We start from the raw sequence: 226092 nt of genomic DNA, 5'->3' as shown, positions 1-226092 counted from the left end.
AGCCTTTCGGGTGCCACCTCATGCCAGGCCCCCGTTCGTCTCGATCGCCCAGTGGAGGATGGCGATGGCATCGGCCTCGTTGTCGTCGGCAGGCGAGAACCCTCGGGCCCGAGCTGCAGCGATCATCGCGGCCTTGTCGGCATTGCCCTTGCCGGTGGCGTGTTTCTTGATCGTCCCGACCGGTGCGCCACCGTACGGAATACCACGAAGCTCGGCCCAGGACGTCAGTGTCGCAAGGAGACCGCCGAAGACATGGGCCGAGTCGGTGCCGACATGGCGGCGGACCTCCTCGAACCAGATCGCGGCGATGGGCCCGGACAGCCGGTCGAGCTCGGTCAGCCAGTTGGTGAAGCGGAGATATCGCATGCCGCCGCCATCGAAGCGCCCCGGCCGGAAGCTGACCGTGCCGCTGGTGATCAGTCCGTCAGGGCTGCGGAGCGCCCAGCCGGTCGTGGTGCCGAGATCGAGGGCGAGGATGCAGGACACGGAAAAACGCCCCGGTTCGGGGCGCACATCCGGCATAAGGATCGTCTGGTTCATGTTGAAGGCTCACGGATTGTGGGCCTTCGGCTTTGGTCATGGGCAGAGAATCACGTCGCAAATGCCGGATCAAGGAAAATGCGCACTGCCGTCGGCTGGCCCAACCTGGTCCTACTTCTGATCAAAGGTAGGGCCACAAATCATCGTTTGAAGTCAAAGCTGTCCCTACTGGCCCTACTTGTCCCAACCTTTACCCCTACGACGCATAAGAAAGGAGGACACCGGGTGGTGACATATATTCCTATAGGAAAGGGAAGGAAGTCGGTGCCCCAAGTAGGGCCAGTAGGAACGCCATTGAAATTAATAGATTTTCCCTGTCCCTACTTGGCGGTCAGGTAGGGTTGATGCATGAGGTAGGGCCAACCCGGTACGTGAACATAGCCACCAGCGGCGGTCGTTGCGGCGACCTTCGTGTTGCTCAAAGCTTTCCGACCAGTCGACGCAATCACCCCCTTGTGCGCAGCAGCGCCAACGCCCATGTTCACCGACGTGCTGCGCATGGCCGTTCCGGTCCGGGGTCTCCCCATGAAGAACATGCGCATCGATGATCGCGACAAGGCAACCTTTCCCAAGGGTCTTCGTGGCGGCAATGGACCGAGCCCTCGACTTCGACGACCCTCAGGCAGAGGTTTTGCCATGAATGATCAATCCATCGGCCTTCCGGCCACCTCCGACATTGCGAAGGCCCAGGCGAAACGCCTGAGGTCGGCTCTTGCACCCGATCTCACGATCGGACACAGCCAAGCCCTTGAACTCATCGCCCGCGTCCATGGCGAACAAAGTTGGGGGCGACTGAACTCGCAGATCGGCGCAGCAACCAGCGTCATTTCTGTCATGGGCAACGCCAATGGCAATGCTCCTGCCAAAGCCATTCCAGCTGGCACCCCTGCAGAAGCCGTGAAGTCGAAAGCCCTGCCGGCGAACCATGTAGAGCAGCGTGTCCTTCAAGCACTCTGGCACGGACTCGAGCGGGCCCGGGACACGCAGGTGTCGCCCAAGACACGTGCCCAGACCATGGCACTGCTGAAGGACGAGGTTATCGCGACCGTCTCGGTCGAAGGGTGGCTTGATTCGCTCGACGTCAGCCTTGGCGGCATGATCTTCGACATGGGAACGGAGAACCTGCTGAAGATCTCAGGGGTCACGACGGTTTCGCGGTTCAGGCGCCCGAAAGTGCGCGACAAGTCGGTCTACGGCTTCACGGGCCTGCGGCCGGCAGCATTTGCCGCAATCCTGATCTGGCTCGAGCGTCTGGGCTTCGACACCCATCCGGAGGCGTTCTACCATTCCCTCATCGAGGGCATCAACCAGGCGAAGTATATCGACCAAGACGAACTGACCTGCCTTTGGCACTCCAAGGAAAAGAAACGATTCCAGACCCAAGAATACTTCGTCGATGCTGAAACGAAGATCACGAACGTCAAGCGCGAGGTCGTGAAGGGACGTGGCGGGTTGACGATCGAAATTGCCCGCAGCACCGATCCACTCGGGTTGATCGAGAGCCTCCGCATCTATCGCTGAGGGCTTCGGCGCGATGCCAAGAGCGAGGTGGGTGGCCGAGACTGGCCGCCCACGCGCCTTCGCTCTGTTTTGCAATCAGTCATTCGTTGGCGATTTCCGATAACGCCATTCGCGTGCATCGCCTGATCGGCGTCGAAATTTCTCCCAATCCCGCGATTTCAGCCAAGCACCGACGCGCATCTGGTCGCCCTTGGTCCATTTCGCGGGCTCGATGACGAGGGCGCCTTCGAGGATTTCGCCCACGGAGACATCACGGATCGGCTCCGGCCGTTCCACCTCTTCCTCCTGCCAGTCGTCCCAACCGGCATGGCCGCGATTGACGCTGCGGGTCTCGTGGGTCAGCCAGCGGTCGATACGGGCGTCCCAGGCATCGGCCTGATAGCGCGCCTCCTGCGCGGCGGCGGCATCGGCGAGGATTGCCGGATCCTCGATCCACCAGATCGCGCCCTCCCGGAAGCGGTGGACCGCTTCGGCCCAGAGCTGGTCGCGATCACGCGCCAGCGCGGCGATGTCGATGGTCCCGCAGCGCAGCGGCCAGAAGCGGCGGTTGCCGGTCTCGTCGCGCAGATAGGTGTCGGGATTGACCGTGCCGGCGAAGACGCATTGGCGCGGCACCTCGACGGTGTAGCGGCCATAGGGCGGGCGGAAGCGGTCGGTGGTGCGCGTGAGAAATGCCTTGATGCGTGAGACCTCAGCGCGGCCGATGGCGTCGAGCTCGGCGATCTCCACGATCCAGACGCCCTGCATGTGGATGGCGGCATCCTTGGACCCAAGCTCGGGCAATTCGTCGGTAAACCAGTCCTCTCCTGCCAGGACCTTCAGCGCCGTCGATTTGCGCGCGCCCTGCGGGCCTTCGAGGATCAGCATGTGGTCGGCCTTGACGCCGGGGCGGAAGATGCGGGCGACCGCCGAGATCAGCCAGAGCGCACCGACGGTATGGTGGAACGCGGTGGGCTCGGCGCCGAGATAGCGGCTGCTCCAGGTCTCGATCCGGGGCGTCCCGTCCCAGCGCAGATGATCCAGCCTATCGCGGACCGGATGGAGGCGCAGCTCGCGGGCGACGGCGCCGACGGCACGGCTTACGACCACCGGCGCCACGTTGAGGCCGCGCAGCTGCAGCCATTCGGCGGTGCGGATGTCGTCGGCATCCTCCCACGGGCGGGGAAAGGTGCTGGACGCATCGTCCCATGGCAACGGCTGGCGCACGACGATCTCCTGCGCGAAGTCGTCGAAGGCCAGCACGCCTGCGAATACCGCATCCGAGTTCAGCGCGATGATGACATTGGCTTCGTTGCGCTCGGGCGTGCCGGCAAGGTCCTGGCACAACCTGCCGAACCATGCAGGCTTGACGATCCGCGCATGGGGATCGCCGGTGGCATTCACCCGGCGGCGCAGTTCCACCAGCTGCTTTTCGAGAATCGAGACGGCGATGCCGGTGGCGGTCTTGATCCGGGCAAGGATCTGGCGTTCGGGCAGCGGGTCGAGTCGGGCCAGCGCGAGGCGGCCGAGCAAGCTGGAGAGCGCCTCGAGTTCGGGCGGATTGGTCAGCGCCTCGGTGGCAGCGACAAGTGCCGCAAAATCGTTATCCACCGCGAGAGCGGTCGCGGTGGCCGCGCCCTCTGCCGGCGCGGCCGACCCGCCTGCATAATCCTCGGGCCGCGTCCCGCGCATCAGATCGTCGTTGAAATCGTCCCCGTGGAGCGGCAACACGATCTCGTTCGGGATGTCGGCGCGGTTCAGCCGGTCCGACAGCGTGGCCGCCGCCTGACGCCCGGCATCGCCCGCATCGGCGAAGATGGTGACGCGCATCGCACCCTCGGGCCACTGGAACCGGGCCAGACCATCGGCCGACAGCGCGGCCCAGACCGGCGTGCCGAACAGGACATGCGCTGCGAGCGCGGTCTCGATCCCCTCGGTCACGCCGAGGTGGCCATCCTCCGACATGGCAAACAGCCGAACCGCGGCCTCCGCGACCGAACCCAGCATCTTCTTGCCGGCGGAGGCTTTGGCGCTGCCGTCATCGAGCAGAAAGGTGCGGTGGATGCCCGGCGCGCGATCGCCGTTCGCGAACCGCGCGAGCGCGATCAGCCCCGGCCAGCCGCGCCGGCTGTCGAAATCCGGCAGGTCGGGGTGAAATAGCAGATCGGGCGAGCCCGGGTCTGACAGCCCGCGCGCGCGCAGATAGGTCTCGCCCACAGTGCCGACCAACGGGACCGCGCCCGCAAGCAGCCGGGCGATCTCGAGCGCGGGATCGCGCTTCAAGGGAGGCGGCACCGGCGGCGCACGGCGCTCTGGTGCGCCGGGCGTGACGCCTGCGATGTCCGCCGCCTCGGCGATCAGGGCGCGGCCCTCGAGCCCGGTCGCCTCCTCGATGGCGCTGATCGGGCCGCCGCCCTGATTGCCGTCGAACTCGATCCAGTCGCCGGCATGCGGCCCGCGCAGCGTGATGACGCAGGAACCCGTCTTGCGCGGCGCATCGCCCCGGATATTGGCCAGCCGCCACTCGTCGCCCGACCGGCGCCCACGTGGGAAGAGAAGCGGCACCCAATTCTCTGCGGTGTCACGCAGCCGCTGGACGATCAGGTCCAGATCGTAGCGATCCGGCTGCGACGGCCGGACGTCGTTGAGATCGATGACCGTGGCGCTCACTGGAACGCCTCCGGATTCAATACCTGCATGGGGCGCTCCTTGCTCGACGGTGACATCACGCCAGCAGCACGAGCCCGCGCTCGGCCCGGGTGATCGCGGTATAGAGCCAGCGGCGGCGGTCGAGATCGCTGCGCCCGAGCCCGTCGTCCCAGACGATGACATTCTCCCATTGCGAGCCCTGCGCCTTGTGGGCGGTGATCGCCCAGCCGAAGGTCGCCTCGGTCAACAGCCGCTTCTCCCGGTAATCGCGGTCGTGGCGCCTGGCGTCATAGGCGAAGTGATCCTCGAAATGGCCCTTGTAGATGCGCAGGCGTCCGGGGCGGCCATCGCTGTCGAGGGGGGCAACGCGGCGGCCGTCCTCGTCATGCACCACGGCCGAGAAGTAGAGGCTGCCCTCGTCGACGATATCCTCCAGCGTCAGGAACATGCCGTTGATCAACCCGAGGGCATTGTCGTTCTTGAGGCAGATGATCTTTTCCGCGGCGCCCGTGGGCAGCCAGGTGCCCCCGAACCCGGCGGCCGCACGCATGGCGTTGTTGATCTGCAACCGCGTTGCGTTCAGCCCGCAAATCAGCTGGCCGCCGCGCAGCGCCTGTTCCGGGGTGATGTCGCCCTTGCGCAGCTTGGCGACATAGGTGTCGTAGCTGCCGAACCCGATGGGCTCGCCCATCCGCGCCATGGTGGCGAGCCGGATGATCGCGCTCTCGGCCGCCTGCCGATGGATTTGGGTCAGCATCACGTCGGGCGCGTCGCGGGTGAAGGCGCCTTCGCCCTTGATCGGCGGCAACTGGCCCGGATCGCCGAGAACGAGGATCGGCTTGCCGAAGCTCATCAGGTCGCGCGCCATCTCCTCGCCGACCATGGAGACCTCGTCGAGCACGATCAGCTTGGCCTCGGCGGCATCGCTCTGCGAGTTCAGGGCGAAGCGCGGATGTTTCATCGCCGAGAGCGCCTGGCGCATTGCCTCGATCGTGGCCTCGGCGGTGGTGCGTTCGAAGCCGGTCAGACGCCGGGCGGCAGCCTCGGCCTCCTGTACCTTCTTCGCTGCCGCCTCGATCTCCTCCTCGGTCGCCTCGATCACCGAATAGATCAGGCTGTGGATGGTGCGGGCGGGCGTGCCCTTGCGAGTCAGCACCAGCGCGGCCTTGCCGGTGAAGGTGGCGGTGACCACGCCCGGCATGCAATTGCCGTCCCTGCCGCCGCGATGGGGCGAGAGGCCGAGCTCGTCGAGGGCGAATTTCAGCACCGTGGATTTTCCGCTGCCGGCATAGCCGAACAGCCGGAACACCTGCTGCTGCTCGCTGCGGGTTTCGCACCAGTCCCTGATCGCGGCGATGGCGGCGGCCTGTGCGGCCGAGGGTGTGAATTCACTCATGTCCTTGCACCTCGACGGTATAATCCTTGACCACGCCACCGCGGGTCGGATCGCCGACCTCGCATTGCCGCACGAAGACGCGCCGGCCATCCGCCAGCTGGCGCCAGTGACCGCGCCGCAGATGCCAGCGTGGGCTGGCATGACTGCCGCCCTGCGGCGGGATGGCGGCGCGCAGCCGGGCCAGATCGATGGCGACCTGATGCCAGAACCAGCCACGCACGCCCTCGCGCGTCAGGCGGGAGCGCTTCGCCACTGATACCTTCTGGTCGCGGATGTCCGGCGCTGCGCCGAGAATGGTCAGCGCCCGCCAGACGATCCCGGCGGCGACCTCTCCGTGGCCGCGGATGGTCTGGTCTGCCCGCTCGGCCGGGTTGCCCTCGATCTCGGCCATGCCGTCCGGATGCAACCAGACCCGCACCAGGCAGTCGGTCCAGCCGCGCGGCGCCCGCCTGTGCATCAGGAACACGGCCTCCACGATGTCGCCGTTCTGGCGGGCACAGACGATGAGGCCGGAGGGTGCCGGTCGCTGCTCTCGCACCTCGAAGATCACCGCCGGATGCGGCAGGCGGACCGGCCCCGAGAGCACGCTCGTCATCGCCTGATCGACGGCATCGCTGTCGAAGGCGGCCTGATCGTCGAAGGAATAGATCGGCGCGAACTCGGCCGCCTCGAGCAGGTCGGACGACCAGAAGCACGCGCGCTGCGTGCGCAGGATGCGTTTCAACTCGTATGCATCGGGGATCATCACCGGGGCTCCGCCCGTTTGCGGCTGAAACGCTCTACCGGAGCGTTTCCGGGACGCCGCTCACCCCAGCACCGTTTCGCCCATGCACAGGGCGCGTGCCATTTGCCCCCCGCCATGCCGCCGCGGCAGACGACGGCCGTCGGCTCGGTGGCGGCGCGCGGCAGCCAGTCTCGGGCATCGGAGGCGCGCACCACGGCGACGGCGCGGTCCGACATTTCCTGCGCGAGCCGGGCGTCGAACGGTACAAGCTCGCTGTGCAACTCCATCGTGTCGCGGTTCAGCGCGGTGAAGAGCGCCGGGGCCGGCAGTTCCATGTAGGCCTGATAGAGCGCAATCTGGGCGGCATAGACCGGCCGCGCGAGGCTCACGCCGCGCTTGACCACGTCCTTCCAGCTGGCCGCGCCGAGTGCCTTGTTCTCCCAGAGCGCGGGATAGTCCATCGCGACGGGGCCCGACACGAGGCAGCCGTCGATATGGCCCTTGAAGCGCCCGCCGAGGGCTTCGAAGCCGAACTGGCGGCCGTCCGGGCGCTCGGTGCGCAGGTCGAACCCGGCGATCCGGAACCAGCCCGCGACGATGTCCTCGGCCCGGTGGCCCGCCTCGAAGATGCGCAGCGTGCGCGGCGCGAACTCCTGGCCCTCGTCCTTGGGCACCGCGAGGAAGTCGTACTGGATCTGGCGCAGGCAGTCGCGCCCGAGACCCGAGGAACTGACATAGGTCCGGGGCCGTTCGCTGCGGTTGCGCGCCACGAGGGCGGTGTCGATGGCGGCCGAGATGGCTTCGACAATCGGCGCGCGCGGTGGGGCGGCGCCATACAGGCAACCAGACTTGTGGTTCAGGTCAATCATGGCGCGCCCCTCAGAATGGCAGAGGGTCGTCGAGGGCGGTGCCGGTGCGTTCCTTGCGCGCGGCCTGGTCCTGCATGCTGTCGATGTAGCCGGTGACCGCCGCCTCGATCAGGCGGTCGATCTCGGCGGCGCTGCGGTCGAAGAAAGGCGCCATGAGCCCGAGATCATTGAGCGTTTCGGCGAACAGTCTCCGCGCATCTCGGATCGCCTGTGCCTCGCGGGCGGTCTTGTCGATCATGCCGTTGTTCCTCTGGGCAATTGCGCTGCCCGCGTCCTGACAGCGGCGCGAGCAGAAGCGGTGATGGGGGTGGCGATCCCAACGGAGGCCGTGGCAGTAGCCGAAGCCGCGCGCCTCGCGGGCGCAGACGGCGCAGAGCGCTACCCGAGCAAGAAGGTCGCGATCGGGTCCTCGGGCGGCCAACCCGCCCTCTGGAGCTTTTCGGTCTGGAGCACGATCCAGCGCGAGATCGCCGCCGTGGCCATGGCTTCGAGGTCGACGAGGCTGAGGCTTGCGATGGGCTGATGCAGTCTTCCTCGAGCCTCGAGCCATCTTCCGATCTCCAGCGCGGCCCCGCGCGTTACCTCCGCCTGCCACCGGTCTGCCTCGCTCGGCGGGCGCGAAGCCTTGTCGGACTTCCGCGCCCGCCTTCTGGGTCGTGCCTCAGCCATTGAGCCAGGCGGGCATGTTGGGCATTCCCGCTGCTGCGGGTGCTGGCTGCGGCGACGCGGGGGGCACTGGGGCCGAGGCTGGCGTCTGGGCGGCCGGGGCGGTCTGCGCGCCCCACTCCGGGGCGGCGGGTGCCGGCTGCGCCGTGCCCCATGCCGGTGCCGGCGCCTGCCAGCCCGGCGGCGTGGTGCTCGCGGCCTTGCGCGGCGGGGCGTTGACGGGATCGGGCGGCACGGTTTCGCCGCGCATGATCGGCCCGTGCTGCGGCTCGTCGGGCAGAACGACATTGGCGATGCGGTTCTGGTCGCGATACTGCGGGTTGGAGGCGGGCTCCACCATGATCCGGGCGGCAAAGGTGATGCCGTCAAGCTGCTTGAGACCGGGCAGCACCCGCTTGGCCTTGGTGGCAGGGCTTTCGTCCCTCGGATCCAGCCCGAGAGCGCTGTCGACCATGGCGCGAAAGGTGGACTTCGAAATCTTCCAGCCGATCGACTGGCCCTTCTCGTCGACCTTGCCGCCGGCCACGGTGAAGCTCTGCCAGAACTTGCGCCGGGCGTGCGGACCATCGGCCACGGTGAATTCGCAGTCGAGCATCTTCGCGTCGCTGGATTGCGAGGCTTTCAGCAACCACGCATCCATCGGGGTCGCACCATTCACCCCACCCGGGCGGATGGTCAGCCGCACCCTGGCGAAGGTGCCGTCCGGGATCAGCTCGCCGATCGGGGCCATCTGCGGCTGGGCGTCATTCAAATCGTAGCTCATGTCATAGGTCCTTTCGTGAGATCAGGAGGCGAATGCGGGTTGGGTTGGGGCGCGGCCGTCGATGCGGGCGAGCAATTCGCCAAGATCGGGCGGCTCGGTCATGTCGAGGCGACCGGAGCGGTCCTTGGCCGGCAGGCCCCAGGGATTGCCGGAACGGCAGACGAGGCGGCGTTCGGTGCCGGTGCCGTCGAGAAGCCAGTCACCTTCCGCGTCTGGGGCGAACAGCTGCATCGAGACCACCTGATCGACGATGCCGGGCAGTTCCCGGCCCGCCTTGCTGCCCTCCATCTGCGGCTGCCAGGTGACTGTGCCGAACTCGTCGGTGACCTTTTCCAGCACGCCGACGAAGATCACCGTCTTGCCGCGGGCGTGTTGGAGGTGCTTCAGCGCTTGGATCACCTCGCGGCCCAGCAATCCGTAGGCGCCGCGCACGTCCGGCTTGCCGGTCCGGTCGGAGAAGGCTTCCGGCTGCTGGCGGGCATAGGCCATGGCCTGGCGCGTCAGGTCGGTGATCGAGTCGACGAAAACGATGCGCTTCGACGCGAGGAACGCCTCGATGCCGCTGTCGCGGTGCTGCGCCTGCAGCCAGGCATGGCGCTCGGTGCCGTACCAGGACTGCGGGTGCTGGGCCGGGTCCGCTCCGCCGATCAGCACGACCAGATCGCGGAAGTCGGTGAAGCTGCGCACCGGGATCGAGGCCCCGCGCCAGTCCTGCACCGATTTCATGCCGGCTTCGAGATCGAGGCAGACGGTCTCCTCCGCGGGCAGCGTCTTCAGAAGGGTGGTCTTGCCGACGCCGGGCGGGCCGAAGATGGCGAGGGAGGTCTTGTTCTCGGCGGCCGAGAGCCGTTCGTCGGCGGTGATGATGCGAAAGGCCATGGGGTTCTCCGGGGTGTGAATTCAGGGTGCGCGGCGGCGGGGGTGACCGGGTGCCGAAGGGGAACCTGCCCGGCGTTGCCGACCGGGCGTCCCGCCGCCGCGCGTCACCGGACTCGAGCCTCGAGCCGGAAGACGGGTTTGCCGGTGGTCTCGCTGCGCGCGTCCGCGAAGCCCTCGCGCATCGCCGCTGGCCAGGCGCCGTAGCGCAGCTCGGGCACGCGGTAGGCGATCTCGAGATACTCGGTCGGATCGTCGCCGGCGGCGCGGATGCGCTCGGCCATGACGGCGAGCCGATCCTGATCCCACGACACCTTCTTCGGCAGGTCCGCGACGATCACGACGCCCTCGTCCTCGACCCGCACGGTGCCGCTGGTCTTGCCCTGCGCGGCCCGCTCGGTCGCGGCGGCCGCCTCGTAGCGCTGCGCGATCCCGGCCTCGAGTCGGTCCCGCAGCCGCTTCACGCGGGCGGTCTCGGTGTGCGACGTCGTCTGCAGGTCCAGCAACATGTCGGGCGGCAGGGCCGCGATATCGCCAAGGGCGAAGCGTTCGAGATCGTCGAAACGGGGAGCGTTGTCGGGGTGCGGCATGACGGGGTCTCCGTTGGAAGGCATTGGCAGAGCCATCACGCGGCGCGCTCTTCGAGGAGCAGCGCCGAGAGCGAGGTAGCGGCGGCCTTGGGTCTGGGTCGGGCGACGGCGATGTAGGCAAAGCGGTCGGGGCCCACGCGCTCCTGCACGAGGTGTACGAGGCCCTTCTCGAAGGCGCCCCGTGCGGCCTGACCGAGATCGGCGAGCTGGCGGCGCTCAGACTCCAGCAAGGTCGAAATCACCGCCGTGACGTCGATCCCCAGAAAGCCGCGGTGATACTCGAGCCGAGCGCCAGCCTCGGCCTGTGCGATCCAGGCGTAGAGCTCGACCTCGGTGAGCTTCGGCATCGCCACAGGGGCGCGGACAGGGATCGCGGCGACCATCAGCATACTCGTGCGGCCCGCGCCGGGTCCCCGGTCAGACGGCGGGGCGTGTGGCCAGCGCGCGCGACGGCGTCGCTGATCTTCAGCGCACGCTGGAGCTGGCTCTGCTCGAAGGCTTCGACGTCGCCGAGCCGGTAGAGCACGCGCCCGCCAAGCTTGAGGAAGGCCGGTCCCTGGCCGCCGTAGCGCCAGCGTTCCAGCGTCCGGTGGGAAATGCCCCAGCGCCGGGCCAACTCCTTCTGGTTCAGGCAATGCCTCTGCAGCATCGGTGTCTCCTCGTGTTCGTCGTTGAGGAGAAGATGCCGGATCGCGCTGTGGGATGTCGTCAGGATCGTCGGGGGATGCGGAGGGGGATCGGGAACTCCTTGCGGGACAGGGCTCCAGCCGCGGGCAGGGCGCCCTCATCCCCCACCATCCCCCACTCATCCCCCTCGCGCGCCCACGGCGGAGCCGCGGAGAGGGCCTCAGTCGAGGTTCAGCCGGTAGCCGCCCCGGCCATCCGAACGGATCAGGGAACGCCAGTTCGCCTGCGACTTGAAGACATCCGCCATGCGCAGGCTGCGCGAGCCGGCGCCGGAAAGGATGACCTTGCCGTTCTGCCAGGACTCGCCGCGACCCGCGGCCTCATGCAGGGCGCGAACTACTTCGGCCTGGATCGGTCCGAGCTTGAAGCGGTGGCCGTTGCAGTGAACCTCCTGATAGTCGGCCGAGGCGATCAGGACGCGCTCTTCCTCCTGCTCGACAGCGGCAGAGAAACCGGTCTGGATCTCGAACCGATCGCGTTCTTCGCGCCTCAGCAGCAGATCCCCGATGAGCACCAGGACCGGCGCGACCTCGCCCCGGAGCGTGGCGTGGTCGGCCTTCGGCGTGCGGAAGTGACTGAGGTGGACCTCGCCGCAACGGAAAAGCTGGTGGACGTCGTGGGCGTGCAGGTCGAGCAGGCCGCTGTATCGCGCCTGCTCCCGGGGGATCCGGACAGGCTCGCCGTCCACGGTCTCCTCGAAGGCGCCGAACTCGATGTGGACCCTGTAGACCCGCACCGAGAGGCGCAGCCTGTCGTTCTCCGCAAGGTAGATGAGGTCGGAATCGGAGATGGACCAGCGCTCGAGGATCTCGGGAAGCGTGAAATAGAGCTTGTCGATGTGCATCTGCTCCCCTTCGGTCCTTGCACCACATGTTCCGGTTGTGTTCTAACCCGCTTGACGTGCTCTCATCAATCCTGTCTGATCCAACATTATCCGCAGGCAGGTGAGACACGATGCCCGAGCACCATACGCTCGCCGACCGCCTCAGGGCGCGCGCCGCGCAGCTGGGCCTCGCTCCCGCTCATGTCGCGGAGATGGCCGGGGTGAACCGCTCCTTCGTCTACGACATCCTGCGCGGACGCTCGGCGCGTCCCGGTCTCGACCGTCTCGCCGGGATCGCCCGTGTGCTGAAGGTGGATCGGGACTGGCTGATCCACGGCATCGGCGAGGTGGAGGGCGCCTCACCCTTCGTCGAGAATCCCGACGACGCCTTCGTGGCGATCGCGCATGCCACGCCCCGCCCTTCGATGGGGGGCGGTGCGGTCGTGACCGAGGACGGCGATACGCCAGGCCGGGCGTATCACTTCCGCCGGTCCTGGATCCGGCACAACCTCAGGTCCACCCCGTCCCAGTTGCGCATCATGCATGTGCAGGGCGACAGCATGGCGCCCACGTTGCTGAGCGGCGACACGGTGCTGGTAGACATGACACGCCGAGCCCCCAACCCGCCGGGCATCTTCGTACTGGACGACGGCATGGGGCTGGTGGCCAAGCGGCTCGAGCACATCCCGAACAGCGACCCGCCCCGCGTGCGCATCATCTCCGACAATCCTCACTACAGCCCCTATGAATGCACCTCCGAAGAGGTCAACATCATCGGACGGGTCCGCTGGTATGGCCGGGAAATCTGAGCGCCCACGGCGGACATCGGCCGCCGGAGGGGGTGAATGAGGTCACAGGCCGAGAACCCGACCGAGGTCCTCGCCGGGCTCGTGGAGCGGGTGACCTACCACAGCAGCGAGAACGGATTCTGCGTGCTGCGCGTGAAGGCACGGGGGCATCGGGACCTCGTCACGACGGTCGGACACGCCGCGATGATCTCGGCCGGCGAGTGGATCACCGCCTCCGGGAGCTGGCTGAACGACCGCAATCACGGCCTGCAGTTCAAGGCGCATTTCCTGAAGACATCGGCGCCGTCGACCATCGAGGGGATCGAGAAGTACCTCGGCTCGGGCATGATCCGCGGGATCGGACCGGTCTACGCGCGGCGACTGGTGAAGCAGTTCGGGACAGACGTCTTCGACATCATCGAGGCGACCCCCGAGCGGCTGCGCGAAGTCGAGGGCATCGGCCCCGTACGTGCCGCGAGGATCACGTCAGGCTGGGCGGACCAGAAGACCATCCGGGAGATCATGGTATTCCTCCACCAGCATGGCGTGGGCACCGCGCGCGCCGTGCGGATCTTCAAGACCTACGGCACGGATGCCGTGCAGGTCATGAGCGAGAATCCCTACCAGCTGGCCAGGGACATCCGCGGCATCGGGTTTCGGACGGCTGACACGATCGCCGAGAAGCTCGGCATCGAGAAGAGCGCGATGATCAGGGTGCGCGCCGGGATTTCCTACGCGCTGACCGAGGCCATGGGAGACGGCCATTGCGGCCTGCCCCGCGCAGAGCTGATCGGCCTGGCAGAGAAGCTTCTCGAAGTCCCCGCGCCGCTGATCGAGAGCGCCCTGCTCGAGGAACTCGCCGAAGAGACGGTCACGGCCGACAGGGTCGGGGAAGCGGACTGCATCTTCCTGACGGGGCTCTACCTCGCCGAACGTGGGATTGCCGAGCAGCTGAAGCGGATCGGCACCGGCCGGTTGTCGTGGACAAAGATCGATACCGATAAGGCGCTTCCGTGGATCGAACAGAAGACCGGTCTCACACTCGCAGCCAGCCAGGCCGAGGCGATCCGGCTGGCGCTGCGGTCCAAGGCCATGGTGATCACCGGCGGTCCCGGCGTCGGCAAGACAACCATCGTGAATTCCATCCTGCGCATCCTGGCGGCGAAAGGCGTCAGGCTCCTGCTCTGCGCGCCCACAGGCCGAGCGGCCAGGCGCATGACGGAAGCCACCGGCATGGAGGCCAAGACCATCCATCGGCTGCTCGAGTTTGACCCGAAGGCGTTCGGCTTCAAGCGGGACCAGGACAACCCGCTCGACTGCGATCTGCTGGTGATCGACGAAAGCTCGATGGTGGATGTGATGCTGATGCAATCGCTCCTGAAGGCTGTGCCGAGCAATGCCGCGCTTCTGATCGTGGGCGACATCGACCAGCTGCCCTCCGTCGGCCCCGGCCAGGTCCTGGCGGATATCATCGCCTCGGGCGCGGTGCCGGTGGTGCGGCTGACCGAGGTGTTCCGCCAGGCGGCCCAGAGCAAGATCATCACGACGGCGCATGCCATCAATGCCGGGCACATGCCGGATCTGTCACCCCCAGGTGATGCGGCGGATTTCTATTTCGTCCCGGCGGCGGATCCGGAAGAGGCCGTCGCCCGGATCGTCGAGCTCGTCGCCAGACGCATCCCGCGCCGCTTCGGCTTCGATCCGATCAGGGATATCCAGGTCCTGTGCCCCATGAACCGTGGTGGCGTGGGCGCCCGTTCCCTCAACATCGAGTTGCAGGCGGCCCTGAACCCGGCGGGCGACAAGCGTGTCGAGCGATTTGGCTGGACCTTCGCGCCGGGCGACAAGGTCATGCAGATCGAGAACGACTACGACAAGGACGTCTACAACGGGGACATCGGCATGATCGACGATGTCGACCTCGACGAGGGCGAACTCTCCGTGGATTTCGACGGTCGCGCAGTGACCTTCGCCTTTGGCGAGCTCGACACGCTGGTGCCAGCCTATGCGGCCACCATCCACAAGAGCCAGGGATCGGAATACCCGGCCGTGGTCATCCCGGTCATGACGCAGCACTACGCCATGCTGCAGCGCAACCTGATCTATACCGGCGTCACGCGCGGCAAGAAGCTCGTGGTGCTGGTCGGCCAGAAGAAGGCGGTGGCGATCGCCGTGAAAAACGTGTCGGGGCGGCGGCGCTGGTCAAAGCTCGATGAATGGCTGGCGTCGGATGACCGCCAGTCCGGCACCGGCGGGGATCGTTAGCGGGCTACCGGGGAACTCGCCGGAAGTCGCCGTCTCCCACCAGCTGCGAGGGCTTGCGCAGAACTCCCATAACGCATTGATCTCGATTGTTTCGGCGCGTCGCGTGGCTAGCGTTTCTCTCATGCGAAACGCTCTGAAATACCCACGGATGGGCTCAAATCCCCTGCTGCCTGACCGGATGACCGCCACTGAACGCCGCGCGGAGCTTTGCGGCCTGCTGGCGCTCGGCCTCGTTCGGTTGCGGTTGCGGGAGACGGTCGAAGTATCTGACAAAGCTGGAGAAAGTTGCCTACACTATCCGCCCGACCAATGCCGTCATGCAACCCCAACGCACCGGAGAAATGCATGAACAAGCCCGATCCCATCCCCGCGCGCTTGGCCGCGCTCAAGACCACGCCGACGCCCGACCTGAAGCAACAGTGGCGCGACCTGTTCGACAGCGAGCCGCCGCCGTTCAACCGGCGCTACCTCGAGTCCCGCCTGGCCTACCGCATCCAGGAACTGGCCTATGGCGGGCTGAAGCCGGAGACGATCCGGCGGCTTGAACGGCTGGGCGAGGAACTGGACGGCGGCGACCGAAAGAAGCGGGGCATCCGCGCCGATCGCGACCGCCCGATCACCGGCACGCGGCTGCTGCGCGAATGGCAGGGCGTCGAGCAGATCGTCACCGTCACCGCCGACGGATTCGAATGGCAGGGGCGGCCCTACAAGTCGCTGTCCGCTATCGCCCGCGCCATCACCGGCACGCGTTGGAACGGGTGGACCTTCTTCGGGCTGAAGAACCACAGGGGGCGGACATGACGAAGCCGCCCGAAAAATCGAAGGTCGTCCGCAAGCTGCGCTGTGCGGTCTACACCCGGAAATCCTCCGAGGAAGGGCTGGAGCAGGACTTCAACTCGCTCCACGCCCAGCGCGAGGCCTGCGAAGCCTATATCGCCAGCCAGCGGTCCGAGGGCTGGGTTCTTGTCCGCGATCAGTATGACGACGGCGGCATCTCTGGCGGCACGCTGGAACGCCCTGGATTGAAGCGGCTGCTGGAGGACATCGAGGACGGTTTGGTCGACGTGGTGGTGGTCTACAAGATCGACCGACTGTCGCGGTCGCTGGCCGACTTCGCCAAGCTGGTCGAGGTGTTCGACAGGAACGGCGTGACGTTCGTCTCGGTCACGCAGTCGTTCAACACGACCACGTCGATGGGGCGGCTGACGCTGAACATCCTGCTCTCGTTCGCCCAGTTTGAGCGCGAGGTGACGGCCGAGCGCATCCGCGACAAGGTCGCCGCGAGCCGAAAGAAGGGCAAGTGGATGGGGGGCGTGCCGCCCCATGGTTATCGGGTGGAAGCCCGGAAGCTGATCACCGACGAGGAGGCGGCCGAACAGGTCCGCTGGATCTTCGCCCGCTTCCTCGAGATCGGGTCCTGCACGGAACTGGCGCGAGAGGTCGGCGCACGCGGCATCCGGACGCCGCGCGGCAACCGGATAGACAAGAAATACATCTATCGGATGCTGAGCAACCGCGCCTACATCGGCGAGGCGGTCCACAAGGGCGACAGCTATCCCGGCGAGCACGACGCCATCATCGATCGCGAGACTTGGGACCGCGTCCACGCCATCTTGCAGGAAAGCCCACGCAAGCGCGCCGCACGGACCCGCGCCGAGACGCCCGCGCTGTTGAAGGGGCTGCTGTTCGGACCCGACGGCGCGGCATTCTCGCCGACGCACACCCGCAAGGGCGACAGGCTGTACCGGTACTATGTCAGCCAAACCGTGCTGAAGCATGGAGCCGGGTCGTGCCCGGTCGGCCGCGTGCCCGCAGGCGAGATCGAGGCCGCCGTCATCGACCAGTTCCGCGCCGTGTTCCGCCAGCCCGAGATTGTGGCGGGGACTTGGAGGGCGGCGCGCGTCCATGCTGACGACATCACCGAGGCCGACGCGCGTGCGGCCCTGCAGCAGCTCGACCCGCTGTGGGACGAACTGTTCCCCGCCGAGCAGGCCCGCATCGTGGCGCTGCTGGTCGAGCGGGTGGACATCGGCACGGATGGGCTCAACGTCCGGCTCCGTATGGATGGGCTCGGCGGCCTCGCGCGCGAGATGCTGGCCGGAGACATGGCAGCGACCGCATGACCCGCGGCACGCCGGTTCCCGAGACCGTGACGCTCCACGTCCCGTTCCGCCTCGTGAAGCGCGGCGGGCGGAAGGAGATGCAACTGCCCGTAGGCACTACGCAGCCACGCCGGACCGACAACACGCTGGTCAAGGCGCTGGCGCGCGCCTTCCGCTGGAAGCGGATGCTGGATTCGGGCGAGTTCACGACCATCGTCGAACTGGCAGAGCGCGAGGGGATCGCGCCCTCATATATGAACCGCATCCTGCGCCTGACACTGCTCGCCCCCGAAACCGTCGAGGCGATCCTGGACGGCAGGCCGGGACCGGAGGTGACGCTCGCGCGCGTGCTGGTTTCGTTTCCGGTGGAGTGGGGAAAGCAGGCGCTGCACTTTGGCTGAACGCCAACTTCATCGCGAGGTTCGCGACGAAATGCTTTCGCAGCCCGCCGCTTACGCCATGAAAACACTTCCTTAAGGAGGTCGTCCGTGGAAGATTGCGAAGGTGCGGTTGCCTCTCTGGAGAAACGCAGCCGCGATGACAGTGATTTGCCGGTTGAGTTTATGGAAAGCCTTCTGCAAGGCCGCCTTCGGAACACTTACCTCGCTGCCTCGAAGGGTATGATCCCCCTGTATGAGGCCGTCGTAAACTCGATCCAGGCGATCGAGGACGATGCTGCCGCAGGTGCGCAGCCGATCCGATCACACAAGATCACGGTGAGAGTGATCCGATCCCTGCAGACCTCGCTCCAACTCGAGGGGAAAGGCGGCGCGCGAGAGAGGATCACGGGGTTCGAGGTCACGGACGATGGCATCGGCTTCACCGAAGACAACTGGAAGTCCTTTCGAACCCTCGACAGTCTGTGGAAAGCTCAGCGCGGCTGCCGCGGCATCGGGCGCTTGATGTGGCTGAAGGCATTCAAGCAAGTGCGGGTCGACTCGGTGTTCGCCGAGGACAGCGAGCTTAAATGCCGACGGTTCCGCTTCGATGTCGCGCACGATGTAAAGCCGGAAGGGAGCGTGGAGGCTGCCTCCGGCCCAAAGCGAACCGTGCTTTGTCTCGAAGGCTTCGAGCCACGCTTCGCCGAGCAGGCGCCGAAGACAGCTCGGGTGATCGCCATTGGATTGCTTGAACATTGCCTCTGGTACTTTGTCCGAGAAGAAGGCGTCCCAGAGGTCGTCGTCGAGGACGGGCCGGATCGCCTCGTTCTGGACGACCTCTACGACGAACACATGCACTCCGCCGCCCACGCCGAACAGGTCGAGATCAAAGGTGAGCCATTCGAGATTATGCACGTCAAGTTCCGCGCTGCCGTCAACAAAACTCACGGGTTAAACTACTGCGCAGCCGGGAGACTCGTGAAAGAAGAGGCTATCCAAGGGAAAATTCCCGGGCTGTCCGGAGCCGTGACGGACGATCGAGGACAGTTCACCTATGCCGCGTACCTCACCAGTCCATTCCTGAACGAACGCGTTGTGGAGCAGCGCATCGGCTTCAACATCGAGGACGAGGTGGACGGCATGTTCGCCGCTACCGACATCTCGTTCCGCGACATCCGAGAAGCGGTGCTACCACGCGTGAAAGAGTTTCTTTCAGATGCGCTTGAGCAGAACATTGCGGCCGGCAAAGAGCGGGTGGCGACGTTCGTCGCGAAGAAGGCGCCCCGATACCGCCCCATCCTCGCGCATATCCCCTCAGACGAACTGGTCGTTGACGCTAACATCTCGGACGCCAACCTGGACGCCTTGCTGCACAAGCACCTGTTCCGAGTGGAGCAGAACCTTCTAAGTGAAGGGCACAAGGTGCTGTCGCCCGGCGACGATGAGACTGAAGAGGCATACGAGAAGCGCCTAGATGACTACTTGCAGAAGGTATCGGACCTGAAGCAGTCCGACCTGGCAAACTATGTCACGCACAGGCGCGTGATCATTGATCTCTTGGCGAAGGCGATCGAACGGGACGCGTCGGGTCGATACGTCCGCGAGGACGTGATCCATGAACTGATTGTGCCGATGCGCGTCACGTCGGATGACCTTGCGTTTCGCCGCCAGAGCCTGTGGCTTCTGGATGAACGGCTCGCGTTTCACGACTTCCTCGCATCAGACAAGCCGATTGCGACCATGCCGATAACCGAGAGCGCTTGCGGCAAGGAGCCAGACATTGCCTCCCTGCGCACGTTCGACAACCCGCTTCTCGTATCGGACAAGGCGACCGGACCAGCCGCATCGCTCACGGTCGTGGAGATCAAGCGGCCGATGCGCAGCGGCTTTAAGGCGGGACAGTCCGAAGAGCACGATCCGATCCTGCAGGCGTTGGACTACCTGAGGCGGCTACGGGAGGGCGCGAAGGCGAAGAACGGCAGACCGATTCCGAATGCCGACAAGATTCCGGGATTCGTCTACGTGGTTGCGGACCTGACCGATCGTCTCAGGGGTTGCTGTGAACTCCACCATCTTAAGATCACGGCCGACGGTATGGGCTACTTCGGCTACCACCCGAGCGCCTTCTACAATGCCTATATTCAAGTGATCTCATTCGACGGGCTGGTGGCGTCGGCTACCGAGCGCAATCGAGCGTTCTTCGACCGCTTGGGACTTCCAAGCGTCTAGCGTTTTCATTCGGAGGGGCCTTGCGTGATAGCTCGGCTTCTTGTCCGTTTCAGTAGTTGATCGTAGTCATTCCCTCGCGACCACAGTGTCATACAACCCATAGTGTGTCAGTCCTTTGTGGCTTTCGATGCCCGTGTACCGCAATGAGGCGTCCTCGTAGCGTCGGAAAGCGAAGACTGCCTGGTTCATCTGCTCGGTATTGAACACTTTGAGGCGCACGAGCAGGTGGAAATCCTTCACCGTCAGTCCCGTAACAGTTAGAAAAAGGTCTGGCTCGAGCTTGGTTATCACGTCTTGCAGTGTGTTTTCGCGGAAATCGGTCAAGTACATGAACGCCGGAATTCGCGTCGCGAACTTAATCAGTTTCTCCTGCACAAGCTTCCGCTTGGACTTGTATTCCTTTTCCTCGGCGGTGAGTTCCTTCTTTTCCTTTTCAGTGAGGCCGCCATTCTTGGCCTTGTTTTTGAGTTCCTTGACCTTCTCGCTCTTGTTGATGATCGTCTCGATGATGTTGTCACCCAGCGAGCGCCACCCCTCAATGCGTTCCACTGCCGCCATCGCCTCCGGATTGTCGAGGACACGACGCAGGGTTTCGTTGTCCACATTCACCAGCATCGCGCTTTCCCATTTGCGCGCGAGCAGCGTCGCCGAGGTTCCAGCCATCGCGATGTCGAGGATGCCACCCGCATCGATCTGCGTCATGTTCGCGCCGTCATAGGCGAGGACCGGCAGAAACGACACGAGGTCCTTAACGGCGTTCTCGGGGTTGGGCTCATTCGGGGCCAGGCCGATTCCGTACTCGGACAGCTGACGAAGCGCCCTCGTCGGCGCGAAGTCGAACACGAAGCAGATCGGCTTTAGAATCTCCTCCTCGTTGGGATTGTCGCCATTCGGGTTCTTGATGGACCACGGAGACTGAACGCGAAACGCCGCCTGAAAGTAGGTCTCGGGCGATTTCAGGTTGCGGAGCATAATGATCGACGACCACTGCGGCACGGTCACGCCGGTCGTCAGCTTGCCGCAGGATAGCGTGATCGTCTTTGTGTCGAAGCCGCTCCCGATCGCTTTGCGTACTGGCGGCAGCGCATCCAAACCGATCCCCGCCGACGCACCGGCAGAGACAACAACGTCGTAGTCGTGCCAGAAGGTGTTGTGCTTCTCGGCCAGCAGGTTGGCCATCGCGTGGCATGCCGCCACGTTGGGCAGAAACCAGAACGAGTGCTGTAGGTATGGCAGCAAGCGCACATCCGAGTACGGGAACGGCGGCCGCGTGCCTGTCTTGAGGCTCTCGACAGCCCGTGGCCCATACTGGCCCCGAATGATGTCGAGCCATTTCTGCACGTCGCTCTTGTGCTTGAACGGGGCCCCCGGCCCGATGCCGGTCGCGGAGAAGAACTCGTTGAGATCAAATTCGTCAAACTCCCCGGCGCTCGCGATTGCCAGGAGCTCATCGGGCATCTGATACGTCAGGAGCCGCATCTGTGGCAGTGCGCCGTAGGGATTCCACTTGTCAGGATGCTTGGCGGCGAATTCCGCCTTTGCGCGTTGCTCGTCAGTGTAGGTCCAGTTGAAGATCTGTTCCTCGATGAACTCGCCGGTCGCGAGCGCCTTGAACGGCGTTCCGGACAGATAGACGTAGGCCCGTGTCGTGATCGGCAGGAACTCGGTCTCGTCGTTGGACAGGACGTTGAGGTCCTCGTTCACGCTATCTAGGCTGGGGTCATATTCCAGCTTGGCCTCCTTCTTGGCGACCGCCTCTTCCTCGCCCTCGAACAGTTCTTTCGCGGTCTCCCGCCAAGCCCCGAAATGGTACTCGTCGAACACGACGAGGTCCCAGTTCACCTGGTGCAGCCACTCGTTCTTCGCCTTGATGTTCCCTGCGGCGTCGCGGCCCAGCAAGTCCTGGAACGAGCCGAAGTAGACGACGGGCTTGGAGCGGTCGATCTGGGTCGGGTCGCCGCCGGAGTTTTTCGACAGATACTGCCAGCCGTCAAAATCGACGTGGCTCTCCAGATCAGTCTGCCACGCATCCTCGACCGCTGGCTTAAAGGTCACCACCAGAACCCGCTTGGCGCCGAGTTTCTTCGCCAGCTGGTAGGTCGTGAAAGTCTTGCCGAAGCGCATCTTGGCGTTCCAGAGGAACCGCGGCACCGCATGCATGTCCTCCGCCCAGCGGGACATGAAATAGCCGTGCGTCACGTCCACCGCCTCGGCCTGCTCCCGGCGCATCGGGAACGTCAGGTGATGGTTGCCGCTGAATTTCTTGCCTGTCCGCAGCTCGTTCAGGACAGTCTGCACGTCGCTCAGCCTGCACTGCATCCACTCCAGTTCGCTGTTGGCGAAACCCTTCTTGGCGAGGGCCGCGCGCACCTCATGGTCGGTGAAGACAGTGTTGTCGTCCCGCTCGGCGGGCTCGTCCAGTTCGATGCGGTAGTTCTTGATGGCGGCTGTCTTCAGCTGCTCGGCCACGCGCCGCTTCACGTCGCGCGTCGTCTGCCCGATCTTGAGAAGGCCTGCGTGCGCGTCGTCCGCGATGGAATAGGCGTAGATGCGGGGGCGGGCTTCGGGCTTCGGCGCGAGAATTTCGTCGATGGTCGGCTTATGCATCGTTGCCGTCGTCTACCGACACATCGCCCAAGAGATCGCTTGCGATCTCCATCGGACGAACGATCTTTTCCACGAAGGCAATCTCGTCTTCGGAAAGTCCGTAGCGGTCATACAGCGCTTTGTCGGTCCACGTCCGGGTCCAATCTTGGACGGGCACAAAAGAATAGACGTGACGGGTCACATGCTGAGAGGACTTGTGTAGCAGGATGAGAAAGCGCGTCAGGCGGCATGAAAGGTAGGAAAGTGCGCTCTCAGATTGTTCCTTACTGTTAAACGGACCAATGCAAAGGTAGGTTTCGGAAGAGATCGATCCTGGTTTCCCTATAAATGGCGTGCTGATGATCCGGTGCGGATAGGTGTCTCTATTTCCGGTTCCGGGTGCCGCATAGCCCACGAAGAGCTTCCACGCGTCAATTAGACCAAGACCTGTCGTAATTGCGCGTCGCGGCGTGTAGCCGATGCCGCCGTTCTGGTGGACCATTAAGTCATCGGCAGATCGCTTCTTCCCATTGCCTTTAAACTTTGTTTCGAGCCCAAATGGCTTTCGAGAACTAACGAGCCGTCCAAAGCGCTGTGCTTCAGGCAGCGATAAGACATTTTCTTGCCCGGTTTCGCGCGAAAGAACTTTGCGGAGGATAGACACACCTTCATTATAGCGAATGAAGATGTCAGCACCCTCTTCAAGAAGCGGCCTCGTCGCTTCCGAAACCGGCCAGTCCTTGAAATGCGTGGCGACTCGGCAGGGACCGCGATTTTCTTTGTCCCATAGGAAATAACAGACCCCCCCCTTCAGACCTACGCCAGGGAACACGTCCGCAGCGCTGAGGTAATCGTCAATCGAGCGCAGGCGGTCGTCCGTGAGCATCGCCTCGCGAAAGTCGTCGAGACCTTTTCCTCCAGAAAACCAGCGGGATGGGATGACCATGGTCAGGTAGCGTGGTTCGAGGTTCTTCGCCTGCTCGACGAACTTCTGGTAAATCGGGGCGGCGCTGGTTCCGTGCCCACCGTCGTCCAGCTGATACGGTGGATTTCCGATGATCACGTCGAAGTGCATGTCGCCTCCAAATAGCTCGGCAACCCGAGTCTTGATGTCGTCAGTATGAATGAATGCATAGGCGTGAGTCTCGAGCCCCTCGCCACGGTCGAGTGACGCCTGACTGGCCCCGCAGAATTTGCACTTGCCGTCCGCCCAAGCGTGTTCTGTGCGCTTGAACCAGATATTGCCCGCGTCACTGTTGAAGCGCCTAGTCACGGCATGCGCGCCGTTGGCATGCTTCGAGCAATAGACGCTGCGTCGCGCAAGCATGGCGGTCAGTTGGGTAATGCCGATGCCGAACACCTGCTGCGACAGGATGTGATCAACGCGCTCCTGAAGGTCCGGGATCTCTTCGGACAGCCCCGCTGTGAGGCGGACGGTGATTTCGCGAAGGAATACGCCAGACTTGGTGAAGGGGTCCAGGAACTTCACATTCCGGTGGGCCCAGATGTTCGCCCCATCGTGTCCTGCTGCCCAGGCCTCCGCGAGAGTGTCAAGCATCCGGTTCGCAAATTCTGGCGGCGTGAAGACCTCGTCATTCGACAGGTTCGCGATGCACGTCAGCACATCGGGATTGCGCCCGCGAAGGGCAAAGCCAGCCTGTATGCTCATGCAGCCTCCATCGGCGTGCCACCGGAGCCAGCGGCGAGGTCGCGGACCGTCATCGGCGGGTAGGTCCTGATCGGGGTGAAGAGCTCATGCTTGCCGAGATGCGCGAACAGCGATCCTTCCGCGCTGAACCTCGATGAGCCAGTGAGGACGTCTAGGCGGAAGTCTCGCCGCTGGAACTTGCCCCTGCCGATATAACCCCATTCGGCGAATGTGATCGGCTCGCTATCATGCCTTCGCATCGTAACCGCGTCACCATGGAGGAGATTGCACGACAGCACGAACGATGCGGCGCGATACAGGTCGTCCGATTTGTCGAGACCGAGATAGTCCGAAAATATCTCGATCAGGTTCGCCCGGCACTCGGCGATGTTGTCTTCGAGCAGTTCAATGCCGTAAATGCACATAAGGCCGAGAAGGGAGTAATGCGTCTTCTCGAATTGGGATTTTCCAAACTTGGTTTCGACGGCAGCAAGTTTTCTCTGCAGAACGCGAATCAAAAAATTGCCGCTGCCGCAGGCGGGTTCCAGAAAACGCGAGTCAATTCTGTCCGTCTCGTCTTTGACGAGGTCGAGCATCGCGTCGACCAGCCATGGCGGCGTGAACACTTCGCCATGGTCGGCAACTCGTTTCTTTGATCTTATCAGGCTCATGTTCTAGTAATGGCAGCTTGGCTCGACCCGGTAAACACGAGATGAGCGCGTCGCGGTATGGTTGCGGCCTATGCGGTCGAGCAGCGCGCAGATCGGAGGCAGGGTCGAGATACTCCCCCGCATCGTTGTGTCCCAGACCCGGTAGGTTGCCAAGCGCTACTCACCGCGTCCACGTCAGGAGGCTTTGCCCTAGTTCGCCCACGCCGGACGTCGCGGCGAGGGCGGACTGCTTTGCCTCCTGACGACTTTGGCTTCCTTTGCTCCGATCCTAAGTTCGATTTCTGTTCCATCTCGCGAACGCCACCGGCATCGAAGTGCACAGCCAGTGCGCCAAAAAAGGCTAGCTACGCCAAATATTTACAGGAAATGCACCAAAACGGAGCAGTCCTCAGGTTCGGAGAATATCGGCCCGGAGAGACCGCTTGCTGGCCACTTGTCAGCAGGCGCGGTGCTCAGCCCCGCCCGCATAACCCTCGAAAACAACGAGAAAATCCGGCCGCAGCGGGATGGGGAGAACGCTTTCGCGAGGGCAAGTGGCGGAGGGGATGGGTCTGACGTCGAACCTTCTCTGCCCTTTAACACGTTGATTCATTAGTGCGAATTCCAGGCGATCTCCTTCAGATTGTGCTTTGACGTCGATGGGCCCCGCTTCCACAACGAATGACGCGCAAGCGCGAGAGTTCCCCGGCTTCGACCTCCTTCCCCTCGCGGGACGGTGGCGTTACGGCTCTCGGGCGAGGTCTTGAAGTAGCGGAAGGGCGATCGCTGAGTCATGGCGACCGGCTACGGGGCTAGTTGCACCCGTGGCAACCGGGTTCCTTTTACAGGTCCGCAGGCAGCCTTCCGCCGATTTGTGCGTCTTCGGCTCTTGTCGGCTGACCGGAAGGACGTGGGTGGTTGCGAGGCGAGCGCCTCCCAACTAAGCGGACACGCGGACGGCGGGCAAGGCCGCGTCAACGTGGGACGACGACATTTGACCCTTCGACCAATCCGAGGACTACGCACGCTTGTGGGTTGCGTCCTTCCGGAGCGAAGATTGTTCATCCGGTCCGGCGACCATGTCCGGTTCGTTCGCCTGAGCCCCGGAAGGCAGGCCCTCGCCTGGGCTGGTGGAGCGTTTCTGGTGGCGTGGTGCCTGACGGTCACGTCAGTCCTGATCATGAACTCCATCGACTTCCTAACCATGCGCGAGCAGGCCAAGCGAGAGCAGGCGCTCTTTGAGGACCGCGCTCTCGCACTCGGCGGGGAGCGCGACCAGCAGGCGATGGAAGCACTCGCGGCCCAAGAGCGGTTTGCAGCCGCCACGGTGCAGATGTCGTCGATGCAGAGCGACCTGCTTGCGCTCGAGACCCGCCGCCGCGAGATGGAGAGCGAGTTGCAGGCGGCCCAGGCCACTCTGCGCCGTACGATGGACGCGCGCGCTGCCGCAGTGTCTGCGTCGCAGGACCCGAGATCTGAGGAACTCGCCGCCACACTCGACCTACTGACCCTCGCCCTGACCGAAACGGTGGTCGAGCGTGATCAGGCCGCCACCAAGGCCAAGGAGGCCGTTCTTCTTGCCGGCGAGCTGGAGTTCGATCTGCGGCTGAGAAAATCCGAGAGTAATCGAATCCTGCTGCAGATCGAGGAGGCTCTGATCGCCTCGGTGGAGCCGCTCGACGAGGTGCTCCGTGAGGCCGGACTGGACTCTGAGGCGGTACTCGCATCCGCTGGCGATGGTCACTCAGCCCCGAAGGAAGCCTTGGTTCCCCTTGCGGTCTCCACGAGGGGAATAGCCTCGCTGGATGACGAGACCGTGCGCGCGAACCGCATTCTCGAGCGGCTCGACGAGCTCAGCCACTATCGCTTGGCCCTTGAATCGCTGCCGCTCGCCATGCCGGTCCAGGACGCCTTCCGGTACACCTCGCCCTTTGGCCGGCGCTGGGGGCAAATGCACAAAGGGGTCGACATGGCAGGGCCTGTCGGCACCCCCGTCTACGCCACGGCCGACGGGGTCGTCACCTTCGCCGGCTGGCAGAACGGCTACGGGCGGATCATCATCGTTCGCCACCCCTTCGGTCTGGAGACCCGCTACCCGCACCTCAACGCCATCCGCGTCGAGGTGGGCCAGGAAGTTGCGCGCGGCGAGCGGGTCGGCGACATGGGTAACTCGGGCCGCTCCACGGGATCCCACCTCCACTACGAGGTGCGCGTGAACGGTGAAGCGGTCGATCCGATGGGCTACATTCGCGCCGGCCGGGACCTCCTCTGAGCGCGCCCGCGCGCGCCGGTAGCCGGGCTCTTGCTACGTCAGTGAGGCGAAGGGGCGTCGAACTGCACGTAGAGGTGCTCGACGATCTCGAACTGAAGGTCATGGAACTTGCTTGGGCCCGGTTCGCGGCATGACGCGGGAACTGCACTGCCTGCAGTACGGCGAGCCCGAAATCCAGTACGAGATTGTCCGCCGCCCGAGGAAGACACTGGAGATCGCTGGTGAGCCTGCTGCGACAACGTCGATCCGATCATGACCGAAGGTCATGCGCTCGTCCGCCGGCCGCCGTGCGATCTTGCGCGCGCGAAGGCGCTGAGGGCGAGGCTGCCTGAGAGGATTCGGCAGACAATCTGGGCGCCGGTCAAGCGCGTTGGCCCAGATAAGCAATGGTGACCCGCCGGTCGCGGGACGCGGGGCTGATATGGGCGTGGCCGTGATCGTGAGGCATCGTCTTCTCTCTCAGGTCTCGGCGTCACCTTGATGGACCGCCTTGTGGTGCTCGCCATGCGCGTCGCGCAGGATTCCGATGCCGCCCCAAGCGGCGACGCCGGCGACGGCGATACCGACCACCAGATCGGGCCAATTGCTGCCCAGCCACCAGACGAGACCGCCTGCGACGAGAATTCCGCCGTTTGAAATGAAGTCGTTGATACTGAAGGTGTTGGCCGCTCTGACATTCACGTCCGGATCCTCGAGTCGACCAAGAAGCCGGATGCAGACGCCATTCACGACCGCGGCAATGAGCGCCATGGAAATCATGAGCGGGCCGAGCGGCTCGGAACCGGTGTAGTAGCGACGAACAGCATCGATCAGGATGCCAACCGCCAGAATCAGCAGCAGGCCCCCCGACAAGTTCGCGGCCCAACGCTTCCATTTGTCCGAACGAGACAGCGCGAAAAGGCTGATGGCGTAGACGAAGCTGTCGGAGGTGTTGTCCAGACCGTTGGCGATCAGCGCACTGGAGTCGCCCAGTGCGCCGGTCGCGAAGAAGCCGAACGCAATGGCAACATTCAGCAGCAGAACCGTCCAGAGCGTACGGCGCTGACGTTCATCCGGATCCTTTGACAGTTTTCTGGACATCAGGTTCGCCTCCGTTCGTACTGGCCGGCGGATCAAGGCGGCTCCATCCACCCTGCAGGCGCAAACCACTCGATCCTCGCCGGAAAAGGGTAGCCCTTTGCCCAAGAATCGGTCGAGAGACAGTTTTGGTTCCTCTGGTCCCCAGAAGTTCGAGGGCGGCGCGTGGATTTATGCCCAGCGCTGCGCGGGCCGGGCGGGTTCACGGCAGCGCCCGCAAGGCAGACGCGGCCGCCTGTCACGTCCGGGCGATCGGGTCGCTCGGCCAGCCACGTCCAGAGGATCGACGCCACGATGCAGACGCTTCGGAGTCGATCTGCGCCAGGAACCGGCCGAAGGCGATCAGGCTCGCCACGCCCGGCCCGAGCGAAGCCGCGGAGGCGCCGAGGCGCCACAATGGCGAAACAGCCCGCGATCTCGCGCCAAAGCCGCGGCGGCATAGATCGTCAAGGTCGGCAGCGCCGTCATTCAGCCGCCGCCGTCGGCACGTCGTGGTCATGTGCGCAGTGGGAATGGTCGCTCAGCGACTCGATTACGCGGCAGTCGGCGATGGTCCCTTGTGCGCATTGCCGGATCATCCGCTCCAGCTCGGCTTCCAGCGCCGTCAGCTGCGCGATCCGGGCCTTCACCGCAGCGAGTTGCTCCTTCGCGATGATGTCGGCGGCTGCGCAGGATTGGTCGGGCTGGTCGGAGAGGCTCAGAAGGTCGCGGATGGCGTCCAGCGGAAACCCGAGTTCGCGCGCGTGGCGAATGAAAGCCAGCCGATCCTGTGCGGACTTTCCGTATAGACGCTGGTTGCCGGCGCTGCGCTCCGGCTCGGGCAGGAGGCCGATCTGCTCGTAGTAGCGGATGGTCGGCACCTTCACCCCGGCCGCCTCACCCAGTTTTCCGATGGTGAGCATCAGATTCCCTCTTGAAGCTACAGTAGCTAGAGACATTAAGTTCCCGATTCGATGAAGGCAACTGCCCGATCGGGGCGAAGGAAAGACGATGACGGGAACCGACGTGGAAACAGCGACGGCCTGCGACTGGACCGTTTCGGGCATGGATTGCGGCTCCTGCGCGACCAAGATCAAGGATGCGGTCGGGCGCCTCCCCGGCGTCAGCGGCGTGGAGGTCGGCATCATGTCCGAGCGTCTGCGCCTGACCCTGGACGAGGCGCAGACCGGCCGCGACAAGGTTGAAAAGACGGTCCGGGCCCTTGGATACGGCATCGCACCACGCGCCGCGGCGGCCAAGAACGAGTTTGTGATGCCCGGCGGCCCGAAGGCCGGCACGGCCGCGACACGAGACGAAAGCGGCCACGGCAGCCCCAGCCATGTCCATGACGACCCGGCAGACCGCGGCAAGCGCTGGTATCAGACGGGCAAGGGCAAGCTCGTCATCTTTACCGCTCTCCTACTGGCGGTGGCCTGGGGCATAGAGTTGCTGGCGCCTCAGTTCGGCAAGTGGGCCTTTGTCGCCGCCTGCCTGATCGGCGTGGCACCGGTGGCGCAACGCGCCTTTGCCGCCCTGCGGCTGGGCCAACCGTTCACCATCGAAAGCCTGATGACCGTGGCTGCCATCGGCGCCCTTTTCATCGACGCGGCCGAGGAGGCGGCACTGGTCGTGTTCCTGTTCGCGGTCGGCGAGGTTCTGGAAGGTGTCGCGGCGGGCAAGGCCCGGGACGGCATTCGGGCTCTGGCCAATCTGGTGCCGAAGACCGCATTTCTTGAACTGAATGGCGTCACGAAAGAGGTTCCGGCCGCCAGCCTGCGGGTCGGGCAGTTCGTGCTCGTCCGCCCCGGCGACCGCGTCCCGGCGGATGGCGAGATCGCCAAGGGCACATCCGGCATCGACGAAAGCCCGATCACCGGCGAGAGCATGCCGAAAACGCGGGGGCCGGGCGATCCGGTCTTTGCCGGGTCGATCAACACCGAGGCCGTGCTGCGCGTAATGGTCACGAAGGCGGCCGAGGACAACACCATCGCCCGCATCATCCGTCTGGTCGAAGAAGCCGAGGAGGCCCGCGCGCCGACCGAACGCTTCATCGACCGCTTCAGCCGCTGGTACATGCCCGCCATCGTCACCGTGGCGGCGCTGGTCGTGCTGGTGCCGCCGCTGGCCTTCGCTCAGCCTTGGGATACCTGGATTTATCGTGGCCTTGCGCTTCTGCTGATCGGCTGCCCCTGCGCGCTGGTCATCTCGGTTCCGGCCTCAATCGCCTCGGCGCTATCCACCGGCGCGCGGCGCGGCTTGCTGATGAAGGGTGGCGCGGTGATCGAGGCGGCCTCGAAGGTCAGCCGCATCGCCTTCGACAAGACCGGCACCCTGACCCACGGGCGGCCGATGGTTACCGATATCGTGACCTTCGGCGCCACCACCGAGGCCGAGCTTCTGGCCGTGGCGGCGGGCGTCGAGACCGGATCCAGCCATCCGCTGGCCATCGCCATCCTGAACAAGGCCACGGAAGCGGGCGTTGCAGCCCTGCCGTCGCGCGATGCCAGGGCGCTGATGGGCAAGGGCGTGATCGCGACAGTCGGGGACGCAGCGGCCTGGGTGACCTCCCCCCGCCATGCGATGGAGAACGGCGGCCTCGACGATCCTGGCCTGCGCCAGGCCACCGTCTTCGAAGAAGAGGGCAAGACCGCCGTTGCGGTGTTCCGTGAAAAGACCCCGCTCGGCCTGATCGCCATGCGCGACGAACCCCGCAAGGACGCGGCCGAGGCGGTCCGGCAGCTCAAGGACATGGGTGTCGCCCCGGTCATCCTGACCGGAGACAATCCGCGCACGGCCGCTGCCATTGCCGGGGGCCTCGGCATGGAGTTCCAGGCCGACATGATGCCCGAGGACAAGCTCACGGCGATCCGCGACATGAGCGAGCACGGTGGCGTGATGATGATCGGCGACGGGATCAACGACGCCCCCGCGCTGAAACAGGCGGATGTCGGCGTGGCTATGGGGTCAGGAACCGACGTGGCCTTGGAAACCGCCGATGCGGCGATCCTTCGCGACCGGGTGATCGATATCCCGGCGATGATCCGGCTCGCCCGTGCGGCAATGGCCAACGTCCGGCAGAACGTGGCGATCGCGCTCGGCCTCAAGGCGGTGTTTCTGGTGACGACCATCCTCGGGATTACCGGGCTCTGGATTGCCATCCTCGCCGATACCGGCGCAACGGTGCTGGTCACGCTCAATGCGCTGCGGCTTCTCGCTTTCAAGCCCGAACGCGAGGCATGACGCATGATCTCCGGCTTTGGCTGGGCCGTCCTGGTCCTGATCTTCGGCTATCTGGCGCTGTTCCTCTGGGGCATCGCCATCGCGGCAGATGCATCTGGCCGCTCTGTCTGGCTTTTCGGGCGGGCGTCCGGACGCGACCGCTGGGCGGCCTTCGGCTTTCGTGCGGCCTTCGTCGTCGCCTTGTTCGGGCCACTCTTCTGGCTGGCCTGGCCGATCCTGCACAAGGCCGACCCGCTCTGGACCGAGGGAGAGGTGGCTGCGCTTGGTGCGGTTGGCGTGTTCCTCGCCGGGGTCGGCGCGATGGTGGCTTTTGCCGCGCAGATGTCGATGGGCACATCGTGGCGCGTCGGGGTCGCAAGCGATGCCACGGGCGATCTCGTCTCGGGCGGGCTTTACCGGTTCAGCCGCAATCCGACCTTCCTCGGGCAGTTCGCGCTGCTTGCGGGCGTCGGCTTCGCAATCCCTTCACTCCCGACGATCCTTGCGCCGCTGCTCTTCCTCGGATCGGCCTCCTTGCAGATCCGGTCCGAGGAAGCTGTCCTGCGCCAGTCCCTTGGCGCGGAGTATGAGCGCTACGCGGCTTCAGTCCCGCGCTGGATCGGCTTGCGCCGCAGGAGCGTCAAATGAGCACCCGGCTGATCGTTGCCCTGATCGGTATCACCACGCTGGCCGATCAACTGACGAAGGCGGCGGCGCTGGCGCTGCTCTCTCGCGACGAGACGGTTCCCGTTCTTCCCGGCTTCAGCCTGACGCTCGGCTTCAACGAGGGATCGAGCTTCGGCATGCTGTCGGACGTAATGGCGGGCAAGCCACTGCTGATGGCGGCCCTGACAGGATTTCTGACCCTGATCTTCGCCGTCATGGCAGTCCGGGCGCCGCGCCCGTTCGAGCGGGCCGGTCTTGCGCTGGTCGTTGGCGGTGCGCTTGGCAACATCATCGACCGGCTGCGGCAGGGCGCCGTGACCGACTTCCTCGACCTCTATTGGCGCGACTGGCATTGGCCCACGTTCAACGTCGCGGATATTGCCATCACGCTTGGCGCGGTGTGCATCCTCGCAGCCTCTCTTCCCGCACGCCGTCGCAAGGAGCCTGTTCTTGACCAACACTGACGTACAGAGCCTGTCCCACGACGACTTGCACCTTACGGCCGCATTCCTGATCGCGCTGGCGGCAACACTTGGCGCGCTCTTCATCGGCGAGGTGCTGGGACAGACGCCCTGCACGCTCTGCTGGTATCAGCGCATCGCCATGTTCCCGCTGGTGCCGATCCTTGGCCTGTCGCTGTGGCGAAGCGACGGCATGGCCCGCCCATACGCCCTGCCGCTGGCGCTGGCGGGTCTGGCGTTGGCCGCCTGGCATTCCGGGCTTTACATGGGGCTAATCCCGCAGGACATCGCACCCTGCACCAAGGATGGCCCGTCCTGCTCTGGTCCGGCGCAGATCATTCTGGGCCTGCCTATTCCCTACCTGTCGCTGGCAGCCTTTGCCGCGATCCTTGCCTGTCTCATCTTGCCCAAAGGAAACCGCATATGAACCGCCGCACTCTCTTGATCGGGGCTCCGGCTCTTGGGCTTGTCGCATTCGGCGGCGGTGCGTCCATCCTGAACCGCCAGCGTCAGGCCGAGGCCGAAGCGCTCGCTGCCGCCACCCCCGCGGTGGATCCATCCCTTCTGATCCGCGCCCATTCCCCCAGCTTCGGCCCCGAGGATGCTCCGGTTACCTTGGTCGAGTTCTTCGACCCCTCCTGCGAAGCCTGCCGAGCCTATCATCCGGTGGTGCAGGAAATCCGGCGGCAGTTCCCGAAGCAGGTCCGGGTCGTGCTGCGCTACACGGTGTTCCACGAAGGCTCGGACGAAGCGGTGCGCATCCTCGAAACCGCGCGGATGCAGGACAAGCTCGAACCGGTGCTTGATGCGCTGCTGGAGCGGCAACCCCAGTGGGCAGTGCATGGCATGCCGAGACTGGACGTGGCCTGGCAGGTCGCGGGAGCTGCTGGCCTCGACCTCGAGCGGGCCGAAAGCGACAGGCTGTTTCCGGGGATCACCGGCATCCTCAATCAGGACATGGCCGATGTTGAAGCCCTCGGCGTCGGCCAGACGCCGACGTTCTTTCTGAACGGCACGCGACTGGAAAACTTCAGCGCGGAAAGCCTTGTCGCCGCTGTGCGATCTGCCGTGGAGAATGCCTGAACGGAAGGCTCAGGAACGGTCGGCAAAGGCCGCGAACAAGGCGAGCGTTCGCTCGCTCACGTGATGCTCGATCCCTTCGGCATCGCGCTCGGCTGTCTCGGGATCAAGACCAAGACTGAGCAGGAACCGCAACACGATCTCGTGCCGCTGTTGGCATTCCCGGGCCAGCGCCCGGCCCTCTTCCGTCAGAAAGACCGAGCGGTACTTGGCGCGGGTGATCAGGCCGTCCCGGGCCAGACGGCCGAGTGTCTTGGCGACGGTGGGCGCCGTGACACCCATCTTGGTCGCGATATCGACCGGCCGTGCCTCGCCGTGTTCGTGGATCAGTTCCGCGATCAGTTCGACGTAGTCTTCCGCCAATTCGTTGCGCCGCGCCTCTCGCACCCCTTGGAACGCCTCCGCGCGTGGGTCGGCGGGGCGCGCCTCGGGCTCGAGAGCTTCTGCTTCAGTGTGGTCATCAGCCATCATCCTTCCAGTCTCGCACGAACCGGATTGACACGTAAAGCCACAGGGATGATTATTAGCCTTGTCTAACTTGTCGCGCCGAGGCTTTGGCGTGCTGCCCACAGGGAAAGCCTTCCCCATGACTGCCAATGTCCGGAAGCAAGCGCGCGATGCGCCGTCCGAATTGGAGGCGTCCCGGTCCATCGCTCCGCCTGACGGCAACGCAGGGTCGGTTGACACGTCCCGACGCGCGTTGCTGGTCGGTGGACTGGCCGCCGCGAGTGGCGCCGCCATCATAGCGGGTGTCGCGCGGTCCCAGGCCGCGCCAGACCCGATGGCGGGCCACGACATGTCCGCCATGCCGACCGACCCCTATGCAGCACCCATGCCCGGCATGGCGCATGGCAACATGACAACGGTCGGTGTGGTCGATCACGACCGGAACGGCTTCGACCCGACAACCATGCTGACGGAGTGGGAAACGGGCCTGACCGATCTTTTGCCCGATGGCCGAACGCTGCGCACCTTCGAAGTCGCTGCCATCGACCGGGAGATCGAGATCGCGCCCGGCATCTTCTTTCCGGCCTGGACCTTCAATGACCGCGTGCCCGGACCGGCACTGAGGGCGAAGGAAGGCGAGCGGTTGCGGATCATCTTCCGCAACTATGGATCGCACCCGCATTCGATGCACTTCCACGGCATCCATTCGGCGCGAATGGACGGCGTTCCTGGTGCCGGTTTGATTGGTCCCGGCGAAGAGTTCATCTACGAGTTCGACGCCAAGCCGTTCGGATGCCACCTCTATCATTGCCACGCCCTGCCGCTGAAGCGGCACATTCACAAGGGCATGTATGGCCTGTTCGTGATTGACCCCGATCCCGCCCGGCACCCCGAGAATGCGGCCGTGGCAGCCTCGCGCGTGCTCGGCAGCCCCGAGAATGCTCGATGGCAGGAACTGGCGATGGTGATGAACGCCTTCGACATCAACTTCGACGGAGCAAACGAGATTTACGCGGTCAACACCGTGGGCCAGGCCTACATGAACGCGCCGATCCGCATCGACAAGTCGCGGCCTGTGCGCATCTATCTGGTGAACGTGACCGAGTTCGACCCGATCAACTCGTTGCACCTGCATGCGAATTTCTTTGACTACTACGATACCGGCACCACCCTGACGCCGACGCTGCGCACGGTCGATCTGATCATGCAGTGTCAGGCGCAGCGCGGGATCCTCGAGTTCAGCTTCGCCGAGCACGAGGACGGCATGTACATGTTCCACGCCCACCAGTCCGAATTCACCGAGCTTGGTTGGGTCGGGATGTTCGACGTTCGGGGGCCAGAAGCATGAGCGACCAGAGCCAACCCACCCGCCCCGCAATGATCCGGCTGCTGCTTCTGTTTGTGCCGCTGGCGGTCATGCTTGGCGCCTTCGTCTGGATCGCGTCGCTCGATCCCCTCCGCAGTTTCAACAATGGCGCGCCTCCGGTCGAGGCGCTGACGGTGGAGCGGACGATTCTGGACGAGACCGGCATCCAGATTCTGGTGCGCGCGGGCGGTTCAGAGGCCATGCAGATTGCGCAGGTTGCCGTCGACGATGCCTATTGGACGTTCACGCAGGCCCCTCCGGGGGCCGTCGCGCGTGGCACTGCCGTCTGGGTTCGCATCCCTTACCCATGGGTGCTGGGTGAGGCGCATCGTGTGGCGCTGCTGTCCAACACCGGCACGGCGTTTGAACATGAAATCGCCGTAGCCGTGCCGACGCCGAAGGCCACGGCGGGCCAGCTGCGCATTCAGGCGCTGGTCGGGGCGATTGTCGGCCTGTTGCCCGTGGCGCTCGGCCTGATGTTCTATCCGGCGATGCGCGGTGTCGGGCGGACCGGGATGAACTTCCTGCTCGCGCTGACCGTCGGGCTGCTGGCCTTCCTGCTCATCGACATGACCTTAGAGGCGCTGGAGCTTTCAGCCGGAGCCGCCGCATTGTTCCAAGGCTCGGCCATGGTCTGGCTGACGGCCTTGGCGTGCTTTCTGCTGCTGATGGCGATCGGACGCTGGCGCGGCCAACCGGAGGGTCTGGCGCTCGCCTTCTACATCGCCCTCGGGATCGGGTTGCACAACTTTGGCGAGGGGCTGGCGATCGGGGGCGCCTTTGCCGCCGGATCGGCGGGGCTTGGCACGTTCCTCGTCCTCGGCTTTGCGCTGCACAATGTGACCGAGGGGATCGGCATTGCAGCGCCGATGCTGCGGATTCGACCGCCGCTCTGGACCTTCGCAGCCCTGACGCTTCTGGCTGGCGGCCCGGCCGTGCTGGGAATGTGGACGGGCAGTCTGGCCTATGCGCCGCAATGGTCGGCCTTGGCGCTGGCGGTCGGGGCCGGTGCGATCCTGCAGGTCATGGTCGAGGTCAGCGCCTACCTGATGCGTCAGAACAGCGACCGGCAAGCGGCACTGTTTTCCCCCGCCGTTCTTGGCGGATTTCTTGGCGGGCTCGCCTTCATGTACGCGACGGCGGCGCTGATCAAGGTGTGACCCGGACCATTCCCCGGCGTCGGATCATGGCGAGATCCGGCACACCGGCTTTTGCCGGGCGCAATCCGCGCGCTTGTCGCTGACACAATCGTCGCCGTGAACATGAGCTTTCTGCGCAGCGTTCTGCTCCGCCGACGGCTCACCGTTGTGTGACGACAGGAGTTCGCTCTTGAACCTCAAGTCACTGGAGGCTTTAGGGAGGACGCAAGAAGAGGAGTGACGGATCGGATGCGATTGACACGGCTGCAAAAAAGCCTCTGGGCGGCGGCGGGTATTGCCATGCTGGGCTACGGGACGATGTTTCTGATTGCAGACCGTTTGCCCGCGCCGGTGGTCGAGGCCCCGTTCCGTCCCACCTTCGCACTCCCCGACGCCGAAGGGCGCCTGCGGACCCCGACGGAATTCGGGGGGAAACACATTCTGGTTTTCTTCGGGTTCACCAATTGCCCCGACGTCTGCCCCACGACGCTGGCCGATGTCGCTCAGGTCATGGACGATCTGGGCGACGAGGCCACGCAAGTGCAGCCGCTCTTCATATCCATCGACCCCGAGCGCGACCGCAGGCTGGGTATTGCCGAATTCACCGCTGCCTTCCATCCCACCATCCTCGGGCTTGCCGGGGATGCGAACCAGACCCGGGCTGCGGCGGACAGCTTCCGCATTCACTACGCGCGCGAAGACGATGCCGCCGCGCCCGACGGCTATTCCATGTCGCACAGCCCCGCGCTTTACCTCATCGGGCCGGAGGGGGACTGGCTGCGTCAGTTCACCTATGGCACGCCCGCCGCCGACATCCTTGCCGACCTCCAGAACCGCCTCTAGGAACATCACCATGAAGCTCCCTGTTATTGCCGTTTTTGCCTTCGGCCTTTCCGCCGGCCTCGCCCAAGCAGAACCCGTCCGGCAGGGCAACCTTGAGATCGACGCGGCCTGGGCACGCGCCTCGATCGGTACCTCGCGGCCGGGCGCCGCCTACTTCACCGTCCGCAACTTCGGCGACGAGGGCGATCGCCTGATCGGCCTGTCCTCGCCGGTCTCGACCATGACCATGCTGCACGAGACCACCCTTTCCGAGGGCATCTCCCGGATGGCCCATGTGGAGGCGGCCGAGATCCCCGCGAGCGGCGAACTCACACTCGAGCCGGGCGGGATGCACGTCATGCTGATGGAACTGGCCACACCTCTCCGGGAGGGTGCCACCTTCCCGCTGACGCTCGCCTTCGAGGCCGCGGGCGAGGTCACGGTGGAGGTGCATGTGTTCGGACCGGGCGCCACGGGACCTGCGGAATGAGCCTCTCGCGCCGGCTCCTTCTCGGCGCGGGCGCGGTCACGGCACTCGGCGCCGGCGCGCTGGGTCTGGGCTGGTGGCAAGTGGACGGGCCCGGCGCGGCGCAGCCGGCGAGCCCTACCCGCAACCTGCCTCGACCGCTGGGCGAAATGGACGTCACGCTCACGGACCATCGGGGCCGTCGGGTGACGATCTCGGACTGGGTCGGCAGGCCGAGCCTGGTTTTCTTCGGCTTCACCTGGTGCCCCGACGTCTGCCCCACCACGCTCTCGGACATCTCGCTCTGGCTGGAGGAGCTGGGGCCAGACGCCGACCGCCTCAACGTGGCTCTGATCTCTGTGGACCCCGAGCGTGACACGCCGGAGGTTCTTGCGGACTACCTCGGCTATTTCGATCCGCGCATCGTCGGTGTGACCGGAGAGCCAGGCGAGGTCGCCCGCATTCTTGGCGACTTCCGCGCGAAGGCAGAGCGCATCGAGGACGTAAACGGTGACTACACCATGAATCATACTGCCGGTGTGTTCCTGTTCCGGGCCGACGGAAGCTTTGGCAGCATCATCGACTTTCACGAGGACCGAAGGTTCGCCGTTCCCAAGATCCGGCGGGCCATGAAAAAGGAGCAACCATGATTGATCGTATTCGACGCTTCACGCAGGGCGTAGCGGTCCTGCTGACGACGACCTCGGCCGCCATGGCCGCCGATCGCGGAACGGTCCATGTGGTCGAAGGGACCGGCTGCGAATGCTGTTCCCAGTGGACCGAGTATCTGCGCCAGAACGGCTTCGAGGTGACATCCGAGGAACGCTACGGTGCTCTTCTGATCCGGCACAAAATGGACTTGGGCGTCCCGACCAGTCAGTTGTCGTGCCATACGGGAGAGATCGACGGCTATTTCATAGAAGGCCATGTCCCCGCGGCCGACATCGAGCGCCTTCTGAAAGAGAGGCCGGATGCCGCAGGGCTCGCGGTTCCCGGAATGCCCTATGGCAGTCCCGGGATGGGACCCGAAAACAAGCGTAAAGCCTACGACGTCAATCTTGTTAAGCGGGATGGCTCGGTTGAGGTGTTCTCGCACTACCCCGCCGCGCAATAATCTCCGGATGATATAAATTGCCGATGCTTCGACCGAACCGCCGTCATTTTTCGCTCACGATGCTCGCGGCTCTGGCCGCGTGCGGCACGCAACCCCCCGTCTTGAAGAGGTACCTGGGGCCTCCGGTGACACAGGTCGTCGTTCAGAAGGAGCGGCGCCGAATGTACCTGCTCAGCGGGCAGACGGTCCTGAAATCGTATGACTTCGGACTGGGAAACGAGCCCATCGGCCACAAGCAGTTTGAAGGCGACGGAAAGACCCCGGAGGGCCTCTATTACATCGACCGTTTCAATCCCCGCAGTCGATACCATCTTTCAGTGGGGATTTCCTATCCGAATGAGCGGGACCGAGCTTTTGCGGAGCAGTTCGGATTGGATCCGGGCGGTGATATCATGATCCATGGCCGCGGGCCGGAGGGAAAGCGTCTGGTCAGACAGAAGCGGGACTGGACGGCGGGCTGCATCACGGTCAGCGACGACGAGGTCGAAGATATCTTCGCGATGCTGCGCCTCGGGGTGCCGGTGATGATTTACCCCTGATATCATGGCTCGTAGGTGAGGGCGGGCCGGAGATGTCTCCGGCTCCGCCCTTCGATGGTAGATCAGAAGACCGCGACCTGTGTGCCTATCTCGGCGACCTCGTAGAGTTTCAGGACATGCTCGTTATAAAGACCGTAGCATCCGTTCGACGATTTGCGGCCGATCTTCCGGGTGTCGTGGGTTCCGTGAATCAGATATGCAGGCCATGAAAGATAAAGGCCGCGGACGCCCAGCGGATTTTCTGGCACGCCTCCTTCGACGCGTTGCGGCAGCGAAGGATCTCTCTCGCGCATGCTCGGGGTCGGGGTCCACGGAGGGTTTTCCGCTTTTCTGACGATCTCGGTCTTTCCTCTGCGGGTCAGATCCTCGGATACGGGTACCGCTGTAGGGAACAACAAGTATACCGATTCGTCGGCAGACCAGTAATGCAGCGCCCGCGAGGTCACATCAGCAAGGATGACGCCCTTTCCCAGACTCGGATAGAAATCGCTCCAATGCCACGCGCGAAATGACGACTGATTGCGGCGTTGATCGGCGTCCGGGTCTACCTGAAACACGCCGAGGTCGGGGGCCGCCCCTCCGGCGGAACCGTAGACAGGCATTCCGGTATAAGGGTCGATATTCTGTGCGAAACTCCGTCCGGCCGGAAGGACGAGCGCCGTGGCCATCAGTCCGGTCAAGAACTGTCGGCGCCCGCTCGATCGATCTGCCTGTGTCATGTCCCACCTTTCGCTATTGTTTTCATTGCGATACTAGCTGCCCACTGCTGCCCTTCAAGAACAATGGAGATCATGACCCATAACGCCTGCGTGAGACGGATAGGCGAAGTGTCTCACGTCGACGTGACCTGGTGTTGGCGCTGGGCTGGGCTGCACCTCAGGTGGCCTCCTTCGCTACGGGCTGCAGCCGTGCTGGCCGTCCACGTCGTCGAGGGCACTGGTTGCGCCTGCTGCACCCGCGCACGGCTTCTGGGGGCGGGAAGAATGCAGTGTCACCGAAGAGTTCTACGGAGGCCCCTTTCGTGAGCCACAAGCTCGACAATGACGTACCCCAAGGAGGATGATGTCCTGCCACACCGCGCCGACCACCCATCTATCGGCCTCGCGCGCTCGTCTCGGCCTGATAGCTCCGCTCGCGTTCCGGCCACGTGCTCTTGATGTAGGCGAGCACGGCCCGGATCTCGGCGTCGCTGAGGACATCGGCAAACCCGGGCATGTCGCTCTCGTATCCGCCTCCCACGATGGCGGCGGTGCCTTCCTTGACGATCCGGAACAGGATGTCGTCCGGATGATGCCATGTGTGGCCGGTGGCGTCGTGCGGGGGAGCCGGCAGGCGCCCGGAGGGCAGAGGCATTTGCCAGTCCGGCTGCCCCTCAAGCTGCGCGCCATGACATGCGGCGCACTGGGTCTCGTAAATGGTGCGGCCCAGTGCGATCGTCTCGGCATTCTCCGCATCCGCCCGCAGCCCGACAAGGATCCAGGTGGCGATGAGCGCGGAGGCGGTGAGGCCGATGAGGGTTGGTATCCGGAGCATCATTTGGCATGCTGGGCGAGCCAGTCCTGCAGGAACACGATCCGCGCGTGCTGTTCGTCGCCGGTGACTTCGGCAGACTGATGGCAGAAACGGTCTGAACGCATGTCGGCAGCACCATGATCAGCGGAACACTTCGCCTCCTCGGCCGTTCCCACAGGATGCAACGGCGGACCCCCCGGACGAAAGCCGGATTCGTCTGGCAGAAGCTTGCGAACGCACTGGCGCTTCTTGCAACTGCCATGCTCATCGCCCATGGCGCGGCGGCCGGAAGTCTGGTGCCCCACAGTCATGCCCACATCTCCGTCCACGCCGAATCTTCGCCGACGGCGACGAACGTGGCGGACCCCGTCCCGCATCACGCTCCTTCGATGGCTGTGGGGGAGGAGCCCAGCGATGACAACCATGACACGCTCGCCTGTTGCGGAGATGCGTGCCTGGCAGCGCTGATCCCCGGCCGAACCGCCGATCTGAAAGAGCCGCGCAGGAGCGATCAGAAGTTTGTGATGCCAGTCTCCTTGCTCAGCGGGCTTGCCCCGGATGGGCCGCGCCGTCCGCCGCGGGACCACCATCTGATCTGATCGTTACCCATCGTGAGCGCGTGTCGCGCCTTGCTGCCTGGCGTCGCTCGCGCCGGAGGGATGAGAAGACGGTCTGAAGACGCCAGGAAAGTCTTTTCGTGTCATCGCTGGCTGCGAGTGCCGAGCGCCACGCTTGCTGCTTCTCTTCCCGGCGCTTTCCGAAGATGGAGAATACAAATGCACCAGATGTCCCCTGAAATGCAGAGCTGCATCGACGAATGCCTGAGCTGCCACAGCACTTGCCTCAGCATGGCCATGAACCATTGTCTTGAGGCAGGTGGCCGGCATGTCGAGCCGGAGCACTTCCGGCTCATGATCGCCTGCGCCGAAATTTGCCAGACCGCGGCGAATTTCATGCTGATCGGCACCAGTCATCACAAGCATCTCTGCCGTGAGTGTGCCGAGATCTGTGAGGAATGCGCCCGGAGCTGCGAGCAGGTCGGCGACATGCAGGAATGCGTGGATGCGTGCCGCCGGTGCGCCGAGAGCTGCCGGAAAATGGCGGCCTGATCCCCACCGAAACCAGTTACATCAAAGGAGAACCCTTATGCGCAAGTTTGAACTCGCCGCCGTCGTTGCTGCCCTTCTCGCCGCGCCCGCGGCTTTCGCTCAGGAGAGCGGGACAGGCGGGCAGGCTGGCCACATGGCGGGACAGGGAGGTCCCATGCCCGACCTGTCGATCCTGCCGCAGGGCTGCCAGGACGCCATCCAGCAGTCCGGGATGCCGGGGATGATGCAGGGCATGGACATGTCCGCCATGATGGGAGGCATGGAGGGCATGGATGAGGCCCAGCAAGCCTCCATGCAGGCCATGATGGAGATGAACGGTCCGATGATGGCCACCCACACCATCGAGGATCCCGACCTCGCCTTCCACTGCGGGATGATCGCGCATCATGCGGGCGCCATCGCCATGGCAGAAGTCGAGCTGAAGTATGGCGACGATGAGGAGTCGAAAGCGATGGCTCAGAAGATCATCGACGCCCAAGGCCCGGAAATCGAGGAGATGACCGCCTGGGTCGAGGAGAACGCGGGCCAGCAGTAAGGACTCGGGCCGCCGGAGCTTGGAGCTGCGGCGGCCTCAACGACCGCGACGATGCATGATGCGCGGTCAGCAGGAGGCGAACCCATGTCGATGTCTCACGGCAGCCATACGGGCCACCTGCCCGCGAGCGGTGATCGCAAAGCGCTTGTCATCTCCGGCTGGCTCACCGGCCTTTACTTCATCGTTGAACTCGGGATCGGCATCTGGACGGGCTCAGTCGCCGTCATGTCGGATGCCTTCCACACCTTCTCGGCCGTCGGCGGCGTGCTCATCGCCTTGGTCGCCATGCGCCTGAGCGAGCGGAAGTCCAGCCCGGCGCGCACCTTCGGCTACATTCGCGCGGAGATCCTCGGCGCCCTCTTCAACGGCCTCTTTCTCGTCGGAATGGCCATTTTCGTGCTGTGGATGGGCGCGATGCGCCTCATGGAGCCGATCGAGTTGGCCACCACGCCGATGCTGATCGCGGCAGCGGGGGGCATCGCCACCGAGCTTGTCGCCCTCTGGCTCCTGTACGAGCGCCAGAAGGACAACCTGAACATGCGGGGCGCCTACTGGCACATCCTGCAGACGTTCGTCGGCAGCTTCCTCATCATCATCTCGGCCCTGGTGATCCGCTTTACCGGCTTCCTCGCCGTCGACCCGCTGCTCGGCATGGCCTTCGGACTGGTGCTGCTCTGGGCTTCCTTGGGGCATCCTGCGCGAGTCGCTGCACATCCTGCTGCAAGGCACGCCGGAGGACCTGGATCTCGAGGCTGTGATCGCGGCCATTCGGGAGCTGGAGGGCGTGACGGACGTGCATCACGTCCATGCCTGGAGCCTGACGTCCGGGCGCAACGTGTTCTCGAGCCACGTCTGCGTTCGAGACTGGCAGGATGGCGAGCGGGTGCTGAGGGAGGTGAACAACCTCCTGCGCGACCGGTTCAAGGTCTACTTCTCGACCACGCAGATCGAGGAATACTGCCTTGCCGTTGAGGAGGGAGCTGCCGAGATCGATGTTACGCGGCCGAAGGCGAAGTCCCAGGCCGTGCGGGCAAGACCGGAAGAAGGGAGCGCCCAGCATGAACACTGACGCCGCGGCTTCCGCCTGGCGGCTTACTCTTGACCTTCCAACGACAGGAAGGTGCAGGACGAATGAGGACGATTCTCGGGCACTTCCCGGACGAGGTACATGATGGCCAGCAAGAGCAAAGACCAACACCCTGCCCCCCTCCACATGGAGAGCAGTTCTCGCGTCGGCGGCCATGAGCATCGCGGGCCGGGACATTCTCACGAACACGGGCATGCTCACTCGGGGCACCACGGGACGGAGCATTCGCACGCTGCGGAGGCGACTCCGACAGACAGCGTGCATCGGGTCAAGGACCCGGTCTGCGGCATGATGGTCGATCCCCATGCGACGCAGCACAAGGCCGAGCATGCGGGGCGGCCGTATTACTTCTGCTCGGCCGGATGCCGCGCGAAGTTCCTGGCCGAGCCGGACCGCCACCTCGACCCGGCCGCTGCGGCGGCAAAGGCCGAGCCCGTGCCCGAGGGGACGATCTACACCTGTCCCATGCACCCAGAGATCCGGCAGGTGGGGCCGGGATCCTGCCCGATCTGCGGCATGGGGCTGGAGCCTGTGCTGGTCAGCCTCGAGGCGGAGCCCAATCTCGAACTGATCGATATGCGGCGCCGCTTCTGGATCGGGCTGGTGCTGACGGTCCCTGTATTCATTCTGGAAATGGGCGGCCATTTCCTCGGGCTGGACCGCTACATCGATCAGCAGACCTCGAACTGGATCCAGCTGCTCTTCGCGACCCCGGTCGTCCTGTGGGCCGGGTGGCCCTTCTTCCAGCGCGGCTGGCAGTCGCTGGTCACGCGCAATCTCAACATGTTCACCCTGATCGCCATGGGCACGGGGGCGGCGTGGATCTACAGCGTCGTTGCGACGCTCGCGCCAGACATCTTCCCGGACGCCTTCCGCCAGCATGACGGGTCGGTCGCGGTTTATTTCGAAGCCGCAGCGGTCATCACCGTGCTCGTGCTGCTCGGACAGGTGCTGGAACTCCGGGCGCGGGAAAGCACCAGCGGCGCAATCCGGGCGCTGCTCGATCTCGCCCCGAAAACCGCACGGGTCATCCGTGATGACGGCACCGAAGAAGAGGTGCAGCTCGACACTGTCCATGTCGGCGACCGCCTGCGGGTGCGGCCGGGCGAGAAGGTGCCCGTGGATGGCGAGGTGCTGGAAGGCCGCAGCGCCGTCGACGAGTCGATGGTGACGGGCGAATCCATGCCGGTGACCAAGGAGGTCGGCTCGCGGGCGATCGGGGGGACCATGAACCAGTCCGGCGCGCTGGTGATCGAGGCCCGCAAGGTCGGACGCGACACCATGCTGTCGCAGATCGTCCAGCTTGTCGCAGAGGCACAGCGCAGCCGTGCCCCGATCCAGCGACTTGCCGACCAGGTGTCGGGCTGGTTCGTGCCGGCGGTGATCGTGGTCGCGGTGCTCGCCTTCATCGCCTGGTCGATCTGGGGCCCGGAGCCGCGCTTCGCCTATGCGCTGGTCGTGGCGGTTTCGGTCCTGATCATCGCCTGCCCCTGCGCGCTGGGTCTGGCGACGCCGATGTCGATCATGTTCGGCGTCGGCCGCGGCGCGCAGAATGGCGTCCTGATCAAGAACGCCGAGGCGCTCGAGCACATGGAGAAGGTCGACACGATCATCGTCGACAAGACCGGCACACTGACGGAGGGGCGTCCCGCCGTCACGGCCATCGTTCCCGCTGCCGGTCTTACCGAGGAGGAGGTGCTGCGCCTGGCCGCCAGCGTCGAGCGGGCGAGCGAGCATCCGCTGGCGCTCGCCATCGTGCGCGCGGCAGAGGAGCGGGGGATCGCGACCGCACCGGTTGCGGATTTCGACTCGCCGACCGGGAAGGGCGCCTATGGCACGGTCGAGGGCAAGCGCATTCCCCTCGGCAACGCAAACTTCCTGGCCGAAGAAGGGGTCGATGTGACGCCGCTGGCCGCGCAGGCTGACCGGCTGCGCCAAGACGGGGCGACCGCGATCTTCATGGGCGTGGACGGAGAGGTCGCCGCAATCTTCGCCATCGCCGATCCGGTCAAGCCCTCCACGCCTGAAGCGCTTGCCGCGCTGAAGGCCCAAGGCATCCGCGTGGTCATGCTCACCGGCGACAACTGGACCACAGCGAAGGCGGTCGCCCGACAGCTGGGCATCGACGAGGTCGAGGCGGAGGTCCTGCCGGACCAGAAGAGCGAGGTCGTGCAGCGGCACAAGGCGGCGGGCGAGGTGGTGGCGATGGCGGGCGACGGCGTCAACGATGCCCCTGCGCTCGCGGCCGCGGATGTCGGCATCGCCATGGGCACCGGCACCGACGTGGCGATGGAGAGCGCGGGCGTCACCCTCCTGAAGGGCGATCTCACCGGCATTGTTCGGGCGCGGCGACTGTCTCAGGCGGTGATGCGCAACATCCGCCAGAACCTTTTCTTCGCCTTCATCTACAACGCGCTCGGTATCCCGATCGCCGCGGGGGTGCTTTATCCGTTCTTCGGCATCCTGCTGTCGCCGATCATCGCGGCAGCCGCCATGGCGCTATCCTCGGTCAGCGTGATCGCGAATGCGTCTCGGCTGCGGGGCGTGAAGCTGTGATGTCCGGGTGGCATCGTGGGCCGTTCCCGCGAGCGCATCTGACAGGCGACATCATGCCGCGGGACGCCGGCGCATTCTCACCCGTTCGTGGGTCGCGCTCCGGACTAGCCGGTGAGATCATGGAGTCCACGAAGAAAGGTTTGACGATGCGGAACGATCACACCATCGGCCGGCGGGCCGTTCTCGCGGCCGCCGCCGCACTTCCGTTCCTGCTGTCGATGCCGGCGTGGGCGCGGGCCGAGGCCCTGCCGCTCGTGACCGTCACCAAGGATCCGTCCTGCGGCTGCTGCGACGGCTGGATCGCGCATATCGAAGCCGCGGGCTTTCCGGTGCGGGTCGTGGACTCGGACGACGTGTTCAGCCTCAAGGAGCGGCTCGGCGTGCCGGCCGAGCTGACCTCCTGCCATACGGCCGAGGTGGACGGCTATGTGGTGGAGGGTCATGTGCCAGCTGCCGCGATCCGCCGCCTGCTGGCCGAGCGGCCCTCCGGGACGGGACTTGCCGTTCCCGGAATGCCTGCCGGCTCGCCCGGCATGGATTTTTCCGGGGTCGAACCCGAGCCCTATGAAGTGCTCCTGTTCGGTCCGACCACCCAGACCTTCGGGCGCTACCTCGGCGCGCAGGAAATCTGAGCCAGGCGCCTCCACATGACCGTCCACCTTGCCGCCGATCCGATGCAGCTCAAGCCGCGAGCGATGGCCCTTGCCCGCGTCAGCAGCGCATCGGCCCGGCTCGACACCGAGAAGGCAGGTGGCTCATGAGCGGGCGCTTCAGAGTTGCGTTCGCGGCGAGATGCGGCCGATTGCGCCAGTTCGCGATCGGCATCCTGTTGCTTGCCATCAGCTCCCTCGTTCTGCAGGGCGTAGCGCATGCCAGCCCGACCGGACACGCCCTCCACCGCGAACAGAGCGCGGCCACGGCGAGCCACTGCGGCCAACATCACCTGCCCGGCGATCACGGGGCAGAGACATCTGCAGGCTGCGAGAGTGATGACGGCGGCCAGATGCTGGCCGACTGCTGTCAGACCTGTCTGATCGCCGCCGTTCCCGTCGGGCCGCTGACGTTCGGGCCGTCCGTGAATGGTGAACTGTTCAGGGTCATGCACCGTGACCCGTGGGAACGATCCCCCGAAGGAATCCTGAGGCCGCCTCGTCTGATTGCTGCGTGACGGCCGCTCCGGCGCGACCGCCGGCAGCGCGCACTTCGAGCCCAGACGAACTTTCGGAGACCCGCGTCCGCGAATGTGACGCCGGCCCTCCGGTGCCAAGGATGAAAACCCATGAACCGAACTGCAATCGTTCTTTCCGTCAGCCTGCTGGCGGGCCTGCCGGGCGCTGCTCTCGCCCAGGCCGAACATGATACCCACCACCCGGGAACCCCGCCCGCCCAAGCGGAACAGGCTCCCGCGCCCACGTCTCCCTCGGACCGGATGCCCGGCATGCAGGGCATCCCCGAGCATGGCCAGGCCATGATGCAGGCGATGCAGCAAATGATGCAGGGGGGCATGCACGGCGGAATGGCCGCACCCGGCGCTGACGGCGCCCCAACGAGCCTTTCCAGCGCTCCCGACTTCACGCAGGCCTACGTCGCCGCGATGAATGAAATGCACGGACCGATGATGGAAGGCGTGATGGCCGGCGATCCGGATGTCGCCTTCGTCCGGGGCATGATCCCGCATCATCAGGGTGCGATCGACATGGCGAAGATCGTCCAGCAATACGGCGACGATCCGCAGACCAGGGAGTGGGCGGACCAGATCATCGCGGCGCAGGAAGGCGAGATCGTCGAAATGCAGGCCTGGCTGGCGACGAACGCCGGCGAGGCACCAACCGCCCTCGGTCAGACCGGCGGGACCGTCTACTCCGCCAACGAGGGCGGCAATTCGATCAGCGCCATCGATCTCGGCACGGGTTCGGTCGAGACCGTTGACGTCGGCGTGTCGCCGCACAATGTCGATCTGACGCCGGACGGAAATCTGCTGCTGGCGGTCGGGAGCCCTGCCGCCGATCACGCGCACGGATCGGATGACGATGGACATGCCGACACCGATGCGGGCGGAGGGGTCCTGGTGGTGCTCGATCCGGAGCGACTGTCGCAGCCCGTCGCCACTGTGGAAGTCGGCGCGCATCCGGCGCATGTCGTCGCCGACCGCAGCGGGCGCGCCTATGCTTCGCTGTCCGGCGGGAACGAGATTGCGGTCGTCGATCTCGCACAGGCCGAAGTCATCGAGCGCATCGCGACCGGCGCCTATCCGCACGGGCTGCGCCTCAGCCCGGATGAGAGCGAGATCTATGTGGCCAATGTCGAGGACGGCTCGGTCTCCGTCATCGACACGCAGGACCTGACGGAAGTTGCGCGCATTCCGGTGGGCGCAGCGCCTGTTCAGGTCGGGTTCACGCCGTCTGGCGATCAGGTCTACGTCTCGCTGCGCGACGAGAACCGGGTGGCCGTCATCGACACCTCGTCCCGGCAGGTGACGAACAGGATCGACGTCGGGCCGAACCCGATCCAGATGTTCGCGACCCCCGATGGAGCCTACGTCTACGTGGCCAATCAGGGCACCGACGCGGAGCCGAACGACACGGTGTCCGTGATCGACACGGCGACGGGAGAGGTCGTGAAGACGATCACCACCGGGGGTGGCGCCCATGGCGTGTCGGCATCGGCCGACGGGGCTTACGTGTTCGTGACCAACATTGCGGACGACACAGTGTCGATCATCGATGTCGAGAGCCAGGACGTGGTGAGGACGGTGCCGGTCGGCGATCGGCCGAATGGCATCGTCTACGGCGACTCGAGCCGCTAAGGAGTTCGGCGCCGGAGCGGTCCAGCTCCGGCGCCAGACTTGGAGGCAGGGATATCATGTCCGCCTACACGGCCAGCGCCGGTCTGCGTGGAAGTGCAGGGCTTCTCCAAACGGTACTGGGTGCATCGGAATTGCCGCCGCCATCGCCCTCGTGGCTATCCAAGAGGTGAGAAGAGACAATGAGACTGATAGTGTTCGGACCACCAGGAGCAGGGAAGGGAACGCAGGCGCAGCGCCTGGCCGAACGCCACTCGATCCCTCAGCTTTCTACAGGAGATATGCTGCGCGCTGCTGTGACCGAAGGCACCGAAACCGGGCGGCGGGTCGACGCGATCATGGATCGCGGCGAACTCGTACCCGACGATGTGGTCAACCAGATGGTATCCGACCGGATCGATCAAGAGGATTGGCGCAAAGGGTTCATTCTCGACGGCTTTCCCCGGACAGTCGCGCAGGCGGAGTCCCTGACCGCCATGCTGGAGCAAAGGGGTGTCAGGCTTGACGCAGTCATCGAACTGAAGGTCGATGAGACCTCGCTGGTCGAGCGAATGGAAAAGCGCGTCGCCGATACGCTGGCCGCTGGCGGCACGGCTCGCAGCGACGACAATCGGGATACCTTTGTCAGACGTCTCGACGCATATCGGAACAAGACGGAGCCGCTACTGGACTACTATCGCCGAAGGAGAGAGCTCATTACGGTTGATGGAATGCAGGGCATCGACGACGTGGCGCGCGAGATTGAGGACGTACTGACCCGGCGATCCTCGGGATCACGACGCTGATCCTGATCCTGGCGACAAGGAACGGTGAGGGACACCACCAGGCCGCTGCGTCCAGCGATCGATCGGCATGCTGCCTGCCGCCATATTGGTGCGGATTGCAGACCGCAGGCGCTCAGGCTCTTGCTAGCTTGTCTCAGGAGAGCAGGCCCGAGCCTGCTCTCTCATCACTGCGTAGTCGGTCAGCATTTCCGCGATGATCGAGCCTTCCGGCAACCACGCCAGTTCGTCGGCGGCCCGCGTCTGTAACTCCTGACCATATTCCACGACCGGCGGACAAAGTGCCATGATCCTTTGTTCAGAACCGACCGTCGCGCAGCCGGTCAGCAAGCTCGTCGCGATTGCGAGGGCGGCGAGCCGCCGCCTCCAGCATCCGGCGTTGGGCATCATTGATCTTCTCCGTGGTCTCATAGCGTTCGGCGAGGCGGCCAGTGCGCTCGCCGGAACGCCGGAGCGCGAGCAGGAACAGAAGCACGCTGAAGCCAACGGCGCCGTAGCGCAGCGCGGCCCGCATCCATGGGCTGGCGGCAATGCCGCCCAGCAGCGCGGCGATCATCGACGCCCCCGCTTCCAGTCGTCGAGCCGCGCGTAGATGGTCACGACGATGCCAACGAGTGCCACGGCGATGAACACCCAGCGCAGCGTTTCGAGATAGGACACAAGCGGCAGGATGGCGGTCTGGGTCTCGGCAAGGACGTCTCGAGCCACCTCGACGCCCGCCGCGCCCAGCGTCGCCACACCGGCCGCTCCGCCACCCTTCATGGTGCGGCTCTGCGCCAGCACTTCGCGCGCCGGCGGGGTTTCGGCAGCGAAGGGAGTCGGCCGGACCGGGAAGCGCTCGCCCCACTGCCGTGCCGGGCCGAGATCGACATGGATGAAGCCCGAGCGCGGGTAGAAACCGAAGCCGAGGAACCCCACCGCCCGCGCTGCCGCCTCGAACGCCACCGGATCGTGGTTCGCCATGGCGATGTCGAAGGCCGCGCCGTCGAGATGTTTCGACCGGGTCGCGCCGCCAACGGCGCGGTTGTGCTCGGAGCTGCGATAGGCCGAGCGGACGATCAGCGGCTTGCCCAGCCGATCGCGCAGCGCCTGCAGCTTGTCGAGCGCGGGTTCGTTGATCAGCAGCTTGCCGGTCCCTCGGCAGGCGATCTCGGCGGGCGAGAAGTTCGGCCAGCGCCAGGCATTCTTCGGCACGTCACGCCAATGGCGGTGGAAGGTCGTGGTCATGGGGTCCTCCAAACGAAAAAACCCGCCTCGAGGGCGGGTCATGATGGGCTGACAGATCGGAACGAGACGACGGCTACGGGCCGTTGCCGAAGATCTTGAGCTTGATGGCGATGCCCGCCAGCAGCGCCAGCACGACGCCGGTGGTGATCATGCGAACTGCAGTCTGCATCGCGGTGCGGCGCACCAGCCGGATACAGTCCACCAGCGAGCGCAGATCGCGGATGTCGAGCGCAGCCTCGTCGCCGTCGAGGCCGACATCGGCAAGCGCACGCTTCGCGCCTTCCTCAGCCGCCCGGGTCAGGATCGCCTCGAACTCGGCGTCCGGCATGCGGACGTAGCCTTCGGATCGGGGTGGGTTCATCGGTTCCTCCTTTCGCCGCTCAGCCGATCTTGCAGCCCCAGAAGGACGTGTGGTCGGCCGCGAAGTAGCCGTCCGCGACCCGGAAATACCCCTGCAGCTCGACGGTATCGCCCGCAGTCAGCGGGACCATCGTCTGCAGCCAGATGGCAGTGGCGAGCGAGACGTGGGTCGCGGAGATTTCGCCGAGGGAGCCGCGAATTTCGGTCGTCCCGTTCAGCACGAGCCGCCCGCGCATGTGGGCCGTGGCGCTGGCGTTGATCTTGTAGAGCAGCGTCGCGCCGAAGAGGTAGGTGCCGTCTGCGGGTGCCACGAAGTGGTTGTTTGCGGCGTCGAACGCGCCCTGATCGTTGGTGTCGGTGTTGTTGAGGCCGATCTTCGTCCATGTCCCGACGCCGACATAGTTGTCGTAGTTGGTCCAGGCCTTGAACCGTGGCAGCCGGGGCTGGTCGACGATGCCGGTGGCGTTGTCGACACTGAGCCCGTCGAAGAAGGTGCTGCCGTCGGCGGAGACTGCCAGCCGGAAGCGGTCCGAACCGAAGAGGCCGACCAGCGCCTTGGTCACGAAGCCGGTCTGCAGCGTGAGGCCGAGATCGTCGCCCGCGGCCTCCTTGTTCATGGTGTAGAGGAGATCGCCTGTGCCGCCCTCGGCGATGGTCTTCGCGGTCCAGAGCGCAGCGTTGAGCTTGGCCGAGAATGGGTTCGACCCATCCGCTGTCGTGCCGACGCCCAGCATCGCCATATTCTGCAGCGCCGTGGGCGTGGTGCCGATCCAGCTCGCGCCGCCGTAGACCAGCAGCAGGCCCTCGTCCTCGACCCACGCGCGCCAGCCGGTCCTCGGTGGCAGACGCAGCCACGCCCCGTCCGTCCAGAGCGCCACGTTCAGGTCCCAGCCGGCCCAGTCGCCCGTCGCGCCCGAGCCGACGATGTAGCGGTCGCCATCGGCCGGGCTGCCGGGCGGGGCGGTCAGGTCCCGGTCGAGGACCGAGAGCTGGACGAGCCCGTCGAGAAGCCGCAGCGCCTCGTTGTGGGTGACGTGCTTCTGGGCCTGCGCGGCGAGGACGTAGGGCAGCAGGAGATGGGTCGTGGTGTCGGACATGGGATGGCCTTCAGAACGTGAACGTGACCGTTTTTGGCGCGCCCCGCCCGACGAGGGCGGAGAGCTGGAAGATGCGGATGTCGAGCGTGTCGCCGGGGGCGAGCGGCGCGCCCCAGTCCGCGGTCTGCTGGGCGGCCGTGTAGACCGCGCTCGTGGTGTTCACGCTCAGCACCCGCTTCACGGCAGTGCCGTCGAGGATCTCGATCTCATAGGCTTCCAGTTCCTCGGCCAGCGGCACCTCGAGCCCGCCCCAACTGTCGGCTGCGAGCGCGCGGGACCGGCGTTTCCAGCGGATCGTCAGATCGCCGGGCGTGCGAGGCCTGCGCCATGGCTGCTCGACATGGGCGACGGAGAACGGGCGCAGCCCGGCGCCTGCCGGCGTGAAGGCCTGCGCGACATAGGTCTCGTCGCTGACCGAACGGCTCGCCGGGCCGATGCGCCAGTTCCACGGGATCCCGAGGTCGGCCTCGGCGATTGGTAGCGTGGCGAGGCTGTCGTCGAGCACCACGACCCGCGCGCCAGCAGGCGCCGGGTTGCCCATGGCGCTTTCGGTGCCGCGCTGGCCGCGCAGGAGCTGGGTCAGCCGATACCGGCCGAGCGCGAGCAGCTCGGCCGCGCCCGCCTGCACGATCTCCCAGACGCCGGCCGCGCTCTCGATGGCGAGCGCGTTGGCGCCGCCGAACAGGGTCAGGTCCGTGACGCTTTCCAGCGTCCCGGTCAGCAGATCGACGATCAGCGCATTACCGCGATCGAAGCGCGAGGTCGGGCCTGAATAGAGATCCGAGACCAGCGTCCCGATCCGGGCCCGCGTGCCGAAACTGGTAAGGAGCTCGAAGCCATCCGTCGAGGGACTGCGGAACACCGCCATCTCGCCCGGCCAGGGAACCGCGTGCGCCGCGACCAGCGGCCGATGCGCGGGCTGGTCCTCGGTCAGCTGCGGCAGGTCCATCAGCACCGCCTTCGGCGCGCCGAACACGACGGCGCGCGTCAGCGACGCCGCGCGGGGATCGCCGGGCGGCAGATCGTAGGTCGCCCGGTCCTGGCGAACCGCCTCGATGCCACGCGCCTCCGCGTCGGCGATGGAGACCAGCCGCAAATCGACCGGCCGCCCGTCATGCGCGAGCCGGATCGCATCGGCTGGATCGAGCGCGAGGCGCGAGGGCGGCAATCGGAACGCCGCCGTCTCGCGGCCCACCCACGCCTCCATCAGCGCGCGGCGGCAGCGCCGCTCGGCCTCCTCGGGCGGCACCGCCATCGGAAAGCTCTCGGAGGCGATCCGCGTCGTGTCCACGGTGATGCGGCGCGCCTCGACGAGGGCCGCGTCGTAATCCTCGTCGGCGCGGGCGACCTGCCACTTCAGCGCTTGCGGCAGTTCCGTTTCCTGGCCGCGGGTGAGTTCCAGCACATCGCCCTCGCGGGCGGCTACGAGGTCGTCGGGCGCGAGGCTGGCGACGGACGCCCGGCCGCGCATGATAAAGCGGATCACGCCCTCGGTCTCCACCGCGTCGAAGCCGAAGTGGCGCGACAGCGTGGTGATCGAGGCGCGCGGGCTTTCGAGAGCCGTAATGGCGTAGCCTTCGACCGCGCCCCAGAGCCCGGTGACATCGATCCGGGACTCGGGCAGCCCGGCGCGCAGGCAGAGGTGGCGGACGAGTGCGGCCAGCGACACCGCGCCCAGCCGCCCTGTCAGCCAGTGCCCCAGCCGCCAGTTCGCTCCGTCCGTCCAGACGTCGGTCAGCGCCGGGAAGAACGGATAGGGCCGCGCGTCCCATGTCCAGGCGGCGCATTCCGGCACATGCACCATGCGGCCCCCGTAGACCGGGGAGACCGGGTTGTTCGCGGCCTCGCCCCACCAGAGGTAGGTCGCCTCCAGATAAGCCCGCTGGATCGCGTCGTCGCGCCAACCCCGCGAGAAATGTGGCGTGAAGCTCTCGGACGACTTCGGATCGAAGAAGACATTGGGCTGGTTGGTGCCCCGGTCGATGGCGGGACAGCCGAGCTCGGTGAACCAGACGGGCTTGGACTCGGGCGCCCATGCTGTCGGCGTCCCGCTTTCCACCCCACCCGGGCGGTTGTAATGCGCGTTCGACCACCAGGCGCGCAGGTCCTTGTAGCGGAAGACCCACGGCTTGGCCGCCGCCCCATCGGTGATCGGCGTGCGGACCTGCGCTGTGCGGTCGGCCGCCGAGGCATAGAACCAGTCGAAGCCTTCGCCACCCGCGATGTTCCCCTGCAGGTAGGCCCGGTCGTAGATCGCGGGCCAGCCCTCGGCTGCATCGAGATGCTCGAACCCGTCCCGCCAGTCGGAGAGCGGCATGTAGTTGTCGATCCCGACGAAGTCGATCTCCGGATCAGCCCAGAGCGGATCGAGATGAAAGAACACGTCGCCCGAGCCGTCACCCGGCTGGTGACCGAAATACTCCGACCAGTCCGCCGCATAGCCGACCTTGGTGCCGGACCCGAGGATCGACCGCACATCCGCGAGCAGGTCCCGGTAGGCCTGCACCGCCGGATAGGTGCTGGCGCCCGAGCGGATCGTCGTCAGCCCCGGCATCTCGGTGCCGATGAGGAAGGCGTCCACCCCGCCCGCCGCCTCGCAGAGATGAGCGTAGTGCAGCACCATGCGCCGCAGGCCCCAGTCGCCGGGCGTGCCTGTCCAGGAAACCGTCTGACCCGAGACGCTGAAGCTCGTGGGCGTCGCCGTGCCGAACAGCGCCGCGACCTGGCTTGCGGCCGTAGCGGTCTTGTCCACGGTCCCCGCGAAACCTGCGGCAGGCGAACAGGTGATCCGCCCGCGCCACGGGAACGCGGGCTGACCGGTCTCGCCGGCGTTGTCAGAATACGGGTTCGGCAGGGTGTTGCCAGGCGGCACGTCCATCAGGATGAAGGGATAGAAGGTGACCCGCAGCCCGCGGGCCTTCATCTCCTGGATCGCCTGCACCACGGCGAAGTCAGACGGCGTGCCGCCATAGACCGGGCGATCCTGATCGTCGCGGCTGACCAGGAAGGCGCTGGCCCGGCTCACGCCATTCACCGACCATGTAGCGGGCGTCGTCGACTTGGCCGACACCTCGACGCCCGGCCGCACCTTGCAGGATCCCGCGCGCAGATCGTCGCCGAACCAGGCCACCACGAGGCTGACGCTCTCGACCGCAGGCGCCATGGCCTGCAGCCTGTCCAGCGCCTCCACCATGTCCGTGGAGTCTGCCAGCGCGTTCAGGTTCTCGGGCACCGTCGCGCCGCCATCGGTCTTGCGGATCGCCTGCGTTGCGTAGGTGAACTCGCCCGAGGCCGGGATCATGGTGACGGCCCGGGTCAGCCCCTCGGCCGTGTCGGGATCCGCGAGCGGGCGGAACACCTCGAATGAGAGCTGCGGCAGACGGTTGCCATAGGTCGAGAGCGCCAGCTCCTCGAAAACGACATAGGCGGTGCCGCGATAGGCGGGCGTGTTCGCCGCGCCCATCTTCGCCGCGACGAACGGGTCGGCGGTCTGGCTCTCGTCGCCCGGATACCAGCGCCAGGTGACGCCGGAGAGATCCATCGGCTTGCCGTCGGCCCAGATGCGCCCGATGCCGGCGATTCCCCGCCCTGCCGGGCCTCCTCCGCCTCCATTCTCTCCACCGGAGAGAATGGCCCCTGCGGGACCGGCTTCGGAGCCCTCGCACAGCGCGACTGCGAAGCTCGCATAGTAGAGATACTCGGTCGTCCTGACCTTGCCGCCTCCGCCGCCCTTGCCACCGCCCTGCGTGGTGGTCCTGGTCTCCTCGCGGAAATCGGTGGCCCAGATGATGTTGCCGCCCATCCGCATGCGGCCGTAGACGCGCGGGATCACTGCCCCTTCAGTGGAGGACGTGATCCGAAGGCTGTCGAGCCGCGCGCCTTCGATGCGCTGGGTGGGCGCGAGCGAGGAGATGATCCAGCTGTCGACGACAGAGCCGATGGTGGAGCCGATGAAACCGCCGATGGTGGCGGCGCTCACGCCGAGGATCGCGCCGCCGATCGAACCGCCAATGGCGGCGCCAGCGGCACCGAGAACGAGGGTGGCCATGTCGGGTCTCAGCGTTGCGGGAACAGGAAGGCGAAGGCGATGCGCCGCCGCCATGACGGGGTGAGCGGCTCCTCGATCACGCCGAGCCGTTCATAGGCGTGAAGGAAGGTGTCGGGCCCGGTGAGGATCCCGACATGCTTCGCGATGGCACGCGGCTTCATGCGGAAGAGGACCAGCGTTCCGGGACCGGCCTCCGCCGGGTCCACCTCGATCATCATGCGCCGCGCGCCCTCGGCCAGCACCTCGCGCGGGCCGGTCTCGCCCCAGTCGCGGCTGTAGGGCGGGATCGGGAACGGCTCCGGGCCGACGACCTCGCGCCAGACGCCCCGGGCCAGCCCGAGGCAATCGCAGCCGACGCCCCGAAGGCTGGCCTGGTCGTGGTAGGGCGTGCCGAGCCAGGAGCTCGCTGCCCCGATCACCCTATCGGGATCGGCGGGCTTCACAGCACGCCACCCTCATGCCCACCATCTTTCGTGGCGTAGCGCAGGACCGCGTCCTGGCCGGGGATATGCGGGAAGCCCCGGAAGTTGGCGGTGTTGGCGAACTTCGCGCCACAGGTCTCCATCCGTTTGTCGCAGCCTGCCCGGATGATGAAATTGTCGCCTTCGGCGATCGCGCGCACCGGCGCCTCGAGCAGGGTCAGGATCGCCACGCCGTCCGTGACGTCATGGCCCAGCACCTCGGTGCGCCGGCCCGCATTCGCGCCGCTCGTCCATTCCAGCGTGCCGAAGGTGAACCAGCCGGAGGTGAACCCACCGAGGCCCGAGGCGGTGAAGGCCCGGTCGCGCAGGAGATCGATGACGCTACCAGTGCCCTTGAAGGCGGGATCCTCCAGATCGACCTCGCAGCGCGCATCTCCGAGCGCGGCGTCGCAGCTCGCCTGGAAGGTCCGCCCGACCGTCTGGCCCAGCACATGGGCGAGCGATCGGACCTCCGCGACGAAGGCCAGCCGGCCGCGCCGGATCTGGCCGATGGCCCCGCGGCGCATCAGCACGCGCTGGCTGGTGTCGGCCCAGTTCGCCCGCCAGACCTCGACCTCGGCGTTGTCCCAGCGGCCGTCGAGGATGTCGGTCTCGGTGATCCGGTCGGAGGTCAGCACGCCCTCGGCGTCCTGCGCATCGACCGACAGGTCCGAGCCCGAGCGGACCTCGGAGGCCGTCAATCCGCTCTCGGGCTCGAAACCGGTCCCATCGAAGGCGAGCGTCCGGTCGTGGTCGGTGAAGCCGAAGGTGACGGCGTCGGCGCGGCTGATGCGCCAGCACCAGGCGAGCGTCGTCGTGCCGTCGTCGAGATGGGCCTGCAGTGAGGGGTCGAGGGTCTTCATCGGCGCAGTTCCAGCAGCGGAATGGAGGTGATCGAGCCGAGCCGCTCGAGGTCGAGCGTTACATCAAGCGCATCGGTGTCGAAGCGGACCGGCACGTCGAAGGCGAAGCCCGCGGTGATGGCGACGCCCTCGGCTGGCGCAGTGGCGAAGGTCACCACGCCGGTGGTCGTGTCGACGGACCAGCCGCCGAGCTGCTCTGCGCCATCGAGGGCGATCCGGACCGTGCCGGCGACCGGCTTGGTGATCGCACGCACCCATGTCTGACTGCCTGAGGCGTAGCGCTTCACCAGCTGGAACGCAGTGGTGATGCCGTCGCCGGTGCCGATCGCCTGGTCCGTCGGCCCCGGCGTGGCGGACGGCAGGCAGGATTTGTGATCTGCCCAGTCCTTGAAGCGGAAGCCATGAAGCCGCCCGTTGCGGGCTTCGAAGAAGGCGACGACCGCCGCCAGATCGTCAGCACGGCGGATGCCGTAGGCGACATCGTAGCGTCGGCGGGAGTTCGCCCAGCTGGCGTTGCGCTCCTCGTCGCCCGAGGCCAGCTCGACGATTTGGGTGCGCCGCTCCGGTCCGCCGCGCGCACCGCGGCTGATGTCATCCGGAAACCGGACCTCGTGAAACGCCATCAATCCTCTCCGAGATACGTGCCGCGCAGTCCTGTCTGCGGCGTCGGGCTCACATGCCCCTTCGCCCGAGCGAAACTGCGCGGGCGATATCGGCCGCGATCTGTGTGCGGGATTGGCGGAAGCTCTCGGCATCCCGCGCGTTGATCGTGACATTGACCGTAGGCGCGCTTGCGCCGCCGTAACCGGCGGCCTCACGACGGGAGAGCACGCGCTCGCCGCGCTGCAGGATTGCCGGAACCTCGTCGGGCCTGAGGCCTGCCCAACCGCCATTGTGCATGCGCGGCGCCCCGGCGAAGGCCAGCGTCGGGACCATGCGGCCGGGGCCCGGTGCGCCGACCACCCCGCCGGCATGCAGGACGTCGGCAAAAATGCCCTCAGCGCCGCCGAGCGCGCCGGAGAGCGCATTGGCGATCGGTCCGAGGATGAAGCGCCGCGCCGCGAGCTTCGCCAGATCGGCGATCAGCGAGGTGACAAGGTCGCGGAAGCTCAGCTTGCCGGTCTTCACGAACTCGCCGATGGCGTTCTCGGCGCCCTGAAATGCTCCGACCAGCGCAGTGCCGATATCGCCGCCGATGTCGCGCGCCTTGGCGGCGTAATCGGCAAGCGTGGCGCTGACGGCGGCCCAGCCGGTGACGGCCGTTTCCGCCCCCGCAGCCGCTTCCGCCCCGGCCTGGCGCCCGGCGGCGCCGGCGCGACCCGCGGCACCGGTGGCGCCGTCCAACGCATGGCCCAACTCGAGGGCGCCGCCCGCCGCATCATCGAGCGCACCCCCGGCATCATCGTCAACGCCGGTCACCGCATCCTTCAGCGCCTGCCAGCTGGCCATCGGCCGCGACGCGGCATCGGCCAGCATGCCGGCCGCTTCGCGGTAGCCCTCGGCACGTCCGCGCGCGGCCTCGGCCATGGCCCCCAGGCCGGTGTCGGGAGCGGTGACATAGGTCTTGCCCATGGCGGCGTTGAAGGCATCGGCCGCAGCGGTGCCGGCCGCCGTCGCAGCCCCCTCGAAGGGATTCGCGACCCGCCCCAGCGCCACCGGGTCGAGCGTGCCGATCCGCACCCCGCCGTCGCCGACCGCCCAGTCGGGCAGCAGCTCCAACGCGGCATTGAGCCCGCCGATGAAACTGTTGATCCGGGTGACGACGCCGTTCAGCATCGCCTCGACCCCGGAGATCAACCCGTTCGCGGCCTGGAAGGCGAAGTCGCCGATGGCGCCGGGCAGGCTCCCCCAGATCGCCACCGCGCCGTCATAGGCGCCCTGAAACACCGCGATGGTGCGGTCACCGAAACTGACCACCCCGGTCAAGGTGTCGTCGAGCAGGGTGAAGATCGTCGCCTTCAGCCCCTCCCAGGCGGCGCTGATGCTAGCCATCACCGCGTCGAGTCGCAGCCCCATGCGGTTCCATGCCTCCGCCGCCAGATCGGCGACGAGGCGGAAGGCCTCGCCCAGCCCGCCGACCTTCTGCACGACAGTCATCAGCTGGTAGATCAGTTCGCCCGCGAGCACGATCAGGGCGCCGATGCCGGTGCGCACGATGGCGCCGCGCAGCACGGTCAATGCGCCGGAAAGCGTCAGCGTGGCTACACGGGCAGCGAGGAAAGCCGCGACCCAGCGCCCGGCCATGAAGCCGGCGAAGGCGATGCCGATGGCGGCGAGGCGTTCCATGTTGTCGGCGACCGCGATCAGCGCCGTGGCGACCAGCGACGAGGCCCCGAACACCTGATCCCACGTCCCGACCAGCAGCATCGCGGCGTTGCCGATCAGGGTGAAGGCGTCGCCGATGGTGGCGGGCATACCATCGGCTTCCTCGCGCAGCCGCTCGAGATTGCCGATCAGGGCGGTCTGGATCACCGCGCCGGTGATGCGGCCCTCGGCGCCCGCCTGGCGCAACCCGGTGACGGTGGTGCCGAGGTCCGCCGCGAGCAGCTGCGCGACGCGGCCACCCTGCGCGATCACGGTGTTGAGGTTGTCGCCCGAAAGCTGCCCCAAAGCCATGGCGCGGGCCAGCGCGGTCTGCACCGAGACGGCACGCTCGCCCTTGGCGCCCGAGACCACCATGGCGTTGTTCAGCGCCTCGGTGAAATCGAGGCTCTCGCGGGTGGAAAGGCCGAGTTCGCGCAGTGCGGTGGCGTTGGCCAGCCAGGACTCGGTCGTCTGCTCGATCCCGGAATAGGTCCGCCGCGCCATGGCGGCGAGGCGCTCCATCACCGCCGCCCCGCGCTCCTGCGAGCCGGTGGCGAGATCGACACGCGAGCGCAGATCGGTCCAGCTGTCGGCATAGGCCACGATCTGCCGAACCGACAGTGCCCCGGCGACGATCCCTGCCAGGCGGCGCAGCACCGCGCCGGTGACGTCGGCCTGCCGCTCGATGCGCCTGAAGCTCGCCTCGCCGGCATCGCCCACGCCCTGGAACTCGGCCTTCACCTGCCTTCCGCCCTCGGCGACGAGGCGGACGGAGACCTTCTTCTGAGCCATGGATCAGTGTTCCTGACGAAGGGAACGAGGCTTGTGGGCCCGGTTCATCGCTCCGGCCCCGGCGAGGACCGGTCGCCTGACGCCCTCTGTTCGTTGAGCTTGCGGACCATCACGGCCTCGATCTCGGGCAGGCATTCGGCAGCGATCAGCGGATCGACCCCGAGCGCCCGCGCCACGGCGAGCGCCGCCGTCATGTCCCAGCCGAGCACCGTGGCGCCGCCCACCCCGGTCGCGATGCGAAGCTGTCCGGTCAGGCGCTGCGCCAGATCCCAGACCTGCCAGCCTTCGAGGGTTTGCGGCCGGTTCAGGCGCGCCGGGCAGTCCGGGCACGAGGCCCCGCCGCCCTCGCAGGGCTCGCAGGCTTTGCAATAGGCGTCGCCCCCGCCGAAGTGCCAGTCTGCGAGGGCGCGGAGGCGTTTTTTTCCTGCTCCAGCATCAGATGCGGTGCGAGGCAGCGGGTTTGGAAGGCCTCGAAGATGGGCCAGATGTCGAGAAGCGCGTCGATGCCTTCGGGGCTGACGGGGACGGGACTGCCGCTTGCATCACCGACGCCCTCCCAGCCGGTGACCACGCGGCGAGCGACGGCCTTCGCCATCACCAGTGCCTGTTCCTCCCTGCTTGCCTCTTCGGGGAGTGCTTCCACTGCCGGATCGTTGCGGGCGGCGACCATGATCGCGGTGGTGATGGGCAGGACGTGCAGACGCAGGCCATGGCCGAGGTCGAGCCATTTCGGCTCGCTGGAAAGATCGAGACGGATCATGGTCAGTATTCCTCGATGTCGTTGATGAGAGTGACGGTGCACATCCGTCCCAGCGTGGCGTCGCGTGCGGCCTGCCAGTCGAAGCTGGCCTGAATGCCCTGCGGCCCGCCGATCTCGATGCGCGGGCGCGGCAGATAGACGGCGTGGACGGTGAGGGTGAGGCTCTCGCCGGAAATGAGCGTCCAGGAGAACTCCAGCTCGCAGGGCGTGCCGCTGATCGCCTGGCTGACGAGCGTGCTGTCGGCGAAGCGCACCTCGGTGCGACCGGTGAGCGCGGCGATCGAGGGATCGGCGCCGTCGATCATGCCGTCCGCGCGGATGGTCTCGATCCGGTCGAGATTGTTGGCATAGGTGATCTCGGTCGAGATCACGTTGCCGAGCGCGCTGCCGTCGCGTTTGATCGAGCCGTTGAAGTGACCGAAACGGGTCAGATCGATCTCGGCCGGCGTTCCCGCGCCGCTGGTCGTGGCGACCGTCTCGCCTTGCGCTACCAGCCGCGCGGTGGCGGTGAGCAATCCCGAGCGCTGCATCTGCCAGCTGAGCTGGTCCAGCACCACGCCGGAATACATCGCATAGCGCGGCACCTCGGGCATGGCGGTCTCGATCGCCAGGCTGGGCAGCGCCCAGCTGCCGGACTGGAAGGTATGGGTATATGGACCGGGCGAGCTTCCGGTGGTGGTCGGCGCACCGAAGGCCGCCTTCAGCCAGAAGCCGAAGGCCTCGGCGTCGATCGGCACCACGACGTCGCCGTCGGCCGTGACCGCGTCTTTGATCGGCGCCAGCGGATCGCGACCGTAGCCGAGCAATTCCGAGTTCAGCAGCGGCTGCTCCGCCCCGAGCGTCGTGCTGGCGAAGGGCATCCGGGTGAAACCGCTGGCCGGCGGCGTGCCGTAGGTCGTCTCGAACGCGAGCGCCATCCGCGCCCGCGCCCCTTGCGCGCGTGCCATGTTCGTCTCCTGTTGTCGGTTGGGTCAGGCCAGTTGGTCGGCCGTCGAATAGTGCAGCACCACCGGGATGACGGCCGCCTTCAGGCTGGCCGCGCCATCGACCGGCAGATCGACCGCCTGCGGGGCTTCGGCCTCGACCCAGTCGCAGAGGCCGCCGAGTGTGCGGTCGGCTGCGAGCGCCGTGCCGATGCTGGCGCAGAGGGCGTCGAAGGTGGCGTCACGATCGGCGCCTTGTACGACCGCCTCGATCTCGGCCCGGTGCTGGTAGTGGTAGCGCAGGGGCGACAGCGTCACCTCGGGCTCGCCGGGATCACCGTCGCGCAGGATCAGCAGCCCTTCGGCCGGGACGCGCTCGGGCAGCACCTCGCCGCGCAGGGCGGTGGGGGGCAACGCCGAGAGCCGCACATGCAGTGCGGCGAGGATGGTCTCGCGGGCGGTAGGCATTCCAATCCCTCTTACGTTCTGACCCCGCCGAGCCAGCCAAGCTGTTGTACTGTCTCGCAGGATCGCCGATCATCACGACAACACCTTCATCTCTCCGTATTCGCGACCCGCCCGACGGTTCAACCGATGCGAACCGACAGGATTTCTGAATGACGCGCCTCGATCTTGAGCGGCAACAGGTCTGGATCTATCTTGCCGCCATCCTGGCAGGGCTGGGCTTGGGTCTGGTGCTGCCGGGGGCCGCCGCACATCTCGAGGCGGCGCTCTGGCCGCTTCTCGGCATCCTGATTTTCGTGACCTTCACGCAGGTGCCGCTGATCCATCTGCCGGAGGCGTTCCGCGACCGGCGCTTCATGGGGGCGATGCTCGCGGGCAACTTCGTGATCGTTCCGCTGATTGTGGCGGGGCTGCTGTTGTTCCTGCCCCAGGATCCGGCGGTCCGGCTGGGTGTTCTCCTCGTGCTGCTCGTCCCCTGCACGGACTGGTACATCACCTTCACTCATCTGGCGGGGGGCGATGCCGGCCGTGCGATCGCCGCCACGCCGGTGAACCTGATCGTGCAGATGGCATTGCTGCCCGTCTACCTGTGGTTGTTCATGGGCACGGCCTTCCTGGAGATCTTCGCGGTCGGACCCATCGTGACCGTTTTCCTGACGCTGATCGTGGCGCCGCTGGTGGCGGCATGGGCCCTCGAGCGATGGGCCGAGGCCCGATCCGGCCGGGACGCGCTGATCGAGCGTCTTGCCTGGTTCCCGGTACCGCTGCTTGCGCTGGTCGTCTTTCTGATCGCAGCAAGCCAGGTGCAATCGGTGACCGCCTCCCTTCCGGTCTTGCCGCAGGTGACGGGCGTGTTCGTCGGCTTCCTCGTGCTCGCCCTGTTCGCAGGACTTGCGATAACACGGGCGCTAGATCTCCCGGCGCGATCAGGACGCGCGCTGGTGTTCAGCCTTGGCACACGCAATTCCTTCGTCGTGCTGCCGCTGGCGCTGGCCCTGCCGCCGGAGTGGCGGCTGGCCATCGTGGTCATCGTGTTTCAGTCACTCGTCGAACTGTTGGGCGTGCTGGTGTACCTCAAGGCGGTGCCGCGTCTTCTGCCCGAAAGATAAGCAAGCTATGTTGGGAAATCGAGCGGAACCCCTCGCCAGAAGCAATGCAATGACCGATCAACAACCGATTCTCATCAGTACCATCGCGTGTCCGGACTGCGGTTACTCGAAAAGCGAGACCATGCCGACAGAGGCATGCCAGTGGTTCTATGAGTGCGCGGGTTGCGGTAAGCTGCTGAAGCCGAAGCCCGGCGATTGCTGTGTCTATTGCTCTTGGGGCACCGTCCCCTGTCCTCCGATCCAGGCAGGCAAGGGATGCTGCGGCTGATGGACTGACTGATCAACTCTCTCAAACGCGCCCCTCCACCCAGTTCGCCACGATCAGTCCCGGCACCGCATCGCGCGCCTGCTCCGCGTCCCGCGCGAGGTCCAGCCGCTTCTTCAGCCTGACCTGCGGGACAAGCAGGAAGACCGGCACGGTGGTGAGCCCCCGGCCGGTCTTCGAGCGCGACGCCACCGCGCGACCCTTGGTGTTCAGCCGCCCCTCGGCAACCAGCAGGCTCGGGCCCCTGCGCCGATAGACGAAGCGCAGGCGCAATCCGGTGCGGCGCTCCCATTCGCCGGGGGTGATCCGGCCGCCGCGGAGGGACTTGCCGGCCGCGGCCGCGGGGATCGCCAGCCAGAAACCGTCCTTCGAGCGGATCAGCGGCCCCGTGTCGTGAGCGCCGACGATGACCGGGGCCTTCGACCAGACCAGCGCGGCGGCGTTCAGGCTGGCCCGGCCTTTCGGGAACTGCTCGGACCGGATGGTGCGGGCGAGCCGCGCCCCCAGCCCCGCGCCGGTGATCTGGGCGCGCCAGGCGGTCTTCAGCCCTGTGCTGGCCTCGCGCATTGCGGCGGTCACCGCCTTCTCCCCGGCCAGCGTTTCCGCCTCCATGATCCGGGCGATATCGCCGACGATGTCGACGCCGAGTTTCATGCAGGCCTCAGTTCGACCGTCCAGACGAGCCGCTCACGGTCGCGGAGGGGCTCGCCCTGGACGAGGAAAGCCTCGCCGTCGATCTCGATGCGGTCGCCGGGGCGCGGGTTCGCCACTTCGGAAACGCGCAGATCGATCCGCGTGGTTTCCGACCAGAGCCGCGCGTCACCGAACTCGGTGACCGCATCGGCACGCCGGGCGACGGCGCGCACCAGAACGGGCGCGCCGCCGTCGGCGATATAGACAGCATCCCGGCCGATGTTCGGATCCGCGAAGAGCGTGTCGACGGCGGCGGCAAAGGCGGACATCAGGTCCGCCGCGCCGAGCGCAGCACCTGCGGCCGCGTGCAGATCGGCAGCGGATTGCTCTCGATCTCGAGCCTGACCCATTCGTCGCGGTCCCGGTCCGGGATGGTGCGGGCGTAGAGCGGCAGACCCAGCGTGTTCACCGTCTCGAAGGTGTCGGCGGGAGCGTGATAGATCTCGAAGAGCCCCTCGACGCCTTCGGGATAGAAGAAGGCTCTGTCGGTCGGCACGCCGAAGCCCGCGCCACCCCGGTAGCGCCGGAAGGTGATGCCGCCGAAGCTGACCTCGTCGGCCACCCGGCCGCGCAGATCGGCCGCCGCGGCGGTGTTGAGGTAGGTCTCGCGCACCTCCTTGTGCGCCACCAGATCGGCGAAGAAGGCCGAGCCGCATTCCGCCCGCACCTGGATCGCGCCTGCAGCCAGGCCGCCCATCGACGCCTCGACGTCTTCGATCAGCGCCTGGCAGCGCTTCCGGAGCGCACCCGAGGCGGGCGAGGCATTGTCGAGGTCGAAGTCGATCTCGGCGGCGGGCGTGATGCCGAACTCGGTGAAGTAGCTGACCACGGTCGCGCCGTCCTTCGGGTCCTTCACGATGCCCTGAATGCCGTTCAGCAGGTGGTACTCGAAGGTGGCCTCGGCATCCTGGCGCAGGCGGCCGAGCTTGCGCGCGACCTCGCTCTGCACCTGCTGGGCCGCAGTTTCCGAGCCGAAGTCGCGGATGCCCTGGATTTCCGAGGCCCAGAGCACGTCCTGCTTCTTGAACTGGCGGCACACGAAGGCGCGCATCTCGCGCCGCTCGGGCACCTGGCTCTCGTAGGCCGAGCCGCGTTCGGAGAACGGGATCAGCGACAGCGTGCCGTCGCGGCTCTCGATCACGACGGTGCGGGACCGCACCCCCCGCGGCGAGAACAGGCCGGCGCCGGACAGGATCGCGGGCCTGAAGGGGATGTTTTCCAGCGCACGGGTCAGTTCGATGATGGTGAAGGCATCGCCTTCGAAGATGTCCATGGTGGCCATGGGAATGCCTCCTGCGGGGGTCGGGCTCAGCGGACGAGGATGCCTGCGCCCAGAAGGGCAGCGTGGGCGGCGGCGATCTCGGCCTCGCTGGGCGTGCCGGCGAAGACGAGATCGTGGCGGTTGACGATCGCGGGTCCGCGGACCACGGCGACGGCGAGCGTATCGCCGCCCGACGCGTCGGCCTTGCCCCAGAGCACCGCGCCGGCGGTCTCGGTGCCGTCGACGGCCGCGGGATCGTGGGCGGCGTATTTGCCGGAGGCGGTGATCCTGCCCAGCACGGTGCCGGGCTCGAGCGTGCCGGTTGCAACCGTGATGGTCTCGCGGGTGTAGTCGCGGAACGCCTCCCAGACGAGGAAGCCGCCCGCGTGCGTGGTCTCGGTGAGCGTGGTCATGGGTCATCCTTTCAGCCTGAAGGTGCGGGCGACGATCTCGCCCCAGGGGCGGGTTCCCGTTGGGCGCCCCGGTTGCGCGTGATGGCCGGCAATCTCGGGCTCAGCCTCGGCTTTCGCTGCGAGCAGTGCGGCGCGGACGTGATCGAGGTCCGCATCGCTTTCCAGAAAACGCCCGGCCATCTGCGGCTGTCCGGCCAGCCGGCAGAGATCGACGACGGCGCGGGCGTGCGTGATGGCCTCGGCGCGGATCGCCGCGGGATCGGGCGGTGCGCCGCCGGACGGTGGCGTCTCGGCCGGCGGGTGTTGGGCGTTCGTCCCGGCGATCTCGTCTTCGCCGGCGCCAGAAGCCTCATCGCTCTCCGCGGCCGCGCCTGTGGCCTCGTCGGCATCGGCGCCTGCGCCGTCGTTGTCGTCACCGTCGTCGCCGCCGCTGTCGGTTGCAGCCGCGACCGCTTCCGCCAGCGCCGGCGGCGCGTTGCGGAAGCGCGCGAAATCGAAGCGCGCAGCGATCCGCACCGGTTCGGCAAGCCGGTCGGCAAAGCCGAGCGCCAGCGCCTCGCGCGCATCCAGCCAGGTCTCGGCGGCCATCAGCGCCGCAATCTCGTCGATCGAGCGGCCGGATTTGGCGGCATAGCCGGCAGCGAGGCTGCCACCCACCTTGTCCAGCGCCTCGGCCATGGCCCGCATGTCGGCGGCCGTGCCCATCACGAGGCCGGCGGGGTCGTGGATCATCAGGAAGGCATTTTCCGGCATGACGATCTCATCGCCCGCCATCGCCACATAGGAGGCGGCCGAGGCGGCGATGCCGTCGATCCAGACGGTGACCGTGGCGGCGTGCCGCTTCAGCGCGTTGAAGATTGCCACCGCGTCGAAGACCGAGCCGCCCGGGCTGTTCAGCCGCAGATCGATCGGCGTGCCCTCGGGCAACGCGCCAAGCTCGGCGAGGAAGCCCTTGGCCGAGACCCCGTAGGCCCCAATCTCGTCATAGATCGCCACTTCCGCGCCGGTGGCCCGGGCGCGGATCGCATACCAGCTGGCCATGCTCTCACTCCTGTTCAGATGTGCCACCGGTGCCCGGGTCAGCGCGGGCACCCCCGTTGCTGCCCGCGTCACCGCCTGCGTCCGGCAACTGCGCCGGGGTCGCCCGCGCTCCCTGCGTCTCGCCCGGACTCGTGCGGTAGCTGAGGCCGAGACGCTTCGTGCGCTCGGCGTCGGCCGCGTTCTCGCGGTCCACTTCCTCGATGTCGTAGCCGGTGGCCTCGACCACCTTGCGCCGCGAGGTGATGCCGGCGCCCATCGCCAGCACCTGCGCCTGGATGTCCTTCAGCGGATCGACCCAGTCCCAGCGCGGCGGGATCCACTGCACCGGCCGCGCGGCGACCGGATCGGCATCGAGCGCGCCCGACAGCACCGCGGTGTCGAGCCAGCGCGGCCAGACCGCCCGGCAGAGCTGGTGCACCAGGACGCCATGCTGCAGCTGGCCGATGCGGCGCCGGAACTCGACCAGTTCTGCCCGCAGGCTCGAATAGTTCGCCTGCCGGACGTCGCCGGTCACCAGATGATAGGGCAGCCCCAGCGAGGCGGAGACGGCGAGCAGCGTGCGGTACTGGAACGCTTCGTAGCCGCCACCCACGTCGGCGGGCGCGGAGAACTTCACGTCCTCGCCGGGCAGCAGCACCTGCATGGTGCCGGGCTCGAGGCTGGCGATGGCCGTTCCATTGAGGTCCGCCTCGACCTCGCCCAGCATCGGCTCTTCCGGGGCGGTCTTGGTGATGAAGCCCGCGAACATCGCCGCGGTCTTCTTCCGGTCGAGCTCGGCGTCGTCGTACTGGTCGAGCAGGAACAGCCGCACCATCGCCGGCGCGATGTGCGGCAGGCCCCGGATCTGGCCCGCGTCGATGGGCCGGTAGATGTGCAGGACGTCCGCAGCGGGCATGCGCACGGTCTCCGGGATCACCGCCCCCTGGTCGGTGCTGTCGCCGGGATGGCGGCGGCGGAAGTGATAGGCCACGCGCCGGCCGATCGCATCGAACTCGATCCCGCAGCGGATGCGGTTGCCGGAGGGCAGCACCTCGGTCTTCTCGAAGGGCAGCATCTCCGACTGTAGCAGCTGCAGTTGCAGCGGGACCAGCAGCCCGTCCTCGGCCCGGCGCGGGCGCAGCCGGACGAAGCACTCGCCGGCCACGAACATCTCCCGCGCGACCATGGCCTGCAGCCCGTAGAAGTCGGTCAGCCCGTCGGCATCGGCCTCGTCGGTCCAGGCGAGCCAGAGCCGCTGGACCCGGTCCCGCAGGTCTGCATCCCCCATCAGCGAAGACGGCTTGATCCCGTCGCCCACGAGGTTCGCGGCGAAGGCCTCGCAGGCGTTGGCGGCATAGCCGTTGGTGACCACAAGCTCGCGGGACCGCGCCAGCAGCCGCGGGCCGCCCGAGGCGACCAGCGTGTTGATGTTCTCGAGCGGCGGGTTCCAGCCGCGCAGGCGGCGCTTCGCCATCGAACCTTCGAGGCGGGCGCGCACGGCGGCTGGGCCGCCGCTGCCCGGCGATGGACGGCGGAAGCGGTCGAAGAGGCCCATGGCGTTCAGAGCCCCTTCGTCGTCGTCACGCGGACCTGCCGCACGATGCGGCGCCCCTCTGCCGCCGCGATCTCGCGGTCGAGGGCCTCGATGGCCCGGTCGATCTCGGCGACGCTGCGATAGTCCACCGTCTTGCCGTCATAGCTCACCCGCGCCACGCCCGAGGCGCGCTGCGCGGCCAGTGCCTCGCGGCGGGCGCGGAGCTCTGTGGCCGTGGCCATGGGATCACCTCATGTAGCTGGAGTGCACGGTCCGTCGCCGCGGTGCAGGTCGGCTCGCTTTTGGTCCTGTTGTCGCGGTTCCCACATCCGGGTTGCCGTTCGCTGCCACACCGAGCTGCCCTTCCAGATCGGCCCAGCGCGCCTCGGGCCAGCGATCCGCACCGAGGATCCACGCCGCCGCGCGGGCGTAGACGCGGGTGTCGAGCGCCTCGTTGCGCTCGCGCAGCTTCTGCCATTCGAGCCTGGAGAAGCCGCGTCTTGTGCGGACCGTCACCAGCTGCTCGGCGGTCAACTGCTTCAGCCATTCGCTGTCCGCCCAGTCCGGCAGGTGGATCGTGCCGGGCGGAAAGACCGCGCCCTCGGCCCGTTCCTCTGCCGTCGGCCGCTCCTGCCGCAGGAAGCGGTAGGTCTCGGCCTTGAAGGTCGAGGTGGCGACGGTCCAGAGCCGCGCCCCGCGCCGGAGCCGCTTGCCCGCAACGGTCGCATCGACATAGCTTGGCCCCGTCACCGGGCTCGTCCGGGCGAAGCCCTCGACGCCTTTCACCGGCGCCACCTGCGCGAAGCCGACCTTGCGCGCCCAGGCATAGACGGCGCTGGTCTCGAAGCCCGAGTCGATCGCGAGCCGCGCCAGCGTCATCGGCTGGCCGGAGGCGTGTTCCCATGTCCGCCCGAGCAGGTCGGTCAGCTCCTGCCAGCAGGCGGGATCGCCGGGCCCGCCCTCGATCACGAGGTGATCGACCAGCCAGCTTTCCAGACCGCGGCCCCAGGCCCAGACATCGACCTCGATGCGGTCCTTCTGGACATCGGCCCCGGCCGTCAGGAACAGCCCGCCCGCAGGGACGGTGCCCGGCTTCCACGCCTCGCGACGATCATAGAGCCGCTGCCAGTCCGGGGCTTCGCCGGTCTCGACCCATGTCTCGCCGAGAATGGTGTTGCGGAACGCCTTGATCGCCTCGTCCGACCCCTGCGCCGCCTCCCATGACCGCACGATCCGCTCCCAGCTCAGCCAGCCGATCGGCGAATAGAGCGCCGAGAGGTGATACCCGACCGTGGTCGGATCGGCGGCCGTGGTAGTCGCCCGCCATTCGCCGGCCTCGAGCATCGCCGTCTTGTGGTGTTCGGCGATCGGCGTCTCGCAGCCCTCGCAGTGATACTCGGCCGTCTCCGGGCGGCCCTTCTGCCAGCGCAGCCGGTCGAACTTCAACCACTGCATCGCACCGCAATACGGACATGGAACGTGGAACCGCCGCTGGTCGCTGGCCTCGAATTCCCGCTCGATCCGGCTCAGCCCCCGGATGGTCGGCGTCGAGACCAGGAACACCTTGCGCCGGTGCGCAAACGTCAACGACCGGGCCTCGGCCAGCGTGACCGGGTCGCCTTCCTCGTCGGCCGAGGCCGGATAGGCGTCGACCTCGTCCAGGAAGATGTAGCGCGCCGGGGTGGACCGCAGCCCGACCGCCGAGTTCGCACCCGTCATGATGAGGATGCCGCCCGCGAACTCCTTCGACAGCATCGTGTTACCCGCGTCCCGCGACCGGGCCGGCTTGATCCGCTCCCGCAGCTCCGGGCTCTCCTCGATCAGCGGGTCAATCCGCTGGCGCGAGTTGCGCTTGGCCAGTTCCACGGTCGGCTGGACCGCGAGCATCGGCCCCGGCGCCTGGTGGATCGCGAACCCGATCCAGTTGTTGCCGGCCTCGGTTGCCCCGACCTGAGCGGCCTTCATGAACACGATCCGCTGCGTGGGATCGCCGGGCGAGAGCCGGTCCATGATCTCGCGCATGTAGGGCGTGCGCACCGTGCGGTATCGCCCGGGCTCGGCCGAGGCGCGGCCCGAGAGCATCCGGTGCCGGTCCGCCCATTCCGAGACGGTCAGGTCCGGGTCGGGCCGCAGCCCGTTGCCCCAGGCGCGCAGGATCTCGCCCGCGCCGTCGAAGTCCGTCAGGCCGCCGAAATCATCACTGTCATCACCGGAAGTCGGGCCGGACCTCGGCGATTTCGTCGAGGTGGGCGCGTACATGTCTCTCCAGCACCTTCTGCATCGCGGCTGGCTCCACGGTGATCTGCTGGCCCGTCGCGTCGCTGGACGAGGCCGAGATCTCGGCCGCCATCAGTGCCGCCGCACGCGCGGGCCAGTTGACCCACGAATCCCGTTCCTCCCGCGCAAGCCGGAACACCAGCGCCAGCGCGCGGGCCCGCTCGATCAACTCCCCCTTCAGCTTCTGGAGCCGGATGCGCCGCTCCTGCGCCTTCAGCACCTCGTTCGCCGTCTTGGCCTGCAGGAAGGTCGTCCCGCCGCCAACCGCCGGGACAGCCAGCCCCTGTTCGCGCAGCGTGTCGCCAACAGCGGCCACCGCCGCCTCGGGGACAGGCTTCAGCTTGGGCGCGGGCGGCTTGCGGGTCTTCGACGGGTCTGTCGTCTCGGCCCGCCGTGCGTCGCTGGCGGCCGCGTTGATGCTGCCGTCCGGATAGAGGACCAGCCGCTCGGCCGTCTTCGCCTTCTGGATCGCGCCCCGCGACAGCCCGACATGGGCGGCGTACTGGCGCTCGCTCATGCCCCGCATCGACGGCTCCGATTATCATTCAAGATCATGTGCTTATCGAGTTGATAAGCGCGGCGGACAGAGGGAACGTGCCTCCAGAAGGACGATGCAACTCGACCCAAGGAGCCAGCCCGATGACCCGCCGCGCGACCGACAGTGAGACCGCTCCCGCCACCGGTTCGAGGGAGCGGTCGAACAAAGCCCTCGACGCCTTCATCGCCGCGAAGACGGAGATCGACGCGATGCTGGAGCGGCTCGCCGCCCTCAGCGCCGACCACTTCGAGACCAGCCCCGACGAGATCAACTGGGGCCATGTCGGCACCCTGAACCACTACCGCGCCAAGCTGCGCGAGATCACCGACATGGCCTTCAGCGAAGGCGAACACGCCGAGTGAGACGACCCGCTCCCGGTCCCGCCCGCCGACTGGCGGGCTCGACCTCGTAGAAGGGCCCGCATTCCGCGCGCCCCGATACGGGAGACGACGATGACCAAGCTTTCCGACACCCAAGCCCTGATCCTGAGCGCTGCCGCGCAGCGCGAGGACCGCAACGTCCTGCCGCTCCCCGGCTCGCTCCGCGGAGGCGCCGCCGCCAAGGTGGTCGGCGCGCTGCTCTCGCGCGGACTGATCGCCGAGACGACGATTGCCAGCGAGACCAAGGCCGACGCCGCGCTCAACCGCATCTGGCGCAACGACGAGGACGGCCGTGCCATCCTCCTGCACATCACCGACGCAGGGCGCGCCGCCATCGGCGTCGAGCCGGAGGGCGGCGACAGCGCGCCCGCGGGCGCCGACGCGGCGCCGAGCGCCGTAGCCGCGCAGGACGCTCCCGGCGAGGCCGACGCCGCGCCCAAGGCGCGCACACCGCGCACGGGCACGAAGCAGGCCAAGCTGATCGAGATGCTCCGCGCCGAGGGCGGCGCCACCATCGACGAGATCGTCACCGCCTTGGACTGGCGGCCGCACACGGTGAGGGGCGCGCTTGCCGGCGCGCTCAAGCAAAAGCTCGGCCTGACCATCACCTCCGAGAAGGTCGACGGAAGGGGCCGCGTCTACTCCATCCGCGACTGACGCTCCGCACCGAAACGGACTGAAGGCCGCCGTCCACCCTCGGGCGGCGGTGTCTCATTCTGCACTCCGGATCCGGATCGCCTCGAACAGTCGCCGCAGCAGGTAGCCGCGCGCCAGCGAGACACCGACGAAGGCGAGGCCGATGGTCAGATGCTCCGCGAGCCCGGTCTCGATGCCGAACCACGGGAACACGATGATCTGCGTGGCGATGGCCAGTACGTAGCCGACCACGACATTCGTCGCTGCCTCGACCATCGACATGGTCCGGGATTGTCTCATCGCAGCCCCTCCGGCAGGGATCCCAGAAAGGCCGTCACGAACTCCGCCGCGAGCGGCGGCACGATCGCATTGCCGTAGCCCCGCAGCAGCCCCATGCGGCCGGATATCCCATCAGCCAGCGGGAATGTTCCGGGCTCAACCGGTCGCCAGCGCCCATCCCGGCAGAAGAGCCAGTCAGGATTTCGCCAGACGCCGTCCGTCGCGCAGGTCCCGGCGGGGTCGGTGACTTCGACCAGACGACCAGCTTCAGCGTCCTGCGGCTCGCATCGGTGTTGCCGGCCGCGTTGTATCTCTCCGTCGCGGGCGAGCCGGCCGTCGGCCAACCCGCCAGCCAGACCTGTCGGCCGAGTAATGCGTTGATCGGGACGTTCGGGCATTCCGATCCGTCCTTGTGATCCCGCGCCGAGGCCGTCGCCCAGCCCGCCTGGTGTTGGGTCCAAGGCGACCGCGCCGAAGAACAGCCGCTGGCGGATGTGCGGGGCGCCGATGCCCGCAGCCGGCAGATCAGCCGCCGCGACGGCGTAAGATGCCGCTTCCAGGTCAGCCGCCAGAGCGTCGAACCACGCCCAGCCAGCCGGGCCCGCAGCCGCTGCGCGAGCCGCGCCGCCAACCGGTCCGAGCACTGCCGCGCTCGCGACCTGCTCGCCGAAGACGAGGTTCGGCCCACAGGCGGCGACGAGCCGCAGAAAAGCCGGGGCGAGATGGCGGTCATCGTTCTGTCCCTTGCGCTGCCCGGCCTGGCTGAACGGCTGGCACGGCGGCGAGCCGGTCCAGACGGAAAGATCCTCGGCCACGCCGGCGAGGCGCAGCGCGTAGGGCCAGCCGCCGATCCCGGCGAAGAAATGGCATTGCGTGAAGCCGCGCAGGTCGGCGGGCTCCACGTCCATGATGGACCGCTCGTCCACCTCACCCGCAGGCAGGAGCCCGGCCGCGATCAGTTCCCGCAGCCAGGCACAGGCCGCGGGGTCGGAATCGTTGTAGTAAACGGCCATCAGGCGGCAGCGTCGGCATCTGCGTTGTCGCTCAGTCGCTCGACCCTTACGGCCGCGAAGGTCCGGCCATCGCCGTCGAGGATTGCCTCGCGACCGGTGTCCGCCTGCCAGCGTTCCACGGCGACATCGACATAGGCCGGGCTGATCTCCATCGCGAAGACGCGTCGGCCGTTCGCCTCGCCCGCCATGATCTGCGAACCCGAACCCGAGAACGGCTCGTAGCAGAGCCCGCCCCGGGCCACATGCTGGCGCATCGGGATGCCGAACGCATCGAGCGGCTTCGGTGTCGGATGGTCGGGCCGGTCGTCCTTGGCGAAGCTGGGCAGCGCCCACGTCGATGCGAGGGTTTCCTCGGCCACCTTCGGCGGCCGGTTCGGGCGGCGCCAGCCCATGAAGCAGGGCTCGTGCTTCCAGAGGTAATGGGACCGGGTCAGGACACCGCGGTCCTTGACCCAGATGATCTGCTGGTGAACGAACGCGCCGGCCTTGTCCCAGCAGGCTTCCAGCATCGCCTGGCGGCGGGAGGCGTGCCAGCAATACCAGGCGGCATCTTCGGCGATGGCTTCCGCCACCGCGGCGGCAATGAAGCCGTCGTAGAGTTCCGCGCCTTGCGAGGAATCGTCCCAGGTCACGCCGTAGCTCTGACTCCAGTCCTTGTTCCGCGTCGGATGGTTCGAGCCATCGTAGTCGACGAGATACGGCGGGTCCGTTGCGAACAGGATCGCCCGCTCGCCATTCATCAGGCGGCGCACATCGGCAGCGCTGGTGCTGTCGCCGCACAGCAGCCGGTGGTCGCCGAGGATCCAGAGATCACCCGTCCGCGAAGCCGGGTTGCGCGGTGGCTCGGGGATGGTGACCGGCGGCACGGGGCCCCCGGCGCCACCCTCTTCCTCGCCGTCCCCCTCCGGCACGAAGGCCAGTAGCTTGTCGAGTTCGCCGTCCGAGAACCCGACCAGCGACAGGTCGAAGTCTTCGGCCAGCAACTCGTTCAACTCGGCCGAGAGCAGCGCCTCGTCCCATGTCCCGAGTTCGGTCAGCTTGTTGTCCGCGATCCGATAGGCCCGGCGCTGGGCCTCGGTCAGATGGCCGAGCACGATGACCGGTGCCTCGGTCAGCCCCAGTTGGGTCGCGGCCAGAACGCGCCCATGGCCTGCGATCAGCTCCCCGTCCTCGCCGACGAGGCAAGGCACGGTCCAGCCGAACTCGGCCATGCTGGCGGCGATCTTCACGACCTGGTCGGCCCCGTGCACCTTCGCGTTCTTCGCGTAGGGCTGCAGGCGCGACAGCGGCCAGGTCTCGATCCGATCCGGGGCAAAGCTCAGCGTCATCTGCGGGCCGGTCCTTCAGGATCAGGGTGGATACCCTCGGCTCCGGACTCCGGGGGCCAGGCTAGACTCCACGCGGGGTCCAGCGGCCACCAGGGGTGTCCAGCTTCAAGGGTTTGATTTTTCGATGTTTCGATGGGGTTCAGGCGGCGCTGGCTTCTGGGTGGCTTCCCAAAAAATCGGCCCTGTCGCTGGCGATGCGTCGCGCTTCGCCCGCCAGCATACGAATATCGTCAGGAAGGAACCAAGAACTCAATGGGTTAGCCCATTGGACCCCCACTGGACCCTTCGCTGGACCCCGGAAGCCAGCGGCGCGGCCTCTGCCTGCGCGCTCCTCTCCCGAGCATATTCGTTTTCTAACGGCCTCGTCGAAATGTGTAAGGGCCTGCGATGTACACCCGAAAATTTCCTCAGAGGACGATTTTTCTTGACAGCCGATTGGCGTTTTCGATGACGAACTGCTGTGACCGCCGGGGCGACGGCACGCGACCGTTCAGCCGCCAAGTGATCACCGCCAGACCGTATTGCCAGCGCTTGGTCGCGGCCGTGCGCGACAGGCCGAACTGCCAGCAGATCGGCTTCCACGCCATGCCGTCGGCGCGGGCCCAGACGAGGCGCCCATCCTCGGGCTCGAGCCAGCGCAGCCAGAGCATCGCCTCCTCGGCCTCCGTGATCTGTCGCGGGCTGGGCCTCGGGCGACGCATCTGCGGCTCCTGACCGACCTTGTCGGCGAAGCTGTGGAAATACTCGGGCCATGCGTTGAAGAAGCCCTGCGGCATCACGCCCGGCATCTGCCGCATCACGCCCGCCGCAAGTTCAAGCCGATCCTGCACCTGCGCTGTGGTCCACTCACCCATGACGCGCCTCCCGTTCCCGCTTGCCGTAGAGCCGCTCGCCGAGCTGGCGCACCAGCTCGCGCTCCGGCCAGGTCAGGCGGTCGTCGTCTATGGCGACGGCCAGCAACCCCTGTTCCTTCCAGCCGTCGCGCTTGACCTCGTCGGGGTTGCGGCGGTGACCGCCATAACCCTTGGGCGTGAACCGCATGCCGCTCATTGCACACCTCCCCGGGTCTCCAGCGCCCAGAGCAGGATCGCGATGGCGTCGGCCTCATTGTCGTCGGCGGGGCTGAAGCCGCGCGCCCGGGCGGCCGCCATCACGGCGTCCTTGTTCGCGTTGCCCTTGCCGGTGGCGTGGCGCTTGATGGTGCCGACGGGAACGCCCTCGTAGGGAATGCCGCGCAATTCGGCCCATGCCGTCAGCGTGGCCATCAGCCCGCCATAGACATGGGCGGCATCGGTCGCGGCATGGCGGCGGACCTCTTCGAACCAGATGGCGGCGACGGGCCCGGACAGCCGGTCGATCTCGGTGAGCCAGTTCGTGAACCGCAGATACCGCATGCCGCCACCGTCGAAGCGGCCGGGGCGGAAGGACGCCGTGCCGGAGGTGATCAGCCCGTCGATGCCGTGCAGCGCCCAGCCCGTCATGGTGCCGAGGTCGAGCGCCAGCGTCACCCGGTTGGCGCGGACGACGGGTCGCAGATCGGGGATTGCCTCACGGGCGGAGGTGGCGAGAGTCAGGTCAGCCATGGGTGGTCTCCTCTTCTGGTTGGCTGCTCGGGTGGAAGACGACGGTGGCCTGGTGCTTGGCGGTACGGGGCCGCCGTCGTCGGATCGGAATGTGCAGGGTGCGTCGGAGCCCGCGCGCGGATGCCCTCGACGTATGGAAGGCGAGGCCAAACCTGCCGGTTGGCCTCCCCATACGTAGTATGGGGGCTTGCCCACTCGCCTCATGTTTTGGCCGCAAGTCTCTGTTCCCTTTGACTTTTCAAGGCTCAAGGGATGAGACGGGTCGATTAGGAAGACCTTTCTCATCCTCATCTCCAACCCATTGATTTCATTGGGCCATGAGGAAGAGATGAGAATGAGGAAGGCCGCGCTCATGATGAGGAAGTCAATCATGGACCTCCTCCGGATAGACCCAGACGGAAGGGTTCTCGACCTCACGCGCGCGGCCGGAATGGGGGCATTTGTAGTGGGTCGGCAGCACCGCGACGCCCTCGGCAAGAACCTCTCCGGTGTCCGTGTCGATCACGGGATCGCGGCCGAAGCGCATGTCCCTGATCACGAGATATCCGAAATGCGATTGCGTCCCGGCGTACCCGTGCTCCGTGAAACTCCGGCGGAACTTGATCAGGCCCTTGGTGGCGAGCACCGACAGCCGCTCGCGGATGCTGTAGCGCCCCCCGAGATCGTGCTGGTTCTCGAACGCCTCCGCGAACTGCGTGGCGGTGTAGAGCCGACCCTCGGCCGCCTCGTCGAAGATCATCCCCAGGACGACCTGGTTTTTCCGATCCCGCTCGGCATCATGCCTGGCGCCGATGTCCTGGCGCACGAGGCGCTCGTTCATCGGGTTGATCTCGACCCATTGGCCGCGCACCTTGTCGATCAGCTTCGAGGGCAGCGCGGGGCCGTTGCGCAGCTCGATCTCCAGCTTACGCTCTGACGCGTCCTCGTCGGGGCGGTGCAGGATCAGGCCGGAGGTGTAGAAGCCCCGGAGGGCGCTGGCCCCCGAAAGCGCGAGGAACGGATCCTCCTTCACCTGATGCTTGCTGAGCTTCTTGGTGTGGTGGATCAGGATGACCCCGCAGTCCGGGTCGATGTGGTCGCGTAGAACCTCGACCCGTTCCTTGAGGAAGAACATCATGGCGGTGTTGTCGTTCTCGCCACCGCCATCGGGTCCGCCATCGAAGAGGTTCCGGATCGGGTCGACGCAGAGGATGTCGGGCGGTGCATCCGGGAATGCCGTCCGGATCGCGCGGGCAACCCGCACGCTGCCCTCGTTGTCGAGCAGCATTTTCAGCTTGGGTGTGGCGACGAAGGTGTCGCGCGCGGCGGCCAGCACGTCGGGCGGCAGGGCGATCTGCTTCAGCCGCTCGCGCAGATAGTGATACTGGATCTCGGCCTGCAGGTAGAAGATCCGCAGCGGCCGTGGCGGCGTAAAGCCGAGGAACGGCACGCCGGCGGCCATGTGGACAAGCCAGCAGATCAGCAGGTCGCTCTTGCCGACCTTGGGCGCGCCGCCCAGCACCAGCAGTCCGCCCGGCGTCAGCACGCGGGGCGCGATGATGTCCTCCGGCATCGGGCTCTGATCGTCCAGCAGCGCGCCCAACGTGAAGGCGGGCATCTCGACCGGTCCCGGTGCGCCGGAGTCGAGCCGGATCAGCGGCGGGCCGTGTTTCTCGACATGCCGTTCCCAGAGCCGCTCGGATTCCCGTTTCAGCCGCTCGACCGGCCACTGGGGCCGCAGCATCGCGGCGTTGTAGCCGCAGATGCCGATCCAGCCCTCGTCCTTCGTCATCCGGCCCTCGTGGACCATGCGGATGAAATGACCGATCGCGGCCGACGCGCCCTCGAAACGGGACCAGTCGTCCTGCGCCCCCTCGCGCACCGGCGTGACCAGCACATCGTCCATGGCGGGCTTGTCGGGATGGGTGAACGCGGGCTGCAGGGACACGCCTGGCGCGGGCGGCATGTCGGTCACGGCTTCGATGAACTCGGCCAGATCGCGTTCGCGGTCGGCGTTCAGTTCGACGATCCGCACCTGCGTCTTGAGGTTGTTCTTGTAGTAGACCGAGCCCGCCACCCGTATCGGCTGATGGGCGGAGCGGAAATGCATGTCGCCGCCGACCTTTGCGGCGATGTCGCCGCGCAGACGGCAGACGCGCGCTATATCGTCACCCTCGGCCGGTTCGGTCAGCGCCCACCAGACGTGGCACTTGCGCTGCCCCTCGGCCGTGACGCCGCCGCTCTCCACGACCATGCTTGGCGCGCCGAGGTGGCGCTCGAGGTGCGCGCGCTTGGCGGCGATGTCACCGGTGTCGAGATCGACCACTACCGTCTGCATCTGCAGAATATCGGTGGCCTTGGCCTGGCCGGGCGCGGCCACGGTGCCGGGGATCACATAGACTGCCGCGCCCTCGCGCGAGGCCCATGTCGCGAAGGTCGCCATCTTCTCGGGGGCGGAATGATCCGCTTCCAGCCAGATGTTGTGCGGGCGGCCATCGATGCCCTGACCCTTGTCGATGAAGCTGCGGACAGGGATCAGACCGTCGCAATACCCGAAGACGACCTGCATGAATTGCGCAATCTGCGCAGGGTCGGGCTCGTCGCCGAAGACGTCGATCTGCGGCGCGGCATCGTTGAAGTCGCGCCACGGGTTGAAATGGACGATGTTTTCCTTGGGCTCATCGGGCGTGGTGTTGTCGCGCATGGCTGGCTCCTGGTCGGGATCGGATGGCTCGGTGGGCTCGTCGCTCATGCCGCCAGGCTCCAACACCGCTCGGCATGGGCGCAGAACCGGCATTCGAAGAAGTCGCGGCTGGCGGCAATGCGGGGCAGCAGCTCGCCCGCGTCGGTGGCCTGCAGGATCCGCACCGCGCGGTCGGACATGCGCTGCGCCAGATCCGCATCGAAGGGCACCAGTTCGTGGTGCAGCTCAGCCGTGTCCTTGTTGATCGCCGTGAACAGCGCCGGGGCCGAGGAAATGCCTGGCACCGACGGCTCCATGTAAGCCTGGTAGATCGCGATCTGGGCGGCATAGACGGGCTTGGAGATGGCGACCCCGTCCTTGACGCAGGCCCGCCAGTTCTTCGCGTTCATCGTCTTGCATTCCCAGAGCGCCGGGATGCGGAGACCGAGCGCGGCCGGGGCTCCGGCCACGATCCCGTCGACATGGCCACGGATGCGGCCGCCCGCGACGGAGAATCCGAACTGATCCCCATCGGGACGATTGCCCTTGCGGGTATAGAGGTCGAGCCCCGCCACCCGCAGCCAGCGGATCGCCAGATCCTCGAGCTGGTGACCGATCTCGAAGATGCGCAGCGTCTGCCCGCCGAAATCCGCGCCCTCGTCCTTGGGCGCGCCTGCGAACTCGAACTGCAACGCGCGTTCGCAGGCATGCCCCAGACGGGACGCGCCGAGATAGGTCCGGGGCGGCGTGGCCTCCCGCTCGGCGATCAGCGCGGCGTCGACCAGCGCGTTGATCCGCTCGGCCATGGAGGGGCGTGGGTTGAAATCCAGCATCAGAAGGGGATCTCCGCCTCGGCGGCGATCTCTGCCATCTCGGCGCGGAACGCCTCGACGGTCACGACAATCAGCCGGCGCATGTCGTTCTGGGTCAGCTGGCCCAAGGGGCGGTCCCAGCCGATCCGCTCCATCTCGGGCGCAAGCGCGCGCATCACGGCGGGCAGCGCCATGGTTTCCTCTTCGGTGAAATCGACCATGCTCAGTCCTCTCTTCGCTTTGCGGGTGAAGGCCGCCTGGCAGCCCATGGAGCAGAACCAGCGGCGGGTGCGGGTTGGGCGCGGTCGGTGCGGATCGAACCAGCCGAAGCCGCGCGCGCGGGATGTGCAGACGGCGCAGAGCACCGGCCGCGGATGCCAGAGGCGATCACGGCCCGGTCGATCCGCAGCCGCTGCGGACGGGGGTGCGATTTGCGCGACATGGCTCACGCGGCCCTCCCGATGTCCGGGCTGGCGCGGCCCACAAGTTGGCGAATCTCGCGCTTGTTGAAGCCGAAGGTCATCAGAGCGGAGGCGCGGTACCGCGTCAGGCCGAAGTCATGGCAGCATTCGGGTGGCAGGTACTGCAGCTGCTTTTCGGTGGCGGCCTGTGTCAGCCATCCCTTCGACTTGAATGCGCTCTCATCGGTCTCGTGGGTGTTCAGCCAGTCATCCGCCTGCGCCAGGCAGACCGGGCGTTCGCCCACCCCCAGCAAACGCGGCGTCTGGCCCTTGCCGCCGCCGACAGCGTGCCAGCGACCATCGAGGAAAAAGATGCCACCCCAGGCACTGAACCCGTTGGCCATCAGCGCCGCATCGTCGCCAAAGAGATCGACCCACGCGAAGCTGGACCGCTTCAGCAGGTCGATCTCGGTCATCATGAAGCCCGAGAGCGGCGCGGCGGCCCCGCCTTCGCCCGCATCCAGATCCTCGCGCGGGAACGCCTCGCCGCAGAGCGGGCATTCCGTGGCTGCCAGCGGGATATCGGCGCCGCAACCGGGGCAGGATTTCGTCGGGGCTTCACCAGCCTCGGTCTTGCCGTCGAGATCGACGTCCTGCTCCAGCGTGCCGTGGATCAGGCTCGACGTCCCGAAATCCAGCACGACGCAGTCGATCTTGACGATGCCGGGGTGTTCCTCGGGATCGACGGTGCGCAGGCCGCGCCCGACCATCTGGATCATGGTGGACTTGTAGGAGCTGGGGCGCAGCAGCACGACGCAGGAGGTGGGCGGATGGTCCCAGCCCTCGGTCAGCACGGCCACGTTGACGACGACACGGATGTCCCCAGCCGCGTAGTCGGCGAGGATCGCCTTGCGGGTCTCGGCCGCCAGATCGCCGTGGATCAGTGCGGCGGAAACGCCCGCGGTCCTGAAGGCGTCGGTGACGTGTTCGGCGTGGGCGACGGTGGAGCAGAACACCACCGTCTGCCGGTCGCCTGCCTTCTCCTTCCAATGGCGGATCACCTCGTCGGTGACGGGGGCGCGGTCCATGATGCCCGCCACTTCCGCCATGTCGAAATCCGACAGGGTCTTGCGGACGGACCGCAACTCGTCCTGCACGCCCACATCGATGACGAAGGTGCGCGGCGGCACCAGGTGGCCCGAGGCGATCAACTCGCCCAGCCGCACCTGGTCGGCGACATTGTCGAAGACCTCGCGCAGGCCCTTCCTGTCGCCACGGTTCGGCGTCGCCGTGACCCCGAAGATGCGGGCGTCGGGATTGGCTTCGCGCACGCGGTCGATGATGCGGCGGTAGCTGTCGGCGACGGCATGGTGCGCCTCGTCGACGACCAGCAGGTCGAGGCGCGGCATGTCGGCGAGGTTCGAAGCCCGTGCCAGCGTCGGCACCATGGCGAAGGCGACTTGGCCGCCCCACGATTTCTCCGTGGCGTCGATGACCGAGGTGGCGACGCCCGGCACCACGCGCTGGAACTTGGCACGGTTCTGCGCCGTCAACTCGTCGCGATGGGCCAGCACGCAGGCCTTGGCGCCGTCGCCGATCATCTCGCCTGTGACCGCCGAGAGCATGATGGTCTTGCCCGCGCCGGTGGGCGCCACGCCCAGCGTGTTGCCGCGGGAGGCGAGCGCAGCAACGCTACGCTCGACGAAGGTCTTCTGGCGGGGGCGCAGGCGCATGGCCGGTCTCCCCCTTACTGCGCCCAGCTCGGCCGACCGGCGAACCCGGGGGCGGAAGCGGGCTGGCTGGGCTGATGTGCCGGTGCCGCAGGGGTGGTGTGCTGCGCGGCGTGCCCGGCTGCACCGTGTCCGCCGAACTGCAGCGGTGCAGTCCCCATGACCTGTGCGTAATCGCGATGATCCGGCGTGACCGCGCTACGGATCTCGTTCTTGTCGTCGCCGCTGGCGTCGGTGCCGATGTCGATGCGGGCGATGAACTCGATCCCGTCGAGATCGGCAAAGCCGTTGATGCGCCGCGCCGCCTGCGCCTCGGCCGACATGTCCTTGTCGGAAATCCCGCGGGCCGAGTTCAGCATGCCGCGCACGAGGCTGCGGCCCATGTTCGCCCAGTCCGGTCCCTTGGGGCTGTAGAGCCCGATCAGCGTGAAGATCTTGCGCCGGGCGTACTGCCCCTCGGTCACCGTGAACTCGCCGTTCAGATAGACAGCACCCGTCGAGCCGCGGGTGGCATAGCCGCCGGTCCAGCCCTGAGAGGCGTCGTCGAAACCGCCCGGACGGATGGTCAGGCGCACCTTGGCCAGCGTGCCCTTCGGGATCAGGTTGCTGTTGCTCTGCGCGTCGTTGAAATCGTTCCAGGAACCCATGGGGAACCTCCTTTTCTGATCAGGATTGCGGTTGGGATTGGGCGTCAGCCGCCGGATCGGCGGGCGGCGGCGTGTAGGTCAGGCGCTTGGGCGCTGGTGCGACGGGGGCGCGGATCTTCGTCATCAGGCGGCCGAGGTGAGGCTCCTCGACCTGATCCAGACGCCCCGAGCGGTCCTTGGCCGGAAAGCCCCAGGGGTTGATCGTCTGGCAAACGAAGGCGCGATAGGGATCGCCATCGGCCTTCAGCTCCGCCATGGTGATCACCTCGTCGACGATCCCCGGCAGCTCCAACCCGGTCTTCGAGCCGTCGATCTGCGGCTGGAAAACCTTGCGATTGAAGTCGTCGAGCTTCTCGTCGAGGATCCCGACGAACCAGACGTTCTTCGCCCGCGTGTGCTGGAGATGCGTGAGCCAGCCGATCATCTCGCGGCCGTGCAGACCGTAGGCCCCGCGCACGTCCGGCTTGCCGGTCTTCTCCGACAGCGCCTCGGGCTGACCCTTGCACCAGCCGAAGCACAGCCGCCCGGCGACGGTGATCGAGTCCACGAAGATCGTGTCGTAGCGGTCGAGTGCTGTCGGATCGTCGAAGCGGTCGCAGACCGCTCTGTAGTGCGCGGGGCTGTAGGGCTGCTCGTCGCGCAGCGCCGGGTTGGGCCCGCCGATGAACACCGCGAAATCCCGGCATTCCGTCCAGGTTCGCGGCCGGATGCTGTCCCCCGCCCAGCCCTCGATGGCGAGATCGCCCGCCTCGAGATCCATGAACAGGGTGGTCGACGCGTTCAGCGTCCAGAGGAGCGAGGTCTTCCCGATGCCGGATTTGCCGAAGATGCAGCCTTTGATGCCCCGCGGCTCGGCCAGCCGCTGGTCGGCGCTGATGATCGGGAGGCTCATTGATCGGCCCCCTGCGGGACGATCTCGATCTTCAGCGTGCCGGGCCGGACGGTGCGCGCGGGCTCGAACCCGGCACGGATCGCATCGGGCCAGGCGGCGTATTTGCGCTCGGGCACCTTGAAGGCGATGTCGACATACTGCGCGGGATCGTCCCCGGCGGCGGTGATGCGCTCGACCATGGCGGCGAGGCGATCCTGATCCCAATCGACCCGTTTCGGCAGATCGGCGACCACGGTGAAATCGCCGTCGTCGAACCGGATCGTGCCTGTGTCCTTGCCCGCCGCCTGCCGTTCCTCGGCGGCGCGGGTGGCGTAGCGGACGGTCAGCGCGCCATCGAGGCGGGCCTTCGCGGCCTTGGTCCGCGCCATGCGCTCGTCGAGCTCGCGCTGAAGGATGGCCAGCAGTTCGACGGGCAGCTGGGCGATGTCCTGCAGGCCGAGGCCCGGCAGGTCGTCGACGGCGGGGGTGTTCGTGGGGAACGGCATGTACGGGTCTCCGTGATCGGCAAAAAGGGATTGGAAGGCGGTCATCACGCGGCCTCTTGCTCGGCGAGCAGGAGCGCGGACAGCGAGACTGCCGCGGCCTTCGGCTTGGGGCGGGCGACGGCGATGTAGGCGAACTGGTCGGGGCCCGTGCGCTCCTGCACCAGGTGCACGAGGCCCTGTTCGGCGGCCCAGAAGGCGCGCGACCCGAGCCGTGCCAGTTCCGCGCGCTGCGGATCCGGCAACCGGGCGAACATCGGGAAGATGTCGAGAACCAGAAAGCCGCGATGGTATTCGAGCCGGTCACCCGGCACGGCCTGCGCCACCCAGGCGCAGAACTCGATCTCGGTGAGCGGTCGGCGGGCGCGGACCGTGATGAAGGGGGTGGTGCCCATGAACATGATCTCCTCCTTTCGCCTCTACTCAGGCCGCCGCGAGATCGTCCCAGGCGGGACCGAGACCGTGGACGGTGAGGACGTGGCGGAGATCGGCGAGGCGGCGGTAGAGCGCGGACCGGCTGCCGAAACCCTCGGCCGCGAGCGCGGTGACGGGGCGATGCGCCAGCGCCGCGCAGAACCGGCGATCCTCGGTCGGCAGCCGCGCGAGGGCGGCCTGCAGGGCGTGGTGAAGTTCAGTGACAGCGGCGGCGCAGCAGATCTGGCCGTGCCAGGCGGCAAGCCCGTCGTCCTCGGTCAGCGTGTCGCCGACCGGCTCGCGGTCTCCGGTCAACGGCAGCTCGAGCGAGAGCAGCGACCCACCCTGCGCACGGCGCTGGCGGTGATGGCGCATCGCGATCCGTGCGGACTGGTTGCGCAGGACGATGTTTGCGAAAGCGCCGATGCTGCCGCGCCGCGCGTCGAAGCCAGGCAGGCGGCAGATCAGGTCGACCAGAAGGTCCTGGCGGAGATCGTCATGATCGGTGGCGGGCAGAACCAGCTTGCGGCGCAGACGGCGCGCTGCGGCATCGGCTTCAGCGATCAGCGTGGAAAGGTCGGCGGGGGTAATCGGTGGGTGCATGTCCAGGTGCCTCGGAACATCATTGCTGTTGTTCCAAGACTGCCGGACCCGCCGACGCTTTCGGTGTGTTTGGCGTGTGCTTGTTGTGTGTGGATTGTGTGCGGAGGACTCAGTCCTCGACGGCCACCTCTGCGGGAGCGATGCCGAGGCGATAGCCGTAGCCACGCACGGTCACGATCAGGGCGTCGGCGGCCGCCCGCGACAGGCCGCATCCGACCAGAGCCTTGCGCAGATCCCGCACGATCTCGTTCGCCGGACGCCCGGTCTGCGCGTCGATGGTCTCCTTGCGCAGCACGGGGTCGCGCTGCCCGGCCTGTTCCGCGAAAAGCCGGATCAGTGCGAACATCTGCGGCGTGAGATCGAGGCGGCGTCCGTCGAACATTGCCGACTGGCGGCTCCGGCTCAGGACAAGGCGGGGCGCGGTGACGGCGATCGACGAGAGTCGGTCAAGCGCAAGATGTTCCGTGCCGTGATCGTCCACCAGAACGCATTCGGTGAGCGAGCGGGCTTCGATACCGGCCGCACGCAACTGCAGTTCGGTTGCCGGGTCGAGTTCGATGGTGATGATGGTGATGGGTGCCGATCCGGCGGCCATCCTGGTCGCGAGGATGGTGGCAGGCGCCATCAGCACATGCGTTTCGCGGCAGAGAAAGACGCAGATACCCGTTGGCAGCCGTCCCAGCAGCCACAGCCCGTCCGAAACGACAGTGGCCGCCGCCAGCAATCCGCCGGATGCTGCTATGGCCGAGATCAGTTTGTCGGCTTCTATCCCGAACCGGCGGAGGTCGTCCGGCTCCAGCACCACGTCCGCTGCGACGTCGCGCGGACAGCAGGCAAGTAGCCGATCTCCTACGGCACGGATCGGTCGTGCATCGAGCCCGCAGTCGCAATGCACGCAGACGGACCAGCTGTCGGCCTTCCGCTGCTCGATCAGAACCCGCGCCCGAAGCAGCCCTTCGATCTCCCGCGCGGGGAAGCGGCGCAGCGCTCGGCCGGAGACACTGGCCTCAGCCCCGCCGTTACTCAGCCGCTTCCACAACCAGATCAGCATCGCGATCCTTCTCGAGTCCGTTGCGCGCGACCAGTGCGTGGATCGCCTTTTCGAACCGGGTGCGACGGAAGGCGAGCGTGCCGGGCGGCTTCAAACGCACGGTCACCTTGGCGGGCTGTTTCGCATCGCTCTTGAAAAACACCCGGAACGTGATTTCTCCCAGGCGCCACCCGCGGCCGAACCGCACCTCGCTGGCCTTGAAATGCCGGAGCGCCGCGCCGGATGCGTCCTTCGATTCCCAACTGCGCACATAACGCCACTCGCCATCCTCATCCTCGGCGAAGAAATCGGCCGCTGCCGCCACGATCCGAACTTCGAGGATCCTCTCGTCGAACGCATGCTGGAATGCGAAATCCGGACCGAATGCTGTGATGGGATCGAGGGTGTAGAGATCGCGCGCGTCCTTGCCTGCGAAGAAACCGGGGCGCCCCAGAATGTGCTCGGCAAAGATGCCCGCCACTTCGGCCTGCTGCGCTCTCGGCACGCCGCCGATGCGCAAGAGCCCTTCGTTCGATGAATAGCGGAGCGCCGCATATTTCACCGCTCGCAGGGTGATGATCTGTTCGCGGTCGCCCGCCACGATGGGCGTGGTCGTCACCGGCGCGCCATGGCTGACGACGAGGTTGATTTCGCCATCCTCCTCATAAGGGCCGAGACGGCAGTAATCGCCCTGCAGGTCCTGCGCGAACAGCTTCACGATGGCGGCCTTGAATGCCGCCGACGCCTCCTCCGTCAGATCGGCTCCGACATCGCGCTGCGGCCCGCGAAACTCCGCCATCGCGGTCGGCGCCCGCAGCGCCTGGAAATCGGCCGCCGCCTCGAAGATCCGGTGATGATGCAGATAGGCGTGCAGCGCCACATGCTTGGGCTCGTGCTTTACCGGAGCCGAGTCGGCCTCTTCGTCGTCTGGCTCGGAATAGAGGACAACGCGTTGGCGCCTGGCCTCGTTCAGAATGAGCTGCATTCCTTCGCCGGTCCCAAGTTCGGCGACCCGATGCAGATCGGCGATCAAGCCTTCGGACCATTCGGTGATCGGTGTCGCGAAATAGTCGGTGATCCGTTTGCGAATCTCGGCGACGTCGCCATCGAACGCGACAGGGAGACCTTCGTCCTTGAAATGGCGAGCGAAGAGGTCGCGCATGAGCACGACATCAATGCTGTTGAGAAACTTCGGATTTACGAATTTCTTGATGTCGGAACCCATGGAACCCCTTTCTTTCAGACCTGATTGTTCACTCTATGTTCTAGCAGTCCGAACAACCCTGAGTCGAGTCCAGATGGGCGCGATCCGTGCACTGACAGCGGCCATGGGACGGTTCGCGATCGCGATGAGTAGAGGCCAGAGGAGACGACCACTCCGAGGCCCGCATGAAACGCCCCAACCCCCTCCCGCCCGACCAGATGACGCCCGCAGAGCGTCGCGCCGAGCTGTGCGGCCTGCTGGCGCTCGGGCTGGTCCGGTTGCGGATGCGGGAGACGGGCGAAGTATCTGACGATACTGGAGAACGTTGCCTACACTATCCGCCCGACCAATGCCGTCATGCAACTCCAACTCACCGGAGAAATGCATGAATAAGCCCGATCCCATCCCCGCGCGCCTGGCCGCGCTCAAGACCACACCGACGCCCGACCTGAAGCAACAGTGGCGCGACCTGTTCGACAGCGAGCCGCCGCCGTTCAACCGCCGCTACCTCGAAAGCCGCATCGCCTATCGCATCCAGGAACTCGCCTATGGCGGGCTGAAGCCCGAGACGATCCGGCGGCTGGAACGGCTCGGCGAGGAACTGGACGGAGGCGACAAGAAGAAGCGCGGCATGCGCCTCGACCGCGATCGCCCCATCACCGGCACGCGCCTCCTGCGCGAATGGCAGGGCGTCGAATACATCGTCACGGTCACCGCTGACGGCTTCGAATGGCAGGGGCGGCCGTACAAGTCGCTGTCCGCGATCGCCCGCGCGATCACCGGCACGCGCTGGAACGGCTGGGTCTTCTTCGGGCTCAAGAACCACAGGGGGCGGAAGTGACGAAGCCGCCGGATAAATCGAAGCTCGTACGCAAGCTGCGTTGCGCGGTCTACACCCGGAAATCCTCCGAGGAAGGACTGGAGCAGGAGTTCAACTCGCTCCACGCCCAACGCGAGGCCTGCGAGGCTTACATCGCCAGCCAGCGGTCTGAGGGCTGGGTACTCGTCCGCGATCAGTATGACGACGGCGGCATCTCCGGCGGCACGCTGGATCGCCCCGGCCTGCAGCGGCTGCTGGAGGACATCGAGGACGGGCTGGTCGAAGTGGTGGTGGTCTACAAGATCGACCGCCTCAGCCGCTCCCTGGCCGACTTCGCCAAGTTGGTCGAGGTGTTCGACCGCAATGGCGTGACGTTCGTCTCGGTCACGCAGTCCTTCAACACGACCACGTCGATGGGGCGGTTGACCCTGAACATCCTGCTCAGCTTCGCCCAGTTCGAGCGGGAGGTCACGGCCGAGCGGATCCGCGACAAGGTCGCCGCCAGCCGGAAGAAGGGCATATGGATGGGCGGGGTGCCGCCTTTCGGCTACCGTGTCGAGAACCGGAAGCTGGTGGTCGACGAAGAGCACGCTGCGCATGTGCGCTGGATCTTCGCCCGCTTCCTCGAGATCGGGTCCTGCACGGAACTGGCGCGGGAGGTCGGCACGCGGGGACTTCGGACGCCCCGCGGCAACCGGATCGACAAGAAATACATCTATCGGATGCTCAGCAACCGCGCCTACATCGGCGAGGCGGTCCACAAGGGCGACAGCTATCCCGGCGAGCACCACGCCATCATCGACCGCGAGCTGTGGGACAAGGTTCACGCCATCCTGCAGGAGAGCCCCCGGAAGCGCGCCGCGCGCACGCGCGCCGACACGCCCGCGCTGCTGAAGGGGTTGCTCTACGGCCCCGACGGCGCGGCCTTCTCGCCGACCCACACGCGCAAGGCCGGGCGGCTCTACCGCTACTACGTCAGCCAGACGGTGCTGAAGCATGGCGCGGCGTCGTGTCCCATCGGCCGCGTGCCCGCCGGCGAGATCGAAGCGGCCGTCATCGAGCAGTTGCGCGCCGTGTTCCGCCAGCCTGAGATTGTCGCGGGCACATGGAAGGCGGCGCGGGTGCAGTACGGTGAGATCACCGAGGCCGACGCGCGCGCGGCGCTGATTCGGCTCGACCCGCTGTGGGACGATCTGTTCCCGGCCGAGCAGGCGCGCATCGTGGCGCTGCTGGTCGAGCGGGTCGAGATCGTCACGGAAGGCCTGAACGTCCGGCTGCGTATGGACGGACTGGCCGGGCTGGCGCGCGAAATCACCGCCGACATAGGAGCAGCCGCATGACCCGCGCCACCCCGGTCCCCGATACTGTCACCATCCATGTCCCGTTCCGCCTCGTGAAGCGTGGGGGGCGGAAGGAGATGCAGTTGCCCGAAGGCGCGTCCACCCCGCGCCGCCCCGATGACGCACTCGTCAAGGCACTGGCCCGCGCGTTTCGCTGGAAGCGGATGCTGGAGTCTAGCGAGTACGCAACGGTCGCCGAATTGGCCGAGCGCGAGGGGATTGCGCCCTCTTACATGACCCGCGTCCTGCGTCTGACACTGCTCGCGCCCGACATCGTCGAGGCGATCCTGGACGGGAAGCAGGGGCCATTGGTGACGCTGGTGCGGGTGATGGAGCCGTTCCCGGTGGAGTGGAACGACCAGTTGCCTTCCCTTCGCAATAGCCGCATGACGTAAGAATACGACTTGCTGACCGTTTTTTGCTGCACTAAACACACATCATGGCGCGACCGAAGGGACGAACGAAGACAGCCAGGGTCACGATTAACCTGGACGAACGAGCGTACGCCCTGTTGCTCGCCTTCGCGGAGCGTGACGACGCCCCGGTGGCGCAGGTTGCTCGAAAGGCGGTCGTGGACTTCCTCAATCGCGTCGAACCAACAATAGATCAAGGCTCGCTCCCGTTCGTGCGCCCGCAAAGAGAAGACCACTAATGGCGCACGGAACACACGAACCCACCCCCCAAAAGACGGATAGCTGGTCAGCTTCGCTAGATCCGGAAACAGCAGCAAGGTCGTCTTTGTCAGAGGTTGATTGGGGCTTCCCCGATCGGCGCAGCCATAGCGAGATCGAAGGCGTCCACCCTTATCCTGCCAAATTCATTGCGGAAATCCCGCGAGCACTCATCAACTGCTTGCCACTGCCTCCCCACAGCGGTGTGCTGGACCCGTTCTGCGGGAGCGGTAGCAGTTTAGTTGAAAGCCAGCGACTAGGCATTCCCGCTGTCGGAGTCGACCTGAACCCAATCGCTTGCCTAATGTCTCGCGTTAAGACCTCGGCCTGCCCGACCGATATCGAGCAGCTTGCTGCTCGGATTGTAGCGAGCTCAGAGACAGCTTCTGATGGCGAGATTCCTGAAATTCCTAATCTTGATCACTGGTTCCAGCCAAATGTCCAGGTGGAGATCAATAAGATTGCTCGTTCTATCGCGACTTCCCCAAGTGAGGCTCGCGATGCGCTGAAGCTAGCACTTTCGAGTATTATTGTCAGAGTCTCTAATCAGGAAAGCGATACCCGATATGCGGCGGTACAGAAGGATATCGATCCTTCCGCCGTCCCCACGCTTTTTTTGCGCGCGGTCAACCGCATCAACGCCGCTCTCCAAAATAGACCATATCCCTTGACCTCCGTGGATGTAATTGAGAACGACATCCTGAAGGTAGAGCCGAGCATGATTGGGCGACCGATTGGATTGGTCGTAACATCTCCTCCATACCCGAACGCATATGAGTATTGGCTTTATCACAAATACCGGATGTGGTGGTTGGGGTATGACCCATTGAAGGTGAAAGCTGACGAGATTGGTGCGCGGGCTCACTTCTTCAAGAAGAACCACCACACGGCCGAAGATTTTGCACGGCAAATGAGACAGACGCTAAAGCTTCTGGGAAACGTGTTGGTGAAGGGGGGCTTTGCAAGTTTCGTGGTTGGCCGCTCGAAGATCCATGGGAAGATTTACGACAACTCGGAAATCATCACAGATGAAGCTGCACCGCTTGGCTTCACTCCGTTCTTCGTAACAGAGCGGGAACTGTCAGCGAACCGAAAATCATTCAACCTTTCTCATGCAAACATTAAGACAGAAACCGTCTTGGTGCTGCGGAAGGAGGTCGAGTGATGCGGCTCCGTTGGCATAACTACAAGTACTACCCCTACGAGAAAGAGCTCGCTTCTCGGGAGGTGACTTCACTGATCTGCCCGTCAGGAGCCAATGAAGTACAAGATGGCCTGGATTTGCGCGAAGCAAGGCCCGGTTCCGGAGCGGAACGCCTGACCTATTTCAAGGGCTACGAGAATGGCTCTGGGTTTACTTCAACGGTGCAAGCTGAGCTGGAGGAAACGGCACGAAACGGAAAAAACCGCCAGGCGACACGTTATTCAGTTCATGGCCTGCATGAATACAAAGGGAAATTTAATCCGCAAGTCGCCAAGGCGCTTCTTAATATTTTCAAGGTTGAGCCTGGGCAGACTGTCCTTGATCCGTTCTGTGGTAGCGGCACGACTCTCATTGAGTGTTGCCATTTGGGTGTCGACGCGGTCGGCACTGACATAAATCCACTCGCAGTCTTCTTGTCGAACGCAAAGCTACTTGGCTTGTCGGTCCCGCCCTGTGAACTCCGAAAAGCGCACAAGAACATTTCGGCCCAGCTTCGATCTTTTGATGGAAGGAAAGCCCCTCAGTCTTCTGCTGCGCGTCGCGAATACCTACTGAAATGGTTTGATCCTGAAATCTACGACGAAATCGAAGGCGTTCGGGCCATCATCCTCGACATTGCCGGCGAGATGTCGCCAATTTTTCTATCTGTAGCTAGCAACCTTCTTCGTGAGTATTCCCAGCAGGACCCACGAGACTTGCGGATCAGGAGGAGGACCTCGCCACTTCCGTCGAATTCGTTCACATCTGCGCTCTTGGATGCGCTTCCACAAATTATTGATCGGATACTTTCCGCGCGAGAACTCATTGGTTCACGGGCACCTCTCGGTCGAGCGGTACTCTGTGACGTATCCGAGTTGACGGCAGATAGCGCAATGCGGAAGTTCGATGCCGCCATTACCAGCCCGCCATATGCCATGGCACTCCCGTATATTGACACGCAACGCCTTTCGTTGGTTTGGCTTGATCTCCTGGCGCCCAATCAAATTCTCGAACTCGAGGCATCACTGATCGGAAGTAGAGAGCTTCGTGGAAACTCAAAGCGGGAACTGCCTCAATTGCTCGCATCAAACGAGGCAGAATTGCCGGATCAAGAGTACGAACTTTGCATCAAGCTCGAGGATTTGCTCGGTGAAGAAGACGGGTTTCGCAGGCGTGCCGTTCCGTCGCTTCTGTATCGATACTTCGCGTCGATGAAAGCAAACTTCAGCTCAGTGAACAGGCTGATGAGAGAGGGAGCTCCCTACGCTTTGATTGTTGGCCACAACCACACTACAATCGGGGGCGTTCGTCATGACATCGATACCCCCGAACACTTGTCGCGACTGGCTAATGCGGTCGGCTGGAAAGTAGAAGAACTCATTCCGCTGCAAACCTACCGGCGCTACGGATATCATGTGAGTAATGCGGTTGCAGCAGAAACGCTGATCATACTTCGGAAAGAATAGCACGCCGATCTTCAATCGTTGTTTTTACCAGTTCGGCGAAATACCTGCGGGTAACCAGCACGCACCTTGACCCACGAGCGCACCACCGGCTGAAGCAGTGGCGAGCATCCCGTCTACCGTGGCGAAGAGTGGGTCAGCTGGATCGATGAATGTTGCCTTGAAAGTTGGATCGGCTGGCGTCGGCCACTCTAAGATCATTGGGTCGTTTGCTGTCGGGACATGGAATCCGTGTGCTGCGGCATGATCGCGAATGGCACGAGCAGGCGCGGCCGGCACGACCATCCTCACGTCACCATGGCCAGATTCACCAGGAGCGTATCCGTAGACCATTACATTGGTGCTAGAGGATGCTACTTCGTAGGCTCCCAAGTTTGAGACATAACGCATGCGAAGGTCGAACTCGGCGCGAGGCCTCTGATACTTTCCTTGAAATACGCCGAACCTCATCGTGCCGATGGTCGCAACTGGTACGCTTACGTTTGCTGTGCCACTGCCTCCGGAGAAGTGCCTTGCACTGTCTCGGTTGAGGCGAATGACCAATCCAGCAGCGCCGCCCGCTAGCGTGGATCCGGTCAAGGCTGCTGCCCCGAGTGTCGGTGTCGCGATGCCTGGTGCGAAGAGTACATATGGGGGGAAGGGCGGGCGCGGGCTTGAGGTAAGCGGTCCGGCAGATGGAGCAACCGTCGCTGTGCTGGGCGGGGCGGAAGGCGCTGCTGCCGCTGAACCCAAAGCTGCTACAGTGCCGCTCTTAACCGAGACAGGGGGGAACTTGATTAGCGGCTTGAGTCCGATTTTGCTTGATGCCGCCCCGCTGCTTCCAGAACTGGATTGCGTTGTACGTGGCGTAGGGGCCACGCCAAGCACTCCGGCGGCGACTAGAGGTGCGAGGTCGGCAAGTGCCGTCACAGTTGAGAGCCCGGGCCGAGGTCCATTGAACCAAGCGTCAATTGCTGCCGCGACGTCTGAAAGGACGTGATCGGAATCGCCGGTCGATGAATCCAAGAGCAAACCTGCCTCGATGTTCATCCCAGAAATGCCCGGCGTAGTCAGATTTGCCGATCCAACATAGGCGGCCTGAGTGCCGTCCTGCCTTGTGAAGTGATATACCTTTGGGTGAAATAGCCCCGCAGAGAAGCTAACAACCCCGATCCTTGCGTTTGCTCTTGGGGTTCCAACGAGATTAACCAGCGTTTCGATATCTGGCTCTCCGGTTTCTCCGCCGTTTGACCCAATTACACAATTCGTCAATCTATCTTGCGACTTCAGCTCATTTATTACTGGCGCCAAAGGAGCCAGTCCGTCTGCACTAAAGTATCCCGTTTGCCAACGTAGGGCGTCGACAGCCAGGGGACTGAAGCTGGCGAGCCATTCTCCAAGAACGTCAGACGTGTTTCGAGATGCTGAGTCGATGTATCTCAAGGGTACTCACTCCGGTCGGGGGATGTGGTACGAATAACAGCCGCTTATGTTAAAGCACAAGCAGCAAGAGATAGTGTGGGGGCTGCCTCAACCGGGAAGTGGGCCTCGCGGGCGGGCCGCTATAAGAAAACCTTCTCCGCGCGCTTGGTATCATGCGTTTGCATCGCGCTGCGAAGGGTTTGATTTCAGTTCCATCTAACGAACACCCCTGTCGTCGAAGTGTTCGGAACTTGGTCGAAAACTAACAAGTAATTTCAATCTGTTGCAAGCTATTCACCAAATTCGCGCAGTCATGAGGTCCGGAGAATATCGGCCCTGAGAGACCGCTTCCGGCCCGCCCGGTGCCAGGGCCAGTGCTCAGCCCCTCCCGCATAACCCTCGAATACAACGGAAAAATCCGGCCGCAGCCGGATCAAGAGAACGCTTTCGCGAGGGCAAATGGCGGAGTGGAAGGGATTCGAACCCTCGAGACGGTTTCCCGCCTGCACCCTTAGCAGGGGTGTGCCTTCGACCACTCGGCCACCACTCCGCCGGCGGGTCTAGCAGCAGGCGGTGCGGGGGAACAAGGGAAAAAACGTCGCGCGGTCAGGGAAATGCCCTTGGCCGGGGGGCGGCGCGGGCAATCGTCTCAGGCATTGAACAGGAAGTGCAGGACATCGCCGTCCTTGACCTCATAGCTCTTTCCCTCGACGCGGAACTTGCCGGCCTCACGTGCGCCGGCCTCCCCCTGGCCGGCGATATAGTCGTCATAGGCGACCGTCTCGGCGCGGATGAAGCCCTTTTCGAAATCGCCGTGGATCACGCCCGCCGCCTGCGGCGCCAGGGTGCCGCGGGTGATGGTCCAGGCCCGCGCCTCCTTGGGGCCGACGGTAAAGTAGGTCTGCAGGCCCAGCAGCGCATAGGCGGCGCGGATCAGCCGGTCCAGGCCGGCCTCCTCCAGCCCCATTTCCGAAAGGAACATCTGCGCCTCGTCCTGCGGCAGCTGGCTGATCTCCTCCTCGATGCGGGCCGAGATCACCACATGGCCCGCCCCCTGCCCGGCCGCCATTGCCGCCACGGCACCAGACAGCGCATTGCCTGCGGCGGCATCGTTTTCGGCCACGTTGCAGACGTAAAGCACCGGCTTGGCGGTCAGCAGCTGCAGCATGTCCCAGGCCTTGCGGTCATCCTCGGCGATGCTGACGCTGCGGGCAGGCCGGCCGGCCTCCAGGGCAGCCTGCGCGGATTTCAGCAGCCGTTCCTGCGCCGCGGCCTCCTTGTCGCCCCCCTTCAGCTTGCGCTGAAGGTTGGCCAGGCGCCGCTCGACCGATTCCAGATCGGCGATCATCAGCTCCGTCTCGATCGTCTCGGCATCGGCGAGGGGGTCGACGCGGCCCTCGACATGGGTGATGTCGCCATCCTCGAAACAGCGCAGGACATGGGCGATGGCGTCAACCTCGCGGATATTGGCGAGGAACTGGTTGCCCAGGCCTTCGCCCCGGCTGGCGCCCTTCACCAGCCCGGCGATGTCCACGAAGGTGATGCGGGCGGGGATGATCTGCCGGCTGCCGGCGATGGCGGCCAGCCTGTCAAGCCGGGGATCGGGGACGGCGACCTCGCCCACATTCGGCTCGATCGTGCAGAAGGGAAAGTTTGCCGCCTGCGCCGCGGCGGTGCGGGTCAGGGCGTTGAACAAGGTGGACTTGCCCACATTCGGCAGCCCGACGATCCCCATGCGAAAGCCCATCCTGCATCCCCTTTTCTGCCCGGCCCGCGGCTTCTAGGCCAGCGCCCCGGCCGCGTCCAGCCGCGCCGCCCTTTCCCTGCCGCCAACCCCGGCCTAATAAGGCGCGCAAACCGCAAGGACATGCCATGACCGCTTTGCAGACGCGCATCGACGCATTGTTTTCCCGCCTGGGCGCCGAAAGGCGCAAGGCCTTCGTTGCCTATGTGATGGCATGCGACCCGGATCCGGATACGTCGCTGTCGATCATGCGCGGCCTGCCCGCCGCGGGCGTGGACATCATCGAGCTCGGGATGCCTTTCACCGACCCGATGGCGGACGGGTCCGTCATCCAGGCCGCCGGCCAGCGTGCCCTGGCGGCAGGGGGAAGCGTTGCCCGCACGCTGGACATGGTGCGGGCCTTCCGCGCCGAAGACGACACGACGCCCATCGTGCTGATGGGTTATTTCAACCCGGTCTATGCCGGTCCGGGCGGCGTGTCCGGCTTCCTCGCCGCCGCGGCGGCGGCAGGGGTGGACGGGCTGATCGTGGTGGACCTGCCGCCCGAGGAGGATGCCGAGCTTTGCCTGCCCGCTCAGGCCGCGGGCTTGAGCTTCATCCGCCTGGCCACGCCCACGACGGATGATCGCCGCCTGCCGGCGGTGGTCGCGAACACCTCGGGCTTTGTCTATTACGTCAGCGTGACGGGCACGACCGGGGGGGCTGCCGCCGATCCGGCCGAGGTCGCCCCCGAAGTCGCGCGCATCCGGGCGGCCGCCGGGCTGCCTGTCGTCGTGGGCTTTGGCATCTCGACCCCCGAGGCAGCCGAGAGCGTGGCGCGTGTCGCCGATGGCTGCGTGGTGGGCAGCGCGATCGTCCGCCGTATCGGCGAGGGGCACCCGGTTGCCGCGGTGCTTGATTTCGTGCGCAGCCTGGCCGAAGGCGCCCACCGCGCCTGAGGCCGCAAGCCCGGACCGCGCGGCAGGGCAAGGAACCGTTTCAGGGGCGCCGGCCCCCTTGGCGCAGCCGCGCAGGGGCTGGTGCGGTGCAGGCAGCTGCGCGCGCCGGGTGCATCAGGGGTGAGCGAGGCCGCTTGCGGGCATGTCTGGCGCGCCTGCCGGTATGTCGGCATGCGCCATGCCTTTTCGTCCCGGCCGCCGCCCGCCCTTGGAAGGATGCGCCGCGGCAGGCGGGCGGTGCGCGCCGGCACCGATCCCCCAGGCGCGCCGCACGCGCGCCGAGGTCCATAGGCGCTCTCCCTCCATCTCTGCGGCGGTTCGCCACATGATCTGCCCGTTGCGCACCCAGCCAGCGCGCGCGCCGCTTGGGCGCAGGGCGGCTTCGTCCAGCACGAGGCAGGGCCCGGCCGCGCCTGGCGGCGCCCGGCCCTGCAGCACGACGATGCCCCCGGCCGCACAGGTTTCGGCCAGCCGGGCCGCGCCGGTCCGCCCCGTCAGATGCACCAGCGGCGCCCCGGCAAGGCTGGCCACCCGCATGGCCCGCCCGCCTTCCCATCCGGGGCGCGCGGCGGCGGCCTCGGCGCTGGCGGTATCGCCATCGGCGCGCAGCCAGCTATCGGCGACAAAGGCGCCGGCCGGCCTCGACAGCGCCCGCCCCAGCGCCGTCATCAGACCCGCCGCCCCGCCATCGGCTGAGATCAGCAGCGCCGGCCGTTCGCCGCCCAGCCAGATGGCGGCCGCGGCAATGACGGCAGCGATCCCCGCGGCCGCAGCGCAGCGGGACAGGCCCCGCCGCACCGGTGCATGCAGGACCAGCAGCGCAACCGTCGCGCCGGTCCCGCCCAGCGGCAGGACCGACCAGTGCGGCGCCGCCACCGCAACGACCGAACCGCCCCAGCCGGCGACCATCTCGCCCACATACAGCATCCAGCGCGTCCCCAGACCCATGGCCCACAGGGCCGGGGCGGACAGCCCCAGCGGGGCAAGCAGGGCCGCGATCACACCGGCCGGCATCACCACCGCCCCCATCACCGGCACCACCAGCAGGTTGGCGATCAGCCCGTATTGCGCCGAGCGGTTGAAATGGGCCGCCGCGATGGGCGCGGTGGCAAGGCCCGCAATCAGCGAGGACAGGACCAGCATGGCCGCGCCCCGCAGCACCCAGGGCAAGCGATCGGCATGCCGCGACCAGGCCGGGAACAGCATGATCAGCGACGCGGTCGCCGCAAAGCTCATCTGAAAGCCGGGGGTGACCAGCGCCTCGGGCGCGGTGATCAGGATGGCCGTCGCGGCGACGGCCACGGTCCTCAGCGACATGGCCCGGCGGTCGATCAGGATCGCGCCCAGCATGACCGCCACCATCAGAAAGGAACGGTTCGTCGGCACGCCCCCGCCCGACAGCCACAGATAGGCACTGGCCGCCGCCAGCGCCCCCAGCGCCGCCGCCTTGTGGACGGCCCGTCCGGCATGGCGGCGACCCCATGGGGTTGCCTGCCCAGCCGCCAGCGCAAGGCGCAGCGCCCCATAGACGAAGGCGGCCAGCATGCTCATGTGCAGGCCCGAGATCGACACGATGTGGTAGAGGTTGGAATCGCGCATCGTCTGGTTGGTCGCCTCGGCGATGCCCGAGCGGTCCCCGGTCATCAGCGCGGCGGCCACCGCGCCTTCCTGCCCGCCGATGGCCTCGCGCATGGCCCTGCCCAGGCGCAGCCGCAACCCTGTGGCATCGAACGACGCGGGGGGCGGGGGGGCCGCGATCACCACGGGGTTGCGGGTATAGCCCACTGCGCCCAGCCGGGCAAAGAAGGCCGCCTGCCGGAAATCGAAACCGCCCGGTTCGGCTGGGCCGGGGTTCGGGCCCAGATGGCCGGTCAGCATCACGCGGCTGCCGGGCGGCGGGGGGGCCTGCTGGTCCGTCAGCGACAGGCGGATGCGTTCGGGTGTGCGGGCCGGGGGCGTGTCGCGCAGCACCACCCGGTCAAGCGTGATGCGCATGCGGTCGCGGGCCGAGCGGTCGATATCCACCACCCGCCCCTCGATCGGGCCGTAATAGCGGAAATCCAGGACCGGCGCGGCCACCTGATGGGCCCGGAACCCCGCGCACAGAAAGCCCAGCGCCGCCAGCGCCGCCCCGTGTGCGATCATGCGCGCCAGATCGGCGTTGTCCCAGCCGAGCCGCCCCGTCATGCCGGCCCGGCGCGCGGCCCCACCGGCGGCCCAGGCGCCGGCCCCGGCAAGCGCCAGGACGGCATAGAAGGCCATCCCGGGTTCGATCCGCAGCGCAAACCAGGCGCCGATCCCCAGGCTCAGGCACAGCGGCGCCCAGACCAGCAGGCCCGCCCGCGCGATCCGGTCGCCCGGCAGGACGGCGCGCGCCTCGCCCATGGCGAAGGCGGCGCGCACCAGATCCCTGATGCGCGAACCCGGCCGTTGCGCCGGACCCGCATGCCGGGCGATCGCCGCCAATCCTTGTCCTTCCCCGGCCGCTTCGCGTATCCCTGCGGCGACTCTAGCCGACCCGTCCTTACCGAAAGGTTAACGGCCGCGGCCCAGATTGAGAGGAGCCGCCCCATGTCATCCCCTGCCCCCGTCGTGACCCGCTTTGCGCCCTCGCCGACCGGCTATCTGCATATCGGGGGGGCGCGCACGGCGCTGTTCAACTGGCTTTATGCGCGCGGCCGGGGCGGCAGGTTCCTGCTGCGCATCGAGGATACCGACCGCGCCAGATCAACGCCCGAGGCGACGGCGGCGATTCTCAAGGGGCTGGAATGGCTCGGTCTCGACTGGGACGGCGAGCCGGTCAGCCAGTTCGCCCGTGCCGGCCGCCATGCCGAGGTGGCGCGGCAGATGCTGGCGGCTGGCACCGCCTATCGCTGCTATACCACCGCCGAGGAAATCGCCGCCTGGCGTGAGGCAAATCCCAACCGCGTCTTTCAAAGCCCCTGGCGCGATGCCGACCCTGCAACCCAGCCGGACGCGCCATATGCGATCCGCCTGCGCGCCCCGCGCGAGGGCGTCACGGTGATCCATGACGCGGTGCAGGGGGACGTGACCTTCCGCAACGACCAGCTGGACGACATGATCCTGCTGCGCTCGGACGGAACGCCGACCTACATGCATGCGGTCGTGGTGGACGATCACGACATGGGCGTGACGCACATCATCCGCGGGGACGACCACCTGACCAACGCCGCACGCCAGGCGCAGGTCTATGCCGCGAACGGCTGGGACATGCCGGTCTTTGCCCATATCCCCCTGATCCACGGGACCGACGGCAAGAAGCTGTCAAAGCGGCACGGCGCGGTCGGGCTGCACGAATTCGCCGCCATGGGCTATCCGGCGGCGGCGATGCGCAACTATCTGGCCCGCCTGGGGTGGAGCCATGGCGACGACGAGCTGTTCGACGATGCCCAGGCGCAGGCCTGGTTCGATCTGGACGCGATCGGCAAGGCCCCTGCCCGGCTGGATTTCAAGAAGCTGGAACATGTCTCGGGCCATCATATCGCCGCCATGAGCGATGCCGCCCTGCTAGACGAACTGGCCCGCTTTCTGGCCGAAACGGGCCAGCCGCCCCTGACGGCCGTGCAGGCCGCGCGGCTCGGGTCCGCGCTGGGCGCGCTGAAGGCCAAGGCAAGAACCCTGCCCGCCCTGTTGGAACAGGCGCGCTTTGCCCTTATCGAGCGCCCGGTCGATGCCGACGACAAGGCGGCGGCCAGCCTTGATCCGGTATCCCGTCGCATACTGGGTGAATTGACCGCTGCGTTGCAGCATGTTAACTGGAGCCGCGATGATCTGGAGGCCGCTGCCCAGCGGACCGCCGAGGCGCACGGGCTTGGCCTCGGCAAGATCGCGGCGCCCTTGCGCGCTGCTCTGGCCGGGCGCAGCTCAACCCCCAGTGTATTCGACATGATGCTTGCGCTGGGCCGCCAGGAAACGCTGTCCCGCCTGTCAGACGTGGCGGGATGAGCCGCCAGGAACACCCGGTCCCGCAGGACCGCACGCGAAAAGGAACATGCGATGGCTGAAACCAGGAATGCCCGCATCACGGTGAACGGCAAGGATCTGGACCTTGCGGTGCTTACCCCGACGGTCGGTCCCGAATGCGTGGACATCCGCAAGCTGTATGGCCAGGCAGGGGTGTTCACCTTCGACCCCGGCTTCACCTCGACCGCCTCGTGCGAAAGCGCCATCACCTATATCGACGGCGACCAGGGCGAGCTGTGGTATCGCGGCTATCCGATCGACCAGCTTGCCGAGAAGTCGCACTATCTCGAAGTGTGCTATCTGCTGCTGAACGGCGAGCTGCCCGACAGCGCGCAGCTTGCGCAGTTCGAGAACATCATCACCCGCCACACCATGGTGCATGAGCAGATGCACCGCTTCTTCACCGGGTTCCGGCGCGACGCGCATCCGATGGCGACGATGGTGGCGGTGGTCGGCGCAATGTCGGCATTCTATCACGACTCGACCGACATCAACGACGAAAAGCAGCGCGAGATCGCCTCGCACCGCCTGATCGCCAAGCTGCCGACGATCGCGGCGATGGCCTACAAGTATTCCATCGGTCAGCCCTTCGTCTATCCGAAGAACGATCTGGATTACGCCAGCAACTTCCTGAACATGTGCTTCTCGGTTCCGGCCGAGGAATACAGGGTCGATCCCGCCCTGGCCCGCGCGATGGACCGCATCTTCACCCTGCATGCGGACCATGAGCAGAACGCCTCGACCTCGACGGTGCGCCTTGCCGGCTCGTCCGGGGCCAACCCCTTCGCCTGCATCGCGGCCGGCATCGCCTGCCTGTGGGGGCCGGCCCATGGCGGGGCCAACCAGGCCGCGCTGGAAATGCTGCAGCAGATCGGCAGCGTCGATCGCATCCCCGAATTCATCGCCCGCGCCAAGGACAAGGACGATCCGTTCCGCCTGATGGGCTTTGGCCACCGCGTCTACAAGAACTTCGACCCGCGGGCAAAGATCATGAAGGAATCGGCCGACGAGGTGCTGGGCATCCTGGGCGTCGAGAACAACCCGACCCTTCAGGTCGCCAAGGAGCTTGAGCGGATCGCGCTGGAAGACGAGTACTTCATCAGCAAGAAGCTCTATCCGAACGTCGATTTCTATTCCGGCATCATCCTGTCGGCGATGGGCTTTCCGACCTCGATGTTCACGCCGATCTTCGCGCTGTCGCGCACCGTCGGCTGGATTTCCCAGTGGAAGGAGATGCTGGGCGATCCGGACAGCAAGATCGGCCGTCCGCGCCAGCTCTATGTCGGTTCGGGGCGGCGCGATTATGTGGATGTCGCGCAGCGCTGATCGGTGCGGCGCAAAACTGCGAAGGGGGGCCGCCGGCCCCCTTTTTCATGCGCGCGAATGGTAAAGGCCGGCGCCCGGCCGGCCCCTGCGCGCGGACGGGCCGGTTTCCCGGCCAGGGCGGACATGCTAAGGGGGCACTGCCCTGCCTTCGGGATGTCCGATGAACCTGCTTTTCGCCAATGATCGCCGCGGCGCCTATCCCGCCAGCCTTTATGCCGACCAGAACGAGCCCTTGCCCCCTTTCCCCCCCTTGCGGGGCGAGACGCGGGCCGATGTGGCGGTGGTCGGGGCAGGCTATACGGGCCTGTCCGCGGCCCTGACGCTGGCGCGCGCGGGTCGGCGCGTCGTCGTGATTGAGGCGCAGCGGGTCGGCTTCGGGGCCTCGGGGCGCAATGGCGGGCAGCTTGGCTCGGGCCAGCGGCTTGAGGTGGACGAGCTGGAGCGCATCGCCGGGAAACCGGCGGCACGTCGCCTGTGGGACATGGCCGAGGAGGCCAAGGCGCTGACGCGGCACTATGCGCATGAGGCGGGCGTCGCCGTCCATCCCGGCATCGCTCATGCCGCGCGGAGCGCGGCCGAGGTGCGGCATGCGCATGCCAATGCCGAGCGGCTGGCGCGCGACTATGGCTATGACCAGGTCCAGCCGCTGGACCGGGCGGGGCTGCGGGCGCTGGTGAACGCGCCCCTCTATGCGGGGGGCGACATCGACCGGGGGGCGGGGCATCTTGATCCGCTGGCGCTGGCGCTGGGGCTGGCGCGGCTGGCCTCCTCGGCCGGGGCCGTGATCCACGAGGGCAGCCATGTCCATGCCATCGTCCATGGCAGGACCGCGCGCGACCCCAGCATCGTGCAGACCGGAACCGGGCGGGTGGTCTGCGATCATGTCATCCTGGCCGCCAACGGCTATCTGGGCCGCCTGGACCAGGGCGTTGCCCGCCGCGTCATGCCGATCAACAACTATGTCATCGCGACCGAGCCGCTGGGCGAGCGCGCATCCGACCTGCTGGCCGAAAACATCGCCGTCCACGATACCCGCTTCGTCGTGAACTACTGGCGCCTGTCGGACGACCGCCGCCTTGTCTTTGGCGGCGGCGAGACGGTCAGCTACCGCTTTCCCGACGACATCGCCGCCAAGGTGCGCCGGCCGCTGGAACAGGTCTATCCGCAGCTCAGGGGCGTTGCGATCACCCATGCCTGGGGCGGCACGCTGGCGATCACGCGGAGCCGGATGCCGCTGTTCGCCCGGCCCGCGCCGAACTGCCTGTCGGCCAGCGGCTTTTCTGGGCATGGGGTGGCGATGGCCAATCTGGCGGGCATGCTGATGGCCAGGGCGGTGCAGGGCCAGTCCGAAGGGTTCGACGCCATGGCCGCCCTGCCCGCCGGCAGCTTTCCGGGCGGGGCGGCGCTGCGCTGGCCGCTGCTGGTCGCGGGCATGGGCTGGTATTCCCTGCGCGACCGGCTGGGTGTCTAGGGGCGCGCCCTTTCAGATGCGCGGCGGGGGCGGGCCGCGGCGGGCCAGCCGTTCGGCCCGGCGGGCATGATAGGCCTGCACCAGCGGCACCGTGACGAAATAGAAGGCCAGCGCCGCGGCAAGCCCCGGCAGCAGGCCCCCGACCAGATAGGGCAGCAGGATGTCCCGGCTGAACGCCTCAAGCCGGTCCCATTCGCTGTGCTGGCCATGCAGCAGGGCCAGCATGTTGCGCAGCAGCTGGCTGCCCGCTGCGGCAAAGCTGTCGAGGATGGCGACCGGGCCGAGATGCCCTTCGATCCCCAGCATGAGGCGGCCCAGCCCCAGCGACAGCGCCGCGATGAAGGGAAAGGTCAGCGGGTTTCCGATCAGGCTGCCGATCACCGCGGCCAGCATGTTGCCCCCGATGATCCATGCCAGCGCCATCGAGCCGAACAGGTGGATGCCGAACAGCGGCGTGAAGCTGATGAACACACCTGCCGCGACGCCGCGGGCGATCCGCTGGGGCTGGTCGGGCAGACGGCGCAGACGATAGAGCGTGTAACGCGCGGCTCGCGACCAGCCGCCCCGCGGATAGACCATGTCGCTGGCGATCTGCGCATAACTGCGCGGCTTGCGTCGGAACACGGGACCCTGGTCCTTTGTGGCGTCCTCGGCAGTCAATCAGCACGGAAGGCGCGCCGCAACCCGCCCCTCAGACGGTGGCCGAGCTGTCGCGGATGCGCGCGACCTGCGCCACGTCGCTTTCCGCCTCGAGCGCGGTCATCAGCGCATGCAGATGCTCGGCATCGCGCAGGCAGATCTCCACCCTCAGGCGGTAGAAGTCGGGCTTGCGGTCCTGGAATTCCAGATCCGAGATATTGGCGCCCTGCGCGCCGATGAGGGTGCAGATCCGGCCCAGCACGCCCGCATCATGGCGGATCGTCAGGCTGAGCGGGACGGTATAGACGGCCGGATGGCGCCCCTCGCGCCAGCGCAGGTCCACCCAGCGTTCAGGCTGGCTTTCGAAATCGGCCAGCACGGGGCAGTCGATGGCATGGATGACCACGCCCTTGCCGCGATAGGTGACGCCGACGATCCGTTCGCCCGGCAGCGGGTTGCAGCAGGGGGCGCGGTTGAATTCCTGGTCGGCCTGAAGGCCGGCCACGGCCCGGCCGGCGTCGATCTCGTCCGCTGGCGGGGTCAGGTCGGGATAAAGCGCGCCCACGACCCGCTGCGCCGACAGTTCGGCCGCGCCGACGCGGGCCAGCAGCTCGTCCGCGTCGGTCAGCGCCAGCGCGCGGGCGGCGGTGCGCAGGGCCTTGTCGGTGATCTTGCGGTTCACATGCTCGAACGCGACGCGCAGCAGTTCGGACCCGAGGCGGATGAACCGGGAGCGATCCTCCTCGCGCAGGCTGCGCCGGATCGCCGCCTTGGCGCGGCCCGTCACCACGATGTCCAGCCAGGTCGCCTGCGGTCGCTGGCCGGCGGCGGCGATGATCTCGACCCCCTGCCCGTTCTTGAGCCGCGTCCACAGCGGCACGCGGATGCCGTCAACCTTGGCCCCCACGCAGGCATTGCCCAGCCGCGTGTGGATCGCATAGGCAAAATCGATCGGCGTCGCCCCCTTGGGCAGCTGGATCACGTCGCCCTTGGGCGAAAAACAGAACACCTGATCCTGATACATCTCCAGCTTGACGGCTTCGAGGAAGGCGTCGTGATCTTCCTCGCCGAAGCGTTCGGTCAGGCTGGTCAGCCATTCGCCGGGGTCCACCGCGAAGGGATTGCGCGATCGCACCCCGTCCCGATAGGCCCAGTGCGCCGCCACGCCCGCCTCGGCCACCTCATGCATGGCGCGGGTGCGGATCTGCACCTCGACGCGGGTGCCGTCGCGCGCCGAAACGGTCGTGTGGATCGAGCGATAGCCGTTGGACTTGGGCTGGCTGATATAATCCTTGAAGCGCCCCGGAACGGTGCGCCATTTGCGGTGGATCACCCCCAGCGCGCGATAGCAGTCGGGATCGGTTCCGGTGATGATGCGAAAGCCGTAGATATCGGACAGGCGCGAAAAGCTGAGCTGCTTTTCCTGCATCTTGCGCCAGACGCTGTAGGGGCGCTTGGCCCGGCCAAAGACGGCGGCGTCGATCCCTTCGGTTTCGAGGGCTGCGCGGATGTCGGCGGTGATCTGCGGGATCACGTCGCCGTTTTCCTTCTGCAGCACGACAAAGCGGCGGATGATGGAATTGCGCGCCTCGGGGTTCAGCACCTTGAAGGCAAGGTCCTCAAGCTCCTCGCGCATCCACTGCATCCCCATGCGCCCGGCCAGCGGCGCAAAGATCTCCATGGTCTCGCGCGCCTTCTGCGCCTGCTTTTCAGGCCGCATCGAGCGGATCGTGCGCATGTTGTGCAGCCGGTCGGCCAGCTTGACCAGAATCACCCGCAGGTCGCGCGACATGGCGACGAACAGCTTGCGGAAGTTTTCCGCCTGCTTGGAATGGGCGCCCGACAGTTGCAGATTGGTCAGCTTGGTGACGCCGTCCACAAGGTCGGCCACGTCGCGGCCGAACAGGTCCGAGACTTCGGCCCAGGTCGAGCGTGTGTCCTCGATCGTGTCGTGCAGCAGCGCGGTGACAATCGTCGCATCGTCCAGCCGCATTTCCGTCAGGATCGCGGCCACGGCGACGGGATGGGTGAAATAGGGCTCGCCCGACTGGCGGAACTGCCCCTCATGCATCCGGCAGCCATATTCATAGGCACGCCGGATCAGATCCTCGTTCGTCCGCGGGTTATAGTTGCGGACGAGCGCGATCAGGTCATCGACATCGATCTTCTCCAACCGTGGCCCCCGGTCGGCCGGGTCAGCCGCGGCCCTGCGCCTCGAGCATCATGCGCAGCATGCGCTCCTCGGTTTCCTCGTCGGCCGGCTTGGGGCGGTCGATCTCGGCCCCCAGAAGCAGCGCCATCGCGTCCTCCTCCGGCTCGTCCACCTCGATCTGGGTCTGGATCTGTTCGATCATGCGTTCGCGCAGCTCATCGACCGGCTGCGTCTCGTCCGCGATCTCGCGCAGGGCGACGACGGGGTTCTTGTCATCGTCCCGGTCCACCGTCACGGGCGATCCGGCCGTGATCTCACGGGCGCGGTGCGCGGCGAGCATCACCAGATCAAAGCGGTTGGGAACCTTGTCAACGCAATCCTCGACAGTGACGCGGGCCATGGCATACCTTTCGCGAATCGGCTCTGGGACAAGTCGGCATCAGTGACCGCCGCAGTGCCCAAAGTCAAGCCTAGCCCGCCCCAGGGACCATGCCGCGCAGCCCCGCCGGGTCTAGCGCGGCCAGCATGGCCGCCACGCTTTTCCCCGCGCGGGGATGAACCCAGCCCGGCGCGATCTCGGCCAGCGGCAGCAAGACAAAGCCGCGCTCCTGCAAGCGGGGATGCGGCAGGATCAGCCCTTCGGGCGCAATGCGGGCCTGCGCGGCAGGATCAAGGCCGCGCCAGCGATCCTGCACCATCGCGCTTGGCAAAACCGTGTCGCCCATGGCGATCAGGTCAAGATCGATCCCCCGCGCGGCCCAGCGCCCGCCATCGCGTGTCCGGCCGAGATGCGCCTCGATGGCGTGAAGCAGTGCCAGAACCTCGTCGGGCCGCGCATCGGCCCTCACAAGCGCGGCGGCGTTCACGTAATCCGGCCCGCTGCCCGCCGGATGGGCCGGGGTGCGCCAGAAGCGGCTGACAGCGCGCAGCGCCAGCCCCCGCGCCGCCATCATCGCCAGCGCCGCCCGCAGCGTGCGCGCGGGGGAACCTGCCAAAGAGGGCAGGTTTGCGCCCAGCGCAACCAAGGCTAGCTTGCAGGCGAATCGACGGCCCTTTGCTGCATCGAAGGAAAAAGACATTGTTTTATAAGGACGATAGGCTTGCGCTGTTCATTGACGGATCAAATCTGCACGCAGCCGCCAAGGCGCTAGGCTTTGACATCGACTACAAGCTGCTTCGCCAGGAATTCGAGCGCCGCGGCAAACTGATCCGTGCCTATTACTATACCGCCGTGCTGGAAAACGAGGATTATTCGCCCATCAGGCCGCTGGTCGATTGGCTGAACTACAACGGCTACGCCATCGTCAGCAAACCGGCGCGCGAATACACCGATTCCCAAGGCCGCCGGCGGGTCAAGGGCAACATGGACATCGAGCTTGCGGTGAATGCCATGGAACTGGCCCCCCGGCTCGATCATGCGGTGCTGTTCTCGGGGGACGGGGATTTTCGCCCCCTGGTCGATGCGCTGCAGCGGCAGGGCGTGCGCGTATCGGTCGTCTCGACGCTGCGCAGCCAGCCGCCCATGATCGCGGACGAGCTGCGCCGGCAGGCCGACAACTTCATCGAACTGGACGCGCTGCGCGAGATCATCGGCCGCCCCCCGCGCGAGCCACGCGACATGCTGGACGGGACGAATGCCGAGACGCGGCCTTAACCTTGCGTTAAAGATTGCGGCATCCATTCGGTCGCGAGTGGGTTATGCCGCCACGGAAACCCACAGGGACGAACCATGATGAACCCCAGCGATGACGACGAAGGGTCGGCTTTGGGGCAGGTGATGCATCTGGCCGATTTCGACAGGCGCCCGCCGGGACGTGTCGTGGCAGAGATGCGCGATTACTGGTGGTCGCTGCGCAAGGGGCGCGCCATTCCCGCACGGGCCGACATCGACCCGGCCGGCCTGCGCGGCACGCTCGATTTCGCCTTCGTGCTGGAACGCATCGCGCCGGGGGCGGCGCGCTTTCGTATCGCCGGGCGTCATCTGGCGGACCTGATGGGGATGGAGGTGCGCGGCATGCCGCTTTGCGCGGTCATGAATGCCGGCGCGCGGGGCCGCTTGTCCGATGTGCTCGAGGCGGTGTTCAAGGGGCCGCAGATCGCCGAGCTGGAAGTGATCTCGCCCTCTGCCTATGGCTGCCCGGAACTGACCGGCCGGATGCTGATCCTGCCGCTGAAATCGGATCTGGGGGATGTGACGCGCGCGCTGGGCTGTCTGGTGACCGAAGGCGTGATCGGCAGCGCGCCGCGCCGGTTCGACATCCTGGCCGACCGCGCCGCCCCGGTGATCGAGGGCGCGCGAGTGCTGGCCCCCTCGCCCTCGGCCGCGGGCTTTGCCGAACCCGCCGCACCCTGGCGCCCCGCCGCCTTCGATCCGCCCACTGCGCCGCGCGCGCCCCTGGACAACGCGGAAACCCCCGAGGAGCGCCGCGCGCGTTTTCGCGTGATCTCGAACGACTGAGGCCCTGGCGCGCGGCCCTGCCTCAGCTTGCCTGGCGCAGACCCGCGGGCGTTCCGGTGCGGCGGGCGCGCAGTTCCTCGGCGACCAGGAAGGCCAGCTCAAGCGACTGGCTGGCGTTCAGGCGCGGATCGCAGGCCGTATGATAGCGGCTCGACAGATCCTCGTCGGTCACGGCGCGCACCCCGCCGGTGCATTCGGTCACGTCCTGCCCCGTCATCTCGAAATGCACGCCGCCCGGAACGCTGCCCTCGGCGGCGTGGATCTCAAAGAACTCGCGCACCTCGCGCAGCACCGAATCGAACGGGCGCGTCTTGAAGCCCGAGGCCGACTTGATCGTGTTGCCATGCATCGGATCGCAGGACCACACGACATCCGCGCCTTCGGCGGCAACCGCCCGGATCAGGCGCGGCAGATGATCGCCCACGCTGCCCGCGCCGAAGCGGGCGATCAGCGTCAGCCGGCCCGGTTCGTTGCCCGGGTTCAGCGCGTCGATCAGCCGTTTCAGGTCGCTTTCGGAAATCGAAGGGCCGCATTTCAGCCCGATGGGGTTCTGCACGCCGCGCAGGAACTCGACATGCGCGCCGTCCGGCTGGCGGGTGCGGTCGCCGATCCACAGCATGTGGCCCGATCCGGCCACCGGCAGGCCGGTCGTCGAATCGGTCCGCGCCAGCGCCTCCTCGTATTCCAGCAGCAGCGCCTCGTGGCTGGTATAGAACTCGACCGTGCCCAGCTCGTGCGCCGTTTCCGCCGTCACGCCCGCAGCCTGCATGAAGGCCATGGCGTCGGAAATGCGCTCGGCGATGTCGCGGTAACGCGCCGCCTCGGGGCCGTCGGTGAAATCGGCGATCCAGCTCTGCACCCGGTGGATGTCGGCATAGCCGCCCGTTGAAAAGGCGCGCAGCAGGTTCAGGCTGGCCGCCGCCTGCGTATAGGCCTGCAGCATCCGCTGCGGATCGGGCATCCGCGCCGCGGGGGTGAAATCAAAGCCGTTGATGATGTCGCCGCGATAGCTGGGCAGATCGACCCCGCCTTGCGTTTCGGTGGGGGCGCTGCGCGGCTTGGCAAACTGGCCGGCGACACGGCCGACCTTGACCACCGGCATCTGCGCGCCCCAGGTCAGCACCACGGCCATCTGAAGCATTACCTTGAAGGTGTCGCGGATGGTGTCGGCGCTGAATTCGGCAAAGCTTTCCGCGCAGTCACCGCCCTGCAACAGGAACGCCCGCCCCTGCGCGACCTGCGCCAGATGCGACCTGAGCCGCCTCGCCTCGCCGGCGAATACCAGGGGCGGAAAGCGCGACAGCTGCCCCTCGACCGCACGCAGCGCGGCGGCATCGGGATAATCTGGCATCTGCACCCGCGGCCGGCTGCGCCAGCCGGCCCGGTCCCAACCCGTCGCGGCGGCAGCGGTGGGGGTCGTGCGGGTGTCCTGCGGCATGGGGCGATCCTCGTTGAACGGCCTGGCGACTATAGGCAGGCCGCCCGCCGGAATAAAGCCCGCCTCCGGCAGCACGATGCGGGACCGAACGCGGCGCTTTTCTTTCGTTGGCAAGCTGCCTAGTCTTTCCTTCAATGAAAACGACCCCGCAGGGAAGGGACCGAGGATGAGGAAACTGCTTGCCGCCACGGCGGTTGCGGCGCTGACGGGTGGTGCCGGCTGGGCCGAGGACGTCAAGATCGGCCTGTCGATGGGCTTTACCGGCCCGCTGGAATCGATGTCGCCCAACATGGCCCAGTCTGCCGAGATGGCGATCCGCGAGGTCAGCGATTCGGGCAAGCTGCTGGGCGGCAGCAAGGTTCAGGCCGTGCGCGCCGACAGCACCTGCGCGGATGCGGCCGCAGCCGTCACGGCGGTCGAGCGCCTGGTGACCGCGGAAAAGGTCAACGGGATCGTGGGCGGCATGTGTTCGGGCGAAACCATCGCCAGCCTGGAAAAGGTTGGCGTGCCGAACGGCATCGTGATGATCTCGCCCTCGGCCACCTCGCCCGCGCTGACGGATATCGACGACAAGGGGTTCTTCTTCCGCACCTCGCCCTCGGATGCCCGGCAGGGCGAGGTGATGGCCGACATCGCGGCCGAGCGGGGCGTCAAGTCGGTGGCGATCACCTATACCAATAACGACTATGGCAAGGGCCTGGCCGAATCCTTCAAGAACGCCTTCGAGAAGAAGGGCGGCAAGGTGACGATCGTTGCCGCGCATGAGGACGGCAAGGCCGACTATTCGGCCGAGGTCGGCGCCCTTTCGGCGGCGGGGGGCGATGCGCTGGCGGTCGTGGGCTATGTGGACCAGGGCGGCTCGGGCATCATGCGCGGCGTGCTGGATGCGGGGGCCTTCTCGACCTTCATCCTGCCCGACGGGATGATCGGCCAGCCGGTCGTGGACAAGTTCGGCGCGGAACTGGAAACCTCCTTCGGCCAGAACCCCTCGTCCGAGGGCGCGGGGCGCGACAGCTTCGGCGGGCTTGCCAAGGCCGCAGGCTTTGACGGCACCTCGGCCTTTACCGGCGAATCCTATGATGCCACCGCCCTCATTCTGCTGGCGATGGAGGCTGCCAAGTCCAGCGATCCCAAGGTCTACAAGGACAAGGTGATGGAGGTGGCGAACGCCCCCGGCGAAAAGATCGGACCGGGCGAACTGGCCAAGGGGCTGGAGCTGATCGCGGCGGGCCAAGACATCGACTATGACGGCGCAAGCGCCGTCGAGTTCGTCGATCCGGGCGAAAGCGCCGGCACCTATCGCGAGGTGGATTTCAAGGGCGGCACGCTGAACGTCGTCCGCATCCACTGATGCCGCCAGGCCCCGGCTGCAAGGCCGGGGCCTTTCACTGCCGGTCTTGCGCGGCAAGGCGCGGACGGGCGACATGACAGGCGGCCGGCAACGAACGACCGACCCGCCCGCACCAAAGGGAGAGAAGATGAACCGTTTTCTGATGGGTGCCGCTGCCCTCGCGCTTGGCGCAGGCGGGGCGATGGCCGCGGATGTCAAGATCGGCGTCTCGCTGGGCTTTACCGGGCCGCTGGAATCGATGGCCCCGCCGATGCTGAAGGGGGTCGAGCTGGCCGCGAAAGAGGCGACCGGCTCGGGCAAGTTCCTGAAGGGCGACAGTCTGAGCGTCGTGCAGGCCGACAACACCTGCTCGGACGCCGCCGCCTCGGTCGCCGCGGTCGAGCGGCTGGTGACCTCGGACAAGGTCAGCGGCATCGTGGGCGGGATGTGCTCGGGCGAAACCATCGCCAGCCTTGAAAAGGTGGCCGTGCCGAACGGCATGGTGATGATCGCGCCCTCGGCCACCTCGCCCGCGCTGACGACGATCGAGGACAGGGGCTTTTTCTTCCGCACCTCGCCATCGGATGCCCGCCAGGGCGAGGTGATGGCCGACATCATCCTCAGCCGCGGCATCAAGACCGTCGCTGTGACCTATACCAATAACGATTACGGCAAGGGCCTGGCCGAGTCGTTCCGCACCGCATTCGAAAAGAAGGGCGGCAAGATCACCATCGTTGCGGCCCATGATGACGGCAAGGCCGACTATTCCGCCGATGTCGGCGCGCTGGCGGCGGCGGGGGGCGAGGCGCTGGTGGTGGCCGGCTATGTCGATCAGGGCGGATCGGGCATCGTGCGCGGGTCGCTGGATGCCGGGGCCTTTGACAGCTTCGTCTTTGTCGATGGCATGATCACGCAGGCCCTCGTGGACAAGTTCGGGGCCGACCTGGAAAAATCCTTCGGCCAGATGCCTTCGTCCGAAGGGGAAAGCCATGACCGCTATCTGGCCGCCGCAAAGACGGCCGGCTTTGACGGCAGCGCCGTGTTCTCGGGCGAAGCCTATGACGCGGCGGCGCTGCTGATCATGGCGATGCAGGCGGCCGGCTCCACCGACCCGAAGCTCTACAAGGACAAGGTGATGGATATCGCCAATGCGCCCGGCGAAAAGATCATGGCCGGCGAGCTGGCCAAGGCGCTGGAGCTGATCGCGGCAGGCAAGGACATCGACTATGTCGGCGCCAGCGCCGTCGAATTCGTCGAACCGGGCGAAAGCGCCGGCACCTATCGCGAGGTTGATTTCAAGGGCGGCAAGCAGAATACCGTGGGCTTCCGCTGACCGCGCAGGCCGCCGGACCGTGCCCGGCAGGGGCAGCCATCCCTGCCGGGCACGGGGCGATACAGGAACGGGGTACGAATGATCGAGGTCCATGACCTGCACCGGCATTTCGGCGGCTTTCGCGCCGTGGACGGTGCCAGCATCACGATCCGCACCGGCTCGATCACCGGGCTGATCGGCCCGAACGGGGCGGGCAAATCGACCCTGTTCAACGTGATCGCGGGCGTTTTGCCGCCCACCTCGGGGCGCGTCATCATGGACGGCGAGGATATCACCGGCCTGCCCCCCCATGCGCTGTTTCACCGCGGGCTGCTGCGCACCTTTCAGATGGCGCACGAGTTTTCCTCGATGACGGTGCGCGAGAACCTGATGATGGTCCCCGGCGGACAGACGGGCGAGGTGCTGTGGAACAGCTGGTTCGGCCGCAAGCGCATTGCCGGCGAGGAACGCGCGCTGCGCGCCCGCGCCGATGCGGTGCTGGATTTCCTGACAATCAGCCACGTCGCCGAGGAAAAGGCCGGCAACCTGTCGGGCGGGCAGAAAAAGCTGCTGGAGCTGGGCCGCTGCATGATGGTCGATGCCAAGATCGTTTTCCTGGACGAGGTTGGCGCGGGCGTGAACCGCACGCTGCTGATGACCATTGCCGATGCAATCGTGCGGCTGAACCGCGAGCGCGGCTATACCTTTTGCGTGATCGAACATGACATGGATTTCATCGGCAAGCTGTGCGACCCGGTCATCGTGATGGCCGAGGGCAAGGTGCTGGCCGAGGGGCCGGCCGATTCGATCATGGCGAACGAGGCGGTGGTCGAGGCCTATCTGGGCCGCGGCCTCAAGAACAAGGTCATGGTCGAGGCTGCCGAGGAAACACAGTTGGGCGAGGCGCATGGCGCCCAGCCGGGCCTTGGCGACGAGGCTGGTCAGGGCGGCGACGGCCGGCCCGCCGGGGCGGCCCCCGGCCGGCGGCTGGACGGGCGGCCATGGCTGGCAGCCCAGGGCGACGATCCGGCAAGCGGGGAACAGCGCCCATGAGCCAGGCTTTTCTTTCCGCGACCGGGATGCGCGGCGGCTATGGCAAGGCCGACATCCTGAACGGCTGCGACCTGATCGTTGACCCTGGCCAGATCGCCGTGATCGTCGGCCCGAACGGCGCGGGCAAGTCCACCGCTATGAAGGCCGTCTTTGGCATGGTAAGCCTGCGCGAGGGAACCGTTCTGCTGGACGGCCAGGACATCGCGGCCCTGTCCCCCCAGGACCGGGTCCGGCGCGGAATGGGGTTTGTGCCCCAGCTTGGCAATGTCTTCCCGACCATGACGGTCGAGGAAAACCTTGAGATGGGCGCCTTCATCCGCAGTGACGATTTCCGCGCCACGCTGGAACAGGTCTATCACCTGTTCCCCGCCATCGCCGGCAAACGCCGCCAGAACGCGGGCGAATTGTCGGGGGGCCAGCGCCAGCAGGTTGCCGTGGGGCGCGCCCTGATGACGCGGCCAAAGCTGCTGATGCTGGACGAGCCGACCGCCGGGGTCAGCCCGATCGTCATGGACGAGCTGTTCGACCGTATCATCGAGATTGCCCGCACCGGCATATCCATCCTGATGGTCGAACAGAATGCCCGTCAGGCGCTGGAAATCGCCGATATCGGCTATGTTCTGGTGCAGGGCGCCAACCGCTATACCGGCACGGGGGCCGAACTGATGGCTGATGCCGAGGTGCGCCGCACCTTCCTGGGGGGCTGATCCATGACAACCGCCAGGGAGGGCGATGCCGCAGACGACATGGCGCGGGGCCTTGCCTGCAGCCCTGGGGGAAGGCTTTGATGGACATGCTGAACGCGCTGGTCGCGATCCTCAATTTCGTGGTGATCCCCGCTGCGGCTTATGGCGCGCAGCTTGCCTTGGGCGCGCTGGGGGTCACGCTGATCTATGGCATCCTGCGCTTCTCGAACTTTGCCCATGGCGACACGATGGCCTTCGGCACCGCGATCTGCATCCTGCTGACGTGGCTGCTGCAATCGCTGGGTGTCGGGCTTGGGCCGCTGCCCACGGCGCTGCTGGCCCTGCCCGCGGCGATCGCGGCCACGGCCGCGCTGGTGCTGCTGACCGACCGTTGGGTCTATCGCTATTATCGCCGGGTGCGGGCCAAACCGATCGTCGTTGTCATGGCGTCGGTCGGCGTCATGTTCGTGATGAACGGCCTGACCCGCCTGGTCATCGGGGTCGGAGAGATCCAGTTCGCCGATGGCGCGCGCTTTGTCATTTCGGTCGCCGACTTCAAGAGATGGAGCGGCCTTGCCGAAGGGCTGTCACTGCGCACCACGCAGGCGATCACCCTGGTGATCGCGGCGGCGGCGGTATGGGCGCTGTTTGTCTTTCTGAACCGGACCCGCGCCGGCAAGGCGATGCGCGCCTATGCCGACAACGAAGATCTGGCGCTTTTGTCGGGGATCGACCCGGACAGGGTCGTGCGCCTGACATGGATCATCGCAACCGCGCTGGGCGTGCTGGCAGGAACCCTTTATGGGCTGGACAAGTCCTTCAAGGCGTTCAACTATTTTCAGATCCTGCTGCCGGTCTTTGCGGCGGCCGTGGTGGGCGGCCTCGGCAACCCGCTGGGCGCGATCGCCGGCGGGTTCCTGATCGCCTTTTCCGAGGTCGCGCTGACCTATCCGTGGAAGAAGATCGCCGAATATCTGGGGTTCGAGCCTGCCGGCCTGCTGCAGATGCTGGGCACCGAATACAAGCTGGCGATCAGCTTTGTCATCCTTATCGTCGTGCTGCTGGTCCGCCCCACCGGGCTGTTCCGCGGCAAGGCCTATTGAGCGAGGGGGCCGATGTCCAATTCCCGTCAGGCGGATGCCCCGGCCGGCCCGTGGCGCGCGCCGCTGCTGTTCGGGGCGCTGGCCGCGCTGTTCATTCTTGAGGGCAGCCTGTCCAATGCGATGTTCTCGGGCTCGTGGAACAGCGCGCTGGCCATTCTGAATGTCGGTCTGATCTCGGCAATCACGGCCCTGGGCGTCAACATGACCTGGGGTTATGGCGGGCTGTTCAATGCCGGGGTCGTGGGCTTCGTGGCGCTGGGGGGGCTGGCGCCGGTGCTGGTCTCGACCCCGCCGGTCGCGGGGGCCTGGGCGGCGGGTGGGCCGCGGCTGGCGCTGGCCCTGGCGGCAGGGCTGGTCACGCTGATTCTGGCGGTCACCGCGGGGCGGCGCCTGGGCCAGATGGCCCGGCTATGGGTGCCCGCCCTGATCCTGATCGCGGGCTATGTCGTGACGCGCGCGATCTTTGATCCCGCCGTCGCCGCGATCGAGGCGAACAACCCCGCCAAGGCGGGCAATATCGGCGGACTGGGCCTGCCGGTTCTGCTCAGCTGGCCTGTGGGGATGGGCTTTGCGGCGCTGGCGGCATTGGGCGTGGGCAAGGTCGCGCTGGGGCTGCGCTCGGATTATCTGGCCATTGCGACGCTGGGGATCGGCGAGATCATCGTCACCATTCTCAAGAACGAAGGATGGCTGGCGCGCGGCGTGCTGAACATGACCGGCATCCCCCGGCCTGTTCCCTATGAACTGGGGCTGCAATCCGATCCCGATTTCGTCGCCGCGGCCGCGCGCTGGGGCATGGATGTGGCGACGGCCTCGGGGATCTATGTCAAGCTGTGCTATCTGGCCATCTTCGTGGCGATCCTGCTGACGCTGATCCTGCTGTCGGAGCTGGCGCTGCATTCGCCCTGGGGGCGGATGATGCGGGCGATCCGCGACAACGAGACGGCGGCGCGGGCGATGGGCAAGGACGTGACGCGGTGCCATCTGCAGCTGTTCGTGCTCGGCTCGGCGGTGATCGGGCTGTCGGGCGCGATGATGGTGACGATGGACGGGCTGATGGCGCCGGGCGGCTATAATCCGCTGCGGCACACCTTCCTGATCTGGGTCATGGTGATCGTCGGCGGATCGGGCAACAACTGGGGGGCGGTGCTGGGGGCGCTGCTGATCTGGTTCCTGTGGATCAAGGCCGAGGTGTGGGGGCCGGCGTTGATGGGGCTGGTTACCCTGCCGCTGCCGGAAGGGGCGCTGAGATCGCATCTGATCGAAAGCGCGCCCCAGATGCGCTTCGTCGCGATGGGGCTGGTGCTTTTGCTGGTGCTGCGCTTTGCGCCGCGCGGGCTGCTGCCCGAGCGCTGAGAAACCGGGGGCTTCGCGCCCCCGGACCCCCGCGGGATATTTGCGTGCAGAAGAATTAGAGATCGATCCGTTCGGCGTTTCCAGCGGCATAGCGCCGCAGCACCGCCGGATAGAGCCGGTGTTCCGATACCAGCACCCGTGCCGCCAGCGTCTCGGGCGTGTCACCCGCAAGCACCGGCACCCGCGCCTGGCCCAGGATCGGGCCGTCATCAAGCACCGGCGTGACTAGGTGGACCGTTGCCCCCGCCTCGGCATCGCCTGCCTCGATGGCGCGGGCATGGGTGTGAAGGCCGGGATATTTCGGCAGCAGCGAAGGGTGGATGTTCAGCAACCGCCCGGCAAAGCGGTCCACGAAAGCGGGTGTCAGGATGCGCATGAAGCCGGCAAGGCAGACGATGTCCGGCCGGGCGGCGAGCAGCGGCTGCAAAAGCGCGGCTTCGAAGGCCGCGCGATCTGTGCCGAAAGGGCGATGATCGACCGCAGCCGTGCGGATGCCCAGGGCCGCCGCGCGGCCCAGACCCGCGGCACCCGGATCGTTCGACAGCACCAGCACCGGGCGCGCCGGATGATCGCCCGTCATGCTGGCCGCCAAGGCCAGCATGTTCGACCCTCCGCCCGAAATCAGGATCGCGACGCGCCTTACCACAGTGCCCCGGCATAGCGCACGCCGGCAGCCCCGCCGACCGTGCCCAGCGGCACCACCTGCTCACTCTCTTGGCGCAGCTGTTCGGCCAGGGCCCCGGCCCGGTCCGGCGCAACCACGAGGATCATGCCGATCCCGCAGTTGAAGGTCTTGAGCATCTCGCCTTCGGGCACGCGCCCTTCCTCGGCCAGCCACCGGAACACCGGCGGGGCCTGCCAGCTGTCCAGATCCACCTCGGCGCCCATGCCTTCGGGCAGGACGCGCGGCAGGTTCTCGGTGATGCCGCCGCCGGTGATATGGGCGGCAGCATGCACGCCCCCTGCCCGGATCGCCGCCAGCACCGGCCTGACGTAAAGCCGCGTCGGCGCCAGCAGGCCCTGCCCCAGCGTTCCCTTGCCAAAGGGCGATGGCGCGTCCCAGGCCAGCCCTGTGCGTTCGACGATGCGGCGGACCAGCGAATAGCCGTTGGAATGAACCCCGTCCGAGCCAAGGCCCAGCAGCACGTCGCCCTCGGCCACGTCCTGCGGCAGGTGGCACCCGCGTTCCATCGCGCCCACGGCAAAGCCGGCCAGGTCGAAATCGCCCGCTTGATACATGCCCGGCATCTCGGCCGTCTCGCCCCCGATCAGCGCGCAGCCCGATCGCCGGCAACCCTCGGCAATGCCTTCGACCACTTGCGCGGCCTGTTCCACGGCCAGCTTGCCGGTGGCGAAGTAATCCAGGAAGAACAGCGGCTCGGCCCCCTGGCAGACAAGGTCGTTGACGCACATCGCCACGAGGTCGATGCCGACGCCGTCCACCCGCCCGGTGTCGATGGCGATGCGCAGCTTGGTGCCCACCCCGTCGGTCGCCGCCACCAGCACCGGATCGGCATAGCCGGCCGCGCGCGGGTCAAACAGCGCGCCAAAGCCGCCAAGCCCCGACATCACGCCCGGACGATCGGTCGCCCTGGCGGCCGGTTTGATCCGGTCCACCAGCGCATTGCCCGCATCGATGTCCACGCCAGCGTCGGCATAGCTTAGGGCGGTCTTGTCGGTCATGGCGGCTCTCCGGCTAGGGCTGGTCCCAGATAGCGCAAGGGGGCCCGGCAGGCAACGCGCCGACTTGTGCCGCCCCGCCCGCCCGGCTCTGCGCCCGCTTGACCCCGGCGCGGCGGATGACTAGGCGAAAGGGGCGGGGCTGTAGCTCAATGGTCAGAGCAGGGCGCTCATAACGCCTTGGTTGGGGGTTCAAGTCCCTCCGGCCCTACCACGATCAGCGCGGCCGGTGCGCAAGATAGTGCCGCACCGCGCCGATGACGTGCCGAAAGCGATCGCCGCCCAGGTGCTTGCCGCCATACCAGCGGGTGACGATGATCAGGTGATCGTCCAGCCCCTCGGTTTCCATCATGCGCAGGATGATCGCCCCTGCCCCGGCTTCGCCGTCATCGGCCTTTGTCCCCGCCCCGCCCAGGCGGGCAGCCCAGCTGTTGTGGGTTGCCCTGGCAAAGCGGCGCTGGGTTTTCAGCTCGGCCAGCGCCGCATCAACGGCGGCGCGGCCCAAGGCCGGTCCGCCGGACACGGCATAGACCGATCCGCGATCGGCGATGATGCGGTCAAAGACGGTCAGCGCCACGCCGCACGCATCATCACCGCGGCCGCAGGAACGCGCAGGGCGCGCGCCGCGGCCAGCCGCTGGGGCGTGAAATGCCCCGCCGCGTCCAGCAGGTTCACCGTGCCCAGCACCTCGCCTGCCACCACCACGGGCATGTTCAGCGCCGCGCCGCAACCCAGGCGGGCGATGGTTTCATGATCAAACAGCATCGCCGCAACCTCGTCCGGGGTGTTGGCGACCCAATCCCTGCGCTGATGAATGACATGGCCGGTCCATGCATTGTCCGGCAGCGGCTTTTCCCCGCCGACCGGATAAACCTCGGGGGCGTTGGTCCAGATGCGGCGGCTGAGGCCTGTTGCCGCATCGAATCGCATGATGGTGAACAGCCGCGCGCCCACGCGGGCCTGAACCAGCGCCTCGAAGGCAGGCAGCGCGGCGGCAGGATCGGCGGATGCCAGCGCGATTGCCAGATCGTCCATCAGAACAGCCCCTCGACATTGCCGGCCGCATCAAGGCGGATGCGGTTGGCCGCCGGCTCGCGCGGCAGGCCCGGCATGGTCATGATGTCGCCGCAGATGGCCACGACAAAGCCCGCCCCCGCCGCCAGGCGCACCTCGCGCACGGGCAAGGCAAAGCCTTCGGGTGCGCCCAGTGCCGCGGGATCGGCCGAAAAGCTGTAGGGCGTCTTGGCCATGCAGACCGGCAGATGCCCGTGATCGGCCTGCCATTCGGCAAGCTGCTGGCGGACGGCGGGCGATGCCTCGACATGGCCGGCGCGATAGATGCGGGTGGCGATGGTCACGATCTTGTCCCACAGCGTCATCGAATCAGGATAGAGCAGGCGGAAATCGGACGGCTGGCCGGCCAGGCGCACAACCTCGCGCGCCAGATCCTCGGCGCCTGCGCCGCCCATCGCCCAGTGGCGGCACTGAATGGCACGCACCCCCTCGGCCGCGGCGGCCTCGGTCAGGGCGTCGATTTCCGCCTCGGTATCGGTGGCGAAGTGGTTGACCGCCACCACCAGCGGCAGGCCGAAGCCGCGCAGGTTCTGGATATGCCGCGTCAGGTTGATGGCGCCGCGGCGCACGGCGTCCACATCCTCGGCCGCAAGGTCGGCCTTGGCAACGCCGCCGTTCATCTTGAGCGCGCGGACGGTGGCGACCAACACCACCGCTTCCGGGGCCAACCCTGCCTTGCGGCACTTGATGTCCAGAAACTTTTCGGCCCCCAGATCGGCGCCGAAGCCGGCCTCGGTCACCACATAGTCCGACAGGCGCAGCGCCGTGCGCGTGGCGATCACCGAATTGCAGCCATGGGCGATATTGGCGAAAGGCCCGCCATGGACCAGCGCGGGATTGTTTTCCAGCGTCTGCACCAGGTTGGGTTGCAGCGCATCGCGCAGCAGGACGGTCATGGCGCCGTCGGCATGCAGGTCGCGGGCGGTGACCGGCCGCCCGGCACGGCTGCGCGCAACGACGATCCGGCGCAGCCGGTCCTGCAGGTCGGCCAGGTCGCCCGCAAGGCACAGGATCGCCATCACCTCGGACGCGACGGTGATGTCAAAGCCGCTTTCCCGCGGCACCCCGTTCGCCGGCCCGCCCAGGCCCAGCACCACGTCGCGCAAGGCCCGGTCGTTCATGTCCATCACCCGCCGCCAGGTGATGCGGCGCGGATCGATGTCCAGCGCGTTGCCCCAGTGGATGTGGTTGTCGATCATCGCCGCCAGCAGGTTATGGGCGCTGGTGACGGCATGAAAATCGCCGGTGAAGTGAAGGTTCATGTCCTCCATCGGCACCACCTGCGCCCGCCCTCCGCCCGCGGCACCGCCCTTCATGCCGAAATTGGGGCCAAGGCTCGCCTCGCGGATGCAGATGGTGGCACGCTGGCCGATGCGGTTCAGCGCGTCCCCAAGGCCGACGGTGGTGGTCGTCTTGCCCTCGCCCGCCGGAGTGGGGTTGATCGCGGTGACAAGGACCAGCCTGCCCATCGGCCGCCCCCCCAGCCCGGCGATGACCTCGGGCGAAATCTTGGCCTTGTCATGGCCATAGGGAAGGATGCCCTCTGCCCCGATCCCCAGTCTGGCGGCGATCTCGGCGATGGGCCGCTTGGCGGCCGCGCGGGCGATCTCGATGTCGGTCAGCATGATGGTCCCCGTTGGTCGCGCCCCGTCCTTATAGCCTGCGGGCCGCGCCGAAAAGGCAGGCACCGCCGCTGCGATGATCCTGCCCGGCATCCGGGCGCCCGTCCCGATGCGCAGGGCCCTGGGGCGCCGCGGAGGGATCACGCGTGATCGCCCCCATCGGGGCGCAATATCCTCAGCGCCGCCCCGTCGGGCCAGGAAAACCTGATGCGCGAGCGGTTGCGGACCGATCGTGCGGCCGACAGGGCCAGCCGTTCGGGTCTGTCGCGCCGCCCGTCCACAAGGCGATACCATTCGCCCCCCAGCGGGCGGATGCCCCTGGTCCGTTGCAGCCTGCGATGGGCAAGCTGTTCGGCCGCATAGGCATGGGGCATCCGGATCACGGCGGAAACCGTCACCGGACCGCGGACCGCGGCGATCTCGCTGGCCCGCGTCTCGACCCGCCGGGCGGTATAGCCGACCTTGAAGACCGAAGGGTCGGCCTCAAGGCGCATCACGTAAAGCGCGGGACGGTTCCGGGGCTTGTGAAGCCAGCGGACCCGGCCCGTCTGCAATGCGGGTGCCGAGGACGTGGCGGCGTCCCTTGCCATGCCGCCGACGATCGGCGCAGCAAGGATCAGAAGAATGGCGGAAAGGTGGTCCATGACAGGAAATCTTGGGGCGCGGTGTCGTTCGGGCCACCATGTCATGGGCCGGACTCCGCGCTAAGCGGAAACCGGCGCTGCCGCAATCCCCCCCGCGCGGCGCGGGATGCAACCGCCCTCTGGCGGTGCCCCCGGATGTCCCTGGACCAGCCCTGTGGCGCGCGTTCCCCAAGGCGAGCGCACAAGGCCGCGCCGGATTGCCCGGCGGCCACGGGGTTTCCCCTGGATCGAGGGGAAACCCTGCGGCCGCCAGAGGCAGGGCATGGGTCAGGACGGCGCTTGCCGTCCCGGCCCTGTCAGCTGCAGCCCGAGGTGCCGCCGCAGGTGTTGCACTTCATGCAGGTGCCGTTGCGCACCAGCGTGTAGTTGCCGCATTCGCCGCAGGGGTCGCCCTCGTAACCCTGCATCCGGGCCTTGGCGCGCGGGTCCAGCGCGACCGCCACCCCGACCTCATAGCTCGCCTGCGTCTCGGCCAGGCTGGACGACACCGCCACCGTCGAGACGCCCCCCTGCAGCACCATCAGCTCCTGCGGCAGGCGCTTGCGCAGATAGCCGGTCGAACTGATCTGGCGAAGCAGCTCGACAGACTTGGACGCAACCCCCTCGGAGGCCGAGGCCAGTTCGGGCCGGCCCTCGGCCTCGCCGCCGCCCAGGCTGTCAAAGCTGGCGCCGTTCGGCTTGACATGCGCAAGGTCGGTCCGGTCCAGATAGCTGACCGCCAGTTCCCGGAAGATATAGTCCAGGATCGAGGTCGCGTTCTTGATGCTGTCGTTGCCCTGCACCATGCCCGCAGGTTCGAAGCGGGTGAAGGTGAAGGCGTCCACGAACTCCTCCAGCGGGACGCCGTATTGCAGGCCGACCGACACCGCGATGGCGAAGTTGTTCATCATCGCGCGGAAGCCGGCACCTTCCTTGTGCATGTCGATGAAGATCTCGCCCAGCTTGCCATCGTCATATTCGCCGGTGCGCAGATAGACCTTGTGGCCGCCCACGATCGCCTTCTGGGTATAGCCCTTGCGCCGCGCGGGCAGCTTTTCGCGGTTCGACCGGACGGCCTCCTTGACGATGATCCGCTCGACGATCTTCTCGGCGATGACGGCCGCCTTTTCCTGCGCGCTGCCCGATTCCAGCACCTCGGCGGCCTCGTCGTCATCGGCAACCAGCGCCGATGCCAGCGGCTGCGACAGCTTGGAGCCGTCGCGGTAAAGGGCATTGGCCTTGATCCCGAGGCTCCAGGACAGCTCATAGGCCGCCAGCGCATCCTCGATCGTGGCCGTGTTCGGCATGTTGATCGTCTTGGAGATCGCGCCCGAGATGAAGCTTTGCGCCGCCGCCATCATGCGGATGTGGCTGTCCACCGACAGATAGCGCGTGCCCTTCTTGCCGCAGGCATTGGCGCAGTCAAAGACGCTGTAATGTTCCGCCTTCAGGAAGGGCGCGCCTTCCAGCGTCATCGTGCCGCAGACATGGTCGTTGGCCGCATCGATCTGCGCCCTGGTGAACCCAAGATGCCGCAGCAGGTCGAAGGACGGATCGGCCAGCTTGTCGGCCGGGATGCCCAGTGCGCCCTTGCAGAACGCCTCGCCCAGCGTCCACTGGTTGAAGACGAAGCGGATGTCGAAGGCGCTGGCGAGGGCCGCGTCCAGCTTTTCCAGCTCGCGCGGGCCGAAGCCGTGCCCGACCAGCGCGGCATGGTTGATGCCGGGGCAGTTGCCGAGGCTGGCATGACCGACCGCATAGGCGACGATCTCCTCGATCTGGGCCGAAGGATAGCCCAGCGTTTCCAGCGCGGCAGGAACCGACTGGTTGATGATCTTGAAATAGCCGCCACCCGCCAGCTTCTTGAACTTGACCAGGGCGAAATCCGGCTCGATCCCGGTGGTGTCGCAGTCCATGACCAGGCCGATCGTGCCGGTCGGCGCGATCACCGTGGTCTGGGCGTTGCGGAAGCCATGCTCCTCGCCCAGGCTCAGCGCCTCGTCCCAGGCGGCCTGCGCCATGGCGGCCAGCCGCGGATCGGGGCAGTTCTCCACGTCCAGTTCGACCGGATTGACGTTCACGCCCTCATAGCTGCCGGTTCCCCAGGCGGCGGCGCGGTGGTTGCGGATCACCCGCAGCATCGCGTCGGCGTTGCGGGCATAGCCGGGGAACGGCCCCAGCTCGCCCGCCATCTCGGCCGAGGTCGCATAGGCGACGCCGGTCATCAGCGCGGTCAGCGCCCCGCACAGCGCCCGGCCCTTGTCGCTGTCATAGCCAAGGCCGAGATTCATCAGCAGCCCGCCGATATTGGCATAGCCGAGCCCGAGGGTGCGGAAATCATAGCTGCGCTGCGCGATCTCCCTGGACGGGAACTGCGCCATCAGCACGCTGATTTCCAGCGTCAGCGTCCACAGGCGCGTGGCGTGAACATAGCCGTCCGCATCGAACTTGCCGTCCTGCAGGAAGGTCAGCAGGTTCATGGACGCCAGGTTGCAGGCGGTGTCATCCAGGAACATGTATTCCGAACAGGGGTTCGACCCCCGGATCGGCCCGTCCGCCGGGCAGGTGTGCCAGGCGTTGACGGTGTCGTGGAACTGGATGCCCGGATCGGCGCAGGCCCAGGCGGCATGGCCGACCTGTTCCCACAGATCGCGCGCCTTGATGGTGCGGGCGACCTTGCCATCGGTGCGGCGGATCAGCGCCCAGTCGGCATCCTCGCGCACCGCCCTGAGGAAGGCGTCGGTGACACGGACCGAGTTGTTCGAGTTCTGGCCCGAGACGCTGGCATAAGCCTCGCTGTCCCAGTCGGTGTCGTAGGTCGGAAACTCGATGGAATCAAAGCCTTGCCGCGCGTATTGCAGAACCCGGTTGATGTAGGTTTCCGGGATCATCGCCTTTTTCGCCGACCGGATGGCGGCCTTCAGCGCCGTGTTCTGCGCCGGATCGGTCGCGCCCTCGGCGCTGCCGTCCCACTGGCGGATCGCGGCAAAGATCTCGTTCAGCTTGGCTTCGTGCTGTTTCGAGCCGGCGACGAGGCTGGCGACCTTCTGTTCCTCGATCACCTTCCAGTTGATGAAGGCCTCGATGTCGGGGTGATCCATGTCGCAGATCACCATCTTGGCCGCGCGGCGCGTGGTGCCGCCCGACTTGATCGCGCCCGCCGCGCGGTCGCCGATCTTGAGGAACCCCATCAGCCCCGAGGACTTGCCGCCGCCCGACAGCTTTTCGCCCTCGCCCCGCAGCGAGGAGAAGTTGGTGCCCGTGCCGCTGCCGTATTTGAACAGCCGCGCCTCGCGCACCCACAGGTCCATGATGCCGCCCTCATTCACCAGATCGTCGGCGACGGACTGGATGAAGCAGGCATGAGGCTGGGGGTGTTCATAGGCGCTGTCGGACTTGACCAGCTCGCCGGTGCGGTAATCGACATAGAAATGGCCCTGCGAAGGACCGTCGATACCATAGGCCCAGTGCAGCCCGGTGTTGAACCACTGCGGGCTGTTGGGCGCCGCCATCTGCCGGGCCAGCATGTGGCGCATTTCGTCATAATAGGCGCGGGCATCATCCTCGGCGGTGAAATAGCCGCCCTTCCAGCCCCAATAGGTCCAGGCCCCGGCCAAGCGGTCGAACACCTGACGCGCCGAGGTTTCGCCGACAAAACGATCGGCTTCGGGCAGGGCCGCCAGCGCCGCCTCGTCGGGGACCGAGCGCCACAGGAACTCGGGCACGCCCTTTTCGCGCACGCGCTTCAGCGCGGCGGGAACGCCGGCCTTGCGGAAATATTTCTGGGCGATCACGTCGGATGCGACCTGGCTCCACCCTTCGGGGACTTCGACGGCCTCGTTGCGGAACACCACGGTGCCATCGGGATTGCGGATTTCCGAGGTGGTGGTGCGGAATACGACGCCGCCGTAAGCGCCGCCTTCGTTGCTGGTGAACCGCCGTTCGATCTTCATCCGTCCCGTTCCTCTCGTCTGTCGCTGTCCGGCCCGCTGCTGCGCATGGCGCCGCCCGGCCCGGCCTGCGGGGCTGCGGGCCGGCATCCCGCAAGGGATCGCCGGGTGCGTAAGGCTGTCTGCTCGTCTCGTGCTGCGTCCACAACATCTGGTGCTGTATCGGCGCAGTGCACACTATCTGAAGCGAGCGGGCGGACGGTTCAAGGACAATATTTGGGGGCGAACATCGAAAAGCCGATTGACAGAAGCTGCGCGTCGCGCCCCCGGACGGCGCCGACTCGAGGCCATGCCGGGCCGTCCCGATACGGGGCAAATCCGGGTGGATGCGGGATTATGACACCGCTTCGCAGCCTTAGCGGCGCGCGTCCCTGACCGTCCCGGATCTGTCCACATGCTTATCCCGGCTGCCCGGCAGGCCCGGCCGGAAATCCTGCCCTTGCAAAAAAGTCACGCTCGGTGACAACGGCATCGAGCGGCTGGTCCGTCGGCTCGACAGGCAGGGCGGGCAGCTGCTGGGCCGCCCAGGCCAGGCCGATCGCCACCGTGGGGCGGGCCGCACGCAGCAATTGAAGGGTCCGGTCGTAATACCCGCCCCCATAGCCCAGCCGGTTCAGCGCCGAATCAAACCCGACCAGCGGCACGATCAGCACCTCGGGGATGATCTGGGGCATCGAATCATCGGGATGGGCGGTGCCGAACGCGCCGGGGACCAGCGCCTCTCCCTGCCAGCGCCTGAACAGCAGCGGCACGGCCCGGCCAGTCACCACGGGCAGGCATACCGGGCCGTCATGCGCGGCCATCGCGGGGCGGGGATCGGCCTCGCCCCGCATCGGCCAGTAACCGGCCAGCGCCTTGCCCGCCCAGGGCGCGAGGGCTGCGCGCAGATTGGCGCTCAGCGCCGCTCCGTCGCCCTGCGCGGCCCGCGCGGCCAGCGCCCGCGCCCGCAGCGCGCCCTTGTCTAAAGCAGGATCCATGTCGCCAGCCCCAGGAATGCCAGAAATCCGATCACGTCGGTCAACGTGGTCACAAAGGTGCCTGCCGCCAGGGCCGGATCAAGATTCAGCCTTTCCAGCGTCAGGGGCACCAGCACCCCGCCCAGCGCGGCCACGATCAGGTTGATGACCAGCGCCGCCGCCAGCACCAGCCCCAGCATGGGCGAGCCATAGGCCAGATATCCCGCCATCCCCATCAGGGCTGCAAAGATCAGCCCGTTGATCAGGCCGACGATGGTTTCCCGCCGCACGACGCGCGCCGCGTTCGAGCTGGTCAGATCCTTGGTCGCCAGCGCCCGCACCGCGACCGCCAGCGACTGCGTGCCCGCATTGCCCCCCATCGAGGCGACGATCGGCATCAGCGCCGCCAGCGCCACGATCGCCTCGATCGTCCCTGAAAAGCGCGAGATGACAAAGGCCGACAGATTGGCCGTGATCAGGTTGACCAGCAGCCAGGGCGCGCGCTGGCGCACGGTTTCAACCACCCCGTCCGACAGCGAGGATTCCTCGCCCACCCCGGCGAGCTTGAGGAACTCCTCCTCGTGTTCCTCGTCCAGAACGGCCATGGCGTCGTCGATGGTGATGACGCCCACCAGCCGCTCGTCCGCGTCCACCACGGGGGCCGAGATCAGGTGATACTGGTTGAAGGCATAGGCGACCTCGCCTTCTTCCTGCAGCACGTCGATGGTGCGAAAGCTGTCCTCGGTGATGTCGCGCAGATGGGTTGCCCGCTGCGCCGACAGCAGCCGGCCCAGCGTGACATAGCCGACCGGGTGGCGGCGCGGATCGACGAGGATGACGTGATAGAACTGGTCGGGCAGCCATTCGGCCCGGCGCAGAAAGTCGATCGCCTCGCCGACCGTCCAGTGTTCGGGGGCGGTCACCACCTCGGACTGCATCAGGCGGCCGGCCGAATATTCGGGATAGGTCAGCGATTGCTCGACCGCGACGCGGTCCTCGGCGTCAAGGGCGGACAGGATCTCCTCGCGCTCGGGCGCGTCCAGATCCTCGACCAGGTCCACCACGTCGTCGGTGTCCATCTCGCGCACGGCGTCGGCGACGACCTTGCGGGGCAGCTGCTCGATGACCGCCTCGCGGATCGAATCGTCGATCTCGGTCAGGATCTCGGCATCGATCTCGCCCGAGTAAAGGCGCAGCAGCCGCGCCCGCCGCTGCGGGTTCAACTGCTCGATGAGGTCGGCGATGTCGGCGCCGTGCACCGGCTCGAGCAGGGCGTTCAGGACCGCGCCGTCGCCTGCGTCGATCGCTGCCTCGATGTCGGCCACCAGCGCGCGGGCGGGGACGAAATCGCCGTCTTCGTCGTCGGAATCGCGCAGGTGGGTTTCGGTCATGGCGGCACTCGGCTTGGGCAAGGGGGCAAACGCGGCGCGACCATAGGCGCGCGGGGCCTGCGGGGCAACGCCGCGCGGCCGCCCTCAGCCGGCCAGGATCGCCAGCGCCGCGGCGTGCAGCTCGGCGCTGGCCGCGGCGATCACGCAGCCGCCGCCATGCGCAGGATTGCCCTGCCAGTCGGTGACGATCCCGCCGGCTGCCTGCACCACCGCGATGGGCGCCACGATGTCATAGGGCTGCAAGCCCGCCTCGATCACCAGATCGACCTGCCCCAGCGCCAGCAGCCCGTAGGCGTAGCAGTCAAGCCCATAGCGCGTCAGGCGGACGCGGCCGGCCACGCGCCGGAAGGCGGCCGCCTGGTCGGGGGTGCCGATCTCGGGGAAAGTCGTCATCAGCGTCGCGCGGTCAAGCTCCACCCCGCGGCGCACGCCCAGCGGCCGCTCGCCCTGCGGCGCAGACAGGCGCGCGGCGCCCAGGCCCCCTTCCCACCGCTCGCCGGTCCAGGGCTGGTCGATGATGCCATGGATCGGCCCCTCGGCATCGGCCAGACCGATCAGCACCCCCCAGCTTGGCGCGCCGCACAGATAGGCGCGGGTGCCGTCGATCGGGTCCAGCACCCAGGTCAGGCCGCTGCTGCCCGGCACGGTGCCGTATTCCTCGCCCACGATGGCATCGTCCGGGCGGCGGGCGGCCAGAATGGCGCGCATCGCCCGCTCGCAGGCGCGGTCGGCCTCGGTCACCGGATCAAAACCGGCAGCAAGCTTGTTGTCGGGCGACAGCGCATCGCTGCGAAAGTGGCGCAGCGTCTCGATGCGCGCCGCATCGGCCATCGCGGCCGCCGTGGCGCGCAGCTCGGCGACAAGACGGGGGTCGAGAGGCGGTCGGGGGTCCGTCATCGGCAGGGCCTCGCGCTGGCAGGGGCATCAGCACGGCTTTACAGCCCCCGCCGCCCGGCCGCCAGCCGACAAGCAGGGGCAAGACCCCCGCCCCTGCCCCTGTCAGGCCGCCTGCGACAGCACCCGCGCCAGTTCGAAGATCTGCCGGCGCTGCGCCTCGGGGATGGCATAATAGGCCCGGACAAGCTGCAGCGCCTCCTTGTCGGCCAGAACGCCGCGCTCTGCCTCAAGCGCCGAGGCATCAGCCAGCCCCTCGAAGAAGAAGGCGACGGGAACATCCAGGGCACGGGCGATGTCCCACAGGCGCGATGCCGACACCCGGTTCATGCCGGTTTCATATTTCTGGATCTGCTGGAACTTGATCCCCACCGCCTCGCCCAGCTGCTGCTGGGTCATGCCGACCGTCCAGCGACGATGGCGGATGCGCTGCCCGACATGCTCGTCAACAATGTGCTTCATCGGAAACCTCGTGCAATCTGGACGGGCAGTAGCCTTCCCCGGCGCAATCAGCGAGAACTATTGCGTGCCAAGGGCTTGGCTCTGTCTAAAAAGACAGGCCCGGCCGCGGGTTTCGCCCCCCGCAGGCTGCGCATGCACCAGAAAGGAGTGTTCATGGATCGAATCATCCGCATCCCGCAGGCCGGCGCCCCGCCCGAACTGGCCTCGCAGCCCTGCCCCGCGCCGGGCGAGGGAGAGCTGCGCGTGCGCCTGCATGCAGCGGCCCTGAACTTTGCCGACCTGCTGATGGTCGATGGCAGGTACCAGGACACCCCGCCCTATCCCTTCGTGGCAGGGATCGAAGGGGCGGGCGTCGTCGAGGCCGCCGGACCCGGCGCCACCCTTGCCCCCGGCACCCGCGTGGCGGTCAGCGGGCAGGGCACTTTGGCCGACCGGGGGGTCTTCGCGCAGGACGCCTGCGTGCCGATCCCGGACCGCATGCCGATGGAGGCGGCGGCCGGCTTTCTGGTGGCCTATGGGACCAGCCATCTGGCCCTGACCGGGCCGGGCGCGCTGGCGGCCGGGCAGACGCTTGCGGTGCTGGGCGCGGGCGGCGGGGTCGGCCTGACCGCGGTCGAGATCGGCGCGGCCCTGGGCGCGCGGGTGATCGCCGTGGCCCGCGGCGCGGGCAAGCTGGCGGCGGCGCGGCGCGCAGGCGCGGCCGAGCTGATCGACAGCGCCGAGACCGCCGACCTGAGGGCGGCGCTGCGGGCCATGGGGGGGGTCGATGTCCTGTATGATGCGCTTGGCGATGCGCCGGCCGAGGCGGCCTTCGGCGCGCTGCGCCACGGCGGGCGGCACCTGCTGATCGGCTTTGCGGCCGGAAAGCCGCCTGCCCTGCCGCTCAACCACGCGCTGGTCAAGAACATCGCGATCCACGGGTTCTACTGGGGCGGCTATCGCACGCTCGCGCCCGAGCGCCTGCGCGCCAGCCTCGACGCGCTGCTGACCTTGCAAGAGGCAGGGCGGCTGCGCCCCGCGCCCCCCACCGTCCTGCCGCTGGAGGACGCCGCGCAGGCCTATGATCTGCTGCGCGGGCGCGGGGTCGTGGGCAAGGTCGTGCTGTCGATCGCCCCCGAGCCGGCCGGGCCGGCACCAGCCCCCGCGCGGGGATGAAGGCGGCGCCCCTTGCCGCGCCCGGCCTGATCGGCGGGGCGGGCAGGATGGCGCATGCGCCCCGGTAAAGGGGGGCGCCGCCCGCTGCGCGGCAAGGCGGAAACGCTGCGCCCGGCTGCTTGAAAAACATCAGGTCATTGCCGATATTCCCCCCGTGGACCGGCACGTCGGCCGGCCCTTGCAGAGGAATTGACATGGCTGACTTCAACACGCTCCGCCGCCCGGCTACGACGTCGGGACGTGCAGCGGCCTATGATGAGGGCCTGCGGGCCTATATGAACAAGGTCTATGGGATGATGGCCGGCGGCATGGCCGTCAGCGCCGTCATCGCCTGGGGCTTTGCCGAGATGGCCGGCGGCCCCGGCCAGTGGACCGATTTCGGCCGCATGATCTACATGTCGCCGGTGCGCTGGGTCATCATGTTCCTGCCGCTGCTGATGGTGATGGGTTTCGGCGCGGCGCTGAACCGGCTTTCGGTGCAGGGCGCGACGGCGGTGTTCTATGCCTTCGCCGCGGCGATGGGCGCCTCGCTCAGCTCGATCTTCCTGCGCTATACCGATGCCTCGATCTTCACCACCTTTCTTGCCACGGCGGGCGGCTTCGCGGGGCTGTCGCTCTATGGCTATACCACGCGGCGCGACCTGTCGGGTGTGGGCCGCTTCCTGGTGATGGGGCTGATCGGCCTGATGATCGCGATGCTGGTCAACCTGTTCGTGCAATCGAACGCGGTTGCCTTTGCGGTGTCGGTGATCGGGGTGCTGATCTTTGCCGGCCTGACCGCCTATGACACGCAGCGTATCAAGAACACCTATCTGGAACTGGCCGGTTCGGGTGACGACTTCCTCGGCAAGTCGGCCATCATGGGCGCGCTGACGCTGTATCTCGACTTCCTGAACCTCTTCACCTTCCTGCTGAGCTTCATGGGCCAGCGCGAAAACTGATCGGGTTTCACCACTGCGGTGCCTTGGGGCCGGCCGTTGCGCCGGCCCTTTGCGTTGGGACATGTCCCGCTTGCGTGCCGCCGCCATTTCGCGCAATCAGGGGCCAGCGCGGCCCCGTAGCTCAACTGGATAGAGCAGGGACCTTCTAAGTCCAAGGTTGAGGGTTCGATTCCTTCCGGGGTCGCCAGCGCGCCGCGCCGGCCTGCGGCCAGCACGGGCCATAGCGGGCGCCATCACAACGGGGCCAAGATGCCCCGGTATGCTGCCGGTCAGGCCAAGCAGAATGTTCCGCGCTGCCTCAGGCCTGGGCAAGAGGCAGCGTCATGAACACGCTCATCGGGTCGGGGCGATAATCGCCGAAGGGCTCGCAGGGCACGAAGCCCGCAGCGGCATAAAGCATGCGGGCAGGGGCAAAGCTGTCCTGCGCGCCGGTTTCCAGCGACAGGCGGGTCATGCCCTGCGCACGCGCCGCGGCGATCAGGTGATCGACCATGCGGCGGCCAAGGCCCCTGCCCCGTTCGTCGTTCAGGACATGCATGGACTTGATCTCGCCCTCATGCGCGCCGATCCGCTTGATCGCGCCCATCCCGATGGCAAGCCCGTCCTGCCGCATGACATGAAACTCGATCCCCTCGGCGGCCAGCGCGGCGCGGTCCATCATGTGGATGGATTCAGGGGGGGTATCCGCATGGCAAAAGGCGCTGTGGCGATCAAACAGCCGGTCGAGATCATCCTGGTCGGGCCGTTCCGGCGCGATCGTGATGGCCATCGGCATCGGCGGCTCTAATGTGTCCATGGCGCACGCCGATCGGGCGAGAAATTCTCGCCATAGCCGCGGGGGCGCACATTGGGCGCGCGCCGGTGCGGCTCGGTCACGACATAGTCGAGGCCCTGCGCCTTGGCATAGGTCTCGGCCTCGGCCCGCGTGTCGAAATGCAGGCTGACCTGGGCCTGGGTATCGGCGCTTGAGGTCCAGCCCATCAGCGGATCGATGCCGCGCGGCTCGTCATGCGGAAACACCATCACCCAGCCCTTGGTGCGGGCGGTGCCGGACTGCATCGCATTGCGGGACGGCTGATAGATACGGACCGGCATGGCTTCCCCCTGGACGACGGACGGTGATCGGTTTGTGCCGCAGACGGGCGCGGCAATCAAGGCGCCGCGGCATGTCGGCGGGGCCAGGCAGCCCGGCAAGCTGTTGGGGCAATGACAGCGCCGCATGGCGCATCGGCCCGACAGATGCGCCATGCGGCGGGAACAGCCTGCCCGGACAGGCGTTCACTTGCTGTCGCAAACAGGAGAATGCCCATGTCCCGCGCCCTCGCTCGTACACTCGCCCCGGCTGCTCCGGGGATGATCGGCGCCCTGATGCTGGGCGCGGCGCTCGCGCTTATCCCGCTGCTGGGCCATGCGCAATCACCGGCCGGCGGCACCGCGCAGCATGCGGCGGCCGCGATCCGTGATGCAGCCGGCAAGGATGCGGGCACCGCCACTGTCGCGGCGACGCCTTCGGGGGCGCTGCATGTCATGGTGGATCTGGCCGGACTGCCCCCCGGCCCCCACGCCGTTCACATCCATGAGACGGGCCAATGCGATGCCCCCGATTTCAAGACCGCGGGGGGCCATCTGGCCGGCGGCAAGCAGCACGGGGCGCTGTCGGCGGAGGGGATGCATACCGGCGATCTGCCCAACATCGAAATCGACGCCGATGGCAAGGCAAAGGCCGAGTTCTTCATCCCCGCGACCCAGCTTGCCGCGGTGACGGACGCAGACGGGGCTGCCTTTGTCGTGCATGGCGGGGCCGACGATTACGTCTCGCAGCCTGCGGGCAAGGCCGGCGACCGGATCGCCTGCGGGGTCTTCCAGCCCGCCGGCTGACGCATCAGGGGGCGGCCGTCCAAGGCAGGCGGCTGCCCCCGCCTTGCAATCACCCGCCGGGCACCCCACCCTTTGCTGTTCCCGCGCGCAGGTTTCCGATGGCCCACAACAATACCAACGCCCCCATGCCGCTGATGGCGGAAACGATCCGCCGCCCCAAGCTGGAAGGGGGGCGGCGTTTCGTCATGCAAAGCGAATTCCGGCCCGCAGGCGATCAGCCGACCGCCATCGCCGACCTGTCGCAAGGCGTGCGGGCGGGCGAGAGGGACCAGGTGCTGTTGGGCGCCACAGGCACCGGCAAGACCTACACCATGGCCAAGGTGATCGAGGAAACCCAGCGCCCCGCCATCATCCTTGCGCCCAACAAGACGTTGGCTGCCCAGCTTTACGGCGAATTCAAGGGCTTCTTCCCCGAGAACGCGGTCGAATACTTCGTCAGCTACTATGACTATTACCAGCCCGAGGCCTATGTGCCCCGGTCGGACACCTACATCGAGAAGGAATCGCAGATCAACGAGGCCATCGACCGCATGCGCCACAGCGCCACGCGCGCGCTGCTGGAGCGGGACGATGTCATCATCGTCGCCTCGGTCAGCTGCATCTATGGCATCGGCTCGGTCGAAACCTATTCGGCCATGACCCAGGACATGGTGGTGGGCCAGTCCTATGACCAGCGCCAGTTCATCGGCGAACTGGTCGCCCAGCAATACAAGCGCCTGGACACCGCCTTTCAGCGCGGCGCCTTCCGCGTGCGCGGCGATGTGGTCGAGCTCTGGCCTGCCCACCTCGAGGATCGCGCCTGGCGGTTTTCCTTTTTCGGCAACGAACTGGAATCGATCACCGAGTTCGATCCCCTGACCGGCGCGCGCGAGGCCGATTACAAGCAGATCCGCATCTATGCCAACAGCCACTATGTCACGCCCCGCCCGACATTGCAGCAGGCGATCAAGGGGATACGGGCCGAACTTCAGATCCGGCTGAAACAGCTGACCGATGAGGGCAAGCTGCTGGAGGCCCAGCGGCTCGAGCAGCGCACCAATTTCGATCTTGAGATGCTGGAGGCGACCGGCGTCTGCAACGGCATCGAGAACTACAGCCGCTATCTGACCGGCCGCGCGCCGGGCGAGCCGCCGCCGACGCTGTTCGAGTTCATCCCCGACAACGCCATCGTCTTTGCCGACGAAAGCCATGTCAGCGTGCCGCAGATCGGCGCGATGTATCGGGGCGACTTCCGGCGCAAGTTCACGCTGGCCGAGCACGGCTTCCGCCTGCCCTCCTGCATGGACAACCGCCCGCTGAAGTTCGAGGAATGGGACGCGATGCGCCCGCAATCGGTGTTCGTCTCCGCCACCCCCGCGCAGTGGGAGATGGACCAGGCGGGCGGCGTCTTTACCGAACAGGTCATCCGCCCCACCGGCCTGCTGGACCCGGTGATCGAGATCAGGCCGGTCGAGACGCAGGTGGACGACCTGCTCGACGAGGTGCGCAAGGTCTCGGCGCAGGGCTATCGCACGCTGGTCACGACGCTGACCAAGCGCATGGCCGAGGATCTGACCGAATATCTGCACGAACAGGGCATCCGCGTGCGCTACATGCACAGCGACATCGACACGATCGAGCGAATCGAGATCCTGCGCGACCTGCGCCTTGGCGCCTATGACGTGCTGGTCGGCATCAACCTGCTGCGCGAGGGGCTGGATATCCCCGAATGCGGGCTGGTGGCGATCCTCGATGCCGACAAGGAAGGATTCCTGCGGTCGGAAACCTCGCTGATCCAGACGATCGGGCGGGCAGCGCGGAACGCGGACGGGCGGGTCATCATGTATGCCGACCACATCACCGGCAGCATGGAACGCGCGATGGCGGAAACCGAACGCCGCCGCGCCAAGCAGATCGCCTATAACGAGGCGCATGGCATCACCCCCACGACCGTTCGCAAGAATGTCGAGGATGTGCTGGCCGGCCTGTGGCAGGGCGACACGGATCAGGCGCGGGTCACGACCAAGGTGGGCAAGCCGCTGGTCGGATCGAACCTCGCCGCGCATCTTGACGCGCTGCGGGTGCAGATGCGCAAGGCGGCCGAGAACCTCGAATTCGAGGAGGCAGCCCGCCTGCGCGACGAGGTCAAGCGGCTTGAGGCGGTCGAGCTGACCATCGCCGACGATCCCCTGGCCCGCCAATCGGTGGTGGAGGAAGCGGCCGAGGCGGCCACCCGCGCGCAGGGCCGGTCGACCGCCGGCCGCGCCGGCCAGCGCGGCGGCAACAAGCGTAGCAAGCGGCGGGGATAAGCGCCTGTAAGCGGCACCCCGCCGGCACCAAGGCTGTCCCCTGGCGACCGGGCGGCTGATTTTGCGATCACTGCTGACGCCATGCAGGCGCAGGCGGGCTGAAGATCATGGGGCCGGGCCGCTGCCCCGCCCAGGCCGGATGAATGCAGCCGCTCTGTTGCGGAAAGGCCCTGTCGGCGTGTGGCGGCCTGAAGGACAATCCTCCGCGCCCATGGATCGCGCGGCAATCAGGCGCGGCGCCGCCCCGCCCCTTTCCCGGTCTCGTTGCCCGGACGCATCCGGCCCGGTTCTTTCCCGGCACTGCAGGCGCGGCCGTAATCCTGTTTCCTCGTGCCAGCGCCTGGTCGCCCGCGCCCCTTGCGCACCCGCTGATCCGCGCCTCCGCAAGCTCGGGCCGGGGCTGACGGCTGCATGACGCACAGACCGCCGGTCCGCTCGCGGGCGCGGCGCGGGGGATCAGGCCAGTTCGCCCTCAAGCGAATTCGGGGCGCTGGCCCTGATGCGCACCTGCACCAGATCGCCGGGCCGGGCCTGCGGGGCATGGACAAAGACCGAATGCAGATAATCCGACTTGCCCACCATCTGGCCCGGCAACCGGCCCGGCTTTTCGAACAGCACGCCCAGCCTGCGGCCGATCATGCCTTCCTGCGCCGCCCTTTGCTGGCGCGTCAGCAGCGCCTGCAGCTCCTGCAGCCGCGCATCGGCAATGCTGTCATCGACCAGCGGCCGGCCATGGGCGGGTGTGCCCGGACGCGGCGAATACTTGAAGGAAAAGGCGCTGCCGAAGCCGACCTGTTCGACCAGCCGCAGGGTTGCGGCATGATCCTCGTCTATCTCGCCCGGAAAGCCGACGATGAAATCCGAGGTCAGCATGATGTCGGGGCGCGCCGCGCGGATGCGGTCGATCAGGCGCAGATACTGCTCGGCGGTATGGCGGCGGTTCATCGCCTTCAGGATGCGGTCAGACCCAGATTGCACCGGCAGGTGCAGATAGGGCATCAGTTGCGCGATGTCGCGATGCGCCTCGATCAGGTCGTCGGCCATGTCATTGGGGTGACTGGTCGTATAGCGGATGCGGTCAAGCCCCTCGATCGCCGCCAGCGCCCGGATCAGCCCGCCAAAGCCGGACAGCCCGTCGCCATGCCAGCCGTTGACGTTCTGGCCCAGCAGAGTGATCTCGCGCACGCCGCGGGCGACCAGATCGCGCGCCTCGGCCAGGATGCGGGCGGCGGGGCGGCTGACCTCGGCCCCGCGTGTATAGGGCACGACGCAGAAGGCGCAGAACTTGTCGCATCCTTCCTGCACCGTCAGGAAGGCAGCCGGGGCGCGGCGGGTGGCGCGCCGCTGCGGCAGGTGGTCGAACTTGTCCTCGGCCGGAAAATCGGTGTCCACCGCCGGGCCCTGCCCCCGCGCCATGGCCGGCAGGCGGTGATAGGCCTGCGGGCCGACCACCAGATCGACGAGCGGCATCCGGCGGATGATCTCCTCGCCCTCGGCCTGCGCGACGCAGCCCGCGACCCCGATCCTCAGATCGGGCCGTTCGGCCTTGAGCGGCTTGAGCCGGCCCAGGTCGGAATACAGCTTTTCTGCCGCCTTTTCGCGGATGTGGCAGGTGTTCAGCAACACCATGTCGGCATCCTCGGGGCGGTCGGTTTCCACATAGCCCTCGGCCCCCATCGCCTCGGCCATGCGCTGGCTGTCATAGACGTTCATCTGGCAACCATAGGTCTTGATGAACAGCCGTTTGGGCGTCTGGTCGGTCATGGCGGCTTTCGGGGAGGGATCGTGTCGGATACACGCTGATAGCAGAAAGCCCCCCAAGGGGAAAGCCGTTGGCGGCCCTGACGCCAAGGCCGCGGGCAATGGCCCCGAGCGATCCCAGATCACCGGCTGCCCGTCGCAGGCACGCCGCGGCACGGCCCCCGCCCGGCACCCTGCCCGCGCCATCCGCCATTCCGCCGCCGCGCACGGCGTTGAACCCGGCGATCCGCCCGGATAGCCTGCCGCGCAAACGGAGGTTTCCACCATGGACGATAAAAGCTGGTCGGCGCGGGCCGAGGAATATTCGATGTATGGCTTCACCGACCTGCCCAGCGTCCAGCGGCGCGGGACGATCGTGCTGACCCATGGCGAGGGCCCGTATGTCTTTGACACCGAAGGGCGCCGGTGGCTCGACGCCAATTCGGGCCTGTGGAACATGGTCGCCGGCTTTGACCACAAGGGCCTGATCGAGGCCGCCAAGGCGCAGTATGACCGCTTTCCCGGCTATCACGCCTTTTTCGGGCGCATGTCCGACCAGACCGTGATGCTGTCGGAAAAGCTGGTCGAGGTGTCGCCCTTTGAACGCGGCAAGGTGTTCTACACAAACTCGGGGTCCGAGGCGAACGACACCATGGTCAAGATGCTGTGGTTCCTGCACCGGGCCGAGGGCAAGCCGGAACGTCGCAAGATCCTGACCCGCTGGAACGCCTATCACGGCGTCACCGCCGTCAGCGCCAGCATGACCGGCAAGCCCTATAACGAGGTGTTCGGCCTGCCGCTGGACGGCTTCATCCACCTGACCTGTCCGCATTTCTGGCGCGAGGGCAACCCCGGCGAGTCCGAGGCCGAGTTTGTCCAGCGCCTCGCGGCCGAGCTTGAGGCGACGATCGCGCGCGAGGGCGCGGACACCATCGCCGGCTTCTTTGCCGAGCCGGTGCAGGGCGCGGGCGGGGTGATCCCCCCGGCACAGGGCTATTTCCAGGCGATCCAGCCGATCCTGAAGCGGCACGGCATCCCGCTGATCTCGGACGAGGTGATCTGCGGCTTTGGCCGGACCGGCAATACCTGGGGCTGCCAGACCTATGGCTTTGTCCCCGACGCGATCATCAGCTCCAAGAACCTGACGGCCGGGCTTTTCCCCATGGGCGCGGTGATCCTGGGGCCGGAGCTGTCCGATCGCCTGGATGCCGCCATCGCCCCGATCGAGGAATTCCCGCATGGCTTCACCGCCTCGGGCCATCCGGTCGGCTGCGCCATCGCGCTCAAGGCGATCAACGTGGTGATGAACGAGGGGCTGGCCGAGAATGTCGTCAAGGGCGCCCCGCGGATGGAGGCCGGGCTGCGCCGCATCCTGCAAAAGCACGAGAATATCGGCGAGCTGCGGGGCGTCGGCTATATGTGGGCGCTCGAGGCGGTCAGGAACCCTGAAACCAAGGAGCCGTTCCCCGGCACCCTGTCGGTCAGCGAGCGCATCGCCAACACCTGCACCGACATGGGGCTGATCTGCCGCCCGCTGGGCCAGTCGATCGTGCTGTGCCCGCCCTTCATCCTGACGGATGAGCAGATGGACGAGATGTTCGACAAGCTCGACGGGGCGCTGGCGCAGGTCTTTGACGGCCTGCGGGCCGAAGGCGTGATCTGATCGCGCACACCCACGGCGCATCCGCCCGGCGGCAGGCGCAGCCGCCGGGTCCCGTCGCCTTGCGGTTGACCGGGCCGGGGGCGCCGGGCTAACAGGCGGCTTGCTGTTCCCCTGTATCGGTTGACGCCTTTGTCCCTGCCCTCATCCGCCCTTCTGGTCGCCGGAATGCATCGCAGCGGCACGTCCTTTCTGGGCGAATGCTGCGGTGCGCTGGGCTATGCCCTGCCGCGCGACAGCGGCGGGCCGGCCGATGACAACCCGCGCGGCCATTTCGAGCCGCAGGCCGTCGTGGCGCTGAACGAGGCGATCCTGACCAGCCTGGGGGCAGTCTGGAACCGTGTCGGCCCCCTTGACCTGCCGCCCGCCGCCAACTGGCTTGATGCCATCGACACGGCGATGGGGGCCAGCTTCGGCGCGGCGGGCCGGGTGATGGTCAAGGATCCGCGGCTGTCGCTGACGCTGCCGCTGTGGCGCGACTGGGCGCAGGCCCGCAGGGTGCGGCTGGCGGCGCTCATTGCCCTGCGTGATCCGGCCGAGGTCGCCTGGTCCCTGTCGCGCCGCGATGGAACGGGCACCGATGCGGCGATCCTGAGCTGGTGCGAATACACGCTTGCCGCCCTGGAAGGCTCGCAGGGCCTGCCGCGGGCGCTGGTGCTGTTTCCCGACTGGACGGCCGATCCCGCCCCCACCCTGGCGCGGATCGCCGCGCTGGACGGAACGGCCGGGGCGCCCGGCGCCGGGCCGGTGCCCGATCCTGGGCAGGTGATTGCCGAACGCTTCCTGCCCGATGCTGTCCACGGCGCCTCGGCCCCCCGCCCGCAGGGCGCCATTGCCGATCTGGCGCGCGATCTGTTCGCCGAGCTTGCCGGCGCGGCGCGCGAAGGCTCGGTGCCCGATGCCGCCTCGCTTGCGCCCTGGCGGCAGCGGCTGGACGGCCTTGCGGCCCTTGCCCGGCAGATCGAGGCGGCGCATGCCCCCCACCATCGCCGCCGGGCCGAGGCGCTGGCCCGGCAGGAACGCTGGGCGCGCGACCTTGGCCAGCGGCTTGCCGCAACCGAGGCACAGCGTGACGAAACCGCCGCCGCCATGGCTGAGGCGCTGCGGGCGACCGAGGCGCAGCGTGACGAGATGGCCACCCTTGGGGCCGAGCGCATCGCCGCCGCCGAGGCGCAGCGCGACCGGGCCGCCGCCGCCGCCGCACAGCGCATCGCCGCAGCCGAGGCCCAGCGCGAGGAGGCCAGCGCCCGCCTGTCCGAAATGCTGCGCGCCACCGAGGCGCAGCGCGACGAGGCACTGGCCCTTGCCGCCAGCCGCATCGCCGCCGCCGAGGCACAGCGCGACGAGGCCGCCGCCGCCGCCGCACAGCGCATCACCGCAGCCGAGGCACAGCGCGACGAGGTGAGAGCCGCGATGACCGGCACGCTGCGCGCCACCGAGGCGCAGCGCGACGAGGCACTGGCCCTTGCCGCCAGCCGCATCGCCGCCGCCGAGGCACAGCGCGACGAGGCCAGCGCCCGCCTGTCCGAAATGCTGCGCGCCACCGAGGCGCAGCGTGACGAGGCGCTGGCCCTTGCCGCCAGCCGCATCGCCGCCGCCGAGGCACAGCGCGACGAGGCCGCCGCCGCCGCCGCACAGCGCATCACCGCAGCCGAGGCACAGCGCGACGAGGTGAGAGCCGCGATGGCCGGCACGCTGCGCGCCACCGAGACCCAGCGCGACGAGATGACCGATCTGGCCGAACAGCGCCAGGAAACGATCCTTGCGCTTGAAGAACAGCTGGCGCAGGCCAGCGCGCATATCGAAGCAACCGAACGGACCCTTGCCGAAACCGCCGCATGGCTGGAACGGGAACGCAGGACGGTCCTCAAGCCGATCTACCGCAGGCTTTACGGCCTTGGCGGGCGGACGCTGCGCAGCATCGTGCCGGGCCACCTCGTTGAACGGATCAAGCGGCAACTGCCGGTTCCGGGCGGGATCCCGCGCGGGCTGGCCTTCGCGCCGCTGCCCCCGCCCCCCATCGCCGCAAAGGGATATGCCGAGGTTCCGCCCCGCGCGGGTGACAAGCCCGACATCTTCGTGCTGTCCATCATCAACTGGGATTTCCGCACCCAGCGCCCGCAGCACCTGGCGACCGAGATGGCGGCGGCCGGGCACCGCGTCTTCTATCTCGAGATGGAACAGAACCCCGGTTCAGGCTCGGCCCGGCCGGTGTCGCCGGGCGTGCAGGTCATCCGCCTGCCGGGCCGGGGGATGCGGGGGCTGAAGGCCTATGGCGGCGTTCCCACGCCGGCGCAGGCCCGTGCCTGGGTCGATCATTTCCACGCCCTGGCCGACGAGGTGGGCGCCTCGGCCGTCAGTCACGTGATCGTCGAGCATCCCTACTGGTGGAACCTCGCCCGGCATCTGTCGCCCGAATATCAGATCACCTTCGACTGCATGGACGACATCGGCGGCTTTTCCAACACCGAGCCGCATGTTCTCGAGGCCGAGCTGGACATGATCGCGCGGGCCGACAAGATGCTGGTCAGCTCGCAGTATCTGCACGACAAGTTCGCCCCCATGCGCCCGGTGACGATGGTGCGCAACGGCACCGATGTCAGCCACTTCGTCAATGACGAGGATGGGGGCGCGCCGCCCGAATGGCTGGCCGGCAAGTTGCGCGAGGGCGCGATCCGCGTCGGCTATGTCGGTGCGATCGCCGAATGGTTCGACGTGGACCTGCTGGAACGGGTCGCGCGCGAGAATCCGGATTTCGACATCCACCTGTGCGGGGCGGTTTCCGCCGAACGGCCGCTGCGCCTCGGCGATCTGCCCAATGTCACCCTGCATGGCGAAATCCCCTATGCCGATGTGCCCGCCTTCCACCGGCAGATGGATGTGCTGACGATCCCCTTCCGCCTGCTGCCGATCATCAAGGCCTGCGATCCGGTCAAGTTCTATGAATATTCGGCGGTGATGCGGCCGACCGTCTCGACCGCGCTGCCGGAACTGGACCGGGCGGGCGATCTGGTGTTCCGCGCGGGCGATGCCGCCCGCTTTGCCCAGCAGATCCGCCGGGCCGCGCCGCTGGCGCGCGATGCGGCCTTCGGCCAGCGCCTGCGGCAATATGCGCTGGACAACGACTGGCGTTTCCGCGCCGCCGACATCCTGGCCGAAATCGCGCGCGAGCCGAAGCTGTCGGTGATCGTGCTGCATTACGGCGAGGACACGGCCATGACGCTGGCCACGCTGCACGCGATGCTGGGCAAGGGCGAGGTCTATCCCGCGCTTGAGGTGGTGCTGGTCGACAACGGCTCCTCGCCCGCGGTGCTGGACGTGCTGCGCGAGCGCGCCGCGCAGGACGGGCGCATCACCCTGGTCGAGAATGGCGAGAATCTCGGCTTTGCCCGCGGCAACAACCGGGGCATCGCGGCCGCGACGGGCGAATATGTCCTGCTTCTGAACAACGACACCTTCCTTGCGCCCGGCGCGCTGCTGGCGATGGTGCGGCATCTGCAGCGCAACCCGGACATCGGCATCGTCGGCCCGATGACCAACAACATCGGCAACGAGGCGCGAATCGCCATAAACTATGCCGACATGGACGAGATGGCCCGCGCCGCCCGCGCGCTGGCCACCGGCCATCGCGGCCAGTGGACGCCCATGCGGGTCTGCGCCTATTTCTGCGCCATGTTCCGCCGTGCCGACCTGGACCGCTTGGGCGATCTGCCCGAGATCTATGGCCGCGGCATGTTCGAGGATGACGATCACTGCGCGACCTTTCGCGCCGCCGGTCTGGACATCGCCCTGGCCGAGGATGCCTTCTGCCATCATCACCTGTCGGCCACCTTCGATGCGCTGCCCTCGGGTGAAAAGCAGGCGCTGTTCGACCGCAACAAGGCCCTGTTCGAGCAGCGTTGGGGTCCATGGGTGCCCCACCGCTATCGTGACGGCCGGCCGGACGGGACGCTGTGATGCGCACCGTCATCCTGCATTACCACATCTACAAGAATGCCGGCACGTCCTTCGACCATGTGCTGAGCCACAGCTTCGGCGACCGGCACGAGGTCTTCGACGGCCCCTATCCCTTCTTCGTGATCGACCAGGAACAGCTTGACCGCACGATCATGCGCCGCCCCGGCGCGGTCGCGTTCTCCTCGCACCAGATCGTCCTGCCGCCGCCATCCTCGGTCGATTACCGCACGCTGTCGGCCATCTTCCTGCGCAACCCCTTCCTGCGGATCGCCTCGGTCTACCGCTTCAAGCGCGGCCCGGAAACGGGCGACGGCACCCCTGTCGCCGCGCTGCCCCCCGAGGCGCAGCCCGCCGCCCTGCGCGCCCTGAACCTGCCCGAGGAGCTTGCCGCCCAGATCGACGTGACCTCGACCGGGGTGGCGGCGCGGCACCTTGATTTTGCCGATTGGCTGGATCACTGCCTGGGCAGCCCGGCCGAGATCGGCAACGTCTCCAACGCCCAGGTGCGGTTCTTTTCCAGCCCCTACCGGATGCGCCCGGCCCAGCGCCGCACCGCAACGGGAATGGAATATGACCTGGGCACGGCGCTGCGGACGCTGTCGGGGGTCGAGCTGCTGGGCCGGACCGAGCATTTTGATGCCGATGTCGCCCGCTTTGCCCGCATCCTCGACCAGGATCACGCGATCACGCTGTCGATCCCGCCCGATACCCGCAAGAACGTCACCGAGGCCCCCCGCGCGCCCACCCCCCAGCGTGTCGAGGCGCTGCTTTCCTCGCTGCCGGCCGGGCTGCGCCGCCGGTTCGAGGCTGCCAATGCGCAGGATCTGGCGCTGTATGAACGCGCCTGCGCCCTGATCGAAAGCGACCACCGGCCATGACAAAGCGCATCCTCGTCACCGTCGGCACCCGGCCCGAGGCGATCAAGATGGCCCCCGTCATCCGCGCCCTGCAGGCCCAGCCCGACCTAGAATGCCGGGTTCTGGCAACGGCCCAGCATCGGCAGATGCTCGATCAGGTGCTGGCCGTCTTCGGCATCACCCCCGACATCGACCTGGACATCATGCAGCCGGGCCAGTCCCTGACCGGGCTGACCGGCCGCCTGCTGCTGCGCCTTGAAGAGGTTCTGGCGGCCGAACAGCCCGATGCGATCCTTGCGCAGGGCGACACGACCACGGTTCTGGCCACGGCCCTGGCGGCCTTCTATGCCCGCATCCCCTTCGGCCATGTCGAGGCGGGGCTGCGGACGGGCGATCTGTCCAACCCCTTCCCCGAGGAGATGAACCGCGTCGTCGCCAGCCACCTCACGCGCTGGCATTTCGCCCCGACGCGGCTTGCCGCGGACCGGCTGCTGGCCGAAGGCTATGCCCCCGACAGCATCCACGTCACCGGCAATACGGTGATCGACGCGCTGCACATGGTCGCGGCGACCGATCCCGACAGCGGGCTGGCGCTGGACCCGGCGCGCAGGACGCTGCTGGTGACGCTGCACCGGCGCGAAAACTTCGGCGCGCCGCTTGGACGCATCCTGGACGCGCTGGAACGGCTGATGAACGACAACCCCGATCTGCAGATGGTTCTGCCGGTCCATCACAACCCGGCCGTGCGCGGGTCGGTGAATGCGCGCCTGTCGGGCCATGACCGCGTGATCCTGTGCGAGCCGCTGGACTACACCGCCTTTGTCGGCGCCATGATGGGGGCAACGCTGATCCTGTCCGATTCGGGCGGTGTGCAGGAAGAAGCGCCCGCCCTCGGCAAGCCGGTTCTGGTCCTGCGCGAGACGACCGAACGCCCCGAGGCGGTCAGCGCCGGGGTGACCCGCCTGGTGGGCACGCAAGCCGAGACGATCCGCGCCGCGGCGCAGCAGCTGCTGGACGACCCGGCCGCCTATGCGGCCATGGCGCGGCGGGAATCGCCCTATGGCGACGGGCAGGCGGCGGGCCGCATCGTCGCGGCGCTGCGTGCGGGCCTGGCATAAGGCAGGCGCGGCGCCCACCGCAGGGGCGGCGCCACCATATCCTGCCGGGCATGGCACGCCGCGTGCAAGGCGCCCCGGCCGGGTTTCGGCTTTACCCCGCAGGCCATGCGGGTAAGGCTGGCGGCATGGACGACATGGCCCATTCCCATCGCCCGACAAACCCGGACGGCACGCCGCACCTGCCCGCGCCGCGCGGTTTCTGGCAGCGCATCGGCGACCGGATGGCGGCGCTGATCGGGCGGCCGCGGGCGGCGGTGCCGCCCGAACGCTCGGTCGCCTTCACCATCGCGGTGATCGCGCTGGGCGCCAAGCTGGCCAAGGCCGATGGCCGCGTCGCCCGCGAGGAGGTCGCGGCCTTCCGCCGCATCTTCAAGATTCCCCGCACCGAGGAACGGGCTGCCGCCCATGTCTTTGACCTAGCCCGCCGCGACGTGGCCGGGTTCGAGCTGTGGGCGGGGCGGATCGCGGCGATGTTCCCAGCCGGCGATCCCGTGCTGGTGGATGTGCTGGACGGGCTTTACGTCATCGCCACCGCCGATCCCGGCGATCTGCACCAGAACGAGGGGCTGTTCCTTGACGAGGTCGCGCGCATCTTCGGCGTCGATGCGGGGACGGTGGCGACCATCCGCGCCCGGCGGCTGACGGCCGGGGGGTGCCCGCCCTGCGACGTGCTGGGCATCGCGCCGGGCACCCCGATCAAGCAGGCGCGCGCCCGCTATCGCGCGCTGATCCGCGAAAACCACCCTGACCGCGCCATTGCGCATGGCCTGCCCGAACAGGCGGTGCGGCTGGCCGAATCGCGCACCCGCGCGATCAACGCGGCCTGGGCAAGCTACCGGGCGAGCTACGGCTGACGAGGGCGCGGGAACCGCCGGGCCGCAGCCCGGTTCATCCGGCATGCTGGAAAGGAATCCTGCCCATGATCCATCGCCTGTCCGTCGCAGCAGCGTTGTCGGCCTGCATCGCGGGCACGGGAATTGCCCAGACCGCCGCGCCGTTCGAGATGCCGCGCGCCGATGCCCCCCCGCCGGCCCTGCCCACCCCCGGCGGGCCTGGGACCGAAGGGCGCAGCGGATTTGATGCCCTGCTGGACAATCTGCTCGGCCGCGCCCAGCCGCATCTGGAAGGGCTGGCCCGCGACATGGGCGGCCTGATGGCGGAATATTCGCCGGTTCTTGAGGAGCTCGGCACCCTGATGGACGATATCGGGAACTATGATCTGCCGCCCGAGCGGCTGCCCAATGGCGATATCCTGATCCGCCGCAAGGCCGCGGCGCCGCCGCCTCCGCCGCTGGAACAGCTGCCGCGGTTCATCCCCGACGGCCCGGGCCCGGCCGATCCGGCCTTGGTGCCGCCGGCGGGACCGCAGACCGAGCTGTGATCGCCCATGTGAAACGGCCGGACCCAAGGGTCCGGCCGCTGTCATTGGCCCGTCAGGGGCGCGCGGTTTCAGTGTGCCGATGCCTCGGATGCGCCGATCCCCGTTTCAGACCGCACCTCCTGCGCAAGATAGCCGGCCTTGTCGATCGCGGCGCGGCGGCTGCGGTCGGTGACCGAGAACAGCCAGATCGACAGGAAGGCCAGCACCATCGAGAACAGCGCCGGCGAGGTATAGGGGAACGGCGCGCTGCCCTTGGCATAGCCCAGCGTCGCCTCCCACACGGGCGGGGACAGGACCATCAGCACCACCGACGAGATCAGCCCGACAAAACCGCCGATGACGGCGCCGCGCGTGGTCATGCCCGGCCATAGCAGCGACAGGAACAGCACCGGAAAGTTGGCCGATGCGGCGACCGCGAAGGCCAGCGACACCATGAAGGCGATGTTCTGCTTTTCAAAGGCGATGCCGAGGATGACGGCGATGATCCCCAGCACGATCGTCGTGATCCGCGACACGCGCAGCTCGGATACGCTGTCGGCATTGCCCTGGCGCATGATGCTGGAATAGATGTCATGCGACACCGCCGAGGCGCCTGAGAGGGCCAGCCCCGCCACCACGGCAAGGATGGTGGCAAAGGCCACCGCCGAGATGAAGCCCAGGAACACATTCCCCCCGACCGCATGGGCAAGGTGGACGGCGGCCATGTTGTTGCCGCCCTGCAAGGCACCCGTGTTGTCCAGGAAACCGGGGTTGGTCAGCACGAAGGCGATGGCGCCGAAGCCGATGATGAAGGTCAGCAGGTAGAAATAGCCGATCCACATCGTTGCCCACATCACCGACTTGCGCGCCTCGCGCGCGCTGGGAACGGTGAAGAAGCGCATCAGGATATGCGGCAGGCCGGCGGTGCCGAACATCAGCGCCATGCCGAAGGAAATGGCCGAGACCGGGTCCTTGACGAAGCTGCCGGGCGCCATGATCGCCTGCCCCGCAGCGGCGGCCTGTTCGGGGGTCAGCGGCGGTTTGCCCTCGCCGGGATTGGCCGCGGCCAGGTCACCCTTGATGCGCACCGATTCGGCGAACAGCCGCTCGAAGCTGAAGCCGAAACGCTGCATGACCATGAAGGCCATGAAGGACGCCCCGCCCAGCAGCATGCAGGCCTTGATGATCTGCACCCAGGTGGTCGCCGTCATGCCGCCGAACAGCACATAGACCATCATCAGCGCGCCAACGATGACCACGGCCATCCAGTAATCCAGCCCGAACAGCAGCTTGATCAGCTGTCCCGCGCCAACCATCTGGGCGATCAGGTAGAAGGCGACCACGACCAGGGTCGAGGCGGCCGCAAACAGCCGCACGGGTGTCTGGGCAAAGCGGAAGGCGGCCACATCGGCAAAGGTGAACTTGCCCAGGTTGCGCAGCCGTTCGGCCATCAGAAAGGTCAGCAGCGGCCAGCCGACCAGAAAGCCGATGGAATACAGCAGCCCGTCAAAGCCGTTGGCCATCACCGCGGCCGAAATGCCCAGGAAGGATGCGGCGGACATATAGTCGCCGGCAATGGCAAGCCCGTTCTGGAACCCCGATATGCCGCCCCCCGCGGTATAGAAATCCGCGGCCGAGCGGGTGCGCCCCGCGGCCCAGCGCGTGATGAACAGCGTCAAGACGACAAAGACCGCGAACATGAGGATCGCGGTCCAATTGGTGGGCTGCCGGCGCACCTCGCCTTCGATGGCGCCGGCGGCGCTGGCCAGCGAGGGCAGCATCAGCAGGATGGGCAGGCCCAGAAGGCGGCCAAGGATCGGGGCGCGGCTCATTTCAGGGCCTCGCGGCGGATGCGGTCGGTCAGTTCGTCATATTCGCCGTTGGCGCGCATGACATAGATCGCCGTGATGACGATGGTGAACAGGATCACGGCAAAGCCGACCGGGATGCCCCAGGTCAGCACGCCGCTGCCCATGCGCGCGGCGAACAGGCTTTTGTCAAAGGCGATGATCCCGATGAAACCGTAATAGACCACCAGCAGGGCGATCGTCAGCGTCCAGCCGAACCGCAGCCTGCGGCTGCGCAACTGCCGATAGGCCGTGCTGGCTGCAATGCGTTGCAGCGTCGTGTCTTGCATCTTGTCTGTCCCTCCCTTGAACGTCCTGGCGCATGCTGCGCCACCCGCCCGGCATCGGGGGCCGGGCGCGATGATGTCATGGCGGCATGGCGTGGCAGGCCCGCGCCGGCCAGCGGCTCAGCCCCGGTTCATCCGATTGTCGATCAGATCATCCACGACGGCCGGTTCGGCCAGGGTCGAGGTGTCGCCCAGGCTGCCATAGTCGTTCTCGGCGATCTTGCGCAGGATGCGGCGCATGATCTTGCCCGAGCGCGTCTTGGGCAGGCCGGGCGCCCACTGGATCAGGTCGGGCTTGGCGATCGGGCCGATCTCGGTCCTCACCCAGCCCTCCAGCTCGCGCCGCAGCTCCTCCGAGGGCGTCACGTCGTTCATCACGGTGACATAGGCATAGATGCCCTGCCCCTTGATGTCGTGCGGATAGCCGACCACCGCCGCCTCGGCGACCTTGGGATGGGCGACCAGCGCCGATTCCACCTCGGCCGTGCCCATGCGGTGGCCGCTGACATTGATCACGTCATCGACGCGGCCGGTGATCCAGTAATAGCCGTCCTCGTCGCGCCGGCAGCCGTCACCGGTGAAGTAATAGCCCGGATACTGCTGGAAATAGGCTTCCTCGAAACGCTGGTGATCGCCCCACAACGTGCGCATCTGCCCCGGCCAGCTGTCGGAAATGGCCAGCACGCCCTCGACCCCGTTGCCCTCGATCACCGTGCCGGATGCCGCATCCAGCACCGCGGGGCTGACGCCGAAAAACGGCAGCGTCGCGGCCCCGGGCTTTGTCTCGATGGCATAGGGCAGGCTGGTGATCATGTGCCCGCCCGTCTCAGTCTGCCAGAAGGTATCGACGATCGGGCAGCGGCCCTTGCCCACATGCTTGTCATACCAGGCCCAGGCCTCGGGGTTGATCGGCTCGCCCACCGAACCCAGGATGCGCAGGCTGGACAGGTCGTGCCTTTCGACCCATTCCGGCCCCTGCCCCATCAGGCTGCGGATGGCCGTCGGGGCGGTGTAGAACTGCGTGACCTTGTGCTTTTCGCAGACCGCCCAGAACCGCCCCGGATCGGGAAAGGTCGGCACGCCCTCGAACATCAGGGTGGTCGCGCCATTGGCCAGCGGGCCATACACGATGTAGCTGTGCCCCGTGACCCAGCCGACATCGGCGGTGCACCAGAACACGTCGCCGTCCTGATAGTCGAAGGTGCATTGATGCGTCATCGACGCATAGACCAGATAGCCGCCGGTGGTATGCACGACGCCCTTGGGCCGCCCGGTCGAACCCGAGGTATACAGGATGAACAGCGGATCCTCGGCCCCCATCGGGCGGGCCGGGCAGTCGGGGCTGACCTGATCCATCAGCGCCAGCACGTCCACGTCGCGCCCCTGCACCCAGGTGGTCTGATCGCCGGTGTGCTTGATGACAAGACAGCGCACCCGGTCCGAACAGTGCAGCAATGCGGCATCGGTGTTGGATTTCAGCGCGGTCTTGCGCCCCCCGCGCGGGGCGGTGTCGGCGGTGATGACCAGTTTCGCCCCGCAGTCATTGATGCGGTTGGCCAGCGCATCGGGGGAAAATCCGGCAAAGACGATCGAATGGATGGCGCCGATGCGCGCGCAGGCCAGCATCGCAAAGGCCGCCTCGGGGATCATCGGCAGATAGATCACCACCCGGTCCCCGCGCATCACGCCCTGGCTGAGCAGGACATTGGCCATGCGGTTCACCTTGTCGGACAGTTCGGCATAGGTGATGTGGCGCGCGGGCGCGGCGGGGTCGTCGGGTTCCCAGATGATGGCCGTCTGCCCGGCGCGGGCCGGCAGGTGCCGATCGACGCAGTTGACGCAGGCATTCAGAACCCCGTCCTCGAACCAGCGGATCGACACCTTGCCCAGGGTGAAGTCGGTGTTCTTGACACGGGTATAGGGCTGGACCCAGTCAAGGCGGCGGCCTTCCCGCCCCCAGAACGTCTCGGGATCCTTCACCGATTCGGCATAGCGGGCGCGGTAATCCTCGGGCGACACATGGGCCTTGGCGTATCCATGGGGGATCGGGTGCCTGGCAGCGGCATGGGACATCGAAAACTCCCTTGAAGACAGGCGCCCGAGCAGTCTCCTCCCCCCGGACAACCTGACAGCGGCATCAGAATGGCTTGTGCCAGCCTAGGATCTTGCATCAATCTTGTCACATGGTTTTTCCGCGGTTCATCCCTGAACGCATGGGCGCGCCCGCATGACGGGGGGCGCGGGCCCGCATCGTCCCGCCGATGCCGAGGCGCTGGCCCTGGCGCGCCGGATCCTGGGCGGGGCGCGCGATGCGGTGCTGTCGGTGCTGGACGAGAACGGCTGGCCCATGACGTCGCGCATCGCCTTGCAGACCGATACGGCGGGCGTTCCGCTGGTGCTGCTGTCGTCGATCGCGCTGCACAGCGCGGCGCTGATGCGCGATCCGCGCGCGGCGCTGCTGCTCGCGCCGCCTCCGCCGTCCCGCGGCAGCATCCTGGCCCAGCCGCGATTGTCGCTGCAGGTGCGCGCCGAACTGGCGGCGCTGGCGGAGGCCGCTCATCTGCGGGCCGCCTGGCGTGCCCGCGATCCCCGGTCGGCGCTGTATGTGGATCTTCCCGACTTCCGCTTCTGGCGGCTGCGGATCAGGGGCGGGCTGCTGAATGCGGGTTTCGGCCGCGCCAGCGTGATCGCGCCGGGCGATCTGTGACGGCAAGACGCCCGGCGGTGGCAACCGCCGGGCGCAAGGCCAGCCATGGCCCAGGTTTTGTCAGTTGCCGCTGTCCATGCGGATCTTGAGCGCGACCGTCCCCTTGACGGGCGTCGAGAAATCCAGCGCCACCTGATCGCGCGACGCACCTTGCGCAAGCTGGACCGAAGGCAGGTCATTGTTGCGCTTGCCCGTCGCGGTCAGGATCGTGCCCTGCGACACCACGCCCTCGACCCTCAGCGACTGCCCGTTGAAGGGCAGCGCCGATGCCGTGGACACCACCCACCGCGACGCCGCGGTGTTCTGCGTATGGGTGACATACAGCGGATTGCTGGTCGGGGTCTGGACGCCGTAGAATGTGTTGCCCTCGAACCGCACGCCCTGCATCCGCGACATGTTGAGGTTGGCATAGCTGGTATCCACCCGCTCGACCCGGTCGATCTTGGCATAGAGCGACTTGAACACGTTGCCCATGACCGTCAGCCCCGACAGCACCTGGCCCGATCCGTAGGGCTTGATGACGATCCAGGAAAAGTTCGACACCGTGTTGGAGCTGAGGAAGGTGTTGCCGCTGATCGTCAGCCCGTTGAAGGGCGACTGCGGGGTCGTCGCTGTCGGATAGGGGTGATGCTCGTTGGTCCACTCGATGCTGGAATTGTCGATGTAGTTGCCGGTGATCGTGACCTGCGCCACGCGCCCGGTCAGCACCAGCCCCGCCACGCGCACGCCGCCGCTGGAATTGTTGTCGCCCTGGAACCAGTGGTTGCCCGTGATCAGATGCCCGGTGCCCGAGGCCACGCAGAAATGGCCGAACCGGACCGCGCGGTTGTCGCGGATCTTGGCGTCATTGGCATTGATGTTCAGGCAGACGCTGGTGCGCGACTGCACGTCGCTGTCGGTTTCGTTCGACATGAACTCGTTGCGGTCGATCAGCATGCCCTGGCAGGCATCCCCGATCGAGGTGATGCAGCGGTCCAGCGGCTTGGTGAAGAAACAGTCGCGGAACGACCACCAGCTTCCGTTCGGGGGCAGCATCACCCCGTTGCCGATGCCGCCCAGCGAGAACTCCACATTCGTGAAGTAGAAGCGGTCCACCTGCTCGACCCCCGAAAAATCGAAGGCATAGGGGCGGCGGATAAAGGAATAGTTGCGCGTTCCGGCCCCGCCATACAGCGGGTTCGACAGCGTCAGCGTGCGGGCCGACACGTTCTTGGCCCGCACATAGACCTCGCGCCCCACGCCCGGGCCGGTGATGCGCGATCCGACCTCGATCGCGGCGACCTGCGAGACATTGGTCAGGCGCAGGTTGTCATCGGGATCATAGGTGCCCGCCGACGTCACCGTGCGTGAGGCCCAGGCCGGTCCGGCCACAAGCGCGATTTCCCCGTTGGCCAGCACCCGCCGGCTGCCGAAGAAGGTAAGCTTGGGCGCCAGCTGGGCGATCACCAGCGGCTCGGTCAGGTCCACCTTGCGGCCGCACAGGTCGAGGATGTTGTGATCGGAATAATCAAGCAGCGCCTGCAACGCCTTCTTGAGGCCCTCCGTCTCGTCCCCGAAGGCGTCGGCATAGCTGGGCAGGTCAAAGTTGCGGCGCAGCCCCAGGCGCGCGGTGCGCGCCATGCGCAGCTTGCCGACAAAGCGCACGGGCGCGTTCATGGTCAGGTCGTCGCCGATCAGATAGGTGCCGGCGGGCACCAGCACCTGCCCGCCCGCCGCGGCCGCATCGGCGCGCAGGAAGGCGGCGCGGTCATCCGTCACCCCGTCGCCGATCGCGCCATAATCGCGCACATCAACCCAGTCGATCATCTCGGGGACGAAATCGGCGGTGACATCCTCGATCCTGATGCTTTCGATCCTGACCGCGCCGCCGTTCGGCCCGGTCAGGTCCAGCCCCAGATGGCCCAGTGCCGCGCTGGCCCCCCAGCCCATGTCAACGCCCTTGCGCGCGGCGTTGGCGACGATGGCCGACACCTCGACCACCTTCCCATAGGCCCCCAGCGCGACCGAAGGCCCGGTAGTCGTGACGCCCGTGACCTGCTTGCGCTGGTCGGTTCCCGGCCAGCCCGCCACACGGACCGAGGGCATGTTGCCGGCCACGAGCTTGACGCGCGCCGAGACGCGCAGGAACGTGCCCGGCAGGATCGGCGTCTCGCCGGTGAAGCGGATGCGGGTCACGTCCTCCTGCTTGACGATCTCAAGGCAGGTGCCGAAATCCTGGTCGGCCGGGACGATCGCGGCATTGGCCGCCCCCGCCCATGTCGGCTCGCCCGACAGGCCATTGGCGCGCGACCAGGCATTCAGCCCGCCGGCGAATCCGGGCGGCATCAGCTGCAACCCGGCGGTGATTGCGATGTTCATGCGGTCGTCCCTCCTGCTGTGGCGCGAGGGTGACGGACCCCGCGGACAGGGGGAAACCTGCCGCGGCCGCGTTGACGGCCCGTTAACCGGGCGGGCGGCGCAACGGGCGCAAGGGCAACGGACCTAGCCGGCCAGATCGCCGGACAGGGCGCGCGCGATCAGGGCGCGCGTCTCGCGGATGCCATAAAGCGCGACAAAGCCGCCGAAGCGCGGCCCCTGATCGGCCCCCAGCAGCACCTGATACAGCGCCTGGAACCAGTCGCGCAGCGGCTCGAACCCATGTTCGGTGCCGACGGCGAACACCATGGTCTGCAGCGCCTCGGCATCGGCCGGCCCCGACCAGGCGGCCAGGCGACCGTCCAGATCCTCCAGCGCCGCGCGTTCCTTGTCGCTCGGCGCGCGGAAGCTCCGGCCGGGCGCCACGAAGTCGTTGAAATACCGCACGGCAAAGGCCGCGGCGGCGTCAAGGTCGGGATGGGTGCGGGGCGAGGCGTCGGGCGCATAGTTGCGGATAAAGCCCCACAGCCCCTCCTTGTCCTGCGCCCCCGAGGCGGCGGCCAGGTTCAGCAGCATCTGAAACGGCACCGCCAGATTCGAGTCGGGAACATCGCCCCCGTGAATATGCCAGACGGGGTTGGCAAGCTGCTGCTCGGGCGTCTGGCCGGGAAAGGCGCGCAGCTGCTGGTGGTATTCGTCCACCGCCTTGGGGATGACATCGAAATGCATCCGCTTGGCCGTCTTGGGCTTTTGATACATGAAATAGGACAGGCTTTCGGTGGCCGCATAGGTCAGCCATTCGTCGATCGACAGCCCGTTGCCCTTGGATTTGCTGATCTTCTGGCCCTTGTCGTCCAGGAACAGCTCATAGGTGAAATGCTCGGGCTTGCGGCCCCCAAGCACCTCGCAGATGCCGTCATAGATCGGGGTGTTGGTGGAATGGTCCTTGCCATACATCTCGAAATCGACATCCAGCGCCGCCCAGCGGGCGCCGAAATCGGGCTTCCACTGCAACTTCACCTGACCGCCCGTGACAGGCAGCGTCCATTCGCGCCCGCTCTCGTCGTCGAAGGTGATCGTGCCATCGGCCGCATCGACATGCTTGATCGGCACATACAGCACCCGGCCGGTTTCGGGGTGGATCGGCAGGAAGCAGGAATAGGTCTGCTGGCGCTCCTCGCGCAAGCTGGCCAGCATGATTTCCATGATCGCGTCATAGCGTTCGGCCGCCAGCCGCAGGGTCGGGTCGAACTGCCCTGACTTGTAGAACGCCGTCGCGCTGATGAATTCGTATTCGAACCCGAATGTGTCGAGAAACCGGCGCAGCATGGCATTGTTGTGATCGCCAAAGCTGGGATATTCGCCGAAGGGATCGGGCACCGATGTCAGCGGCTTTTGCAGATGCGCGCGCAGCATGTCCTGCTGCGGCACATTCTCGGGCACCTTGCGCATCCCGTCCATGTCGTCGGAAAAACAGAACAGCCGCGTCGGAATGTCCGAGATAATCTCGAAGGCCCGGCGGATCATGGTCGTGCGCGCGACCTCGCCGAAGGTGCCGATATGGGGCAGGCCCGATGGGCCATAGCCCGTCTCGAACAGAACATAGCCCTTTTCGGGGGGCTTCTTCTCGTAACGTTTCAGTACCCGGCGCGCTTCTTCAAAGGGCCAGGCCTTGGAATTCATCGCCGCATCGCGCAGGGTGGTCATCATCCGTCTCCGTCAGTTCGGTCTCGCCCCTAAAGGCGAGGTCCGGCGGCGTCAATCTGTCCCTCGGCCCGGAAAGCCCGCGATGACCCTGGACCTGCCCTCGTTTTCAGCCTGTGACGCACTGGTGGCCGTGATGGTGGCTGTGTCCGCCTCGGACCAGCAGATGCGCACGGCCGAACTGCTGGCCATCGAACGCATCGTCGATCACACGCCCATATTCGCCGATTACGACGTTGAACGCATCCGCGCCGTCGCCCAGACCGTGATGACCCTGTTCGAGGATGAGGACGGCCTCGACGGTCTGTTCACGCTGATCCGCGCCTCGCTGCCGGCGCGGCTCTATGACACCGCCTATGTGCTGGCCTGCGATGTCGCCTCGGCCGACGGGCGGGTGGGCGACGACGAACTGCGCCTGCTGACCGAACTGCGCGAGGAGCTTGAGCTGGACCGTTTGCACGCCGCCGCCATCGAGCTTGCCGCCAAGGCCCGCCACCGCAGGGCCTGAAGATCAGATCTCAGCCGGCAGGGGCGCCTGCGCGGGCAAGGCAGGGGGGCGGCACGCGGCGGCGACCAGGTCGCGCTGCAGCCGCTTGGCCCGGCCCGTCCAGTCCAGCACGCCGGGGGGCAGGTCCATGCCTTCGGTGGCGGCGCGGCGCGGCGGGTCGGCGATCATCACCGCAAAGACCCGGTCGGCCCCGCCCGGTGCGGCCGCATAGCCCGCCAGGTTCGACACGAAGTTCAGCGTGCCCGTCTTGCCGCTGACCAGCGGCGCACCGCCCCGTCCGTCCCCGCCCGATGACGCGCCCAGCGCCTCGCGCAGCGGATCGACATTCAGCAGCGGGCGCAGCGCCGCGGCGAAATCGGGCCGCGCCAACAGCCGCACCAGCGTCTCGGGCGCGATCCGGCTGTCAGCCGACAGCCCCGAATGATCGGCCAGCAGCGCCGCCCCCGCCCCCGATGCCGCCAGCCAGCCCCCCATCGCGGCCGCCGAGGCAGCCCGGTCAGGCGCGCCGCTTGCGGCCAGGCCGACCACCTCGGCGGTCAGATTGTTGGAATGCTCCAGCATCGCCCGCAGGATCTGCGCCAGCGGGCGGCTGTCCAGCCGGGCGATCTCGACCCCCTCCGGGGGGCGGTCCAGCATTTCGGCCGCGGGCAGCGCCATTCCCTCGGCCCTGGCGAGCGTCTGGAACACGTCGCCCGCATAGGCTTCGGGCAGGCGCACCGGCAGCCAGCGCCCCCCTGTCCGGCCCAGGGCTGCGCGGGGGATATCCCATTGCTCACCTTGGCCCCCGTCCTGGTGCCGCCAGGAACCGCCGCCCGCACGCACCGCGCCGCCGATCGAAAAGGCGCGGGGCGAGCGCCCCTGCCCCCGCGCCTCGAAGGTCAGCGCGCAACCGCTGTCGCAGCGCCATCCCAGGTGGACGCGGTTGAAGTTGAGGATCATCCCCGACACGGCCGGGTTATAGGCAAGCTGCGCATCCTGTCCGGCGGCGATCTGCGCAGCCCGCGGCAAGGCGCCGCCCCATACCGCCAGCCGCGCCGGCGTCCAGCCCCGGGCGGCACGCACCGCATCGGCGGCCAGCGCCGCAAGGGCGGCCGTGTCCAGTTCGGGATCGCCCCCACCGGCCAGCACCAGCGTGTCGCCCTGGCGCAGCACGCGCGTGGCGAAACGGTGCTGCGCGCCCAGCTGGTCAAGCGCATACAGCGCCGTGACCATCTTGAGCGTGCTTGCCGGCGGCATCGGTTGCGCGCCATCCTGCGCCATCACCACGGCGCCGGTCGCAGGGTCCATCACCGCAAAAGCAAGCCGCGCCGCGCCAAGCCGCGCCTGCGCCAGCAGCGCGCCCGGCGAGGGCGCGGGCCGCGGCGCCGGCCGGCGCGGGGCCGGATCGGCGATCGCCGGGGCCGCCACCGCGGCAAGGGCGCCGGCCAGAAAACCCCGCCGCCTCATACCCGCCTGCCCCTGCCCAGGCGCCCTGCCTCGGCCAGCCACGCGGCGATGGCAAGCCCGGCGATCAGGGCAAGCCAGGCCCAGGGGGGCAGCAGCGGGCGCACCGACAGCCCGTCCACCGCCGCCGCCCCGCGCGGGGTGATGCCGATCCAGGGCCGCCCGATGCCCTGCCCCGTGGCGGGCCGCCCGGCCCGCACGGTGCGGATGTCTGGCACGCCGTCCGACAGGTGATGGAGCGATCCGCCACTGGCGGCGACCAGCCCGGCAAGCGCCGCATCCGACGCGACGGTCTGTTCGAATTCGCGCGGCGCCGCCGGCCCGGCAAGGGCAAGGCGCGTCAGATCGCCGTGCCGCACCCGGTAAAGGCCCGGCGCCGGAGGCTGCCAGCGGGCCGAAAAGCGCCCCTCGCCCACAGGGGCCAGCGCCAGCGCCTGCACGCTGCCATCGGGCAGGGTGATCGCGGCCGGGCCCGCGCTGTCCTTCATGGTGCGCCGGGTGACGATCAGCCCGCCATCCGGCGCGGCGGCAACCTCGAGCGCCTCCTCTTCCAGCTCCGGCTCCTTCATCGACCAATGCGCGATGCGGCGCAGCAGTTCGGCCTGCGGCCCGCCCCCTTCGAAGCCGCGCCCCCACAGCCAGACCTGGTCCGAGGTCAGCAGCGCGACCCGCCCCTTGCCTACATGGTTGGCAATCAGCAGCGGCTTGTCGTCCGCGGTCATCAGCACCTGCGCGCCCTCCTCGGCGACAACCTCGCCCGCCCGCAGCCAGCGGCCCCAGCGGGGGGCGCTGCCGGCCTGCCCGTCCGGCGCGCCCGGCAGGCCCGCGGTGACCGGATGGCGCAGCCCCTGCCGGGTCAGGCGCGGTGTGAAGGGCCGATCCAGCATCCTGCCGGTCGGGCGGGCGGGCAGCACCGGGCCAAGCGGGGACAGGTGCAGGCTCTCGACGCCCGCCATCTCGGGGCCCGAGGCGACCAGCAGCGCGCCCCCTTCCTCGACATAGCGGCGCATGTTCTCGAAATAGGCGGGCGGCAGGATGCCCCGCACCGGATAGCGGTCCAGGATGATCAGGTCGAAATCCCCGATCCGGTCCTGGAACAGCGCCTCGGTCGGAAAGGCGATCAGCGCCAGCTCATCCACCGGCACGCCGTCCAGCTTGTCGGGGGGGCGCAGGATGGTGAAATGCACCAGATCGACATTGGGATCGGATTTCAGCAGGTTGCGCCAGGCCCGTTCGCCCGGATGCGGCTGGCCCGACACCAGCAGCACCCGCAGCCGGTCGCGCACCCCCTGGATCTGAACGGCGGCGCGGTCGTTCAGCGCCGTCAGCTGGGCCGGCGCCCCGCCCGGATCGTCCAGCGACAGCGCCACGACATTCTGTCCGGGCTGCGACGGCACGACCGGAATGTCGAGCGGGGCGCCGGGGGGAATGGCGACGGTCTGCGGCTCTGCCCCGTCGATCGAAATGCTCAGCACCCCGGCCCGTCCGGCCACGGCATCAGGGACGGCGCCCTGGTCCTCGATCCGCGCCCGGATGGTGACGGGCTGGCCGATCAGGCCAAAGGCCGGGGCCTGTTCGACGACGAGCCGCCGGTCCCAGTCCTGCGGGCGGCCGGACAGCAGCACATGGACCGGGGCGGGCGCATCGGCGGGCACGGCGGCCGGATCATGCGCCAGCCCGTCCGTCACCACGATCACCCCCGCGACGCGCCCCGCCGGTTCGGCGGCCAGCGCCTTGGCGATCGCCGCCCCCGTCAGCGTGCCGTCCGGGTCGTCGCCCAGGGTGATGCGGCGCAGTTCGGTCGAGGGCAGCGCGGCGATCTGCGCGGCGATCCGGTCTGCGGCTTCGGCCGTCTGGGGGCGCCGGTCCGGCAAGGACTGGCTGGCGCTGACATCCTCGATCAGCAGTGCGATGTCGGGCAGCGCGCGGCGAATCTCCGTTTCCACCACCGGCCCCGCCAGCGCCGCCACAAGGGCAAGCGCCGCCAGCGCGCGCCAGGGCCAGCCGCGCAGCCCGCGGGCAAGGGCCAGCGCCGCCCCGGCCAGCGCAGCTGCAGCGATCGCCGCCACCAGCGGCCAGGGCAGCAGGGGATCGAAACCGATCTGCGTCACGGCAGCACCTCGGGCAGTGCCCCCGATCCGTCGCCGCGCTCGCGCCCCAGCCGGTCCAGCAGCTCGCGCACATGCACCTGATCGGATTTATAGTTCCCGCTCAGCGCATACATGACCAGGTTGATGCCAAAGCGCAACGCCAGCTCGCGCTGCCGTTCGGCGTCATAGGGTCCGTCCGGTCCGCCGCCGATCGCATAGGCGGCCAGACCCTGATCGGTCATCGCCCAGGCCGCCGCCCAGTCATTGCCGCCGATAACCACTGGCGAGACACCGTCATTCGCAGGCGCGGGGCCGGCACCCTGCGCCTCGCCCCCTGCCGGCGCCTCGACCCACACCGCCCCCCCGCTGAAACGGCCGGGAAAGCTGTCCAGCAGATAGAAGCTGCGCGTCAGGACATGATCGGGCGGAACCTGCGCCAGCGGGGGGATGTCGAGCCCCGCCGCCAGCCGCTGCAGGTCGGCCGCCCCGTCAGGCCCGCCGATCCCCGCGATATCGGCATCGCGCGTGTCGAACAGGATCATCCCGCCGGTCTGCAAAAAGCGGTTCAGCGCGGCATAGCCCTGCACCGAGGGCAGCGGCTGATCGGGCGTCACGGGCCAGTAAAGAAAGGGCAGCAGGGCCAGATCGTCCTGCCCGGGCGTGACCCCGACAGGGGCGCCCGGCTCGACCGTCGTGCGGCGCGCCAGTTCCTCGGACAGGCCCGACAGGCCGCGCATCGACGCCTCGTCCACCGCCCCATCACCGGTCACGACATAAGCCAGCGCCCCCGATCCCGCGGCGGCGGTCAATGCCGGATCGGGATCGTCCTGCGCCCCCGCGGGCGCGGCCAGCAGGGCCGCGGCGACGGCCAGCAGGGCCCGCCGGCTGACAAGGCAGGCCCAAGGGAACCCGGCCAACGGGCGGGGCGCCGAGAGGGGCGGCCGGAACAAGGCGGGGCGGTTCATGCCTGCGCCCTCAGGCGGCGTCCCGTGCCGCCGACCAGCGCGCTGCCGGCCGCGTCCAGCGCCAGCAGCGCCGCCGCCAGCGCCAGCAGCGCCCCGCCCAGCGCCGTCCCGGCCTGCGCCTGACCGCTCTCGATCGTTGCGCCAGGCCAGGCGGCCGGGGTCAGCGGCCCGCCGGCATTCAGGGCAGCGCGCCGTTCGCCTGCAGCATAGATGCCCGCAGGCGCGCCGGGGGCCGGACCGGCGGCAAAGGCCGCAGCCGTGACAGGGGCCAGTGAACCGGGAGCCTGCACCCGGCCAAAGCCGTCCAGCACCTGTTCCGCCTGCCAGTGATCCGCGCCCCCGGTCTGCGGCGCCGCCGCACCCGCCCCTTGCGCCTGGGATCGGGCCGCGCCCGAGCCGTCCGCGGCGGCCCCTGCGCCCTGCCCCGCATCCACCGAGCCGACCAGCCGTTCCAGCATCGAAACGAACAGCCCCGACAGGGCCAGATTGCTCCATTCCGCATTGGCCGAGCTGTGGAACAGGACAAGCTGTCCCTTGCCCATGGCGCTGCGCGTCACCAGCGGCGTGCCATCGGTCAGCTGCGCGATGGTGCGGCCGGGCAGGTCGGGCGCGGGATCGGGCAGCAGCTGGGCGCGCACCGTCACCTCGGCCGGGATGGCCAGCCCGGAAAACAGGCCATCGGGCGCGAAAGGGGCAATCTGCCGCGCGGCGCCCCAGCTCAGCGCGCCGCCGGCCGAGCGCCCGCCCGGGCGCAGGCGCACCGGCAGCAGGGGATCGGCGGCCAGATCGGGCGATGCCGCGAGGCGGGGGCCGGAAAACCGGATCAGCATGCCCCCCGCCTCGACCCAGCGGGTCAGGGCCGGCCGGCTGGCCCCTGCAGGGCTGTCCACCATGATCACAACATCCGGGGCGGCGGGCAGAACCTCGGTCAGCGATCCTTCGACAAGATCGGCAAAGGGCGCCAGGGCGCCGCGCAGGTAATGCAGGGGCGACAGCAAGGCCTGCCCTTCGGTGGCGCGCAGGTCGCCGACCAGCGCCACCTTGCGCCGGCGGGTGCGCTCATCGGCCAGAACCACCGCCCCCGCCGAGGCTTCGCCCTCGATGACAAAGCGCGTGATGCGGTTGCGCAGCTCGGCCGGCAGGTCGATGGGCACCGCCGCGCGAAACCCGCCCCCGGGCGCGGCGGTCAGCGGGCCGGGCGTCAGGCGCGCGAGCGGACGGGGCATACCCTGCGGATCAGGCCCGATCGCCAGCACCGCCGGTGCCGCGACCGGCGCGGCCGCAGACATGACCAGCGCGGGCCTTGCACCCGGCTCGAGCGAGAGCGCGCGGGCCATGCGGGCCGGCGCGGCCACGGTGACGCGCCCGCGCGCGGCCAGCGCAGCCAGCAAGGCGCCCCGGCCCGGATGATCGACGCCGTCGGCAATCCACAGCGTGTCGAATGCCGCGGGCGCGGCGGACAGAAAGCGATCCAGATCAGCCGGATAGCGTGTCTCCCACGGCTGGGGCATGGCGGCGCGCAGCTGCGCCCCGGCCTGGGCGGAGGTGCCGAACACCGGCCCATCGCCCCGGCCGCCCTGTCCGTCGGCAAGCCACAAGGCCGCCATGCCCCCCCCGGTTCGCGCCCCGTCCAGCGCAGCGCCCGCACGCGCAGCCGCCTCGTGCCAGGCCGGGGAGGCTGTCCATCCGGCGTCCATCACCACCAGCAGCGGCCCGCCCGGCCCGCCTTGCGGCCCTGCCCGCCAGACCGGGCCGGCCAGCGCCAGGATCGCGGCGGTCATCGCCGCGATGCGCAGCGCCAGCAGCCACCACGGCATGCGCCGCGCCAGCGGCGCGGCATCGCGCAGCCCCAGCAGCAGCGCCGTTCCCGGAAAGACGACCGGGCGCGGCCGGGGCGGCACCGCCCGCAGCAGCAGCCACAGCGCCGGCAGCGCCAGCAGCCCGGCCAAGACCCATGGCGCGGCAAAGCCGACAGGGATCGGCATCATCATGCCGCCAGCACCCGCGACAGCCACAACAACGAATCCGCCGCAGGCCGCGCCGTGTCATGGGCGGCAAAATGCCAGCCCGCCCCCGCAGCGAGGGCGGCCAGTGCGGCGCGCCGTTCGGCCAGGCGGCGCAGATAGGCAGGGCGCAGGGCGGCGGCGTCGCGCGTCTCATAGGCGCCGCCTGCGGGGCTGCAGAAACGGATAGCGCCATCGAAGGGAAAGCCTTCCTCGGCAGGGTCGAGCACCTGCAACAACGCCCCGCCGCAGCCAAGGCGCAGGGCATGCGCCAGCAGATGCCTGACGCCCTCAAGATCGCCCAGAAAATCGCCGATCAGCACCAGCCGGCGGCCTGGCCGCACCATCGCGGCGGGGGGCTCATCCTCTGCCGTGGCTGCCAGATCGCGGGCAAGCGCCTCGGCCTGCGCCCGGCCGGGCCGGGCCGAGGCCGCGCCGATCGCCACCCGCTCGCCCCCGCGCAACAGCACAAGGCCAAGGGCAAGGGCGACAAGCCTTGCCCGCTCGCGCTTTGGCGGGCGGGCCGGATCGCCGGTCCAGTCCATGCCCGGCCCGCCCGCGGCCCAGATCGCGGCGGCCTGCGGGCTTTGCCGTTCGCGTTCGCGCACATAGGCCGCATCCGAGCGCGCCGAACGGCGCCAGTCGATGGCGGCGGCGGGATCGCCGGCCACGGCGGGGCGATACTGCCAGAACGCCTCGCCCTGCCCGGCGCGGCGCTGCCCATGCGCGCCGGCATCCAGCCCCGCCGCCAGCCGCTCGGCCGCCAGCAGCAGCGGGGGCACCGCCGCGGCGGCAGCCTCGGCCGCGGCGCGCAAGTGGGCGGCATCGGATGGCGGGGAGGGAATGGCCGTCATCGTTCAGGCGGCAGCGCCGAAGCGCGGTTCCATAAGGCGCGCGATCACCGCGTCGGCATCCTCGCTCCGGGCGCGGGCGGCAAAGGACAGCGCCATGCGGTGACGCAGCGCAGGCGCGGCCATGGCGGCCACATCGTCAAGCGTCGGGGCAAAGCGCCCCTGCAGCACCGCCCGCGCCCGCGTCAGCAGCATCAAGGCCTGCGCCGCCCGCGTGCCCGGCCCCCAGACCAGCGCCTCGGCCAGCCAGCGCGGCGCCTCGGGCGTGCCGGGACGGGCCGCCCGCACCAGATCGAGAATCGCCGCCGTCACCCCTTCGCCCACCGGCATCGCGCGGACGAGCTGCTGGGCGCGGATCAGGGCGGCGGCGTCCAGCACGGCGCGGGGGCTGCCCTGGCCCGTTCCGGTAGTGGCCAGCAGGATCGCCTGTTCGGTGTCGCGGTCGGGATAGCCGATATCCACCTGCACCAGAAAGCGGTCGAGCTGCGCTTCGGGCAGCGGATAGGTGCCTTCCTGCTCGATGGGGTTCTGGGTGGCCAGGACGTGGAAAGGGCGGCCCAGCGGGCGGTGCTGCCCGGCTATCGTGACCTCGCCTTCCTGCATGGCCTGCAGCAGCGCCGACTGGGTCCGGGGGCTGGCGCGGTTCACCTCGTCGGCCATCAGCAGCTGGGTGAACACCGGCCCCTCGACAAAGCGGAAGCTGCGCGTGCCGTCAGGATTGCTGTCCAGCACCTCGGACCCCAGGATATCGGCCGGCATCAGGTCGGGGGTGAACTGGATGCGCGCCGTATCCAGCCCCAGCACGGTCGAAAGCGTATCCACCAGGATCGTCTTGCCCAGGCCCGGCTGGCCCACCAGCAGCGCATGCCCGCCCGACAGGATGGCGGCCAGCACCTGCTCGACCACCGCATGCTGGCCGACGAAACGCTGCTCGACACTGGCGCGCGCCTGATCGAGGCGCAGGGCGAGGCGCGCGACATCCTCGACGAGTTCATCTTGTGCAGCCATGATCTTGCCTTCGGACCGATCCATGCCCAAGCATAGGCGGGACAGGCGAAAGGCTCCACCGGCAATGAGCGACAGCGGCGGAAATTCGAAACCCGCAGGGGGCAGCATCGCTGCCGCGGCGCGTGCTGCAGGCACGCGCGGCCCTGCGCCGGTGCATCTGTGGAACCCGCCCTATTGCGGCGAGATGGATCTTGAAATCCGCCCAGACGGGCGCTGGATCCACGAAGGCTCGCCCATCACGCGGCCCGAAATGGTCCGCCTGTTCGCATCCGTCCTCAAGCGCGAGGGCGATCGCTATTTCCTGGTCACGCCGGTCGAAAAGCTGGGCATCCGGGTCGTGGATGCGCCCTTCCTGGCGACGGATGCGGATATTGCGGGCGATGCGATCACCTTCACCACCAATCTCGGCGAGCGGGTGACGGCAGGCCCCGACCACCCGATCCGCATCGAACGGCGCGGGGACGAGCCGCGCCCCTATGTGCATGTCCGTGCCGGGCTGGACGCGCTGATCGACCGCAAGACATTCTACCGCCTGGTCGAGGCCGCCGCCGAGGGGCCGGGCGGCGATCTGATGCTGCACTCGCAGGGCGCGGCCTTTTCGCTGGGGCGGTGAATGGCGCGCTTTGCCGCGAACCTGACGTTCCTGTTCACGGAACTGCCGATGCTGGAGCGGTTTGCCGCGGCCCGGCGGGCGGGCTTTGCCGGGGTCGAGGTGCTGTTTCCCTATGACCTGGCCGCGGCCGAGCTTGCCGCCGCGACCCAGGCGGCGGGGCTGGAATTCGTGCTGATGAACACCCCGCCCCCGAACTGGGCGGGGGGGCCGCGCGGCTTTGCCGCCGTGCCAGGGGGCGAGGAACGCTTCCGCCATGATTTCGAGCGGGCCTTGCGCCTTGCCGGGGCGCTGCGCCCGCGCCACATCCACGTCATGGCCGGCAAGGCCGAGGGCGCGGCCGCACACCGGACCCTGGTCGCGAACCTGCGCTGGGCCGCCGCCCGCGCCCCCCAGGCCAGCCTGCTGATCGAGCCGATCAACCAGGGCGACATGCCGGGCTATTTCCTGTCATCCTTCGACCTTGCCGCCGCCGTGATCGACGAGGTCGGCGCGACCAATGTGGGGCTGCAGTTCGACGCCTATCACGCGCAGATCATCACCGGCGACGCGGCGGCCGCGTGGGAGGCCTGCAGCCCGCGCGTGCGCCATATCCAGATCGCCGGCGTGCCCGGCCGGCACGAGCCGCGCGGCGGCGACATCGATTACGCCGATTTCTTCCGCCGGGTCGACGCCTCGGGCTATGGCGGCTGGGTCAGCGCGGAATACATCCCCCGCACCACCACCCAGGCCGGCCTGCGCTGGCTGTCTGGCAGCGGGCCAGGCTGATCACGGCCCCGCCCCGCCCCGGTCCTTCGGGCATCCCGCACCGTCCGCCCGCGCCGAAATGCGGCCAGTCGTGGAACCCGCGGCCCCGCGGGTGGTTCAACCCCCGGATGCGGGCCCATCGCCCGTGCGTCAGCCTGAGGGAAAGCCATGAATTCGATCATCTATATCGTCGGCCTGGTCGTGGTCGTGCTGTTCATCCTGTCGATGCTGGGCCTGCGTTGATGGAACGCCAGGAACGCGACATCCGCGCCGCCGCCGCGCCGTCGGGGGCGATGGGCGCGGCCAGCGAACGCGGCTATGTGGACTGGGGCTCGATCCTGGCCGGTGCGGCGATCGCGGCGGGCCTGTCGGCCGTGCTGACCGCCTTCGGCGCGGCACTCGGGCTCGGCTCGATCTCGGCGCGGGCGGGACAGGGGCTGGGTTTCGGCTCGGTCATCCTGACGGGGCTGTTCATGGTCCTGTCGATGCTGGCATCCTACATGGTCGGCGGCTATGTGGCGGGGCGCATGCGCCGCCGGGTCGATGGGGCCAATCCCGAAGAATCGGCGACCCGTGACGGCATCCACGGCCTGGTCGTCTGGGGCCTGGGCATGATCCTGTCGGCCATGATGATCGGCAATGTCGTCAGCGGCACCGTCAAGGCAGCCGGCAGCGCCGCCGCCACGGCGGTCGAGGCGACGGGATCGGCCGTGGGCGGCATGGCGCAGGGCGCGGGCAACCTGATCGGCGGCGCCGCGTCCGGCGTCGGCCAGGCCGTGCAGGGCGCGGCGCAGGGCGCCGATGTGGCGCAGCGCCAGGGCATCGACCTGCCCAACCCGCTTGATGCCGTGTCCGACCGCCTGCTGCGCAGCGAGGCGCAGGCCCCCGACCAGTTCTCGAACGAGAACCTGCGCCGCGAGATCGGCTCGATGCTGGCCGAGGTCATGCGTACCGGAGAGCTGAGCGATGAGGACCGCGCCTATCTGCGCGGCGCCATCGCCACGCGCACCCAGCTGCAGCCGGCCGAGGTGGATGCCCGCATCGACCAGGCCGTCGCCCGCGCCCAGGAACTGCGCGCCGATGCTGAGCGGATCAAGCAGGAAGCGGCCCAGAAGCTCGAGGAAGCCAAGCAGCAGGCCGTCGAGGCCGCCGAACAGGCGCGCCAGGCCGGCGTGCTGAGCGCCTTTGCCCTGGCCGCTTCGGCCCTTGTCGCCGCTGTCGCCGCCTTCATCGGCGGGCAGAAGGGCGGCCTCCACCGCGACGAAGGCCGCGTCTGGGGCGGGCTGTCGCATCGCCCGATCCGCCGCCGCTGAACGGCCCGGCCATCACCATCGCGGGCTGCCTTGCAGGGCAGCCCGTTTTCTTTTGCGGGTGGCGCCCGGGCCGGTCTTGGGTTAGGGGGCCGCAACCCTTCGTTCAGGACATTTCGCCGCATGGATATCCGCAACATCGCCATCATCGCCCACGTGGACCACGGCAAGACGACGCTGGTGGACCAGCTGCTGAAACAGTCCGGCAGCTTCCGCGAGAACCAGGCCGTGGCCGAACGGGCGATGGACAGCAACGACATCGAACGCGAACGCGGCATCACCATTCTGGCCAAGGCCACCTCGGTCGAATGGAAGGGGACGCGCATCAACATCGTCGACACCCCCGGCCATGCCGATTTCGGCGGCGAGGTCGAGCGCATCCTGTCGATGGTCGATGGCGTCTGCCTGCTGGTCGATGCCGCCGAAGGGCCGATGCCCCAGACCAAGTTCGTCACCTCGAAGGCGCTGGCGCTGGGTCTGCGGCCCATCGTCGTGCTGAACAAGGTGGACAAGCCCGCGGCCGAACCGGAGCAGACCCTGAACGAGGTGTTCGACCTTTTCGCCAACCTCGGCGCCAGCGATGAACAGCTTGATTTCCCCCATGTCTATGCCTCGGGCGTGAACGGCTGGGCCGATGACAGCATGGAAGGGCCCAAGCAGGACATGAGCGCGCTGTTCGATCTGATCGTGCGCCATGTCCAGCCGCCCCAGCAGATCGCCCATCAGGACGAACCCTTCCAGATGCTGGCCGTGACACTGGGCGCCGATCCCTTCCTGGGGCGCCTGCTGACCGGCCGGGTCGAGGCGGGCCGCGCCAAGGCGGGCGACACCGTCAAGGCCCTGTCGCGCGATGGCGAACGGGTGGAACAGTTCCGCATCTCCAAGGTGCTGGCCTTCCGCGGCCTCAACCAGACTCCGATCGACGAGGCGGTGGCGGGCGACATCGTGACGCTGGCCGGCATGGCCAAGGCGACCGTCGCCGACACCATCTGCGCCCTCGAGGTGGACAGCGCCCTGCCCGCCCAGCCGATCGACCCGCCCACCATCAGCGTGACCTTCGGCATCAATGACAGCCCGCTGGCCGGGCGCGACGGCAACAAGGTCCAGTCCCGCGTCATCCGCGAGCGGCTGATGCGCGAGGCGGAGACAAACGTCGCCATCAAGGTCGAGGACACGCCCGGCGGCGACGCCTTCGTCGTGTCGGGCCGGGGCGAATTGCAGATGGGCGTGCTGATCGAGAACATGCGCCGTGAAGGCTTCGAGCTGTCGATCAGCCGCCCGCGCGTCATCTTCCGCGAAGAGAACGGCGAGCGGCTGGAGCCGATCGAGGAAGTCATCATCGACGTGGATGACGAATACACCGGCGCGGTGATCGACAAGCTGACCGGCGCGCGCAAGGGCGATCTGGTGGAAATGCGCCCTGCCGGCCACGGCAAGACGCGCATCGTCGCCCATGTCCCCAGCCGCGGCCTGATCGGCTATCAGGGCGAATTCATGACCGACACGCGCGGCAACGGCGTGCTGAACCGCATCTTCCATACCTGGGCACCCTACAAGGGCCCGATCCAGGGCCGCCGTCAGGGCGTGCTGATTTCCATGGAGGACGGAGTTTCGGTGGCCTATGCGCTGTGGAACCTGGAAGAGCGCGGCAAACTGTTCATCGGCGCGCAGGAACAGGTCTATCAGGGCATGATCATCGGCGAACACAGCCGCGACAACGACCTGGAAGTGAACCCGCTCAAGGGGAAAAAGCTGACCAACGTGCGCGCCTCGGGCACGGACGAGGCGGTGCGCCTGACCCCGCCCGTTCGGATGAGCCTTGAGGAAGCGATCGCCTATATCGACGATGACGAGCTGGTCGAGGTCACACCCAAGATCGTGCGGCTGCGCAAGCGCCACCTGGACCCCCACGAACGCAAGCGGCAGGCCCGCAGCGAAGGGTGAGCCAGCCGAGGGGCGAGTCAGCCCGGCGTGAGCCGGGCAGAGCTTTCCGCCAAACGGTAGGAATGGATAACTTTGTTCTTCCCGCTTGGATTCGCCCCGCTTCAGGTCCACATGAGGGCTTGGCTTGCAGGATTGGCGTGGCGAGGATGCAGAACGAATTTCCGGGTGATTCGATGGCGGATCGCATTATCGAGGCGGCGGTGCTGCACCTCGAGGAATGCCGGAACGACAGCATCGAGCTGGACATCGTGGCACAGCGCCTCGGCGTCGAGACGGACGCGGTCCGGTCGATCTATCCCACTCAGGATGCGCTTGAGGAAGCGATCGGCCTGTTCGGCGTGATGCGGCTGTCGGACTGGATGAACCGCGAACTGGTTGCCGCGCCCGACGAGCCGGGCGGCGCGCTGGCGGCGCTCGCCTGGGGGTATCTCAGCTGGGCGCGAGAAAACCCGCGGCTTTACATGATCGTTACCCGCCCCGCCGAGAAGAACGAGATCGCGCGCCGCTATGACGCCAGCTTCGTGCCGCTGATCTGCCGCTTCATGGGCGAAGACCCGCAGCAGCCGACCCGCAAGCTGGCGATTGCGCGCGCCCTGATCAGCGGGCTGACCCAGCTGACGCTGGCCGCCCATTTCGACCTGTGGATGAAACAGGGCGGCGATCTGGACACCGAGCTGCGCGCGACGATCGAGGCGGGCGTGAGGATGCTGCTGACCATGCCGATCGAGGACTGAGGCTAGCCCATGCGCTCGGAGGCATAGCCGCCCGGGCTGGCCGGAAAGACCACAGTGCGCGTGCCGTTCAGGAACACGCGGTGGTTGATATGCGCGTGGACGGCCCGCGACAGCACCACCGCCTCGACATCCCGGCCCAGGCTGACATAATCCTCGGGCGACTGGGCATGGGTGACGCGCACCGTGTCCTGTTCGATGATCGGGCCTTCGTCGAGGTCGGCCGTGACGTAATGCGCCGTCGCCCCGATCAGCTTGACCCCGCGATCATAGGCCTGGCGGTAAGGGTTGGCACCCTTGAAGCTGGGCAGGAACGAATGGTGGATATTGATGATCCGCCCCGACAGCCGCTGGCACAGCGCATCGGACAGCACCTGCATGTAGCGCGCCAGCACGACCAGTTCGCTCGCCGTTTCCTCGACGATGTCCAGCAGCCGCGCCTCGGCCGCCGCCTTGGTCGCCTTGGTGACGGGAATGTGGAAGAACGGCAGGTCGTGGTTCACCACAACCTTCTGGTAGGTCAGGTGGTTCGAGACCACGCCCACGATGTCGATGGGCAGCGCCCCGATCCGCCAGCGGTAAAGGATGTCGTTGAGGCAGTGGCCAAAGCCCGACACCATCAGCAGCACCCGCATCCGCCGGGCCGGGTCATGGATGGCCCATTCCATCCCGAACGCATCCGCCACCGCGGCAAACCCGGCGCGCAGCGCCTGCGCATCCGCGCCGGTTTCGCTGCGAAAGCTGACACGCATGAAGAAGCGGCCGTTCGCCTGGTCGTCGAACTGTGCCGAATCCGTGATGTTGCAGCCGTGATCGGCCAGAAAGCCCGACACCGCGGCCACGATGCCGCGGCGCGAGACGCAGGCGACGGTCAGGACAAGATCGGTCATTGCAGCCACCTCAGATCTGCTTTTCGGGCATCTGGACGACCAGCCCGTCCAAGGCCGGCGTGACCTTGATCTGGCAGGTCAGGCGCGAGCGGACCGGGTCAGGCTGAAAGGCGAAATCGAGCATGTCGGCCTCCATCGGATCTTTCGGGGGCAGGCGATCCACCCATTCGGGCGCGACATAGACATGGCAGGTGGAACAGGCGCAGGCCCCGCCGCAATCCGCGTCGATGCCGGGAACGCCGTTGTCGCGCGCCCCTTCCATCACGGTCATGCCGGGGCGCACCTCGATTTCATGCCGGGTGCCGTTCCATTCGACATAGGTGATCCGGGCCATGCGCCTCTCCTGCCTGCGACGTGTTCGTGTGGGTCCGGCAAGGGGATAGGCGATCCAAAGACGGATGAAAAGGAATTGTGGTGCCCCCCGTCGCCGCTGCGCATCCGCCCCGCGGGGCGGCTGTCTTTGGGCAAGGCAGCCTGGCGCAGGGTTGTGCAGGCCGGTGCCCGCCGGGGCGCGGCGCATCCTGCATGGGGCGGCGGTTCCCCGCGGCGCCGCCAGACTGCCGCCCGCCCGGGCGGCGGTCATGCCGCCGTCAGGCCGCCCGCAGCGCGATTACCGCGTTCAGCCCGCCAAAGGCGAAGGCGTTGGACAGCACCGCCCCGACCCGCGCCTCGCGCGCGACATTCGGCACCACGTCCAGCGCACATTCGGGATCGGGCTCCTCATAGCCGATGGTGGGCGCGATCACCCCATCGCGCAGCGCCATGATGCAGGCCAGCAGCTCGACCGCGCCGGTGCCCCCGATCAGATGCCCATGCATCGACTTGGTGGACGAGATCATCAGCCTGTCCGCGTGATGGCCAAAGGCATGGGCCACGGCGGCGCATTCCGTCTTGTCATTGGCAGCGGTGCCGGTGCCATGGGCGTTGATATAGCCGACCTCGTCGGGATTGAGGCCGGCATCCTGCATGGCGCCGGCGATGGCCCGCTCTGCACCCAGGGCAGAGGGCATCACGATATCCTGCGCATCGGCGGACATGGCAAAGCCCACGACCTCGGCCAGGATGTCGGCGCCGCGGGCGCTGGCGTGATCCCAGTCCTCAAACACGAAGACGCCGGCCCCCTCGCCCTGCACCATGCCGTTGCGATTGGCCGAAAAGGGGCGGCAGGCGTCGCGGGACATCACGCGCAGGCCCTCCCACGCCTTGACGCCGCCAAAGCACAGCATCGCCTCGGACCCGCCGGCCAGCATGGCGCGCGCCGCGCCCGAGCGCACCATCTGGAAGGCCAGCCCCATCGCATGGTTCGATGACGCGCAGGCCGTCGCAACGGTGAAGGCCGGGCCGCGCAGGCCATATTCCATGCTGACATGGCTGGCCGCCGCATTGTTCATCAGCTTGGGCACGACAAAGGGGTGAACGCGGTTCTTTCCCTCGGCATAGACGATGCGATAGTTTTCATCCCAGGTGTTCAGCCCGCCGCCCGCCGTTCCCAGGATGACGCCGGAACACAGCCCCAGTTCACCGTGGAACTGCAAGCCCGACTGGGCGACCGCCTCCTTGGCGGCCAGCAGGGTGAACTGCGTGAACTTGTCGTAAAGAGAGATCTGCTGGCGGTTGAAGTAATCCTCGGCGATCCAGTCGCGGACCTGGGCCCCGATGCGCACCGACAGCCGCTCGACATCCTGGAATTCCAGCGGCCCGATGCCGCAGCGTCCCTCGCGCATGGCGGCCAGCGTGTCGGGGACATTGCGGCCCAGGGCGTTGATCGTGCCCATGCCGGTGATCGCCACCCGCCGCGGCTGCCATGCCGGGGCGGGACGGCTGATCTCGGGGGCGGCGGGCGGCATCTCTGCGGGCGCTGGCCGGGATTCGGTCCTGAACCCGCTCATCCCTTTTCGGCGACCAGCTTTTCCACCGCGGCAACGATCGCCCCCATGCTCGAGATGTCGAAATCCGAGCTGCCCGGTTCATTGGCGTTGAAGGGGATCGAGATGTCGAACGCCTCCTCGATGGCAAAGATCGATTCGACCAGCCCAAGACTGTCGATGCCCAGCTCTGCCGGCGTCGCCTCGGCCGTGATCTCGGCGGGGTCCAGCATGGCCTGTTCGGCGATGATGGCGATGATGCGGTCATGGACGCTTTGTGTGGACATTGGCACCTCCGGTCAGTCCTTCTGCATCAGTCGGGTAACGGTTTTCTGAAGTTCGGCGAACTGCGCTGCCATCCGCGGCAGGCGGCGCAGCGCCTTGTTCATCTCGACCTGCGTTTCCATCCGCGTAGCGGGCGAGCCGAGGATGACCCGGCCGGCCGGAACATTGGTATAGATGTTGGTGCCGCCCCCGGCGATCACGTCATCGCCGACAAAGATGTTGTCGCTGACCCCGCATTTGCCGCCCAGCACCACGCGATCCCCGATCCGCGACGATCCCGCGATGCCCACCTGCCCGCACAGCAGGCAGTCGCGGCCGATGCGGACATTGTGACCGATCTGGACCTGGTTGTCGATCTTGGTGCCCGATCCCACGGTGGTGGCGCGGATCGTTCCGCGGTCGATGGTCACATTCGCGCCGATCTCGACATCATCGCCCAGCACCACGCTGCCCAGCGAATGGATGCGCAGCCAGTGCTGTTCGCTGATATGTTCGCGCTGCCCAAGGCCGGCGCGGATTTCCTCGACCCCCGATGGCTCGGGCGTGACGAAGGAAAATCCGTCCGAGCCGATCACCGCGTTGGCATGGACGATCAGGCGCGCTCCGGCGGTGACGCCATGGGCGATGCGCACCCCCTCGCGGATCAGCGCCTGCGCACCGATCATGGAACCCTGCCCGATGCTGACATGTGCCCCGATCCGTGCCTGCGCCCCGATCCGCACATCCGCGCCGATGACGGCGAAGGGCCCAACGGCGGCGCCCTCCTCCAGCAGGGCCGAAGGGTCGATGACGGCGGAGGGATGAATGCCCTGCTGCATCCCCCCATCATTGTCCAGCAGCCGCGTCAGCCCCGCCATTGCCAGGCGCGGTCGGCGCACGATCACCGCCCCGGCAAGGCCGAGCGCGGCCGGGTCCATCCCTTCGGCGATCAGCGCCGCGGCGCCCGGCGCGAGGTCCGCGGCATAGGCCGGGGTCATGGCCAGGGCGATGCGGGCCTGCCCGTCACGCGCCGCGCCCGCCTCGGCCGGCTCGGCCGCGCCGGTGATGCGCAGGCTGCCCTCGCCCCACAGGGCCGCGTCCATGGACCGGGCAAGCTCGGCAAGGGTGATCGTCATCGGCGCCTCCGTCTGGGCCGCACAGCTACTCTGCCAGGGCAGCGGTTTCCAGCCCGCGCCCATTGTCGCGGCCCAGCCCCGCCTTGACCAGCGCCGCCCAGACCAGCGGGTCGCGGCCATAGACATCGGGCAGGCTGCGGATGCGGCCGTTCTCATCCACGGTGGTGGTGAAATAGACCAGATGCACCGGCAGATGCGGCGTCAGCTCAAGGAAGGTCTCGCGGCCGGACGCCCTGGCGCGGGCATAGCGCGCCGCCGGATCGGCGGCCGTGCCTTCAAGCAGCACCTCGGCCAGTTCGACAGGGCGCGCCACGCGGATGCATCCGTGCGAAAAGGCGCGGCGCGATTCATTGAACAGGCCCTTCGAGGGCGTGTCGTGCAGATAGATGTTCATGCTGTTGGGAAAGATGAACTTCACCTCGCCAAGCGCATTGTCGTCGCTTGGTTTCTGGCGAAGCCGATAGGGAAAGTTGCCCGCCGTATAGCGACCGAAATCCACCGACTCGCGCGGGATGACGCGGCCGCGGCTGTCCACCACGTCCAGATGCGCCACGGCGTTGCGGTTCTTCTGCAGGCGGGGCAGGTATTCCTTGGTGGTGATGGAGCGCGGAACGTTCCAGCGGGGGTTGACGACGACATCCTCCATCTCGTCCGAGAATTCGGGCGTGCGCCGGTCGGGCGCGTCGCTGCCGATCACCACCTTGGTCTGAAAGACAGTGGCGCCGCCTTCCTTCACGCGGGCGACGAACTCGGGCAGGTTGACCCACACCATGCGCGCGTCCAGATCATGCGTGCCCATCCAGCGCATCCGTTCCAGCGCGATCAGCAGGCCCTGCGGCGCGCCCTGGGCGGCGCCGTTCACGCGGGCAAGGGTGCGCGGCCCGGCCACCCCGTCAGGCGGCAGGCCCGCCCTGCGCTGATAAGCGGCGAGCTGGCCAGCCAGCGCCGCGTCGAACAGATCGGGGGTGTCGCTTTCAGCGTCAAAGCCCATGGCTGCAAGCCGAAGGCGCAGCGCCGCCACGCCCGGATCCTGCATCCCCTCGCGCCAGGGACCGCCCGGAACCGTGGGCAGATCGGCGCCCGCGACCGGCCCGATCGCGGCCGTCAACGCCTCGCGCAGGGCGCGGTATTCGCGCGATTGGGGCGGAACGGTGTCCAGCATCGCCGCCGGGTCGGGCGCGGCGACAAACCGCGCCAGCAGGGTTTCCGTCGGCACCCGCGGCACCTCGCGCAGGATGCCGGGGTCGAGCGGGCGCGGATTGACAATCCCGCCGCCCACATCATGCGTCCAGCGGGCAAAGCTGCGCGCAAAGGCCGCCTCGGCCCCGGGATCGGTGCGCCCCTCCATCGCGGCAAGCGCGGCGGCGTCATAGACATCGGGCAGCCCATGGGTCGCGGCCGAGCCGAGGGCGGCCAGCAGCGCCGCCCGCCGCGGCGCCTGCTGCGGCGCGGTAAAGACGGGGGCCAGCGCGGTGCCGCCATACCAGGCGGCCAAGCCCGGATTGCGCGCAACCCCGCGGGCAAGGGCCATCTCGTCGGCCGAAAAATCCAGCCGGGGCGCCGGGGCCGCGGCCTGCATCGGCCCCGCAAGGCCCAGCGCGGCGATCGCCGCGGCCAAGGCGCCGGTGATGATGCGCGCCCTGCCCCTTCGGGGCATATGCGCCGCCGGGCCGCGCGATTCGGCGCCGCCGGGCACCTTGTTCCTGTTCTGGTCCTGCACGCTTGCCTCGTCGTCTTTTTTCAGGCTCCGCGTTTTCGGATGGCGGGGCTGCAACCGTTGTGCCTCAGTCGGGCGCGACTCTCATCCATTATGCCCCAATTCAGGGGTTTTTAATCTCGCTCGGCAAGTTCTTGCCGAAAGCGGCGCCATTCTGCCGGGCCGGGGAACTGATCGTTTCGCAACCTTTCCGGTAGTGGCATATTGTTAAACATCCGGGATTACACCGGGCGAGCCAAGATCGCTGGCACAGCAAACGAACGCAGGACAGGCGGAGCTGAACATGACCTTCGAATTCTCGCGTCGCGGCATTCTCGGCGTCTTTGCCGCGACGACCGTGGCGGCTGCGCCAGTGATGGCCAACGCCTTCGGCCTCATGCGCGGTGCAGGCAACTATCGACGGATCAGCATGTATTCCGGCCGCACCGGGGAAAGCCTCGATACCGTCTATTGGGTCGAGGGCAAGTATGTCCGAGATGCCCTGAACGAGATCAACATCTTCATGCGCGACTGGCGCACCGGCCAGGTGATCGGCATCGATCCCCGCACCGTGGATATCGCGGCGGCCAGCCACCGCCTGCTGCAGACCAACGAACCCTACATGATGCTGTCGGGCTATCGCTCGCCCCAGACCAATGCGATGCTGCGCTCGCGCAGCGCGGGGGTTGCGCGCAACTCGCTTCACATGGCGGGCAAGGCGGCGGACATGCGGCTCAAGTCGCGCTCTGTCTCGCAGATGTACAAGGCCGTCACCGCCTGCCGTGCCGGCGGCGTTGGCAAGTATTCGCACTCGAACTTCGTCCACATGGATTGCGGCCCGCTGCGCACCTGGGGCGGCTGATCCTTCGGCCCCTTTCTGCTGCCTGACGTGAAAGCCCGCATGCCTGCGGGCTTTTGTCATGTCGCGGGGCTGCACCTGCCGTCCGGGCTTGCCCATCGCCCCGGCGCGGCCGATACCCGAAGGCGCCGCGACCCAGCAGGAGAGTGCCGGATTGACCCAGAGCGTTGTTCCCATTCTTTTGTCGGGGGGGTCGGGCACCCGCCTGTGGCCCGTCTCGCGCCGGTCCTTCCCCAAGCAGTTCGCCGCCCTTACGGGGGACCATTCGCTGTTCCAGGCATCGGCGCTGCGCCTGTCGGGGCCGCGCTATGGGGCGCCGCTGGTGCTGACGGGAGCCGATTTCCGCTTTATCGTGACCGAACAGCTTGCCGGCGTGGGCATCGTTCCGGGGGCCGTGCTGATCGAGCCGGCGCCCCGCAACACCGCGCCGGCCGTCTTGGCGGCGGCGCTGCACCTGGCCGCCGCCGACCCCGACGTGATGATGCTGGTGGCGCCGTCCGACCATGTCGTTCCCGATGCCGAAGCCTTCGGCCGGGCCGTCGACCGTGGGATCGCGCCGGCCCGTGCGGGCCGCATCGTGACCTTCGGCATCCATCCGACCCGGCCCGAGACGGGATATGGCTGGCTTGAGCTGGGCGGCGAGAGCGGCGCCGCACCCGATGACCCCGCCCCCCTGCGCCGCTTTGTCGAAAAGCCCGATGCCGCGGCGGCCGAGGCGATGCTGGCCGATGGCCGCTTCCTGTGGAATGCCGGGATCTTCCTGTTCACCGCGCGCACCATGATCGAGGCCTTCGAACGTCACGCCCCCGATTTCATCGCCCCCGTCCGGGCATCGCTGCAGGCGGCGCGGCCCGATCTGGGCTTCCTGCGGCTCGACCCCGAGGCATGGGACAGCCTGCCGGACCTGTCGATCGACTATGCGGTCATGGAAAAGGCGGGCAACCTTTCGGTCGTGCGCTTTGCCGACCACTGGTCGGATCTTGGCGGCTGGGATGCGATCTGGCGCGAGGCGCAGCTGGACGCGCCCGCCTGGCGGGGGGTTGTCGCGGATGCACGATCGACCGCCATCGACTGCGATGACGTGCTGCTGCGCTCGGATGACGAGAATCTGCAGGTGGTGGGCATCGGCCTGCGCGACACGATGGTCGTGGCGACGGGCGATGCGGTGCTGGTGGCGGACATGAACCGCGCGCAGGACGTGCGGCAGGCCGTCACGGCGCTGAAGGCGCGCGGCATCCGGCAGGCGGAACGCTTTTTGCGCGACCATCGCCCCTGGGGCTGGTTCGAGACGCTGGTCATGGGCGAGCGTTTCCAGGTCAAGCGCATCACCGTCCATCCCGGTGCCGCGCTGTCGCTGCAAAGCCATGTGCATCGCTCCGAACACTGGATCGTGGTCAGCGGCACCGCCCGCGTCACGGTGGACGGCAAGGTGACGCTGGTGACGGAAAACCAGTCGATCTATGTGCCGCTGGGGGCCGTTCACCGGATGGAAAATCCCGGCAAGGTGCCGATGGTGCTCATCGAGGTGCAGACCGGCGTCTATCTGGGCGAGGATGACATCGTGCGCTATGAGGATGTCTATGCCCGGTCTTGAGCCAGGCCTGCGCGGGGCATGGGGGCCGGGCTCTGCGGCCGGTCGGCCCAGATAGGCGCTTTCCAGCCCCCCGCGCTGCCTCTATGCTCTCACCCGAACTTTCACGGGAGAGAGACACCATGAATGCCCTGATCCGCACCAGCCTTGCCGCAATCGTCGCCGCGGCGCTGGCCGTGCCCGCCTTTGCGCAGGACATCACCATCAAGTTCAGCCATGTCGTTGCCCCCGACACCCCCAAGGGCAAGGCGGCCGAGAAGTTCAAGGAACTTGCCGAGCAGTACACGGGCGGCAAGGTCAAGGTCGAGGTCTATCCCAACAGCCAGCTCTACAAGGACAAGGAAGAGCTTGAGGCGCTGCAGCTCGGCTCGGTCCAGATGCTGGCACCCTCGCTGGCCAAGTTCGGGCCGCTGGGCGTGTCCGATTTCGAGGCCTTCGATCTGCCCTACATCTTTGACGGCTATGACCAGCTGCGCAAGGTGACGGATGGCGAGGTCGGCAAGGCGATGCTGGCCAAGCTGGAAGGCAAGGGCATCAAGGGCCTGGCGTTCTGGGACAACGGCTTCAAGATCATGTCGGCCAACAGCCCGCTGCATACGCCCGACGACTTCCTGGGGCTGAAAATGCGCATCCAGTCCTCCAAGGTGCTTGAGGCAGAGATGAACGCCCTGGGCGCGGTGCCGCAGGTCATGGCGTTCAGCGAGGTCTATCAGGCGCTGCAGACGGGCGTGGTTGACGGCACGGAAAACCCGCCCTCCAACATGTTCACCCAGAAGATGCACGAGGTGCAGAAACACGCCACGCTGTCGAACCACGGCTATCTGGGCTATGCGCTGATCGTGAACAAGGCTTTCTGGGACGGCCTGCCCGAGGATGTGCGCGCCCAGCTGGACAAGGCCGTGGCCGAGTCGACCGCCTATGGCAACGGCATCGCCAAGGAAGAGAACGAAAAGGCCCTGCAGGCGATGAAGGACGCCGGCAAGACCGAGTTCCACGAGATGACCCCCGAGGAAAAGGACGCCTGGAAGAAGGTCCTGATCCCGGTGCGCGAGGAAATGGCAAGCCGTATCGGCGCCGACCTGATCAAGTCGATCGAGGCGGCTACCGGCCAGCAGCAATAACACGGCCGCAGGCTGCCGCAGGGCCGGGCGCTGATGCGCGCCCGGCCGCCTGGCGACGGACTGCCGGACAAGCAAAGGGGGGACGGGCATGAAGGTGCTCGACAGACTCGAGGAAATCCTGATCGCGACGCTGATCGCGGCGGCGACGCTGCTGATCTTCGTTTCGGTCGCGCAGCGCTACACGCTCGATCTGGCCGCCGGGACGATGCGCTGGGCGCGCGGGGCCGAGATGGAGGGGCTGGCGGCTGCGGCGCGATCGACCTTCATGCACATCAAGTCGGTGAACCTCGTCTGGGCGCAGGAGCTGTGCATCATCATGTTCGTGTGGATGGCCAAGTTCGGCGCTGCCTACGGCGTGCGCACGGGCATCCATGTCGGCATCGACGTGCTGATCAACCGCCTGCCGCCGGCACAACGCAAGTTCTTCGTTCTGTTCGGCCTGCTGGCGGGGGCGCTGTTCACCGGCATCATCGCCACGATGGGGGCCAAGTTCGTCTGGCACGTCAAGCAGGCGTCGTCCTTTTCCCCCGATCTCGGCCTGCCGCAGTGGATCGTCTATCTGGCGATCCCGCTTGGCTCGTCGCTGATGTGCTTTCGCTTCCTGCAGGTCGCCTGGTCGTTCTGGCAGACGGGCGAGCTGCCCCATCACGATCACGGCCATGTGGACGGGATCGAGGAAGACCCGGCCGGACTGGCCGACGGGGTTGGCGAGGTGGGCGAGGCGATGATCGACAGCCCGCTGACGCCCCGCGATCTGACCGAACCGCGAAAGGACCGCTGAGACCATGAGCGCACTCATCATCTTCGGCATCCTCGTCGCGCTGATGCTGACGGGCATGCCGATTTCCATCGCGCTGGGCCTGACCGTCCTGACATTCCTGTTCACCATGACCACGGTGCCGCTGGATACCGTGGCGCTGAAGCTGTTCACCGGCATCGAGAAGTTCGAGATCATGGCGATCCCGTTCTTCATCCTGGCCGGCAACTTCCTGACCCATGGCGGGGTCGCGCGCCGGATGATCAACTTTGCCACCTCGATGGTGGGGCACTGGCATGGCGGGCTGGGGCTGGCGGGCGTGATCGCCTGCGCGCTGTTCGCCGCCGTGTCGGGATCATCGCCGGCGACGGTGGTCGCGATCGGCTCGGTCATCCTGCCGGCGATGGTCCAGCAGGGCTTTCCCAAGCAGTTCGGCGCGGGCGTGATCGCCACGTCGGGCGCGCTGGGCATCCTGATCCCGCCCTCGATCGTCATGGTGATGTATGCCGTCGCAACATCGGGCATGCAAGCCACCGGGCCGGACGGGCAACCCGTGGACAGCGCCTCGGTGGGCGAGCTGTTCATGGCCGGGGTGATCCCCGGCATCATGCTGGCCGCGTTCCTCGGCTTCACCACCTGGAACAGGGCGCGGCGGTTCGGCTTTCCGCGCCTGCCGCGTGCCACATGGGGCGAACGCTGGCACGCCTTTCGCCGGGCGATGTGGGGCCTGCTGCTGATCGTGATCGTGATCGGCGGGATCTATACCGGCGCCTTCACCCCGACCGAGGCGGCGGCCATGTCGGCCGTCTATGCCTTCGTCGTCGCGGTGTTCGTCTACAAGGACATGCGCCTGTCCGACGTGCCGCGCGTCCTGCTGTCCTCGGCGAACATGAGCGCGATGCTGCTCTACATCATCACCAATGCGGTGCTGTTCAGCTTCCTTATGACATCCGAGGGCATCCCGCAGGCGCTCGGCAACTGGATGGTGGATGCGGGCCTGTCGTGGTGGATGTTCCTGATCGTCGTCAACATCCTGCTGCTGGCGGCCGGCAACTTCATGGAGCCGTCGTCCATCGTTCTCATCATGGCCCCGATCCTGTTTCCGGTCGCGGTTCGACTGGGGATCGACCCGGTGCATTTCGGCATCATGATCGTGGTGAACATGGAGGTGGGCATGTGCCATCCGCCGGTGGGCCTCAACCTCTATGTCGCCTCGGGCATCACCCGGATGGGCATCACGGAACTGACCGTCGCGGTCTGGCCCTGGCTGATGACGATGCTGATCTTTCTGCTGCTGGTCACCTATGTGCCGGCGCTGTCGCTGTGGCTGCCCCGCACGCTGGGGATGTGACGCCCTGCCCGCGCCTTCCTGCGATGACAAGGCCCCGGAAGCGATGCCGGGGCCTTTCGCATGGCGCGGGGGTCAGCGCGCGGAATATTCGGCCTCGGTCACCTGTTCGGCCCAGTCCACGGTCTTGCCGTCAAGCTGTTCCTGCAGGGCGATATGGGTCATGGCGCTGTCGGGCGCGGCGCCATGCCAGTGACGCTCGCCCGGCGGGAACCACACGACATCCCCGGCCGAGATCGGCTCGACCTTGCCGCCCTCGCGCTGGACGAGGCCCCGGCCCATGGTGACGATCAGGCTTTGTCCCAGCGGGTGGGTATGCCATGCCGTGCGCGCGCCGGGCTGAAAGGTGACGCTGGCAACCGAGGCCCGGGCCGGCGCCTCGGGCGCGACCAGCATCTCGACCTTGACATCACCGGTGAACCAGGCGGTGTTTCCGGGGGTGGTGGCGCGATCCGCAGCCTTGCTGATGTTCATGATGAACCCCTTGCGTTGCAATGCGGGTGGAACGCGACAGGGGGCGGACCGGGTCCACCCCCATTTCGGCTCATCCGCCCCGGCGTTCAGATGTTAATCTGCTGGCCCAGTTCGACCACCCGGTTCGAGGGCAGGCGATAGAAGTTCGTCGGCTCCGAGGCCGAGCGGTACATCCCCGCATATAGCCGCGAGGCCCATAGCGGCATCATATGCGCCTTGCCCACCCGCAGCGTCCGGCGGTTGAGGAAATAGGAAGTGGACATGATGTCGAACTTGTGGCCGGCGCCCTTGGCATTGGCGAGGGCGCGCGGCACGTTCGGCTGCTCCATGTAGCCAAAGTGCAGCCGAACCCGCCAGAAGCGGGGGGCAACCTCCTCGATGCGCAGGCGGTGGGCATCGGCCACGGTCGGGGTGGGCGCGGTTTCGACCCGGACGATGAAGTTGCGCTCGTGCAGGACGTGGTTGTGCTTGAGATTGTGCATCAGCGCGGCCGGGGCGATCGTCGGATCGGCGGTCAGAAAGACGGCCGTGCCCGGCACGATCACCGGCGGGCGGTCGGCCAGCTTGCGCGCCAGGAAATCCAGATGCACCGATTCCGCCGTCAGCTTTCGCTGGATCAGCTGCGAGCCGCGCATCCACACGCCCATGAAGGTGATGACGACGCCCGCGAACAGCAGCGGGATATAGCCGCCATCAGGCACCTTGAGCAGGTTGGCGTAAAAGAAGATCAGCTCGATCCCCAGCACCGGCAGCATGATCCCCAGAACCGCTTCCCAGCGCCAGCCCCATGTATAACGGAACACGACAATCGCCAGAAGCGAGGTGATGACCATGTCGCCCGTCACCGCGATGCCATAGGCGCTTGCCAGCCTTGTGGACGAGCCGAAGGCCAGAACCAGCGCGCAGACCCCGACCATCAGCAGGGTGTTGACCCGCGGCATGTAGATCTGGCCCGCCTGCGTGTCAGAAGTGTGCTGGATCTCAAGGCGCGGCACGAGGCCGAGCTGCACCGCCTGCTGGCTGACCGAGAAGGCCCCCGAGATGACCGCTTGGCTGGCGATCACCGTCGCCGCCGTCGCCAGCAGCACCAGCGGCAGCGTGAACCAGGACGGCGCCATCAGGAAAAAGGGGTTGGCCGCCGTTTCGGGATGCGACAGCACCATCGCGCCCTGACCGAAATAGCTGATCGTCAGGGCCGGAAAGACGATCGCCAGCCACGACACCCGCACCGGCTTGCGCCCGAAATGCCCCATATCGGCATAGAGGGCCTCGGCCCCCGTGACGGCAAGGAAGACCGATCCCATGACCGGCAGCGCGCCAAAGCCGTTCCGCGCGATGAAGCCTGCCGCCCGCAACGGGTTCAGCGCCTGAAGGATGCGCGCATCATCCATCAGATGGCTGCCGCCCAGGACGGCCATGGTGGCGAACCACACCAGCATGACCGGGCCGAACAGACGCGCGACCCGCTCGGTCCCCGAACGCTGCATCCAGAACAGCGCGATGACGATGGCCAGCGTGACCGGGACCACCCAGCCGGCAAAGCCCGGAAACACCAGGTCCATGCCCTCGACCGCGGACATCACCGACATGGCGGGGGTGATCATCGCATCCCCGAAGAACAGCGACACGCCCACGATCCCGGTCAGATACAGCCACCAGGCCCGCCGGCCCAGCGCACCCTGCGCCTTGGCCACCAGCGACAAGGTGCCCCCCTCGCCGTTGTTGTCGGCGCGCAGGATCAAGGCGACATATTTGACCGTCACGATCAGAATGACCGTCCAGAACAGCATCGACACGATGCCGATCACCGCAGTCTCGGCCATGTGATGTTCGCGGGCGTGGACAAGCGATTCCCGCAGCGCATAGAGGGGTGATGTGCCGATGTCTCCGAACACGACCCCCAGGCATGACAGCACCAGCCGCGGCGTCGCCGGGGCATCGACGTGGCTGGCAGGGTGGCCGGGTTCGCCTGCCGAGGATTCGGGCCCTTTGCCCGTGCTGGGCAGCGCGGATGGCTCGCTTGGCTGCGTCATCGATTCGCCCCTTGTTGCGGCGCGCGGTATCTGGCCCCTGCCCGCCCCGTTGACAAGCCCGCTTGACAGGCCTGTTGCGCCCTTGTCCCGGCGGACAGGCGCGCTTGCCCCGCCCCGGAACAAGCGCGCTTGACTGATGCGGGCCGGATGCTAGCCTGCCCGCCGGCAGGGATTTTCGCCCTGCCCCATCCCCATATCAAGGCGCGCGAGGCAGCCATGGCCCTGGACCGAAAACCCGTCCCCAATGACCTGCGCGCATTCTGGATGCCGTTCACGGCGAACCGCCAGTTCAAGGCACGCCCCCGCATGCTGGTTGCCGCGCAGGACATGCACTATACCGCCGATGACGGGCGGCAGGTGCTGGACGGCACGGCGGGGCTGTGGTGCTGCAACGCCGGCCACGGGCGCCCCGCGATCACCCGCGCCATCGCCGACATGGCCGGCACGCTGGATTACGCGCCCGCCTTCCAGATGGGCCATCCGGCCGCCTTTGAACTGGCCAACCGGCTGGTGGACATCGCGCCCGAGGGGATCGACCACGTCTTTTATTGCAATTCCGGCTCCGAGGCGGTGGACACCGCCCTCAAGATCGCGCTGGCCTATCACCGGGTGCGCGGCGAGGCGACGCGCACCCGGCTGATCGGGCGCGAGCGCGGCTATCACGGTGTCGGCTTCGGCGGAATCTCGGTCGGCGGGATCGTGAACAACCGCCGCTTTTTCGGCAGCCTGCTGGCGGGCGTGGACCACCTGCCCCACACCCACCTGCCCGAGAACCGCATGACCCGGGGCCAGCCCGACCACGGCGCCCATCTGGCGGACGAGTTGGAGCGCCTGGTCGCCCTGCACGGGGCCGAAACCATCGCCGCCGTGATCGTCGAGCCGATGGCCGGCTCCACGGGCGTCCTGATGCCGCCCAAGGGCTATCTTCAGCGCCTGCGCGAGATCACCCGCAAGCACGGCATCCTGCTGATCTTCGATGAGGTCATCACCGGGTTCGGCCGGCTGGGCAGCCCCTTCGCGGCCCAGCATTTCGGCGTGGTGCCCGACATGATCACCTGTGCCAAGGGCCTCACCAACGGTGTCATCCCAATGGGCGCGGTGCTGACCTCGGGGGCGATCCACGATGCCTTCATGCACGGGCCCGAGCATGCGATCGAGCTGTTCCACGGCTATACCTATTCGGGCAACCCCATCGCCTCGGCGGCAGCCATCGCCACGCTGGACACCTATGCCGAAGACGGGCTGCTGACCCGTGCCGCCCAGCTCGAGCAGCACTGGCAGGAGGCGCTGCACGGGCTGGCCGGGCATCCTCATGTGGTCGACATCCGCAACATGGGGCTGATCGGCGCGGTCGAGCTGGCCCCGATCGAGGGCGAGCCGGGCAAGCGCGGCTTTGACGCCTTCCTGCGCGCCTTCGAGGCCGGAATCCTGATCCGCGTGACCGGCGACATCATCGCCCTGTCCCCCCGCTGATCATCAGCGAGGCGCAGATCGACGAACTGATCGGCACGCTGGGCCAGGTGCTCAAGGCTGCGGCGTGAACACAGGCACGGGCGCGGACGCAGGCAAGGCTGATGCAGGCCGTTCAGCCGCGTCCAATCTCAGGGTCGATGGCGCGCGGCTGTGGGACTCGCTGGAAGCGATGGCGCGCATCGGTCCGGGCGTCGCGGGCGGCAACAACCGCCAGACGGTGACCGACGCCGATGGCGAGGCGCGGCGCCTGTTCCAGCGCTGGTGCGAGGACGCCGGCATGACCATGCAGGTCGACCGGATGGGCAACATGTTCATGCGCCTAGAAGGGGCCGACCCGTCTGCCGACCCGGTCTGGATGGGCAGCCACCTGGATACCCAGCCCACCGGAGGCCGCTATGACGGGGTTCTCGGCGTGCTGGGCGCGCTCGAGGTGGTGCGCACGATCCGGGACCGGGGGATCAAGCCTCGCCGGCCGATCGTCGTCGTGAACTGGACCAACGAGGAAGGGACGCGCTTTGCGCCGGCGATGCTCGGCTCGGGCGTCTTTGCGGGGCTGCACGACGAGGCCTATGCCAATGCCCGCACCGACGCCGCCGGGCTGCGGTTCGGGGACGAGCTGGAACGGATCGGCTGGCGGGGCGACCAGCCGATGGGCGGGCGCCCCATCCATGCGCTGCTGGAATATCACATCGAGCAGGGTCCGATCCTCGAGGCAGAGGGGCGGCAGATCGGCATCGTCACACATGGGCAGGGCCTGTGGTGGCTGCATCTGACGCTGAGCGGACGCGACGCGCATACCGGCTCGACCCCGATGGCGATGCGGGCCGATGCCGGCCTGGGGATGGCACGCATCATCGAGGCGGTGAACCGCATCGCCCTGGATCACCAGCCGGGCGCGGTCGGCAGCGTGGGCCATGCGGTGCTGGCACCCAATTCGCCGAACGTCATCGCCGGCACGGCGCGCATGACCATCGATCTGCGCAGCCCCGACGCCGGCAAGCTGGCCTCGATGCGCGAGCGGGTGGAGCGTGAGGCCGCCGGGATCGCCGCGGCGCTGGGGCTTGCGCTGACGGTCGAGGTGACCGGCCATTTCGAACCGGTGGCCTTCGATCCGGCGCTTACCGCGCTGGTCCGGGATGTGGCCGGCCGGCTGGGGCTGTCGCACATGGATATCGTCTCGGGCGCCGGGCACGATGCCTGCTGGATCAACCGCATCGGGCCGACGGCGATGATCATGTGCCCCTGCGTCGGCGGCCTGTCGCATAACGAGGCCGAGGAAATCACGCCCGACTGGGCCGCCGCCGGCTGTGACGTGCTGCTGAACACGGCGCTGGAACTGGCCGGGGTGGCGGCGGGGGAAAGGAACAGCGGATGAAGGTCGCGCTGATCACGGCGGGCGGGTCGGGCATGGGCGCGGCCTGCGCGCGCCGGCTGGCGGCGGACGGCTTTGCGGTCGCCATCCTGTCATCCTCGGGCAGGGGCGAGGCGCTGGCCGCCGAGTTGGGCGGGTTCGGGGTCACCGGATCGAACCAGTCGCCCGATGACCTGGCGCGGCTGGTCGAGGGGGCGAAGGCGCGCTGGGGCCGGGTGGACGTGCTGGTGAACTCTGCCGGCCATGGGCCGCGCGCGCCGATCCTCGATCTGACGGATGAGCAGTGGCACCAGGGGATGGAGGTCTATTTCCTCAACGTGGTCCGCCCGACGCGGCTCGTCGTGCCCCTGATGCAGCAGCAGGGCGGCGGCGCGATCATCAACATCTCGACCGCATGGGCCTTTGAGCCGGCGGCGATGTTCCCCACATCGGCGGTGTTCCGCGCGGGGCTGGCCAGCTTTGCCAAGATCTTTGCCGACGCCCATGCGCCGCAGAACATCCGCATGAACAACGTCCTGCCCGGCTGGATCGACAGCCTGCCCGCGACCGAGGAACGGCGCGGGTCGGTGCCCATGGGCCGCTATGGCCGCATGGACGAAATCGCAGCCACCGTCGCCTTCCTCGCTTCGGAGGGGGCGGGCTATATCACCGGCCAGAACCTTCGTGTGGATGGCGGGCTGACCCGTTCAGTCTGAAATGGGCCGGATCGTGACGCGCGCATGGCTGATCGCGGCGGCAGGGGCGCTGCTGTCCGGGCCGGCTCTGGCAGCCGATGGGCTGGTGCTGCAGCTCAGGGACAGCGGGCCGGACGGGTCGGCCGGTTATCTCGCGGCCCGTGACAAGGGATACTATGCCGCCGAAGGGCTTGATGTGACGATCCGCCCCGGCGGCCCCCAAGCCGAGCCGCTGGACGCCCTGGCGACCGGGGCGGCCGATCTGGCAGTCGAGGGCATGGCCGCGGCCCTTGTCGCGCGCGAGAAAGGGCTGCCCGTCGTCAATATCGCCCAGCCCCTGAACGGCACCGGGCTCGCCCTGGTCTGCTGGCGGCGCGCCGGCATCGGTGATCTGCGCAGCGGCCTTGCCGGCCAGACAATAGGGGTGCGCTTTGCGGCGGACCGCCATGCCTTCATCGCCTGGATGAACCGCATCGGCGTTCCGACCGATGGCGGGGAACAGGGCGCGAACCTGATCGAGCAGGGCGCGGGGTTGGAGACGCTGCGCGCCAAGCGCGCCGCCTGCGTGACCGCCACCGCCCCTGTCGGCGGACAACAGCCCGAGGCGGGGCCCGATTTCGTCACCTTCCACGATGACGGCGCAATGCCGGGCGACGGTCTGTACGCCCTGGGAACGGCGCTGGCCGATCCCGCAGGCGAAAGCCGCCTCGTGCGCTTTGTCCGCGCCTCGATGAGGGGCTGGGCAGAGATCGCCCGGCAGCCAGAAACAGCCGGCGGCCCGCAGCAGAGGATGGGGCCTGCCTGCTGCGGCCCCCAGGTCAACGTGCCTGACGGGCGGCTTGACATCGCCGCCGCCGGGCGCGCCGTGCAGGCGCTGCTGGCCGGCCCGCATCCGCTTCTGTCAGCGCCCCCGGTCGGGGCCTGGACAGAGGCGATCACAGACAGGGCGGCGCAGCCGGGGGCGGCGGGCGCCCTGCCCGCGGGGGCGCAGGCCGCCGGCCGGCCACAGGACGGCGCGGCCTTGCGCAAGGCGCCCTGATCCGCAGGGCGCTGCGGCGATGCTGCCGCCCTTGGCGGTTACTGCTTGAGGGCCGGGGTCACGCCCCATGTATCGGACAGCATGTATCCTTCCTGCCAAGGGTCGTCGGGGTCCAGAAGGTAGCTGTGCTGGCCGGTGATCCATGCCCGCCCGGTGATTTCCGGGATGATGACCGTGCGCCCGTTCCAGTCTTCGACACTCAGGATCCTGCCGACGAACCTTGATCCGATGATCGAGGCATGGATCAGCTCGTCGCCCGCCTTCATATGCCCCTTGGCCTGCAGCACCGCCATTCTGGCGGATGTCCCGGTGCCGGTCGGCGAGCGATCGGAGCGGCCGGGCGCCACGATGCAGGTGTTGCGCGTGACCTTGCCGCTGCCTTCATAGGGCATCGCGAACTGGACGATCGACACCCCCTGCACATTGGGGAAATCCGGATGCGCGACCGGGAACTGTTCCCGCGCAGCCTTGCGGATGCTTTCGCCGAGGATGGCCAGATCGCGGGCCTCGTCGGGCCTGACCTCAAAGCCCAGCGCCTTGGCATCGACGATGCCGAAGAACATGCCCCCGTAAGCAATGTCGATTGGAATCTTTCCATGGCCTTCGACCTCCAGCGCGCCGTCAAGCATGGCGGCGAATGCGGGCGCGTTGCGGAAGGTGATCGACTGGCATTTGCCGTCTTCACAGCGCGCCGTCACCTCGATCACGCCGCCGGGCATGTCTAGCTTGAACCGGGTGATCGGCTCCTGCATCGGGACCATTCCGGTCTCGAGAAGGACGGTGGCGATGCAGATCGTGTTCGATCCCGACATCGGCACATATTCGGTCGGCTCCATGACGATCGCGCCGGCAACGCAGCCCGGCGTGATCGGCGGGACGACGAGGTTGACGTGACGGGCGACGGAGCCGCGCGGCTCGCAGATGAGAAGCCGGCGGATGTGGTCGTGATCACGCTCCATGGCGATCATCCGCTCCATCATCGTGTTCCCGGCCGGGGGCAGGACCCCGCCGATGATCACGTCGCCGATTTCGCCTTCGGCGTGACAGCCGACGACGCTGATGTTCAGCCTGGAGCGCATGGTCAGTCCTTGTTCGTTGCGGCTGCGAGGGATTTGCCGGCCACGAACCAGTCGGTCGGGGCAACCTCGGAAAACAGGATCGTGGTCGCCGCCGCAGCGACGCCCGCCTTCTCGAACAGCTGGGTGATGTCCCTGGCGATCGATTCCAGGGTGGCGCGATCGCGACCGGGGAACAGTTCAATCCTGACGATGGGCACTTCAGACATCTCCATTGGCGACGGGGCCTGGGTTCCGCACCAGGCCAGTGGCGGGCAACTGCCTTGCCTTGCGGGACAGCACCGGGCGCCGGGCGGGCACGGTCATCCGATGCTGCCGCATGCGTCGATGCAGGCCAGAGTTTTTCTTATATGAAAATTTCTTGCAAGAAGGAAAAATCCCCCCCATGGTGAGTCAGGCTTACCGAAGGGGGGTAGAGACATGAAAAAACACGTCACCATCACTGCACTGTTCCTTGCGACCTGTCTGGCCGGCGCGGCGCAGGCCGACAAGCTGGACGACATCATCAGCTCGGGCACGCTGCGCTGCGCGGTCGTGCTCGACTTTCCGCCGATGGGCAGCCGGGGCCAGAACAACGAGCCGGTCGGCTTTGATGTCGATTACTGCAACGACCTGGCCGCATCGCTGGGCGTGAAGGCCGAGATCGTCGAGACGCCCTTCCCCGAGCGCATCCCGGCGCTGATGTCGGGCCGGGTCGATGTCGGCGTCGCCTCGACCTCCGACACGCTGGAGCGGGCGAAGACCGTGGGCTTCTCGATCCCGTATTTCGCCTTCGACATGGCTGTGACGGCCAATGACGCCGCAGGCATCAAGTCGTTCGACGACATGAAGGGCCACACCGTGGGCGCGACGGCCGGAACATACGAGGCGATCGCCCTTGAAAAGCAGGTGCAGGCCTGGGGCGACGGCACCTTCCGGCCCTACCAGACCCAAGCCGACGTGTTCCTGGCGCTGAGCCAGGGGCAGATCGACGCGACCGTCTCGACCTCGACCGTGGCGATGGCCAACGTCAAGAGCGGCAATTTCCCCGGCATCTCGGTGGTCGGCAAGGCGCCGTTCAACACCGACTATGTCGCGCTGTTCACGAACCGCAACGAATACGGCCTGATCAACTACCTGAACCTGTTCGTCAGCCAGCAGGTCCGCACCGGGCGTTATGCCGAACTTTACGAAAAATGGGTCGGCGGGGACGTGCCGCCGCTGACGGTTCCGAACGTCTATCGCTGAACGCAGGTGGGCAGGGGGCGGCGCATGGCTCTGCGCCGCCCCCTGCCCGCTTCCATGACCTAAGGCGGAAAGAACAAGCAGTGTTCGGTTACACCTTTCAATGGGCCCAGGCGTTTTCCCGTCTTCCCAAGATGCTGGACGGCGCGCTCGTGACGATGGAGGTCGCGGTCCTGTCGATGGTGATCGGCATCGCGCTCGCCATCGCCCTGACACTCATGCGCCTGTCCGGATCGCGGGCCCTGCGCGGCATTGCGGCTGCCTGGGTCGAACTGGCGCGCAACACCCCGGCCCTGTTCCAGATCTACATGGCCCATTTCGGCGTCGCGTCCTTTGGCATCCATTTCAGCCCCTTCGTCTCTCTGCTGATCGGGATCACCTTCAACAATGCCGGCTATCTGGCCGAAAACTTTCGCGGTGCGCTGAAGGCGATCCCCGATACCCAGACCCGCGCCGGCCGCTCGCTCGGCATGACGGGGATGCAGGCCTTCCGGCACATCGTCCTGCCGCAGATGCTGCGCATCTCGTTCCTGCCGATGACGAACCAGATGGTCTGGGCGGTGCTCATGACCTCGCTCGGCGTGACCGTCGGCATGAACTCGGACCTTTACGGCGTCACGCAGGATCTCAATGCGCTGACCTTCCGCACCTTCGAGCTTTTCGCCATCGCCGCCGTCATCTTCTACGTCATCACCAAGTTCATCACCCTTGGCGCGCGCCTCATGGCCGCGCGGCTGTTCCGGTATTGAGAGCCTGACGATGTTCGACACCGCCCTCTCGCCAGCCGACCTGCTCTTTCTCGCCAAGGGCGCCGGCATCACGATCATTGTCACCGCCATTTCGGTCTGCATCGGCACGGTGCTGGGCATCCTGTTCGGGGTGATCCGTGTCCAGCTGGGTCCGATCGTTTCGGCGCCCCTCACATTCGTGCTGGACATCTTCCGTTCCGTCCCGCTGCTGATCCAGCTGGTATTGGCGAATGCCTTCTTCGGCATGGTGCTGCGGCTGCACCTGTCGGGCTTCGTGGTCGCCTGCCTGGTCCTGTCGCTCTACACCTCGGCCTATTGCGCCGAGATCGTGCGCGGCGGGATCGACGCGGTGCCGCGCACGACGCGCCGCGCGGCGCGCTCGCTGGGCATGACCTGGGCGCAGGACATGCGCCACATCGTTCTGCCGCTGGGAACGCGCGTTGCCCTTCCCTCCTGGCTTGGACTGGCGCTGGGGGTGATGAAGGACTCCGCGCTCGTCTATGTCGTGCAGGTGACCGAACTGCTCAAATCCACGCAGATCCTCATCACGCGGCTTCAGGAACCCCTGTTCCTGCTGATGATCTGCGGTGCATTTTATTTCCTGATCAGCTTCCCGATCGCGCGGCTGGGCGGGTATCTCGAAAGAAGGTGGTCCAGTGATTGAGATCCAGAACGTCCGCAAGTCGTTTGGCCAGCTGGAGGTCCTCAAGGGGATCGACCTGAACGTCGCCAAGGGCGAGGTCGTCACGGTCATCGGCGGCTCGGGTTCGGGCAAGTCGACCCTGCTGACCTGCATCAACGGGCTTGAGCCCATCGATTCAGGGCGCATCGTCGTGGATGGAACCGAGGTTCACGCCCCCAAGACCGACGTGAACCGGCTGCGCCAGAAGATCGGCATCGTCTTTCAGCAATGGAATGCCTTTCCCCACCTGACGGTGCTGGACAACGTGACCCTGGCCCCGCGCAAGGTGCTGGGGCTGGGCAAGGCCGAGGCCGAGGCGATTGGCGAGAAGCAGCTGCGCCATGTAGGCCTGGGCGACAAGCTGACGACCTATCCTTCCCGGCTGTCCGGTGGACAGCAGCAGCGCATGGCGATTGCACGGGCCCTTGCGATGTCGCCCGACTACATGCTGTTCGACGAGGTCACATCGGCCCTTGATCCGCAGCTGGTGGGCGAGGTTCTTGAAACCCTGCGGATGCTGGCCGACGAGGGGATGACGATGATCTGCGTGACGCATGAGATGTCGTTCGCGCGCGATGTATCGAACCGCGTCGCCTATTTCCACAAGGGCATCATGGCCGAGATCGGGCCGCCGCAGCAGATTTTCGGCGACCCGCAGCACCCCGAGACGCGCCAGTTCCTGGCAAGCGTGCGTTGACAGACTTGTGCGGCAGGCCGGCGCCGGAGTGATCCGGCGCCAGCCCCTGCCCGCTCAGCCCTCCAGGGCGGCAAGGCCCATTGTCTCGAAGCGGTCCAGCTGGGCCAGTTCCGCCTCGCTCAGGGTGATGCCGTCCGCCAGGGCCTTGGCGCGGGCGGCAAAGCGGCGCTCGGATGGCAGGCGCGCGCCCTGCGCGCCGATAGCGGTCAGCAGCCGTTCGCCCTCTGCGATCGGGTCGCGGCCGCTGCGGGCGGCGAAACGCTGCGGATCAAGCGCGATCACCAGCGCCCCGTGGCGCGGCAGCAGGCTGGTGGTGCCGCCCATGAATTCGACGGCCTCCTTGCTCATGAACTCGCCCAGCATCGCGCCCGAGAGCAGCTCGACCATCGTCGAGATTGCCGATCCCTTGTGCCCGCCAAAGGGCAGCATCGCGCCCGACAGGGCGGCCTCGGGATCGGTCGTGGGGCGCCCGGCGCTGTCCACGGCCCAGCCCTCGGGGATCGGCTTGCCGGCGCGGCGGTGCAGCTCGATCTCGCCCCGTGCCACGACGCTGGTGGCGAAATCGAAGACATAGGGCTGCGCGCCCTGTCGCGGCCAGCCGAAGGCAAAAGGGTTGGTGCCCAGCAGCGGCGCGCTGCCCCCGGCGGGGGCGACCGAGGCATAGCTGGGGCACATCGAGAGCGAAGCCAGCCCGTCCTGCGCCAGCGCCTCGACATCATGCCACAGGGCCGAGAAATGCAGGCAGTCGCGGATCACCAGCGCGGCGATGCCCTGCGCGCGCGCGCGCTCTGCCAGCAGCGGGCGGGCGGCGTCGAAGGCGGGGTTGGAAAAGCCCCCGCCCGCATCGACCTCGATCACCGAGGTGCCTGCATCATGGATGCGCGGCACGGCATCGGGGGCGACCTTGCCGGCCGCGATCACGCGCAGGCAGCCCTCGACACGGTAGATGCCGTGCGACTTGCAGTTGTCGCGCTCGCCCGCGGCGATCACCGCGGCAACCGCCCGCGCGCTTTCGGGCCGAACGCCCGCCTTGGTGAAGATTGTCTCGACACGCGCCAGAAGCGCCTCGGGGGAAATCGGATGGGCCGCAGGCATCAGGCAGAACTCCTCAGGTTTCAGAAGGGGCGTTGGGGGCCTCTGCCCGCCTGTCAACATCGACATAGGTGCAGGCCCAGAAAACCCTGGCCTCCTCGTCGGTCAGGGCGCGCAGGCCGTGCCTGACCGTGCTGTCGAAATAGGCGCAGTCGCCGGGCTCCAGCACGACCGGCGCATAATGCTCGACAACCAGTTCGATGGTGCCCGACAGAACGAAAAGCGTCTCCTCGCCGTCATGCGCCTCAAGCTCGTCCGGTCTAAGCGGGTCACGACGGTCCACGCGCGTCACGAGGGGGATGATCTTCTTGTCGGCCAGGGCGTTGCACAGGATTTCATATTCGAAATGCCTCGACCGCACCCTGCGGCCCTTGCCGGCCTTGGTCACGGTCATCCGCGTGGTCTGCTGATCCTCATGGTCCGAGGCGAACAGCCGCTCCATCCCGATATCATAGGCGCGGGCGATCTTGACCAGGTTTTCATAGCTCGGCGAGACGCGCCCGTTCTCGATCTTGTGGATCGTCGAAAGGGCAAGGCCCGTGCGCTGGGCCGCCGCCTCCAGCGTCAGGCCGCATTTCTGACGAACGGACTTCATGCGGCTTCCCAGTTCCGAACGAAGCTGGAGACGCTCGGCATCCCAGTTGTCGAGGACAAGATCCGGGGTCTGGTCAGCGCCGGGTTGTTTTCTCGTGCGCGGCATATTTTTCTTTTCTTACCATTTGTGGTCGATTAAGCATATCCAAGCAGCGCATGCAACGATGCAGGCCGGCACAGGATCAGGGTCGGGCGGCGCTTGGAACAAGAAAACCACAAGGCTCGTCCTTCAAGGGGAGGGATCATGGCCACCTCCATCATCGGCGCATCGGCGGAGGGACCGATTCTCGTCTGCGACGAGGGTCTGAGCGTCTGGGGCGGGGTCGATCCGTCCAGCGGGCGGATCGTCGATTCGCTTCATCCGCAGTTCGGTCGCACCCTGGCGGGCCACATCGTCATGATGCCGACCAGTCGCGGCTCGTGCACGGGCAGCGGTGTGCTGCTGGGCCTGGCCTTTGCCGGCACGGCGCCGCGCGCGCTGATCTTCCGCGAGGCCGAGGATATCCTGACCCTGGGCGCGCTGGTCGCCGGGCGGCTGTTCGGCCACCATATTACCGTCCTGCGGCTGCCGGCGGAGGAATATGACGCGCTGGCGCGCGAAAGTTCGGCCCGGATCACCGAAACGCGGCTGATGGCCGGCGCGCATTCCTGGCCCCTCCAACCGGCGGGCGAGGGCGTCACGCTTGATCTGAGCGATGGCGACCGCGCCTTTCTCGAAGGCCGGCAGGGCGAGGCCGCGCGGCTGGCGATGGAGATCATCGTCACGATGGCCAGGGCGCAGGGTGCCCGGCGCCTTGCCGATATCAGCCGTGTGCATATCGACGGCTGCATCCATGCAAGCCCGGCATTGCTTACCTTTGCACGTGCGATGGCGGACAAGGGCGCGCATGTCCGCGTGCCGACGACCATGAACGCGATTTCTGTCGATCACGCGAACTGGCGCGCGCAGGGCGTTGACGAAGCGTTCGGCCTGCCCGCGGCCGGGCTTGCCGATGCCTATGTCGAGATGGGTGCGCGGCCCAGCTTTACCTGCGCGCCCTATCTGCTGCCCGCCCCCCCCGCCATCGGCGAGGATATTGCCTGGGCCGAAAGCAATGCCGTCATCTATGCCAACAGCGTGCTGGGCGCGCGCACGGTCAAGCATGCGGACCTGATGGACCTGTGCATCGCACTGACCGGGCGCACCGCCCGCACAGGGGTTTATCTGAATGACAATCGCGCCCCGCGACGCATCATCGATGTCAGCCGGCCCCAGGCCGCGGACGAATCGTTCTGGCCGATGCTTGGCTGGCTCGTGGGGCAAGCCGCCCCCGACCGCATTCCCCTGATCCGGGGCCTTGAGGGCGAGACCCCTTCGGAGGACGATCTCAAGGCGCTCTGCGCGGCCTATGGAACGACTTCGGCCGCGCCGATGCTGCACGTCGCCGGCATCACGCCCGAGGCAGACCTGCCCCCGGCGCCCGACGCCGATCATGCGGCCATCACGGCGGCAGATTTCGCGCGCCTGTGGCAGGCCTTCAACAAGGGCGCGGCGCAGGTCGATCTGGTGGCCTTCGGCAGCCCGCATTTTTCGGCGGATGAATGTTCGGCACTGGCCCGGTTGATGAAGGGCCGGCACGTCGCCCGCGATGTAACGGCGATCATCACGCTGGGGCGGGCGACACTGGAGGCGATCGGCGCAAGCGGCGTCCGGGCGAGCCTTGAGGCGGCCGGCGTCAAGATCGTCCCGGACCTCTGCTGGTGCTCGATTTCCGAACCGGTCTTTCCGCCGCAGGCGCGCGTGCTGATGACCAATTCGGGCAAATACGCCCACTATGCGCCGGGGCTGAGCAAGCGCGAGGTCCGCTTCGGCTCGCTGGCCGAATGCGCCGACACCGCCTGCACCGGCCGCGCCCCCGCGGCGCCGCCGCACTGGATCACCGCCGCCTGACCCCTCTGCCTGTGGACAATGATCGGAGCCCTTCATGAATAAAGACGTGTTTCTTGGCACTATCCCCGCGCTGCTGACGCCCTGCACAAGCGACCGGCAGCCGGATTTCGACGCGCTGGTCCGCAAGGGACAGGAGATGATGTCGGCCGGAATGTCGGGCGTGGTCTATTGCGGATCGTGCGGCGACTGGCCGCTTCTGACCGACGAGCAGCGGATGGAGGGGGTCGAGCGCCTGACCAGGGCCGGCGTGCCGGTGGTGGTGGGCACCGGCGCAGTCAACACCCGGTCGGCCGTCGCGCATGCCGCCCATGCGCAGTCGGTCGGCGCAGCGGGTCTGATGGTCATTCCGCGACTGCTGTCGCGCAGCCTTTCGGTCGCCGCGCAGCGCAACCATTTCAAGGCCGTGCTGGCCGCCGCCCCGGATGTTCCGGCCATCATCTACAACAGCCCGTATTACGGCTATTCCACCAAGGCCGACCTGTTCTTTGCCCTGCGGGCCGAGCATCCCAACCTGATCGGGTTCAAGGAATTCGGCGGCAGGAACGACCTGAGCTATGCCGCCGAACACATCACCTCGCAAGATGACGAGGTGATCCTGATGGTCGGCGTCGATACCGAGGTCTATCACGGCTTTGTCAAATGCGGCGCGGTCGGCACGATCACCGGGATCGGCACGATCTTTCCGCGCGAATCGCTTCTGCAGGTCGCCCTGTCGCGCCGCGCGGCCGAAGGCTGCCCCGAGGCCGATCGGCGCGCCCGAGAGCTTGCCGACGCCTTCCAGGTGCTGGCCAGGTTCGACGAGGGTGTCGATCTGGTGCTGTATTTCAAGCACATGATGGTTCTGAAGGGCGAACAGGAATACGCCCTGAACCTGAACGAGACCGATGCCCTGTCGCCCTCGCAGGCGCGTTTCTGCGAGGCTCAGTTCCACCAGTTCAACAGGTGGTTCGCCAACTGGTCCAAACAGGGCGGGGTGATCGCCGAATGCATGTGATCGACAGCCACACCGGGGGCGAGCCGACGCGGGTCATCTTGGACGGTGGGCCCGATCTCGGATCGGGGCCGCTGGCCGAGCGCGCGGCGCGGCTCGCCAGGGATCACCGGGACTTCTACCGCTCGGTCATCCTCGAGCCGCGCGGCCAAGTGGCGATGGTCTGTGCGCTGCTGGTCGAGCCGGTCGATCCCCGCTGCGTGACCGGGGTGATCTATTTCGATGCCGACGCTGTGCTGGGGATGTGCGGGCATGGCACCATCGGTCTTGCCGTGACGCTGTTTCACATGGGCCGGATCGGCCTTGGAAAGCACCGGATCGAAACCCCGGTCGGCGTTGTCACCGTCGATGTGCAGGACGCGAACACAGTCACCGTGACCAATGTGGAGAGCCGCCGGGTGCGCAGCGGCGTATCTGTCGCGGTCGAGGGGGTCGGAGCCGTCACGGGCGATATCGCCTATGGCGGGAACTGTTTCTTCCTTGTCGATCCCAGCCCCGTTCCCGTCACATCCTCGAATGTGCGCCAGCTGACCGAGACGGCCATCGCGGTGCGCGAGGCGCTGATCGCCGCGGGACAGGGCTGCGGGCAGGCGATGCCCATCGACCACGTGATCTTCTACGGTCCGGCCGAGGGGCCGGGCGGGCACAGCCGAAACTTTGTCCTGTGTCCCGACGATGCCTATGACCGCTCGCCTTGCGGCACCGGCAGCTCGGCCCGCCTGGCCTGCCTTGCGGCCGATGGCCGCCTGGCCGAAGGCGAGGAGATCGTCCAGGAAAGCGTGATCGGCAGCACCTATCGCCTGTCCTGGCGCAAGGGCCCGACTGGCGGGGTGATCCCGTCGATCACCGGCAACGCCTATGTCATGGCCGAAAGCAGGCTGATCTTCGCGCCGCAGGATCCCTTCAGGAACGGTATCGCGCCTTGAGCCTCGTGCCGGGCGATCCCCTCGCCTCATCCGCTTTCGCATAAACTCTTGCCGGACCCTCTCATGACGAACCATGCCAATCCAGAAGTCGTCGTCATCGGTGCCGGGATCATCGGCGTCACCGCGGCACTGGCCTTGCAGAAGCAGGGGTTGAGGACCTGCATCCTCGACCGGGAGGGTGTCGCCTGCGCGACATCGCGCGGCAACGCCGGCGCCTTCGCCTTTGCCGAGGTTGAGCCCCTGGCCAGTCCGGGCATCATGCGCAAGGCGCCCGGATGGCTGCTTGACCCCCTGGGTCCGCTGTCGCTGCGCCCTGGGCATGCCGCGCGCATGCTGCCTTGGCTGCTGCATTTCTGGAGGGCGACATCGCCCGCCCGGCACGAGGCGGCCATCGCCGCGCAGGCAGGCCTGATGGATCTGTCGCGCCGCGCCCTGGACGATCTGATCGCGCAGGTGGCCGGAGAGCCGCTGATCCGGCGCGAGGGCCAGTTGCAGGTCTATGAGGGGCGCGCCCGCTTCGAGGCGTCGTTGCCATCATGGGAACAGCGCCGCCGCCACGGCATCCGCTTTGATCTTCTTGAGAGCCCCGGCGCCCTCGCCGAGATCCAGCCGGGGCTGAGCCCGCGCTTTACCCATGCCGGTTTCACGCCCGACTGGATCAACACAGTCGATCCCGCCGCGTGGACACAGCACCTTGCCCGGGCGTTCACCGAGGCAGGCGGCAGGATCGAGATTGCCGAGGTGCGGGAGGTTCGGCCCGCGCAGGACGGCGTCGCCCTCACCACGCCGGCCGGCACGATCCGGGCTGGCCATGTGGTTGTGGCCGCGGGTGCTTGGTCGCATCAAATCGCCCGGATGCTGGGCCACCGGATCCCCCTCGATACCGAGCGCGGCTATAACACGACCTTCCCCCAGGCCAGCTTTGACCTGCGCACGCATCTGACCTTCAGCGACCACGGCTTTGTCGTCAGCCGGATCGGCGAGGGGCTGAGAGTGGGGGGCGCGGTCGAGCTGGGTGGGCTGCGGCTGCCCCCCAATTACCGCCGAGCGGACATCCTGGTCCGCAAGGCGGCCGAGTTCCTGCAGGGCCTGGACCCCCGCGGAGGGACCCGGTGGATGGGTTTCCGCCCTTCACTGCCCGACAGCCTGCCGGTGATCGGGCGCGCGCCGGGCGCCGACAGAGTGATCTATGCCTTTGGTCACGGCCATCTTGGCCTGACCCAGTCGGCCGGCACCGCCCAGCTGGTTGCCGCGCTGGTGGCGCGCCGCGAGCCTGGCATTTCACTCGCCCCCTTCCATCCGCAGCGATTTGACAGGCGCCGCAGCCCGGGCAGCATGCAGGGTTAGACGATCCCTGCCCGACAAGGCAGCGGCGCGGTTGCAGGCGGGCATGACTGTCCCGATCTGCGGGCGCGGCGATGAGGGGCCGGGGAAGGCGCCCTGTCATTGGGGCCGCTGATGATCTCAGCGATGCTGCCCTGCGATGAGCGGCAGCAGTCCCATCATGCCTTAACATGCGTCGTTTCGGCTTAGGCGCGGCCCCGCCTCAGGGGGCTGTGCCCTGTCACGCCAGGGAAGATGCCCCATCCGTGGCAAGGCGCGGGGCGCCGCGCGTTCGCCCAGGCGTGGTCCGCATGTTCCCCGGATGGCGGCCCTCAGAGGCCGCCAGCACAGGACCGCCTCGATCTTCTTTACGCACGGGAGGGCTGGCGGTGCTTTTGCCTGCCTCGGCTATGTCCAGCTCGCCCCGGGCAAGACAGACGCACCCAGCTTAACCCAGCCTGTAGTTGGGCGATTCCCGCGTGATCTGCACATCATGGACATGGCTTTCCTTCAGCCCGGCGCCGGTGATGCGCACGAATTGGCAGCGGCGGCGCATGTCATCCACCGTGGCATTGCCGGTGTAACCCATCGCCGCGCGCAGCCCGCCGACAAGCTGATGGATCACCGCGGCCGCCGGTCCCTTGTAGGGCACCTGCCCCTCGATCCCCTCGGGCACCAGCTTGTCCGATGCGGCGTCCTTCTGGAAATACCGGTCGGCCGATCCGCGCGCCATCGCGCCCAGGCTGCCCATCCCGCGATAGGATTTGAAGCTGCGGCCCTGATAGAGGATCACCTCGCCGGGGCTTTCATCGGTGCCGGCGATGGCGCTACCGACCATGGCGCAGCTTGCCCCCGCCGCGATGGCCTTGGCGAAATCGCCGGAAAACTTGATGCCCCCATCCGCGATCACCGGCACGTTGCCCGCGCCCGAAACCGCGTCCATGATGGCGGTCAGCTGGGGCACGCCGACGCCGGCGACAATGCGCGTCGTGCAGATCGAACCGGGGCCGATGCCGACCTTGATCGCATCCGCCCCCGCATCGACCAGCGCCCGTGCGCCTTCGGCCGTGGCGACGTTGCCGGCGCAGATCTGCTGGCCCGGATAGGCGGCCCGCAGGCGCGCCACGGCGCGGGCGACGCCCTCGGAATGGCCATGGGCGGTGTCGATGACGACAAGATCGACGCCCGCGTCGATCAGCGCCTCGCTGCGTGCAAATCCCTCGTCGCCCACGGTCGAGGCGGCCGCCACGCGCAGCCGCCCGCGCCCGTCCTTGCAGGCCAGCGGGTTCAGGACCGACTGTTCGGTATCCTTGAGCGTGAGCAGCCCCGTCAGCTTGCCCTGCCCGTCCGTGACCAGCAGCTTTTCGATACGCCGCGCCTTCATCAGGCCGATCGCCTCGTCCCGGTCGGCCGGCTCGCGCAGAAGGGCCAGATTGTCGGCCGTCATCATCACCCGCACGGGCGTGCGGTCATCGCTGGCGAAACGCATGTCGCGGTTGGTCACGATCCCTACGACGCGCCCGCCGCCGTCCACGACGGGAAAGCCCGTGACGTTATAGCGCGCCTGCAGCGCCTTGGCGTCGGCCAGCGTCTGGTCGGGGGTCAGGGTGATGGGGTTGTAGACGATCCCGCTTTCAAACCGCTTGACGCGGCGCACTTCGTCGGATTGCTGCTGGATGTCCAGATTGCGGTGGATCACCCCAATGCCGCCCGCCTGGGCCATGGCGATCGCCATGCGGCTTTCAGTGACCGTATCCATGGCCGAGGAGATGAGCGGGATGTTCATCCTGATCTGCCGCGTCAGGTCGGTGGCGACATCCGCCGTTGATGGCATCACGCTGGACGCCGCGGGAACCAGAAGAACGTCGTCGAAGGTCAGCGCCTCGCGAATCTGCATCGGATGTCATCCTGTCAGGGGTTCGTTTGGCAGCTCGCCCTTTCACGACGCGGGGGGGAAGTCCAGCCCGCAGCGGCCATTTCGGCGGCGCGCCTGCGTTGCGCGCGCGCCACGGCACGGCACGCATTAATTCAAAGGTGGCGCAACCCTCTTGGAGCGATTGACCGGCGCTATCATGGCAGCGCAATCATCGGAATGTTGATGCCGACACGCACCCCCGGAGAGGACAGTATGAGAAACATCGCCACCGGCGCCGCTGCGCTGATTCTGACGGCAGGCCCCCTTGCCGCCGGTGCCATCGAACGGGCGCCGCAGTCGCTCGGCATGCTGTTCGAGCCGGGCAATTACGTCGAGTTTTCGGCCGGGCGGGTGTCGCCAGATGTCTCGGGGCGCGACCTGCCCCTGTCGTCGGGCGGCGTTGTCGTCTATCCCGGCGGCCGCTCGACCGGGGATCTGGCGAAGTCCTACAATTTCGGCAGCTTCGGCCTCAAATACCAGATCAACGACAAGCTGTCGGCGGCGCTGATCGTCGAGCAGCCCTTCGGCGCCGATCTGGCCTACAAGTCCTTGGCGGAAGGCGGCTCGTTCAACCTGGGCGGCACCGCCGTCGATGTCAGCTCGACCACCTATACCGCCTTGCTGCGCTACAAGCTGGAAAACGGATTTGCCATCCATGGCGGGATCCGTGGCTCGCATGCGGAAGGAGACGTCACGCTGGCCGGCGCGGCATATGGCGGCATGAACGGCTATCGCGCGCAGCTGGACGGATCATGGGGCGCGGGCTATGTCATCGGCGCAAGCTGGGAAAAGCCCGAAATCGCGGCCCGCGTCTCTCTCACCTACAACTCGCCGGTCGAGCATGATTTCGACACGACCGAATCGCTGGGCGGGCGCACGGTGCTGGACGGCACAACCACCACGGTCAAGACGCCGCGTTCCTGGACGCTGGAAGGGCAGACGGGGATCGCCCCCGACACGCTGGCCTTCGGGTCGATCCGCTGGGTGAATTGGTCGGAGTTCAAGGTCCGCTCGGATTTCTTCACCTCGATGCCGACGCTGGAGGAAGGGCTTGTCACCCTGGAGGACACCACGACCTATACGCTGGGCGTCGGGCGCAAATTCACCCCGACCTGGTCGGGCCTCGTCGCGCTGTCCTATGAAAAGGCCGGTGACCGCCTGGTCTCGCCCCTGGCGCCGACAACCGGGCGCAAGGGGATCTCGCTGGCGGGCGTCTATACCCGTGACAGGTGGAAGGTGACGACCGGCATCACCTATATCAAACTTGGCGATGCCCGCCCCGCGACCGGCAGCCCCGACGTCGCCCGCGCCTTGCTGCAGGACAGCGATCTGGTCGGCGTTTCGGTCAAGGTCGGCTACAGCTTCTAAGGCGCGGCAGAGGGCGGGTTCGCGGCACCCTGCCGGGCAGCGCCGCCAGCCATCACGGACTGGCGGCCCGCAGGGCCCCGCCCTCGCGAAGACCGGCGGCACAAGGCGGGGCAGCCCCGATCCCCGCCGCATCCGCACCAGGCCGCGCCCCCCTTTCCCTTGCCGCCGGCGCGCTTTACCTAGCCGGGATGCGGAAAACGGCAGGACGGGGCCAGGCAGGATGATCCATTCGACCGGACAGGACTGGCTGGACGCGCCGGAAAAGCGGGTCATGCTGTTCGGCATGTCGGGCTTGGGCAAGACGCATGTCGCCTCGATGCTGCGCGCGGCCGGCACATGGTTTCATTACAGCGTGGATTACCGCATCGGCACCCGCTACATGGGCGAGCTGATCGCCGATGACTTCAAGCGGCACGCCATGCAGGTGCCGCTCCTGCGCGAGCTGCTGATGAGCGATTCGGTCCGTATCCGGTCGAACATCACCTTTCACAACCTTGCGCCCCTTTCGACCTATCTGGGCAAGCCGGGCGATCCGGCGCGCGGCGGGCTGGCCTTTGCCGACTACATGGCGCGCCAGAACCAGCACCGCGCGGCCGAGATCGCGGCCCTGGCCGATACCGCGCCCTTCATCGAACGGGCGCGCAGGATCTATGGCTATCGGCATTTCGTCTGCGACACCTCGGGTTCCATCTGCGAGGTGGTGGACCCGGACGATCCGCATGATCCGCTGCTCGAGCAGCTTTCGGCGTTGATGCTGCCGGTCTGGATCCGCGGGACCGAGGCGCATACCGCCGCGCTGATCCGCCGCTTCGATGCGGCGCCCAAGCCGATGTATTACCAGCCCGCCTTTCTGGATGCCGCCTGGCGCGATTACGGGCGCGAGCATCCCGGCCCGGTTGACCCGGACGCCTTCGTGCGCTGGACCTATGCCCGCGCGCTGGCGCACCGCCAGCCGCGCTATGCCGCCATGGCCCGGCGCGGCGTCATCGTCGAAGCCGACGAGATCGCGGCGATCGGATCGGCCGGGGATTTCGTCCGCCTGATCGCCCGCGCCATCGACCGCAAGACCCCAGGAGGCGCCTGATGCCCATCACCCTGCCCGCAAACCTGCCCGCCTTCGGCATCCTGGGCCGCGAGGGGGTCATGGTGATGACCCCGGACCGCGCCGCCAAGCAGGACATCCGCCCGCTGCGCATCGCGCTGCTGAACCTGATGCCCAAGAAGATCCAGACGGAAAACCAGTTCGCCCGCCTGATCGGCGCCACGCCGCTTCAGATCGACCTGTCGCTGATCCGCATGTCGGACCACGAATCGCGCAACACCGCGGCAGACCACCTTGAATCCTTCTATCGCACCTTTGCCGAGGTGGCCGCCTCGGGCGATCGTTTCGACGGGCTGATCGTGACCGGCGCCCCGGTCGAGCATCTGCCGTTCGAGGAGGTGACCTATTGGGACGAGCTGCGCCGCGTCTTTGACTGGTCGTGCGGCCATGTCCATTCCACCTTCGGCGTCTGCTGGGGCGGGATGGCGATGGCCTGGCATTTCCATGGCCTGCCCAAGCACGCGCTGGACGCCAAGGCCTTCGGCTGTTTCCGCCACCGCAACCTTGCCCCCGCCTCGCCCTATCTTCGCGGCTTTTCCGACGACGTGCTGATCCCGGTCAGCCGCTGGACCGAGGTGCGGCAGGCCGAGATCGACGCGCGCGGCGCGCTGACCACGCTGCTTGCCTCGGACCAGGTCGGGCCGTGCCTGGTCGAGGATGATGCGCGCAGGCTGTATATCTTCAACCATCTGGAATATGATTCGGGCACACTGAAGGAAGAATACGACCGCGATGTCGAGGCCGGAAAGCCGATCGACGTGCCGGCGAATTATTTCCCCGAGGACGATCCGGCCCGTCCGCCCGCGAACCGTTGGCGCAGCCACGCGCATCTGCTTTACGGCAACTGGATCAACGAGATCTACCAGACCACCCCGTTCGAGCTGAACGACATCGGAAGGAGCTGAAGGATGGCGGACGGCGAACGGCACGGGGGCAAGGCCGGAAAGAACGCCTCGCCCATCCCTTTCGTGGACGAGATTGCCCAGTTCTACCGCAGCGGCGCCCCGGCCGAGATCCGCCAGGCGATCGCCGGCGCGGGCAAGCATGACGTGCTGGACCCCGGCTATCCCTATCGCGCCGAGATGGACAGGGAGGAATACGACCGCCGGGCAGAGGCGCTGCAGATCGAACTGGTCAAGATGCTGGGCGACGTGATCGCCACCGGCAAGCGGCTGGTGGTGCTGTTCGAGGGGCGCGACGCCGCCGGTAAGGGCGGCACCATCGAGGTGATGCGCGAGAACCTGAACCCCCGTTCGGCCTATATCGTGGCCCTTCCCCGCCCGACCGAGCGCGAGGCAGGGCAATGGTATTTTCAGCGCTATGTCGCGCAGATGCCCGGCGCGGGCGAGATCGCCCTGTTCGACCGCAGCTGGTATAACCGCGGGGTGGTCGAACCGGTGTTCGGCTTTGCCACGCCCGCGCAGCGCACGCTGTTCTTCCACCAGCTGCCCGATTTCGAAAAACTGCTGGTTCAGGACGGCATCATCCTGGTCAAGCTGTGGCTGAATGTCGGCCGGGCCGAACAGCTGCGCCGCTTTCTCGACCGCGCCAAGGATCCGCTCAAGCAATGGAAGCTGAGCAGGATCGATGTCGAGGGCCTGGCCAAATGGGACGACTATACCCTTGCCATCCGCGAGACGCTGTCGCTGAGCCATACGCCCGCGGCGCCATGGACGGTGATCCGCTCGGACGACAAGCGCCGCGCCCGCATCGCCGCGATGCAGACGGTGCTGGGCCGGGTGGATTATGCCGGCAAGAACGCGCAGGTGATCGGCAGCCCCGATCCGCTGATCGTCGGCGGGCCCGAGATGCTGGTGCGCTAGGCCGCCCTGCCCCGAGGCGTCAGTAGGTCGAGAAGCTGAAGCCGACGAAGGTCTCGTCCTCGACGAACTTGTGGCCCGCGCGCAGCGACAGCCGCTTGCCGGCCGGCGCCGACAGCATGATGGTCGGGGTCACCTTGCCCCCGTCCTCGTGCCACAGCGACAGCTGCGCGCCGATCCCGCTGGCCTTGTGGGTCAGCCCTGCGACGGCCAAGGCGGCGTTGTCGATATCGGTCCATTGCCCCATCAGGAAGGTGCCCCAGCCGCCATATTCGGCCCAGCGGTCCGCCTCGATCTGCAACCCGGCATCCCAGGCGGCGCATCGGTCTGCGCCTTCCGACAGGCAGCTTGCATGGGCGTGATCCTGGCGTTCCCGGGGGCGGATCTGTTCGGCCTTGAAGGCAAGCCCGGCGCGCAGCTTCCACGGGGCGCGGTCCGGTCCGGCCGTCCAGGTCCGCATGACCGATCCCCGCGCCCACCATTCCCCGTCATCGCGGCCCGCCGAACTGCCCAGCTGCCAGCGCCCCCGTTCGACCGTCGTGACCCATTGCACGCCGCCCTTCCAGGCGTCGAGCTGTGTCCAGCTGCCGTCCCCGGCCGACGCCGGCAGGCCAGGCGCCAGCCATGCCGCAAGCAGAACCACGATCCGGCGCATGCGCGACTCCTTCTCGTCCACAGCATGGTTAATCGCCCAATGGTTGACAGACCGTTAAGGGCCGGCGAGGCTTGCGCCGATTTCGTCAAGGCTCATGCATCATGTTCCCGCTGGCCCGCCTGCTGACCCTCGCTTTCATGCTTGCCCTGCCTGCGCTGGCCGCCGCGCAGGACGGCGCCCTGCCCCGATGGCAGCACACATCGGTCAATGATTTCGCCGGGCTGCTGGGGGATGATGATACCCGCAGGCTGGACGAGGCGCTGATCGCGCTGCACGATGCGACGGGCGTGCAGGGCACGGTTGTCACCATTGTCGACCGCGCCCGCCATGGCGGGACGGATGGGCTTGAAGCATTCGCGACGCGGCTGTTCAACGCCTGGGGCGTGGGCGACCGGACGCGCAACGACGGATTCATGGTGCTGCTGTCTCAGGCCGACCATGAGGCGCGCATCGAGCTTGGCCGCGGCTATCCGCGCGAGGCCGATCTGCTGGCACAGGACATCATGGACCGGGTGATGGTCCCCTCGTTCCGCAAGGGCGATTATGGCCGGGGCCTGCGCGACGGAACGCTGGCGGTGATCGACCGGATCGCGCGGCCGCATGCGGCGGGACAGGCGGTCGAAAGGCCCCGCCGGCAGGGCGACTGGTCGGGCTTTGGCCTGTTCCTGGCGCTGTCGGCGGGAATGTTCGCCCTGCACCGGCGCAGCCGCCGGCGGCAGAACCGCTGCCCCAGCTGCGGCCATGAGGGGCTGGAGCGGACGACCGTGCCGCTGCGCGAGGACCTGCCCGGCGGGGGATGGCGCACTGCGAATGGCGCCGTGACGCGCCGCTGTCCTGCCTGCGGCTGGCAGGCGCAGGGCACCACGGCCCTGCCGGTGGTCACCTATTACAATCCGATGGGCCAGGTGGAACGCAGGCGCAGCGCCCGGCCCGCGCGCGGCTCGTCCGGCTTTGGCGGCGGCTCGTCGCGGGGCGGGGGCGCCTCGGGCCGGTGGTAGGGGCGCTTGCGCCGCCGCGCGCGCCAGCCTAGCCTCTGGCCAGCGCAGGACAGAGAGGGAGGCCGCCCGTGCAGTTGCAGGATGCCCGTGTCATCGTGACCGGCGGCGCTTCGGGGCTGGGGGCCGCGACAGCCGCCCATTTCCTTGCCCGCGGCGCATCGGTCACCATCCTCGACAGGGACGACGCAGGCGGCGGGCCGGCCCATTGCGTGCGCGCCGATGTGACCGATGAGGCTTCGGTCGCGGCGGCCATCGCTTTTGCGGTCGACCGCATGGGCGGCATCGATGTCTGCGTGAACTGCGCCGGGATCGTCATCGGGGAAAAGACCCTGGGGCGCGAGGGTGCGCACCGGCTGGACAGCTTCCGCCGCACCATCGAGATCAATCTGATCGGCAGCTTCAACGTGCTGCGGCTGGCCGCCGGCGAAATGGCGCGCAACGGGCGGGCCGAAGACAACGGCGTCATCGTGAACACCGCCTCGATCGCCGCCTTCGACGGGCAGGCCGGGCAGGCCGCCTATGCGGCGTCCAAGGCGGGGATCGCCGGCATGACATTGCCCCTTGCGCGCGATCTGGCGCGCAATGCGATCCGGGTCTGCGCCATCGCGCCCGGCATCTTTGCCACGCCGATGCTGCGCGGCCTGCCGGCCGAGGTGCAGGACGGCCTTGCGGCCGAGGTGACCAGCCCCCGGCGGCTGGGCGATCCCGAGGAATTCGCCCGCACAGCCGCCTTCATCGTCGAGAACGGCTATCTCAATGGCGAGACGATCCGCCTTGATGGCGCGCTGCGGATGCGGTGAGGCGATGGCGGATCATCTTTCCTCGGACGATGGCGAGCAGCCGGGCCGGCCCGGGCCGATCGACTGCCTGATCGTGGGCGGCGGGCCTGCCGGATTGACGGCGGCGATCTATCTGGCCCGTTTCCGGCGCAGCGTGGTGATCGTGGATGGCGGGCAGGGACGCACCCGGATGATCCCCCGCGCGCGCAACCAGGCGGGCTATCCGGGCGGGATCGTCGGCACCGACCTGCTGGACAACATGGCCGCGCAGGCCCGCGAATACGGGGCGCGGCTGCTGGCGGGCGAGGTCAGCGGCATCCGCCCCGAGGGCGCGCTATTTGCCGCCGACACCACCGCCGGCGCCTTCTGCGCCCGCGCGGTCCTGCTGGCTACGGGGGTGGTCAACCACCGCCCGCCGCTGGACGAGGCGGTCCATGCCGACGCGGTGGCCCGCGGCCTGCTGCGCTATTGCCCGATCTGCGACGGCTTCGAACAGACGGGCCGCCGGATCGGGGTTCTGGGCGGCAACCGGCACGGTCTGGCCGAGGCGCTGTTCCTGCTGACCTACAGCCCGCAGATCACGCTGCTGTCGCTGACCGGCGAGGCGCTGACCGCTGACGAGCGGGCGCAGGCCGAGGCGGCCGGCATCCGCATCATCGAGGCACCCGTCTCCGCCTTTTCCTTCGGCGAGGCTGCGGTGACGCTGACGCTGGCAGACGGGGGGACGGTGACGGTCGATACGCTGTATGCCGCGCTTGGCTCTCATACCCGTAACGCGCTCGGCAAGGATCTGGGGACTGCCCTGGCCGGCGGGCAGTGCTTTGAAACCGACCCGCATCAGCGCACCAACATCCCCGGCATCTATGCGGCCGGCGATGCGGTCGAGGGGCTGGACCAGATCAGCGTCGCCATGGGCACCGGGGCGCGGGCGGCGGTGGCGATCCACAATGACCTGCGCGCCCGCGACGGGCAGACGCTGGAGGACTGAGCCTGCTCAGCCCGCCAGCCCGGCGGCGACGACATCCAGCGCCTCGGCCAGGCGCCGGTCGATCACGTCCAGATAGCGCATCCAGTCCATCATCCCGCCCAGCGGCGCGGCCCCGTCGGAAATGCCGCGCAGCCCGATCAGCGGCACCCCATGGGCCATGCAGGCGCGGGCGACGGCCCAGGTTTCCATGTCCACCATCTGCGCGTCGATCCCGTCATAGCCCGGCCCCGAGATGACGGCCGCCCCCGTGGACAGCGTGGCGCAAGGCAGCCCCGGCACCGTCATCAGCGGCAGTTGAGCCGGCAGGCCGGACAGCGGCGTGACACCGCGCGCAAATCCCAGGGCCGAGGCGTCCATGTCCCGATAGGAAACCGAGGAGGCCTGATAGACCGCCCCTTGCACCAGATCGCGCGATCCGGCGCTGCCAAGGCAGATCGCCAGGTCAGGCAGCCGCCCCGCATCCGCCATCCGGGCCAACGCCGCCGAGGTCACCAGCGCCGCCTCGACCGGGCCGACGCCGGTCATCAGGGGCGCGATGCGGGCGGAAAGCGCCGGCCCGTATTCGGCGGAAACGGCCATGACGAACAGCACATCGCGCCCGCCCAGCCGACCTGATCCGCCCTGCGGCTGCCCTGCATCATGCTGCTGCATCAAGCTCGCCCCCCTTTATTCATACGGGGGGTTTCCCCCCTTGGGCGGGCGGGCGCAAGCATCCGCGATGCAGGCAGCACGCCACGGTGACTTGCCCCCCGGCTGCCCGGCGGCTAGCGTCCGGTCGACGGCCAATCTCGGAGGACCAGCCTTGACCTTCCTGCGTTCGACGGCGCTCGCGCTGACGCTTGTTCCCATGACCGCCTTTGCCGCCGACAAGAACCTGACGGTCTTTGACTGGGCAGGCTTCGAGGAGCCGGTGCTGTTCCAGAGCTATGTGGATAAGCACGGCGACAGCCCCACCTTTGCCCTGTATGGCGACGATGACGAAGCCTATCAGAAGCTCGCCTCGGGCTTTAAGGCCGATGTGGCCCATCCGTGCAGCCAGATGGTGTCGAAATACCGCGACAAGGGCCTGATCGAGCCTTGGGATCCCGCGCGCATCACCGCCCTTGCCGATATCGCGCCGCGCTTCCTGAACTCGCCCGTGTTCAAGGATGACGGCGGAGTTTGGTATATCCCGACCGATTTCGGCTCGGCCGCGATCGCCTATAACACCCAAAGCGTTCCGGCCGAGGATGTCGCGACGCTGCAGATATTTGTCAATCCGGCGTATCAGGGGCGCACCACCCTGCCTGATTCGGCCGATGATGTCTGGGCGCTGGCCTATCTGGCGACGGGCGTGACCGACTGGACCCAGGTCACGGACGAACAGTTCAAGGCCGCCGCCGACTGGCTGCGCGCCGCGCATAAGAACGTGGCCGCCTATTGGGCCGATCCGGCCGAAGAAGCGCAGCTGATGGCCTCGGGCACGGTGGATGTCGCCTGGTCCTGGAACGACGTGCTGCCGATCCTGCAGAAGGAAGGCTATCCCGTCGGCTTTCAGCGCGCGGCCAAGGAAGGCTCGTCCACCTTCTTTTGCGGTTTCGTGAACCTCAAGGACGGTCCGGGCGACGAAAACCGCGCCTATGACTTCATCAACGCCTGGCTGGACGTGGGCTCGGCCAAGGGTCTGCTGGACACGATCGGCTATGGCCCCACCAATGCCAAGGCGCTGGCCAGCATCGCGGACGATCCCCGCGTCAAGGCGGGCCTGTCGGAAACCGGCGGGCCGGTGCTGTCGCAGACCCCCAACGATCCCGCGCAGCGCGAACGGCAACTGGCCGAATTCGAAAAGATCAAGGCCGGGTTCTAAGGCCCACCCCTTTCGGGCAAGTCGGGTGGCGCGGCCCCGTGCCGCCCGGTTTGCCATGGGCCGGCCCCAATCCTGCCGGCCATGCCGTTCACTGCAAAAGAGGAACCGTCCCATGAAACGCCGCAACTTCCTGTCCACCGCCGGGATCGGCAGCGCCGCCGCCATGCTGGCCGCGCCTGCCCTGGCGCAGGGGCAGCCCAGCGTCACCTGGCGCCTTGCGTCGAGCTATCCCAAAAGCCTTTCGACGCTGTGGGGCATTTCCGAACAGGTGTCGCGCCGCATCGCCGAGATCACCGATGGCGGCTTTCAGATCCAGCCCTTCGCGGCGGGCGAAATCGTGCCCGGCCTGCAGGCGATCGACGCAGTCAGCGACGGCACCGTCGAATGCGCCCATTCACTGGGCAGCTTCAAGATCGGGGCGGACCCGACCTGGGCCTTCGACACCTCGCTGCCCTTCGGCATGAATACCCGCCAGACGATCGCCTGGCTGTATTACGGCGGCGGGCGCGAACTGGTGAACGAATTCGTCGCCAAGTCGAACCTGGTGTCGATCCCCTCGGGCAATACCGGCGCGCAGATGGGGGGCTGGTATCGTAAGGAAATCAAGTCGCTCGATGATCTCAAGGGCCTCAAGCTGCGCATCGCCGGGCTGGGTGGGACGATCCTGCAACGCCTGGGCGTGGTGCCCCAGCAGATCGCCGGCGGCGACATCTATGCCGCGCTGGAGCGCGGCACCATTGACGCGGCCGAGTTTTCCGGCCCCTTCGACGACGAAAAGCTGGGCTTTCAGAAGGTGGCGCAGCATTACTACTATCCCGGCTGGTGGGAAGGGACGGCCAATGTCGGGCTGTATATCAACCTCGACAAGTGGAACGCGCTGCCCAAGCATTACCAGGCCGCGCTGGAGGCCGCCTGTTCCGAGGCGATGAGCCATTGCATCGCCCGCTATGACAACGGCAACCCCGATGCGCTGCTGCGGCTGGTGGCCGAGGGCGCGCAGGTCCATGCCTTCCCCGACGACGTTCTGGCCGCAGCCTTCACCGAATCGCGCAAGCTGTATGACGAATATGCCGCGTCCAACGAGAATTTCCGCAAGATCTATGAAAGCTGGTCGGCCTATTGGGCCAGGCAGCAGCAATGGCTGCGGGTGGCGGAACTGCCCTATGACTATGTGAACTCGGCCCAGGCGGCGGCCTTGGCGGCAGGGGCGGCAGGGGCCGCCGCGGCCCCGGCCGAGGCGCCCAAGAACTGACCGGCACCGGCATGGCAGGGGCGCCCTTCCCTGCCATGCCCTTGGCAAGAAAGGCACGCCGATGGACCGTGACGAACAGGAACGCATCGCTTTCGACCAGCCCGACTTTGCGCGGCTGCTGGGCTTTCGGCTGGTATCGGTCAGCCCCGATGCGGTGGTGGCCCAGATGGCCGTGACGCCGGATCACGCAAACCGGAACGGCGTCATGCATGGCGGTGCGATCATGGCGCTGGCCGACAATCTGGGGGGAACGGCGACGATCATCAACCTTCCCGAAGGCAAGACGACGACCACGATCGAAAGCAAGACCAACTTTCTGCGCCCGATCCGCATCGGCGACACCGCGACGGCCAGCGCCATCCCGCTGCACAAGGGGCGCACAACCATGGTCTGGCAGACGACGATCACGCGCGGCGACGGCAAGCCTGCCGCCGTGGTGACGCAGACCCAGATGATCATCGACTGGAAAGACTGAGGCACGGGGCGCCCCGGCGTGGTGACGGGGCGCAAACGCCCGGTGCGCGGGTAGCCGCCCCTGCCCCTTTCAGTTCAGCGGAATGTCGTTATCCGCCTTGCCCGCCTGATATTGTTCTGACAGCCGGCCGTATTCGGCCGCAATCGCCGCCGCCCGCTGGTGCAAGGCGGGCCGCGCCGAGGGATCAGCCCCTGCGATGACCTCGGCGACCGAGCGGGCCTGCCAATAGGCATTGCGCCGCCGATAGCCGCCGGGTTCGAGGGTGAACACCTCCTTGAGGATCTTCAGGTCATGGGGGATCGCAAAGCTGTCGCGGCTGTCCTCATGGGTGAAGAAATCAAAGAAGTTGTCGAACCCCGCCCAGGTGATTGCCGACAGGCACATCGAGCATGGCTCGTGCGTGGACAGGAAGATCAGATGGGCGGGCGGCGGCGGATCATCCATTTCGTGCAGCAGCTTCAGCAGGTGAACCTCGCCATGCCACAGGGGATTGTCGGTTTCATTGTTGGTGGCGGCAAGGACCACGCTGCCATCCGACTTGCGCAGCACCGCCGCGCCAAAGATCTTGTTGCCCTGGGCGACGCCCTGGCGCGTCAGCGGCAGGACGTGATCCTCGATGGCGGACAGCAGACGGTCGGCCAGGCCCGTATCGGTCAGGCCAGTGCCAATCAGGCCCGTGCCAGTCAGGCCCGTGTCGCCTGCGCCGGTCGTTTCATTCCCGCGCTCATGGGGCGTTGACTGATTCACCTCGGATCCCTCGCATGCCTTTGGCATTTGCCGCGCAGGCTGGCCATCCTGCCGGTCCGAGGCAAGCACAAAAGGACATCGGCGGACGGGCTTGCGCAGCGGCGCAGGCGGTCCTAGATTGAACCCGTCCGGGGCAACCCGGACTATGGGCATAAACGCGCAGGTAATAAGCGGATTGGACCCGGGGGCGGTACCCGGCGGCTCCACCAGACCACCCTCGTTGGGGGAAAATGGGGCCGAAACAGGATCGACAAACGTCTAAAGCTGTTTGCTTTGTCTCGGTGAGCTACCACCGTTATCGGTGCAAAAAGTACAGTTGCCAACGACAACCGTGCTCCGGTGGCTCTGGCTGCGTAAGCAGCTCGGGTAACCGAAACCTAAGCCCTGTCGCTTAGCCGCGGCAGGCGGGGCCCCCAGGCGCCTGGCAACAGAAGCCTGGGACTTAATCCCCCATGCATGACCGGACGCAGCCAAATTTTCGCTGCCCCATCTTTCGTTTCCATTGCCGCCATGGCAGGCTGGAACGCTCGCAGGGGCTGTCTGATGCGGACGATTCATCACCTGAACGAAGGCAGTTTCCGGCGGATCATCGGCCCCGCCTGCCGTTTGCACCGCCCAGGTCGCAATCGGCCAACCTTGGCTGCGCCCCAGGGTTTCAAGGCGCCGCATGGCTTGGGCAGGCCCCGCTGACGCCCCTATAGCGGCGCCGCCGCAGGAAAGGACCATGACAGAAACCGCCGATGACCTGATCGCCCGCATGGGCGCTGCTGCCCGAGACGCCGCCGCCGCGCTGGCCTTTGCCCCGGCCGAGCGCAAGCATGCGGCCCTGATCGGGGCCGCTGATGCGATCGCCGCGGCCGGGGATGCGATCCTGCACGCCAATGCCGAGGATCTGGCCTATGCCCGCGAAAAGGGACTGTCGGCGGCGATGACTGACCGCCTGCGGCTTGACGCCGGGCGCATCCGCGCCATCGCCGATGGGGTGCGTGCCGTGGCCGGCCAGCCCGACCCGGTGGGCCGCGTGCTGGCGCAATGGGACCGGCCGAACGGGCTGCATATCCGGCGCGTGGCCACCCCCATCGGCGTTCTGGGCGTGATCTATGAAAGCCGCCCGAACGTTACCGCCGATGCCGGGGCGCTGGCGCTGAAATCGGGCAATGCGGTGATCCTGCGCGGGGGACGGACAGCATCCATTCCTCGGCCGCGATCCATGCCTGCATGGTGCAGGGCCTGCGGCAGGCCGGCCTGCCTGAGGCGGCGATCCAGATCGTGCCGATCCGCGACCGGGCGGCGGTTGCGGCGATGCTGCGGGCGCAGGGGCTGATCGACGTCATCATTCCGCGCGGCGGCAAGGGCCTTGTCGGGCTGGTGCAGGCCGAGGCGCGAGTGCCCGTCTTTGCCCACCTGGAGGGGATCTGCCATGTCTATGCCGATGGCGATGCCGACCTGGACAAGGCGCGCCGGGTGGTGCTGAACGCCAAGACCCGCCGCACCGGCATCTGCGGCGCGGCCGAATGCCTGCTGATCGACCGGCGCTTCCGCGAGCGCCACGGCGATGTGCTGATCGACGACCTGCTTGCGGCAGGCGTCGAGGTGCGGGCGGATGGCGCGCTTGCCGACATCCCCGGCACTGTCCGCGCCTGCCCCGAGGATTTCGGCCGCGAGTTTCTTGACATGATCATCGCCGTTCGGCTGGTTGACGGCGTTGACGAGGCGATCGCCCATATCCGCGCCCATGGCTCGGGCCATACCGAGGCGATCCTGACGGAAGACGATGCGGCTGCCGAACGCTTCATGCAGCGGCTCGACAGCGCGATCCTGATGCGCAACGCCTCGACCCAGTTCGCTGACGGGGGCGAATTCGGCATGGGGGCCGAGATCGGCATCGCCACCGGCAAGCTGCATGCGCGCGGCCCCGTCGGGGCCGAACAGCTGACCAGCTTCAAGTATCTGGTCAGCGGCGACGGCGCGATCAGAAGCTGATCTCGGCCCCGGTCGCGTCCAGCTCCCAGGCAATGGTGCGTTCCTCGCGCATGGCAAGCGCGCCCAGGATGGCGAAATGCACGTCCGAGGGTGCCGGCAGCGTGCCGTTGGCCTGAGGGGCGCCGCTCAGCCAGCGCCACAGATCGGTGCTGATCCGGGTGCGCGACGCCTCGCCCACGATGCGCCAGCCGTGCCCCGTCCGGCACACGATCACCCTGCCCCCCCAGGGCATCGCGCTGTCAAAGCACATCAGCGACAGCAGCAGCATCCGCGCCTCGGCCCGTGACAGATCGCCCTTGCCGTCCACCTCGACCCTGAGGCGAGAGCCGGCGGTGAAATCCTGCATCAGTTGCGCGATCTCGCCCACGCCGGCCCGCTGGTCGGCCGGCGCATGACCGAAGGCCGAGCGATAGAAGCGGACGCGGGCGCGGGCGGCGCTGATGCTGTCGGCGATCAGCGTCAGTTCAGGCGAGGTCGAGACCCCCGGATAGGCGCCCGACATCTCAAGCAGCTCGACCCCATTGCCGATCGCGCCCAGGGGCGAGACCAGGTCATGGCAGAGCCGCGCGGCAACCAGGCTGGCAAGGTCGGCAGGATCAGCATCGGTCGGCGCGCCGTTCGTCATTGTGGAAAAAGTCATCGTCCGCTAGCCTTCGCCACCTGAAAACGGACCAACGGCCTGTGGGGCGATGACGAACGAAATTCTCGAGCCGGGAATGATGGTGCGCCATCCGTTGATGCCCGAATGGGGCATCGGGCAGGTGCAGTCGCGCATCGGCGACCGGATCACCGTAACCTTCCCCGACGCTGGCAAGCAGGTTCTGGATGGGCGCCGCGTGACCTTGGAAATAATCATTTGCTGAACTGCCAATCATGTTAATGCTCGAGTGTCTTCTTACAACTTCAGGCTGTGTCAAGCGGGTTTCCGCCGATGGGGCGGACGCAATGGGCAAGGTGCCGCCGGAATGTCACGCCTGTCTGCGCCGGAACCGGATATGAACAACCCCTCGCAATGGCTTTCGGTGCGGCTGGCCCGGACGCCTGCCGATCTGGTTGCGGCCCAGCACCTGCGATACCGGGTCTTTGTTCAGGAACTGGGCGCAGACGGGCCGATGGTGGATCATCAGGCCCAACTTGAACGCGACGATCTGGACAACGTGGTGGATCATCTGCTGCTGGTCGATGAACGCCGCGACCCGTCCGCGGGCAATCATGTCGTGGGCGTCTATCGCCTGCTGCGCAGCGAGGTTGCCGCCGGACTTGGCCGGTTCTACTGCGACGAGGAATATGACCTGGCGCCGCTGCGGGCGGCGGGCCGGCCCATGCTCGAACTCGGCCGATCCTGCATCGATCCCGCCTATCGCGGCGGCACCGGCATGTTCATCCTGTGGAATGCCCTGTCCGATTACGTGCTGGACCACGGGATCGAGATCCTGTTCGGCGTGGCCAGCTTTCACGGCACCGATATCGATTCGCTGGCGCAACCTCTGTCCTGGCTGCACCATCATCATCTTGCCCCGCTTGGCCTGCGGCCGCGGGCGCGCCCGCCCTATGCCCATTCGATGGACATCATCCCCGCCGCAGAGCTGGAGCGGCGGGCGGCGCTGGCCGCGCTGCCCTCGCTGATCAAGGCCTATCTGCGGGTGGGCGGGGTGGTCGGCGAGGGGGCCTGGATCGACAACGCCTTCAACACCACCGATGTCTTTCTGCTGATGGACACGGCGGCGATGTCGGACAGGCACCGCAAGTTCTATCAGGATCGCTGGCACGGGGCATGAACACAGCCCCGCCGGCCCCCGATACGGCTGCTGAACCGGCAGCCGGCCCTGCCCGAACGGGGCCATGGCGCGGCGCTCCGTCGCCGCGGTTGCCGCGTCCCTCGGCCCTTGGCTGGGGGCTGGCCGTGCTGCGGGGGGGCGCGATTGCGGCGGTGCTGGCGGGGGGCGTGCTGGTGCTGGTTCCCATGCGCGCGGCCGAGCGGCTGCTGGCGGGGCCGCGCCGCCCGCTGACCGGCCCTTGGGTGCAGGGGGTGTGCCGGCTGTGCCTTGCCTGCCTCGGGCTGCGCTGGCGCCTGATCGGCAGCCCGATGCGTGCACCCGGGCCGATGGTCGCCAACCATGCAGGATGGCTCGACATCTTTGCGCTGAACGCGGCTGCGCCGCTGTTCTTCGTCAGCAAGGCCGAGGTTGGGGGCTGGCCGGGGATCAACATCCTCACCCGCGTCACAGACACCCATTTCGTGACCCGCGATCCGCGCCTGGCCCGCCAGCAGGCGGCCGAGTTCGCCGCCCGCACCGCCGCCGGGCACCGGCTGCTGTTCTTTCCCGAAGGAACCAGCACCGACGGGCGGCAAGTCCTGCCCTTCAAGCCGACGCTTTTCCAGGCCTTTCTGGACCCTGCCCTGCCGCCTGGCATCGCGGTGCAGCCGGTCAGCCTGCGCTATGACGCGCCAGCGGGCCGGCCAGAGGGATTTTACGGCTGGTGGGGCGACATGGCGCTGGGGCCGCATCTGCTGGCGGTGCTGGCGCAAAGGCCGCAGGGCTGCATAACCGTGACGCTGCACCCGCCCATTGCGGTGACGGGCCATGACCGAAAATCGCTGGCGGCGGCGGCGCTGGCGGCCGTCCGCTCGGCCGCGCCGATGCCCGGCCCCGATACCGGCGCCGCCTAGAGCGGCCAGAACAACGGGATCATCAGGCAGGCGACGACCCCTGTCACAATGTCCAGCGGAACGCCCGCGCGCACGAAGTCGGTGAACCGATACCCGCCCGGACCATAGACCATCATATGCGTCTGATAGCCGATCGGCGTGGCAAAGGCGACCGAGGCCGAAAACATCACCGCCACCACATAGGCGCGCGGATCGTGATTGAGCTGTTGTGCCAGTTCGATCGCGATCGGGGTGAGGATGACCGCGACGGCGTTGTTCGACAGCACCTCGGTCAACGCAAGCCCGAGGAAATAGACCGCCACCAACGTCCAGAAGGGTGCCAGCCCCTGCAGCCAAGGCGCGACCTGGTCGACGATCATCTTGACGGCGCCGCTGGCATCCAGCGCCTGCCCGACAGCCAGCATGGAAAAGATCATCGCCAGCAGCCGCGCCTCGACAAAGCCGAAGGCCTCGTCGGCATCCACACAGCCCGAGATCAGCACCACCGCCGCCGCGACAAAGGAAAGGGCCATGATCGGCGCCACGTCCAGCGCCGCCAGCACCACCACCGCCAGCAGCGCCGCGGTCGCGATGGGGGCATGCTTGCGCCGGAACGGCTTGGCGGTAGGATGGCTGACATCCACCAGGTCCATGTCGGCCGCCAGGCGCGCGATATCCTGCGGCGCCCCTTCCAGCAGCAGCGTGTCGCCGATGCGGATTTCCAGATCGTCCAGCTGCCGGCCGATATTCTGGTTCCGCCGATGCGCCGCGATGGGATAGACGCCATAGCGCCGGCGCAGCCGCAAATCGCCCAGCCGCCGCCCGATCATCCGCGCGCCGGGGGAAATCAGCACCTCGACCGTTTCGGTCTGCACCGAGGAAAGCTTGTCCAGCGCGCGCAGATCGGCGTTCTGCTGCATTTCCAGCAGGTCGGCCATCTCGGAGCGCAGCACCACCCGGTCGCCCGCCTGCAGCACGACACTGGCCATGTCGCGCCGCAGCGAGGCATCGCCGCGCAGCACGTCGATCAGGCGGATCGCATCGCGCTTGAAGATCTTGACCTCGCTCACATTCATCCCGACCAGGCCGCTGTCCTCGGGGATGGCGATCTCGGTGAAGTATTTCATCTGGTTCCGCCCCTCGAGGAACGATGCCATCGAGGGTCGGTCGGGCAGCAGCCGCCAACCGACAAGGCCGATGAACAGCCCCCCTGCCAGGGTGATGGCGATGCCCACCGGGGCGATCTCGAAGATGCCGAAGGGCGCCATCCCCTTGGCGCGCACCACCCCGTCCACCAGCAGGTTGGTCGAGGTGCCGATCAGCGAGATCATGCCCCCCATCACGGTGAAGAAGCTCAGCGGCATCAGCAGCCTGGACTGCGGTATCCGGGCCTTGCGGGCGACCTGGATCACGATCGGGATCATCACTGCGACAACGGGGGTGTTGTTCATGATCGCCGAGGCGAGGCAGACAAAGGTGAACAGCCCCACGATGGTCAGGATCGGGTGATCCTCGGCGCGTGATGAGGCGATCCCGCTCAGCTGGTCCAGCGCGCCGGTGCGCAGCAGCCCGCCCATGATGATGAACATGAAGGCGATGGTCCAGGGCGCGTTGTTCGACAGAACGCTCGGCACCGCATCCATCGGCAACAGGCCAAGAACAAGCATTGCCGCAGCCGCACCCACCGCGATGACTTCGGGGGGCTGGTCCTCGCGGATGAACAGCACGAACATCACGCCGATGATAGCCAGCGTGGCAAGCGGGGCGGCAGAGCCGGTCAGCGCGAAACCGAACATGGGCACCTTGAAAGCAGGCCGGCATGCCGGCAAGGCGTGGGCTTGCCCGATATCAGCCGGGCTGGCAAGGGAAGGGCAAGGCGGGGCAGCGTTTCACCGGATCGCTCCGGCGGGCTTTTGCCGGCATCTCAGGGCGCGCCGTCCAGCCGCCCGCCTTCGCGCACCGGCTGGACGGCGCTTGCCAGCCCGGTGCGGTCATCCGTCACGACCAGCACCCCGCACAGCGTCGCCTCGCCCTCGGCCGGGGTGAAGCGGCCCTGCCCCATTCCGGTCAGAAAGCGGCGCATCGGCTCGGCCTTGTCCATGCCGATCACGCTGTCATAATCCCCGCACATGCCGGCGTCAGACTGATAGGCGGTCCCGCGCGGCAGCACCTGCGCGTCGGCGGTCGGGACATGGGTATGAGTGCCCACCACAAGGCTGGCGCGGCCGTCGCAGAAATGCCCCGCCGCCATCTTTTCGCTGGTCGCCTCGGCGTGAAAATCAATCACCGCCGCCTGCACGCCGCCGCCCAGGACATGGGCGCGCAGGGCGCCGTCCAGCGCGCTGAACGGATCGTCGAAGGGGCGCTTCATGAACACCTGCCCCAGCGCCTGCGCCACCAGCACCTTGCGCCCGCGCCCGTCGGCAAAGACCCGCGCCCCCCGCCCCGGCGCCTCGCGCGCATAGTTCAGCGGCCGCAGCACCCGCGGTTCGGCATCGATGAAGGCCAGCATGTCCTTCTGGTCGAAGGCGTGATCGCCCAGCGTCACCACATCCGCCCCCGCATCGAGAATCATGCGCGCATGGGCGGCGGTCAGCCCCATCCCGCCCGAGGCGTTCTCGCCATTGACGATGATGAAATCGGCCTTGAGCCGCTGCCTGAGCGGGCCGAGCCGTTCGGCGATTGCACGCCGCCCGGACCGCCCCATGACATCGCCAAGAAACAGGATACGCATGGGCATGGGCTATCCGCTCGGGCGCGCCGGCTCAACCCCGATGGTGCAGGGCCGCACCTTGGACTAGACAAGCCCCATGTCCAGCGCCGATCCGCACCCCGCCGCCTTGCCCGCCACCCCGCAGGGCGATTCGCCGCGCGGCGTCGCGCTGGCGATCGGCACCTATGCGGTCTGGGGCCTCATGCCGCTCTACATGCACATGATGGCGGCCTTTCCTGCGTCCGAGATCATCGCCCATCGCATCCTGTGGTCGCTGCCTATCGCGGCGGCGGTGCTGGTTGTCAGCGGCGAAACCGGCCTTGTCCTTGCCACCCTGCGCCAGCCCTGGATGGTCGCCATGGCGGCACTGACGGCCACGCTTATCTCGGTCAACTGGATGATCTATGTCTGGGCGGTCAATCACGACCGGGCCATCGAGGCGGCGCTTGGCTATTACATCAACCCGCTGTTCTCGGTCGCCCTCGGCGCGGCCTTCCTGGGCGAGCGGCTGTCGCCTGCGCAGCGGGCCGCCATCGCCATCGCGGCCGCTGCCGTCCTGATCCTGGCCCTGTCGGCTGGGGGATTGCCGCCCGTGGCGGTCGGATTGACGCTGAGCTGGGGCATCTATGCCTTCTGCAAGCGCCGCCTGCCGATCCCTCCCAATGCCGGCTTCACGGTCGAGGTGCTGCTGCTCTGCCCCGTTGCGCTGGCCTATATCCTTTATCTCGGCGCGACCGGGCAGGGGCATTTCGGCGAATCGGCGCGGGGCACCGCCCTGCTGATCGGTAGCGGGGCGCTGACGGCGGTGCCGCTGATCCTCTATGCCAATGCGGCCAGGCTGATCCGTCTGTCCACCATGGGGGTGCTGCAATACATCTCGCCCACCATGGTCTTTCTGTCGGCGGTGCTGATCTTTAACGAACCCTATCAGGGCGCCCAGCGCATCGCCTTTCCGATGATCTGGACGGCGCTGCTGATCTATGGCGCAACGCTGATCCGCCGCCCCGCCGCCCGCTGAGCGGCCCTATCCGTCGCGGCGCGCCTGCGGCCCCCTGGGCGCGGCGATGCGGCTGCGGGCCGATTCCACCAGATCAGGCGGCAGCGCAGAAAAGGCCGCGTTGACGACGGCCTCTGCGCCCAGCCCCACCAGGGCGCCGGCCAGCACATCGGTCAGGTGATGGGTTGCGCGCGGCACCTGCACCAGCCCGATCAGCGCGGCAAGTCCCAGAAGCGGCCCGTTGGCCCCCGGCGCCACCCGTCCGATCGCCCGCGCGGCGGCAAAGGCATCTGCCGTATGCCCCGAAGGAAAGGAGTTGTAGTCGCGCTCGTCCGGGCCGTTCACACCCAGTTCGTATTCGCCCTCCTCCAGCAGCTTGTAGGGGCGGGTGCGGACGACGACGCTCTTGATCGCCGCCTTGGTGCGTGTCGCCAGATAAAGGGCGGCGAGGGCACGGGCACCCGCCTCGGCCAAGGCGGGGTGGCCGCTTGCCAGGCCGCCCGCCAGGGCCAGGCCGGCCAGGGCGAAAGCCGGAGGCTGATCACTGATCTCGCTGGCCGTGCCAAGCGCCTCGACCACGGGATGTTCACGAAGGCGGCCCGCCTCGGCGGACAGGGCCACATCCGCCTGGTGCAGCGCCTCGACCGCGCCGCCCTCGTCCTCGCCAGGTCGGGCATCGCCCTGCCGTCCTGCGGTATCGGTCATGTCCCGGTATCCTCGCCTGTCGCTGCCGCAGGCCCAACACGCGGGCGGGCCTGCGGGTTTCCCGCCCCGGCCCTGACAGCGCTATTCCACCGTCACCGATTTGGCGAGGTTGCGGGGCTGATCCACATCCGTCCCCTTGGCGACCGCCGTGTGATAGGCCAGCAGCTGCATCGGCACGGCATGGATGATGGGCGCAAAGACACCGCCGCCGCCGGGCATGGTCAGCGTCGCATGGGTGCCCTCGCCCCCGGCGGCAATCCCCGCCCCGTCGGACACCAGCAGCACCTGCCCCTGCCGGGCCATCACCTCCTGCATGTTCGAAAGGGTCTTTTCGAACAGCCCGTCCGAGGGCGCAACGACGATCACAGGCACGTTGCGGTCGATCAGCGCGATCGGCCCATGCTTGAGTTCGCCCGATGCGTAACCTTCTGCATGGATGTAGCTGATTTCCTTGAGCTTCAGCGCGCCTTCCAGCGCGATCGGATAAAGCGCGCCCCGCCCCAGGAACAGCACGTCCTGCGCCTCGGCCAGCCATTCGGCCAGCCGGCGGCAATCGTCCGAGGCGCCCACCGCCTGCTGGACGAGGCCCGGAACGGCCAGCAGATCATCCAGATGCGCAGCCAGCGTCCTGTCCTCCAGCGCGCCGCGATCCTGCGCCGCCTTCAGCGCCAGCACGGCCAGCACGGCAAGCTGGCAGGTGAATGCCTTGGTCGAGGCCACCCCCACCTCGACACCCGCCAGGGTAGGCAGCGCGATGTCGGCATCCCGCGCGATGGCCGAGGTGCCGACATTGACCACCCCCACCGTGCGCGCCACCTTGCCCTTGCAGTAATGCAGCGCGGCCAGCGTATCGGCCGTCTCGCCCGACTGGCTGACGAAGATGGCCCAGGCACGGGGCGACAGGGGCGGTTCGCGATAGCGGAACTCGGACGCGACATCGACATCGCAGGGGATGCCCGCCAGCCGTTCGAACCAGTATTTCGCCACGCAGGCGGCATAATAGGCCGTGCCGCAGCCAACCAGCGTCAGCCGTTCAACCCCGCGAAAGTCGATGCTGTCGGGCAGGACGATGCGCCCGTCCTTCACATAATGGTTGAGCGCATCCCCCAGCACGGCTGGCTGCTGGGCGATCTCCTTGGCCATGAAATGACGATAGCCGCCCTTGTCGATAGCGGTCGAGCCGACATCGATGCGGACCGGCTCGCGGCTGACCGGCTGGCCGTTCGCATCATAAACCGCGGCGCCCGCGCGGGTCAGCACGGCGTGATCGCCGTCCTCAAGATAGGTGATGCGGTCGGTGAAAGGCGCCAGCGCGATCGCGTCCGAGCCGAGGAACATCTCGCCATTGCCATGCCCCAGCGCCAGCGGGCTGCCCCGCCGGGCGCCGATCATCAGATCGCGCTCGCCCTCGAACAGGAACGCCAGCGCAAAGGCCCCGCGCAGCCGCTCGAGCGTGGCGCGGACCGCCTGAAGGGGGGCAAGCCCCTGGGCCATGTGATGCCCGGTCAGCAGCGCCACTGTTTCGGTATCGGTATCGGTCTGCGCCTCGATCCCCAGAGAGGCAAGTTCGGCCCGCAGATCCCGGAAATTCTCGATGATGCCGTTGTGGACGACGGCCACCGACCCATAATTGTGGGGATGGGCATTGCCCTCGGTCGCGGCGCCATGGGTGGCCCAGCGGGTATGACCGATCCCGGCATGACCCTCCAGCGGGTCAAGCACCAGACGGTCGGACAGGTTCACCAGCTTGCCCACGGCGCGCCGACGCGCAAGGCGGCCGGTGTCGTCGACGGTGGCAACCCCGGCGCTGTCATAGCCGCGGTATTCCAGGCGCCGCAATCCCTCGACAAGCTGAGGGGAAACCTGATGTTTCCCCAGTATCCCAATGATCCCACACATCTATTTCACCTTGCTGTCGCGCAGCGCCTGCATGATCCGGGCCGCAAGGCCCGGCTTGTTCACCTGCCGTCCACGGCCGAGGCCCAGCGCCTCCTCGGGCACGTCCTGGGTGATGACCGATCCCGATCCGGTCATGGCCCGCGCCCCGATCCGCACCGGCGCGACCAGCATGGTATCCGAGCCGATGAAGGCATCCGGCCCGATGACGGTGCGGTGCTTGCCGACCCCGTCATAATTGCAGGTCACCGTCCCTGCGCCGATATTGCTGCGCTCGCCGATTTCCGCATCGCCCAGATAGGTCAGATGGCCGACCTTGACGCCTTCGGACAGGATGCTGTTCTTGACCTCGACGAAATTGCCGACATGCACGCCGCCGCCCAGCTCGGCCCCCGGCCGCAGGCGGGCGAACGGGCCGACTGTCGCGCCGGCGCTGACATGGCAGCCTTCCAGATGGCAGAAGGGCAGGATCTCG

Annotated in this window: 212 protein-coding genes, 3 tRNA genes, 1 other RNA gene and 5 pseudogenes (2 of these 221 cut by a window edge); 103 read left to right on the top strand and 118 right to left on the bottom strand. The window is 67.3% G+C overall.

What is annotated here, in order from left to right:
* Positions 1 to 22: the beginning of a hypothetical protein gene (locus B0A89_RS12785; RefSeq protein WP_085378428.1), read on the bottom strand. 179 nt of this gene lie to the left of the window's left edge; the window shows 22 of its 201 coding nt (coding positions 1-22); its start codon is at positions 20 to 22; its stop codon lies beyond the left edge, outside the window.
* Positions 19 to 540 carry a hypothetical protein gene (locus tag B0A89_RS12780; RefSeq protein WP_205949752.1) on the bottom strand — a complete coding sequence of 174 codons (522 nt, stop codon included), beginning with the start codon at positions 538 to 540 and terminating at the stop codon, positions 19 to 21. Before B0A89_RS12780 ends, B0A89_RS12785 begins: the two co-directional genes overlap by 4 nt.
* A 477-nt stretch (positions 541 to 1017) precedes the next feature.
* Here B0A89_RS12780 and B0A89_RS14740 point away from each other — a divergent pair, with 477 nt between their 5' ends.
* Positions 1018 to 2061 carry a glyoxalase superfamily protein gene (locus B0A89_RS14740; protein WP_157115340.1) on the top strand — a complete coding sequence of 348 codons (1044 nt, stop codon included), beginning with the start codon at positions 1018 to 1020 and terminating at the stop codon, positions 2059 to 2061.
* 75 nt (positions 2062 to 2136) lie between these two features.
* Here B0A89_RS14740 and B0A89_RS12770 read toward each other — a convergent pair whose 3' ends face one another.
* Genes B0A89_RS12770 through B0A89_RS15000 form a run of 5 tightly spaced genes read right to left on the bottom strand, consistent with a single transcriptional unit; the run spans position 2137 to position 7916 of the window.
* The gene (locus B0A89_RS12770; protein WP_240558556.1) at positions 2137 to 4710 is read right to left on the bottom strand and encodes a VapE domain-containing protein; all 2574 of its coding nucleotides are present in this window, start codon (positions 4708 to 4710) and stop codon (positions 2137 to 2139) included.
* Between the two features lie 55 nt (positions 4711 to 4765).
* On the bottom strand, positions 4766 to 6085 hold the full coding sequence (locus B0A89_RS12765) for an ATP-dependent DNA helicase (RefSeq protein WP_085378425.1): 1320 nt from the start codon (positions 6083 to 6085) through the stop codon (positions 4766 to 4768).
* Positions 6078 to 6830, bottom strand: coding sequence for a hypothetical protein (locus B0A89_RS12760; protein WP_085378424.1), 753 nt, complete (start codon positions 6828 to 6830; stop codon positions 6078 to 6080). The genes B0A89_RS12765 and B0A89_RS12760 overlap by 8 nt, the downstream gene beginning before the upstream one ends.
* Positions 6830 to 7678, bottom strand: a complete 849-nt coding sequence (locus B0A89_RS15230) for a hypothetical protein (protein WP_085378423.1) — start codon at positions 7676 to 7678, stop codon at positions 6830 to 6832. Before B0A89_RS15230 ends, B0A89_RS12760 begins: the two co-directional genes overlap by 1 nt.
* A gap of 10 nt (positions 7679 to 7688) precedes the next feature.
* Positions 7689 to 7916, bottom strand: coding sequence for a DUF6511 domain-containing protein (locus B0A89_RS15000; protein WP_205949751.1), 228 nt, complete (start codon positions 7914 to 7916; stop codon positions 7689 to 7691).
* Positions 7917 to 7979: 63 nt separating this feature from the next.
* On the opposite strand from B0A89_RS15000, the gene B0A89_RS14995 reads away from it, so the two are divergent.
* Positions 7980 to 8201 carry a hypothetical protein gene (locus B0A89_RS14995; protein WP_205949750.1) on the top strand — a complete coding sequence of 74 codons (222 nt, stop codon included), beginning with the start codon at positions 7980 to 7982 and terminating at the stop codon, positions 8199 to 8201.
* 138 nt (positions 8202 to 8339) lie between these two features.
* On the opposite strand, the gene B0A89_RS12740 is transcribed toward B0A89_RS14995, so the two are convergent.
* The 6 genes from B0A89_RS12740 to B0A89_RS12715 form a co-directional block, all read right to left on the bottom strand.
* Positions 8340 to 9107 carry a hypothetical protein gene (locus tag B0A89_RS12740; protein WP_085378421.1) on the bottom strand — a complete coding sequence of 256 codons (768 nt, stop codon included), beginning with the start codon at positions 9105 to 9107 and terminating at the stop codon, positions 8340 to 8342.
* Between the two features lie 21 nt (positions 9108 to 9128).
* Positions 9129 to 9986, bottom strand: a complete 858-nt coding sequence (locus B0A89_RS12735; protein WP_085378420.1) for an ATP-binding protein — start codon at positions 9984 to 9986, stop codon at positions 9129 to 9131.
* Between the two features lie 104 nt (positions 9987 to 10090).
* Positions 10091 to 10573: a hypothetical protein gene (locus tag B0A89_RS12730; RefSeq protein WP_085378419.1), complete on the bottom strand. Its 483-nt coding sequence runs from the start codon at positions 10571 to 10573 to the stop codon at positions 10091 to 10093.
* 35 nt (positions 10574 to 10608) lie between these two features.
* Positions 10609 to 10962 (bottom strand): hypothetical protein, encoded by a 354-nt coding sequence (locus B0A89_RS12725; RefSeq protein ID WP_085378418.1) that lies wholly within the window; start codon positions 10960 to 10962, stop codon positions 10609 to 10611.
* A complete protein-coding gene (locus B0A89_RS12720; protein ID WP_085378417.1) occupies positions 10956 to 11222 on the bottom strand; it encodes a helix-turn-helix transcriptional regulator in 267 nt (88 codons plus the stop codon). The genes B0A89_RS12725 and B0A89_RS12720 overlap by 7 nt, the downstream gene beginning before the upstream one ends.
* A 198-nt stretch (positions 11223 to 11420) precedes the next feature.
* Positions 11421 to 12104: a hypothetical protein gene (locus B0A89_RS12715; protein WP_085378416.1), complete on the bottom strand. Its 684-nt coding sequence runs from the start codon at positions 12102 to 12104 to the stop codon at positions 11421 to 11423.
* Positions 12105 to 12214: 110 nt separating this feature from the next.
* On the opposite strand from B0A89_RS12715, the gene B0A89_RS12710 reads away from it, so the two are divergent.
* From B0A89_RS12710 to B0A89_RS12680, 6 genes are all read left to right on the top strand, one after another.
* Complete coding sequence (locus B0A89_RS12710) at positions 12215 to 12892, top strand: XRE family transcriptional regulator (RefSeq protein ID WP_085378415.1); 678 nt, start codon at positions 12215 to 12217, stop codon at positions 12890 to 12892.
* 36 nt (positions 12893 to 12928) lie between these two features.
* Entirely contained in the window at positions 12929 to 15136 is a 2208-nt protein-coding gene (gene recD2 / locus B0A89_RS12705; protein ID WP_085378414.1) for an SF1B family DNA helicase RecD2, read from the top strand.
* A gap of 345 nt (positions 15137 to 15481) precedes the next feature.
* Complete coding sequence (locus B0A89_RS12695) at positions 15482 to 15937, top strand: DUF2924 domain-containing protein (protein WP_085378412.1); 456 nt, start codon at positions 15482 to 15484, stop codon at positions 15935 to 15937.
* Positions 15934 to 17259 carry a recombinase family protein gene (locus B0A89_RS12690; RefSeq protein WP_085378411.1) on the top strand — a complete coding sequence of 442 codons (1326 nt, stop codon included), beginning with the start codon at positions 15934 to 15936 and terminating at the stop codon, positions 17257 to 17259. The genes B0A89_RS12695 and B0A89_RS12690 overlap by 4 nt, the downstream gene beginning before the upstream one ends.
* A gap of 77 nt (positions 17260 to 17336) precedes the next feature.
* Positions 17337 to 17639, top strand: coding sequence for a hypothetical protein (locus B0A89_RS12685; protein WP_476704021.1), 303 nt, complete (start codon positions 17337 to 17339; stop codon positions 17637 to 17639).
* Between the two features lie 87 nt (positions 17640 to 17726).
* Positions 17727 to 19847: a hypothetical protein gene (locus tag B0A89_RS12680; RefSeq protein WP_205949749.1), complete on the top strand. Its 2121-nt coding sequence runs from the start codon at positions 17727 to 17729 to the stop codon at positions 19845 to 19847.
* A gap of 66 nt (positions 19848 to 19913) precedes the next feature.
* On the opposite strand, the gene B0A89_RS12675 is transcribed toward B0A89_RS12680, so the two are convergent.
* The 3 genes from B0A89_RS12675 to B0A89_RS12665 are packed head-to-tail and all read right to left on the bottom strand — an operon-like array spanning position 19914 to position 24752.
* Positions 19914 to 22454, bottom strand: a complete 2541-nt coding sequence (locus B0A89_RS12675; protein WP_085378409.1) for a DEAD/DEAH box helicase family protein — start codon at positions 22452 to 22454, stop codon at positions 19914 to 19916.
* Entirely contained in the window at positions 22447 to 24102 is a 1656-nt protein-coding gene (locus B0A89_RS12670; RefSeq protein WP_085378408.1) for an Eco57I restriction-modification methylase domain-containing protein, read from the bottom strand. Before B0A89_RS12670 ends, B0A89_RS12675 begins: the two co-directional genes overlap by 8 nt.
* Positions 24099 to 24752, bottom strand: a complete 654-nt coding sequence (locus B0A89_RS12665; RefSeq protein WP_085378407.1) for a DNA methyltransferase — start codon at positions 24750 to 24752, stop codon at positions 24099 to 24101. The genes B0A89_RS12670 and B0A89_RS12665 overlap by 4 nt, the downstream gene beginning before the upstream one ends.
* Positions 24753 to 25710: 958 nt before the next feature.
* Between B0A89_RS12665 and B0A89_RS12660 the strand changes: the two genes are divergently transcribed.
* Entirely contained in the window at positions 25711 to 27003 is a 1293-nt protein-coding gene (locus B0A89_RS12660) for a DUF5930 domain-containing protein (RefSeq protein ID WP_394321052.1), read from the top strand.
* Between the two features lie 228 nt (positions 27004 to 27231).
* Here B0A89_RS12660 and B0A89_RS15225 read toward each other — a convergent pair.
* The 3 genes and pseudogenes from B0A89_RS15225 to B0A89_RS12640 all read right to left on the bottom strand — a co-directional run.
* A pseudogene (locus tag B0A89_RS15225) lies at positions 27232 to 27451 on the bottom strand (cation diffusion facilitator family transporter); the annotation flags it as partial.
* 11 nt (positions 27452 to 27462) lie between these two features.
* Positions 27463 to 28083, bottom strand: coding sequence for a cation efflux transmembrane domain-containing protein (locus B0A89_RS12650; RefSeq protein ID WP_052042060.1), 621 nt, complete (start codon positions 28081 to 28083; stop codon positions 27463 to 27465).
* 461 nt (positions 28084 to 28544) lie between these two features.
* The gene (locus tag B0A89_RS12640) at positions 28545 to 28982 is read right to left on the bottom strand and encodes a MerR family transcriptional regulator (RefSeq protein ID WP_036700253.1); all 438 of its coding nucleotides are present in this window, start codon (positions 28980 to 28982) and stop codon (positions 28545 to 28547) included.
* Positions 28983 to 29070: 88 nt separating this feature from the next.
* On the opposite strand from B0A89_RS12640, the gene B0A89_RS12635 reads away from it, so the two are divergent.
* Genes B0A89_RS12635 through B0A89_RS12615 form a run of 5 tightly spaced genes read left to right on the top strand, consistent with a single transcriptional unit; the run spans position 29071 to position 33488 of the window.
* Positions 29071 to 31299 carry a heavy metal translocating P-type ATPase gene (locus B0A89_RS12635; protein WP_085378406.1) on the top strand — a complete coding sequence of 743 codons (2229 nt, stop codon included), beginning with the start codon at positions 29071 to 29073 and terminating at the stop codon, positions 31297 to 31299.
* Between the two features lie 3 nt (positions 31300 to 31302).
* A complete protein-coding gene (locus tag B0A89_RS12630; RefSeq protein WP_036708051.1) occupies positions 31303 to 31926 on the top strand; it encodes a methyltransferase family protein in 624 nt (207 codons plus the stop codon).
* Positions 31923 to 32408 (top strand): signal peptidase II, encoded by a 486-nt coding sequence (lspA, locus tag B0A89_RS12625; protein WP_036700251.1) that lies wholly within the window; start codon positions 31923 to 31925, stop codon positions 32406 to 32408. Before B0A89_RS12630 ends, lspA begins: the two co-directional genes overlap by 4 nt.
* On the top strand, positions 32395 to 32832 hold the full coding sequence (locus B0A89_RS12620; protein ID WP_081962575.1) for a disulfide bond formation protein B: 438 nt from the start codon (positions 32395 to 32397) through the stop codon (positions 32830 to 32832). The genes lspA and B0A89_RS12620 overlap by 14 nt, the downstream gene beginning before the upstream one ends.
* On the top strand, positions 32829 to 33488 hold the full coding sequence (locus tag B0A89_RS12615; protein ID WP_036708053.1) for a DsbA family protein: 660 nt from the start codon (positions 32829 to 32831) through the stop codon (positions 33486 to 33488). The genes B0A89_RS12620 and B0A89_RS12615 overlap by 4 nt, the downstream gene beginning before the upstream one ends.
* Positions 33489 to 33497: 9 nt before the next feature.
* Here B0A89_RS12615 and mntR read toward each other — a convergent pair whose 3' ends face one another.
* Positions 33498 to 33956 (bottom strand): manganese-binding transcriptional regulator MntR, encoded by a 459-nt coding sequence (mntR, locus tag B0A89_RS12610; protein WP_131674989.1) that lies wholly within the window; start codon positions 33954 to 33956, stop codon positions 33498 to 33500.
* 115 nt (positions 33957 to 34071) lie between these two features.
* On the opposite strand from mntR, the gene B0A89_RS12605 reads away from it, so the two are divergent.
* The 7 genes from B0A89_RS12605 (at position 34072) to B0A89_RS12575 (ending at position 39378) form a co-directional block, all read left to right on the top strand.
* A complete protein-coding gene (locus B0A89_RS12605; RefSeq protein WP_085378405.1) occupies positions 34072 to 35280 on the top strand; it encodes a multicopper oxidase domain-containing protein in 1209 nt (402 codons plus the stop codon).
* A gap of 29 nt (positions 35281 to 35309) precedes the next feature.
* Positions 35310 to 36458: a ZIP family metal transporter gene (locus B0A89_RS12600; protein WP_240558555.1), complete on the top strand. Its 1149-nt coding sequence runs from the start codon at positions 35310 to 35312 to the stop codon at positions 36456 to 36458.
* 216 nt (positions 36459 to 36674) lie between these two features.
* A complete protein-coding gene (locus B0A89_RS12595; protein WP_231555239.1) occupies positions 36675 to 37280 on the top strand; it encodes an SCO family protein in 606 nt (201 codons plus the stop codon).
* Between the two features lie 10 nt (positions 37281 to 37290).
* Positions 37291 to 37749, top strand: coding sequence for a copper chaperone PCu(A)C (locus B0A89_RS12590; protein ID WP_036700241.1), 459 nt, complete (start codon positions 37291 to 37293; stop codon positions 37747 to 37749).
* Positions 37746 to 38375, top strand: a complete 630-nt coding sequence (locus B0A89_RS12585; protein WP_036700237.1) for an SCO family protein — start codon at positions 37746 to 37748, stop codon at positions 38373 to 38375. The genes B0A89_RS12590 and B0A89_RS12585 overlap by 4 nt, the downstream gene beginning before the upstream one ends.
* A gap of 8 nt (positions 38376 to 38383) precedes the next feature.
* A complete protein-coding gene (locus B0A89_RS12580; protein WP_036700310.1) occupies positions 38384 to 38839 on the top strand; it encodes a DUF411 domain-containing protein in 456 nt (151 codons plus the stop codon).
* Between the two features lie 23 nt (positions 38840 to 38862).
* A complete protein-coding gene (locus tag B0A89_RS12575; RefSeq protein ID WP_036700235.1) occupies positions 38863 to 39378 on the top strand; it encodes a L,D-transpeptidase family protein in 516 nt (171 codons plus the stop codon).
* Between the two features lie 62 nt (positions 39379 to 39440).
* Here the strand turns inward: B0A89_RS12575 and B0A89_RS12570 are convergent, their stop codons facing one another.
* The 3 genes from B0A89_RS12570 to B0A89_RS14730 form a co-directional block, all read right to left on the bottom strand.
* Positions 39441 to 40097 carry a L,D-transpeptidase gene (locus B0A89_RS12570; RefSeq protein ID WP_074826734.1) on the bottom strand — a complete coding sequence of 219 codons (657 nt, stop codon included), beginning with the start codon at positions 40095 to 40097 and terminating at the stop codon, positions 39441 to 39443.
* 373 nt (positions 40098 to 40470) lie between these two features.
* The gene (locus B0A89_RS12565) at positions 40471 to 40914 is read right to left on the bottom strand and encodes a c-type cytochrome (protein WP_036700233.1); all 444 of its coding nucleotides are present in this window, start codon (positions 40912 to 40914) and stop codon (positions 40471 to 40473) included.
* Positions 40911 to 41165, bottom strand: a complete 255-nt coding sequence (locus B0A89_RS14730; RefSeq protein WP_157115339.1) for a hypothetical protein — start codon at positions 41163 to 41165, stop codon at positions 40911 to 40913. The genes B0A89_RS12565 and B0A89_RS14730 overlap by 4 nt, the downstream gene beginning before the upstream one ends.
* Positions 41166 to 41666: 501 nt before the next feature.
* On the opposite strand from B0A89_RS14730, the gene B0A89_RS12555 reads away from it, so the two are divergent.
* The 9 genes and pseudogenes from B0A89_RS12555 to B0A89_RS12520 all read left to right on the top strand — a co-directional run bounded on the left by B0A89_RS12555 (position 41667) and on the right by B0A89_RS12520 (position 49765).
* Positions 41667 to 41999 carry a four-helix bundle copper-binding protein gene (locus B0A89_RS12555; RefSeq protein WP_036708060.1) on the top strand — a complete coding sequence of 111 codons (333 nt, stop codon included), beginning with the start codon at positions 41667 to 41669 and terminating at the stop codon, positions 41997 to 41999.
* Positions 42000 to 42036: 37 nt separating this feature from the next.
* A complete protein-coding gene (gene copM, locus B0A89_RS15345) occupies positions 42037 to 42534 on the top strand; it encodes a CopM family metallochaperone (RefSeq protein ID WP_036708062.1) in 498 nt (165 codons plus the stop codon).
* 51 nt (positions 42535 to 42585) lie between these two features.
* Positions 42586 to 43161: pseudogene (locus tag B0A89_RS15490) on the top strand (cation diffusion facilitator family transporter); the annotation flags it as partial.
* Between the two features lie 127 nt (positions 43162 to 43288).
* Entirely contained in the window at positions 43289 to 43603 is a 315-nt protein-coding gene (locus tag B0A89_RS15485; protein ID WP_476704020.1) for a cation transporter dimerization domain-containing protein, read from the top strand.
* Positions 43604 to 43909: 306 nt separating this feature from the next.
* The gene (locus B0A89_RS12540; RefSeq protein WP_240558553.1) at positions 43910 to 46177 is read left to right on the top strand and encodes a heavy metal translocating P-type ATPase; all 2268 of its coding nucleotides are present in this window, start codon (positions 43910 to 43912) and stop codon (positions 46175 to 46177) included.
* A 146-nt stretch (positions 46178 to 46323) separates the two neighbouring features.
* On the top strand, positions 46324 to 46809 hold the full coding sequence (locus B0A89_RS12535; protein WP_036700224.1) for a DUF411 domain-containing protein: 486 nt from the start codon (positions 46324 to 46326) through the stop codon (positions 46807 to 46809).
* A gap of 125 nt (positions 46810 to 46934) precedes the next feature.
* On the top strand, positions 46935 to 47345 hold the full coding sequence (locus B0A89_RS12530) for a hypothetical protein (protein ID WP_036700223.1): 411 nt from the start codon (positions 46935 to 46937) through the stop codon (positions 47343 to 47345).
* 111 nt (positions 47346 to 47456) lie between these two features.
* Entirely contained in the window at positions 47457 to 48983 is a 1527-nt protein-coding gene (gene copM / locus B0A89_RS12525; RefSeq protein WP_036700220.1) for a CopM family metallochaperone, read from the top strand.
* 179 nt (positions 48984 to 49162) lie between these two features.
* On the top strand, positions 49163 to 49765 hold the full coding sequence (locus tag B0A89_RS12520) for an adenylate kinase (RefSeq protein ID WP_036708067.1): 603 nt from the start codon (positions 49163 to 49165) through the stop codon (positions 49763 to 49765).
* A gap of 295 nt (positions 49766 to 50060) precedes the next feature.
* Here B0A89_RS12520 and B0A89_RS12510 read toward each other — a convergent pair whose 3' ends face one another.
* The 13 genes from B0A89_RS12510 to B0A89_RS12450 all read right to left on the bottom strand — a co-directional run bounded on the left by B0A89_RS12510 (position 50061) and on the right by B0A89_RS12450 (position 63065).
* A complete protein-coding gene (locus B0A89_RS12510; RefSeq protein WP_036700215.1) occupies positions 50061 to 50318 on the bottom strand; it encodes a hypothetical protein in 258 nt (85 codons plus the stop codon).
* Positions 50315 to 50989 (bottom strand): YcbK family protein, encoded by a 675-nt coding sequence (locus B0A89_RS12505; protein WP_036700213.1) that lies wholly within the window; start codon positions 50987 to 50989, stop codon positions 50315 to 50317. The genes B0A89_RS12510 and B0A89_RS12505 overlap by 4 nt, the downstream gene beginning before the upstream one ends.
* 73 nt (positions 50990 to 51062) lie before the next feature.
* Positions 51063 to 51350, bottom strand: coding sequence for a DUF6127 family protein (locus tag B0A89_RS12500; RefSeq protein WP_036708073.1), 288 nt, complete (start codon positions 51348 to 51350; stop codon positions 51063 to 51065).
* 19 nt (positions 51351 to 51369) lie between these two features.
* Positions 51370 to 52446, bottom strand: a complete 1077-nt coding sequence (locus B0A89_RS12495; RefSeq protein WP_085378402.1) for a DUF2793 domain-containing protein — start codon at positions 52444 to 52446, stop codon at positions 51370 to 51372.
* 10 nt (positions 52447 to 52456) lie between these two features.
* The gene (locus tag B0A89_RS12490) at positions 52457 to 56494 is read right to left on the bottom strand and encodes a baseplate multidomain protein megatron (protein WP_085378401.1); all 4038 of its coding nucleotides are present in this window, start codon (positions 56492 to 56494) and stop codon (positions 52457 to 52459) included.
* An 8-nt stretch (positions 56495 to 56502) separates the two neighbouring features.
* Positions 56503 to 56937, bottom strand: coding sequence for an NlpC/P60 family protein (locus B0A89_RS12485; RefSeq protein WP_085378400.1), 435 nt, complete (start codon positions 56935 to 56937; stop codon positions 56503 to 56505).
* A complete protein-coding gene (locus B0A89_RS12480) occupies positions 56934 to 57818 on the bottom strand; it encodes a DUF2163 domain-containing protein (protein ID WP_036706579.1) in 885 nt (294 codons plus the stop codon). Before B0A89_RS12480 ends, B0A89_RS12485 begins: the two co-directional genes overlap by 4 nt.
* Entirely contained in the window at positions 57815 to 58441 is a 627-nt protein-coding gene (locus B0A89_RS12475) for a DUF2460 domain-containing protein (RefSeq protein ID WP_036706580.1), read from the bottom strand. Before B0A89_RS12475 ends, B0A89_RS12480 begins: the two co-directional genes overlap by 4 nt.
* Positions 58442 to 58490: 49 nt before the next feature.
* Entirely contained in the window at positions 58491 to 60914 is a 2424-nt protein-coding gene (locus B0A89_RS12470) for a tape measure protein (RefSeq protein ID WP_085378399.1), read from the bottom strand.
* Between the two features lie 44 nt (positions 60915 to 60958).
* Complete coding sequence (locus tag B0A89_RS12465; protein WP_052172117.1) at positions 60959 to 61138, bottom strand: DUF7697 family protein; 180 nt, start codon at positions 61136 to 61138, stop codon at positions 60959 to 60961.
* 80 nt (positions 61139 to 61218) lie between these two features.
* On the bottom strand, positions 61219 to 61674 hold the full coding sequence (locus B0A89_RS12460) for a hypothetical protein (RefSeq protein WP_036705417.1): 456 nt from the start codon (positions 61672 to 61674) through the stop codon (positions 61219 to 61221).
* Between the two features lie 2 nt (positions 61675 to 61676).
* Positions 61677 to 62621, bottom strand: a complete 945-nt coding sequence (locus B0A89_RS12455; protein ID WP_043130250.1) for a phage tail tube protein — start codon at positions 62619 to 62621, stop codon at positions 61677 to 61679.
* A 24-nt stretch (positions 62622 to 62645) separates the two neighbouring features.
* Entirely contained in the window at positions 62646 to 63065 is a 420-nt protein-coding gene (locus tag B0A89_RS12450) for a hypothetical protein (protein WP_043130248.1), read from the bottom strand.
* Positions 63066 to 63214: 149 nt separating this feature from the next.
* Between B0A89_RS12450 and B0A89_RS12445 the strand changes: the two genes are divergently transcribed.
* Both B0A89_RS12445 and B0A89_RS15205 read left to right on the top strand, forming a co-directional pair.
* Positions 63215 to 64171 (top strand): arsenic resistance protein, encoded by a 957-nt coding sequence (locus B0A89_RS12445; RefSeq protein WP_043130246.1) that lies wholly within the window; start codon positions 63215 to 63217, stop codon positions 64169 to 64171.
* A gap of 7 nt (positions 64172 to 64178) precedes the next feature.
* The gene (locus B0A89_RS15205) at positions 64179 to 64439 is read left to right on the top strand and encodes a GDCCVxC domain-containing (seleno)protein (RefSeq protein ID WP_476704019.1); all 261 of its coding nucleotides are present in this window, start codon (positions 64179 to 64181) and stop codon (positions 64437 to 64439) included.
* Positions 64440 to 64460: 21 nt separating this feature from the next.
* On the opposite strand, the gene B0A89_RS12435 is transcribed toward B0A89_RS15205, so the two are convergent.
* The 9 genes from B0A89_RS12435 to B0A89_RS12395 are packed head-to-tail and all read right to left on the bottom strand — an operon-like array spanning position 64461 to position 72160.
* Positions 64461 to 65090, bottom strand: coding sequence for a DUF6441 family protein (locus B0A89_RS12435; RefSeq protein ID WP_043130244.1), 630 nt, complete (start codon positions 65088 to 65090; stop codon positions 64461 to 64463).
* Complete coding sequence (locus B0A89_RS12430) at positions 65087 to 65398, bottom strand: head-tail joining protein (protein WP_043130242.1); 312 nt, start codon at positions 65396 to 65398, stop codon at positions 65087 to 65089. The genes B0A89_RS12435 and B0A89_RS12430 overlap by 4 nt, the downstream gene beginning before the upstream one ends.
* A complete protein-coding gene (locus tag B0A89_RS12425) occupies positions 65398 to 66411 on the bottom strand; it encodes a major capsid protein (protein ID WP_043130239.1) in 1014 nt (337 codons plus the stop codon). Before B0A89_RS12425 ends, B0A89_RS12430 begins: the two co-directional genes overlap by 1 nt.
* 26 nt (positions 66412 to 66437) lie before the next feature.
* Positions 66438 to 66803, bottom strand: a complete 366-nt coding sequence (locus B0A89_RS12420; protein WP_043130236.1) for a head decoration protein — start codon at positions 66801 to 66803, stop codon at positions 66438 to 66440.
* Positions 66804 to 66806: 3 nt separating this feature from the next.
* Positions 66807 to 67844 (bottom strand): head maturation protease, ClpP-related, encoded by a 1038-nt coding sequence (locus B0A89_RS12415; RefSeq protein ID WP_052512789.1) that lies wholly within the window; start codon positions 67842 to 67844, stop codon positions 66807 to 66809.
* 4 nt (positions 67845 to 67848) lie between these two features.
* On the bottom strand, positions 67849 to 69378 hold the full coding sequence (locus tag B0A89_RS12410; protein ID WP_081969309.1) for a phage portal protein: 1530 nt from the start codon (positions 69376 to 69378) through the stop codon (positions 67849 to 67851).
* Positions 69379 to 69383: 5 nt separating this feature from the next.
* Positions 69384 to 69599 (bottom strand): phage head-tail joining protein, encoded by a 216-nt coding sequence (locus B0A89_RS12405; protein WP_043130233.1) that lies wholly within the window; start codon positions 69597 to 69599, stop codon positions 69384 to 69386.
* A 4-nt stretch (positions 69600 to 69603) separates the two neighbouring features.
* Positions 69604 to 71616: a phage terminase large subunit family protein gene (locus tag B0A89_RS12400; protein WP_052512788.1), complete on the bottom strand. Its 2013-nt coding sequence runs from the start codon at positions 71614 to 71616 to the stop codon at positions 69604 to 69606.
* Positions 71564 to 72160, bottom strand: coding sequence for a hypothetical protein (locus B0A89_RS12395; RefSeq protein WP_036706582.1), 597 nt, complete (start codon positions 72158 to 72160; stop codon positions 71564 to 71566). The genes B0A89_RS12400 and B0A89_RS12395 overlap by 53 nt, the downstream gene beginning before the upstream one ends.
* 113 nt (positions 72161 to 72273) lie before the next feature.
* On the opposite strand from B0A89_RS12395, the gene B0A89_RS12390 reads away from it, so the two are divergent.
* Both B0A89_RS12390 and B0A89_RS12385 read left to right on the top strand, forming a co-directional pair.
* Positions 72274 to 72534 carry a hypothetical protein gene (locus tag B0A89_RS12390; protein ID WP_036706585.1) on the top strand — a complete coding sequence of 87 codons (261 nt, stop codon included), beginning with the start codon at positions 72274 to 72276 and terminating at the stop codon, positions 72532 to 72534.
* Positions 72535 to 72624: 90 nt separating this feature from the next.
* Positions 72625 to 73209 carry a DUF3489 domain-containing protein gene (locus B0A89_RS12385; protein ID WP_036706587.1) on the top strand — a complete coding sequence of 195 codons (585 nt, stop codon included), beginning with the start codon at positions 72625 to 72627 and terminating at the stop codon, positions 73207 to 73209.
* A gap of 54 nt (positions 73210 to 73263) precedes the next feature.
* Here the strand turns inward: B0A89_RS12385 and B0A89_RS12380 are convergent, their stop codons facing one another.
* The 17 genes from B0A89_RS12380 to B0A89_RS12300 form a co-directional block, all read right to left on the bottom strand.
* On the bottom strand, positions 73264 to 73488 hold the full coding sequence (locus B0A89_RS12380; RefSeq protein ID WP_036706590.1) for a DUF7220 family protein: 225 nt from the start codon (positions 73486 to 73488) through the stop codon (positions 73264 to 73266).
* Complete coding sequence (locus B0A89_RS12375) at positions 73485 to 74480, bottom strand: DNA cytosine methyltransferase (RefSeq protein WP_085378398.1); 996 nt, start codon at positions 74478 to 74480, stop codon at positions 73485 to 73487. Before B0A89_RS12375 ends, B0A89_RS12380 begins: the two co-directional genes overlap by 4 nt.
* Entirely contained in the window at positions 74480 to 75808 is a 1329-nt protein-coding gene (locus tag B0A89_RS12370) for a site-specific DNA-methyltransferase (protein WP_085378397.1), read from the bottom strand. Before B0A89_RS12370 ends, B0A89_RS12375 begins: the two co-directional genes overlap by 1 nt.
* A 407-nt stretch (positions 75809 to 76215) precedes the next feature.
* Positions 76216 to 76662 carry a DUF6362 family protein gene (locus tag B0A89_RS12365; RefSeq protein ID WP_043130224.1) on the bottom strand — a complete coding sequence of 149 codons (447 nt, stop codon included), beginning with the start codon at positions 76660 to 76662 and terminating at the stop codon, positions 76216 to 76218.
* Positions 76655 to 76858: a hypothetical protein gene (locus B0A89_RS12360; protein WP_081969308.1), complete on the bottom strand. Its 204-nt coding sequence runs from the start codon at positions 76856 to 76858 to the stop codon at positions 76655 to 76657. The genes B0A89_RS12365 and B0A89_RS12360 overlap by 8 nt, the downstream gene beginning before the upstream one ends.
* Positions 76855 to 77391: a crossover junction endodeoxyribonuclease RuvC gene (locus B0A89_RS12355; protein ID WP_085378396.1), complete on the bottom strand. Its 537-nt coding sequence runs from the start codon at positions 77389 to 77391 to the stop codon at positions 76855 to 76857. The genes B0A89_RS12360 and B0A89_RS12355 overlap by 4 nt, the downstream gene beginning before the upstream one ends.
* A gap of 364 nt (positions 77392 to 77755) precedes the next feature.
* Positions 77756 to 80167, bottom strand: coding sequence for an AAA family ATPase (locus tag B0A89_RS12350; RefSeq protein ID WP_240558552.1), 2412 nt, complete (start codon positions 80165 to 80167; stop codon positions 77756 to 77758).
* Positions 80119 to 80859, bottom strand: coding sequence for a hypothetical protein (locus B0A89_RS12345; RefSeq protein WP_240558551.1), 741 nt, complete (start codon positions 80857 to 80859; stop codon positions 80119 to 80121). Before B0A89_RS12345 ends, B0A89_RS12350 begins: the two co-directional genes overlap by 49 nt.
* 26 nt (positions 80860 to 80885) lie before the next feature.
* Positions 80886 to 81086: a DUF6511 domain-containing protein gene (locus tag B0A89_RS12340; RefSeq protein ID WP_043130207.1), complete on the bottom strand. Its 201-nt coding sequence runs from the start codon at positions 81084 to 81086 to the stop codon at positions 80886 to 80888.
* A gap of 224 nt (positions 81087 to 81310) precedes the next feature.
* Positions 81311 to 82999: a DEAD/DEAH box helicase gene (locus B0A89_RS12335; protein WP_043130204.1), complete on the bottom strand. Its 1689-nt coding sequence runs from the start codon at positions 82997 to 82999 to the stop codon at positions 81311 to 81313.
* 14 nt (positions 83000 to 83013) lie between these two features.
* On the bottom strand, positions 83014 to 83643 hold the full coding sequence (locus tag B0A89_RS12330) for a hypothetical protein (RefSeq protein WP_043130202.1): 630 nt from the start codon (positions 83641 to 83643) through the stop codon (positions 83014 to 83016).
* Positions 83644 to 83662: 19 nt separating this feature from the next.
* Positions 83663 to 84535 carry an ATP-binding protein gene (locus B0A89_RS12325; protein WP_043130201.1) on the bottom strand — a complete coding sequence of 291 codons (873 nt, stop codon included), beginning with the start codon at positions 84533 to 84535 and terminating at the stop codon, positions 83663 to 83665.
* On the bottom strand, positions 84532 to 85020 hold the full coding sequence (locus B0A89_RS12320) for a hypothetical protein (protein WP_043130368.1): 489 nt from the start codon (positions 85018 to 85020) through the stop codon (positions 84532 to 84534). Before B0A89_RS12320 ends, B0A89_RS12325 begins: the two co-directional genes overlap by 4 nt.
* Before the next feature lie 44 nt (positions 85021 to 85064).
* On the bottom strand, positions 85065 to 85418 hold the full coding sequence (locus B0A89_RS12315) for a hypothetical protein (RefSeq protein WP_172645156.1): 354 nt from the start codon (positions 85416 to 85418) through the stop codon (positions 85065 to 85067).
* 22 nt (positions 85419 to 85440) lie between these two features.
* Positions 85441 to 86034 carry a hypothetical protein gene (locus B0A89_RS12310; protein ID WP_043130198.1) on the bottom strand — a complete coding sequence of 198 codons (594 nt, stop codon included), beginning with the start codon at positions 86032 to 86034 and terminating at the stop codon, positions 85441 to 85443.
* 109 nt (positions 86035 to 86143) lie between these two features.
* Positions 86144 to 87085 carry a helix-turn-helix domain-containing protein gene (locus B0A89_RS12305; protein ID WP_156113438.1) on the bottom strand — a complete coding sequence of 314 codons (942 nt, stop codon included), beginning with the start codon at positions 87083 to 87085 and terminating at the stop codon, positions 86144 to 86146.
* Positions 87054 to 88289, bottom strand: a complete 1236-nt coding sequence (locus tag B0A89_RS12300) for a hypothetical protein (RefSeq protein ID WP_043130193.1) — start codon at positions 88287 to 88289, stop codon at positions 87054 to 87056. The genes B0A89_RS12305 and B0A89_RS12300 overlap by 32 nt, the downstream gene beginning before the upstream one ends.
* 364 nt (positions 88290 to 88653) lie before the next feature.
* Between B0A89_RS12300 and B0A89_RS12290 the strand changes: the two genes are divergently transcribed.
* From B0A89_RS12290 to B0A89_RS12270, 5 genes are all read left to right on the top strand, one after another.
* Positions 88654 to 89109, top strand: a complete 456-nt coding sequence (locus B0A89_RS12290) for a DUF2924 domain-containing protein (protein WP_043130192.1) — start codon at positions 88654 to 88656, stop codon at positions 89107 to 89109.
* Entirely contained in the window at positions 89106 to 90428 is a 1323-nt protein-coding gene (locus tag B0A89_RS12285) for a recombinase family protein (RefSeq protein WP_043130190.1), read from the top strand. The genes B0A89_RS12290 and B0A89_RS12285 overlap by 4 nt, the downstream gene beginning before the upstream one ends.
* Entirely contained in the window at positions 90425 to 90823 is a 399-nt protein-coding gene (locus B0A89_RS12280) for a hypothetical protein (protein WP_043130187.1), read from the top strand. Before B0A89_RS12285 ends, B0A89_RS12280 begins: the two co-directional genes overlap by 4 nt.
* Before the next feature lie 256 nt (positions 90824 to 91079).
* Entirely contained in the window at positions 91080 to 92264 is a 1185-nt protein-coding gene (locus B0A89_RS12275; RefSeq protein ID WP_081969306.1) for a DNA methyltransferase, read from the top strand.
* Entirely contained in the window at positions 92264 to 93748 is a 1485-nt protein-coding gene (locus tag B0A89_RS12270) for a TRM11 family SAM-dependent methyltransferase (RefSeq protein ID WP_085378395.1), read from the top strand. The genes B0A89_RS12275 and B0A89_RS12270 overlap by 1 nt, the downstream gene beginning before the upstream one ends.
* A 24-nt stretch (positions 93749 to 93772) precedes the next feature.
* On the opposite strand, the gene B0A89_RS15470 is transcribed toward B0A89_RS12270, so the two are convergent.
* From B0A89_RS15470 to ychF, 3 genes are all read right to left on the bottom strand, one after another.
* Entirely contained in the window at positions 93773 to 95035 is a 1263-nt protein-coding gene (locus B0A89_RS15470) for a restriction endonuclease PLD domain-containing protein (RefSeq protein WP_420814440.1), read from the bottom strand.
* Between the two features lie 571 nt (positions 95036 to 95606).
* Positions 95607 to 95696, bottom strand: a tRNA-Ser gene (locus B0A89_RS12265).
* 99 nt (positions 95697 to 95795) lie between these two features.
* A complete protein-coding gene (gene ychF / locus B0A89_RS12260; RefSeq protein ID WP_085378394.1) occupies positions 95796 to 96893 on the bottom strand; it encodes a redox-regulated ATPase YchF in 1098 nt (365 codons plus the stop codon).
* Between the two features lie 125 nt (positions 96894 to 97018).
* Between ychF and trpA the strand changes: the two genes are divergently transcribed.
* Positions 97019 to 97828 carry a tryptophan synthase subunit alpha gene (trpA, locus tag B0A89_RS12255; RefSeq protein WP_085378393.1) on the top strand — a complete coding sequence of 270 codons (810 nt, stop codon included), beginning with the start codon at positions 97019 to 97021 and terminating at the stop codon, positions 97826 to 97828.
* A 114-nt stretch (positions 97829 to 97942) separates the two neighbouring features.
* On the opposite strand, the gene B0A89_RS12250 is transcribed toward trpA, so the two are convergent.
* Complete coding sequence (locus tag B0A89_RS12250) at positions 97943 to 100294, bottom strand: ComEC/Rec2 family competence protein (protein ID WP_240558550.1); 2352 nt, start codon at positions 100292 to 100294, stop codon at positions 97943 to 97945.
* 105 nt (positions 100295 to 100399) lie between these two features.
* Here B0A89_RS12250 and gltX point away from each other — a divergent pair, with 105 nt between their 5' ends.
* The 3 genes from gltX to B0A89_RS12235 all read left to right on the top strand — a co-directional run bounded on the left by gltX (position 100400) and on the right by B0A89_RS12235 (position 104609).
* Entirely contained in the window at positions 100400 to 101794 is a 1395-nt protein-coding gene (gene gltX, locus B0A89_RS12245) for a glutamate--tRNA ligase (RefSeq protein ID WP_085378392.1), read from the top strand.
* Between the two features lie 51 nt (positions 101795 to 101845).
* Positions 101846 to 103138 (top strand): citrate synthase, encoded by a 1293-nt coding sequence (gene gltA / locus B0A89_RS12240; RefSeq protein ID WP_085378391.1) that lies wholly within the window; start codon positions 101846 to 101848, stop codon positions 103136 to 103138.
* Positions 103139 to 103298: 160 nt separating this feature from the next.
* Entirely contained in the window at positions 103299 to 104609 is a 1311-nt protein-coding gene (locus B0A89_RS12235; RefSeq protein ID WP_085378390.1) for an NAD(P)/FAD-dependent oxidoreductase, read from the top strand.
* A gap of 12 nt (positions 104610 to 104621) precedes the next feature.
* Here the strand turns inward: B0A89_RS12235 and B0A89_RS12230 are convergent, their stop codons facing one another.
* The 4 genes from B0A89_RS12230 to folK all read right to left on the bottom strand — a co-directional run bounded on the left by B0A89_RS12230 (position 104622) and on the right by folK (position 108395).
* Entirely contained in the window at positions 104622 to 105233 is a 612-nt protein-coding gene (locus B0A89_RS12230) for a DUF2062 domain-containing protein (protein ID WP_240558549.1), read from the bottom strand.
* A 67-nt stretch (positions 105234 to 105300) separates the two neighbouring features.
* Positions 105301 to 107421, bottom strand: coding sequence for a RelA/SpoT family protein (locus B0A89_RS12225; RefSeq protein ID WP_240558548.1), 2121 nt, complete (start codon positions 107419 to 107421; stop codon positions 105301 to 105303).
* A gap of 22 nt (positions 107422 to 107443) precedes the next feature.
* Entirely contained in the window at positions 107444 to 107800 is a 357-nt protein-coding gene (gene rpoZ / locus B0A89_RS12220) for a DNA-directed RNA polymerase subunit omega (RefSeq protein WP_085378389.1), read from the bottom strand.
* A gap of 70 nt (positions 107801 to 107870) precedes the next feature.
* Positions 107871 to 108395 (bottom strand): 2-amino-4-hydroxy-6-hydroxymethyldihydropteridine diphosphokinase, encoded by a 525-nt coding sequence (gene folK / locus B0A89_RS12215; protein WP_240558547.1) that lies wholly within the window; start codon positions 108393 to 108395, stop codon positions 107871 to 107873.
* An 83-nt stretch (positions 108396 to 108478) separates the two neighbouring features.
* Between folK and B0A89_RS12210 the strand changes: the two genes are divergently transcribed.
* Together B0A89_RS12210 and B0A89_RS12205 are read left to right on the top strand one after the other, a co-directional pair.
* Positions 108479 to 109054 (top strand): LabA-like NYN domain-containing protein, encoded by a 576-nt coding sequence (locus tag B0A89_RS12210; RefSeq protein ID WP_085378387.1) that lies wholly within the window; start codon positions 108479 to 108481, stop codon positions 109052 to 109054.
* Positions 109055 to 109129: 75 nt separating this feature from the next.
* Positions 109130 to 109858: a PAS domain-containing protein gene (locus B0A89_RS12205; protein ID WP_240558546.1), complete on the top strand. Its 729-nt coding sequence runs from the start codon at positions 109130 to 109132 to the stop codon at positions 109856 to 109858.
* A gap of 22 nt (positions 109859 to 109880) precedes the next feature.
* Here the strand turns inward: B0A89_RS12205 and B0A89_RS12200 are convergent, their stop codons facing one another.
* A complete protein-coding gene (locus B0A89_RS12200) occupies positions 109881 to 111209 on the bottom strand; it encodes a class II 3-deoxy-7-phosphoheptulonate synthase (RefSeq protein WP_240558705.1) in 1329 nt (442 codons plus the stop codon).
* 253 nt (positions 111210 to 111462) lie between these two features.
* Between B0A89_RS12200 and B0A89_RS12195 the strand changes: the two genes are divergently transcribed.
* From B0A89_RS12195 to B0A89_RS12170, 6 genes and pseudogenes are all read left to right on the top strand, one after another.
* A complete protein-coding gene (locus B0A89_RS12195) occupies positions 111463 to 112647 on the top strand; it encodes an ABC transporter substrate-binding protein (RefSeq protein ID WP_085378385.1) in 1185 nt (394 codons plus the stop codon).
* A 127-nt stretch (positions 112648 to 112774) separates the two neighbouring features.
* Positions 112775 to 113959, top strand: a complete 1185-nt coding sequence (locus B0A89_RS12190) for an ABC transporter substrate-binding protein (RefSeq protein WP_085378384.1) — start codon at positions 112775 to 112777, stop codon at positions 113957 to 113959.
* A 78-nt stretch (positions 113960 to 114037) separates the two neighbouring features.
* A pseudogene (locus B0A89_RS12185) lies at positions 114038 to 114817 on the top strand (ABC transporter ATP-binding protein); the annotation flags it as partial.
* Positions 114818 to 114987: 170 nt separating this feature from the next.
* Positions 114988 to 115698 (top strand): ABC transporter ATP-binding protein, encoded by a 711-nt coding sequence (locus B0A89_RS12180; RefSeq protein WP_085378382.1) that lies wholly within the window; start codon positions 114988 to 114990, stop codon positions 115696 to 115698.
* 80 nt (positions 115699 to 115778) lie between these two features.
* Positions 115779 to 116780 carry a branched-chain amino acid ABC transporter permease gene (locus B0A89_RS12175; RefSeq protein ID WP_085378381.1) on the top strand — a complete coding sequence of 334 codons (1002 nt, stop codon included), beginning with the start codon at positions 115779 to 115781 and terminating at the stop codon, positions 116778 to 116780.
* Positions 116781 to 116792: 12 nt separating this feature from the next.
* Complete coding sequence (locus tag B0A89_RS12170; RefSeq protein ID WP_085378380.1) at positions 116793 to 118136, top strand: branched-chain amino acid ABC transporter permease; 1344 nt, start codon at positions 116793 to 116795, stop codon at positions 118134 to 118136.
* Positions 118137 to 118191: 55 nt separating this feature from the next.
* Here the strand turns inward: B0A89_RS12170 and purN are convergent, their stop codons facing one another.
* Both purN and purM read right to left on the bottom strand, forming a co-directional pair.
* The gene (gene purN / locus B0A89_RS12165) at positions 118192 to 118737 is read right to left on the bottom strand and encodes a phosphoribosylglycinamide formyltransferase (protein ID WP_085378379.1); all 546 of its coding nucleotides are present in this window, start codon (positions 118735 to 118737) and stop codon (positions 118192 to 118194) included.
* A 38-nt stretch (positions 118738 to 118775) separates the two neighbouring features.
* Entirely contained in the window at positions 118776 to 119819 is a 1044-nt protein-coding gene (purM, locus tag B0A89_RS12160) for a phosphoribosylformylglycinamidine cyclo-ligase (RefSeq protein ID WP_085378378.1), read from the bottom strand.
* Between the two features lie 135 nt (positions 119820 to 119954).
* Here purM and B0A89_RS12155 point away from each other — a divergent pair.
* Positions 119955 to 120030, top strand: a tRNA-Ile gene (locus B0A89_RS12155).
* Between the two features lie 3 nt (positions 120031 to 120033).
* On the opposite strand, the gene B0A89_RS12150 is transcribed toward B0A89_RS12155, so the two are convergent.
* The 9 genes from B0A89_RS12150 to B0A89_RS12110 form a co-directional block, all read right to left on the bottom strand.
* Positions 120034 to 120393 (bottom strand): YigZ family protein, encoded by a 360-nt coding sequence (locus B0A89_RS12150; protein ID WP_240558545.1) that lies wholly within the window; start codon positions 120391 to 120393, stop codon positions 120034 to 120036.
* Positions 120384 to 120851 (bottom strand): GAF domain-containing protein, encoded by a 468-nt coding sequence (locus B0A89_RS12145; RefSeq protein ID WP_157115336.1) that lies wholly within the window; start codon positions 120849 to 120851, stop codon positions 120384 to 120386. Before B0A89_RS12145 ends, B0A89_RS12150 begins: the two co-directional genes overlap by 10 nt.
* Entirely contained in the window at positions 120851 to 122515 is a 1665-nt protein-coding gene (locus B0A89_RS12140) for a formate--tetrahydrofolate ligase (RefSeq protein ID WP_085378922.1), read from the bottom strand. Before B0A89_RS12140 ends, B0A89_RS12145 begins: the two co-directional genes overlap by 1 nt.
* A gap of 137 nt (positions 122516 to 122652) precedes the next feature.
* The gene (locus tag B0A89_RS12135; protein ID WP_169712167.1) at positions 122653 to 123156 is read right to left on the bottom strand and encodes a GIY-YIG nuclease family protein; all 504 of its coding nucleotides are present in this window, start codon (positions 123154 to 123156) and stop codon (positions 122653 to 122655) included.
* 296 nt (positions 123157 to 123452) lie between these two features.
* Positions 123453 to 127088 carry a vitamin B12-dependent ribonucleotide reductase gene (locus B0A89_RS12130; protein ID WP_085378376.1) on the bottom strand — a complete coding sequence of 1212 codons (3636 nt, stop codon included), beginning with the start codon at positions 127086 to 127088 and terminating at the stop codon, positions 123453 to 123455.
* A gap of 395 nt (positions 127089 to 127483) precedes the next feature.
* Positions 127484 to 128062, bottom strand: coding sequence for a 5-formyltetrahydrofolate cyclo-ligase (locus B0A89_RS12125; protein ID WP_085378375.1), 579 nt, complete (start codon positions 128060 to 128062; stop codon positions 127484 to 127486).
* The gene (gene mgtE, locus B0A89_RS12120) at positions 128047 to 129432 is read right to left on the bottom strand and encodes a magnesium transporter (RefSeq protein ID WP_085378374.1); all 1386 of its coding nucleotides are present in this window, start codon (positions 129430 to 129432) and stop codon (positions 128047 to 128049) included. The genes B0A89_RS12125 and mgtE overlap by 16 nt, the downstream gene beginning before the upstream one ends.
* An 84-nt stretch (positions 129433 to 129516) precedes the next feature.
* Positions 129517 to 130329: an inositol monophosphatase family protein gene (locus tag B0A89_RS12115; RefSeq protein ID WP_085378373.1), complete on the bottom strand. Its 813-nt coding sequence runs from the start codon at positions 130327 to 130329 to the stop codon at positions 129517 to 129519.
* 102 nt (positions 130330 to 130431) lie between these two features.
* The gene (locus B0A89_RS12110) at positions 130432 to 130788 is read right to left on the bottom strand and encodes a helix-turn-helix domain-containing protein (protein WP_085378372.1); all 357 of its coding nucleotides are present in this window, start codon (positions 130786 to 130788) and stop codon (positions 130432 to 130434) included.
* A gap of 153 nt (positions 130789 to 130941) precedes the next feature.
* Here B0A89_RS12110 and B0A89_RS12105 point away from each other — a divergent pair, with 153 nt between their 5' ends.
* The 3 genes from B0A89_RS12105 (at position 130942) to B0A89_RS12095 (ending at position 133071) form a co-directional block, all read left to right on the top strand.
* The gene (locus tag B0A89_RS12105; RefSeq protein ID WP_085378371.1) at positions 130942 to 131943 is read left to right on the top strand and encodes an NADPH:quinone oxidoreductase family protein; all 1002 of its coding nucleotides are present in this window, start codon (positions 130942 to 130944) and stop codon (positions 131941 to 131943) included.
* A 194-nt stretch (positions 131944 to 132137) separates the two neighbouring features.
* Positions 132138 to 132884 carry a Bax inhibitor-1/YccA family protein gene (locus B0A89_RS12100; RefSeq protein WP_085378370.1) on the top strand — a complete coding sequence of 249 codons (747 nt, stop codon included), beginning with the start codon at positions 132138 to 132140 and terminating at the stop codon, positions 132882 to 132884.
* Positions 132885 to 132994: 110 nt separating this feature from the next.
* A tRNA-Arg gene (locus tag B0A89_RS12095) sits at positions 132995 to 133071 on the top strand.
* A gap of 111 nt (positions 133072 to 133182) precedes the next feature.
* Here the strand turns inward: B0A89_RS12095 and B0A89_RS12090 are convergent.
* The gene (locus tag B0A89_RS12090) at positions 133183 to 133680 is read right to left on the bottom strand and encodes a GNAT family N-acetyltransferase (protein WP_240558544.1); all 498 of its coding nucleotides are present in this window, start codon (positions 133678 to 133680) and stop codon (positions 133183 to 133185) included.
* Positions 133668 to 133979 (bottom strand): ETC complex I subunit, encoded by a 312-nt coding sequence (locus B0A89_RS12085; protein WP_085378369.1) that lies wholly within the window; start codon positions 133977 to 133979, stop codon positions 133668 to 133670. The genes B0A89_RS12090 and B0A89_RS12085 overlap by 13 nt, the downstream gene beginning before the upstream one ends.
* A 213-nt stretch (positions 133980 to 134192) precedes the next feature.
* On the opposite strand from B0A89_RS12085, the gene B0A89_RS12080 reads away from it, so the two are divergent.
* A complete protein-coding gene (locus tag B0A89_RS12080; RefSeq protein WP_240558543.1) occupies positions 134193 to 134762 on the top strand; it encodes a superoxide dismutase family protein in 570 nt (189 codons plus the stop codon).
* A 98-nt stretch (positions 134763 to 134860) separates the two neighbouring features.
* Complete coding sequence (gene uvrB, locus B0A89_RS12075; protein WP_085378367.1) at positions 134861 to 137050, top strand: excinuclease ABC subunit UvrB; 2190 nt, start codon at positions 134861 to 134863, stop codon at positions 137048 to 137050.
* 456 nt (positions 137051 to 137506) lie between these two features.
* On the opposite strand, the gene miaB is transcribed toward uvrB, so the two are convergent.
* Positions 137507 to 138814 (bottom strand): tRNA (N6-isopentenyl adenosine(37)-C2)-methylthiotransferase MiaB, encoded by a 1308-nt coding sequence (gene miaB / locus B0A89_RS12070; RefSeq protein ID WP_085378366.1) that lies wholly within the window; start codon positions 138812 to 138814, stop codon positions 137507 to 137509.
* 262 nt (positions 138815 to 139076) lie between these two features.
* On the opposite strand from miaB, the gene B0A89_RS12065 reads away from it, so the two are divergent.
* From B0A89_RS12065 to B0A89_RS12040, 6 genes are all read left to right on the top strand, one after another.
* On the top strand, positions 139077 to 140453 hold the full coding sequence (locus B0A89_RS12065) for an aminotransferase (RefSeq protein ID WP_085378365.1): 1377 nt from the start codon (positions 139077 to 139079) through the stop codon (positions 140451 to 140453).
* A 120-nt stretch (positions 140454 to 140573) separates the two neighbouring features.
* Positions 140574 to 144407 (top strand): glycosyltransferase, encoded by a 3834-nt coding sequence (locus B0A89_RS12060; RefSeq protein ID WP_157115335.1) that lies wholly within the window; start codon positions 140574 to 140576, stop codon positions 144405 to 144407.
* Positions 144407 to 145285, top strand: coding sequence for a sulfotransferase family 2 domain-containing protein (locus B0A89_RS12055; RefSeq protein WP_085378363.1), 879 nt, complete (start codon positions 144407 to 144409; stop codon positions 145283 to 145285). Before B0A89_RS12060 ends, B0A89_RS12055 begins: the two co-directional genes overlap by 1 nt.
* Positions 145282 to 146382, top strand: a complete 1101-nt coding sequence (wecB, locus tag B0A89_RS12050) for a non-hydrolyzing UDP-N-acetylglucosamine 2-epimerase (protein WP_085378362.1) — start codon at positions 145282 to 145284, stop codon at positions 146380 to 146382. Before B0A89_RS12055 ends, wecB begins: the two co-directional genes overlap by 4 nt.
* 125 nt (positions 146383 to 146507) lie before the next feature.
* On the top strand, positions 146508 to 147236 hold the full coding sequence (locus B0A89_RS12045) for a TerB family tellurite resistance protein (protein WP_240558542.1): 729 nt from the start codon (positions 146508 to 146510) through the stop codon (positions 147234 to 147236).
* A 65-nt stretch (positions 147237 to 147301) separates the two neighbouring features.
* On the top strand, positions 147302 to 147763 hold the full coding sequence (locus tag B0A89_RS12040; RefSeq protein ID WP_085378361.1) for a hypothetical protein: 462 nt from the start codon (positions 147302 to 147304) through the stop codon (positions 147761 to 147763).
* A gap of 68 nt (positions 147764 to 147831) precedes the next feature.
* Here B0A89_RS12040 and B0A89_RS12035 read toward each other — a convergent pair whose 3' ends face one another.
* The 3 genes from B0A89_RS12035 to acs form a co-directional block, all read right to left on the bottom strand.
* Positions 147832 to 149574, bottom strand: coding sequence for a cation acetate symporter (locus tag B0A89_RS12035; RefSeq protein WP_085378360.1), 1743 nt, complete (start codon positions 149572 to 149574; stop codon positions 147832 to 147834).
* Entirely contained in the window at positions 149571 to 149879 is a 309-nt protein-coding gene (locus tag B0A89_RS12030) for a DUF485 domain-containing protein (protein ID WP_085378359.1), read from the bottom strand. The genes B0A89_RS12035 and B0A89_RS12030 overlap by 4 nt, the downstream gene beginning before the upstream one ends.
* 117 nt (positions 149880 to 149996) lie before the next feature.
* Positions 149997 to 151949: an acetate--CoA ligase gene (gene acs, locus B0A89_RS12025; RefSeq protein WP_085378358.1), complete on the bottom strand. Its 1953-nt coding sequence runs from the start codon at positions 151947 to 151949 to the stop codon at positions 149997 to 149999.
* Positions 151950 to 152103: 154 nt separating this feature from the next.
* Between acs and B0A89_RS12020 the strand changes: the two genes are divergently transcribed.
* Complete coding sequence (locus tag B0A89_RS12020; protein ID WP_085378357.1) at positions 152104 to 152583, top strand: hypothetical protein; 480 nt, start codon at positions 152104 to 152106, stop codon at positions 152581 to 152583.
* A 60-nt stretch (positions 152584 to 152643) separates the two neighbouring features.
* Here B0A89_RS12020 and B0A89_RS12015 read toward each other — a convergent pair whose 3' ends face one another.
* Both B0A89_RS12015 and B0A89_RS12010 read right to left on the bottom strand, forming a co-directional pair.
* Positions 152644 to 154941, bottom strand: a complete 2298-nt coding sequence (locus tag B0A89_RS12015) for a glycosyl hydrolase family 28-related protein (RefSeq protein ID WP_085378356.1) — start codon at positions 154939 to 154941, stop codon at positions 152644 to 152646.
* 123 nt (positions 154942 to 155064) lie between these two features.
* Positions 155065 to 156645 carry a lysine--tRNA ligase gene (locus B0A89_RS12010; protein ID WP_085378919.1) on the bottom strand — a complete coding sequence of 527 codons (1581 nt, stop codon included), beginning with the start codon at positions 156643 to 156645 and terminating at the stop codon, positions 155065 to 155067.
* Positions 156646 to 156727: 82 nt separating this feature from the next.
* On the opposite strand from B0A89_RS12010, the gene B0A89_RS12005 reads away from it, so the two are divergent.
* Complete coding sequence (locus B0A89_RS12005; RefSeq protein ID WP_085378355.1) at positions 156728 to 157150, top strand: tellurite resistance TerB family protein; 423 nt, start codon at positions 156728 to 156730, stop codon at positions 157148 to 157150.
* Between the two features lie 3 nt (positions 157151 to 157153).
* Here B0A89_RS12005 and B0A89_RS12000 read toward each other — a convergent pair whose 3' ends face one another.
* From B0A89_RS12000 to B0A89_RS11980, 6 genes are read right to left on the bottom strand one after another with little or no spacing between them, the layout of a single operon-like run.
* Positions 157154 to 158596 carry a D-alanyl-D-alanine carboxypeptidase gene (locus B0A89_RS12000; protein ID WP_085378354.1) on the bottom strand — a complete coding sequence of 481 codons (1443 nt, stop codon included), beginning with the start codon at positions 158594 to 158596 and terminating at the stop codon, positions 157154 to 157156.
* Positions 158593 to 160704 (bottom strand): hypothetical protein, encoded by a 2112-nt coding sequence (locus tag B0A89_RS11995; protein WP_085378353.1) that lies wholly within the window; start codon positions 160702 to 160704, stop codon positions 158593 to 158595. The genes B0A89_RS12000 and B0A89_RS11995 overlap by 4 nt, the downstream gene beginning before the upstream one ends.
* Positions 160701 to 161600 carry a DUF4159 domain-containing protein gene (locus B0A89_RS15410; protein ID WP_338045731.1) on the bottom strand — a complete coding sequence of 300 codons (900 nt, stop codon included), beginning with the start codon at positions 161598 to 161600 and terminating at the stop codon, positions 160701 to 160703. Before B0A89_RS15410 ends, B0A89_RS11995 begins: the two co-directional genes overlap by 4 nt.
* Before the next feature lie 44 nt (positions 161601 to 161644).
* Complete coding sequence (locus tag B0A89_RS15200) at positions 161645 to 163639, bottom strand: BatA domain-containing protein (protein WP_157115333.1); 1995 nt, start codon at positions 163637 to 163639, stop codon at positions 161645 to 161647.
* Positions 163636 to 164505 carry a DUF58 domain-containing protein gene (locus B0A89_RS11985; protein ID WP_085378352.1) on the bottom strand — a complete coding sequence of 290 codons (870 nt, stop codon included), beginning with the start codon at positions 164503 to 164505 and terminating at the stop codon, positions 163636 to 163638. The genes B0A89_RS15200 and B0A89_RS11985 overlap by 4 nt, the downstream gene beginning before the upstream one ends.
* Positions 164506 to 164508: 3 nt before the next feature.
* Complete coding sequence (locus B0A89_RS11980; RefSeq protein ID WP_085378918.1) at positions 164509 to 165510, bottom strand: AAA family ATPase; 1002 nt, start codon at positions 165508 to 165510, stop codon at positions 164509 to 164511.
* 64 nt (positions 165511 to 165574) lie between these two features.
* On the opposite strand from B0A89_RS11980, the gene B0A89_RS11975 reads away from it, so the two are divergent.
* The 5 genes from B0A89_RS11975 (at position 165575) to B0A89_RS11955 (ending at position 170855) form a co-directional block, all read left to right on the top strand.
* Positions 165575 to 166123, top strand: a complete 549-nt coding sequence (locus B0A89_RS11975; RefSeq protein WP_085378351.1) for a DUF1285 domain-containing protein — start codon at positions 165575 to 165577, stop codon at positions 166121 to 166123.
* Positions 166124 to 166888, top strand: a complete 765-nt coding sequence (locus B0A89_RS11970; RefSeq protein ID WP_085378350.1) for a hydroxypyruvate isomerase family protein — start codon at positions 166124 to 166126, stop codon at positions 166886 to 166888.
* Between the two features lie 221 nt (positions 166889 to 167109).
* Positions 167110 to 168180 carry a hypothetical protein gene (locus tag B0A89_RS11965; RefSeq protein ID WP_085378349.1) on the top strand — a complete coding sequence of 357 codons (1071 nt, stop codon included), beginning with the start codon at positions 167110 to 167112 and terminating at the stop codon, positions 168178 to 168180.
* Between the two features lie 120 nt (positions 168181 to 168300).
* Positions 168301 to 170121: a translational GTPase TypA gene (typA, locus tag B0A89_RS11960; RefSeq protein WP_085378348.1), complete on the top strand. Its 1821-nt coding sequence runs from the start codon at positions 168301 to 168303 to the stop codon at positions 170119 to 170121.
* 146 nt (positions 170122 to 170267) lie between these two features.
* Complete coding sequence (locus tag B0A89_RS11955) at positions 170268 to 170855, top strand: TetR-like C-terminal domain-containing protein (protein WP_085378347.1); 588 nt, start codon at positions 170268 to 170270, stop codon at positions 170853 to 170855.
* A gap of 2 nt (positions 170856 to 170857) precedes the next feature.
* On the opposite strand, the gene purU is transcribed toward B0A89_RS11955, so the two are convergent.
* The 6 genes from purU to B0A89_RS11925 all read right to left on the bottom strand — a co-directional run bounded on the left by purU (position 170858) and on the right by B0A89_RS11925 (position 176727).
* Positions 170858 to 171742: a formyltetrahydrofolate deformylase gene (gene purU, locus B0A89_RS11950; RefSeq protein ID WP_085378346.1), complete on the bottom strand. Its 885-nt coding sequence runs from the start codon at positions 171740 to 171742 to the stop codon at positions 170858 to 170860.
* A gap of 10 nt (positions 171743 to 171752) precedes the next feature.
* Positions 171753 to 172076: a 2Fe-2S iron-sulfur cluster-binding protein gene (locus B0A89_RS11945; protein ID WP_085378345.1), complete on the bottom strand. Its 324-nt coding sequence runs from the start codon at positions 172074 to 172076 to the stop codon at positions 171753 to 171755.
* Between the two features lie 256 nt (positions 172077 to 172332).
* Entirely contained in the window at positions 172333 to 173589 is a 1257-nt protein-coding gene (locus B0A89_RS11940) for a beta-ketoacyl-[acyl-carrier-protein] synthase family protein (protein WP_085378344.1), read from the bottom strand.
* Between the two features lie 38 nt (positions 173590 to 173627).
* Positions 173628 to 173894 (bottom strand): acyl carrier protein, encoded by a 267-nt coding sequence (locus B0A89_RS11935; RefSeq protein WP_085378343.1) that lies wholly within the window; start codon positions 173892 to 173894, stop codon positions 173628 to 173630.
* 12 nt (positions 173895 to 173906) lie between these two features.
* Entirely contained in the window at positions 173907 to 175007 is a 1101-nt protein-coding gene (gene lpxD, locus B0A89_RS11930; RefSeq protein ID WP_085378342.1) for a UDP-3-O-(3-hydroxymyristoyl)glucosamine N-acyltransferase, read from the bottom strand.
* Between the two features lie 25 nt (positions 175008 to 175032).
* On the bottom strand, positions 175033 to 176727 hold the full coding sequence (locus tag B0A89_RS11925; protein ID WP_240558541.1) for a L,D-transpeptidase family protein: 1695 nt from the start codon (positions 176725 to 176727) through the stop codon (positions 175033 to 175035).
* Positions 176728 to 177007: 280 nt separating this feature from the next.
* On the opposite strand from B0A89_RS11925, the gene mepK reads away from it, so the two are divergent.
* From mepK to B0A89_RS11900, 5 genes are all read left to right on the top strand, one after another.
* Positions 177008 to 177565, top strand: a complete 558-nt coding sequence (gene mepK / locus B0A89_RS11920; protein ID WP_085378341.1) for a peptidoglycan L,D-endopeptidase MepK — start codon at positions 177008 to 177010, stop codon at positions 177563 to 177565.
* A gap of 58 nt (positions 177566 to 177623) precedes the next feature.
* The gene (locus tag B0A89_RS11915; protein ID WP_085378340.1) at positions 177624 to 179156 is read left to right on the top strand and encodes a mannose-1-phosphate guanylyltransferase/mannose-6-phosphate isomerase; all 1533 of its coding nucleotides are present in this window, start codon (positions 177624 to 177626) and stop codon (positions 179154 to 179156) included.
* Positions 179157 to 179275: 119 nt separating this feature from the next.
* Positions 179276 to 180274, top strand: coding sequence for a TRAP transporter substrate-binding protein (locus B0A89_RS11910; RefSeq protein ID WP_085378339.1), 999 nt, complete (start codon positions 179276 to 179278; stop codon positions 180272 to 180274).
* A gap of 88 nt (positions 180275 to 180362) precedes the next feature.
* Positions 180363 to 181055: a TRAP transporter small permease gene (locus B0A89_RS11905; RefSeq protein ID WP_085378338.1), complete on the top strand. Its 693-nt coding sequence runs from the start codon at positions 180363 to 180365 to the stop codon at positions 181053 to 181055.
* A gap of 4 nt (positions 181056 to 181059) precedes the next feature.
* Positions 181060 to 182382, top strand: coding sequence for a TRAP transporter large permease (locus B0A89_RS11900; protein ID WP_085378337.1), 1323 nt, complete (start codon positions 181060 to 181062; stop codon positions 182380 to 182382).
* Between the two features lie 72 nt (positions 182383 to 182454).
* On the opposite strand, the gene B0A89_RS11895 is transcribed toward B0A89_RS11900, so the two are convergent.
* Together B0A89_RS11895 and B0A89_RS11890 are read right to left on the bottom strand one after the other, a co-directional pair.
* Positions 182455 to 182853 (bottom strand): (R)-mandelonitrile lyase, encoded by a 399-nt coding sequence (locus B0A89_RS11895; protein WP_085378336.1) that lies wholly within the window; start codon positions 182851 to 182853, stop codon positions 182455 to 182457.
* A gap of 86 nt (positions 182854 to 182939) precedes the next feature.
* Positions 182940 to 184886, bottom strand: coding sequence for a potassium transporter Kup (locus B0A89_RS11890; RefSeq protein ID WP_085378335.1), 1947 nt, complete (start codon positions 184884 to 184886; stop codon positions 182940 to 182942).
* Positions 184887 to 185102: 216 nt separating this feature from the next.
* Between B0A89_RS11890 and aptA the strand changes: the two are divergent.
* The 4 genes and pseudogenes from aptA to B0A89_RS11870 all read left to right on the top strand — a co-directional run bounded on the left by aptA (position 185103) and on the right by B0A89_RS11870 (position 189444).
* A pseudogene (gene aptA / locus B0A89_RS11885) lies at positions 185103 to 186427 on the top strand (omega-aminotransferase AptA).
* Entirely contained in the window at positions 186424 to 187734 is a 1311-nt protein-coding gene (locus B0A89_RS11880; protein WP_085378334.1) for a Zn-dependent hydrolase, read from the top strand. The pseudogene aptA and the gene B0A89_RS11880 overlap by 4 nt, the downstream one beginning before the upstream one ends.
* Positions 187731 to 188426, top strand: coding sequence for an SDR family oxidoreductase (locus B0A89_RS11875; RefSeq protein ID WP_085378333.1), 696 nt, complete (start codon positions 187731 to 187733; stop codon positions 188424 to 188426). The genes B0A89_RS11880 and B0A89_RS11875 overlap by 4 nt, the downstream gene beginning before the upstream one ends.
* A gap of 13 nt (positions 188427 to 188439) precedes the next feature.
* On the top strand, positions 188440 to 189444 hold the full coding sequence (locus B0A89_RS11870; RefSeq protein ID WP_169712166.1) for an ABC transporter substrate-binding protein: 1005 nt from the start codon (positions 188440 to 188442) through the stop codon (positions 189442 to 189444).
* A gap of 38 nt (positions 189445 to 189482) precedes the next feature.
* Here the strand turns inward: B0A89_RS11870 and B0A89_RS11865 are convergent, their stop codons facing one another.
* On the bottom strand, positions 189483 to 190523 hold the full coding sequence (locus B0A89_RS11865) for a proline racemase family protein (RefSeq protein ID WP_085378331.1): 1041 nt from the start codon (positions 190521 to 190523) through the stop codon (positions 189483 to 189485).
* Between the two features lie 2 nt (positions 190524 to 190525).
* Complete coding sequence (locus tag B0A89_RS11860; protein WP_205949747.1) at positions 190526 to 190729, bottom strand: tautomerase family protein; 204 nt, start codon at positions 190727 to 190729, stop codon at positions 190526 to 190528.
* Positions 190730 to 190940: 211 nt separating this feature from the next.
* Between B0A89_RS11860 and B0A89_RS11855 the strand changes: the two genes are divergently transcribed.
* The 4 genes from B0A89_RS11855 (at position 190941) to B0A89_RS11840 (ending at position 193872) form a co-directional block, all read left to right on the top strand.
* Complete coding sequence (locus tag B0A89_RS11855) at positions 190941 to 191747, top strand: ABC transporter substrate-binding protein (RefSeq protein ID WP_085378330.1); 807 nt, start codon at positions 190941 to 190943, stop codon at positions 191745 to 191747.
* An 80-nt stretch (positions 191748 to 191827) separates the two neighbouring features.
* Positions 191828 to 192493 (top strand): amino acid ABC transporter permease, encoded by a 666-nt coding sequence (locus B0A89_RS11850; RefSeq protein WP_085378329.1) that lies wholly within the window; start codon positions 191828 to 191830, stop codon positions 192491 to 192493.
* Positions 192494 to 192503: 10 nt separating this feature from the next.
* The gene (locus B0A89_RS11845) at positions 192504 to 193157 is read left to right on the top strand and encodes an amino acid ABC transporter permease (RefSeq protein WP_085378328.1); all 654 of its coding nucleotides are present in this window, start codon (positions 192504 to 192506) and stop codon (positions 193155 to 193157) included.
* The gene (locus tag B0A89_RS11840) at positions 193150 to 193872 is read left to right on the top strand and encodes an amino acid ABC transporter ATP-binding protein (protein ID WP_085378327.1); all 723 of its coding nucleotides are present in this window, start codon (positions 193150 to 193152) and stop codon (positions 193870 to 193872) included. Before B0A89_RS11845 ends, B0A89_RS11840 begins: the two co-directional genes overlap by 8 nt.
* 54 nt (positions 193873 to 193926) lie before the next feature.
* On the opposite strand, the gene B0A89_RS11835 is transcribed toward B0A89_RS11840, so the two are convergent.
* Complete coding sequence (locus B0A89_RS11835) at positions 193927 to 194967, bottom strand: Ldh family oxidoreductase (RefSeq protein ID WP_085378326.1); 1041 nt, start codon at positions 194965 to 194967, stop codon at positions 193927 to 193929.
* 13 nt (positions 194968 to 194980) lie between these two features.
* Complete coding sequence (locus B0A89_RS11830) at positions 194981 to 195559, bottom strand: helix-turn-helix domain-containing protein (protein WP_240558540.1); 579 nt, start codon at positions 195557 to 195559, stop codon at positions 194981 to 194983.
* A gap of 243 nt (positions 195560 to 195802) precedes the next feature.
* Here B0A89_RS11830 and lhpI point away from each other — a divergent pair, with 243 nt between their 5' ends.
* From lhpI to B0A89_RS11810, 4 genes are all read left to right on the top strand, one after another.
* Entirely contained in the window at positions 195803 to 197488 is a 1686-nt protein-coding gene (gene lhpI, locus B0A89_RS11825) for a cis-3-hydroxy-L-proline dehydratase (RefSeq protein WP_085378324.1), read from the top strand.
* A gap of 34 nt (positions 197489 to 197522) precedes the next feature.
* Positions 197523 to 198482, top strand: coding sequence for a dihydrodipicolinate synthase family protein (locus B0A89_RS11820; RefSeq protein ID WP_085378323.1), 960 nt, complete (start codon positions 197523 to 197525; stop codon positions 198480 to 198482).
* The gene (locus tag B0A89_RS11815; protein WP_085378322.1) at positions 198473 to 199405 is read left to right on the top strand and encodes a 4-hydroxyproline epimerase; all 933 of its coding nucleotides are present in this window, start codon (positions 198473 to 198475) and stop codon (positions 199403 to 199405) included. Before B0A89_RS11820 ends, B0A89_RS11815 begins: the two co-directional genes overlap by 10 nt.
* 63 nt (positions 199406 to 199468) lie before the next feature.
* Positions 199469 to 200752: an FAD-dependent oxidoreductase gene (locus B0A89_RS11810; protein ID WP_085378321.1), complete on the top strand. Its 1284-nt coding sequence runs from the start codon at positions 199469 to 199471 to the stop codon at positions 200750 to 200752.
* Positions 200753 to 201176: 424 nt separating this feature from the next.
* On the opposite strand, the gene guaB is transcribed toward B0A89_RS11810, so the two are convergent.
* Positions 201177 to 202625, bottom strand: a complete 1449-nt coding sequence (guaB, locus tag B0A89_RS11805; RefSeq protein WP_085378320.1) for an IMP dehydrogenase — start codon at positions 202623 to 202625, stop codon at positions 201177 to 201179.
* Positions 202626 to 202856: 231 nt separating this feature from the next.
* Between guaB and B0A89_RS11800 the strand changes: the two genes are divergently transcribed.
* The 4 genes from B0A89_RS11800 (at position 202857) to ppk2 (ending at position 206936) form a co-directional block, all read left to right on the top strand.
* Positions 202857 to 204011: an OmpP1/FadL family transporter gene (locus B0A89_RS11800; RefSeq protein WP_085378319.1), complete on the top strand. Its 1155-nt coding sequence runs from the start codon at positions 202857 to 202859 to the stop codon at positions 204009 to 204011.
* 220 nt (positions 204012 to 204231) lie between these two features.
* Entirely contained in the window at positions 204232 to 205095 is an 864-nt protein-coding gene (locus B0A89_RS11795; protein WP_085378318.1) for an ATPase, read from the top strand.
* Complete coding sequence (locus B0A89_RS11790; protein WP_085378317.1) at positions 205095 to 206018, top strand: homoserine O-succinyltransferase; 924 nt, start codon at positions 205095 to 205097, stop codon at positions 206016 to 206018. Before B0A89_RS11795 ends, B0A89_RS11790 begins: the two co-directional genes overlap by 1 nt.
* A 3-nt stretch (positions 206019 to 206021) precedes the next feature.
* Positions 206022 to 206936: a polyphosphate kinase 2 gene (gene ppk2, locus B0A89_RS11785; protein ID WP_085378316.1), complete on the top strand. Its 915-nt coding sequence runs from the start codon at positions 206022 to 206024 to the stop codon at positions 206934 to 206936.
* 19 nt (positions 206937 to 206955) lie between these two features.
* On the opposite strand, the gene B0A89_RS11780 is transcribed toward ppk2, so the two are convergent.
* On the bottom strand, positions 206956 to 207588 hold the full coding sequence (locus B0A89_RS11780; RefSeq protein ID WP_085378315.1) for a hypothetical protein: 633 nt from the start codon (positions 207586 to 207588) through the stop codon (positions 206956 to 206958).
* 101 nt (positions 207589 to 207689) lie between these two features.
* Here B0A89_RS11780 and B0A89_RS11775 point away from each other — a divergent pair, with 101 nt between their 5' ends.
* From B0A89_RS11775 to B0A89_RS11765, 3 genes are all read left to right on the top strand, one after another.
* A complete protein-coding gene (locus tag B0A89_RS11775) occupies positions 207690 to 208586 on the top strand; it encodes a TPM domain-containing protein (protein WP_085378314.1) in 897 nt (298 codons plus the stop codon).
* A 68-nt stretch (positions 208587 to 208654) separates the two neighbouring features.
* Complete coding sequence (locus B0A89_RS11770) at positions 208655 to 209386, top strand: SDR family NAD(P)-dependent oxidoreductase (protein ID WP_085378313.1); 732 nt, start codon at positions 208655 to 208657, stop codon at positions 209384 to 209386.
* Between the two features lie 4 nt (positions 209387 to 209390).
* Entirely contained in the window at positions 209391 to 210353 is a 963-nt protein-coding gene (locus B0A89_RS11765) for an NAD(P)/FAD-dependent oxidoreductase (protein WP_085378915.1), read from the top strand.
* A gap of 6 nt (positions 210354 to 210359) precedes the next feature.
* On the opposite strand, the gene B0A89_RS11760 is transcribed toward B0A89_RS11765, so the two are convergent.
* Positions 210360 to 211004, bottom strand: coding sequence for a 5'-methylthioadenosine/S-adenosylhomocysteine nucleosidase (locus tag B0A89_RS11760; RefSeq protein WP_085378312.1), 645 nt, complete (start codon positions 211002 to 211004; stop codon positions 210360 to 210362).
* 196 nt (positions 211005 to 211200) lie between these two features.
* On the opposite strand from B0A89_RS11760, the gene B0A89_RS11755 reads away from it, so the two are divergent.
* The 3 genes from B0A89_RS11755 (at position 211201) to B0A89_RS11745 (ending at position 213926) form a co-directional block, all read left to right on the top strand.
* Positions 211201 to 212199, top strand: coding sequence for an extracellular solute-binding protein (locus tag B0A89_RS11755; protein WP_157115424.1), 999 nt, complete (start codon positions 211201 to 211203; stop codon positions 212197 to 212199).
* Positions 212200 to 212311: 112 nt separating this feature from the next.
* The gene (locus B0A89_RS11750; protein WP_085378310.1) at positions 212312 to 213451 is read left to right on the top strand and encodes a TRAP transporter substrate-binding protein; all 1140 of its coding nucleotides are present in this window, start codon (positions 212312 to 212314) and stop codon (positions 213449 to 213451) included.
* 61 nt (positions 213452 to 213512) lie between these two features.
* The gene (locus B0A89_RS11745) at positions 213513 to 213926 is read left to right on the top strand and encodes a PaaI family thioesterase (RefSeq protein ID WP_085378309.1); all 414 of its coding nucleotides are present in this window, start codon (positions 213513 to 213515) and stop codon (positions 213924 to 213926) included.
* A gap of 69 nt (positions 213927 to 213995) precedes the next feature.
* On the opposite strand, the gene B0A89_RS11740 is transcribed toward B0A89_RS11745, so the two are convergent.
* On the bottom strand, positions 213996 to 214673 hold the full coding sequence (locus tag B0A89_RS11740; RefSeq protein ID WP_205949746.1) for a nucleoside deaminase: 678 nt from the start codon (positions 214671 to 214673) through the stop codon (positions 213996 to 213998).
* 87 nt (positions 214674 to 214760) lie between these two features.
* Here B0A89_RS11740 and ssrA point away from each other — a divergent pair.
* Positions 214761 to 215116: a transfer-messenger RNA gene (gene ssrA / locus B0A89_RS11735) on the top strand.
* Between the two features lie 281 nt (positions 215117 to 215397).
* Positions 215398 to 216656: pseudogene (locus tag B0A89_RS11730) on the top strand (glutamate-5-semialdehyde dehydrogenase).
* Here B0A89_RS11730 and B0A89_RS11725 read toward each other — a convergent pair.
* Positions 216646 to 217296, bottom strand: coding sequence for a histidine phosphotransferase family protein (locus tag B0A89_RS11725; protein ID WP_085378308.1), 651 nt, complete (start codon positions 217294 to 217296; stop codon positions 216646 to 216648). The pseudogene B0A89_RS11730 and the gene B0A89_RS11725 sit on opposite strands and share 11 nt — an antisense overlap.
* A gap of 49 nt (positions 217297 to 217345) precedes the next feature.
* On the opposite strand from B0A89_RS11725, the gene B0A89_RS11720 reads away from it, so the two are divergent.
* From B0A89_RS11720 to olsA, 3 genes are all read left to right on the top strand, one after another.
* A complete protein-coding gene (locus B0A89_RS11720; RefSeq protein ID WP_085378307.1) occupies positions 217346 to 217519 on the top strand; it encodes a DUF3553 domain-containing protein in 174 nt (57 codons plus the stop codon).
* A gap of 132 nt (positions 217520 to 217651) precedes the next feature.
* Complete coding sequence (olsB, locus tag B0A89_RS11715; protein ID WP_085378306.1) at positions 217652 to 218434, top strand: L-ornithine N(alpha)-acyltransferase; 783 nt, start codon at positions 217652 to 217654, stop codon at positions 218432 to 218434.
* An 89-nt stretch (positions 218435 to 218523) separates the two neighbouring features.
* Positions 218524 to 219327, top strand: coding sequence for a lyso-ornithine lipid O-acyltransferase (gene olsA, locus B0A89_RS11710; protein WP_240558539.1), 804 nt, complete (start codon positions 218524 to 218526; stop codon positions 219325 to 219327).
* Here olsA and B0A89_RS11705 read toward each other — a convergent pair.
* Complete coding sequence (locus B0A89_RS11705) at positions 219324 to 221102, bottom strand: SLC13 family permease (RefSeq protein ID WP_085378304.1); 1779 nt, start codon at positions 221100 to 221102, stop codon at positions 219324 to 219326. The genes olsA and B0A89_RS11705 overlap by 4 nt on opposite strands.
* A 128-nt stretch (positions 221103 to 221230) precedes the next feature.
* Complete coding sequence (locus B0A89_RS11700) at positions 221231 to 222040, bottom strand: TIGR00282 family metallophosphoesterase (protein ID WP_085378913.1); 810 nt, start codon at positions 222038 to 222040, stop codon at positions 221231 to 221233.
* Positions 222041 to 222116: 76 nt separating this feature from the next.
* Here B0A89_RS11700 and rarD point away from each other — a divergent pair, with 76 nt between their 5' ends.
* Positions 222117 to 223037 (top strand): EamA family transporter RarD, encoded by a 921-nt coding sequence (rarD, locus tag B0A89_RS11695; RefSeq protein ID WP_085378303.1) that lies wholly within the window; start codon positions 222117 to 222119, stop codon positions 223035 to 223037.
* Between the two features lie 6 nt (positions 223038 to 223043).
* Here the strand turns inward: rarD and B0A89_RS11690 are convergent, their stop codons facing one another.
* The 3 genes from B0A89_RS11690 to glmU all read right to left on the bottom strand — a co-directional run.
* Positions 223044 to 223721, bottom strand: a complete 678-nt coding sequence (locus B0A89_RS11690; protein ID WP_085378302.1) for a phosphatase PAP2 family protein — start codon at positions 223719 to 223721, stop codon at positions 223044 to 223046.
* A gap of 81 nt (positions 223722 to 223802) precedes the next feature.
* Positions 223803 to 225620: a glutamine--fructose-6-phosphate transaminase (isomerizing) gene (gene glmS / locus B0A89_RS11685; RefSeq protein ID WP_085378301.1), complete on the bottom strand. Its 1818-nt coding sequence runs from the start codon at positions 225618 to 225620 to the stop codon at positions 223803 to 223805.
* Positions 225621 to 226092, bottom strand: partial view of a bifunctional UDP-N-acetylglucosamine diphosphorylase/glucosamine-1-phosphate N-acetyltransferase GlmU gene (glmU, locus tag B0A89_RS11680; protein ID WP_085378300.1) — the end only. 869 nt of this gene lie beyond the right edge of the window; only the last 472 of its 1341 coding nucleotides appear in the window; the start codon falls outside the window, past its right edge — the gene reads right to left on this strand; its stop codon occupies positions 225621 to 225623. It abuts the gene before it with no gap.

This window comes from Paracoccus contaminans (genome assembly GCF_002105555.1).
GTDB lineage: Bacteria > Pseudomonadota > Alphaproteobacteria > Rhodobacterales > Rhodobacteraceae > Paracoccus > Paracoccus contaminans.
This window is presented reverse-complemented; position numbering and strand designations above follow the sequence as displayed.

Bases quoted from the DNA above. Each gene is read 5' to 3' on its own strand.
- acs (WP_085378358.1), bottom strand. From the start codon at position 151,949: ATGTCCCATGCCGCTGCCAGGCACCCGATCCCCCATGGATACGCCAAG.
- B0A89_RS12765 (WP_085378425.1), bottom strand. From the start codon at position 6,085: ATGAGTGAATTCACACCCTCGGCCGCACAGGCCGCCGCCATCGCCGCG.
- B0A89_RS11795 (WP_085378318.1), top strand. From the start codon at position 204,232: ATGATCCATTCGACCGGACAGGACTGGCTGGACGCGCCGGAAAAGCGG.
- rpoZ (WP_085378389.1), bottom strand. From the start codon at position 107,800: ATGGCCCGCGTCACTGTCGAGGATTGCGTTGACAAGGTTCCCAACCGC.
- B0A89_RS11855 (WP_085378330.1), top strand. From the start codon at position 190,941: ATGAAAAAACACGTCACCATCACTGCACTGTTCCTTGCGACCTGTCTG.
- B0A89_RS12685 (WP_476704021.1), top strand. From the start codon at position 17,337: ATGCAACTGCCCGTAGGCACTACGCAGCCACGCCGGACCGACAACACG.
- B0A89_RS11725 (WP_085378308.1), bottom strand. From the start codon at position 217,296: ATGACTTTTTCCACAATGACGAACGGCGCGCCGACCGATGCTGATCCT.
- B0A89_RS12400 (WP_052512788.1), bottom strand. From the start codon at position 71,616: ATGTACGCGCCCACCTCGACGAAATCGCCGAGGTCCGGCCCGACTTCC.
- B0A89_RS12665 (WP_085378407.1), bottom strand. From the start codon at position 24,752: ATGAGCCTGATAAGATCAAAGAAACGAGTTGCCGACCATGGCGAAGTG.
- B0A89_RS11705 (WP_085378304.1), bottom strand. From the start codon at position 221,102: ATGTTCGGTTTCGCGCTGACCGGCTCTGCCGCCCCGCTTGCCACGCTG.
- B0A89_RS12115 (WP_085378373.1), bottom strand. From the start codon at position 130,329: ATGACGGACCCCCGACCGCCTCTCGACCCCCGTCTTGTCGCCGAGCTG.
- B0A89_RS12760 (WP_085378424.1), bottom strand. From the start codon at position 6,830: ATGATCCCCGATGCATACGAGTTGAAACGCATCCTGCGCACGCAGCGC.
- B0A89_RS12500 (WP_036708073.1), bottom strand. From the start codon at position 51,350: ATGAACCCACCCCGATCCGAAGGCTACGTCCGCATGCCGGACGCCGAG.
- B0A89_RS12310 (WP_043130198.1), bottom strand. From the start codon at position 86,034: ATGCACCCACCGATTACCCCCGCCGACCTTTCCACGCTGATCGCTGAA.
- B0A89_RS11895 (WP_085378336.1), bottom strand. From the start codon at position 182,853: ATGAACATCAGCAAGGCTGCGGATCGCGCCACCACCCCCGGAAACACC.
- B0A89_RS12380 (WP_036706590.1), bottom strand. From the start codon at position 73,488: ATGAGACAATCCCGGACCATGTCGATGGTCGAGGCAGCGACGAATGTC.
- B0A89_RS12740 (WP_085378421.1), bottom strand. From the start codon at position 9,107: ATGAGCTACGATTTGAATGACGCCCAGCCGCAGATGGCCCCGATCGGC.
- B0A89_RS11865 (WP_085378331.1), bottom strand. From the start codon at position 190,523: ATGCGCTCCAGGCTGAACATCAGCGTCGTCGGCTGTCACGCCGAAGGC.
- B0A89_RS12340 (WP_043130207.1), bottom strand. From the start codon at position 81,086: ATGGTCGATTTCACCGAAGAGGAAACCATGGCGCTGCCCGCCGTGATG.
- B0A89_RS12065 (WP_085378365.1), top strand. From the start codon at position 139,077: ATGGACGATAAAAGCTGGTCGGCGCGGGCCGAGGAATATTCGATGTAT.
- glmS (WP_085378301.1), bottom strand. From the start codon at position 225,620: ATGTGTGGGATCATTGGGATACTGGGGAAACATCAGGTTTCCCCTCAG.
- B0A89_RS12270 (WP_085378395.1), top strand. From the start codon at position 92,264: ATGCGGCTCCGTTGGCATAACTACAAGTACTACCCCTACGAGAAAGAG.
- B0A89_RS12670 (WP_085378408.1), bottom strand. From the start codon at position 24,102: ATGAGCATACAGGCTGGCTTTGCCCTTCGCGGGCGCAATCCCGATGTG.
- olsB (WP_085378306.1), top strand. From the start codon at position 217,652: ATGAACAACCCCTCGCAATGGCTTTCGGTGCGGCTGGCCCGGACGCCT.
- B0A89_RS12650 (WP_052042060.1), bottom strand. From the start codon at position 28,083: ATGTCCAGAAAACTGTCAAAGGATCCGGATGAACGTCAGCGCCGTACG.
- B0A89_RS12615 (WP_036708053.1), top strand. From the start codon at position 32,829: ATGAACCGCCGCACTCTCTTGATCGGGGCTCCGGCTCTTGGGCTTGTC.
- B0A89_RS11835 (WP_085378326.1), bottom strand. From the start codon at position 194,967: ATGCCTGCGGCCCATCCGATTTCCCCCGAGGCGCTTCTGGCGCGTGTC.
- B0A89_RS11765 (WP_085378915.1), top strand. From the start codon at position 209,391: ATGGCGGATCATCTTTCCTCGGACGATGGCGAGCAGCCGGGCCGGCCC.
- B0A89_RS12035 (WP_085378360.1), bottom strand. From the start codon at position 149,574: ATGAGCCGCGCCCCGATCCTTGGCCGCCTTCTGGGCCTGCCCATCCTG.
- B0A89_RS12450 (WP_043130248.1), bottom strand. From the start codon at position 63,065: ATGCCTACCGCCCGCGAGACCATCCTCGCCGCACTGCATGTGCGGCTC.
- B0A89_RS11970 (WP_085378350.1), top strand. From the start codon at position 166,124: ATGGCGCGCTTTGCCGCGAACCTGACGTTCCTGTTCACGGAACTGCCG.
- B0A89_RS12695 (WP_085378412.1), top strand. From the start codon at position 15,482: ATGAACAAGCCCGATCCCATCCCCGCGCGCTTGGCCGCGCTCAAGACC.
- B0A89_RS12175 (WP_085378381.1), top strand. From the start codon at position 115,779: ATGGACATGCTGAACGCGCTGGTCGCGATCCTCAATTTCGTGGTGATC.
- B0A89_RS15000 (WP_205949751.1), bottom strand. From the start codon at position 7,916: ATGATCGACAAGACCGCCCGCGAGGCACAGGCGATCCGAGATGCGCGG.
- B0A89_RS12080 (WP_240558543.1), top strand. From the start codon at position 134,193: ATGTCCCGCGCCCTCGCTCGTACACTCGCCCCGGCTGCTCCGGGGATG.
- B0A89_RS12475 (WP_036706580.1), bottom strand. From the start codon at position 58,441: ATGGCGTTTCACGAGGTCCGGTTTCCGGATGACATCAGCCGCGGTGCG.
- B0A89_RS12455 (WP_043130250.1), bottom strand. From the start codon at position 62,621: ATGGCACGCGCGCAAGGGGCGCGGGCGCGGATGGCGCTCGCGTTCGAG.
- B0A89_RS12470 (WP_085378399.1), bottom strand. From the start codon at position 60,914: ATGGCTCAGAAGAAGGTCTCCGTCCGCCTCGTCGCCGAGGGCGGAAGG.
- B0A89_RS12130 (WP_085378376.1), bottom strand. From the start codon at position 127,088: ATGAAGATCGAACGGCGGTTCACCAGCAACGAAGGCGGCGCTTACGGC.
- B0A89_RS11700 (WP_085378913.1), bottom strand. From the start codon at position 222,040: ATGCGTATCCTGTTTCTTGGCGATGTCATGGGGCGGTCCGGGCGGCGT.
- B0A89_RS12325 (WP_043130201.1), bottom strand. From the start codon at position 84,535: ATGAGCCTCCCGATCATCAGCGCCGACCAGCGGCTGGCCGAGCCGCGG.
- gltA (WP_085378391.1), top strand. From the start codon at position 101,846: ATGGCTGAAACCAGGAATGCCCGCATCACGGTGAACGGCAAGGATCTG.
- B0A89_RS14995 (WP_205949750.1), top strand. From the start codon at position 7,980: ATGGGGGTGGCGATCCCAACGGAGGCCGTGGCAGTAGCCGAAGCCGCG.
- B0A89_RS12410 (WP_081969309.1), bottom strand. From the start codon at position 69,378: ATGGGCCTCTTCGACCGCTTCCGCCGTCCATCGCCGGGCAGCGGCGGC.
- B0A89_RS12030 (WP_085378359.1), bottom strand. From the start codon at position 149,879: ATGCAAGACACGACGCTGCAACGCATTGCAGCCAGCACGGCCTATCGG.
- copM (WP_036700220.1), top strand. From the start codon at position 47,457: ATGAACCGAACTGCAATCGTTCTTTCCGTCAGCCTGCTGGCGGGCCTG.
- B0A89_RS12635 (WP_085378406.1), top strand. From the start codon at position 29,071: ATGACGGGAACCGACGTGGAAACAGCGACGGCCTGCGACTGGACCGTT.
- gltX (WP_085378392.1), top strand. From the start codon at position 100,400: ATGTCATCCCCTGCCCCCGTCGTGACCCGCTTTGCGCCCTCGCCGACC.
- B0A89_RS12460 (WP_036705417.1), bottom strand. From the start codon at position 61,674: ATGATCCGTCTCGATCTTTCCAGCGAGCCGAAATGGCTCGACCTCGGC.
- B0A89_RS11955 (WP_085378347.1), top strand. From the start codon at position 170,268: ATGCAGAACGAATTTCCGGGTGATTCGATGGCGGATCGCATTATCGAG.
- ychF (WP_085378394.1), bottom strand. From the start codon at position 96,893: ATGGGCTTTCGCATGGGGATCGTCGGGCTGCCGAATGTGGGCAAGTCC.
- miaB (WP_085378366.1), bottom strand. From the start codon at position 138,814: ATGACCGACCAGACGCCCAAACGGCTGTTCATCAAGACCTATGGTTGC.
- B0A89_RS12730 (WP_085378419.1), bottom strand. From the start codon at position 10,573: ATGCCGCACCCCGACAACGCTCCCCGTTTCGACGATCTCGAACGCTTC.
- B0A89_RS12345 (WP_240558551.1), bottom strand. From the start codon at position 80,859: ATGGCCGAGCGGATCAACGCGCTGGTCGACGCCGCGCTGATCGCCGAG.
- B0A89_RS11905 (WP_085378338.1), top strand. From the start codon at position 180,363: ATGAAGGTGCTCGACAGACTCGAGGAAATCCTGATCGCGACGCTGATC.
- B0A89_RS12300 (WP_043130193.1), bottom strand. From the start codon at position 88,289: ATGGGTTCCGACATCAAGAAATTCGTAAATCCGAAGTTTCTCAACAGC.
- B0A89_RS11965 (WP_085378349.1), top strand. From the start codon at position 167,110: ATGGAACGCCAGGAACGCGACATCCGCGCCGCCGCCGCGCCGTCGGGG.
- B0A89_RS12445 (WP_043130246.1), top strand. From the start codon at position 63,215: ATGACGCGCCTCGATCTTGAGCGGCAACAGGTCTGGATCTATCTTGCC.
- B0A89_RS12430 (WP_043130242.1), bottom strand. From the start codon at position 65,398: ATGTCCGCCTTTGCCGCCGCCGTCGACACGCTCTTCGCGGATCCGAAC.
- B0A89_RS12200 (WP_240558705.1), bottom strand. From the start codon at position 111,209: ATGCCAGATTATCCCGATGCCGCCGCGCTGCGTGCGGTCGAGGGGCAG.
- B0A89_RS12375 (WP_085378398.1), bottom strand. From the start codon at position 74,480: ATGGCCGTTTACTACAACGATTCCGACCCCGCGGCCTGTGCCTGGCTG.
- B0A89_RS11935 (WP_085378343.1), bottom strand. From the start codon at position 173,894: ATGTCCACACAAAGCGTCCATGACCGCATCATCGCCATCATCGCCGAA.
- purU (WP_085378346.1), bottom strand. From the start codon at position 171,742: ATGACCGATCTTGTCCTGACCGTCGCCTGCGTCTCGCGCCGCGGCATC.
- B0A89_RS12145 (WP_157115336.1), bottom strand. From the start codon at position 120,851: ATGGACGATCTGGCAATCGCGCTGGCATCCGCCGATCCTGCCGCCGCG.
- mntR (WP_131674989.1), bottom strand. From the start codon at position 33,956: ATGATGGCTGATGACCACACTGAAGCAGAAGCTCTCGAGCCCGAGGCG.
- B0A89_RS12105 (WP_085378371.1), top strand. From the start codon at position 130,942: ATGGATCGAATCATCCGCATCCCGCAGGCCGGCGCCCCGCCCGAACTG.
- B0A89_RS12365 (WP_043130224.1), bottom strand. From the start codon at position 76,662: ATGGGTGAGTGGACCACAGCGCAGGTGCAGGATCGGCTTGAACTTGCG.
- B0A89_RS12405 (WP_043130233.1), bottom strand. From the start codon at position 69,599: ATGGCCACGGCCACAGAGCTCCGCGCCCGCCGCGAGGCACTGGCCGCG.
- B0A89_RS12505 (WP_036700213.1), bottom strand. From the start codon at position 50,989: ATGACCACGACCTTCCACCGCCATTGGCGTGACGTGCCGAAGAATGCC.
- B0A89_RS11745 (WP_085378309.1), top strand. From the start codon at position 213,513: ATGGACCGTGACGAACAGGAACGCATCGCTTTCGACCAGCCCGACTTT.
- B0A89_RS12495 (WP_085378402.1), bottom strand. From the start codon at position 52,446: ATGTCCGACACCACGACCCATCTCCTGCTGCCCTACGTCCTCGCCGCG.
- B0A89_RS11780 (WP_085378315.1), bottom strand. From the start codon at position 207,588: ATGCGCCGGATCGTGGTTCTGCTTGCGGCATGGCTGGCGCCTGGCCTG.
- B0A89_RS14730 (WP_157115339.1), bottom strand. From the start codon at position 41,165: ATGGGCGATGAGCATGGCAGTTGCAAGAAGCGCCAGTGCGTTCGCAAG.
- B0A89_RS12355 (WP_085378396.1), bottom strand. From the start codon at position 77,391: ATGGCTGACCTGACTCTCGCCACCTCCGCCCGTGAGGCAATCCCCGAT.
- guaB (WP_085378320.1), bottom strand. From the start codon at position 202,625: ATGCAGATTCGCGAGGCGCTGACCTTCGACGACGTTCTTCTGGTTCCC.
- B0A89_RS12720 (WP_085378417.1), bottom strand. From the start codon at position 11,222: ATGCTGCAGAGGCATTGCCTGAACCAGAAGGAGTTGGCCCGGCGCTGG.
- B0A89_RS12170 (WP_085378380.1), top strand. From the start codon at position 116,793: ATGTCCAATTCCCGTCAGGCGGATGCCCCGGCCGGCCCGTGGCGCGCG.
- B0A89_RS11800 (WP_085378319.1), top strand. From the start codon at position 202,857: ATGAGAAACATCGCCACCGGCGCCGCTGCGCTGATTCTGACGGCAGGC.
- B0A89_RS12420 (WP_043130236.1), bottom strand. From the start codon at position 66,803: ATGACCACGCTCACCGAGACCACGCACGCGGGCGGCTTCCTCGTCTGG.
- ppk2 (WP_085378316.1), top strand. From the start codon at position 206,022: ATGGCGGACGGCGAACGGCACGGGGGCAAGGCCGGAAAGAACGCCTCG.
- B0A89_RS12570 (WP_074826734.1), bottom strand. From the start codon at position 40,097: ATGACACAGGCAGATCGATCGAGCGGGCGCCGACAGTTCTTGACCGGA.
- B0A89_RS12275 (WP_081969306.1), top strand. From the start codon at position 91,080: ATGGCGCACGGAACACACGAACCCACCCCCCAAAAGACGGATAGCTGG.
- B0A89_RS12535 (WP_036700224.1), top strand. From the start codon at position 46,324: ATGCGGAACGATCACACCATCGGCCGGCGGGCCGTTCTCGCGGCCGCC.
- B0A89_RS12395 (WP_036706582.1), bottom strand. From the start codon at position 72,160: ATGCGGGGCATGAGCGAGCGCCAGTACGCCGCCCATGTCGGGCTGTCG.
- B0A89_RS15205 (WP_476704019.1), top strand. From the start codon at position 64,179: ATGTTGGGAAATCGAGCGGAACCCCTCGCCAGAAGCAATGCAATGACC.
- wecB (WP_085378362.1), top strand. From the start codon at position 145,282: ATGACAAAGCGCATCCTCGTCACCGTCGGCACCCGGCCCGAGGCGATC.
- B0A89_RS12315 (WP_172645156.1), bottom strand. From the start codon at position 85,418: ATGTTCATGGGCACCACCCCCTTCATCACGGTCCGCGCCCGCCGACCG.
- B0A89_RS12235 (WP_085378390.1), top strand. From the start codon at position 103,299: ATGAACCTGCTTTTCGCCAATGATCGCCGCGGCGCCTATCCCGCCAGC.
- uvrB (WP_085378367.1), top strand. From the start codon at position 134,861: ATGGCCCACAACAATACCAACGCCCCCATGCCGCTGATGGCGGAAACG.
- B0A89_RS11810 (WP_085378321.1), top strand. From the start codon at position 199,469: ATGACGAACCATGCCAATCCAGAAGTCGTCGTCATCGGTGCCGGGATC.
- B0A89_RS12010 (WP_085378919.1), bottom strand. From the start codon at position 156,645: ATGACCACCCTGCGCGATGCGGCGATGAATTCCAAGGCCTGGCCCTTT.
- B0A89_RS12000 (WP_085378354.1), bottom strand. From the start codon at position 158,596: ATGAGGCGGCGGGGTTTTCTGGCCGGCGCCCTTGCCGCGGTGGCGGCC.
- B0A89_RS11980 (WP_085378918.1), bottom strand. From the start codon at position 165,510: ATGGCTGCACAAGATGAACTCGTCGAGGATGTCGCGCGCCTCGCCCTG.
- B0A89_RS15200 (WP_157115333.1), bottom strand. From the start codon at position 163,639: ATGATGATGCCGATCCCTGTCGGCTTTGCCGCGCCATGGGTCTTGGCC.
- B0A89_RS12305 (WP_156113438.1), bottom strand. From the start codon at position 87,085: ATGCTGATCTGGTTGTGGAAGCGGCTGAGTAACGGCGGGGCTGAGGCC.
- B0A89_RS12090 (WP_240558544.1), bottom strand. From the start codon at position 133,680: ATGGACACATTAGAGCCGCCGATGCCGATGGCCATCACGATCGCGCCG.
- B0A89_RS11815 (WP_085378322.1), top strand. From the start codon at position 198,473: ATGCATGTGATCGACAGCCACACCGGGGGCGAGCCGACGCGGGTCATC.
- trpA (WP_085378393.1), top strand. From the start codon at position 97,019: ATGACCGCTTTGCAGACGCGCATCGACGCATTGTTTTCCCGCCTGGGC.
- B0A89_RS12725 (WP_085378418.1), bottom strand. From the start codon at position 10,962: ATGCTGATGGTCGCCGCGATCCCTGTCCGCGCCCCTGTGGCGATGCCG.
- B0A89_RS12370 (WP_085378397.1), bottom strand. From the start codon at position 75,808: ATGACGCTGAGCTTTGCCCCGGATCGGATCGAGACCTGGCCGCTGTCG.
- B0A89_RS11975 (WP_085378351.1), top strand. From the start codon at position 165,575: ATGAGCGACAGCGGCGGAAATTCGAAACCCGCAGGGGGCAGCATCGCT.
- B0A89_RS12005 (WP_085378355.1), top strand. From the start codon at position 156,728: ATGACCCTGGACCTGCCCTCGTTTTCAGCCTGTGACGCACTGGTGGCC.
- B0A89_RS12335 (WP_043130204.1), bottom strand. From the start codon at position 82,999: ATGCGCCTGCGCCCCCGCCAGAAGACCTTCGTCGAGCGTAGCGTTGCT.
- B0A89_RS12605 (WP_085378405.1), top strand. From the start codon at position 34,072: ATGACTGCCAATGTCCGGAAGCAAGCGCGCGATGCGCCGTCCGAATTG.
- B0A89_RS12205 (WP_240558546.1), top strand. From the start codon at position 109,130: ATGATGAACCCCAGCGATGACGACGAAGGGTCGGCTTTGGGGCAGGTG.
- B0A89_RS12320 (WP_043130368.1), bottom strand. From the start codon at position 85,020: ATGCCGTTCCCCACGAACACCCCCGCCGTCGACGACCTGCCGGGCCTC.
- B0A89_RS12490 (WP_085378401.1), bottom strand. From the start codon at position 56,494: ATGGCCACCCTCGTTCTCGGTGCCGCTGGCGCCGCCATTGGCGGTTCG.
- B0A89_RS12435 (WP_043130244.1), bottom strand. From the start codon at position 65,090: ATGAAACTCGGCGTCGACATCGTCGGCGATATCGCCCGGATCATGGAG.
- B0A89_RS12385 (WP_036706587.1), top strand. From the start codon at position 72,625: ATGACCAAGCTTTCCGACACCCAAGCCCTGATCCTGAGCGCTGCCGCG.
- B0A89_RS12590 (WP_036700241.1), top strand. From the start codon at position 37,291: ATGAAGCTCCCTGTTATTGCCGTTTTTGCCTTCGGCCTTTCCGCCGGC.
- B0A89_RS12135 (WP_169712167.1), bottom strand. From the start codon at position 123,156: ATGGACCACCTTTCCGCCATTCTTCTGATCCTTGCTGCGCCGATCGTC.
- B0A89_RS12530 (WP_036700223.1), top strand. From the start codon at position 46,935: ATGAGCGGGCGCTTCAGAGTTGCGTTCGCGGCGAGATGCGGCCGATTG.
- B0A89_RS12510 (WP_036700215.1), bottom strand. From the start codon at position 50,318: ATGATCGCCGCGCTGCTGGGCGGCATTGCCGCCAGCCCATGGATGCGG.
- B0A89_RS12280 (WP_043130187.1), top strand. From the start codon at position 90,425: ATGACCCGCGCCACCCCGGTCCCCGATACTGTCACCATCCATGTCCCG.
- B0A89_RS12180 (WP_085378382.1), top strand. From the start codon at position 114,988: ATGAGCCAGGCTTTTCTTTCCGCGACCGGGATGCGCGGCGGCTATGGC.
- B0A89_RS11830 (WP_240558540.1), bottom strand. From the start codon at position 195,559: ATGAAGTCCGTTCGTCAGAAATGCGGCCTGACGCTGGAGGCGGCGGCC.
- B0A89_RS12330 (WP_043130202.1), bottom strand. From the start codon at position 83,643: ATGGGTTCCTGGAACGATTTCAACGACGCGCAGAGCAACAGCAACCTG.
- B0A89_RS11845 (WP_085378328.1), top strand. From the start codon at position 192,504: ATGTTCGACACCGCCCTCTCGCCAGCCGACCTGCTCTTTCTCGCCAAG.
- B0A89_RS12040 (WP_085378361.1), top strand. From the start codon at position 147,302: ATGATCCATCGCCTGTCCGTCGCAGCAGCGTTGTCGGCCTGCATCGCG.
- B0A89_RS12425 (WP_043130239.1), bottom strand. From the start codon at position 66,411: ATGGCCACCATGGACATCTTCGAAGGCGATGCCTTCACCATCATCGAA.
- B0A89_RS12020 (WP_085378357.1), top strand. From the start codon at position 152,104: ATGACGGGGGGCGCGGGCCCGCATCGTCCCGCCGATGCCGAGGCGCTG.
- B0A89_RS12690 (WP_085378411.1), top strand. From the start codon at position 15,934: ATGACGAAGCCGCCCGAAAAATCGAAGGTCGTCCGCAAGCTGCGCTGT.
- B0A89_RS14740 (WP_157115340.1), top strand. From the start codon at position 1,018: ATGTTCACCGACGTGCTGCGCATGGCCGTTCCGGTCCGGGGTCTCCCC.
- mgtE (WP_085378374.1), bottom strand. From the start codon at position 129,432: ATGACCGAAACCCACCTGCGCGATTCCGACGACGAAGACGGCGATTTC.
- B0A89_RS12100 (WP_085378370.1), top strand. From the start codon at position 132,138: ATGGCTGACTTCAACACGCTCCGCCGCCCGGCTACGACGTCGGGACGT.
- B0A89_RS12390 (WP_036706585.1), top strand. From the start codon at position 72,274: ATGACCCGCCGCGCGACCGACAGTGAGACCGCTCCCGCCACCGGTTCG.
- B0A89_RS12110 (WP_085378372.1), bottom strand. From the start codon at position 130,788: ATGAAGCACATTGTTGACGAGCATGTCGGGCAGCGCATCCGCCATCGT.
- rarD (WP_085378303.1), top strand. From the start codon at position 222,117: ATGTCCAGCGCCGATCCGCACCCCGCCGCCTTGCCCGCCACCCCGCAG.
- recD2 (WP_085378414.1), top strand. From the start codon at position 12,929: ATGAGGTCACAGGCCGAGAACCCGACCGAGGTCCTCGCCGGGCTCGTG.
- copM (WP_036708062.1), top strand. From the start codon at position 42,037: ATGCGCAAGTTTGAACTCGCCGCCGTCGTTGCTGCCCTTCTCGCCGCG.
- B0A89_RS11790 (WP_085378317.1), top strand. From the start codon at position 205,095: ATGCCCATCACCCTGCCCGCAAACCTGCCCGCCTTCGGCATCCTGGGC.
- B0A89_RS12640 (WP_036700253.1), bottom strand. From the start codon at position 28,982: ATGCTCACCATCGGAAAACTGGGTGAGGCGGCCGGGGTGAAGGTGCCG.
- B0A89_RS11940 (WP_085378344.1), bottom strand. From the start codon at position 173,589: ATGCCGCCCGCCGCCCCCGAGATCAGCCGTCCCGCCCCGGCATGGCAG.
- B0A89_RS12585 (WP_036700237.1), top strand. From the start codon at position 37,746: ATGAGCCTCTCGCGCCGGCTCCTTCTCGGCGCGGGCGCGGTCACGGCA.
- purN (WP_085378379.1), bottom strand. From the start codon at position 118,737: ATGCTGGCCTTGGCGGCCAGCATGACGGGCGATCATCCGGCGCGCCCG.
- B0A89_RS12480 (WP_036706579.1), bottom strand. From the start codon at position 57,818: ATGAAGACCCTCGACCCCTCACTGCAGGCCCATCTCGACGACGGCACG.
- typA (WP_085378348.1), top strand. From the start codon at position 168,301: ATGGATATCCGCAACATCGCCATCATCGCCCACGTGGACCACGGCAAG.
- B0A89_RS12565 (WP_036700233.1), bottom strand. From the start codon at position 40,914: ATGATGCTCCGGATACCAACCCTCATCGGCCTCACCGCCTCCGCGCTC.
- lpxD (WP_085378342.1), bottom strand. From the start codon at position 175,007: ATGACGATCACCCTTGCCGAGCTTGCCCGGTCCATGGACGCGGCCCTG.
- B0A89_RS12055 (WP_085378363.1), top strand. From the start codon at position 144,407: ATGCGCACCGTCATCCTGCATTACCACATCTACAAGAATGCCGGCACG.
- B0A89_RS12045 (WP_240558542.1), top strand. From the start codon at position 146,508: ATGGACGACATGGCCCATTCCCATCGCCCGACAAACCCGGACGGCACG.
- purM (WP_085378378.1), bottom strand. From the start codon at position 119,819: ATGACCGACAAGACCGCCCTAAGCTATGCCGACGCTGGCGTGGACATC.
- B0A89_RS11915 (WP_085378340.1), top strand. From the start codon at position 177,624: ATGTCGCGGGGCTGCACCTGCCGTCCGGGCTTGCCCATCGCCCCGGCG.
- B0A89_RS12085 (WP_085378369.1), bottom strand. From the start codon at position 133,979: ATGCCGGTCCGTATCTATCAGCCGTCCCGCAATGCGATGCAGTCCGGC.
- B0A89_RS11860 (WP_205949747.1), bottom strand. From the start codon at position 190,729: ATGTCTGAAGTGCCCATCGTCAGGATTGAACTGTTCCCCGGTCGCGAT.
- B0A89_RS15230 (WP_085378423.1), bottom strand. From the start codon at position 7,678: ATGATTGACCTGAACCACAAGTCTGGTTGCCTGTATGGCGCCGCCCCA.
- B0A89_RS12555 (WP_036708060.1), top strand. From the start codon at position 41,667: ATGCACCAGATGTCCCCTGAAATGCAGAGCTGCATCGACGAATGCCTG.
- B0A89_RS11760 (WP_085378312.1), bottom strand. From the start codon at position 211,004: ATGCAGCAGCATGATGCAGGGCAGCCGCAGGGCGGATCAGGTCGGCTG.
- B0A89_RS12630 (WP_036708051.1), top strand. From the start codon at position 31,303: ATGATCTCCGGCTTTGGCTGGGCCGTCCTGGTCCTGATCTTCGGCTAT.
- B0A89_RS11900 (WP_085378337.1), top strand. From the start codon at position 181,060: ATGAGCGCACTCATCATCTTCGGCATCCTCGTCGCGCTGATGCTGACG.
- B0A89_RS11775 (WP_085378314.1), top strand. From the start codon at position 207,690: ATGTTCCCGCTGGCCCGCCTGCTGACCCTCGCTTTCATGCTTGCCCTG.
- mepK (WP_085378341.1), top strand. From the start codon at position 177,008: ATGACCTTCGAATTCTCGCGTCGCGGCATTCTCGGCGTCTTTGCCGCG.
- B0A89_RS11875 (WP_085378333.1), top strand. From the start codon at position 187,731: ATGAAGGTCGCGCTGATCACGGCGGGCGGGTCGGGCATGGGCGCGGCC.
- B0A89_RS12015 (WP_085378356.1), bottom strand. From the start codon at position 154,941: ATGAACATCGCAATCACCGCCGGGTTGCAGCTGATGCCGCCCGGATTC.
- B0A89_RS11910 (WP_085378339.1), top strand. From the start codon at position 179,276: ATGAATGCCCTGATCCGCACCAGCCTTGCCGCAATCGTCGCCGCGGCG.
- B0A89_RS12780 (WP_205949752.1), bottom strand. From the start codon at position 540: ATGAACCAGACGATCCTTATGCCGGATGTGCGCCCCGAACCGGGGCGT.
- B0A89_RS12675 (WP_085378409.1), bottom strand. From the start codon at position 22,454: ATGCATAAGCCGACCATCGACGAAATTCTCGCGCCGAAGCCCGAAGCC.
- lspA (WP_036700251.1), top strand. From the start codon at position 31,923: ATGAGCACCCGGCTGATCGTTGCCCTGATCGGTATCACCACGCTGGCC.
- B0A89_RS11985 (WP_085378352.1), bottom strand. From the start codon at position 164,505: ATGACGGCCATTCCCTCCCCGCCATCCGATGCCGCCCACTTGCGCGCC.
- B0A89_RS12600 (WP_240558555.1), top strand. From the start codon at position 35,310: ATGATCCGGCTGCTGCTTCTGTTTGTGCCGCTGGCGGTCATGCTTGGC.
- B0A89_RS12715 (WP_085378416.1), bottom strand. From the start codon at position 12,104: ATGCACATCGACAAGCTCTATTTCACGCTTCCCGAGATCCTCGAGCGC.
- B0A89_RS11820 (WP_085378323.1), top strand. From the start codon at position 197,523: ATGAATAAAGACGTGTTTCTTGGCACTATCCCCGCGCTGCTGACGCCC.
- B0A89_RS12290 (WP_043130192.1), top strand. From the start codon at position 88,654: ATGAATAAGCCCGATCCCATCCCCGCGCGCCTGGCCGCGCTCAAGACC.
- B0A89_RS12140 (WP_085378922.1), bottom strand. From the start codon at position 122,515: ATGCTGACCGACATCGAGATCGCCCGCGCGGCCGCCAAGCGGCCCATC.
- B0A89_RS12415 (WP_052512789.1), bottom strand. From the start codon at position 67,844: ATGGCCAGCTGGTATGCGATCCGCGCCCGGGCCACCGGCGCGGAAGTG.
- B0A89_RS11755 (WP_157115424.1), top strand. From the start codon at position 211,201: ATGACCGCCTTTGCCGCCGACAAGAACCTGACGGTCTTTGACTGGGCA.
- B0A89_RS11890 (WP_085378335.1), bottom strand. From the start codon at position 184,886: ATGACGCAGCCAAGCGAGCCATCCGCGCTGCCCAGCACGGGCAAAGGG.
- B0A89_RS12520 (WP_036708067.1), top strand. From the start codon at position 49,163: ATGAGACTGATAGTGTTCGGACCACCAGGAGCAGGGAAGGGAACGCAG.
- B0A89_RS11750 (WP_085378310.1), top strand. From the start codon at position 212,312: ATGAAACGCCGCAACTTCCTGTCCACCGCCGGGATCGGCAGCGCCGCC.
- B0A89_RS12540 (WP_240558553.1), top strand. From the start codon at position 43,910: ATGATGGTCGATCCCCATGCGACGCAGCACAAGGCCGAGCATGCGGGG.
- B0A89_RS11690 (WP_085378302.1), bottom strand. From the start codon at position 223,721: ATGACCGATACCGCAGGACGGCAGGGCGATGCCCGACCTGGCGAGGAC.
- B0A89_RS12575 (WP_036700235.1), top strand. From the start codon at position 38,863: ATGCTTCGACCGAACCGCCGTCATTTTTCGCTCACGATGCTCGCGGCT.
- B0A89_RS11945 (WP_085378345.1), bottom strand. From the start codon at position 172,076: ATGGCCCGGATCACCTATGTCGAATGGAACGGCACCCGGCATGAAATC.
- lhpI (WP_085378324.1), top strand. From the start codon at position 195,803: ATGGCCACCTCCATCATCGGCGCATCGGCGGAGGGACCGATTCTCGTC.
- B0A89_RS12350 (WP_240558552.1), bottom strand. From the start codon at position 80,167: ATGCCGGTTCTGCGCCCATGCCGAGCGGTGTTGGAGCCTGGCGGCATG.
- B0A89_RS11720 (WP_085378307.1), top strand. From the start codon at position 217,346: ATGACGAACGAAATTCTCGAGCCGGGAATGATGGTGCGCCATCCGTTG.
- B0A89_RS12735 (WP_085378420.1), bottom strand. From the start codon at position 9,986: ATGGCCTTTCGCATCATCACCGCCGACGAACGGCTCTCGGCCGCCGAG.
- B0A89_RS12360 (WP_081969308.1), bottom strand. From the start codon at position 76,858: ATGAGCGGCATGCGGTTCACGCCCAAGGGTTATGGCGGTCACCGCCGC.
- B0A89_RS12125 (WP_085378375.1), bottom strand. From the start codon at position 128,062: ATGGATCCTGCTTTAGACAAGGGCGCGCTGCGGGCGCGGGCGCTGGCC.
- B0A89_RS12710 (WP_085378415.1), top strand. From the start codon at position 12,215: ATGCCCGAGCACCATACGCTCGCCGACCGCCTCAGGGCGCGCGCCGCG.
- B0A89_RS12190 (WP_085378384.1), top strand. From the start codon at position 112,775: ATGAACCGTTTTCTGATGGGTGCCGCTGCCCTCGCGCTTGGCGCAGGC.
- B0A89_RS12195 (WP_085378385.1), top strand. From the start codon at position 111,463: ATGAGGAAACTGCTTGCCGCCACGGCGGTTGCGGCGCTGACGGGTGGT.